Origin of the sequence: Amycolatopsis sp. CA-128772 (assembly GCF_002904295.1) — a bacterium.
GTDB lineage: Bacteria > Actinomycetota > Actinomycetes > Mycobacteriales > Pseudonocardiaceae > Amycolatopsis.
This window is the reverse complement of the sequence record NZ_PPHG01000072.1, coordinates 55,770-286,455: the sequence shown is the minus strand read 5'-3', so window position 1 is coordinate 286,455 and position 230,686 is coordinate 55,770. Positions and strand designations below refer to the sequence as shown.

Annotated in this window: 188 protein-coding genes and 3 pseudogenes (2 of these 191 only partly in view); 104 read left to right on the top strand and 87 right to left on the bottom strand. The window is 72.9% G+C overall.

From position 1 onward, the window contains the following. Together C2L59_RS27185 and C2L59_RS27180 are read left to right on the top strand one after the other, a co-directional pair. Positions 1-19, top strand: the end of a protein-coding gene (locus C2L59_RS27185; RefSeq protein WP_103352323.1) for a cation-translocating P-type ATPase. It extends 4,157 nt beyond the left edge of the window; only the last 19 of its 4,176 coding nucleotides appear in the window; its start codon lies beyond the left edge, outside the window; it ends in the stop codon at positions 17-19. Between the two features lie 335 nt (positions 20-354). Beyond that, positions 355-1,452, top strand: a complete 1,098-nt coding sequence (locus tag C2L59_RS27180; RefSeq protein WP_103352321.1) for a serine hydrolase — start codon at positions 355-357, stop codon at positions 1,450-1,452. Between the two features lie 403 nt (positions 1,453-1,855). Here C2L59_RS27180 and C2L59_RS27175 read toward each other — a convergent pair whose 3' ends face one another. The 3 genes from C2L59_RS27175 to C2L59_RS27165 form a co-directional block, all read right to left on the bottom strand. Further along, positions 1,856-2,302, bottom strand: coding sequence for a hypothetical protein (locus C2L59_RS27175; protein WP_103352319.1), 447 nt, complete (start codon positions 2,300-2,302; stop codon positions 1,856-1,858). Positions 2,303-2,337: 35 nt separating this feature from the next. Continuing rightward, a complete protein-coding gene (locus C2L59_RS27170; protein WP_103352317.1) occupies positions 2,338-9,015 on the bottom strand; it encodes an RHS repeat-associated core domain-containing protein in 6,678 nt (2,225 codons plus the stop codon). Positions 9,016-9,222: 207 nt separating this feature from the next. Then, positions 9,223-9,801, bottom strand: a complete 579-nt coding sequence (locus tag C2L59_RS27165; RefSeq protein ID WP_103352315.1) for a helix-turn-helix domain-containing protein — start codon at positions 9,799-9,801, stop codon at positions 9,223-9,225. Positions 9,802-9,867: 66 nt separating this feature from the next. Here C2L59_RS27165 and C2L59_RS27160 point away from each other — a divergent pair, with 66 nt between their 5' ends. From C2L59_RS27160 to C2L59_RS27140, 5 genes are all read left to right on the top strand, one after another. Continuing rightward, the gene (locus C2L59_RS27160) at positions 9,868-10,485 is read left to right on the top strand and encodes a bifunctional 2-polyprenyl-6-hydroxyphenol methylase/3-demethylubiquinol 3-O-methyltransferase UbiG (protein ID WP_103352313.1); all 618 of its coding nucleotides are present in this window, start codon (positions 9,868-9,870) and stop codon (positions 10,483-10,485) included. Between the two features lie 10 nt (positions 10,486-10,495). After that, positions 10,496-10,975, top strand: a complete 480-nt coding sequence (locus C2L59_RS27155; protein WP_103352312.1) for a DinB family protein — start codon at positions 10,496-10,498, stop codon at positions 10,973-10,975. 466 nt (positions 10,976-11,441) lie between these two features. Further along, entirely contained in the window at positions 11,442-11,945 is a 504-nt protein-coding gene (locus C2L59_RS27150; protein ID WP_103352311.1) for a hypothetical protein, read from the top strand. A 500-nt stretch (positions 11,946-12,445) separates the two neighbouring features. Beyond that, positions 12,446-13,183, top strand: a complete 738-nt coding sequence (locus tag C2L59_RS27145; RefSeq protein ID WP_103352310.1) for a choice-of-anchor P family protein — start codon at positions 12,446-12,448, stop codon at positions 13,181-13,183. A 3-nt stretch (positions 13,184-13,186) separates the two neighbouring features. After that, a complete protein-coding gene (locus C2L59_RS27140; protein WP_103352309.1) occupies positions 13,187-13,747 on the top strand; it encodes a class F sortase in 561 nt (186 codons plus the stop codon). Positions 13,748-13,762: 15 nt separating this feature from the next. On the opposite strand, the gene C2L59_RS27135 is transcribed toward C2L59_RS27140, so the two are convergent. Then, positions 13,763-14,176: an STAS domain-containing protein gene (locus C2L59_RS27135; RefSeq protein WP_233223717.1), complete on the bottom strand. Its 414-nt coding sequence runs from the start codon at positions 14,174-14,176 to the stop codon at positions 13,763-13,765. Positions 14,177-14,357: 181 nt separating this feature from the next. Between C2L59_RS27135 and C2L59_RS27130 the strand changes: the two genes are divergently transcribed. The 4 genes from C2L59_RS27130 to nrfD all read left to right on the top strand — a co-directional run bounded on the left by C2L59_RS27130 (position 14,358) and on the right by nrfD (position 21,890). Beyond that, positions 14,358-15,866, top strand: coding sequence for an MFS transporter (locus tag C2L59_RS27130; protein WP_103352307.1), 1,509 nt, complete (start codon positions 14,358-14,360; stop codon positions 15,864-15,866). Positions 15,867-16,207: 341 nt separating this feature from the next. Continuing rightward, on the top strand, positions 16,208-19,489 hold the full coding sequence (gene fdh / locus C2L59_RS27125) for a formate dehydrogenase (RefSeq protein WP_103352306.1): 3,282 nt from the start codon (positions 16,208-16,210) through the stop codon (positions 19,487-19,489). Next, on the top strand, positions 19,486-20,514 hold the full coding sequence (locus C2L59_RS27120; protein WP_103352305.1) for a 4Fe-4S dicluster domain-containing protein: 1,029 nt from the start codon (positions 19,486-19,488) through the stop codon (positions 20,512-20,514). Before fdh ends, C2L59_RS27120 begins: the two co-directional genes overlap by 4 nt. Before the next feature lie 338 nt (positions 20,515-20,852). Further along, positions 20,853-21,890 carry an NrfD/PsrC family molybdoenzyme membrane anchor subunit gene (gene nrfD, locus C2L59_RS27115; protein ID WP_103352304.1) on the top strand — a complete coding sequence of 346 codons (1,038 nt, stop codon included), beginning with the start codon at positions 20,853-20,855 and terminating at the stop codon, positions 21,888-21,890. 23 nt (positions 21,891-21,913) lie between these two features. On the opposite strand, the gene C2L59_RS27110 is transcribed toward nrfD, so the two are convergent. Next, positions 21,914-22,330, bottom strand: coding sequence for an STAS domain-containing protein (locus C2L59_RS27110; protein ID WP_103352303.1), 417 nt, complete (start codon positions 22,328-22,330; stop codon positions 21,914-21,916). Between the two features lie 453 nt (positions 22,331-22,783). Here C2L59_RS27110 and C2L59_RS27105 point away from each other — a divergent pair, with 453 nt between their 5' ends. The 4 genes from C2L59_RS27105 to C2L59_RS27090 all read left to right on the top strand — a co-directional run bounded on the left by C2L59_RS27105 (position 22,784) and on the right by C2L59_RS27090 (position 27,401). Next, entirely contained in the window at positions 22,784-24,160 is a 1,377-nt protein-coding gene (locus C2L59_RS27105) for a protein kinase (RefSeq protein ID WP_103352302.1), read from the top strand. A 204-nt stretch (positions 24,161-24,364) separates the two neighbouring features. Further along, entirely contained in the window at positions 24,365-25,708 is a 1,344-nt protein-coding gene (locus C2L59_RS27100; protein ID WP_199199268.1) for a serine/threonine-protein kinase, read from the top strand. 138 nt (positions 25,709-25,846) lie between these two features. Further along, on the top strand, positions 25,847-26,914 hold the full coding sequence (locus tag C2L59_RS27095) for a LacI family DNA-binding transcriptional regulator (RefSeq protein WP_103352300.1): 1,068 nt from the start codon (positions 25,847-25,849) through the stop codon (positions 26,912-26,914). Between the two features lie 61 nt (positions 26,915-26,975). Next, a complete protein-coding gene (locus tag C2L59_RS27090) occupies positions 26,976-27,401 on the top strand; it encodes a hypothetical protein (protein ID WP_233223716.1) in 426 nt (141 codons plus the stop codon). A 155-nt stretch (positions 27,402-27,556) separates the two neighbouring features. Here C2L59_RS27090 and C2L59_RS27085 read toward each other — a convergent pair whose 3' ends face one another. Both C2L59_RS27085 and C2L59_RS27080 read right to left on the bottom strand, forming a co-directional pair. After that, complete coding sequence (locus tag C2L59_RS27085; protein WP_233223715.1) at positions 27,557-28,666, bottom strand: substrate-binding domain-containing protein; 1,110 nt, start codon at positions 28,664-28,666, stop codon at positions 27,557-27,559. Then, a complete protein-coding gene (locus tag C2L59_RS27080) occupies positions 28,666-30,453 on the bottom strand; it encodes a heparinase II/III family protein (RefSeq protein WP_103352298.1) in 1,788 nt (595 codons plus the stop codon). The genes C2L59_RS27085 and C2L59_RS27080 overlap by 1 nt, the downstream gene beginning before the upstream one ends. Before the next feature lie 105 nt (positions 30,454-30,558). On the opposite strand from C2L59_RS27080, the gene C2L59_RS27075 reads away from it, so the two are divergent. From C2L59_RS27075 to C2L59_RS27035, 9 genes are all read left to right on the top strand, one after another. Beyond that, positions 30,559-31,875 carry an ABC transporter substrate-binding protein gene (locus C2L59_RS27075; RefSeq protein ID WP_103352297.1) on the top strand — a complete coding sequence of 439 codons (1,317 nt, stop codon included), beginning with the start codon at positions 30,559-30,561 and terminating at the stop codon, positions 31,873-31,875. Continuing rightward, positions 31,875-32,807 (top strand): carbohydrate ABC transporter permease, encoded by a 933-nt coding sequence (locus C2L59_RS27070; RefSeq protein WP_103352296.1) that lies wholly within the window; start codon positions 31,875-31,877, stop codon positions 32,805-32,807. The genes C2L59_RS27075 and C2L59_RS27070 overlap by 1 nt, the downstream gene beginning before the upstream one ends. 101 nt (positions 32,808-32,908) lie before the next feature. Further along, positions 32,909-33,718: a carbohydrate ABC transporter permease gene (locus C2L59_RS27065; RefSeq protein WP_103352295.1), complete on the top strand. Its 810-nt coding sequence runs from the start codon at positions 32,909-32,911 to the stop codon at positions 33,716-33,718. Beyond that, positions 33,715-34,728 (top strand): hydroxyacid dehydrogenase, encoded by a 1,014-nt coding sequence (locus tag C2L59_RS27060; RefSeq protein WP_103352294.1) that lies wholly within the window; start codon positions 33,715-33,717, stop codon positions 34,726-34,728. Before C2L59_RS27065 ends, C2L59_RS27060 begins: the two co-directional genes overlap by 4 nt. 38 nt (positions 34,729-34,766) lie before the next feature. After that, positions 34,767-36,689: a DUF2264 domain-containing protein gene (locus C2L59_RS27055; protein ID WP_103352293.1), complete on the top strand. Its 1,923-nt coding sequence runs from the start codon at positions 34,767-34,769 to the stop codon at positions 36,687-36,689. Positions 36,690-36,854: 165 nt separating this feature from the next. Then, positions 36,855-38,495 (top strand): beta-1,3-glucanase family protein, encoded by a 1,641-nt coding sequence (locus tag C2L59_RS27050; RefSeq protein ID WP_103352292.1) that lies wholly within the window; start codon positions 36,855-36,857, stop codon positions 38,493-38,495. A 147-nt stretch (positions 38,496-38,642) separates the two neighbouring features. Then, entirely contained in the window at positions 38,643-40,241 is a 1,599-nt protein-coding gene (locus C2L59_RS27045; RefSeq protein ID WP_158263115.1) for a phospholipase D-like domain-containing protein, read from the top strand. A 15-nt stretch (positions 40,242-40,256) separates the two neighbouring features. Next, positions 40,257-40,910, top strand: a complete 654-nt coding sequence (locus tag C2L59_RS27040; protein WP_103352290.1) for a DUF2278 family protein — start codon at positions 40,257-40,259, stop codon at positions 40,908-40,910. Between the two features lie 493 nt (positions 40,911-41,403). Further along, positions 41,404-43,041: an alpha-amylase family glycosyl hydrolase gene (locus C2L59_RS27035; RefSeq protein ID WP_103352289.1), complete on the top strand. Its 1,638-nt coding sequence runs from the start codon at positions 41,404-41,406 to the stop codon at positions 43,039-43,041. Between the two features lie 300 nt (positions 43,042-43,341). On the opposite strand, the gene C2L59_RS27030 is transcribed toward C2L59_RS27035, so the two are convergent. Next, on the bottom strand, positions 43,342-43,659 hold the full coding sequence (locus tag C2L59_RS27030) for an AsnC family transcriptional regulator (protein WP_103352386.1): 318 nt from the start codon (positions 43,657-43,659) through the stop codon (positions 43,342-43,344). 185 nt (positions 43,660-43,844) lie between these two features. Here C2L59_RS27030 and C2L59_RS27025 point away from each other — a divergent pair, with 185 nt between their 5' ends. The 3 genes from C2L59_RS27025 (at position 43,845) to C2L59_RS27015 (ending at position 45,869) form a co-directional block, all read left to right on the top strand. Beyond that, positions 43,845-44,777: a TerC family protein gene (locus C2L59_RS27025; protein ID WP_103352385.1), complete on the top strand. Its 933-nt coding sequence runs from the start codon at positions 43,845-43,847 to the stop codon at positions 44,775-44,777. Continuing rightward, positions 44,774-45,145: a bacteriophage spanin2 family protein gene (locus C2L59_RS27020; protein ID WP_103352288.1), complete on the top strand. Its 372-nt coding sequence runs from the start codon at positions 44,774-44,776 to the stop codon at positions 45,143-45,145. Before C2L59_RS27025 ends, C2L59_RS27020 begins: the two co-directional genes overlap by 4 nt. A gap of 88 nt (positions 45,146-45,233) precedes the next feature. After that, positions 45,234-45,869 (top strand): DedA family protein, encoded by a 636-nt coding sequence (locus C2L59_RS27015; RefSeq protein WP_103352287.1) that lies wholly within the window; start codon positions 45,234-45,236, stop codon positions 45,867-45,869. A gap of 96 nt (positions 45,870-45,965) precedes the next feature. Here the strand turns inward: C2L59_RS27015 and C2L59_RS27010 are convergent, their stop codons facing one another. The 5 genes from C2L59_RS27010 to C2L59_RS26985 form a co-directional block, all read right to left on the bottom strand. Then, complete coding sequence (locus tag C2L59_RS27010) at positions 45,966-46,916, bottom strand: RNA polymerase subunit sigma-70 (RefSeq protein WP_233223714.1); 951 nt, start codon at positions 46,914-46,916, stop codon at positions 45,966-45,968. Positions 46,917-46,948: 32 nt separating this feature from the next. Next, positions 46,949-47,491: a maleylpyruvate isomerase family mycothiol-dependent enzyme gene (locus C2L59_RS27005; protein WP_103352286.1), complete on the bottom strand. Its 543-nt coding sequence runs from the start codon at positions 47,489-47,491 to the stop codon at positions 46,949-46,951. Then, positions 47,469-48,260 carry an isocitrate lyase/phosphoenolpyruvate mutase family protein gene (locus tag C2L59_RS27000; RefSeq protein ID WP_103352285.1) on the bottom strand — a complete coding sequence of 264 codons (792 nt, stop codon included), beginning with the start codon at positions 48,258-48,260 and terminating at the stop codon, positions 47,469-47,471. Before C2L59_RS27000 ends, C2L59_RS27005 begins: the two co-directional genes overlap by 23 nt. Next, positions 48,257-50,359, bottom strand: coding sequence for an MFS transporter (locus C2L59_RS26995; RefSeq protein WP_233223713.1), 2,103 nt, complete (start codon positions 50,357-50,359; stop codon positions 48,257-48,259). The genes C2L59_RS27000 and C2L59_RS26995 overlap by 4 nt, the downstream gene beginning before the upstream one ends. 120 nt (positions 50,360-50,479) lie before the next feature. Further along, positions 50,480-51,319 (bottom strand): LLM class F420-dependent oxidoreductase, encoded by an 840-nt coding sequence (locus tag C2L59_RS26985; protein ID WP_199199266.1) that lies wholly within the window; start codon positions 51,317-51,319, stop codon positions 50,480-50,482. 141 nt (positions 51,320-51,460) lie between these two features. Here C2L59_RS26985 and ligA point away from each other — a divergent pair, with 141 nt between their 5' ends. From ligA to C2L59_RS49320, 4 genes and pseudogenes are all read left to right on the top strand, one after another. Then, complete coding sequence (gene ligA, locus C2L59_RS26980) at positions 51,461-53,452, top strand: NAD-dependent DNA ligase LigA (RefSeq protein ID WP_103352284.1); 1,992 nt, start codon at positions 51,461-51,463, stop codon at positions 53,450-53,452. Positions 53,453-53,540: 88 nt separating this feature from the next. Further along, a complete protein-coding gene (locus C2L59_RS26975; RefSeq protein ID WP_103352283.1) occupies positions 53,541-53,987 on the top strand; it encodes a hypothetical protein in 447 nt (148 codons plus the stop codon). A 101-nt stretch (positions 53,988-54,088) separates the two neighbouring features. Continuing rightward, the gene (locus C2L59_RS26970; RefSeq protein WP_233223712.1) at positions 54,089-56,356 is read left to right on the top strand and encodes a glycoside hydrolase family 3 N-terminal domain-containing protein; all 2,268 of its coding nucleotides are present in this window, start codon (positions 54,089-54,091) and stop codon (positions 56,354-56,356) included. 44 nt (positions 56,357-56,400) lie between these two features. Next, a pseudogene (locus C2L59_RS49320) lies at positions 56,401-56,652 on the top strand (Clp protease N-terminal domain-containing protein); the annotation flags it as partial. Between the two features lie 92 nt (positions 56,653-56,744). Here the strand turns inward: C2L59_RS49320 and C2L59_RS26960 are convergent. Then, positions 56,745-58,001 carry a MerR family transcriptional regulator gene (locus C2L59_RS26960; RefSeq protein WP_233223711.1) on the bottom strand — a complete coding sequence of 419 codons (1,257 nt, stop codon included), beginning with the start codon at positions 57,999-58,001 and terminating at the stop codon, positions 56,745-56,747. A gap of 72 nt (positions 58,002-58,073) precedes the next feature. Continuing rightward, a complete protein-coding gene (locus C2L59_RS47180; RefSeq protein WP_146060448.1) occupies positions 58,074-59,468 on the bottom strand; it encodes a hypothetical protein in 1,395 nt (464 codons plus the stop codon). 174 nt (positions 59,469-59,642) lie between these two features. On the opposite strand from C2L59_RS47180, the gene C2L59_RS26955 reads away from it, so the two are divergent. Beyond that, positions 59,643-60,002: a hypothetical protein gene (locus tag C2L59_RS26955; protein ID WP_103352281.1), complete on the top strand. Its 360-nt coding sequence runs from the start codon at positions 59,643-59,645 to the stop codon at positions 60,000-60,002. A 149-nt stretch (positions 60,003-60,151) separates the two neighbouring features. On the opposite strand, the gene C2L59_RS26950 is transcribed toward C2L59_RS26955, so the two are convergent. Next, positions 60,152-61,399 (bottom strand): hypothetical protein, encoded by a 1,248-nt coding sequence (locus tag C2L59_RS26950; protein WP_146060447.1) that lies wholly within the window; start codon positions 61,397-61,399, stop codon positions 60,152-60,154. 41 nt (positions 61,400-61,440) lie between these two features. Further along, positions 61,441-62,004 (bottom strand): tetratricopeptide repeat protein, encoded by a 564-nt coding sequence (locus C2L59_RS49315; RefSeq protein WP_233223709.1) that lies wholly within the window; start codon positions 62,002-62,004, stop codon positions 61,441-61,443. On the opposite strand from C2L59_RS49315, the gene C2L59_RS48220 reads away from it, so the two are divergent. Next, the gene (locus C2L59_RS48220) at positions 61,958-62,341 is read left to right on the top strand and encodes a hypothetical protein (RefSeq protein ID WP_199199271.1); all 384 of its coding nucleotides are present in this window, start codon (positions 61,958-61,960) and stop codon (positions 62,339-62,341) included. The two genes, C2L59_RS49315 and C2L59_RS48220, sit on opposite strands and share 47 nt — an antisense overlap. A 36-nt stretch (positions 62,342-62,377) precedes the next feature. On the opposite strand, the gene C2L59_RS26940 is transcribed toward C2L59_RS48220, so the two are convergent. Continuing rightward, positions 62,378-62,962: a dihydrofolate reductase family protein gene (locus tag C2L59_RS26940; RefSeq protein WP_103352279.1), complete on the bottom strand. Its 585-nt coding sequence runs from the start codon at positions 62,960-62,962 to the stop codon at positions 62,378-62,380. Positions 62,963-63,131: 169 nt separating this feature from the next. Here C2L59_RS26940 and C2L59_RS26935 point away from each other — a divergent pair, with 169 nt between their 5' ends. Beyond that, entirely contained in the window at positions 63,132-63,596 is a 465-nt protein-coding gene (locus C2L59_RS26935; RefSeq protein ID WP_233223708.1) for a nuclear transport factor 2 family protein, read from the top strand. A 14-nt stretch (positions 63,597-63,610) separates the two neighbouring features. Here the strand turns inward: C2L59_RS26935 and C2L59_RS26930 are convergent, their stop codons facing one another. Next, positions 63,611-64,261: a DUF4230 domain-containing protein gene (locus C2L59_RS26930; protein WP_233223707.1), complete on the bottom strand. Its 651-nt coding sequence runs from the start codon at positions 64,259-64,261 to the stop codon at positions 63,611-63,613. A 103-nt stretch (positions 64,262-64,364) separates the two neighbouring features. Between C2L59_RS26930 and C2L59_RS48215 the strand changes: the two genes are divergently transcribed. Then, entirely contained in the window at positions 64,365-64,526 is a 162-nt protein-coding gene (locus tag C2L59_RS48215) for a hypothetical protein (protein WP_199199265.1), read from the top strand. A 35-nt stretch (positions 64,527-64,561) separates the two neighbouring features. On the opposite strand, the gene C2L59_RS49310 is transcribed toward C2L59_RS48215, so the two are convergent. The 3 genes from C2L59_RS49310 to C2L59_RS26910 all read right to left on the bottom strand — a co-directional run bounded on the left by C2L59_RS49310 (position 64,562) and on the right by C2L59_RS26910 (position 68,652). Further along, positions 64,562-66,796 (bottom strand): tetratricopeptide repeat protein, encoded by a 2,235-nt coding sequence (locus tag C2L59_RS49310; RefSeq protein ID WP_233223706.1) that lies wholly within the window; start codon positions 66,794-66,796, stop codon positions 64,562-64,564. A 564-nt stretch (positions 66,797-67,360) separates the two neighbouring features. Next, positions 67,361-68,344, bottom strand: coding sequence for an amidohydrolase family protein (locus C2L59_RS26915; RefSeq protein WP_103352277.1), 984 nt, complete (start codon positions 68,342-68,344; stop codon positions 67,361-67,363). Next, positions 68,341-68,652, bottom strand: a complete 312-nt coding sequence (locus C2L59_RS26910; RefSeq protein WP_103352276.1) for a hypothetical protein — start codon at positions 68,650-68,652, stop codon at positions 68,341-68,343. The genes C2L59_RS26915 and C2L59_RS26910 overlap by 4 nt, the downstream gene beginning before the upstream one ends. Positions 68,653-68,730: 78 nt before the next feature. On the opposite strand from C2L59_RS26910, the gene C2L59_RS26905 reads away from it, so the two are divergent. The 8 genes and pseudogenes from C2L59_RS26905 (at position 68,731) to C2L59_RS26880 (ending at position 72,829) form a co-directional block, all read left to right on the top strand. Further along, positions 68,731-69,201: a MarR family winged helix-turn-helix transcriptional regulator gene (locus C2L59_RS26905; RefSeq protein ID WP_103352378.1), complete on the top strand. Its 471-nt coding sequence runs from the start codon at positions 68,731-68,733 to the stop codon at positions 69,199-69,201. Positions 69,202-69,387: 186 nt separating this feature from the next. Further along, a pseudogene (locus C2L59_RS50445) lies at positions 69,388-69,825 on the top strand (SDR family NAD(P)-dependent oxidoreductase); the annotation flags it as partial. Positions 69,826-69,942: 117 nt separating this feature from the next. Next, positions 69,943-70,131, top strand: coding sequence for an SDR family oxidoreductase (locus C2L59_RS50440; RefSeq protein WP_370444784.1), 189 nt, complete (start codon positions 69,943-69,945; stop codon positions 70,129-70,131). 12 nt (positions 70,132-70,143) lie between these two features. Beyond that, entirely contained in the window at positions 70,144-70,551 is a 408-nt protein-coding gene (locus C2L59_RS49305; protein WP_233223704.1) for a hypothetical protein, read from the top strand. Further along, positions 70,487-71,005, top strand: coding sequence for a hypothetical protein (locus C2L59_RS49300; protein ID WP_233223703.1), 519 nt, complete (start codon positions 70,487-70,489; stop codon positions 71,003-71,005). The genes C2L59_RS49305 and C2L59_RS49300 overlap by 65 nt, the downstream gene beginning before the upstream one ends. A 321-nt stretch (positions 71,006-71,326) precedes the next feature. Beyond that, positions 71,327-71,908 carry an RICIN domain-containing protein gene (locus C2L59_RS26890; protein ID WP_158263114.1) on the top strand — a complete coding sequence of 194 codons (582 nt, stop codon included), beginning with the start codon at positions 71,327-71,329 and terminating at the stop codon, positions 71,906-71,908. Further along, positions 71,901-72,128 (top strand): VOC family protein, encoded by a 228-nt coding sequence (locus C2L59_RS50435; protein ID WP_370444779.1) that lies wholly within the window; start codon positions 71,901-71,903, stop codon positions 72,126-72,128. The genes C2L59_RS26890 and C2L59_RS50435 overlap by 8 nt, the downstream gene beginning before the upstream one ends. A gap of 173 nt (positions 72,129-72,301) precedes the next feature. Next, the gene (locus C2L59_RS26880; RefSeq protein WP_233223702.1) at positions 72,302-72,829 is read left to right on the top strand and encodes a hypothetical protein; all 528 of its coding nucleotides are present in this window, start codon (positions 72,302-72,304) and stop codon (positions 72,827-72,829) included. Positions 72,830-73,019: 190 nt separating this feature from the next. Here the strand turns inward: C2L59_RS26880 and C2L59_RS26875 are convergent, their stop codons facing one another. After that, complete coding sequence (locus C2L59_RS26875; protein WP_103352274.1) at positions 73,020-74,003, bottom strand: helix-turn-helix transcriptional regulator; 984 nt, start codon at positions 74,001-74,003, stop codon at positions 73,020-73,022. A gap of 141 nt (positions 74,004-74,144) precedes the next feature. Between C2L59_RS26875 and C2L59_RS26870 the strand changes: the two genes are divergently transcribed. Beyond that, positions 74,145-74,621: a ricin-type beta-trefoil lectin domain protein gene (locus C2L59_RS26870; RefSeq protein ID WP_158263113.1), complete on the top strand. Its 477-nt coding sequence runs from the start codon at positions 74,145-74,147 to the stop codon at positions 74,619-74,621. 204 nt (positions 74,622-74,825) lie between these two features. Beyond that, positions 74,826-75,860: a helix-turn-helix domain-containing protein gene (locus C2L59_RS26865; protein WP_103352272.1), complete on the top strand. Its 1,035-nt coding sequence runs from the start codon at positions 74,826-74,828 to the stop codon at positions 75,858-75,860. Here C2L59_RS26865 and C2L59_RS26860 read toward each other — a convergent pair. Then, entirely contained in the window at positions 75,847-79,536 is a 3,690-nt protein-coding gene (locus tag C2L59_RS26860; RefSeq protein WP_103352271.1) for a S8 family serine peptidase, read from the bottom strand. The two genes, C2L59_RS26865 and C2L59_RS26860, sit on opposite strands and share 14 nt — an antisense overlap. 83 nt (positions 79,537-79,619) lie before the next feature. Continuing rightward, positions 79,620-80,039, bottom strand: coding sequence for a MarR family transcriptional regulator (locus C2L59_RS26855; protein ID WP_103352270.1), 420 nt, complete (start codon positions 80,037-80,039; stop codon positions 79,620-79,622). A gap of 46 nt (positions 80,040-80,085) precedes the next feature. Between C2L59_RS26855 and C2L59_RS26850 the strand changes: the two genes are divergently transcribed. The 5 genes from C2L59_RS26850 to C2L59_RS26830 all read left to right on the top strand — a co-directional run bounded on the left by C2L59_RS26850 (position 80,086) and on the right by C2L59_RS26830 (position 87,146). Then, the gene (locus tag C2L59_RS26850; RefSeq protein WP_103352269.1) at positions 80,086-80,763 is read left to right on the top strand and encodes a class I SAM-dependent methyltransferase; all 678 of its coding nucleotides are present in this window, start codon (positions 80,086-80,088) and stop codon (positions 80,761-80,763) included. Between the two features lie 128 nt (positions 80,764-80,891). Beyond that, positions 80,892-84,167: a lipopolysaccharide assembly protein LapB gene (locus tag C2L59_RS26845; RefSeq protein WP_146060445.1), complete on the top strand. Its 3,276-nt coding sequence runs from the start codon at positions 80,892-80,894 to the stop codon at positions 84,165-84,167. A gap of 221 nt (positions 84,168-84,388) precedes the next feature. Beyond that, positions 84,389-85,528, top strand: coding sequence for a M48 family metalloprotease (locus C2L59_RS26840; RefSeq protein ID WP_103352267.1), 1,140 nt, complete (start codon positions 84,389-84,391; stop codon positions 85,526-85,528). Between the two features lie 75 nt (positions 85,529-85,603). Further along, entirely contained in the window at positions 85,604-86,221 is a 618-nt protein-coding gene (locus tag C2L59_RS26835) for a hypothetical protein (RefSeq protein ID WP_103352266.1), read from the top strand. A gap of 49 nt (positions 86,222-86,270) precedes the next feature. Further along, complete coding sequence (locus C2L59_RS26830; protein ID WP_103352265.1) at positions 86,271-87,146, top strand: fumarylacetoacetate hydrolase family protein; 876 nt, start codon at positions 86,271-86,273, stop codon at positions 87,144-87,146. A 24-nt stretch (positions 87,147-87,170) separates the two neighbouring features. Here C2L59_RS26830 and C2L59_RS26825 read toward each other — a convergent pair whose 3' ends face one another. Further along, positions 87,171-87,548: a hypothetical protein gene (locus tag C2L59_RS26825; protein WP_233223701.1), complete on the bottom strand. Its 378-nt coding sequence runs from the start codon at positions 87,546-87,548 to the stop codon at positions 87,171-87,173. A gap of 155 nt (positions 87,549-87,703) precedes the next feature. On the opposite strand from C2L59_RS26825, the gene C2L59_RS26820 reads away from it, so the two are divergent. Then, the gene (locus C2L59_RS26820) at positions 87,704-88,651 is read left to right on the top strand and encodes an SDR family oxidoreductase (RefSeq protein WP_158263112.1); all 948 of its coding nucleotides are present in this window, start codon (positions 87,704-87,706) and stop codon (positions 88,649-88,651) included. Beyond that, positions 88,648-88,872 carry a DUF6480 family protein gene (locus C2L59_RS26815; RefSeq protein ID WP_103352263.1) on the top strand — a complete coding sequence of 75 codons (225 nt, stop codon included), beginning with the start codon at positions 88,648-88,650 and terminating at the stop codon, positions 88,870-88,872. Before C2L59_RS26820 ends, C2L59_RS26815 begins: the two co-directional genes overlap by 4 nt. A gap of 3 nt (positions 88,873-88,875) precedes the next feature. Here the strand turns inward: C2L59_RS26815 and C2L59_RS26810 are convergent, their stop codons facing one another. The 5 genes from C2L59_RS26810 to C2L59_RS26790 all read right to left on the bottom strand — a co-directional run bounded on the left by C2L59_RS26810 (position 88,876) and on the right by C2L59_RS26790 (position 95,318). After that, positions 88,876-89,961 (bottom strand): spore photoproduct lyase family protein, encoded by a 1,086-nt coding sequence (locus C2L59_RS26810; RefSeq protein WP_199199264.1) that lies wholly within the window; start codon positions 89,959-89,961, stop codon positions 88,876-88,878. A 389-nt stretch (positions 89,962-90,350) separates the two neighbouring features. After that, positions 90,351-92,789, bottom strand: coding sequence for a beta-L-arabinofuranosidase domain-containing protein (locus C2L59_RS26805; RefSeq protein ID WP_103352262.1), 2,439 nt, complete (start codon positions 92,787-92,789; stop codon positions 90,351-90,353). 137 nt (positions 92,790-92,926) lie between these two features. Beyond that, positions 92,927-93,622 (bottom strand): alpha/beta fold hydrolase, encoded by a 696-nt coding sequence (locus C2L59_RS26800; protein WP_103352261.1) that lies wholly within the window; start codon positions 93,620-93,622, stop codon positions 92,927-92,929. A 104-nt stretch (positions 93,623-93,726) separates the two neighbouring features. Then, the gene (locus C2L59_RS26795) at positions 93,727-94,677 is read right to left on the bottom strand and encodes a GlxA family transcriptional regulator (protein ID WP_233223700.1); all 951 of its coding nucleotides are present in this window, start codon (positions 94,675-94,677) and stop codon (positions 93,727-93,729) included. Between the two features lie 74 nt (positions 94,678-94,751). Beyond that, positions 94,752-95,318 carry an ABATE domain-containing protein gene (locus tag C2L59_RS26790; RefSeq protein WP_103352259.1) on the bottom strand — a complete coding sequence of 189 codons (567 nt, stop codon included), beginning with the start codon at positions 95,316-95,318 and terminating at the stop codon, positions 94,752-94,754. Between the two features lie 526 nt (positions 95,319-95,844). On the opposite strand from C2L59_RS26790, the gene C2L59_RS26780 reads away from it, so the two are divergent. The 9 genes from C2L59_RS26780 to C2L59_RS26740 all read left to right on the top strand — a co-directional run bounded on the left by C2L59_RS26780 (position 95,845) and on the right by C2L59_RS26740 (position 105,615). Continuing rightward, on the top strand, positions 95,845-96,966 hold the full coding sequence (locus C2L59_RS26780; protein WP_103352376.1) for an epoxide hydrolase family protein: 1,122 nt from the start codon (positions 95,845-95,847) through the stop codon (positions 96,964-96,966). Between the two features lie 184 nt (positions 96,967-97,150). Continuing rightward, complete coding sequence (gene fabG / locus C2L59_RS26775; protein ID WP_103352258.1) at positions 97,151-97,912, top strand: 3-oxoacyl-ACP reductase FabG; 762 nt, start codon at positions 97,151-97,153, stop codon at positions 97,910-97,912. Positions 97,913-97,917: 5 nt separating this feature from the next. Further along, entirely contained in the window at positions 97,918-98,370 is a 453-nt protein-coding gene (locus tag C2L59_RS26770; RefSeq protein WP_103352257.1) for a MaoC family dehydratase, read from the top strand. 104 nt (positions 98,371-98,474) lie between these two features. Continuing rightward, on the top strand, positions 98,475-99,500 hold the full coding sequence (locus C2L59_RS26765; RefSeq protein ID WP_103352256.1) for a phosphotransferase family protein: 1,026 nt from the start codon (positions 98,475-98,477) through the stop codon (positions 99,498-99,500). Further along, the gene (locus tag C2L59_RS26760; protein WP_103352255.1) at positions 99,501-100,724 is read left to right on the top strand and encodes an acyl-CoA dehydrogenase family protein; all 1,224 of its coding nucleotides are present in this window, start codon (positions 99,501-99,503) and stop codon (positions 100,722-100,724) included. Next, positions 100,721-101,905 carry an acyl-CoA dehydrogenase family protein gene (locus C2L59_RS26755; RefSeq protein ID WP_103352254.1) on the top strand — a complete coding sequence of 395 codons (1,185 nt, stop codon included), beginning with the start codon at positions 100,721-100,723 and terminating at the stop codon, positions 101,903-101,905. The genes C2L59_RS26760 and C2L59_RS26755 overlap by 4 nt, the downstream gene beginning before the upstream one ends. Next, positions 101,902-103,008, top strand: coding sequence for an acyl-CoA dehydrogenase family protein (locus tag C2L59_RS26750; RefSeq protein WP_103352253.1), 1,107 nt, complete (start codon positions 101,902-101,904; stop codon positions 103,006-103,008). The genes C2L59_RS26755 and C2L59_RS26750 overlap by 4 nt, the downstream gene beginning before the upstream one ends. 109 nt (positions 103,009-103,117) lie before the next feature. After that, entirely contained in the window at positions 103,118-104,611 is a 1,494-nt protein-coding gene (locus C2L59_RS26745) for a hypothetical protein (protein WP_103352252.1), read from the top strand. A 137-nt stretch (positions 104,612-104,748) separates the two neighbouring features. Then, positions 104,749-105,615 (top strand): alpha/beta fold hydrolase, encoded by an 867-nt coding sequence (locus C2L59_RS26740; protein ID WP_103352251.1) that lies wholly within the window; start codon positions 104,749-104,751, stop codon positions 105,613-105,615. A gap of 16 nt (positions 105,616-105,631) precedes the next feature. Here C2L59_RS26740 and C2L59_RS26735 read toward each other — a convergent pair whose 3' ends face one another. The 3 genes from C2L59_RS26735 to C2L59_RS26725 are packed head-to-tail and all read right to left on the bottom strand — an operon-like array spanning position 105,632 to position 108,902. After that, positions 105,632-106,261, bottom strand: a complete 630-nt coding sequence (locus C2L59_RS26735) for a TetR/AcrR family transcriptional regulator (protein WP_103352250.1) — start codon at positions 106,259-106,261, stop codon at positions 105,632-105,634. Between the two features lie 14 nt (positions 106,262-106,275). Continuing rightward, entirely contained in the window at positions 106,276-107,256 is a 981-nt protein-coding gene (locus C2L59_RS26730; protein ID WP_103352249.1) for a phosphotriesterase, read from the bottom strand. Then, positions 107,256-108,902, bottom strand: coding sequence for an AMP-binding protein (locus C2L59_RS26725; RefSeq protein ID WP_199199263.1), 1,647 nt, complete (start codon positions 108,900-108,902; stop codon positions 107,256-107,258). Before C2L59_RS26725 ends, C2L59_RS26730 begins: the two co-directional genes overlap by 1 nt. A 344-nt stretch (positions 108,903-109,246) precedes the next feature. Between C2L59_RS26725 and C2L59_RS26720 the strand changes: the two genes are divergently transcribed. Further along, positions 109,247-110,095, top strand: a complete 849-nt coding sequence (locus tag C2L59_RS26720) for a hypothetical protein (protein WP_103352248.1) — start codon at positions 109,247-109,249, stop codon at positions 110,093-110,095. A 43-nt stretch (positions 110,096-110,138) separates the two neighbouring features. Here C2L59_RS26720 and C2L59_RS26715 read toward each other — a convergent pair whose 3' ends face one another. Next, the gene (locus C2L59_RS26715; protein WP_199199262.1) at positions 110,139-113,213 is read right to left on the bottom strand and encodes a glycoside hydrolase family 2 TIM barrel-domain containing protein; all 3,075 of its coding nucleotides are present in this window, start codon (positions 113,211-113,213) and stop codon (positions 110,139-110,141) included. 154 nt (positions 113,214-113,367) lie between these two features. On the opposite strand from C2L59_RS26715, the gene C2L59_RS26710 reads away from it, so the two are divergent. Together C2L59_RS26710 and C2L59_RS26705 are read left to right on the top strand one after the other, a co-directional pair. Continuing rightward, complete coding sequence (locus C2L59_RS26710) at positions 113,368-114,159, top strand: enoyl-CoA hydratase-related protein (protein ID WP_103352246.1); 792 nt, start codon at positions 113,368-113,370, stop codon at positions 114,157-114,159. A gap of 58 nt (positions 114,160-114,217) precedes the next feature. Further along, positions 114,218-114,733 (top strand): dihydrofolate reductase family protein, encoded by a 516-nt coding sequence (locus tag C2L59_RS26705; protein ID WP_103352245.1) that lies wholly within the window; start codon positions 114,218-114,220, stop codon positions 114,731-114,733. A gap of 46 nt (positions 114,734-114,779) precedes the next feature. On the opposite strand, the gene C2L59_RS26700 is transcribed toward C2L59_RS26705, so the two are convergent. From C2L59_RS26700 to C2L59_RS49295, 3 genes are all read right to left on the bottom strand, one after another. Then, positions 114,780-115,550, bottom strand: coding sequence for an SDR family oxidoreductase (locus C2L59_RS26700; protein ID WP_103352244.1), 771 nt, complete (start codon positions 115,548-115,550; stop codon positions 114,780-114,782). Further along, positions 115,547-116,299 (bottom strand): SDR family oxidoreductase, encoded by a 753-nt coding sequence (locus C2L59_RS26695; RefSeq protein ID WP_103352243.1) that lies wholly within the window; start codon positions 116,297-116,299, stop codon positions 115,547-115,549. The genes C2L59_RS26700 and C2L59_RS26695 overlap by 4 nt, the downstream gene beginning before the upstream one ends. A 171-nt stretch (positions 116,300-116,470) precedes the next feature. After that, the gene (locus C2L59_RS49295) at positions 116,471-116,818 is read right to left on the bottom strand and encodes a hypothetical protein (RefSeq protein ID WP_233223699.1); all 348 of its coding nucleotides are present in this window, start codon (positions 116,816-116,818) and stop codon (positions 116,471-116,473) included. Positions 116,819-117,054: 236 nt separating this feature from the next. On the opposite strand from C2L59_RS49295, the gene C2L59_RS49290 reads away from it, so the two are divergent. Beyond that, the gene (locus tag C2L59_RS49290) at positions 117,055-117,288 is read left to right on the top strand and encodes a hypothetical protein (RefSeq protein ID WP_233223698.1); all 234 of its coding nucleotides are present in this window, start codon (positions 117,055-117,057) and stop codon (positions 117,286-117,288) included. A gap of 6 nt (positions 117,289-117,294) precedes the next feature. On the opposite strand, the gene C2L59_RS26685 is transcribed toward C2L59_RS49290, so the two are convergent. Together C2L59_RS26685 and C2L59_RS26680 are read right to left on the bottom strand one after the other, a co-directional pair. Beyond that, complete coding sequence (locus C2L59_RS26685) at positions 117,295-118,257, bottom strand: zinc-binding dehydrogenase (RefSeq protein WP_103352242.1); 963 nt, start codon at positions 118,255-118,257, stop codon at positions 117,295-117,297. A gap of 69 nt (positions 118,258-118,326) precedes the next feature. Further along, positions 118,327-119,112, bottom strand: a complete 786-nt coding sequence (locus C2L59_RS26680; protein WP_103352241.1) for an alpha/beta hydrolase — start codon at positions 119,110-119,112, stop codon at positions 118,327-118,329. A 47-nt stretch (positions 119,113-119,159) separates the two neighbouring features. On the opposite strand from C2L59_RS26680, the gene C2L59_RS26675 reads away from it, so the two are divergent. After that, entirely contained in the window at positions 119,160-119,768 is a 609-nt protein-coding gene (locus C2L59_RS26675) for an SGNH/GDSL hydrolase family protein (protein ID WP_233223697.1), read from the top strand. Between the two features lie 91 nt (positions 119,769-119,859). Here the strand turns inward: C2L59_RS26675 and C2L59_RS26670 are convergent, their stop codons facing one another. From C2L59_RS26670 to C2L59_RS26660, 3 genes are read right to left on the bottom strand one after another with little or no spacing between them, the layout of a single operon-like run. Further along, positions 119,860-120,591 carry a metallophosphoesterase gene (locus tag C2L59_RS26670; protein WP_103352239.1) on the bottom strand — a complete coding sequence of 244 codons (732 nt, stop codon included), beginning with the start codon at positions 120,589-120,591 and terminating at the stop codon, positions 119,860-119,862. Then, on the bottom strand, positions 120,588-121,397 hold the full coding sequence (locus C2L59_RS26665; RefSeq protein ID WP_103352238.1) for a nucleotidyltransferase family protein: 810 nt from the start codon (positions 121,395-121,397) through the stop codon (positions 120,588-120,590). Before C2L59_RS26665 ends, C2L59_RS26670 begins: the two co-directional genes overlap by 4 nt. A 41-nt stretch (positions 121,398-121,438) precedes the next feature. Next, positions 121,439-121,819: an STAS domain-containing protein gene (locus tag C2L59_RS26660; RefSeq protein ID WP_103352237.1), complete on the bottom strand. Its 381-nt coding sequence runs from the start codon at positions 121,817-121,819 to the stop codon at positions 121,439-121,441. A 113-nt stretch (positions 121,820-121,932) separates the two neighbouring features. Between C2L59_RS26660 and C2L59_RS26655 the strand changes: the two genes are divergently transcribed. The 7 genes from C2L59_RS26655 to C2L59_RS26630 all read left to right on the top strand — a co-directional run bounded on the left by C2L59_RS26655 (position 121,933) and on the right by C2L59_RS26630 (position 126,207). Further along, on the top strand, positions 121,933-122,397 hold the full coding sequence (locus C2L59_RS26655; RefSeq protein WP_103352236.1) for an SRPBCC family protein: 465 nt from the start codon (positions 121,933-121,935) through the stop codon (positions 122,395-122,397). Positions 122,398-122,404: 7 nt separating this feature from the next. Beyond that, positions 122,405-122,761 carry a MerR family transcriptional regulator gene (locus tag C2L59_RS49285; RefSeq protein WP_233223696.1) on the top strand — a complete coding sequence of 119 codons (357 nt, stop codon included), beginning with the start codon at positions 122,405-122,407 and terminating at the stop codon, positions 122,759-122,761. A gap of 65 nt (positions 122,762-122,826) precedes the next feature. Next, on the top strand, positions 122,827-123,186 hold the full coding sequence (locus C2L59_RS49280; RefSeq protein WP_233223695.1) for a hypothetical protein: 360 nt from the start codon (positions 122,827-122,829) through the stop codon (positions 123,184-123,186). A 189-nt stretch (positions 123,187-123,375) separates the two neighbouring features. Beyond that, the gene (locus C2L59_RS26645) at positions 123,376-124,314 is read left to right on the top strand and encodes a hypothetical protein (RefSeq protein ID WP_304485945.1); all 939 of its coding nucleotides are present in this window, start codon (positions 123,376-123,378) and stop codon (positions 124,312-124,314) included. Beyond that, entirely contained in the window at positions 124,314-124,730 is a 417-nt protein-coding gene (locus C2L59_RS26640) for a phage holin family protein (protein WP_103352235.1), read from the top strand. The genes C2L59_RS26645 and C2L59_RS26640 overlap by 1 nt, the downstream gene beginning before the upstream one ends. Then, the gene (locus C2L59_RS26635; RefSeq protein ID WP_103352234.1) at positions 124,727-125,338 is read left to right on the top strand and encodes a DUF3618 domain-containing protein; all 612 of its coding nucleotides are present in this window, start codon (positions 124,727-124,729) and stop codon (positions 125,336-125,338) included. Before C2L59_RS26640 ends, C2L59_RS26635 begins: the two co-directional genes overlap by 4 nt. A 62-nt stretch (positions 125,339-125,400) precedes the next feature. Then, positions 125,401-126,207: an MBL fold metallo-hydrolase gene (locus C2L59_RS26630; protein WP_103352233.1), complete on the top strand. Its 807-nt coding sequence runs from the start codon at positions 125,401-125,403 to the stop codon at positions 126,205-126,207. Between the two features lie 444 nt (positions 126,208-126,651). Here C2L59_RS26630 and C2L59_RS47175 read toward each other — a convergent pair whose 3' ends face one another. The 3 genes from C2L59_RS47175 to C2L59_RS26620 all read right to left on the bottom strand — a co-directional run bounded on the left by C2L59_RS47175 (position 126,652) and on the right by C2L59_RS26620 (position 129,498). Next, positions 126,652-126,939, bottom strand: a complete 288-nt coding sequence (locus C2L59_RS47175; protein ID WP_146060444.1) for a hypothetical protein — start codon at positions 126,937-126,939, stop codon at positions 126,652-126,654. Positions 126,940-127,037: 98 nt separating this feature from the next. Then, positions 127,038-128,810 (bottom strand): GMC family oxidoreductase N-terminal domain-containing protein, encoded by a 1,773-nt coding sequence (locus C2L59_RS26625; RefSeq protein ID WP_103352232.1) that lies wholly within the window; start codon positions 128,808-128,810, stop codon positions 127,038-127,040. Positions 128,811-128,823: 13 nt separating this feature from the next. Further along, positions 128,824-129,498 carry a hypothetical protein gene (locus C2L59_RS26620; protein WP_146060443.1) on the bottom strand — a complete coding sequence of 225 codons (675 nt, stop codon included), beginning with the start codon at positions 129,496-129,498 and terminating at the stop codon, positions 128,824-128,826. Between the two features lie 434 nt (positions 129,499-129,932). Here C2L59_RS26620 and C2L59_RS26615 point away from each other — a divergent pair, with 434 nt between their 5' ends. The 3 genes from C2L59_RS26615 (at position 129,933) to C2L59_RS26605 (ending at position 132,166) form a co-directional block, all read left to right on the top strand. Further along, positions 129,933-130,595, top strand: a complete 663-nt coding sequence (locus tag C2L59_RS26615; protein WP_103352230.1) for a lytic polysaccharide monooxygenase — start codon at positions 129,933-129,935, stop codon at positions 130,593-130,595. A gap of 93 nt (positions 130,596-130,688) precedes the next feature. Then, positions 130,689-131,279 carry an HD domain-containing protein gene (locus tag C2L59_RS26610; RefSeq protein ID WP_103352229.1) on the top strand — a complete coding sequence of 197 codons (591 nt, stop codon included), beginning with the start codon at positions 130,689-130,691 and terminating at the stop codon, positions 131,277-131,279. A 2-nt stretch (positions 131,280-131,281) separates the two neighbouring features. Further along, positions 131,282-132,166, top strand: a complete 885-nt coding sequence (locus C2L59_RS26605) for an NADP-dependent oxidoreductase (protein ID WP_103352228.1) — start codon at positions 131,282-131,284, stop codon at positions 132,164-132,166. Between the two features lie 103 nt (positions 132,167-132,269). Here the strand turns inward: C2L59_RS26605 and C2L59_RS26600 are convergent, their stop codons facing one another. Together C2L59_RS26600 and C2L59_RS26595 are read right to left on the bottom strand one after the other, a co-directional pair. After that, a complete protein-coding gene (locus tag C2L59_RS26600; protein WP_103352227.1) occupies positions 132,270-133,025 on the bottom strand; it encodes a hypothetical protein in 756 nt (251 codons plus the stop codon). Positions 133,026-133,125: 100 nt separating this feature from the next. Continuing rightward, complete coding sequence (locus C2L59_RS26595; protein WP_103352226.1) at positions 133,126-133,650, bottom strand: ABATE domain-containing protein; 525 nt, start codon at positions 133,648-133,650, stop codon at positions 133,126-133,128. A 72-nt stretch (positions 133,651-133,722) separates the two neighbouring features. Here C2L59_RS26595 and C2L59_RS26590 point away from each other — a divergent pair, with 72 nt between their 5' ends. Both C2L59_RS26590 and C2L59_RS49275 read left to right on the top strand, forming a co-directional pair. Then, positions 133,723-134,169: a hypothetical protein gene (locus tag C2L59_RS26590; RefSeq protein ID WP_103352225.1), complete on the top strand. Its 447-nt coding sequence runs from the start codon at positions 133,723-133,725 to the stop codon at positions 134,167-134,169. Between the two features lie 350 nt (positions 134,170-134,519). Then, a complete protein-coding gene (locus tag C2L59_RS49275) occupies positions 134,520-135,014 on the top strand; it encodes a hypothetical protein (protein WP_233223693.1) in 495 nt (164 codons plus the stop codon). Here C2L59_RS49275 and C2L59_RS26580 read toward each other — a convergent pair. From C2L59_RS26580 to C2L59_RS26555, 6 genes are all read right to left on the bottom strand, one after another. Then, positions 134,974-136,179 carry a cytochrome P450 gene (locus C2L59_RS26580; RefSeq protein WP_103352224.1) on the bottom strand — a complete coding sequence of 402 codons (1,206 nt, stop codon included), beginning with the start codon at positions 136,177-136,179 and terminating at the stop codon, positions 134,974-134,976. The two genes, C2L59_RS49275 and C2L59_RS26580, sit on opposite strands and share 41 nt — an antisense overlap. After that, positions 136,176-137,432 carry an MFS transporter gene (locus C2L59_RS26575; protein WP_103352223.1) on the bottom strand — a complete coding sequence of 419 codons (1,257 nt, stop codon included), beginning with the start codon at positions 137,430-137,432 and terminating at the stop codon, positions 136,176-136,178. The genes C2L59_RS26580 and C2L59_RS26575 overlap by 4 nt, the downstream gene beginning before the upstream one ends. Further along, positions 137,429-157,177, bottom strand: coding sequence for a non-ribosomal peptide synthetase (locus C2L59_RS26570; RefSeq protein ID WP_103352222.1), 19,749 nt, complete (start codon positions 157,175-157,177; stop codon positions 137,429-137,431). Before C2L59_RS26570 ends, C2L59_RS26575 begins: the two co-directional genes overlap by 4 nt. Before the next feature lie 221 nt (positions 157,178-157,398). Beyond that, complete coding sequence (locus C2L59_RS26565) at positions 157,399-158,757, bottom strand: serine hydrolase (RefSeq protein WP_103352221.1); 1,359 nt, start codon at positions 158,755-158,757, stop codon at positions 157,399-157,401. A gap of 52 nt (positions 158,758-158,809) precedes the next feature. Beyond that, positions 158,810-159,010 carry an MbtH family NRPS accessory protein gene (locus tag C2L59_RS26560; protein ID WP_103352220.1) on the bottom strand — a complete coding sequence of 67 codons (201 nt, stop codon included), beginning with the start codon at positions 159,008-159,010 and terminating at the stop codon, positions 158,810-158,812. Positions 159,011-159,036: 26 nt separating this feature from the next. Further along, positions 159,037-176,724 carry a non-ribosomal peptide synthetase gene (locus C2L59_RS26555; RefSeq protein ID WP_103352219.1) on the bottom strand — a complete coding sequence of 5,896 codons (17,688 nt, stop codon included), beginning with the start codon at positions 176,722-176,724 and terminating at the stop codon, positions 159,037-159,039. A gap of 971 nt (positions 176,725-177,695) precedes the next feature. Between C2L59_RS26555 and C2L59_RS26550 the strand changes: the two genes are divergently transcribed. After that, positions 177,696-179,090: an alpha/beta hydrolase gene (locus tag C2L59_RS26550; RefSeq protein WP_233223692.1), complete on the top strand. Its 1,395-nt coding sequence runs from the start codon at positions 177,696-177,698 to the stop codon at positions 179,088-179,090. Between the two features lie 264 nt (positions 179,091-179,354). Here the strand turns inward: C2L59_RS26550 and C2L59_RS26545 are convergent, their stop codons facing one another. After that, positions 179,355-180,212 (bottom strand): AraC family transcriptional regulator, encoded by an 858-nt coding sequence (locus C2L59_RS26545; RefSeq protein ID WP_103352217.1) that lies wholly within the window; start codon positions 180,210-180,212, stop codon positions 179,355-179,357. Positions 180,213-180,317: 105 nt separating this feature from the next. Here C2L59_RS26545 and C2L59_RS26540 point away from each other — a divergent pair, with 105 nt between their 5' ends. Further along, the gene (locus tag C2L59_RS26540; RefSeq protein WP_103352216.1) at positions 180,318-181,124 is read left to right on the top strand and encodes an MBL fold metallo-hydrolase; all 807 of its coding nucleotides are present in this window, start codon (positions 180,318-180,320) and stop codon (positions 181,122-181,124) included. A gap of 3 nt (positions 181,125-181,127) precedes the next feature. On the opposite strand, the gene C2L59_RS49900 is transcribed toward C2L59_RS26540, so the two are convergent. Genes C2L59_RS49900 through C2L59_RS49270 form a run of 3 tightly spaced genes read right to left on the bottom strand, consistent with a single transcriptional unit; the run spans position 181,128 to position 183,747 of the window. Next, positions 181,128-181,388 (bottom strand): hypothetical protein, encoded by a 261-nt coding sequence (locus tag C2L59_RS49900; protein ID WP_255410298.1) that lies wholly within the window; start codon positions 181,386-181,388, stop codon positions 181,128-181,130. Beyond that, the gene (locus C2L59_RS26535) at positions 181,385-183,511 is read right to left on the bottom strand and encodes a family 78 glycoside hydrolase catalytic domain (protein ID WP_255410297.1); all 2,127 of its coding nucleotides are present in this window, start codon (positions 183,509-183,511) and stop codon (positions 181,385-181,387) included. Before C2L59_RS26535 ends, C2L59_RS49900 begins: the two co-directional genes overlap by 4 nt. Then, positions 183,508-183,747 carry a hypothetical protein gene (locus tag C2L59_RS49270; RefSeq protein ID WP_233223691.1) on the bottom strand — a complete coding sequence of 80 codons (240 nt, stop codon included), beginning with the start codon at positions 183,745-183,747 and terminating at the stop codon, positions 183,508-183,510. Before C2L59_RS49270 ends, C2L59_RS26535 begins: the two co-directional genes overlap by 4 nt. Before the next feature lie 166 nt (positions 183,748-183,913). Between C2L59_RS49270 and C2L59_RS26530 the strand changes: the two genes are divergently transcribed. The 7 genes from C2L59_RS26530 to C2L59_RS26500 all read left to right on the top strand — a co-directional run bounded on the left by C2L59_RS26530 (position 183,914) and on the right by C2L59_RS26500 (position 195,341). Further along, entirely contained in the window at positions 183,914-184,873 is a 960-nt protein-coding gene (locus C2L59_RS26530; protein ID WP_103352373.1) for an Lrp/AsnC family transcriptional regulator, read from the top strand. A gap of 97 nt (positions 184,874-184,970) precedes the next feature. Further along, positions 184,971-185,801: an LLM class flavin-dependent oxidoreductase gene (locus tag C2L59_RS26525; RefSeq protein ID WP_103352215.1), complete on the top strand. Its 831-nt coding sequence runs from the start codon at positions 184,971-184,973 to the stop codon at positions 185,799-185,801. A gap of 215 nt (positions 185,802-186,016) precedes the next feature. Beyond that, positions 186,017-187,369: an RICIN domain-containing protein gene (locus tag C2L59_RS26520; protein ID WP_103352214.1), complete on the top strand. Its 1,353-nt coding sequence runs from the start codon at positions 186,017-186,019 to the stop codon at positions 187,367-187,369. Positions 187,370-187,382: 13 nt separating this feature from the next. Next, positions 187,383-190,247, top strand: a complete 2,865-nt coding sequence (locus tag C2L59_RS26515) for a glycoside hydrolase N-terminal domain-containing protein (RefSeq protein WP_103352213.1) — start codon at positions 187,383-187,385, stop codon at positions 190,245-190,247. 352 nt (positions 190,248-190,599) lie between these two features. Then, on the top strand, positions 190,600-191,982 hold the full coding sequence (locus C2L59_RS26510; RefSeq protein WP_103352212.1) for an endo-1,4-beta-xylanase: 1,383 nt from the start codon (positions 190,600-190,602) through the stop codon (positions 191,980-191,982). After that, entirely contained in the window at positions 191,967-193,322 is a 1,356-nt protein-coding gene (locus C2L59_RS26505) for a glycoside hydrolase family 43 protein (protein ID WP_103352211.1), read from the top strand. The genes C2L59_RS26510 and C2L59_RS26505 overlap by 16 nt, the downstream gene beginning before the upstream one ends. A 21-nt stretch (positions 193,323-193,343) precedes the next feature. Further along, a complete protein-coding gene (locus C2L59_RS26500; RefSeq protein ID WP_103352210.1) occupies positions 193,344-195,341 on the top strand; it encodes a family 43 glycosylhydrolase in 1,998 nt (665 codons plus the stop codon). A gap of 45 nt (positions 195,342-195,386) precedes the next feature. Here the strand turns inward: C2L59_RS26500 and C2L59_RS26495 are convergent, their stop codons facing one another. From C2L59_RS26495 to C2L59_RS26485, 3 genes are all read right to left on the bottom strand, one after another. Next, entirely contained in the window at positions 195,387-196,109 is a 723-nt protein-coding gene (locus C2L59_RS26495; RefSeq protein WP_103352209.1) for a serine protease, read from the bottom strand. A 26-nt stretch (positions 196,110-196,135) separates the two neighbouring features. Then, on the bottom strand, positions 196,136-197,539 hold the full coding sequence (locus tag C2L59_RS26490; RefSeq protein ID WP_146060442.1) for a hypothetical protein: 1,404 nt from the start codon (positions 197,537-197,539) through the stop codon (positions 196,136-196,138). Between the two features lie 422 nt (positions 197,540-197,961). After that, positions 197,962-199,116, bottom strand: coding sequence for a TetR/AcrR family transcriptional regulator (locus tag C2L59_RS26485; protein WP_103352207.1), 1,155 nt, complete (start codon positions 199,114-199,116; stop codon positions 197,962-197,964). Positions 199,117-199,281: 165 nt separating this feature from the next. Between C2L59_RS26485 and C2L59_RS26480 the strand changes: the two genes are divergently transcribed. Further along, positions 199,282-200,463, top strand: coding sequence for an oxygenase MpaB family protein (locus C2L59_RS26480; protein WP_103352206.1), 1,182 nt, complete (start codon positions 199,282-199,284; stop codon positions 200,461-200,463). Between the two features lie 42 nt (positions 200,464-200,505). Here C2L59_RS26480 and C2L59_RS26475 read toward each other — a convergent pair whose 3' ends face one another. Next, a complete protein-coding gene (locus C2L59_RS26475) occupies positions 200,506-200,790 on the bottom strand; it encodes a hypothetical protein (RefSeq protein WP_103352205.1) in 285 nt (94 codons plus the stop codon). A 16-nt stretch (positions 200,791-200,806) separates the two neighbouring features. Continuing rightward, entirely contained in the window at positions 200,807-201,469 is a 663-nt protein-coding gene (locus C2L59_RS26470; protein WP_103352204.1) for a hypothetical protein, read from the bottom strand. A gap of 118 nt (positions 201,470-201,587) precedes the next feature. On the opposite strand from C2L59_RS26470, the gene C2L59_RS26465 reads away from it, so the two are divergent. The 3 genes from C2L59_RS26465 (at position 201,588) to C2L59_RS26455 (ending at position 203,723) form a co-directional block, all read left to right on the top strand. Further along, positions 201,588-202,202, top strand: coding sequence for a helix-turn-helix transcriptional regulator (locus C2L59_RS26465; protein ID WP_103352203.1), 615 nt, complete (start codon positions 201,588-201,590; stop codon positions 202,200-202,202). Between the two features lie 163 nt (positions 202,203-202,365). Then, positions 202,366-203,205 (top strand): hypothetical protein, encoded by an 840-nt coding sequence (locus tag C2L59_RS26460; RefSeq protein ID WP_103352202.1) that lies wholly within the window; start codon positions 202,366-202,368, stop codon positions 203,203-203,205. Between the two features lie 14 nt (positions 203,206-203,219). Continuing rightward, complete coding sequence (locus C2L59_RS26455) at positions 203,220-203,723, top strand: hypothetical protein (RefSeq protein ID WP_146060440.1); 504 nt, start codon at positions 203,220-203,222, stop codon at positions 203,721-203,723. Here C2L59_RS26455 and C2L59_RS26450 read toward each other — a convergent pair. The 5 genes from C2L59_RS26450 to C2L59_RS49265 form a co-directional block, all read right to left on the bottom strand. Beyond that, on the bottom strand, positions 203,702-204,238 hold the full coding sequence (locus C2L59_RS26450; RefSeq protein WP_103352200.1) for a hypothetical protein: 537 nt from the start codon (positions 204,236-204,238) through the stop codon (positions 203,702-203,704). The two genes, C2L59_RS26455 and C2L59_RS26450, sit on opposite strands and share 22 nt — an antisense overlap. Positions 204,239-204,257: 19 nt before the next feature. After that, entirely contained in the window at positions 204,258-204,737 is a 480-nt protein-coding gene (locus C2L59_RS26445) for a TspO/MBR family protein (RefSeq protein ID WP_103352199.1), read from the bottom strand. Then, entirely contained in the window at positions 204,734-206,095 is a 1,362-nt protein-coding gene (locus C2L59_RS26440; RefSeq protein ID WP_199199261.1) for a TIGR01777 family oxidoreductase, read from the bottom strand. Before C2L59_RS26440 ends, C2L59_RS26445 begins: the two co-directional genes overlap by 4 nt. Before the next feature lie 41 nt (positions 206,096-206,136). Beyond that, positions 206,137-206,454: a hypothetical protein gene (locus C2L59_RS26435; RefSeq protein WP_146060439.1), complete on the bottom strand. Its 318-nt coding sequence runs from the start codon at positions 206,452-206,454 to the stop codon at positions 206,137-206,139. A 189-nt stretch (positions 206,455-206,643) separates the two neighbouring features. Further along, a complete protein-coding gene (locus tag C2L59_RS49265) occupies positions 206,644-206,802 on the bottom strand; it encodes a hypothetical protein (protein ID WP_233223690.1) in 159 nt (52 codons plus the stop codon). Between the two features lie 31 nt (positions 206,803-206,833). Here C2L59_RS49265 and C2L59_RS50430 point away from each other — a divergent pair. The 3 genes and pseudogenes from C2L59_RS50430 to C2L59_RS26425 form a co-directional block, all read left to right on the top strand. After that, positions 206,834-207,130, top strand: a pseudogene (locus C2L59_RS50430) (non-reducing end alpha-L-arabinofuranosidase family hydrolase); the annotation flags it as partial. Between the two features lie 88 nt (positions 207,131-207,218). Next, positions 207,219-207,377: a hypothetical protein gene (locus C2L59_RS50425; protein ID WP_370444783.1), complete on the top strand. Its 159-nt coding sequence runs from the start codon at positions 207,219-207,221 to the stop codon at positions 207,375-207,377. 63 nt (positions 207,378-207,440) lie between these two features. Then, entirely contained in the window at positions 207,441-209,606 is a 2,166-nt protein-coding gene (locus tag C2L59_RS26425; RefSeq protein ID WP_103352197.1) for a hypothetical protein, read from the top strand. Positions 209,607-209,636: 30 nt separating this feature from the next. On the opposite strand, the gene C2L59_RS26420 is transcribed toward C2L59_RS26425, so the two are convergent. After that, positions 209,637-210,485, bottom strand: coding sequence for an SDR family oxidoreductase (locus C2L59_RS26420; RefSeq protein WP_103352196.1), 849 nt, complete (start codon positions 210,483-210,485; stop codon positions 209,637-209,639). A gap of 87 nt (positions 210,486-210,572) precedes the next feature. Between C2L59_RS26420 and C2L59_RS26415 the strand changes: the two genes are divergently transcribed. Both C2L59_RS26415 and C2L59_RS26405 read left to right on the top strand, forming a co-directional pair. Next, on the top strand, positions 210,573-211,358 hold the full coding sequence (locus C2L59_RS26415; RefSeq protein ID WP_370444782.1) for a helix-turn-helix transcriptional regulator: 786 nt from the start codon (positions 210,573-210,575) through the stop codon (positions 211,356-211,358). 352 nt (positions 211,359-211,710) lie between these two features. After that, on the top strand, positions 211,711-212,046 hold the full coding sequence (locus C2L59_RS26405) for a hypothetical protein (RefSeq protein WP_103352194.1): 336 nt from the start codon (positions 211,711-211,713) through the stop codon (positions 212,044-212,046). Here C2L59_RS26405 and C2L59_RS26400 read toward each other — a convergent pair. Together C2L59_RS26400 and C2L59_RS26395 are read right to left on the bottom strand one after the other, a co-directional pair. Beyond that, entirely contained in the window at positions 212,025-212,474 is a 450-nt protein-coding gene (locus tag C2L59_RS26400) for a hypothetical protein (protein ID WP_103352193.1), read from the bottom strand. The genes C2L59_RS26405 and C2L59_RS26400 overlap by 22 nt on opposite strands. 33 nt (positions 212,475-212,507) lie before the next feature. Then, the gene (locus C2L59_RS26395) at positions 212,508-212,876 is read right to left on the bottom strand and encodes a VOC family protein (RefSeq protein WP_103352192.1); all 369 of its coding nucleotides are present in this window, start codon (positions 212,874-212,876) and stop codon (positions 212,508-212,510) included. A gap of 88 nt (positions 212,877-212,964) precedes the next feature. Between C2L59_RS26395 and C2L59_RS26390 the strand changes: the two genes are divergently transcribed. After that, positions 212,965-213,594 carry a winged helix-turn-helix transcriptional regulator gene (locus C2L59_RS26390; protein ID WP_103352191.1) on the top strand — a complete coding sequence of 210 codons (630 nt, stop codon included), beginning with the start codon at positions 212,965-212,967 and terminating at the stop codon, positions 213,592-213,594. Between the two features lie 33 nt (positions 213,595-213,627). Here C2L59_RS26390 and C2L59_RS26385 read toward each other — a convergent pair whose 3' ends face one another. The 6 genes from C2L59_RS26385 to C2L59_RS26365 all read right to left on the bottom strand — a co-directional run bounded on the left by C2L59_RS26385 (position 213,628) and on the right by C2L59_RS26365 (position 217,894). Next, positions 213,628-214,044, bottom strand: coding sequence for a VOC family protein (locus C2L59_RS26385; RefSeq protein ID WP_103352190.1), 417 nt, complete (start codon positions 214,042-214,044; stop codon positions 213,628-213,630). A 35-nt stretch (positions 214,045-214,079) separates the two neighbouring features. Continuing rightward, on the bottom strand, positions 214,080-214,484 hold the full coding sequence (locus C2L59_RS26380; protein ID WP_103352189.1) for a helix-turn-helix domain-containing protein: 405 nt from the start codon (positions 214,482-214,484) through the stop codon (positions 214,080-214,082). A gap of 7 nt (positions 214,485-214,491) precedes the next feature. Continuing rightward, positions 214,492-215,502, bottom strand: coding sequence for an RNA polymerase subunit sigma-70 (locus tag C2L59_RS26375; RefSeq protein WP_103352371.1), 1,011 nt, complete (start codon positions 215,500-215,502; stop codon positions 214,492-214,494). Positions 215,503-215,779: 277 nt separating this feature from the next. Further along, complete coding sequence (locus tag C2L59_RS47170; protein ID WP_146060438.1) at positions 215,780-215,929, bottom strand: EthD family reductase; 150 nt, start codon at positions 215,927-215,929, stop codon at positions 215,780-215,782. After that, positions 215,926-216,912, bottom strand: coding sequence for a zinc-binding dehydrogenase (locus tag C2L59_RS26370; protein ID WP_103352188.1), 987 nt, complete (start codon positions 216,910-216,912; stop codon positions 215,926-215,928). Before C2L59_RS26370 ends, C2L59_RS47170 begins: the two co-directional genes overlap by 4 nt. A 118-nt stretch (positions 216,913-217,030) precedes the next feature. Further along, positions 217,031-217,894 carry a LysR family transcriptional regulator gene (locus tag C2L59_RS26365; RefSeq protein ID WP_103352187.1) on the bottom strand — a complete coding sequence of 288 codons (864 nt, stop codon included), beginning with the start codon at positions 217,892-217,894 and terminating at the stop codon, positions 217,031-217,033. A 94-nt stretch (positions 217,895-217,988) separates the two neighbouring features. On the opposite strand from C2L59_RS26365, the gene C2L59_RS26360 reads away from it, so the two are divergent. Further along, positions 217,989-218,885, top strand: coding sequence for an aldo/keto reductase family oxidoreductase (locus C2L59_RS26360; protein WP_103352370.1), 897 nt, complete (start codon positions 217,989-217,991; stop codon positions 218,883-218,885). A gap of 57 nt (positions 218,886-218,942) precedes the next feature. Here C2L59_RS26360 and C2L59_RS26355 read toward each other — a convergent pair whose 3' ends face one another. After that, a complete protein-coding gene (locus C2L59_RS26355; protein WP_103352186.1) occupies positions 218,943-219,323 on the bottom strand; it encodes a DUF1304 domain-containing protein in 381 nt (126 codons plus the stop codon). Continuing rightward, positions 219,320-219,805 (bottom strand): SRPBCC domain-containing protein, encoded by a 486-nt coding sequence (locus C2L59_RS26350; RefSeq protein WP_103352185.1) that lies wholly within the window; start codon positions 219,803-219,805, stop codon positions 219,320-219,322. The genes C2L59_RS26355 and C2L59_RS26350 overlap by 4 nt, the downstream gene beginning before the upstream one ends. Before the next feature lie 75 nt (positions 219,806-219,880). Here C2L59_RS26350 and C2L59_RS26345 point away from each other — a divergent pair, with 75 nt between their 5' ends. Then, a complete protein-coding gene (locus C2L59_RS26345; protein WP_233223689.1) occupies positions 219,881-220,561 on the top strand; it encodes a TetR/AcrR family transcriptional regulator in 681 nt (226 codons plus the stop codon). A 12-nt stretch (positions 220,562-220,573) separates the two neighbouring features. Here C2L59_RS26345 and C2L59_RS26340 read toward each other — a convergent pair whose 3' ends face one another. From C2L59_RS26340 to C2L59_RS26325, 4 genes are all read right to left on the bottom strand, one after another. Next, entirely contained in the window at positions 220,574-221,005 is a 432-nt protein-coding gene (locus C2L59_RS26340; protein ID WP_103352184.1) for a hypothetical protein, read from the bottom strand. A 6-nt stretch (positions 221,006-221,011) separates the two neighbouring features. After that, positions 221,012-222,274 (bottom strand): putative T7SS-secreted protein, encoded by a 1,263-nt coding sequence (locus tag C2L59_RS26335; RefSeq protein ID WP_103352183.1) that lies wholly within the window; start codon positions 222,272-222,274, stop codon positions 221,012-221,014. Continuing rightward, complete coding sequence (locus C2L59_RS26330) at positions 222,274-222,600, bottom strand: hypothetical protein (protein WP_103352182.1); 327 nt, start codon at positions 222,598-222,600, stop codon at positions 222,274-222,276. The genes C2L59_RS26335 and C2L59_RS26330 overlap by 1 nt, the downstream gene beginning before the upstream one ends. Positions 222,601-222,802: 202 nt before the next feature. Next, the gene (locus C2L59_RS26325) at positions 222,803-223,522 is read right to left on the bottom strand and encodes a hypothetical protein (RefSeq protein ID WP_199199260.1); all 720 of its coding nucleotides are present in this window, start codon (positions 223,520-223,522) and stop codon (positions 222,803-222,805) included. 105 nt (positions 223,523-223,627) lie between these two features. Here C2L59_RS26325 and C2L59_RS26320 point away from each other — a divergent pair, with 105 nt between their 5' ends. Then, the gene (locus C2L59_RS26320; protein ID WP_199199259.1) at positions 223,628-224,317 is read left to right on the top strand and encodes a TetR/AcrR family transcriptional regulator C-terminal domain-containing protein; all 690 of its coding nucleotides are present in this window, start codon (positions 223,628-223,630) and stop codon (positions 224,315-224,317) included. Positions 224,318-224,383: 66 nt separating this feature from the next. After that, positions 224,384-224,794, top strand: coding sequence for a RidA family protein (locus tag C2L59_RS26315; RefSeq protein ID WP_103352367.1), 411 nt, complete (start codon positions 224,384-224,386; stop codon positions 224,792-224,794). A 95-nt stretch (positions 224,795-224,889) separates the two neighbouring features. Here the strand turns inward: C2L59_RS26315 and C2L59_RS26310 are convergent, their stop codons facing one another. Both C2L59_RS26310 and C2L59_RS26305 read right to left on the bottom strand, forming a co-directional pair. Next, positions 224,890-225,735 (bottom strand): hypothetical protein, encoded by an 846-nt coding sequence (locus tag C2L59_RS26310; protein WP_103352180.1) that lies wholly within the window; start codon positions 225,733-225,735, stop codon positions 224,890-224,892. Positions 225,736-225,808: 73 nt separating this feature from the next. Next, positions 225,809-226,687, bottom strand: coding sequence for an AraC family transcriptional regulator (locus C2L59_RS26305; protein ID WP_103352179.1), 879 nt, complete (start codon positions 226,685-226,687; stop codon positions 225,809-225,811). Positions 226,688-226,774: 87 nt separating this feature from the next. On the opposite strand from C2L59_RS26305, the gene C2L59_RS26300 reads away from it, so the two are divergent. Beyond that, positions 226,775-227,680 (top strand): MBL fold metallo-hydrolase, encoded by a 906-nt coding sequence (locus tag C2L59_RS26300; protein ID WP_103352178.1) that lies wholly within the window; start codon positions 226,775-226,777, stop codon positions 227,678-227,680. A gap of 61 nt (positions 227,681-227,741) precedes the next feature. Here the strand turns inward: C2L59_RS26300 and C2L59_RS26295 are convergent, their stop codons facing one another. After that, positions 227,742-228,488, bottom strand: coding sequence for a cyclopropane-fatty-acyl-phospholipid synthase family protein (locus tag C2L59_RS26295; protein ID WP_103352177.1), 747 nt, complete (start codon positions 228,486-228,488; stop codon positions 227,742-227,744). Between the two features lie 218 nt (positions 228,489-228,706). Between C2L59_RS26295 and C2L59_RS26290 the strand changes: the two genes are divergently transcribed. Together C2L59_RS26290 and C2L59_RS26285 are read left to right on the top strand one after the other, a co-directional pair. Continuing rightward, positions 228,707-229,180 (top strand): hypothetical protein, encoded by a 474-nt coding sequence (locus C2L59_RS26290; RefSeq protein ID WP_146060437.1) that lies wholly within the window; start codon positions 228,707-228,709, stop codon positions 229,178-229,180. Between the two features lie 267 nt (positions 229,181-229,447). After that, entirely contained in the window at positions 229,448-230,056 is a 609-nt protein-coding gene (locus C2L59_RS26285; RefSeq protein WP_146060436.1) for a hypothetical protein, read from the top strand. A gap of 19 nt (positions 230,057-230,075) precedes the next feature. Here C2L59_RS26285 and C2L59_RS26280 read toward each other — a convergent pair whose 3' ends face one another. Beyond that, on the bottom strand, positions 230,076-230,686 hold the 3' portion of the coding sequence (locus C2L59_RS26280; protein ID WP_103352174.1) for a YafY family protein. Its footprint extends 355 nt past the window's final position; the window shows 611 of its 966 coding nt (coding positions 356-966); its start codon lies beyond the right edge, outside the window — the gene reads right to left on this strand; its stop codon occupies positions 230,076-230,078.

Here is a 230,686-nt window from a genome sequence, read left to right as displayed (position 1 = left end):
GATCCTGCGCCGGCCGTAACCGGCGTGATCCGGCCCGGAACTCGCGTGATCAGAGCCGTAACCGGCGTGATTGAAGCCGTAACTCGTGAGTTACGGGTTCGATCACGCGAGTTACGGGTTCGATCACGTGAGTTCCGGGTTCAGTCACGGGGCGGGAGGTCAGGCGGGGGCGATCAACGGGGGCTCCGCCAGGTCCGGCGGGGCCGGTAGGCGCAGGCCCTCGTCCGCGCGCCGACACCGGGCCCGCGCGGGGGTAGCGCAGGCGCTACCCCCGGTTCGGTGGTCTGCACTCCTGATCTTCCCGCCGGATCCCGGCATCGTCAGCGGGGTCGTCCATTCGGGAGGAGCAGGAAGATGCGGAAAGCAGTGGTGGTCCTGACCGTGGCGGGACTGCTGGGCACGACGGCCACAGCGGCGGTCGCGGCCCCGCCCACCGTCCGGCAGCAGCTCGACGCGCTCGTGACCCAGGAGGGGTTCCCGGCCGCGCTGGCGTCGGTGACGCGGGGCGGACGCACGGAGTCGCTGGTCGCCGGCTCGTCGCGGCTCGGCAGCCGGGTTCCGGTTCCGGCCGACGGGCGGGTCCGGGCGGGCAGCAACACGAAGACGTTCACCGCGGTGGTGGTCCTGCAGCTGGTGGCCGAGGGCAAGGTGGCCCTGGACGCGCCGATCGAGCGGTACCTGCCCGGCCTGGTGCCCGGCGGTTCGGCGATCACCGTCCGGCAGCTGCTGCAGCACACGAGCGGGCTGCCGAACTACACCGAGTACCTCGGGCTCGAGGACATCGCGAAGCTGCAGCACCGGTACTTCCCGCCGCACGAGCTGCTCGCCGTCGCCTTCGCGCACCCGGCCCGGTTCGCCCCGGGGACGAAGTGGGAGTACAGCAACACCAACTACGTGCTGGCGGGCCTGCTGATCGAGCGGGTGACCGGACGTCCGGTGGCGGAGCAGATCACCGAGCGCGTGATCCGGAAGGCGGGCCTGCGGAACACGTACTGGCCGCAGGTGGGCGACCAGCGCATCCAGGGCCCGCACCCGCACGGCTACGCACGCTCGGGCACTGCCGTGGTCGACGTGACGGAGCTGGATCCATCGTGGGGCTGGGCGGCGGGCCAGCTGATTTCGACGCCGGGCGACCTCGCGCAGTTCTCCCGGGCGTTGCTGGACGGCCGGTTGCTCCCGGCGCGTCAGCGGGCGGAGATGCGCAAGACGGTGCCGGCGCCGCTGTTGCCGGGCTGGCAGTACGGCCTGGGCGTGTTCCGCGTCCCCCTGACGTGCGGCGGCGAGTACTGGGGCCACGGCGGCGACATCCACGGTTTCGAAACCCGCGGCGGCGCCACGGACGACGGCCGCGCGGTGGGCTTGGCGGTGACGGCCCTGCCGGGCACCTTCGGCGACGCGGACCGGGGAGCGCAGGCGGTGCTGTCCACAGTGGATGCGGCGTTCTGCCGTTGACCGTCTCCGGGGAACACGTGGTGCAGGCCAGAGCCGCGGCGGAAGAGCCGCCACTGCTCCACCGGGCCGGCGCAGGCCGGGAACACCTCGATCACCACGGATTCGGTGAGTTCGAGGGTGATCGCGCCGGCCCGGCTGAAGCCGATGACCCGCACACCCGCAAGACCCGCCACGGCGGCGGCCAATCTCTCTTGGGCACACACCCGAAGGCTTCCTCCCCTCGTCAGCCGGCTAGCGCGCCGGCGCTGTCAAGGCCCGGCGGAGTTCGGCTCTGCGCTCCCGGGCCCGACAGCGGAATGACCTCCGCCTGCCACGACCGAGCGACGCCGCCAAAGCCGTGACTTGACCGGCTCCGAGCAGCGTCCGGGTCGACGCCGGCGCTCCCGGTCCCGGCCGTACTCCGTCACGCTCCCCCGGCCGGTGGGTCCGGGGCTTCGTCCAGGACTCCGATGTACCAGCGGTTCGGGCGGGGATGACGATCGAAGGGTTTCAGCGAATACGTCGTGTAGCACCAGGACACCAGCACCTGCCGTGGCCGGAGCGTGAACTCCCGGCGCAGCGCGACTTCCTTGCCCGCGTCGCTCACCACGAAATCGAGGCGGTGGGTTCCGGGCGGGAGATCGACCCACCGCACCGATCGGTCGTCGGCGCTGCCCGCGTACAGCTCTCGGCGGCCTTCGCGGACGTAGACGAACCGGAGGTACCGGTAACCGTTCCGGTTGCTCGCCGGGATGACCGCGTACGCCAGCAGCCCGGTGCGCCCTTCGCGGCGGGCTTTCCGCAGCTTCCGGCGCGCGCTCCACTTGAGCCGGCGTGGCTCCAGCGGACGGAGCTCGCTGGTGTCGGTCATCCTGCTCACTTTCCTCCGGTGGCGGCGACGCCACCTTAGTGGTGGTTCAGGTCGTTGGGGTCCTGGGGCGAGTTGAGGTTGCAGCCGCCCGCGATCGAGTAGCCCAATGACGCGATGTTCTGCAGCCAGGCGCCGACATTGAGGCCGCGTTTCGCCTGGCGGTAACCCCAGCGGCCGATCGCCGAGCTGGCTCCCTCCGCCAGTTTTCCCGCCGCCTTCGCCCCGGCGCCGAACGCGTAGCCGGCCGCGCCCGTCGCGACGCTCGCCACACCGACCGCGCAACTCGCCGCGCTGCCGGTCTTGCACGTGTACCTGGCGTCCGCAATGGACAGTGCGGTGTCCGCGTAGAACAGCCCGTTGGCGAGCATGGACGCGCCTTCGGTGATGCCGACGCCGATCGCGGTGTCGGCGAGCAGGTAGCCGCCGACGAACTCGCCGACCACCGGGATGGCCAGCGACGCCACGGCGAGGCCCACTTCGAAGGCCGTCTTGTGCTCCCAGACGAAGTTCGCCGCCGCGCAGGCCCAGCCGAACCCGGACCAGCACATCCCCGACAGATCGGTCAGGTTGACCGGGTTGCCCATGACGTAGCCGTACGCGCTGTGCGTGCTGTCGACCTGCGGGTCGACCGTCAGGAACTGGGCGGTGGCCGGGTCGTAGTACCGGGCACGCAGGTAGACCAGCCCGGATTCCGCGTCGGTGTACTGGCCGGTGTAGCGCAGCGGAGTGTCGGCGGTGCCGGACGCCGTCGTGACGCCGTACGGCGTGTAGCGGTAGCTACCGGCGACCGCACCCGCACCGGTGAGCAGCGCGAGGGTCGAGCCGACCTGGTCGTGGACGTACCAGAACGCACCCGCCGCACCGACCTGTTCGATCGGGAGGCCGTCGGGGCCGTAGAGGTACTCGTTGGTCGCGTCGTTCAGGACATTCGGCGTCGCGCCGGCGTCCCAGACGAACGTGGTCGTCGTCCCGCCGGACGTCCTGGACATCCGCAGGCCGTCACCGTTGTAGCCGTAGGTTGCCGCCGTGGCGCCCCGCGTGAACGAATTCAGCCGGCCCGCCTGGTCGTAGCCGTAGCTGGTCGAGCCGGCCGTCTTGCGCTCACCCGACGCGCCGAAGGTGTAGCCGACGGCACCGGCCGGGACGGTGCCGCAGCCCGGCGTGCCGGCCGAGCCGCCGGGCAGCGTCCAGCAGAGCTGCCCGGCCGCGTCGAACGCCTGGGTGACGGCGCCGATCTGCACCGGGTTGTCCGCGGCGTCGTCGGTGTAGGTGTTCGAACCGTCGGAGCTGAGCTGTTCCTTGGCGTTGTACCCGAACGTCTGGGTGGCCGGCCCGACGGTGCGGGACGCGAGCTGGCCGATCGGGTCACGGCCGTAGGTCGCCGACACCGCGGTGGCCGAGCCGGTCACGGCGGTGGTGCTCGTCAGGTGGTCGCTGTCGTCGTACCCGTTGGTCACCGTGGTGCCGTTCGGGTACGAGGTCGTCTTGACGACGCCGTCGCCGTCGTAGCCGAAGGTGGTCTTGTTCCCGTTCCAGTCGGTCACCGTCTTGAGCCGCTCGGCGTCGTCGAAGGTCCGGACCACCGTGCTGGTGCGCCCCGGGTAGGTGATGCCGGTCTGGTTCCCGTTGTCGTCGTAGCCGTACCCGACGGTCGCGCCCGAGCCCTGCGTCTGCGAGGTGACTTCGCCGAAGGCGTTGTAGGTCCAGGTCGACGTGCCGGTCCCGTCCGTCATCGTCGACCGGTGACCGGCCGGGTCGTAGCTGTAGACGACCTTCGGCGTCACGCCGTCGGAATAGGTCATCGACTTGAGCTGGCCCGCGGGGTCGTACCCGTTCGTCGTGACCCGGCCGCCGGGGTCGGTCGCGGTCAGGGCGTGCCCGGCCGGGTCGAGGTGCACGGTCGACGTGCGGTTGTCCGGATCCGTGCGGGAGTTCTTGCGGCCCTGCCCGTCGTAGCCGTAGGTCGTCTTGGCGCCGAGGCCGTCGATCGTGTCGGCGACCGTTCCGTCCGGGTTGTAGTCCGTGATCCGGGTCGAGTTGTCCGCCTGGGTGACCTTCACCGGCTGCCCCACCGGGTCGAACGTCGTGATGGTCGTCCGCTGGTTGGCGTCGGTGGCCGACGTCTGGTGCCCGTCGGCGTCGAAGTGCGCGGACGCGGCGTGGCCGAGCGGATCCGTCGTCAGCGTGACGTTCCCGTAGGCGTCGTGGCCGTAGGTCGTGCACCCCTTGGCCGGCGGGGTGCAGGCGGTGGTGACGCCGGCCGCGCTGCCGTTCCCGTCCACCGTCGAAACGAGCAGGCCGGTCGCGGTGTCGAACCCGGACTGGGTCCTGTCCCCCGCGGCGTCGGTCACCGAGACCCGGTCGCCGAAGGCGTCGAACGCGACGCTGGTGGTCTTGCCGTTCGGGTCGACCGCCCGGGTCTGGTCGGCCGGGTGCGCCGGGTCGTCGTAGTAGAACGCGGCGGTGCGGACCGGGGCCGCCCCGAAGTTGCCGGTCGTGGACTCCACGACGTTGTTCGCGCGGGTGACCGTCCTCGACGTCAGGTCCAGCCCGCCGCCGGCGCCCGGCGGGACGTGCCCGGCCTGGTCGTACTGGTTGACCGTGGCCACCCCGTCGGCGTCGATGGTTTCCAGGAGGTTCGCGGCGTCGTCGTAGACGTAGTCGGTCGTGAAGCCGAGGGCGTTCGACTCGGAGGTCTTGTTGCCGTGGTCGTCGTAGGTGAACGTGTGCAGGGCGCCGTCGGGGTCGGTCTGCGTGGACACGCCGAGGGTGACCGGGTCGTAGGTGTAGGACGTAGTCCCGGCGTCGGCCGTGCCGTAGCCCAGGGTTTCCGAGACCAGCAGCCCGTTCTGGTAGGTGTCCAGCTTCCGGTGCCCGTTCGGGTCCGTCACGAGGGTCTGGCCGGCGGCCAGGCCGCCGTCCGGGCCGTAGGTGAACGTCGTGGTGTGCGCGTTGGCGTCCGTCTGCGTGTGGACGCGCTCGGCGCTGTCGTACACCATCGAGGTCGTCGCCGAGGCCGGGCCGCCGAAGTTGGCGGGGGACCGCATCGACGTCATCAGGTGGTTGCCGTCGTAGGTGTACTGGGCGTGGTCGTCGTCCTTCCGGGTGGGTGCCCGGGTGGTGCCGACGCCGTAGACGTCGGTGAGGTTGTCGTTCGCGTCGTAGCCGTAGGTCACCGTCCGGCCGGCCGGGTCGGACAGGCCGCTGATGTGGCTGCCCGTCCAGCTGAGCGTGTAGGCGCGCCCGGCGGGGTCGGTGATCGCCGACAGGTGGCCGGCACCGTCGTAGGCGAGCGTCGTCCCGTAGCTCGGCGACGCCTTGCTCCCGGCGAGGTCGGTCTCCGCCGTCAAGTGTCCACTGGCGACGTCGAAGGTGAAGATCTGCCGTCCTCGCCGCGTGTACGTGTAGGTGGTGCCGGACTTGGCCAACGCCGCGTCGAACCGGGGTGCGGCGGGGGCGAAGGTGCTCCCGGTCGCGGTGAAGGCGACCGCGGAACCGTCTTCCTGCTTCACCGTCACGGTTCCGGTGGCGGGGTCGGTGTTCGCGGACAGGTTGTACGAATACGTCCAGCCCCAGCCGAACGGCCCGTCGGCGGCGAGCGCCTTGTTCGGACCGTTGGGGTCGGCGATGCTTTCGGCGTAGCTGCGGGAGAAGTTCAGCGGCAGGCCGCGCCCGGGCGTGGTCAGGTCGGTGAATTCGTCGCCGAAGTAGCCGGTCGCGGTGTCGACCGGGTCGCCGGCTGTCCGGCGGGCGCAGCCGCAGGCGATGAACGCCGGGTTGCTGCCGCGCGGCTCGTCCTGGATGCCGGGCGGGCCGCCGATCGGCTGGCCTGGCGTGCCGCCCTGCGGGACGAACGCGATCGCGTCGAAGGCGACGTCGAAGTCCGAATAGCCGTACCCGCCCTGGTCCTGGGAGCTGCCGTTGTTGGTCAGGGTGACGGTGGCGCCGTTCTGCATGGCGAACGTGCCGATGGTGACCCACTGCTCGGAGTTCCACGCCTGGTTGACGCGGATCTTCCACGGCGACACCCCACCGCCGGGGTTGATGGTGTAGACGACGTTCGTCGCCTCGGCGCCGAGGCCGGGCAGGTGCAGCTTGACCTTGTAGTACTGCAGCGACGGCAGGTTCGGGGTCCAGACGCCGGTGTTGATCAGCGCCGGGTTCGAGCCGTCCTCGGTGTGGGTGAACAGGACCCGGCCGCCGAGGCCGGTGCCGAGCTGGTGGGTGTCGATCGCGCCGATCGGGTCACCCGCGGAGTTCGTCCCGTACGTGTAGGTGAACGTGCCGTTGTCCGACCAGTTCGCGGCGCCGCAGCCCTGCAGGTTCAGCCGCGACGGCTCGTCGTCGACGATGATCGAGCCGCCGGGCACCTTCGCCGTGTCCTGGCTGCACGTCGGCGGGTTCTGCGTCGGGTTCGCCGGTTCGGACCCGCCCGACACGGCGTACGGGCTCGTCGCGCACGTCGTCGCGCAGCTGGGGATCCACGTCACCGGGTTGTGCCACCAGCACTGGAAGTCGTTCAGCATGCAGTGGCTCGCGCCCGGGTTCGAGGTGTTGGTGGCGTTCGGGTCGCACTGGTTGGCGGACAGGGAACACATCGCGGTGAACGGGGCGGGCTGCACCCAGTGCTGGCCGCCGTTGTACGTCGGCTTCGCGTACGCCGGGTTGCTGTAGCGGATCAGCGGGCTCGCGGTCCAGCCGAGCACGCGCTCCTGGTACGGCCAGCTCGCCGGGTGCGCCGCGTCGGCGTAGGTGTCCTGCAGGTACGGGTCGCGGTTGGGCGGGTAGTCCAGGTTGGCCGGGTTGTTGGTCCAGCCCAGCCCCCACGTGCCGTGCGGGCCGGTGCAGGACGGGCCGGGCGTGCAGCCGGTGGTGTTGCCGTTGGCCGCGTTCGGCTGGATGCCCGAGTTGTACGCCCAGGCCGCGAAGTACCAGTTCTCCAGGTAGCGCGGGTCGGCGTTGTTGGCGGTGATCCCGGCGGTGTAGAGCTGGTTCCAGGTGGTCTCGAGGATCTGCAGGCCGGCGGCGATGTTCTCCTGGTAGTCGACCGCGACCTTCCACTGGCCGTGCTCGGACAGCGAGTGGTCGCCGAGGTGCATGCCGTCGGTGACCTGGCTGATGCCGTAGCCGCAGTCGGAAGCGGCGTAGTTCATCGAGACGATGTCCCCGCCGGCGCCGTAGTAGCTGGCGATCAGCGGGTCGCCGGCGGTGCCGGCCGGCGCGTGCCACGACGCCTGCGACCAGTTCGACTCCTGGGCCATGATGCCCTCGAAGATCGACCGCGGCACCGAGTTCGAGCCGCCCGCCGGGTGCGACAGCGGGATCAGCGGGAAGTCGCTGTTGGGTGCGTAGGCGACCAGGCCCAGGTTGCCGAAGCCGGCCGGGCGCGTGTACGCGCTGCCGGTCAGCAGGCCCTGCTCGGCCAGCTGCACCGCCCAGTTGACCTGCGCCGGGTTCGGCTGCATGACCTGCCGGTTGGCGTTCAGCGGCGGCACCGCGCACTTCGGCGTCTGCGCCTGGGTGGTGGCCGGGGCCGCCTTCGCCGCCGGGGCCGCGTCACCCTTCGGGCTCAGCCGGTTCTGGTGCGGTGCCTGAGCGGCCTTCGGCGCGGCGGAGTAGGTGGGCACGGCGGTGGCGGCGGCCCGGGTGGCCGCCGGGACCGCGGGCGCGAGCACCTTGCCGCTGTTCGTCGCCAGCAGGGCGGGCGAGGACTTCCGGCCGTCGCCGTCCGGGCCGAGCAGCACGTCACCGTCCAAAGAGGACGCTTCGGCGCCGTGCGCGAGCGGGCCGTCGCCCACGCTGCGCACGCCCGCGGCGGCCAGCGCGGCGGGCGCGGCCGGCGTGGCGCCGGTGAGCACGGCGCGCCCGGCCCGGCCCTGGAACAGCTGCACCCGGCCGAGGTCGCCGGAACCGAGGGTGGTGACCGCGCCGGCGTGTTCGTGCGCGGCGGTCGCGGTGCGGGTGCCCGGCCCGGTGTGCAGGAAGCTGACGCCGCCGTCGGCGGCCGGATGCACGTCGTAGACGTCCCCGGGCAGGGTGGCCACCACGGCGGGCTTTCCCTTGGCGGGCAGGGAAACCAGCCGGTTGCCGGCCACGCCGACGATCCCGCCCGCGGCGGGGACGGCGGAGGTGAGCTGCCCCGGCGTGGTCACGTCGGCGTCGACCCGGCCGGTGGCCAGGTTCGCGGTGAGCAGCCGGGTCTGCCCGTCGAGGGCGACGGTGAACACGGCGGTGTCGCCGGTTCCGCAGCCGGGCGAGTAGTACTTGAGGCCGACGCCGCCGGCCAGGGCGCGCACGGCTCCGGTGCCGAGGTCGACGGAGTAGGCGAAGGCACCGTGGTCGCGCGCGGCCTGGGTGTTGACGGCCGATGCGGGGAGGATCGCGACGGCGGCGTACTTCCCGTCGCCGGACACGCACTGGTAGCCGGTCCACGAGCCGTCGTCGAACCCGGCCGGGTGCAGGAGCGCGGCTTCCCGCCAGGCGAACCCGGCGGCTTCCCGCCCCAGTTCGACGTGGTAGCCCTGCGCGTCTCCGTACCCGTCGACGGCGACGTCGGCGGATTTCGCCGCGTCCGGGCCGAAATCCGCCGGTTCCGGCGCGGCGGCGTGCGGTGCGGGCGCGGGCGGTTTCGGTGCCGCGGCCACGACCGAAGTGGTCGCTCCGGCGAGCGCGAGCACCGTGCCCAGCACGGTCAGCACTCGCCATCCGGACATTCTTCGCGCACGATCGATTCCACCGGACACGGCAGATCCTCCCCCTGAAGTAGCGGCCCCGGAAATCCGGCCGCCAAGGGGAAATCTAACTGTCCGCCCGGCGGGACCCATCACCCATTGGAGTGATCTTCGAGTATGGGAACCGAACAATCGGACATTACTTTTCCTTGGGAATTCCGTTGTCTCCCAAGGAACATCGCGCCGGCCTCACTGCGCGCGGGCGCGCAGGTGGGCGCGTTCTCCCTGGCGGCCGAAGAGGATGAGGAGCTCGACCGCCTTGCCGTCCGCGGTGCCGAGCCAGTGCGGGATCGTCGTGTCGAACTCCGCCGCTTCGCACGCGGGCAGCACCAGGTCGTGCTCGCCGAGGACCAGCCGCAGGTTCCCGTGGAGCACGTACAGCCATTCGTGCCCTTCGTGCGTCTGGTGGTCCGGGGCCGGCGGCGGGGCGGCGCTGGGGATGATCATCTTGTACGCCTGCATCCCGCCCGGCCGCCGGGACAGCGGCACGAAGGTCATGCCGTACCGGTGGATCGGGGTGAGGTGGATGCGCGGGTCCCCGGTGCGCGGCGCGCCGACGAGGTCGTCGAGCGGGACGTCGTAGACGCGGGCCAGCGGCAGCAGCAGTTCGAGGCTGGCCCGCCGCTGCCCGCTTTCCAGCCGGGACAGCGTGCTTTCCGACACGCCGGTCGTGCCGGCGACCTCCGCCAGCGTCAGGCCGCGGTGCCGGCGCAGCGCCCGCAGCCGGGGGCCGACCGCGTGCAGCACGTCTTCGAAGTCGTCGCTCACCCGGCCATCTTGCCGGAACCGCAAGAACGCGTGCCGGAACGGCCGGGGCCGGGTCAAGGTGGGCCCATGACGACATCGGCCACCGAAGCGGCCCGGTTCTGGGACGGCCACCACGCGGCTCACCTGACCGACGGCGAGCCGCGCCCCAACGTCCGGCTCGCCGAAGTCGCCGCCCGGCTGATTCCCGGGCGGGCGCTCGCCCTCGGGTCCGGCCCCGGCGGGGACGCGCTGTGGCCGGCCCGGCGCGGCTGGCACGTGACCGCCGCCGACATCTCCGCCGTCGCCCTCGCCCACCTGGCCCGCCGCGCGCGGGCCCTCGGGCTGGGCGGCCGGATCACGGGCGCGCGGCACGACCTGTCCGCCACGTTTCCGGCGGGTTCCTTCGACCTCGTCTCGGCGCACTACCTGCACACGTCCTTCCCGCTCCCCCGCGACGCCGTGCTGCGGCAGGCCGCGCAAGCGCTCTCCCCCGGCGGGCGGCTGCTGGTCGTCGAACACGGGTCCGTCGCACCGTGGTCGTGGCACCAGGACCCGGCCGCGGTGCCCGCACTGGCCGCGCCCCCGCTGGATCCGGCGCGGTGGACCGTCGAGCGCGCCGACGCCCTCCCCCGCCGCGCCACCGGACCCGGCGGGCGAACCGCCGAGGTCGTCGACCACCTCCTGCTGATCCGCCGCACCCGCTGAAAGGACCGTCATGCCCCGAACCCGGCGGGACACCCCGCCCCCGCGCACCGGCCCGGACGAGAAGGCCGTCCTGCGCGGCTTCCTCGACCACCTCCGGGCCGCCGTGGCCGCCAAGGCCCAGGACGTCCCGGAACCGGCGGTCCGGACGCCCGGCGTGCCGTCCGGGACGTCGCTGCTGGGCCTGGTCCGGCACCTCGCGCACGTCGAACGGTTCACCTTCCTCGGCGAGCAGCCGCCCGACTGGCCCGGCACGTTCCGGCCGGGCCCGGACGAGACCGTCGCCTCGGTGCTCGCGGACTACCGCACGGCGTGCGAGCAGGCGAACGCCGTGATCGACGCCTGCCCCGACCTGACGCAGCCGGTACCCCGGCCCGGCCGCACGCCGCCGTCGATGCGCTGGGCCCTGGTGCACCTGATCGAGGAAACCGGCCGCCACGCCGGGCACGCCGACATCCTGCGGGAGCTGATCGACGGCAGCACCGGCCGCTGACTGCACTGACCATGGACGCCCGGTCGCCCACGTCGCTGCCGAGCTCGGGATCTCCCGAGCGCCGCCACCGTCCTGGCCGAGCTGGGCATCGACCGGACCGAACGCGTGATGACCGGCAACGCCCTGGCTACCGCCGCTCCCACGCCGGGCGCGACGCACTCACCGACCTCGGCGCCCAAGCACCACCCGAGTTCCTGCACCGCTACCACCACCACCGAGCCCACACCTCACCCGGCGCCAAGCCACCCATCACCCGCGTCAACGACCTCGCAGGGCACGACAGCCGGCCGCGGTCGTCGCCATGATCGAGTCCTGCTCGTTTTCGCCTCCGGGGCGGGGAATCGCTGACGAATCCATTGTGGAACACCGCCGGAAAGGAGGATTCCCAGCGTGCGGCGGAGCGCCGGGAGAGGGTCCGCGGAGGTTTCGCTCTGCGCGTCACCCGCAAGCGTGCTATTTGGTCCTTATGAGTGAATCACCCGAGTATCCGAGCTACCCGCAGTCGTCCGCTCCGACGGGTCAGCCACCCGCGCCGGCGCGGCCCGGTACGGTCGAAGGCGCCTTCTGGGCGTTCCTCGCCTCGACCGTGATCGGGCTGATCGGCGGCGTGCTGATCTTCGCCAACCGGGACGGCATCGCCCAGGCCCTCCGCGACGCGAACCGGCAACGCGGCGGCAACCTCACCGACGCCCAGATCGACCAGACGGTGAACGCCACGATGATCACCGCGGTGGTCATCGCGGTCATCATCGCCGCGCTGTACCTGCTGTTCGCGTTCAAGCTGCGCGCCGGCCGGAACTGGGCGCGGATCGTGCTCACCGTGCTGACCGCGCTGCAGCTGCTCTCGCTGCTGATCGGGCAGAGCACGATCGGCGGTTACCTCGCCGTGCTCGCCGCGGTGGTGGGCGTGGTCCTGTCGTTCACCGGCCCGTCGAACGCCTACTTCGCCTCGCTCAAGGCTCCGCGCTGACCCGCTCCGCGCGGCGGCCCGGCCAGGACCGCCGCGCGGACGGGCCGCGGTTTTCTCCGGCTGCCGAGAATGGACCGGGAGGACGCCCCGGCGGCCTTCGTCGAGGGTCCGGCAAGGGTCCGGCGCGGCTGCCCGGTGATCCCGTGGCACAGCGGGAATTCCGTGTCCGTCACATCACGTTCCGTGTTTTCCTTCACCACTCCGGTAATCACTCGTCCGTGTTTGAACTGCCGGGACACCCCCTCGAATGCCGCAGTGCGCGCTACTGAACGTCGGCAGCGCACGGCAAAAGCAGGGCCCGGGGTGCCACGTCACGGTGGCCGCCGCAGTTCGTGATCACTTTTCGCGCACTGCCCCGGCCGCCGCCGGTGCGCGGATTCCTTGCCCTCCTGGGCGATTTTGGTAGCTTGGCCGGGATTTCTCCCGCGGACCGGTCGTGTCACCGGTGCGCGTCCCCGCTCGCGTTCCCGCGAATCCGTTGCCGCCGAAAGGAATTCCTCATGCGCACCACCCTGCTCCGGGCCGGCAGCCTGGCCGCCGCCGTGCTCGCCGGATCCACCGGCGTCGCGGCGGCGGACGACGCCGTCACCGGGTCCGCGTTCGGCGCTTCGGCCGGCGCTTCCCTGGTGCCCGGCGGCAAGGCGGCCACGCTCGACACCGGCCCGCTGGCCGCTTCGAGCAGCCGGGGACCGGCCACGGCAAGCGTCGCCGACGCGCCGCTCGGCGGGCTCGTCACCGCGAAGGCGCTCACCAGTTCCGTGGTGCCCGGCGCGGATTCCGTGGCGGCCAAGGCAGCGGCCGCCGAGGTGACGCTGCCGCTGCTCGGCCCGGCCGCCGGGCGGGTGCCGTCGATCCGGCTGGTCAGCGCCCGCTGCGCGGCGGCGGACGGCCGCGTGACCGGCAGCAGCGACCTCGCCGGCGCCACCCTCGGCCGGCTGGGCACACTGCCCGCCGCCACCGCGCCGAACCAGCGGCTCGGCGTCCCCGGCGTGGCCGAAGTGATCGTCAACGAACAGCTCCAGCGCTACGACGGCAGCCTCGAAGTCACGGCGCTGCACGTCAAACTGCTCGGCGGCGAACTCGGCCGCGGCGACGTGAAGCTGGCGTCGGTGGTCTGCGGCCCGGCGAAGGAGCGCGCTCCCGAGGCGCCGCCGCGCCCGGACGCGCCCCGCCAGGTGGTCGTCGTCCCGGCCGGCGCCCCGCAGACCGGCGACGGCAGCCTCGCGGCGGAGGGCTGAGCCGTGGCCCGTCGCCCGTTCCTGACCGTCTTGCTCGCGCTGGTGCTCGCCGGGTGCGGCGCAACGCCGTCCCCGCCGTCGGCGGCCCCGGCGACGGCGGCCCCGGCGCCGGCCCGGTCCCTGCCGACCGCGCTCGACGTCCCGGCGATCGGCGCGCGGTCGTCGCTGGTCCCGCTCGGCCTCAACCCCGACCGCACCGTCGAGGTGCCGCCGGTCGACCAGCCGCTGCAGGCCGGCTGGTACGAATACGGCCCGACGCCGGGCGAGGCCGGGCCCGCGGTGATCCTCGGCCACATCGACGGCGGGCACCGGAAGGGCATCTTCTGGCGGCTGCACGAGCTGAAGCCGGGCGAACCGGTGCACGTCGACCGCGCCGACGGCGGCCGGTTGACGTTCGAGGTGACGAAGGTCGAGCAGATCGCGAAGGACGTCTTCCCCACCGAAGCCGTGTACGGCGACACGGCCGACCCGCAGCTGCGCCTGATCACCTGCGGCGGGCGGTACGACGCGGCGAACCGGAACTACCTCGACAACGTGATCGTCTTCGCGAAGCTGAAGCGGTAGTCCACTGTGGACGGCTCAGCCGCGCCACATCCGGGCGGTGAGCCGGAAGAACTCGCGGTCGTCGCCGGCGCCCAGCGCGGCCGCGCGGTCGGGGTAGCAGTCCAGCACCCGGTCGGCGCCGGTCAGCAGCAGCGCCCGGTTCACCACCGCGTTGCCGCCGGTGACGACCCGGAGCCGGGCGCCCACCGCGGCCGCGTGGTCGGCCGCCTCGCACAGCACGTGCACGCCCGCGGCGCCGAGGAAGCACACGTCCGTCAGGTCCAGGACGACCACCCGCGGGGCCGGGCAGCGGTGCAGCGCGCCGGCCACCGCGCGCACGACGAGCAGGACCGTTCCGGCGTCGAGCTCCCCGGCCAGGGCCAGCACCACCGGCTCACCGGGCGAGCACGACACCCGCAACCGCCCCGTCGGGGCACCGGAGGACGTCACGCGAGCACCCACCTCCGAGGACCGGGACGAACGGGGGCGCGGCCTGCCCGACCGCCCCGCACAGGCTAATGACGGCTTTCGGCTGCTCACAAGCCGTGACCGGGCGGGTCGACCCGATCGTGTTTCACCGGAGGCACGCGGGGGAAGTCACGCGAGGCGATTTGCTCTCAAGGAGGTTGTCATGGCGGCAACACCCGATCCGGCGCCGACCGGGGTGCGCACGCTCATCCCGGCGCGCATCGACCGGTTGCCCTGGTCCCCGTTCCACACCCGGATGGTGGTCGCCCTGGGGGTGGCCTGGATCCTGGACGGGCTGGAAATCACGGTGGCCAGCGCGGTCGCCGACACGCTCACCAAGCCCGAGACGTTGCACATGTCGTCGGCGGCGGTGGGCCTGCTGGCGACGATCTACCTCGCCGGCGAGGTGGTCGGGGCGCTGTTCTTCGGCAGCCTGTCCGACAAACTGGGCCGCCGGAACCTGTTCATGCTCACCCTGGCCGTGTACCTGGTCGGCAGCGGCCTGACCGCGCTGACGCTGGGCAACGGGGCGGGCTGGGTCGTCTTCCTCTACGCCACCCGGTTCGTCGCCGGGATGGGCATCGGCGGCGAGTACGCCGCGATCAACTCCGCCATCGACGAGCTGATCCCGGCCCGCTACCGCGGGCGGGTGGACATCGCGGTCAACGGCACCTACTGGGCCGGCGCGGTGCTCGGCACGATCGGCACGTACATCCTGCTGAACCGGATGGACCTGTCGCTGGGCTGGCGGCTCGGCTTCCTCATCGGCCCGGTGCTCGGGCTGGTGATCCTGCTGGTGCGGCGGCACCTGCCGGAGAGCCCGCGGTGGCAGATCATGCACGGCAAGGCGGACGCCGCCGAGGAGTCGATCAGGCAGATCGAGCAGGAGGTCGAGCACACCGGCCGCACCCTGCCCCCGGTCGACGAGAAGAAGGCGATCGAGGTGACGCCGGCCGAGCGGATCGGGTACGTGGCGCTGGCCAGGGTGCTCTTCCGCGACTACCCGTCGCGGGCGGTCCTGGGCGCGTCGCTGATGATCAGCCAGTCGTTCCTGTACAACGCGATCTTCTTCACCTACACGCTGGTGCTCGGCAAGTTCTACGGCGTCTCGTCCGAGGCGACGCCGATCTACCTGATCGCCTTCGCGGTGGGCAACCTGGTCGGCCCGTTCACCATCGGCCACCTCTTCGACACCCTCGGCCGCCGGAAGATGATCTCCGGGACCTACATCGTGTCCGGTGTCCTGCTGGCGATCACGGCGGTGCTGTTCTACGCGGGCACGCTGAACGCGATCACCCAGACGATCGCGTGGTGCGTGATCTTCTTCTTCGCCTCCGCGGGCGCGAGCGCGGGTTACCTGACGGTGAGCGAGATCTTCCCCCTGGAGGTCCGGGCGAAGGCGATCGCGGTGTTCTTCGCGATCGCGCAGTGCTTCGGAGCCCTGGGACCGGTGATCTACGGCGCGCTGATCGGCACGGGCGAGCACCCGGTCCGCCTGTTCATCGGCTACCTGCTCGGCGCGGCGGTGATGATCGCGGGCGGCCTGGTGGCCCGCTTCCTGGCGGTGGACGCGGAGGGCAAGTCCCTGGAGGACATCGCCCAGCCACTGGCCGCGGCCGGCCGCCGGGGACGGACGCGCGCGGAAGGGGCGTCGTCGCCGTTCTCGACCTGACGGCTGCTGGAACTGCGGAGGCCGCCACCGGGGATGCCCTGGTGGCGGCTTTTGCGCATGCGGGCCGGTTGGGCGGGCCCGGGAAACGCCGCCCCGGGGGATGACATGAGCAGGCGCACCGAACCCGCCGTGGCCGCATCCGGCCGCTGAACCGACGAGGACGGCATCCGGGCGCTCGGGGGCCCGGGTACGCCTGGCGGCCGGGGACCCGCGGTGGACACGAGTGCGGCCGCGGCCGTGCGGCCGGCAGGACAACCGCGGCCCGGCGGTTTAGGCTCGGAGTGCGCCGGGTAGCCGCCCGTTCGGAAAGTGCGGCGCCGGTCTGCGGTCGGGAGGTGGGTGTGGGACCACGGAAGTGGCTCGAGTCCTGGCCCGTGTACCGCCAGCTCACCGGCACCGACCCGCTCGGCCGCGGCAAGGCCGCCGAATCGCCGCGCTCGGAGGCACTGGCCCCGCGCACCGCGAGCGCCGACCGGGTGGCCAAGTCCGTCTGCCCCTACTGCGCCGTCGGCTGCGGGCAGCAGGTCTTCGTCAAGGACGAGAAGGTCGTCCAGATCGAAGGCGACCCGCACAGCCCGATCTCCCGCGGCCGGCTCTGCCCCAAGGGCTCGGCCAGCAAGCAGCTGGTCACCGGGCCGCAGCGGGAGCAGAAGGTCCGCTACCGCGCGCCCTACGCCACCGAGTGGACCGAGCTCGACCTCGGCACCGCCATGGAGATGGTCGCCGACCGGGTGCTCGACGCCCGCCGGAAGGGCTGGCAGGACACCGACGACCACGGGAAGCCGCTGCGCCGGACCATGGGGCTGGCCAGCCTCGGCGGCGCCACCCTCGACAACGAAGAGAACTACCTGATCAAGAAGCTGTTCACCGCGATGGGCGCGATCCAGATCGAGAACCAGGCCCGTATTTGACACTCCGCCACCGTTCCCGGTCTGGGGACTTCCTTCGGTCGCGGTGGCGCGACGGACTACCAGCAGGACCTGCAGAACTCCGACTGCGTCGTGATCATGGGCTCGAACATGGCCGAGGCGCACCCGGTCGGGTTCCAGTGGGTGATGGAGGCGAAGGCCCGCGGGGCCGAGGTGCTGCACATCGACCCGCGGTTCACGCGCACCAGCGCGCTGGCCGACGCCCACGTCCCGCTGCGGGCCGGCACGGACATCGCGTTCCTCGGCGGGGTGATCAACCACATCCTGAGCAACGACCTGGACTTCCGCGAGTACGTGGTCGCCTACACCAACGCCTCCTTCCTGGTGCACGAGGACTACCGCGACACCGAGGACCTCGACGGCCTCTTCAGCGGCTACGACGAGGCCAAGGCCGCCTACGACCCGGCGACCTGGCACTACCAGGACACCCGGCCGAAGGACACCTCGCACGGCAAGGAGACGTCGGCGTCCGACCAGCACGGCTCGGGCGGCCCGGTGCTCGAAGGCGGCAGCGAGGAGATCGCCGCCGACCCGACCCTGCAGCACCCGCGCTGCGTGTTCCAGATCCTCAAGCGCCACTTCGCCCGCTACACCCCCGAGCTGGTCGAAGCCACCTGCGGCACACCGAAGGAGCTCTTCCAACGGGTCTGTGACGCGTGGACGCGCAACTCCGGCCGGGAACGCACCGCCGCGCTCGTCTACAGCGTCGGCTGGACGCAGCACAGCGTCGGCGCCCAGTACATCCGGGCGGGCTCGATCATCCAGCTCCTGCTCGGCAACATCGGGCGGCCCGGCGGCGGGGTCTTCGCGCTGCGCGGGCACGCCAGCATCCAGGGCTCGACCGACATCCCGACGCTGTTCAACCTGCTGCCCGGCTACCTGCCGATGCCCACGCCGGAGCAGACGACGCTGGCGGACTACATCGGCAGCGTCAGCGGCGACAAGCAGAAGGGCTTCTGGCGCAACGCCGACGCCTACACGGTGTCGCTGCTGAAGGAGTATTGGGGCGAAAAGGCCACACCGGACAACGACTTCTGCTTCGGTTACCTGCCCCGGATCAACGGCGACCACGGCACCTACCGCACGGTCATGGACATGGTCGACGGCAAGGTGTCCGGTTACTTCCTGCTCGGGCAGAACCCGGCCGTCGGCTCGGCGCACGGCCGGCTGCAGCGCCTCGGCATGGCCAACCTCGACTGGCTGGTCGTGCGCGACCTGACGATGATCGAAAGCGCCACCTTCTGGAAGGACGCGCCGGAGATCGAGACCGGCGAGATCGCGCCGGAGCGGTGCCGCACCGAGGTGTTCTTCTTCCCCGCCGCCTCGCACGTCGAGAAGGAGGGGACGTTCACCCAGACCCAGCGCATGCTGCAGTGGCGGGAAAAGGCCGTCGAACCGGCCGGGGACCAGCGCTCGGAGCTGTGGTTCTTCTACCACCTCGGGCGCATCCTCCGGGAGCGGCTGGCCGGCTCGGAAGACGAGCGCGACCGGCCGCTGCTCGACCTCGCCTGGGACTACGCGGTCCACGACGGCGAACCGTCCGCCGAGGACGTGCTGCGGCGGATCAACGGCCAGGACCTGACCACCGGCAAGGAGCTCGGCGGCTACCTGGAGCTCAAGGCCGACGGCAGCACGTCGTGCGGGTGCTGGATCTACAGCGGCGTCTACGCCGACGGCGTCAACCAGGCCGCGCGCCGCAAGTCCCGCTTCGAGCAGGACTTCTACGCCCACGAGTGGGGCTGGGTGTGGCCGCTGAACCGGCGGGTGCTCTACAACCGCGCGTCGGCCGACCCGGCCGGCCGGCCGTGGAGCGAGCGCAAGGCCCTGATCTGGTGGGACGCCGAGCGCGGCGAGTGGACCGGCCACGACGTCCCCGACTTCGAGAAGACCAAGCCGCCGGACCACGTCCCGCCGCCGGACGCCGTCGGCCCGGCCGCCCTGCGCGGCGACGACCCGTTCATCATGCAGTCGGACGGCAAGGCGTGGCTGTTCGCGCCGACGGGACTGGCCGACGGGCCGCTCCCGACGCACTACGAACCGCACGAATCGCCGTTCCGCAACCCGCTCTACGCGCAGCAGGGCAATCCGGCGCGGAAGGTCTACGGCCGCAAGGACAACCCGTCGCACCCGTCGCCGCCCGAGGCCCACGGCGAGGTGTTCCCGTTCGTCTTCACCGCCGCGCGCCTGACCGAGCACCACACGGCGGGCGGGATGAGCCGGACCCTGCCGTACCTCTCGGAGCTGCAGCCGGACCTGTTCGTCGAGGTCTCCCCCGAGCTGGCGAAGCTGCGCGGGCTGGCCCACCTGGGCTGGGCGCACGTCGTCACCGCGCGGGCCGCCGTCGAAGCGCGGGTGTTCGTGACCGACCGGATGGCGCCGCTGCGGGTGCAGGACCGGGTCGTGCACCAGGTCTGGATGCCCTACCACTGGGGCAGTTCCGGGCTGGTGTCCCGGGACGTCGTCAACGACCTGTTCGGCGTGGTGCTGGACCCGAACGTGTTCATCCAGGAGAGCAAGGTCGCCACCTGCGACGTCCGGCCCGGCCGGCGCCCGCGCGGGGCCGCGCTGCTGGAACTGCTCGCCGGGTACCGGGACCGCGCCGGGATCACGGCGGAAACGGGGACGCAGGTGGCGACCGCGCACGACACGCGGCACGTCGAACCCGGCCACGAGGTCACGGAGGACGGCACATGAGCATCGAGGACCGGCTGTCCGGCCCGCTGCCGGACGTCGCCGCGGAAGCCGGGCACACCGGGCACCCGCCGCGCGTCGGGTTCTTCACCGACACGTCGGTGTGCATCGGCTGCAAGGCCTGCGAGGTGGCCTGCAAGGAGTGGAACAACGTCCCCGAAGACGGGCTCGACCTGCTCGGGATGTCGTTCGACAACACCGGCGCGCTCGGCGCGAACTCGTGGCGGCACGTGGCCTTCATCGAGCAGCAGCGCCCGCTCGGCGGCCAGTCGCCCGGGCTCGAGGGGCTGCCGACCGGGCCGTCCGCGATCGACGTGACCACCGCCTTCGTCGCCGACGAGCTGCGGGAGGCCCCGCTCGGCGGCGGCGAGCTGGGCACCTCTCCCCTGCCGCGCGACCCCGAGGACCTCGGGATGCCGTCGTTCGACCTGCCGGGCGCGCGGACCGGCGCCGAGGGCCGGGCCGACTTCCGCTGGCTGATGGCGTCGGACGTGTGCAAGCACTGCACCCACGCCGGCTGCCTCGACGTCTGCCCGACGGGCGCGCTGTTCCGCACCGAGTTCGGCACGGTGGTGGTGCAGCAGGACATCTGCAACGGCTGCGGCTACTGCGTTTCCGGCTGTCCGTACGGCGTGATCGACCGCCGCCCGGACGACGGCCGGGCCCAGAAGTGCACGCTCTGCTACGACCGCCTCCACGACGGCCTCGAACCGGCGTGCGCCAAGGCCTGCCCGACCGACTCGATCCAGTTCGGCGAGCTCGACGAGCTGCGCGCGCGGGCGGCCCGCCGGGTCGAGCAGCTGCACGAGCGCGGGGTGACCGAGGCGCGCCTGTACGGCCACGACCCGTCCGACGGCGTCGGCGGCAACGGCGCGTTCTTCCTGCTGCTGGACGAACCGGAGGTCTACGGCCTGCCCCCGGACCCGGTGGTGCCGACGCGCGAGCTGCCCGCGATGTGGAAGTACGCCGGAATGGCGGCATCGGCCCTGCTCGCCGCGGCGGTCGCCGCCTTCGGGAGGCGCAAGTGAGCCGGGGCGGGTATTGCCGGGGCGGCGACTCCACCGCGCCCGGGAGGCGCACGTGAGCCGGCGCGGGCATTGCCGGGGCGCCCAACGCGGCAGCGCACGCGAGTACGTCGGCGCACCCGGGAGGCGCACGTGAGCCGACCCGAGCCCCGCGAGCCCGCCCAAAGCGGCAGCGCACGCGAAAACCTCACCGCGCACGTGAGCCGACCCGAGCCCCGCGAGCCCGCCCAAAGCGGCAGCGCACGCGAAAACCTCACCGCGCACGTGAGCCGGCCCGAACCGCGCGAACCCGCCCCACGCGGCAGCACACGTGACCACCCCACCGCGCCCGGGAGGCTCCGATGAGCGAAGACCCCCTGCTGCGCGAACCCCGCAGCGACGCCGGAGCCGCCGACACCGGCGCCCGTGTCTTCAGCCGGCGTCGCAAACGTGGCGGCGGTGACGGCACGCGCGAAGAACCCATGGTGCCGCGGGCCGAATTCCGGTCCTACTACGGGCGGCCCGTGCTCAAGCCGCCCGTCTGGGAATGGAAGGTGCCCGCCTACCTCTTCACCGGCGGGCTCGCGGCCGGCACCTCGCTGCTGGCCGCCGGGGCCGATCTCACCGGGCGGCCCGCGCTGCGGCGGGCGGGGCGGACCGGTTCGCTGGCCGCGCTGCTGGCCAGCGTCTACCTGCTCGTCGCCGATCTCGGGCGGCCCGAACGGTTCCACCACATGCTGCGGGTCGCGAAACCGACGTCCCCGATGAGCGTCGGCACGTGGATCCTGAGCGCGTTCGGCCCCGGGGTGGGCGTCGCGGCGGCGGCCGAGGTGCTGCCCGCCGGCCTGCGGCGCACGCTGCCCGGCCGGCTGCTGCGCGCGGTGGCACGGCCCGCGGGGCTGTCGTCGGCGGTCGTCGCGCCGGCCGTTGCTTCCTACACCGCCGTGCTGCTGTCCCAGACCGCCGTGCCGGCCTGGCACGAAGCCCATCCGCAGCTGCCGTTCGTCTTCACCGGCTCGGCGGCCGCGAGTTCCGGCGGCTTCGCGATGGTGCTGGTGCCGGTCGCCGAGGCCGGGCCGGCGCGGGCGCTGGCCGCGTTCGGCGCGGTGACGGAGCTGGCGGCGTCGAAGATGCTGGAGCACCGGCTCGGGCTCGCCGCCGAGGCGTACACGACGGGAAAGGCGCACCGGCTGAGGAAGTGGTCGGAACGGCTGACCGCCGCCGGTCTGCTCGGCGCCCTGCTCGGGCACCGCAGCCGCGCGGTGTCCGTGGCCGCGGGCACGGCATTGTTCGCCGGCAGCGCGCTACAGCGGTTCGGGGTGTTCGAGGCCGGCGTGGCGTCCACAAAGGACCCCAAGTACGTCGTCGTGCCCCAGCGGCAGCGCATGGAACAGCCCTGACCCCCGCGGCTGGCGGGTAGCGGTCACCCGGTCCCGGGCAGCAGCCGCGGCAGCACTTCGAGCCAGTCCAGGGCGGCGGTGACGCTGCGGTGGACCGGCAGCACGTGCTCCAGCCCCAGCACCCGGATCGGCCGCAGGACCGGCCGCCGGTCGGCGGCGATGGCGAACGGCACGCCGCTGACGTGCGCCTCGGACGCGGCGACCAGCAGTTCGGTGATGCCGCCGGACCCGCAGAAGCCGACACCGGTGAGGTCCAGGACCAGGGCGCGCGGCGCGAGGTCGAGCTCGTCCCCCAGCCGGCTCCGGAGCCGGCCGACGGCGGCCAGGTCGACGTCACCGCGGACGGTGACGATCGTGGCCTCCGCCGTCGCGGTGACCCGCAGGGTCATCCCGGCGGGGAGGTCGACGCGGTGGCGCGGAGCGGCGAGCTGGTCGAGCACACGGCCTCCTCGGAGCGGGGGACGGCCGGGGACGCGGTCCCCGGCCCGCCTGCGGCGGCGCGCAGGCGAACGGGCGGACGGCTCCCGGCTGAACCGCGACACCCCACACCGTACGCCTCACGCCCACCGGCCCGCACGGGGCGGGATTCACCGCACCCGGCGGCTTTCCGGCCGATCCTCACGCCGCCCCGGGTCAAGCAGCTGCTTCAGTCCGCTCCCGGAACGCCGGCAGCTCATCGCCGCCCGCGCGCCGCGGGGCCCGGCGAAGCCGGCACCGCGAGCGCGGCGGTGCTGTATCCACAATGGACTACCGGCCCATTCGTCGAAATCGGCGAACGGGCCGATCACGATAACGGTTTTCGCCCGAGTGACCGGGCGAACTCCCCGTGCGCGCCCGTTCTCTGCTAAAAAGTCCCTCGTTCACGAAGTTCGCCGAGCGACGCAGGGGTACGGGTGGCTTTCGAGGAACAGCTCGTGAGCGGGCGCTACCGGATCCTGGGACGCATCGGCCGCGGGGCGATGAGCGTGGTGTGGCAGGCCAGGGACGAGCGGCTGGACCGGGTGGTCGCCGTCAAGCAGTTCCTGCACGAGCCCGGCAGCGGGTCGGCGCCCGCCGGGACCTGCGAACGGGCGATCCGCGAGGCGCGGCTGGCGTCGCGGCTGCGGCACCCGCACGCCATCACGGTGTACGACGTCCTCGAGGACGCCGGCTCGATGTACCTGGTGATGGAGTACGTGCCGGCCCGGTCGCTGACCGACCTGCTCGTCGAGCGCGGGCCGCTGCCGCGGTGCGACGTGGTCCGGCTCGGGCGGCAGATCGGGGCCGCGCTGGCCGCCGCGCACGGGGACTGGATCCTGCACCGGGACGTCACCCCGAACAACGTGCTCGTCGCCGATGACGGCACCGCGCGGATCACCGACTTCGGGGTGTCGCGGGCGCTCGGCGAGCACCCCGCGACCGAAGACGACGTCATCGTCGGCACCCTCCCCTACCTGGCCCCCGAGGTCGCCCGGGGCGGCGAGGCCGGCCTGCCGTCCGACGTCTACGGGCTCGGCGCCACGCTCTACACCGCGCTCGAGGGCGCGCCGCCGTTCGGCACCAGCGACGACCCGATCACGCTGCTGCGGCGGATCACCGAAAACCAGCTCGTCCCGCCGCCGCACGGCGGTCCGCTCACCGCCGTGCTGATGCGGATGCTCGAACGCGATCCCGCCGCGCGCCCGGCCATGCAGGAGGCGGTCGCCCTCCTCTCGGCGGTCGGGCGGCCGGCCCCCGCGGCCCCGCCCCGCCGGTCCCGGCTGCGCCGGGTCGCCGTGACCGGGGCCGCCGTGTGCGTGACCTCGGCGTGCGTGGCGGCCGGGCTGGCCTTCACCGGCGAGCCGGAGACCACCGCCGCCCCCGTCGAGCGTCCCCCGACGACCGTCACCGCGGACCGGACGGTCAGCGCCACCACGACGGCACCCGCGCCGCGGCCGGCCCGGGCCACCGAAGCACCACCGGCGCACCCGGCCGCGCCGGCCGCCGGCGGGTGCACCGCCCGCTTCGAAGTCACGAACTCCTGGCCGGGCGGCACCCAGGCGGAGATCACCGTGCACAACGACCGGCCGGCGCGGCTGTCCGGCTGGACGGTGACGTGGGCGCTGCCCGGCGGCGCCGCCATCCGCGACCTCTGGAACGGGACGCTCACCCGGGCCGGCTCGACGGTGACCGTCACCGACGCGGGCTGGAACGCCCTCCTGGAGCCGGGCGCCTCGGCGTCGTTCGGGCTGATCCAGGACGGCACGGACGGCCGGGCCGCCGTCCCCGTGCTCGGCTGCCGGCCGAACTGACGCGCGGAATACCGTTACCGTTCCGACACAACCGGATCGGCCGTTTTTCCGTAGCGCACAAAAACGCTTTCCGTGAGCCGGCCCGGAATCGTCGAAGGCGATTTCCGGAACCACCCGGGTGAGTGAATTCCGCGCGGACGCCGAACGCCGCGGCCGAACGGGCCGTGTTGGGCGTGGACGGCAACCGCAGAGGGGAGCTCGCCCGTGTACGAAGGCGCAGTGATCGCCGGCCGCTACCGCGTGCTCGGCCGGGCCGGGCACGGCGCGATGGGCACCGTGTGGCGGGCGCGGGACGAACGGCTCGACCGCGTCGTCGCGATCAAGCAGCTGTTCGGCGACGCCGGCGCCGACGCGGCCGCCGCCGAACGCACCCGGGCCCGGACGCTCCGGGAGGCCCGCGTGGCCGCCCGGCTGCGCCACCCGCACGCCGTCGTCGTCTACGACGTCGTCGAGCACGATGCCGCGTCGTACATCGCGATGGAGTACCTGCCGTCCCAGACGCTCACCGAGGTCCTGGAGGGCGAAGGCCCGCTGGTGCCGGAGTACGTGGCCGAGCTCGGCGGGCAGCTCGCCTCGGCGCTGGCCGCCGCGCACGCCGAAGGCGTCCTGCACCGCGACATCAGCCCGAACAACGTCCTGGTCACCACCGACGGCACCGCGAAGATCACCGACTTCGGGGTGGCGCACGCGCACGGCGAAGGCACCGCGACCGGGCGCGGGCTGGTCGTCGGGACGCCGGCGTACCTCGCCCCGGAGGTCGCGGACGGCGCCGACGCCGGCTTCCCGTCCGACGTGTACTCCCTCGGCGCGACGCTCTACGCGGCCCTCGAAGGCCGGCCGCCCTCCGGCACCGACCACAACCAGCTGGCCCTGCTCAAGCGCGTGGTCCGCGGCGAGGTCCGCCCGCCGCGCACCACCGGCCCGGTCACCGACGTCGTCCTCCGGCTCCTGCACCGGGATCCGGCCGCCCGCCCGACGATGGCCGAGGCGGCGCGGCTGCTCGGCCGCCGCGCCTCCGGGGGTGTGCTGCCGCCGGTGCCGGCCCCCGCGGTCGTCGAGCCCGCCCCCGCCCGGCCCCGGCGCGCCCGGGTCGTGTTCGCCGGGACCGCGCTGGTGCTGGCCGCGGCCGGGATCGTGGCCGCGACGTCGATCCCGGACCGCCCGGAGCCCGCGATCGCACCGGCCCAGCTCGCTTCGGCGCCGGCCACGACGGCGTTCGCCCCGGCCGCGGCGGCCCCGCCGCGCTGTGACGCGCGCTATCAGGTCGTGAAGTCGTGGGACGGCGGCTTCCAGGGTCTGGTGACCGTGCGCAACGGCGGGCGCGCCGGCCTCGCGGGCTGGACCGTCAGCTGGCCGACGCCGTCCGGGACGAGCATCGACGACCTGTGGAACGGCAAGCTCCTGCGGACCGGCGCCACCTCGGCGATCGTGAACGCGGAGTGGAACGGGGTGCTGCGGCCGGGCGAGACGACGACGTTCGGCTTCATCGCCCTGGCCCGCGGCGGCAACCGCGGACTCCCCGTGACCGACTGCCGTCCCGCCGGGTGAGGGGCCCGGTTCCGGCTCCGACGAAGGTGGCTTGACCAGCCCGTTGACCCCCATTATGGTCAGCCTTCACGCATTCGTGTTAACGCTAACGCTCCACCGGACAACGGACCGGACAATGGCCCGGGAAAGTGCTCGACAATGACGAATCCCCGCGACGTCGCGGAAGCACCGGTTGGAGCAGGCCGCGGCGTGGTGACGATCACCGACGTGGCGAACGCGGCCGGCGTCTCGGCGAGCACGGTGTCGTACGTGATCACCGGCAAGCGCACGATCTCCCCGGCGACGCGGCGGCGGGTCGAGCAGACCATCCGCGCGCTCGGCTACCGCCGCCGCACCGGCTCGCCGGGGCCGTCCCCGGCCCGGGCCGGCGTGCTGGCGGTCGCGGTGCCCCCGCACGGCGACCGGCACGTGGGCGTGGAGATGGAGTTCTTCTCCGCGGCCGCGGGCGCGGCTCGCGGGCTGGGCTTCGACCTGCTCCTGGTCACCGACGACGAAGGCACGGCGGGCCTGCACCGGGTGACGTCGGCGGCGCTGGCCGACGCGGTGATCGTGCTGGACGCGGGCGACGGCGACCCGCGGGTGCCGGTCCTGCTCGCCTCGGGCCGCCCGGCGGTCCTGGTCGGCGCGCCCGGCCGCCACCACGGGCTGGCCGCGCTCACGCTGGACTTCCGGCCGGCCGGGCAGGAGTGTCTCACCCACCTCGCCGACCTCGGGCACCGCTCGATCGCCCACCTGGGACCGTCTCCCACGCTGCCCGGCCACCGGCTGCGGTACCTCGAGGACTTCACCGAGGGCCTGCGGGAGGCCGCCGCCCGGCGCGGTGTGGAAGCGCTTTCCCAGCCGTGCGAGCCGACGGCCGGGGACATCGCGCGCGCCCTCGGCGAGCTCCTCACCGAGGGCGGTCCGACGGCGCTGGTCGTCCACGACGAAGCCGCGCTGCCGCTGGTGCTGGCCGCGCTGCGGCACCGCGGATTCCGGGTCCCCGAAGACGTTTCGGTCGTCGCGGTGTGTTCGGCGACGGTGGCGGAGCACCAGCGGATCGCCCCGACGGCGGTGGTGATCCCGGCCCGCGAGCTGGGTGCACTGGCCGTGGACCGGGCCGTCCGCCAGCTCGACGGGAAACCGGCCGCGGAGCCGGAATCGGTGCTCCCCCGGTTCGTCGCGGGGGAAAGCACCGGGCCGGCACCGATCGGCCGTCACCACTAGGCCGGTTCACCCCTCGCCGACGTGTTCGGAGGAAGCGCCGTGCGGTGCGCAAAAGGGGACCATGACCGGGAAGAAGCCGGTGCCGGCCGGGCGGTACCGGCTGCTCGGAACCACCGGCCGCGGGCCGGGCGGCACCCTCTGGCGGGCGCACGACGAACGGCTCGACCGGCCCGTCACCGTCCGGCGGCTGCCGCCCGGGTGCCCGCTTGACGCCGCGCACTCCGACCGCGCCCGCGCCCGGGCGATCCGCGAGGCCCGCGCCGCGATCCGGCTGCGGCATCCCCACACGCTCGTCGTCCACGACGTCTTCGAGCACGAGCTCACGCCGAACGTGGTCACCGGACACCTCGCCGCCCGCACGCTCGCCGACCTCGTCGCGCAGGACGGACCCTGTGCCCGCACCGGGTTGCCGCCCTCGGCGCCCAGCTCGCGTAGGCGCACGCCGACAGCGTGCTGCACCGCGGGATCAGCCCCGGGCACGTGCTGATCACCGACGGCGGAACGGCGAAGATCGGCGGCTTCGGCCTGGCCCGCCGTTCCGCGACCACCCCGTCGTCCGCGGCGGACGTACACATGTCCCGTTCGGCGGAGCGCAGGAGGTGATCCGGCTCCGGTAACTCCGCGCGGGCGGACTCGACGATTTCACGCCGGCGTCGACTCCGGGTCGCCGCCGCAAGACTCGCGCACCACGAGCGTCGGCCACAGCTGCAGGCGGTGGACCGGCCGGCCGGTCGTGTCGGCGAGCCGGGCCAGGGCCAGTTCCGCGGCCACCGCCCCGAGGCGGTGCTTCTGCGGGCAGACCGCCGTCAGCGGCGGGTCCGAAGCCGCCGCGACCTCGTCGTCGTAGGTGACCACCGCGAGTTCGCCGGGCACCGCGATACCGCCGTCGCGGGCTCGCTCGATCAGGCCGATCGCCTCGCGGTCGGAGTGCACCAGCAGGGCGCCGACCCCGGCCCGGCGGCAGCGGGCCAGCAGCGCGTCGTACTCCGCCGCCCAGCCCGGGGTGCCGTAGACCGGGACGTCGAGATCCGGCGACGTCCCGGGGTCCAGGCCCAGGGAGCCGATCGTCTCGCGCCAGCCGGTGCGCAGGGCCCGGCTGGTCGGGCTGGACCGGGACGTGACCAGCCCGACGCCGCGGTGGCCGAGGGACACCAGGTGCCGCACGGCCAGGCCCGCGCCCAGCGCGTGCGCGGTCGTGGCCGCGTCCAGGGCCAGCGTGGGCAGCTCCGGCGGCGGCAGGCGTTCGACCAGGACCACCGGGACGTTGAGCGAGCCCAGCCAGCGCAGCAGGTCCAGCGCGCCGCGCCCGCTGGTGGCCGGGGCGGCCAGCAGCGTCTGCACGCCGCGTTCGAGCAGCTTGGTGACCTGACGGCGGTCCTCCGCCGCGTCGTAGCTGGACGCGCGCAGCACGAGCCGCCCGCCCGCGGCGGCCACGGTGGCCTGCGCGCCCTGGACCACCGGCGGCCAGTAGTACTCCACCGACGGCGTGACCATGCCGACCAGCGCGCCGGGCACGACCGGGCCGAACACCGAGGCGGTGGCGCGCCCGGGCTCCGGCGGGCCACCGCGGGGCCGGGTCAGGGTGACCCCGCCGTGCACCCGCGTCAGCAGCCCGCGGTCGGCCAGCTCGGTGACGTCCCGGCGCACGGTGACCGCGGTGACGCCCAGCCGCTCCACCAGCTCGGTGAGCCGGACCGCGCCGTGTTCGCGCACCAGGGAAAGGATCAGCTGGTGCCGTTCGGAGGCGAGCATCACCGGACCTGCTCCAGCCGGACCCGCGCCGGGCCCTCCCGCACGAGCAGGGTGAGCCGGGTGAGGTGCTCGCCCCAGGCCGCCCGCAGCAGCGGGTCGGCCAGGACCCGCCGCTCGAGTTCCGCAGTGGTGTGCCGGGGATCCCAGCTCAGCCGCACCCGGACCCCGTTGCGGGACACCGAGGCTTCGCCCGTCCCCAGCTCCACCGCACCGGCCAGGACGTGCCGGAGCCGGACCGGCCGGACGCTGTCGTCGTCCGCCACGACGACGTGGGCGGGAGCGCCGCGGACCAGCCGCACCGACCGGATCCAGCGGGCCACGCCCGGGTACGCGCCGGCGAGGTCCGCGGACAGCGTGGCCCCGGCCGCGGTGAGCGCCACCCGGACGTCCCGCGCCCCGGACGCCTCCCCCGGTTCCTGCGTGACGCCCGGCTCCGGGACGTTGTGCCACTCGCTGCGCAGCGGCCAGGCCCGGTAGCGATCCGGTCCGAAGCTCCCCGCGGTGTAGGTCGGCTGGCCGACGTCGGCCACCACCGGGACACCGTCGGCCGCCACCCAGAAGGAACCCACGTCGAGGTGGTTGTGCCGTTCCCCGTTGTGCCCGGCCTTGACCGCCACGGTCAGGCCGCGCGCGGTGCCCGCGGTCTCCCGCGCCACGAGCACCTGCACCCGCGGCAGCCACTCCTCGCGCGCCAGCCAGGGTTCGCCCGGTTCCGCCGCCGCCACGGCCGCCCGCCAGCGCGGGTCGGCCAGGCCCGAGAGCGCGCGGCCCAGCCCGGCCTCCGGCCACACGAGCCGGCCGCCCGCCCGGGCCCGGCCGGCCGCGAACGCGCACACGGCGGCGTCGCCGAGCCGTTCGCCCCACCGGTGCAGGACGTGCCACGGCTGGGCCGGCGAGAGGTGGGCCGGGGCGTCGCCGGCGTTGACGAAGGCGTCGCCGCCCAGGTGCATCCGGTGCGGGAAGCGGATCAGCTCCGCGAGCACGGGCGGCTCCGGCGCGTCCACGCCGAGCAGGTCGAGGCACTCCAGCAGCCGGCAGGCGCCGTGCCACCAGTAGGCGGCGCCCTCGTCGATGCCGCCGTCGTCGGGCAGCACGGCGACGTAGTGGCCGAGCCCTTCGACGACCAGCTCCACCAGCCGCCGGCGGCGCTCTTCGTCATCGACGAGCAGGAGCGCGGCGGTGAGGACGGCGCTGTGGATCCACGGGTTCCAGTTGTGCGCGTCGCCGTCCAGGCCGAGCCAGTGCCAGTCGCGGATCCGCTCGAACGGCGTCAGGACGCGGAGCTCGACCTCCCGGCGCAGACGTTTGCGCACCCCGGGCGCGCGGAGGTCGAGGTGCGGGCCGAGGGCGTGATCGGCCCACGCGAACAGCGACGCGACCTCGGCCGCGCCGAGGTCGAGGAACGGGTCGCCGGGATCGGCCAGCACCTCCCCGCGCGCGGCCGTGTGCCGGTCGTGCGGCGCCCAGCACCAGGTGGTCGCCTCGGCCAGGGCGACCAGCCCGTCGATCGCGCCGTCGAGGAACGGGACCTCGTCCGGTGGGGCTTCGCCGGTCAGCACCGCGGCCAGCACCAGCGTGGTCACGCGTTCGCGCAGCTCGCGGGCGGCGTCTTCGTACTCGGTGCGGACGCCGTCGCGGAACGTCCTGGCCCACGCCGTGGCCGTGAGGACGGGCGCCGGCCGGGCGAGCAGCGCGCGGGCGTCGGCGAGTACGGCGGCGCCGTCGGCCGCGGCCCAGACCGCCCGGTCACGGACGTCGGGGCAGCCGAAGAGCGCGCTCTCCACCATGGCGTTCCTTCGGTTCTGATCGGTTTTGATCGCTTTTGCGCTGAAATGTTGACTCGCACTATGGCACACCCCGACAGTGACAGCCATCACTTCGACGGAGGAGCAATGACGCTTCGGCGATCGGCCGGCTTGACCCGCCGGACCTTCCTGTCCGCCACCACCGGGCTCGCGGCCGCCGGCCTCGCCGGCGGCTGCACGTCCTCGACGACCACGGCGTCCGGCGCCACCCGCGTGCGCGTCTGGTCCTGGCTCACCGGCATGGACAAGTACGTCGCCGGGTTCACCGCGGCGCACCCGGACATCGCGGTGGAGCTCAACGTGATCGCGTCCGGGCTGAAGGGCGGCTACGCCCAGCAGACCAACGCCCTGCGCGCGCACAACGCCCCGGACATCCTGCACACCGAGTACCAGGGCCTGCCGCAACTGCTGACCACGGGCGGCCTGCGCGACCTCACCGCGGACCTGGCCGACCTCGAACGCGGCTACTCCCCCGCCGCCTGGGAGGGCGTGCGGCCGGGCGGGCGCACCTGGGCGGTGCCGATGGACCTCGCGCCGATGGTGCTGTACTACCGCAAGGACCTGTTCGACCGGCACGGGATCGCGGTGCCGCGCACGTGGGACGAGTTCCGCACCGCCGCGCAGGCCGTCAAGAAGGCCGACCCGGCCGCGCGCGTGACGACGTTCCCGCTCAACGACGGCTCGTTCTTCGCCGGGATGTGCTGGCAGGCGGGCGATCCGTGGTGGCGGGTCGACGGCGGCGCCTGGCGGGTGGACATCGACGGCGCGGGCACCCTGCGCACCGCGGACTACTGGCAGGGCATGATCGGCGACGGCCTGGTCGCCACGGCCCCGACCGGCGACCAGGACTGGATCGGCGCGATGCACACCGGCCGGCTGTGGGGCCTGCTCGGCGCGTCCTGGAGCGTCGGTTCGCTGGTGAAGTCCATCCCGCAGGACAAGGGCCGCTGGGCGGTCACCACCATGCCGACCTGGGACGGCGTGCTCGCCACCGGCGCGCAGGGCGGCAGCGCGTTCGCGGTGTCCGCCGAAAGCAAGGTGCCCGAGGCGGCCGTGAAGTTCCTGCGCTGGCTGAGCACCGACCCGGCCGTCGCGAAGATCGGCACGACGTTCACGACGCCGTTCCCGGCCTACCTGCCGAGCCGGAACGTCGCCCGGAACGCCTACAAGGGCGGCTACTTCCTCGGCGCCCCGGTGTACGACGTGCTCGACGAGGCCGCCCGGCGCGTCCCGGACTGGACGTGGGGCCCCAACGCCCTGCGGATGTTCTCCACCGTCGTCGACCACCTGGGCGGGGTGAAGACCGGCGGCACGACCCTGGCCACCGCCGTCCGGCAGACGCAGGCCGACGCCGTCGCCGAGCTGCGGGAGCGGGGATTGACCGTGCTGGAAGGGAAGGCCTGATGACCGTCCTCACCCCCGAGCGCGCCACGGACGTGCCGGCGCCGGAACGTTCGAGCGTCGCGGCGCGGGGCCGCCGCGGCCGCGGGCGCGCCGGCCTCGTGCTCGCGGCGCCGTTCGCGGTCCTGCTGACCGCCACCGTGCTCGTCCCGATCGGGTACGCGCTCTACCTGAGCCTGTTCACCGATCGCCTGTCCGGCCTGGGTTTCTCCGGTCCGCGGCAGGCGTTCGTCGCGCTCGGCAACTACGCCGACGTGCTCACCGACCGCGCGTTCCACGCCAGCCTCGGGAACGTGGCCCTGTTCGTCCTGGTCCACATCCCGGTCATGCTCGGGCTCGCCCTCGTGCTGGCCCTGCTGGTCGACTCCGCGGTCGTGCGGCTCAAGCGCGTGTGGTCCCTGGCCGTCTTCCTGCCCTACGCGGTGCCGACCGTGATCACCGGGCTCGTCTGGGCCTACCTCTACAGCCCGAACTCGGGGCTCACCGCGCTGCTGCCGTTCGACCCGCTGGGCAAGACCGGCATCCTGCCCTCGATCGTGAACATCGCGACCTGGCAGTGGGTCGGCTACAACATGATCATCTTCTACACCGCGCTGCAGGCCGTACCGCGGGACGTGCTGGAGGCCGCGCGCGCCGACGGCGCCGGGGGCGTCCGGACGGCGTGGTCGGTCAAGGTCCCGATGATCCGGCCGACGATGTTCGTCGCCCTCGTGTTCACCGTCATCGGCTCCCTGCAGCTGTTCACCGAACCCCTGGTCCTGCGCGGGTTCACCGGCTCGGTGACGAGCACCTGGTCCCCCGGTCTTTACGTGTACGAAGCCGCCTTCATCGCCGGCGACTACGGCCGCGCCACCGCCGCGTCCGTGCTGCTGGCCCTGGTGTCCGCCCTGCTCTCGGCGCTGGTCATGCGCCTGTCCGCCCGGAGGTCCCGGTGACCCTGTCCCCCGCAGCGACATCCGAGGCTTCGCCTCGGGCCGGGGGCTCCGCCACCCGGAACCCCCGGAAAGCAGATTCGCGGTGGACGTCACGCACGGTCGTGCACGTCGTGCTGGTGCTGGCCGCGCTCTACGCGGTCCTGCCGCTGGTCTGGCTGGTCACCTCGGCCACCAAGTCCGTCGGCGACTTCTCCACCACCGGCGCGTTCGAGCTCGGGCAGTGGAACCTCGGCACCAACCTCGGCGCCCTGTTCACCCAGGAGAACGGCGTTTTCCTGGCCTGGATCCGCAATTCGCTGCTCTACGCCGGGCTCGGCGCGGTGCTCGGCTCGCTGATCTGCGCGGGCTGCGGGTACGCGATCGCGAAGCTCGACTTCCCGGGCCGGCGCGCGCTGTTCGCGGTGACCCTGGCCGGTGTCCTGGTGCCGACCACCGCGCTGGCCCTGCCGCTGTACCTGCTGGCGTCGCAGCTGCACGTGGTCGGGACGTTCTGGGCGGTGTTCATCCCGCTGCTCACCAACCCCTTCGGCGTCTACCTCGCCCGGGTCTACGCCGAAGCCGCGGTGCCCGGCGAGGTCCTCGAAGCCGCGCGCACCGACGGCGCCGGCGAGCTGCGGACGTTCTTCACCATCGCCTTGCCGATGATGCGCCCGGGCCTGGTCACCATCTTCCTGTTCCAGTTCGTGGGGATCTGGAACAACTTCTTCCTGCCGCTGGTGATGCTGACCGACCCGCAGCTGTTCCCGATGAGCCTCGGCCTGTACCAGTGGAGCACCCGGGTGACGCAGTTTCCGCAGTACAATCCGCTCGTCATCACCGGCTCGCTGCTGGCGGTACTGCCGCTGGTGGTCGCGTTCGTGCTGCTGCACCGGCAATGGCGGTCCGGGCTGGCGGCGGGCAGCGTCCAATGACGCGGCGCCCGGAGACGCTGCTGGTGCTGGGGAAGGACACGATGCGGCTGCAGTTCGGCGACGCGGAACTGGCGCGGCTGCGGGCCACCGCCCGGCTCGGCGATCCACTGTGGACCGACGAGCTCGCTTCGGCGCCGGTGCGGGCGCGGCTGGCGGAGGTGGAGGTGCTGCTCACGTCGTGGGGCTGTCCCCCGCTGGGCAAGGAGGTGCTGCGGGCCGCCCCGAACCTGCGCGCGGTGCTGCACGCGGCCGGCAGCGTCCGCGACCACGTCGGCCCGGCGGTGTTCGACCGCGGCTTGCTGGTCACCACCGCGGCCGGCGCCAACGCCGAACCGGTCGCCCAGTACACCCTGGGCGCGATCCTGTGGGCGTTCAAAAAGGTGCCGTTCCTGGCGGCCGACGCCCGGGCGTTCCGGGAGGACTGGCGCTACCGCGACCGCCGCGGCGAGCTGTCCGGCCGCGACCGCACGGTGGTGCTGGTGGGCTTTTCCCGGGTCGGCCGTCGGGTCGCCGCCCTGCTGCGGCTGCTGGAGCTGGCCCGGGTGCTGGTCGTCGACCCAGTGGCGGATCCGGCGGAGATCCGCGCGGCGGGCGCCGAGCCGGCCGGCCTGGCCGAGGCGCTGCCCCAGGCGGACGTGCTGAGCCTGCACGCACCTTCGCTGCCGGAGACCCGGCACATGATCGGCGCGGCGGAGCTGGCCGCACTGCCACCGGGCGCGGTCCTGATCAACACCGCCCGCGGGGCGCTGGTGGACACGGCGGCGCTCGAAGCCGCTTGCGGGGAAGGGGGTCTGCACGCCGTGCTGGACGTGACCGAGCCCGAACCGCTGCCGGCCGCGTCGCCGCTGTACGACCTGCCCAACGTGGTGCTGACCCCGCACGTGGCGGGTTCGCTGGGCACGGAGACCCGGCGGATGACGGCCGAGGCGCTCGGGGAACTCGAGCGGTACGCCGCCGGCCTGCCGCCGCGGGCGCCGGTGACGCGGCATTCCCTGGCGGTGCAGGCATGACCGCCGAAACGTCCGGTATTTCGCCGTACCGCAGGGCCATGACCGCCCCGGAAGATCGGCGCCTGTCGCCCTACACCGGCTGGACGCGCGGGCACTGGACCGCCCTCGCCGACCGGATGCTCGCCGCCGTGGCCCCTTACCGGTCGCCCGGCGGCGCCCGGATCGAGCTGCCCGGCCCGGCCAGCCGCAACGGCCGCTTCTCCGACGGCCTGGAGGGGTTCGCCCGGACCTTCCTCATCGCCGGCTTCCGGATCGCCGGGGAAGGTGGCGCCGATCCGGGCGGACACCTCGAACACTACGCGCGCGGGCTGGCCGCCGGCACCGATCCGGCGTCGCCCGAGGCGTGGCCGCGGCCCGACGAGCTCGGGCAGTCCAAAGTGGAGGCCGCGTCGATCGCGCTGGTGCTGCAGCTGACCCGGCCGTGGCTGTGGGACCGGCTCGACGACCCGGTGCGGGAGCGGGTCGTCGCCTGGCTGGCGACCGTCGTCGGGCAGCCCTACCCGCCGATCAACTGGGTGTGGTTCCGGATCGTCGTCGAGTCGTTCCTGCGCGAGGCCGGCGGCCCGTGGTCGGCCGCGGACGTCGAGGAGGACCTCGCCGTGCACGCCTCGCTGCGCCGGCCCGGCGGCTGGCTCAGCGACGGCGACGAGCGCGCCTACGACCACTACACGGGCTGGGCCCTGCACCTGTACCCGCTGCTGTGGACGCACCTGTTCGACGTCACCGGCAGCCTGTGCCCCGGCGAGCTGCGCCACCGGTGGGCCGCGGACCTCCGGGACTACCTCGACGACGCCGTGCGGCTGGTCGGCGCCGACGGCTCGCCGCTCATGCAGGGCCGCAGCCTGGTCTACCGCTTCGCCGCCGCCGCGCCGTTCTGGGTCGGGGCGCTCACCGGGACGTCCCGGCTGGCCCCGGGCCTGACCCGGCGGGTGGCCGGCGGGATGGTCCGGCACTTCGCCGGCCGGGGCGCGTTCGAACCGGCCGGGCTCCTGTCGCTGGGCTGGCACCACGCCTGGCCCGCGCTGCGCCAGGCGTACTCCGGGCCCGGCTCGCCGTACTGGGCGGCCAAGGGCCTGCTCGGGCTCGCCCTGCCCGCCCACCATCCCGTGTGGACGGACGTCGAAGAGCCGCTGCCGATCGAAACCGGCGACGTCGCCCGCGTGGTCGCCGCGCCCGGCTGGCTGGTTTCGGGACGGCGGCGCGACGGCATCGCCCTGGTCGTCAACCACGGCACGGACCACGCCCGCCCCGGCGACCAGCGCTCCGACGCACCGCTCTACGCGCGGCTCGGCTACTCCACGGCCACGGTCCCGCCGCTCGGTTCCGTCCCCGACAACACGGTCGTCGTCCTCGACGCGGACGGCCGCGCGAGCCACCGGGCGGGCTTCTCGACGTGCTACGCGGTCGAACTGCCGGGCGGCGTGCTGGCGGCGGCGTCCCGGGGCCGCGTCCGGTGGGTCGACACCACCGGCGACGACGCCCCCGACCACGGCTCGGGCCGCAGCGGCCCGGTGGTACCGGGACCGGTGCTGACCGTGGTTTCCGTGGTGCGCCAGGGGGTCGAGATCCGGCTGGTGCGGCTCGGCGCCGCCGACGCCCGGGTCCGGTCACTGCGGTTGAGCGGGTGGCCGGTCGCGGCCGCCCGGCCGGTCGTGACCCGGACCGGCGGGTCCGCCACCGCGGAAACCGCCCAGCTGCGGTCCGTGCTGCGGAACCTGCGCGGCTTCACCACGGCGGACGTGGCGGTCGAAGCCGGCACGTCACCCCTGGGCGAGCGGACGGCGATCCCCTTCCTCACCACGGACGGTCCACCCGCGCCCGGCGACGTCCTCGCCGCCGTGGTCGTCCTGGACCGCGGCGGTGCCGGGGATCCCGATCCGTCCCTCACCACCGCGGGCGACCGCGTGACCCTGACCTGGTCCGACGGCCTGATCACCGAAGTCACCGCACCGAGCCCGTGATAATCCACAAAGGACAGTGAGCGGACCACCGGGCCCACTGGTCCAGGAAACGAAAGGGCAGCTTCGAGGGCCGTTAGTCCCCGACCCGGGCCGCCGGATGTTGACCCCGCCGGAACCGGTACCTACCGTCCGCCGGACACGAAAGCCCTTTCCCCAGGAGGTGCCATGCTGTCGAGGCGTACCTTCGTCACCGCGGGCCTGGCGGCCGTCGCCGGGACACCGCTGTGGTCGGCCCTCACCGCGCCGGGCGCCCGGGCGGCCGCCGCCCTGCCGCTGACCCTGAAGAACAACTCCGGCAGCGGCACCGTCTACGCCTACATCAGCGGCTCGGACACCGCCGGGCGCCCCGGGTTCGTCACCGCCGACGGCCGGTTCCAGGCGCTGCCCAACCCGTCGTCGCCGGTGACGCCGGTTCCCGACTACGCCATCCCGCTCGGCGGCTCGGGCGCGCAGCTCACCGTGACCCTGACCGACTACCTCATCGGCGGCCGGGTGTGGTTCTCGGTGGACAAGAAGATCCAGTTCTTCGTCAACCCCGGGCCCGGCCTGGTCCAGCCCGGCTTCACCAGCTCGGACCCGAACTGGCAGACGAACTGGACGTTCTGCGAGTTCACCTACAACAGCGCGAACCTCTACGCCAACATCAGCTACGTCGACATGGTGGCCCTGCCGGTGTCGATGGCCACCACCGGCGCGGCGGACGCGCAGTCGGTCAGCCCGCTGCCGAACGGCGCCCTGGGCAGCATCGCGGACGGGCTGCGCGCGCAGCACACCACCGACGGCGCACCGTGGGACCGGCTGGTCGTCACCGACGCCGGCGGCCAGGTGGTGCGGGTACTCGCGCCCGGCCACTCCCCCGTCGACTTCGGCGGCTACTGGACGAACTACCTCAACGCCGTCTGGGACCACTACCGCTCGACGCCGCTGACGATCAACGGGCAGGGCGGCATCGGCTCCTACACGGGCACGGTCAGCGGCGACGCGATCGTGTTCGGCGGCCTGAACACCAACGGGGTGCCGTTCACCAAACCGAGCGCGGCGGACATCTTCGGCTGCGCGAGCGGGCCGCTGTACAACTCCGGCAGCGACGCCCGGGGCGCGGTCGCGGCCCGCCTGGCCGCGGCGCTGAACCGCAGCAGCCTGCTGGTCGCGGGCGGCAACAACCAGCCCGACGGCGTAGCGCCTTCGCAGTACTACCGCGAGGCGACCACCAACCACTACGCGCGCCTGGTGCACCAGTACGCGTCGATCGGCTACGCGTTCCCGTACGACGACGTGGGCCCGACGGGCGCCCAGCCGGTCGACGGCCACCTCCAGGACCCGGCCCCGACGTCCTGGACGGTCGCACTGGGCCCGGGCGCGGGCGGCGGCACGACCCCGCCGGGCTCCGGCGGCACGAGCGCGTACTCGACGATCCAGGCGGAGGCGTACAACGCCCAGAGCGGCACGCAGAACGAGACGTGCACCGACACGGGCGGCGGCGTCGACGTGGGCTGGATAGCCAACGGCGACTGGCTGAAGTACGCCCGCGTGGACTTCGGCTCGAGCTCGCCGAACCAGTTCGTCGCCCGCCTGGCTTCGGGCGCGGCGGCGGGGGTCAGCGGCGCGATCAAGGCCCGGCTGGACGGCGTGTCGGGCCCGGTGATCGCGGAAATCGACTTCGCCGGCAACGGCGGCTGGCAGCAGTGGCAGACGATCCCGGCCAACATCGTGGGGGCGGCCACGGGGGTGCACGATCTGTACCTGACGTTCTCGGGGAGCTCGTCGGACTTCGTGAACGTCAGCTGGTTCACCTTCACCCGCTAGCCGGGCGGGCACCGAGCCCGTAACGGCCGTTGCGTCCCGTGCGACCCATGAATGCCGGAGCCGATCCGCTGCCGGACGGACGGCCGGCGGGGCGGAGGCACGACCATGCGGAGCCGCAGTACTGCCGATTCGATGCAGGTGCACGCCGTGGCCGGATCATACGTCGTGCTGTTCGGGATCGACCTGCCGAAGCGGGCCACCAAGGGGTTGCTCGGTTTCGCCATCGAACGGACCGATCCGGCCAAAAAGGAACGGTACTGGCTCCGCGGCATGAAGGTGTTCGAGGAGACGTCCCGCGGCATCCCGCCGGGCACCTCGGTCAGCCTGCGCGAGCACCCGCTGCAGGGCTTCCAGTGGGGTGACTACACCACCGAGCCGGACCACGAGTACGTGTACCGCGTCGTCGCGCTCTACGGGAAACCGAAGAACCTCGAGGAGCGGCGCGAGGTCTCGGTCACCGTCCGCACGGAACCCGTCGACACCGGCACGCACGCCATCCACTTCAACCGCGGGGTCGCCGCCGGCCAGGCGTACGCGCAGGAATTCGGGCGCCCGCCGCGCGACGGCGACCGCACCGACTCCGCCTACGACTGGCTGTCCCGCGGCCTCGAAGAAGCGTTGCTGGAGTTCATCGCCTCGGCCGCCGGGCCCGGGTTCGCGCTGCGCGGGTCGGTCTACGAATTCTCCTACCCGCGCGTCCTCGACGCCCTGAAGGCCGCCGCCGACCGCGGGGCCGACGTCAAGATCGTCTACGACCGGCGGGGGCGGCCCAGCACGGATCCGAAGCGCGCCAAGGTCTGGCAGCAGTCGGAACCGGCCATCGCCGCCGCCGGCCTGCAGGCGTGCATGATCCCCCGCAGGACGAACAGCGCCATCTCGCACAACAAGTTCCTCGTGCTGCTGCACGACGACGTGCCCCAGGCCGTCTGGACCGGCTCGACGAACTTCACCTGGGGCGGCTTGTTCGGCCAGTCCAACGTCGGGCACCTCGTGCGCGACCCCGCGGTCGCCGCCGGCTACCTCGACTACTGGACGCGCCTGTCCACCGACCCGGACTACGACGAGATCCGGCCGGCCGACACGAGTGCGACGCCCACCCCGGCCACGCCACCACCGGCCGGGATCTCGCCGGTGGTGAGCCCGAGAACCACCCTGGACCTGATCGACTGGTACGCCGGACAGGCCGGGCGCGCCCGGAAGTCGTTCTTCATGACCGCGGCGTTCGGCGTGCACGATAAGATCGCCGAGGCGATCGCCACCGAGTCCGACGTGCTGCGCTACCTCGTCCTCGAAGAACCGCCCGACAGCGGGGACGTGGAGTTCACCCGCGACCACGACGTCAAGGTCGCCGTCGGATCCCTGCTGAGCACGGACATCCTCGACCGCTGGACCCGGGAACAGCTGACCGGCCTGAACTTCCACGTCCGGTACACGCACACGAAGTTCATGCTCGTCGACCCGCTCGGCGACGACCCCTTGGTGATCACCGGCTCCGGCAACTTCAGCGACGCCTCGGTGCACGAGAACGACGAGAACATGCTGGTGATCCGGGGCGACACCCGGGTCGCCGACCTTTACCTCGGGGAATTCATGAGGCTGTTCAACCACTTCTACTTCCGGTACCTGCAGCAGAAGTTCCGCGACGACCCGCGCGACGTCGTCTACCTCGCCCCCGACGACACGTGGGCGGCCCGCTACTACCGCCGGAGCACCCCCGGCTACCGCCAGCGGCTGCTGTTCCGCTGATCCGAGGAGGAACCGATGCCGCTGCCCGCCTACGGCGTCCTGATCGGCACGCTGGTCTCGTTCACCCGGGAGGACCCCACCGACTTCGGGTCCTGGTACCACGGCAAGCTGACCGTGCAGGCCCCGCAGGGCCAGTACGAATGCGCGGTCGACGTGTCGACACCGAGCGGCGTCCCGGTGCAGTACCGCGAAGTGCGCAATCTCGACACGAGCCGGTTCTCCCCGGTGTCCGCCCTCGGCCCGGGCTGGCACCCCCTCGTCCGCACGGCGACCTCCGGCGCGCTCGACTACCTGCGCTCCCCCCTCCTGCGCGGCCGGGGTTGCCTGACGCTGGTCGCCGGCCCGCTGGCGGCGATGGTCAACGCGATCCTCCGGTCGCCCCGGTTCGGCTGGGTCGAGAGCACCGCGGACAACGCGCTGAACCTGCTGGAGCAACGCCTGGCGGGGTGCCGGCGGGTGTACGTGTTCGGCGCGCCGTACAGCCACGGCCTGGGCGTCCACGACATCCACTACAACCAGGGCGACCCCCCGGGACAGTTCCAGCACCTCGACGGAACCTGGCAGGACGGCGCCACGATCATCGAGTCGCCGGCCGGCGAGCTCGGCGCGTTCCTGACGAAGTTCAAGACCCAGTCACTGGAAACCGGCGACGACGGCCTCCCCACCTGATCGTTCGAGGACCGGCTGCGGGACGATGACCCCGTGAACCCCTGACCACGACCAGGTGTGTTGCTGCACGGCATGGGCGCCTGACGCTGACGCTCCTGCTGAACCGGCGCTAGCGGCGCATCGAAGACGCCGGCGGCGACCGGGCTGCGGGAGCGGCATCGCGGGCAGGTAGTCCCGGGGCGTGCCGGCTGGGGGCAATGCCGGCTTCTCATCCGGCCGGCAGAACGCAGCAGCGGCCGGTCCGGCTCCCGTGCTCGGCAACTGTTCCCTTCGGTAGGAAGGCCGCCCATGTCCCGCGGCCGGAGCCGCCACCCGCCGGTCGCGCGTGTCCTCGGCCATCCGTGACCTCCTGGGGAAGTTGACCCGGACACCAGGGGCCCGTGGACCGGATCCGGACCGTTCACGCGGCCCGGCTCGTCCCAGTGATCTCCCAACGCGCTTCCGGTGGCGAGGGGCGGCGGGGCGGCCGTGGCCCGCGTGCGAGGATCGCGGGGTGTCCCCGGCTCCCACCTCCCGTACCCGCTCCTTCTGGGACGACGCGGTCGTCTACCAGCTCTACGTCCGGTCCTTCGCCGACAGCGACGGCGACGGCGTCGGCGACCTCGGCGGGGTGATCCGGCGGCTGGACCACATCGCCGGGCTCGGTGCCGGCGCGATCTGGCTCAACCCGTGCTACCCCTCGCCGCAGGCCGACCACGGCTACGACATCGCCGACTACCGCGGCGTCAACCCCGAGTACGGCGACCTCGGAACCTTCGACCGGCTGGTCGCCGAGGCGCACGCGCGCGGGCTGCGGATCCTGATGGACCTCGTCCCGAACCACTGCTCGGAGCGGCACCCCTGGTTCGCCGCGGCGCTCGCCGCCGGGCCGGGCTCCCCCGAACGCGCCCGGTTCGTCTTCCGCGACGGCCGCGGCGACGGGCCGCCCAACAACTGGCAGTCGGTGTTCGGCGGGCCGGCCTGGACCCGGGTCACCGAACCCGACGGCACGCCCGGCCAGTGGTACCTGCACCTGTTCGCCCGCGAGCAGCCGGACTTCGACTGGCGCCACCCGGCCGTCCTGGCCGAGTTCGACGACATCCTGCGGTTCTGGTTCGACCGCGGCGTGGACGGCTTCCGCATCGACGTCTGCCACGGGCTGATCAAGGACGCGGCCCTGCGCGACTGGGACGGCGGCGGCTACAACGCCTACAGCTGGAACCGGCCGGAGGTGCACGAGATCTTCCGGCGCTGGCGGGCGCTGGCCGAGGGCTACGAGCGCGACCTGCTGCTGGTCGGCGAGGTCTGGGTGCCCGACCCGGCGGACCTCGACGACTACCTGCGCCCGGACGAGCTGCACCAGGCGTTCTCGTTCGACCTGCTCGTCCAGCCGTGGGAGGCGGGGGCGCTGCGCGGCGCGGCCGAGCGCGCGGTGGCCCGGACCGCGGTGCACGGCGCCCCGGCGGCGTGGACGCTGGCCAACCACGACGTGCACCGCGCGGTCACGCGCTACGGCATCGTCCGCCCCGAGGCGCCGCCGGAGAGCAACGACGCGTTCGCGGCCCTGATGCGCCCCCGCGGCGAGGTCGACGTCGAGCGGGGCGAGCGCCGCGCCCGCGCGGCGTTGCTGCTGCTCCTGGCCCTGCCCGGCTCGGTGTTCCTGTACCAGGGCGAGGAGCTGGGCCTGCCGGAGGTGCTCGACCTGCCCGACGCCGCCCGCCAGGACCCGGTGTTCCACCGCAGCGGCGGCCGGGAGAAGGGCCGCGACGGCTGCCGCGTTCCGCTCCCCTGGTCGGCGACCGGCCCGGCGTTCGGCTTCAGCACCGGCACGCCGTGGCTGCCCCAGCCGGACTGGTTCGCGGGCTACGCGGCGGAGGCCCAGGACGAGACGTCGACGCTGGCGCTCCACCGCCGCGCGATCCGGACGCGGCGCGAGCTCGGCCTCGGGGAACCCGGACCGGTGGAGTGGCTCGGCACGGGCGACGACGCGGTGCTCGCGTTCCGGCGCGGGGCGGTGGTGTGCGTCGTCAACACCGGGACCACGGACTTCACGCCGCCGGCGGGGTGGGGTGAGCCGGTGCTGCACAGCGCCGAGCCCGGGGTCGTCACCCCGGACGCGGCGGCTTGGCTGAGGGCCGTCGACCGGGGGTGACTCGCGGCCGGCGCCAAGGGTGACCGCGGCCGGCGCCGGGGATGACCGCGGCCAGCCGGGGGTGAGCGCGGCCGGCGCCGAGGGTGACCGCGGCCGGCGCCGGGGATGACCGCGGCCAGCCGGGGGTGACCGCGGCCGGCGCCGAGGGTGACCGCGGCCGGCGCCGAGGGTAAAGGCTGCCCACCGGAGGTGGCGCCGGGTGGCCGGGTTCAGGCGAGGAACCGCCGCACCCTCCGGGCGACGCCACCGATGGGCGCCCGAGGCGGTCACCCACAAGCGTGATCTCGGGTCCGCCCGCGGTCACCCGGCGGCCGCGGGCTCCCCGGGCTCCCCGGGCTCTCCGGGCTCCAAGCCCAGCGCCGCGACGAGGTCCGCCACCCGGTGGTGCGCCTCCAGCGGGTGGCGCAGCCGGCCTTCCGGGTGGATCCGGTAGTGGTTGCGGCGGCCGATGCGCTCGCGTTCCAGGTAGCCCTCCGCGATGAGGTCGCCGAGGATGAGCTGCACGCCGCGTTCGGTGATGCCCACGCGCGCGGCGATGTCGTGCAGCGTGCGGTCCGGATCCGCGGCCACGCACAGCAGGACGTGCGCGTGGTTGCTGAGGAACGTCCACGAAGCCATGGCGGCCACAGTAGCCGTCCGAACTTGACAGACGAAGTGGAGTTCGTCATTCTGGTGGCAGCGGAGGGGAGTACCCGCCCGGTCCGGCATCGTCAGTCCGGCTGCCCGAGAGCAGCCCGGTGCCGGCGTCACCTTCGGGTGACCGGGGAGACCTCCGGTTCGTCACCGAACCGGAGGTGTGTGTCGTGACCGTCCCCCTGTGGGCCTGGGCCGCCGTGCTGGGCGTCATCCTGGCCATGCTTGCCATCGACCTGGCCGCCCATCGGAAGACCTCCGTCGTCGGCGTCCGCGAGGCGCTCGCCTGGTCGGGCGTGTGGGTCGTGCTCGGGCTCGCCTTCGGCGCGGTGGTCTGGTGGGTCTGGGGCGCGGAGTTCGCGGGCCAGTACTTCGCCGGCTACGTCATCGAAAAGTCCCTGGCGGTCGACAACGTCTTCGTGTTCGCGATCATCTTCGGCTACTTCGCCGTCCCCCGCGAGTACCAGCACCGCATCCTGTTCTACGGCGTCATCGGCGCGCTGGTGTTCCGGGCGGTGTTCATCGCGGCGGGCTCGGTCCTGATCGCCGGTTTCGCCTGGATCCTCTACGTGTTCGGCGCGTTCCTGGTCCTCACCGGGATCCGGATGGCCTTCCACCGGGACGAAACGGTCGACTACGGCAAGAACCCGGTGCTGCGGGTGTTCCGCCGCCTCGTCCCGACGACCGACGACGACCACGGCGGCAGGTTCCTCGTGCGCCAGGCCGGCCGCTGGGTGGCCACGCCGCTGCTCGCGGTGCTGGTGCTGATCGAGGTCACCGACGTCGTCTTCGCGGTCGACTCGATCCCGGCGATCTTCGCGGTGACCCAGGAACCGTTCCTCGTGTTCACGTCGAACGCGTTCGCGGTGCTGGGCCTGCGGGCGATGTACTTCCTGCTCGCCGACGTCATGCACCGCTTCGTGTACCTGAAGCTCGGGCTGGCCATGGTGCTGGTCTGGGTGGGCGTGAAGATGCTGCTCCTGGACGTCTGGAAAATTCCGACGGCGCTCTCCCTGGGCGTGGTCGGCGCCATCCTCGCCGCGGCGGTCGCCGCCAGCCTGATCCGGACCCGCACCGCGGTCCCACGGAAGGAAAACCGATGAAGTCCCTGACGGTTGCGGTCCTGCTGGCCCTCACGCTCACCGGCTGCGGCGTGGCGGCGGAGACGGCGGGCAAGGTGGGCAACGCGGCATCGACGGCCGCGGTCTGCGCGGACGCGGTCCGGATCGCCACGACACCCCCGGACCTGACGGACCCGAAGGCCGCGGCCGACCGGGCCCACGCGGCGGCGGGCGAGCTGGAGGGTCTGGCGTCCCGCGCGGCGAACACGACGGCGGGCGAGGCGATCGACAAGCTGGCGACGACGTTGCGGGAGACCACCGTGGACGACGTGGCCACCGGCTCGGCGGAGTGGTTGCGGCAGCGGACGGAACAGGTGTCGGCGCTGACCCAGGCCTGCAGCGGCAACTGAGTCCACAAGGGACAGTCACGTCGGCCGGGGCGAGCTGTCCCGGGAAGTCGCAGGGCGCGTCCACCATGACGGCTCGGGAAGGCCACGGATGACCAAAGCCCCCGCCGCCGAAGAACTCACCGGGGTGGCCGGGTGGGCCGTCGGGCTCATGGAGTCGCTCGGCGGCCCCGGCGCCGCCCTCGTCGTCGGGCTCGACAACCTGTTCCCGCCCCTTCCCAGCGAACTCGTCCTCCCGCTCGCCGGCTTCGCCGCCGGGCGGGGGACGTTCGGGCTCGGGTCCGCCCTCTTCTGGACCACCTTCGGTTCCGTGGCCGGCGCCGTCGTCGGCTACCTGCTCGGGCGCCGGCTCGGGCACGACCGCACGCGGCGGCTCGTGAGCCGGCTGCCGCTCGTCGACGCCCGTGACTTCGACCGGACCGCCGCCTGGTTCGCGCGGCACGGCGGCAAAGCCGTCTTCCTCGGGCGCATGATCCCGCTGTTCCGGAGCTTCGTCTCGGTCCCCGCGGGGGTCGAGCGGATGCCGTTCGGGCGGTTCCTGCTCTTCACCACGGCCGGCAGCCTGGTCTGGAACACCGCGTTCGTCGGCGCGGGCTACCTGCTCGGCGAACACTGGCACCGGGTCGAGGGGTACGCGTCGATCTTCCAGTACGTCGTCTTCGCGGCGATCGCCGCCGGCGCCGGGGTGTTCGTGGTCCGGCGGATCCGCGCACGCCGGCCCGGTTGAGGTTCCGGGCGTGACCGAAGCCCGGCGCGCGGACACGTCTCCGCCGGGCCGGGCCCGTCCTGGAGACCGCGTCGTGGTGGCGGTGAAGCTGCTCGCTCACTGACCGAGCCGGGCCGGCAGGCCGGCGGCCGTGACGAGCCCGGGGTCGTGGAACTTCACCGCCCGCGAGAACCGGCCGTCCGTCACCGTGAACACCCACAGCCCGTCGGCGCCTCCGAAGCGGTAGCTGCCCGCGGCGGGCTGGCCGTTCGCGCGGGTGGGCCGCAGCCGCGCGGCGCCGCCCGGGGCCGAGAACGCCCGCTCCAGGAACGGCAGACAGACGTCCACGCCCTTGAACCACACCGGGTGCGGGACGGCTTCGATGCTGAAGTCGTCGTGGATGACCGCCCGCAGGGCCGCGGTGTCCTCGGCTTCGAACGCCGCGATGTAGCGGTCGAGCAGTGCACGTTCGAGCTCCGGGCCGGGCGGCGGCCGGTCGTCCAGGTCCAGCTCGTCGAGCCGGACGCGGGCCCGCTGCAGCAGGCTCTTGACCGCGGGGACGCTGACGCCGAGGGTCTCCGCGATCTCCGTGGCCGACCACGAAAGCACCTCGCGCAGCAGGAACGCCGCCCGCTGCCGGGCCGGCAGGTGCTGCAGCGCCGCGACCAGCGCCAGCCGGACCGACTCGCGCCGCACGACGACCTCGCCCGGGTCGCCGAGCACCGCGTCGGGCAGCGGCCCGAGCCACGCGAGCGAGTCGTCGGCGAAGACCCGCACCCCGGGATCGTCCGACGCCGCGCCGAGCCCGGCGGGGAGCACGCGGCGGCTCCGGTGGTTCAGCTCGGTCAGGCACGTGTTGGTGGCGATCCGGTAGAGCCACGTCTTGAGCGACGACCGCTCCTCGAACGCGGCCACGCCTCGCACGGCCTTGAGCCAGGTCTCCTGGACGGCGTCTTCGGCGTCCTGGTAGGACCCGGTCATCCGGTAGCAGTGCGCGACCAGCGCCGGGCGGAGTGAGCCGAACTCGGCCTGCAGCCGCTCGGTGCGGGGGATCGCTTCGGAAGACACACGCACTCCCTGCTCGTCGGGGACATCGTCGGTCATGGACGGAAATCGCGCACCGAGGGGTCGCGCCCGAGGGCCGCGAGGAGGCGTTCGCCGGCCGGGCGGCCCGCCGGCAGCACGACCGGCTCGGCGAACAGCCCCTCGCGGCGGGTGAGCACCGAGGGCAGTTCGGCGAGCAGCCGGGCCGCCAGGTCACCGGGGATCGGCCGGGACGGGACGGCGTCCCAGCCGTGCACGGCGGCCTCGAGCGCGCCCACCACGATCAGCTGCCGGCACGGCAGCGCCAGCCCGTCGACGGCGACCGCGCGCCGGCCGCGCAGATCGCGTGCCGCGGCGGCGAGCGCGACGGCCGCCCGGCCAAGGTCGCGGCCCGACGTCCGCGCGGCGGGCACCGGCACGGTTCCGGAGACCAGCGCATCGGCCACGCAGCGCAGGGACTGCGTGAGGTGCGCGAGGACTCCGGCCACGGTCCAGCCGGCGCAGCCCGACGGGCGGCCGGGATCGGCCTCGGCCGCCGCCGCGACCGCGTGGTCGAGGGCGGCGGCGAGCACCTCCTCATCGGCGGGACGCGCCGGCACCCGGTCCCGCCGTTCCCGCCGCGATGCGCAGCTCGTCGAGCGACCCGCGCATCGCGGCCAGGCCCCCGCGGTAGAACCGCGGGCCGTAGGACACCCTGGCGACCCCCAGCGACGCCAGGGTGTCCAGGTCCAGCGCCGGGCCCGCGTTGCCGTTGACCGGCCCGGGCACGCCCTCGACCAGCCGGCCCAGGACGTCGGCACCGGACACCCCGATCGGGTACACGCAGTCCGCGCCGGCCGCGCGGTAGCGCTGCCCGCGGCGAACCGCCTCCGCGACCCGGTCCGCTTCCGGGATCCCGCTCGGGGGCAGGAAAACGTCGATCCGCGCGTTGACGACGAGCGGGACGCCCGCCGCGTCGGCGGCCGCCCGCACCCCGGCCAGGCGGTCCGCCTGCGCGGCCACGTCCGTGAGACCGCCCGCCCGGTGATCGGTGTCCTCGAGGTTGCAGCCGGCCGCGCCGGCTTCGAGCAGTCCGGCCACCAGCTGCGCCGGCTCCAGGCCGTAGCCCGCCTCGGCGTCCACGGTCACCGGCACCGGCACCGCGCGGGCGATCCGCGCGACGGCCGCGAACATCTCGCGCCACGGCGCCTTTTCGCCGTCCTGGTGACCGAGCACGTCCGCCACCGCGACGCTCGACGTCGCCACGACCGGGAACCCGGCCTCGACGACCAGTTCCGCGCTGGCCTCGTCCCAGGCGTTCGGCAGCACGAGCAGCTTCCCGTGGTGCAGCGAGCGCAGCAGCTCGGCGTGGGCCTTCAACTCCGTCATCGGTCCTGCTCCTCCGATTCGCGCCGCGGGACGAGACAGCCGGCCAGCGCCCCCGCGGCGGCGAGGACGGCACTGACCACGACGGCGGCGGTGAACCCGTGGCTGAACGCGCCCGGCGACGCGTAGCTGCCCGCCAGCGAGAACCCGACGACCAGGACCGCCACCCCGAACACGCCGCCGAGCTGCCGCATCGCGCTGAACGCGCCGGAGGCCTTGCCGAGGAACCGCGGCGCGACCGACGTCAGCACCGCGCTCTGCGCCGCCGGCAGGCACATCGCGATTCCGGTGCCGGAAAGCACCAGGGGCGCCGCGATGGCCCAGTAGCCGGTCGCGGGCCCGGCGACCAGGGCGATCCAGAGCATGGCCAGGCCGTGCAGCCCGAGCCCGGCGACGATGAACGGGCGCTCGCCGAACCGGCCGACCAGCCGGCCCGCCACCTGCGGGACCACCGCGGTCGTCAGCCCCCACGGCGCCAGCGCGAGCCCGGCGGCCAGCGGCCGGTACCCCAGCCCCTCCTGCAGGAACTGCGCCATGAAGAACACCGAGCCCAGCGCGGAGGCCCAGTGGAAGAAGATCACCGCGTTGCCGGCGGCGAACCGGCGCGAGCGGAACAGGTGCAGCGGCAGCATCGGGTGCGCGGCTCGCCGCTGCCAGGCGGCGAACGCCCCGAAGGCCACCAGGCCGGCCACGAGCGGCCCGGCCACCCCGGCGCCGGCCCAGCCGGCCGTGGGGCCCTGCGCCAGGCCCCACACCACCCCGAACGAGCCGGCGCCGGCCAGCACCAGCCCCGGGACGTCGATCGCCGGATCCGGGCCGCGGCTCTCCTCGATCCGGGTCAGCGCGAAGAAGACCAGCGCGATCCCCACCGGGACGTTGATCCAGAAGATCCACGGCCACGAGACGCCTTCGACGACGGCCCCGCCGAGCAGCGGCCCGAGCGGCACGGCCACCCCGCTGACGCTCGCGAAGACGCCGAGGGCCTTGGGCCGCTGGTCCGGCGGGAACGCCGCCCCGAGCAGGGCGAGCGTCAGCGGCATCACGAACGCGGCCCCGGCGCCCTGCAGCACCCGGCCGGCGATCAGCGTCCCGGCGTCCGGGGCGAGGGCGCAGAGCAGCGACGCCCCCGTGAACACGCTCACCCCGGCCGCGAAGACCCGGCGCCGGCCCCAGCGGTCACCGGCCGCCGCCGACGTCATCAGCAGGACGGCGAAGCTCAGGCCGTAGGCGTTGACGGTCCACTCGAGCTCGGCGACCGACGCGCCGAGGTCGCTCTTGATCGCGGTCAGCGCGGTCGCCACGACCAGCGCGTCGAGGACGACCAGCATCGAGGCGACCGCGGTGATGGCCAGCACCCATCTTCGCTGCGTCCCCGGCGCGGCCGGCGCGGGTGAAGTCCTGGTGCCCACTGTCGTCACTCCTCTGCCTCCGGTCATCGGCGGTGTGCCGCTTCCGAAGACGTAGACACCGCGCGGGCCCCGGAGGAATCGGTGCGGGCGCCTTCGGTTCCGCACGGCCGCCGTTCCGGCCAGGTGGTCCGGCAGCCGGGCGTGGCGGAACCGGTGGACCGCGCCCGCTTGGCGGAGGATCCCGCGGCGGTAGGCGTGCGCGCCGGCCGTCCGCGTCTCGTAGCCGCGGTCCGGCCGGTAGGCCGGTTCCAGGCCGATCAGCGGTGCGGCGCCGCCGGCGCGGTGGTGGCAGCGGGACGGCATCCGCGCGACCTCGTCCATCGCGCCCCGCACGCGGCAGGGCACCCGGTCCGGCCGGCGGCCGAGCCGCGGGACGGACGACGGCGCGGCCGTCACCTCGTCCGCCGGCACGACCAGGGCCCGCACCACCGAGCCGATGACGAGTGCGGCGCGGGAGCCGCCTCCGGTCATCGCCGCCTCCTCCCGGGCTACCCCGGCAGATCCGGCCAGGTACCCCTCGCTGCCGAAAACGACGGTCGGGTGCAGCGTGCCGTCGCCGGTGATTTCGGCCGCCTGCCGGACGATCCCGAGATCGGCCGCGGCGAGCGCGGAGATCTTCGCCGGATCGATGCCGTCGGCCGCGGGAACCGTTTCCGGTAGCGTAACGAAAACAGGTGACCGTCCATTGATCACCGAAAGAATGCGATTGATGTGCGGTATTCCTGCGGCCGCCGGCATTTCCGCAGGACATGGGACCGATCGGCGGCTCACCTGATGCGCTGGCCCCGGACGGAAAGCCCGGGGCCGGGCGGTTCAGCGCAGCGGCTCGAGCGCCTTCGCCAGCGGCTCCAGCACGGCCGGCGTGTGCGGCGGCGGCAGGTAGACGATGGCCAGGTCCACGCCCGCCTCGCCGAGGGCCTCCGCCTCCGCGGCGACCTTCGCGTAGTCGAGGTCCGGCTCCAGGCGCACGTGCGACGACAACGTGATTTCGGCCGGGTCCCGGCCGATGTCCGCGCAGTGGCGGTGCAGCACCTCGCGCTTGCGGGTGAACTCCTCCGGCGTCCCGCCGACGAAGTTCCAGTGCTGGGCGTACTTCGCGGTCGTGCGCAGCGTGCGCTTCTCGCCGCTGCCGCCGATGCAGATCGGCGGGTGCGGCCGCTGCACGCCCTTCGGCTCGCACCGCGCGTCGGTCAGCTGGTAGTGCTCACCCCGGAACGTCGTGGTTTCCTGCGTCAGCAAGCCGACCAGGACCTCGCACGCCTCCTCGAACCGGTCGCTGCGCTCCTTGACCGAACCGAGCTGCATGCCGTACGCGCCGGATTCCTCTTCGTTCCAGCCCGCGCCGACGCCGAGCTCGAGCCGGCCGCCGGAAACGATGTCGAGGGTGGCCGCCATGTTCGCCAGCAGCGCCGGGTGGCGGTAGTGGACGCCGCTGACCAGGGTGCCCAGCCGCAGCCGCTTCGTCGCCTGGGCGAGCGCCGTGAGCGTCACCCAGCCTTCCAGGCAGGGACCGGTCGAATCGGAGAAAATGGGATAGAAGTGGTCGAACGTCCAGCCGGACTCGAACAGCTCGATTTCGTCCGCGGCCTGCCACACGGCGAGCATGTCGGCCCATGCGGTGTTCTGGGGCGAGGTCTTGATCGCGAATCGCATGATCTTGATCGTAACCCCGGAGCCGGACCAGCACGTCGGGTTTGTCGCCCCGGGCGGCGGTCGCCCGCCGTGCCGTCGCCGGCGACCCGCGGAGCCGGCGGCGACCGGTTTTGTCGGGGGTGCCCGGTAACGTCCTGGATCGTGAACGCTCAGGAACGCATCCAGGACCTCGCCGACCGCATCACGGTGCTGCGGGACGCCTACTACCGGGGGTCGCCGCTGGTGGCCGACGCGGAGTACGACGCGGTCGAGGACGAGCTGCGGAGCCTGGTCGAGGCCCACCCGGAGCTCACCCCGGACCCGAACCCGCTCGACCAGGTCGGCGCGCCGGCGGTGCTGCACGCGCCGATCCGGCACTCGCGCCCGATGCTGTCGCTGGACAAGGCGACCAGACCCGAGCAGGTCGAGGCGTTCTTCGACCGCTTCCCCGGCCAGCCGGTGGTGGTCATGCCGAAGCTGGACGGGCTGTCGCTGGCCCTCGTCTACGAGAACGGGCGGCTGGCCCGGGCCGTCACCCGCGGTGACGGCACGACCGGCGACGACGTCACGGTCCTCGTGCGCGCCTTGACCGACGGGATCCCGGAGCAGGTCGACGCGCCGGGCCGGGTCGAGGTCCGCGGCGAGGCCGTCATGCTGCGTTCGACGTTCGCGGCCTACAACACCGCGCACCCCGACAAGCCGCTGATCAACCCGCGGAACGCGGCCGCGGGCACCCTGCGCGCGAAGGACCCCGCCACCGTCGCCGAGCGGCGGCTGCGGTTCTTCGCCTTCGACCTCCACACCGAGCCCGACAGCGCGGCGGCCGACCTCGGCAGCGCCCTGCACGCGCTCGGCTTCACCGCGGCCGACATGCGGCGCTGCGCCGGCGCGGCCGCGGCGCAGGGCGTGATCGGCGAGATCGAGCGGCAGCGCAACGACCTGGACTACGACCTCGACGGCGCCGTCCTGCGGCTGGCGAGCCGGGACGCGTACGCGGCGGCCGGCACCCGGTCGAGCTCGCCGCGCGGCGCGCTGGCCTTCAAGTTCGCCGCCGAGGAAAAGACCACCGTGCTGGCCGACGTGGTGTGGGACGTCGGCAAGACGGGCAAGATCGCGCCGGTCGCCTGGCTGGAGCCGGTGTTCGTGGGCGGCACCACGGTCACCCGGGCGACCCTGGCCAACCAGGAGGTGATCCGCGCCCGCGGGATCAGGATCGGCGACACCGTGCTGGTGCGCCGCGCCGGTGACGTCATCCCGTTCGTGGCCGGCGTGCTCGACGCCTCGAAACGCACCGGCGCCGAGCGGGAGATCGTCCCGCCGGACGCGTGCCCGTCGTGCGGGCAGCCGCTGACCGAGCAGGGCAACAGCCGGGAACTGTTCTGCACCAACGTGTCCTGTCCGGCCCAGACCGTGCGGCGGCTGATCCACTGGGCGTCCCGGGCGGCGGCGGACATCGACGCCATCGGCGGCGTGTGGATCGAGCGGCTGGCCGAGGCCGGGATCCTGGAGCACCCGTCGGACTTCTACGGGCTGACGAAGGAGAAGCTGCTCGAGTTCGACCGCATCGGCGAGGTCTCGGCCACCCGGATGATCGAGTCGATCGACGCGAGCCGGGCGGTCGGCCTGCGCCGCGCGCTGATCGGGCTGGCCATCCCGATGGCCTCGGAAGGCACGGCCGCGCGGCTGTGCCGGGCCGGGTTCGGCTCCCTGGAGGACGTCGCGGAGGCGGGCGTCGACGGGCTCGTGGCGGTGGAGGACATCGGGCCGAAGGTGGCCGCGTCGCTGATCGAGCACCTCACCCGGCTGCGGCCCGAGCTCGAGCGCCTGCGGGCGGCCGGCGTTTCCCTGGACGTGCGCGAGGAGGACCTCCCGCCGGTCGTCGCGGCCGGCGCGCCGCTGGCGGGCAAGACGGTGGTGGTCACCGGCTCGATCAGCGACCCCCGTTCGGGCGAGAAGGTCCCCCGCCCGACGTTCCAGCGGCTCTGCGAGAAGGCGGGCGCGACGACGGCGACGTCGGTCTCGGCGAACACGGACATGCTCATCACCGGCGCGGACGTCGGGGCGAGCAAGCTGACCAAGGCCGAGAAGCACGGCGTCGAGGTGGTCGACCAGGGCGAGATCTGGTCGCAGCTGATCGCGGCGGGCATCGTGTAGCCGCGTGCTGCCGACCCGGGTCACCCGGTCGTGGCAGACCCGCCCGGGCGACACTGGACCGGGGGGTAACCGTTCGAAGGGATGCATGATGACCACGCCGCCGACCGACCTGGCGCGCACCCGCCAGCTGCGCGTGCACGAGTTCCTGACGGCCCGCGGCTGGCACCTGGACGGCGACAGCGACCCGGCCGCGGTCTGGTTCGCCGACGACGTCCACGCGGGCTGGCACTACCCCGGGAGCTACGGCGGCCAGCACGTCAACGAGGTCGCGGACACGACCCCGGTCCGGCTGCAGAGCTACTTCACGTTCGGCGACGAGGGCGCCGAGGTGTTCAGCGTGACCCCGGCGGGCAACCTCCGCGGCAGCGGCTGCGCCGAGCACGACACGCAGGAGCGGTTCTTCGCCCTGACCGCCGAGGGTGAGGTGGACTTGGCGGAGATCGCCGGGCTGCTCGACACCCTGGAGCCGCGGGCGCGGTCGCTGGACCCGCGGGTGCTGATCGAGTGCCGGTACTTCGGGCCGTGCGAGCGGTGAGCGGTACTGCGGCACCCCCCGGCCACGGCCTAGGCTGAGGACGCCTGACCGATCAGAGGAGTTCGCCACCGCAGCCGTTGCTCCGCGAAAGGGTCCCCGCCATGTCGCAGCAGGTGAACCAGGAAACTTCGGCCGCGGGCGGGGTGAACCGGCGCAGCGTGCTCGCCGGCCTCGCCGGCGGGGTGGCCTCCGCCGGGCTGCTCGCCCCCTCGGCCGCCGCCGGAACCACCGGCGCCGAGACCGCCGGCCGGCCCGAGCGCGATCAGCGCGTCGAGGCGCTGCTCGGCCGGATGACCCTCGCCGAGAAGATCGGCCAGCTCCAGCTCGTCGGCGACGAAACCACCGCCCGGGCCGCCCTTGCCGGCGGCCGGCTCGGCGGTGTCTTCTCCGTTGTCGGGGCCGCGAAGCTCAATGCCCTGCAACGCATCGCCGTCGAGCGGACGCGGCTGAAGATCCCGCTCGTCTTCGGCCTCGACGTCATCCACGGGTACACCACCAACTTCCCGATCCCGCTCGCCCAGGGCGCGAGCTTCGACCCGGCCGTCGCGGGCACCGACGCCGCCGTCTCCGCCAAGGAGGCCCGCAGCAGCGGCATCCACTGGACCTATGCGCCGATGATGGACGTCACCCACGAGCCGCGGTGGGGGCGGATCGCCGAAGGGTACGGCGAAGATCCCTACCTGGCGACGCGGTTCGCCGTCGCCAAGGTGCGCGGCTACCAGGGGAACGACTACTCCGCGCCGGACCGGGTGGCCGCCTGCGCCAAGCACTTCGTCGCCTACGGCGGAGCCGAAGGCGGGCGCGACTACAACACCGTCGACGTCTCGCTGCACCGGCTGCACAACCTCTACCTGCCGCCGTTCAAAGCCAGCGTCGAAGCGGGCGTCGCCACGGTCATGGCGAGCTTCACCACGATCAGCGGCGTCCCGGCCCACGGCAACGGTTACGTCCTGCACGACGTCCTCAAGGGCGCCTACGGCTTCCGCGGGTTCGTCGTCAGCGACTACACCGGCATCGAGGAGCTGATCCTGCACGGCCTGGCCGGCGACGGCGCCGATGCCGCGGCGGCCGCGCTCCCGGCCGGTGTCGACATGGAGATGGTCAGCACCAACTACGCCCGCTTCGCCGAGCGGCTGCTGGCCGAACGCCGGATCACCCGCGACCAGCTCGACGACGCCGTCCGCCGGATCCTGCTCGTCAAGGTCCGGCTCGGCCTGTTCGAGCGCCCGTACGTCGACGAAGCCACCGAAGTGAAAGCGCCTTCACCGGCCGCGCTGGCCGCGTCGCGGCAGGCCGCCGCGCGCTGCATGGTGCTGCTCAAGAACGACGGGCCGGTGCTGCCGCTGGCGAAGGGCATCGGCTCGGTCGCCGTCGTCGGGCCGCTCGGCATCGCGACCTACGACCTCAACGGCACCTGGGCGGGCCTGGGCACCGGCGCCGGGACGACCCCGCCGGTGACGGTGGTCGACGGGATCAGGGCCGCGGCCCCCGGCGCCGCCGTGACCTACACCCCCGGCTGCACCGTCGAGGGGACCGACACGACCGGATTCGCCGCCGCGCAGCAGGCGGCGCGCGCCGCCGACGTGACGGTCGTGGTGGTCGGCGAAACCGCCGCGATGAGCGGCGAAGCGGCGGCACGCAGCACCATCGACCTCCCCGGCGTGCAGCAGCAGCTGGTGGCCGCGGTCGCGCAGACCGGCAAGCCGTTCGTGGTCGTGCTGGTCAACGGCCGTCCGCTGACGATTTCGTCCGTGCACGAGCACGCGCCCGCCATCCTCGAAGCGTGGGCCCCCGGCGTCCAGGGCGGCCACGCGATCGCGGACGTCCTGTTCGGCGCGGTGAACCCGGGCGGCAAGCTGCCGGTGAGCTTCCCGCGCGCGGTGGGCCAGATCCCGATCTACTACAACCACGAGAACACCGGGCGCCCCGCCGACCCGGCCAACAAGTACACGTCCAAGTACCTGGACCTGGCGAGCGGCCCGCTCTACGAATTCGGCCACGGCTTGTCCTACACGACATTCCGCGTCGACGGCCTCCGCCTGTCGAGCACCCGCCTCCCGGCCCGCGGCGGCCGCATCGACGTCACGGCCACGGTGACCAACACCGGCGCCCGCGCGGGCGACGAGGTCGTCCAGCTGTACCTGCGCGACCCCGTGGCGAGCATCGTCCAGCCGGTCCGGCGCCTGCGCGGCTTCCAGCGGGTGACCTTGGCCGCGGGCGCGTCGACGACGGTGTCGTTCACGCTCACCCCGGACGACGTCGGGTTCTACGACAACGCGGCCCGGTTCCGCGTCGAGCCGGGCAAGATCGAGGTGTACGTCGGCACCAGCTCGGCCGCCACGCTCTCGGCGAGCTTCACGGTCGGCTGAACCGCCTGACGTAACGGACCCGGTCGGACCTGCGACCTCAACACATGCTGGAGAGGTCCACCGACCACGCGCGGCGGGTGGTCGTCCTGGCCCAGGGAGAGGCCCGGACGCTCGGCCACCACCACATTGATACCGAGCACGTCCTTCTGGGCCTGGTCCACGAAGGCGAAGGGATCGCCGCCAAGGCGCTGGAGCCGCTGGGCATCGGGCCGGAGAGCGTCCGCCGGCAGGTCGAGGAGATCGCCGGCCAGGGCGGGCAGGCGCCGAGCGGGCACATCCCGTTCACGCCGCGCGCAGTCTCACCACGCTCGCGCGCAACGGCGGCCTCGACCCGGCGATCGGGCGCGGCAAGGAGATCGAGCGGGTCATGCAGGTGCTGTCCCGTCCTTCAGCGTGTCCGGTACGTTACCCGCGCCGACGAGCCAAGCAATGCCTTCCACCACGTTGGTCGAGCCGAAGCCGGGCTCGCTGACGAACACCGGGTTGTTCCCGGTCCGGCAACTGTGGGCCAAGCTCGAAGTGAACGCCGAATCACGCACTGGGCGACCTCGAAACCCGGCTCGCGGTGCGCGCGCAGCTGATGAGCCGCCCGTTGAGCACGGGTTCGTTCCCGGTGGAGGCCGTCGAGGCACCGCAGTCCACGCCCGGCGCGTGACGTCAGGTGCTTTCCCCGCGCAGGGCGGCGGCCAGCCATTCCTGAACCGCCGCCGTCCGGTCCGCGTCCGGCCCGGGTGTGCCGTTGATCGTCGCCACGAGCGTGCCGTACCGGGCCATCAGGTTCGCGCCGGTGAGCTTGGCCCGCGTCGCCGCCGACCGGTCCCGGTCGAATCCGGCCATGCTTGCGCCGGGCCTTGCCGACGTCGTGCTCACCGGTCATGGCGGCCACGAAGCCGGCCGAGTCGGCCACCATCCGCTCGGCGATGTCCCGCGCCTGCGGCGAATTCGCCGGGACCCCGGCCTGCTGCGCCGCCTGCGCCTCCAGGTACAGCGCCTGGCGCCGCTCGGCGCGGGCCAGCATCTCCGGCGTGGCCAGCAGCTTGCCCCGCTCGGTGCCGAAGGCGCGGTGGACGGAATCCCGCAGAGCCGTGCGGAACTGCTCGTCCTGCACGATCCCGGCGAGTTCGATCCACGCCTCGAGCTGTTCGGCGGACGGCTCCTCCGGCAGCTGCGGCCGCCGGCTGCGCAACCGTTCCAGGTAGCCGGGATGGACGTCCAGACCGTCGGTCACGAAGCCCCAGAACCGGTCGACGAGCCGATCCCGGTCGTCGTCGGACATGGACACGAGCTTGTGCATCAGGCTCACCTGGTCGGCCGTGGTCCGTTGCCGCACAATCGTCCGCAGCACAGCGCGGCGTGCGCGGAACTGCCGCAGCTGACCTTCTACCAGGCGTAGATGCGCGGCGGCCAGGTCCTGCAGGCTGCTTTCCGCATCGAGCACCCGCCGGATGTCGGCCAAACCGGCACCGAGGTCGCGCAGGGTGCGCACCAGTTCGAGCCGGGCGACGGCCTGGATGTCGTACTGCCGGAAGCCCCCCTCGGTGACGCGAGTGGGCGCAACAACCCCTTCGTCGGCGTAGAACCTGATCGCACTGACGCTCAGCCCGGTGCGCCGCGCAACATCCCCGATCGGATAGAGCTCGTCCATACCCGCCACTATGCGACCTCGACCAGCTTGAGAGTCAAGGCGAGGCCACCATGACCGCGCCGGCTGAGCACCTCAACTCACGGGAACCGGATGGCAGTCGAAGGCTTGTCGTTGATCGAGATCTTTGCAGATGCCGGCGGCTTCGCTCGTGGGGGCGTCGATCCAGATGAAGGTCGAGTACTCCCTCATCGACGGACTCTGGTCGAGCAGTCGTCGCAGGGTGGGACACAAATCCGGCCTGGCGGTGACGTGTATGGCGTACCGCCGACTGAGCGGTGGGTTCAAGTTATTCATACGACTGTACTCGCGCTGCACGAAATACGCGGCGTATTCATCAGCTTCTCGCCTTGTCATCGATGCGAGGTAAACTACCGAGGTGCCTGCCGTGCAGGTCATTCGCTCGTAGGGCACCGGCGCGAACAAAGACGGAATCGACGAGACGGCAGGGTCCTGACTCGAAGCTGATGTGGTAGCGGCAGATGACTCGCCGGTCGCCCGCGAAGCGAAGATATTCGATCCTAACAGCAACCCGGCGACGAATAAGGCGATACCGGAGATTGCCAGCGTAACGCGGCGGTATGGCCCGTGCTCTGCTCGCCCCCAGCTTGCCAAGCGCCTCGCATATCCGGGAATCTGCGTCAACCAGCCCGCTTGCGTGACCGTCAGGTCGGGCACCGGCATCGGCCGTTCGACTCCGTCGAGCCTGACGGCGATCGGCAGGCACCACGTCCGCTCTGTCATCTCCGGAGGTGGCAACGTCACGACGACAGGTCGCTCCGCCGTCGCTCCCGGTGCCAGCTCGAACGGCGGCGTACCTCCGTTCGGCGGCGCGACCGCCTCCGGCGGCAAGTAGCCGGCAACACCCGCAGACGGCTTCCAGCGCATCAACGAGCCCGCGAGGCGGGTGTTCCCGGTGTTGCACACGGCGACAATTATCGTTTGTGTTCCACCATGCAAGACGGTGGGTTCGATTTTCGGCTTCACGACCAACCCCGGCTTCGCCGGTACTGTGACGGTGACCGGAGGCTGGCTCTGCCATTCCCGTTTTCCACCTTGCTGCTTGGCCACGACACGCAGGTGTTTCGGGCCGGCCTGCGGCTCGGTTGCACTGCAGGGCAAGCGGAGCGTGGCGACCTCGGGCACGCCGGGGCGGACTGTGATCTCGGCGGGTTCGACCGTCCACCGCGGCGTTGAGGCACCCCTCAGGGACAATTCCAAGATCAGCGGCTGCGAGAGATGGCAGTTGACCGTGAGGGGTACCACCTTACATCCGTGGCCGACGGCGAGAACAATCTCGGATTGCTCGGGCTGCAGGACGATTTCGACGTCGTTGTCCGGGTGCGCGCCGATGCGGACGTCGCCGTGAACATCTCTCGCCTGGACAGCATTGCCAGAATTGTCCGAGATCTGGTTGATCGTGGTGCCGGCGCGCTCGGGCGGTTCCTGATCGGTGGACTCTTCCGGCATCAAGCTGCTCCGTTCCGACGCTCGTACTCGACGATGGTGGTCGCCGCGCCCACAGCCGAGTGGCCACGTGGACGCAGAAGTGTGAGCCTAGCGGGCCCCGCCACGACCACGCCCGCAAAATCTCCACCGGATATCCGGTATGTGAACGTGGGTGAATCGACATACGCTGCACACGTGATCGAGTTCGGTTCGCGGGCGCGCACCCTGCCGGCACCTCCCCCCGTCGTCTGGGAGTCAATCGTCGAGCCGCGCCGGCCCGGCGCCCGTCCGTGGCTCCGCCTGCTCGCCGACGAAGTCGAACCCCGAGTCCTCACCGCCGAAAAACCCAGCCACGCGGCGTGGTCATCGCTGTGGCCGAGCCGGCCCGACGACCAGATCCATTTCGCCCTGACGGCCTCGCGCGACGGAGGCACCCTACTGCGATTCAGCTTGCTCACGCCCGCCGAAGCCCCCGACCAGAGCAAAACCGGACACCTCCGGCGGCGGGTCAACCACCTGCTGTTCGCCGATCTTCGCTATTCCTACGGTCAGTGAATGGCGAGCCGGGCGAGCAGTTCCCGTGCCTTCCGGGGATCGGGCCGTGGGCGCGGCGCAGCGTGAGGGCTCGCTCCGTCGAGCTTGCCAGAATGCACCGGCCGATGCGGTAGGACCAGCTCTTGGGCCCGAGGCGGGCCGACTTCCGCCTAAGGGACGACCGGGAGGCGGAGAAGGCGTTCCCGCACCGGGGAATTCGTCAGGGAGACCTCCTCGGCGAGGAGGCTGAGCGCTGCACCCAGCGGCATCGACATGCGTGTCCGGTACTCGGCGGGCAGCATGTCCGCGGGGCGGTCCGGCCTCCACTCGTGCGGGCGCTGCGAGAACCGGATGGACATCGATCGAGTCGTGTAGGTTCGCTCGGAACGACGGATTCGCTTCTGGTTGACGGCGTGCGAGTCGATGTTCAGGAACGTCACGCACAGCAGCTCGCCACGCGCCGCCTTGTTGAGCCATCGCCCATATCCCAGGAAGTAGGACATCGCCATTTCTTCGGGACCGATACCGGTCTCCTCCGAAAGTTCCCGGGTGGCGACGTTGATGGCCAACCGAGACAGTGCGAGGCGGTGCACCCCTCCGAAATCCTTCGGTTCCGCGCTGCCGGAGCCACTCGGTGCCAGCAGGTTGGGGCTCGCCATGTTCGCCGCCGACTGCTCCACCCCCACCAGCCTGCCATCAACCGTGACGGCAACGGTCGAAGCGCCGATCAGGTTGAAAAGCCAGCTGTCGCGGAAGTTCCGAAGGGATCCATCGCGCCGGATGAAGAGCGCACGGCCGAAGGCAGGCAGGGTGCGGTCCTCCTGCGCCACATCCCACATGGCCAGCTCGTCCGACTGGATGAACCGGAAATGATCACCGGCGACCACGTCGATGTCACCGGTCGACCACGAGGAGTCCGAAAAATCCGTGTTCCATCCGACGCACGGACCTTTGAACCGACCGGGATGATTCGCCAGTATGAATTTCAGGAACCTTCTTGCCTGCGGCTGCAACTGCCGAGGGACCAAGTAGGGGCGGCTCGACAGCCGCGCGAATTGTTCAGGCGACCGCATCCGCTCGCTTGTTCCGCGGTCGTGCACGAAGATGTCCGACCCGGTGTCGAGTACGCGAAAATTGTCGTCGGTGGCCAACGATTCGACGACATCGACGTAGCGATCCATCGGACGTGGCAGAAAGCGGGTCCGCCGCGCCTCGCGGCGATTCTTGCGGATTTCCAGCAGGAGCAGAACGATGGAGAAGGCCGCCTCTAGAAGGAGTACGGGATACGGGATGGCGACGACCATCGAGACAATGCCCACGGTGACGACGAGCACGCCCAGCACCGTCCAACGAAACTCCGCAAGGTACCTGGTGACCCGGTGGCCCGCCGTCAGGATTGCCCGCAAGATGATCACCATCCAGCCTCGCACCCCTCCCATCGAGCATGCAACCGTCACTGCTACATCCGTTGAAAGGGGTAGTCGCCGGCGCCGTCCACGCTGTTACGACTCAGTCGCCCCTGAACGCGAGCCGCGTCGGTGTCGCGGCTTTGGTCCTGGTACATCTCCAAAGCCTCCCGCCACACCGCGCCCGCGAGTTCGTGCTGACCCAGAGCGACATACGGATGGCCGAGCCGATCCAAGCTGTTGACCGCCTCCGTCGTGTTGCCGAGAGCGCGGTGCCGGCTCACAGCCTGCTCGTAGTACGCGATCGCCTGCCGGTAGTCGCCGGTGTGGTGGGCGATGTACCCGAGGCTGTCCAGGGCCTTTGCCTCGCCGATGGGGTTGCGGTGGCGCCGGTGCCGAGCCAGAGCGGTCAGGCAGTCGCGGCGGGCCCACGCGAGATTCCGGTGGCTCTGCGGTCGATGCGGTGACCTCGCCGCGCACCGCGACGGCCGGCTCCAGCGGGGCGCCCACCGGGGGGAAAGCCCGCAGGTCGACGAAAAGCCGGCCGTCGGGGAACCGGTCCTGGTTGGCGTGCGCCCAGTGCAGGGCCGGCGCGGTCTTCCCGATCCCGCCGGCACCGGCCAACGCGGAGATCACCACGGCGGCGCCCGTCGGCGCCGCGCCGCCGTCCGGCACGGCACCGAGCTGCGCCAGTTCGTGCAAGCGGCCGGCGAATTGAGCGGGCGCGGGTGGCAGCTGCCGCGGGACCGGCATCCGGTACGGCTGCTGCTGGACGATGTGGGCGAAGGTGCCGGCCTGAACCACAACGCCCGAAACGGTCTCGGCGGAGACGGTGTCGCGCGCTTGCGGTTCCGCGGCGGGCTCGCCGGCCGCTTCGTGATCCACCATTCACGCACCTCAGTCTCCTGCGAGGCCGCAGGACACAAGACCCACGCAGCCGCCGGATCCTCGTGACCGCTCCGCTCAAGGTCGGCCACCCACCGCCGACCGTTACTTTTCCTCCCGGCGGATCACGTGGTAACGCAGGTGGGTGACGCCGCGGCCCTCGAGCCGCCGGACGAGCTCGAGTTCGACGCGGTCGTGGCCGGCCGGCTCGAACAGCCGCCGCCCGGCACCCAGCAGCACGGGGACGAGGTGCAGTTCGAGTTCGTCGAGCTGCCGCGCGGCCAGCAGAGCCCGCGCCGCACCCGCGCCGTGGACCAGCACGGCCCGGTCCCCCGCCGCTTCCCGGGCCTCGACAGCACACGCCTGCACGTCGGTGTAGAACTTGGCGCTGCCAGGCGGCTCGTCGGCCGGGTCGACGGTGTGGGTGAGGACGTGGATCGGCACGCCGTCGTGGTGGTCACCATCCCATCGTTTGGCGAGCTCGAAGGTGCGGCGGCCGGAGATCACCGCGCCGGTCGACGCGGCCTCGGCGTACACCTGCCCGTTGACGCCCTCGGACATCCGGTCGTCGAGCCAGTCGAACAGCCGCCCTCCGCCGAGCCCGAGCTCCTGCCCCGGCCGGTCGTCCGGCCCGGCGATGTACCCGTCGACCGACATAGACATGTACAGCCGCAGTGGCGTCCTTGGCATCTCGAAACCCTTCCGTTGCCTCTGATGTGCGCCCGGTGCGGCGCGAAGCCGCCTTTTCACCGGTACGTCGATCGGGAGGCGCCGGATTCAACCTCCGATCACCGGAGGGCATCTCGAAAAAGTTAAGTAGTTACTTGACCGATGAGCCGGACTGCCGTAACTTAAGTACGTGCTTAACTATGATGATTCGCTGGATACCGTCGGCCCGCGGGCGGTGATCGAGGCCCGAGTCGCGGCGGTGGCAGCCAAGGACCTGGACGCCCTCTTGGCCTGCTACGCCGAGGACGTCACGCTGTTCGACGCGGTCGGTCCCGTCCGCGACACCGGCCGGGACGCGGAACGGGCCCGGCTACGGGAGTGGTTCGGCGCCTACCGGTCCGCGATCGAGCTGGACATCCGCGACCTGGACGTGGTCGCCGACGGCGACGTCGCGTTCGCGTCCTACCTGTTCCACGTACGCGGAACCATGCGGGACGGAACCGACGTGGCCATGTGGGTCCGCTCGACCGCCGGGCTCCGCCGCGACGACCACGGCTGGAAGATCGTCCACGAGCACAGTTCGGTGCCGTTCGACAGCGCGACCGGCGAGGCGCTCACCCGGCTGCGGCCCGAGGCCGGTCCTGCGGCGGGCTGACGCCGAACCGGTGGTCAGCCCGCGGCGTTGTCGGCGTAGTTGACGGTGATGTTCTTGAAGCCCAGCGACTGCAGCAGCCCGACGAGCATCGTGCGCGTGTTGCGTTCCGCGTCGACCACCAGCGAACTCTTCGCCGCCGCCGCCTGGATCTGCTTCTGGGCCAGTTCGTAGAGCGCCTGCTGGGAATTCGGGTTGCCGGAGAGGAACTCGTTGATGCGCGTGAACAATCCCTGTTGCTGGGCGTACACATGGGACTCGTGGACGTCCAGGGTCGCCGGCTCCAGCTGGGCGTGGCCCAGCGTGATCGTGGCGGACTGGCGGTCGTCGGACACCTGGACCGCGTCCCCCTTCAGCCGCGAGAAGTCCACGAAGGCGTTGTCCGTGCCGACGCCGATGAACATCGTGTCGCTGCCCACGAGGAAGCTCGGCAGCGCCGAAGTGGTGGTGATGTCGACGACCACCTGGAACGACCCGCTGGCCGCCTCGTAGCGCGAGAGCTCGACGATCGACTGCAGCAGCACCGGACCGGAGTGCTCTTCGGTCTGCTGGGCGAACGGATTGCGCAACTGGGGTAACAGGTGCACCGCCGAAGCGACCAGTACCGCGGCGAGCAGAACGATCACGGACACGGCCAACGCGACGAGCCGCTTGCCCCAAGCACCCATACCGGGAGGTATACCCAAATCCTCATCCGGTTAAGCGACGGCCGCGGCGGTACGGTGGCGTCGCTTCCGTGATCCGCTCTCTCCGACGACGAGGGGAACCGCCGTGCGCAAGTCCCTGTGGCTGCTGTGGGTCGTGCTCGCCGTTTTCGTCATCCTGATCCTCGCCATGATCTTCGGCGGCTACCGCAAGGGCACCAAACTCGGCGCACCCGCGAACCGCGAGCCGGTGGCGGAGTGGAGCGCGGGGCCACCCCTTCACGCCTGACCGACACCCCTCCGGACGTGCTGACCTTGGGCCGGTCAATACTCCCTGCCACGCAGCCGGGCCCGTTCGGCCCGGACCTCGGTCATCAGCCAGTGGTCCTCGCCGAACTGCCGGGTGCCTCGATCGAGGACGCGGTCCAACAGTTCGATCGCCGCCGGGGTGTCGCCGGTGTCGCTGAGCCAGCCGGCCAAGTCGGCCCGAGCTTCGAGTGTCGTCAGGTGGGTCTCCCCCAGGATCTGCGTGGAATCCTCCACCAGCGCGCGCGTCAGTTCGAGAGCCCTGGCCGGATCCCCGGCCGCGCCGATCGCGGCGGCCTGGGTCCGGCGGAACGGCAGGGTCTGCGCGTGCTTGCTGCCGTAGGCACGCTCGCTTTCGACGACCAGCTGATCCAGGATCGGGACCGCGGCGACGGCGTCTCCGGAGTCCAGCAGCGATCCGCCCAGGTTCCAAGCCGTGTCGAGGACGAACGAACGGGCCGCTGTGCCGATCGAGCGGGCGTCCTTCAGCAATGCGCGGAACTGTTCGGCACCGGCCGCGGCCCCGTGCAGATGCCGTGTCCACACGGCGGCTTCGAACCGCGCGTTCAGGGTGGAAGCGTGCCGCTGACCGTTTCGTTCGACGGCCACCGCGATCAGGTCGGTGGCGATCGACAGCGCTTGCTCGTGTTCGCCGCGTGCTCCCAGCTGCCGGGCCAGGGTGAGCCGGGCCTCCAGGACTTGGGCGTGGGTCCGGCCCAGCAACCGCTCGCCGTCTCGCACGACCTGCCGGATCATGCCCAGCGCACGCTCGGGATCGCCGTGGCCGCCGATTCGTTCGCCCAGCATCCACGCCAGGCTGTGCCGCATCGCGAGGAGGTCCTCGGCCGGCACGTCGTCCTCGCCCCCGGCCCGGCTGATGGTCGTTTCGAGCAGGTCCGGCGCGTGGCTCAGCGCCGCGTTGTCCAGCACTTCCGACAGTGCGGCGGCCGCACGGTAGTGACGGGACTCCAGCACCCGGTGGAATGTGGGCTCGACGTGCCGCACGTAGCCGGCGTAATCGGCTCTCCAGGCGACGTCCACCACGTCGTCGGGCGCCAGCCGGTCCAGCAGCGTGCGCCACACCGCTTCCGGAACGGGCGGGGTCGCGGGGTCCAGAACGGCTTCGTTCACCAGGTAGTCGAAAGCCTGGTAGGTCTGCGGGTCGAGCAGGCTGCTGGTGGCGTGCAACGGCGCCGTGGCCCACGCGAGGGCGTTCTCCCAGCTGCCGGGGTGCAGCAACGCGCCGCCCCGGTCAGCGAGGTAAACCTCGTGCAAGTCCCGCAGCATCGGCAACTCGAGCGGGCGTTGGTAGCCCGCCCGCCGGATGTCCACCGCCGCCGACACGAGGGCGGCGCCCCGGGCGTCTCCGTGGATGCGGTCGGCCGCGCGCGGCGTCGCGGACCACGCATCGTGCCAGTCGCGGAGCAGAGCGGGCCCGGCCGCCATCGTCTCGGCCAGGCCGTGCTTGTCCGCGACGCCGACCGCCAGAGCGATGCGCGGATCCGGCGAATCACGCGCCGCGTTCACCTCGGCCGGTGACCACGTGCGGTCGAGGCGCACTTCCGCGGTCACCGCATCGAGCAGCTGACGTCCCGCGCGTGCCGCCGTGCGTTCGCTTGCCGGTCGTGCCGTGTCGTAGCGAGCGCTGACCTCGTCCCGCAGATGTGCCCGCAAGGTCGCCAGCACCACCACCCGAGGCCCGAGACCATCCACGTCGGACCGGGTCAAGCCGTCCGCACCCAGGTACTGGTCCAGATCGTCGAGCCACAGCACACTGCGCCGCTTCCGGGTGGCGATTCCGATCGCGGCCGGCAGCGCAGCCGAGTCGACCGGCCGGACACAAACGTGCCGGGGCAGGCAACTCCGCATCGCCTCGTAGGCGAGCCGGGATTTGCCGGCGGTGGAATCCCCCACGACGAGGACGAACCCACCCGCCTTCAGCGCGGCCTCGACGTCCGGCATCCGGTCCCGCGCCACGAACGGCGGCACCCGGTCGGCACGGCCATCGGCGTGCGTGAGCCACGCGGCAGGGTGCACCCCCAGCCTGAGCGGATCGCCGGCCCGGTCCGCGCGCTCGACGTACAGCCGTTTCGAACGGCCGGCCGCGCGTTCGGCGATGTGTGCCCTGCCGCGTTCGGCAACCACCGCGACCACCGCGCCGACGGCGGCAACCACACCCGCCACCACCGCACCCGGGTAGATCTTGCCGGCCGCGGTGAGCACCGCGCTGACCACGGCCGCTGCGGTGACCAACCACCACCCTCGGACCACCCGCGCCACCGCCGCCTCCCGCCGATCGCGGAAACCACCCGGCCAACGCTACGGCCATGTCGGCGTTCGCAACACTCGGTTGTCTCTTCGACGCGCCCGGCTCCACGAGGCCGTCACGGCGTACGAGAACCCTGCCGAAGCCAGCTCTCCGCACCGCACGACGGGCAGCGCAGCCTGTACTCGCCGCTCCCGCCGGCGGCTTGGGGAAACCATTCGACGTTCAGGAAGCCATCGTCGTTTTCCGGGCAGCGCAGGTTCTCCCGAGCACCCTCGGTGACTTGCCTGGCCACCTGGATCCACGCTGAGCGAGTCATCACTGCCCCTTCTCCGACGCGAGTCCGGCCACGCAACCGATCGCTGCGCGACCACGGTCCCACGCCGCCCGCCGTGCGTTCACGTCCGGTCACGCCGAGGAGAGCGGGTCGTCGGCGGGCAGCGATCCGGCGCCGAGGTGCAGGGAGCCGACGCCCGGGTGAGGGCCACCTCGCGTCGGTCCACCACGGTGCCGGGTCGACGACCGGCCGCCGACCTACCGCCTGTGGTGGACTACTGGCGCCGGATGCCCGCGATCAGGTTTTCCCAGTTCCCGTAAGCGATCCGCGCCCGGTCGGTGTCGCTGATCGGGGCGGTCGTCACGAACCGCCGGGCGGAACCGCCGTGCTCGTGGTTGAACGGGTGGTCCGAGGCGTACATGATCCGGTCCGCGCCCACCGTTTCCAGGCTCCATCGCAGGTACCGGTGGCTGGCGATGCCGCCCGGGGTGATGAAGACGTTCGTGCGGAAGTACTCCGCGATCGGGCGCTCCAGCGTGGTCGCCGCGTCCAGGGCCGCCACGCGGTCGAGGTAGAACAGCACGACCTCGCCCCAGTGCCCCAGGATCAGCTGCAGCCCCGGGAACCGGTCGAAGACCTCGGCGACGATCAGCCGGAGCGCGGTCAGCCCGGCGTCGTAGTGCCAGCCGAACGTTCCGGTGGCCAGGAGCTCGTCGACCGGGCCGCCGAACCGGCGGTAGTAGGCCTCGGTGACCGCCGGGACCGGCGCGCTCGGGTGCAGGTACACCGGGGCGCGCAGGTCCTCGGCGGCCTCGAAGAGGTCCCGGAAACGGGACTCGTCGAGCGCCTGGCCGCGGGAGTTCGCGTTCACCAGCGCCCCGTCGAACCCGAGGTCCTCGACGGCCCGCCGCAGCTCGTCGGCCGCCGCCGCGGGCGTGGCCGTCGCGAGGGCCGCGAACCCCCGGAACCGCTCCGGAAACCGGCTGACGACGTCGGCGAGGAGATCGTTGGTGGGACGTTGCAGTGCGACGGCTTCGGCGGGGTCGAGGTCCTGCAAGCCGGGCGTCGTGAGCGACAGCACGGCGGTGTCGATCCCGGCGTCGTCCATCGCGGCGACGCGGCCTTCGCCCAGGTCGAGCAAGGCGGCACTGGCGACGGCCCGGCTCATCATCGGCGCGGCGAGCGCGGGGTCGTGCCGCCGCCACGCGGCGACCACGTCGGCCGTGGCGAAGTGCTCCTCGAGCCCGTAGAGCCTCACCGGAGGGTCTTGAGCGCGCCGGCCCAGGCTTCGAGCTGGTCGAACAGCACCGACGCGGCGTCGTCGTGCATCGGGGACGGGGAGAACTCGGCGAAGTTCTCGAAGTCGGTGAAGAGCGAGAACGACAGCTGCTGGCGCACGTGGGCGATCTGCAGCTCACTGCAGATCGCCCGCAGGTGCTCGATGGCGCGGGCGCCGCCGAGCGCGCCGGCGTTCGGCCGTTCCTTGGCCTTGGCCAGCACCCGCCTCGCCACGGCTTCGCCCTTCCGGCCGGGACGGGTGCTGCCGAGGACGATCGCGATCTTCACGGGGAGTCCTCTCACTTGAATATTCAAGTGGGACCCTAGCACGCTGACGTGAATTTTCAAGTGAGCTAGACTGTGGCGATGGCGGAACCCGAGCACCGCTGGCTCACGGCCGGCGAACTGTCGGCGTGGCGCGGCTTCATGCGGCTCGCCCAGCGGCTGCCGGCGTCCCTGGAGGCACAGCTGCAGCGGGACGCGCAGCTGAGTTTCCTCGAGTACTACGTGCTCGCGCACCTGTCGGAGCAGCCGGATCGCCGGGCGCGGATGAGCGACCTGGCGGCCTTGGCGAACACGGAGCTGTCGCGGCTGTCCCACCTGATCGGCCGGCTGGAGAAGCGCGGCTTCGCCCGCCGGGAGACGGATCCGGACAACGGCCGGTACACGCAGGCAATCCTGACGGACGCGGGCTTCGCGCACCTGGAAGCGGTCGCGCCCGGACACGTCGAGCGGGTACGGGAACTGTTCGCCGACGCCCTGACCCCGGCGGAACTGCACACGCTGCGCCGGATCGCGGACAAGGTGCTGGCCCGCGTCGACGACCGGGCAGGGTGACGGAGCGGCCATCGAATTCGGCGCCATCGAACGGCCTCTTCCCCGCCGGGCATCGGCGCGGGACGCTGGGTGCACTTCCTGAACCCCCGGCGAATTCGGCTACAGCGCGGCCGATCTCCTGCGGACGGCCGTCGGCACCGTCCTCGACGGGGCAGTCCGCCCCGGCGACGAACAGGAGGTCAGCTCATGACCGGGGTTGCCCTGATCACCGGGTCCAGCAGCGGGATCGGCGCGGCCACCGCGCGCCTGCTGGCCGAGCGCGGGATGCGGGTGGTGATCGACTACCTGCACAGCGAGCAAGCGGCCCAGGAGGTCGCCACCGGGATCGCAGCGGCGGGCGGCGAGGCCATGGCCGTCCGGGCCGACGTGCGCGACATCGCGGCGGTCGACGCCCTCGTCGAACGGGTCAGGTCCGCCTGGGGCGGGATCGATGTGCTGGTGCACAACGCATTGACGCCGTACGCGATCAAGCCGTTCGAGCAGGTGACCTGGGACGAACTGGGCGGCAAGCTCGACGACGAACTGCGGGCCGCGTTCGTGGTCACCCAGGCGGTGCTGCCCGCGATGACCGCGCGGAGCCGGGGCCGGCTGATCTACCTGGGCACCGGCCTGAGCCGTCAGCCCCGCGCCGGCTTGATCGCGCTGGGACGGCCAAGGCCGCGCTCACCCAGTTCGCCGGCTACCTGGCCCAGGAGCTCGGCCCCCGCGGCATCACCGTCAACGTCGTCGAACCCGGCCCCGGTGGCCGGAACCAGGATCTCCCACGTCCTCGACGACGAGCAGAGGCGGCGCCAGCCGGCCGCCACCCCGCTGGGCCGGCTGGCCGTGCCGGCGGACGTGGCCACCGTGGTCGCCTTCTGCGCCGGCGAAGACAACTCCTTCATGACCGGGACCACCGCCGCGGTCGACGGCGGCATGGCGATGTACTGAGAAGGGACGGTCATGCCCACCATCGATCTGGCCTACGTCGGCCGGGGCCTGCACGAAGAGCTCGTCGCCTACATCGCCGACCAGGAGGACCGCTACGCCGCCGAGGACGTGCAGGTCGCGCTGCACGACGGCTGCGCGTGGGACATCGAGCGGCTGCGCCGCGGCGCCACCATCGGGCTCGGCCGCGCGCTGCTGTCCCGGCTGGCCGACGGCACCCCGTGGGTCGCGCTCACGGTCAACACCGACCGTCCGCTGTTCCGGTTCCTGGCCCGGTCCGGTACTTCCCTGACCGACCTGGCCGGCCGGCGCCTGGCGGTGCACGCCCCGCACCCCGCCGGGCTGTTTCGCCCGGATCGTGCTGCGCCAGGCCGGTCTCGACCCGGACCGGGACGCGGACTGCGTGGTCCGGCAGCCGGGTGACTACGGCATGGACCTGCGCCGCCTGCGCTCGGGTGAGATCGACGCCGCCTACGTCGGCAGCACGATGGCCCCGGAAGCGGTGGCCGCCGAACACGGCTGGCAGCTGCTGGCCTGGGTCGGCGGCCACTTCCGGATCCCCACCGTGGTTCTGGCCGTCGACCCCACGTACGTCTCGCCGGACGACCCCGCGGTGCAGGCCATGATCCGCGCCCACCGCCGCGCCCTGCGGGTGCTCCACGACGATCCCGACACCACGGTGCGGCACCTGCGGACGTTCCTGGGCGGCCAGCCCGAGGCCGAGGCCCGCGCCGGCTACGAAAGGTTCATTGCGCCGTGCTTCAGTACCGACGGCCGAGCGGACCGCACCATCGGGGCGGCCGGCATCGCCGCGATCGCGGCTGAACTGGGGGTGCCGGAAACGGTTGGTGCGGAGGAGTTCTACTGCACCGGCTGAGCAGGAAAGGACACCGGCGGGGGTGGTGCCACCTCGGCCGAGGTGGCACCGGGTGACCGGGTGCCGGGGATGAGGCTGCTCCCGTCTCCGGGACGGCTATGCGATCCGACCGGACCAGTTCGGTGTAGCGAATCGGCCGCCGCCTGCGACCTTCAGGCAAGGAACTGGTGTTGTCGTCGGGTGGGGGGCGAATTGGCTGGCCGAAGTGGTCGCGCAGTGTGGCTGGTTGCCGGCGGGATTGTGACGTGGGCGGTGATCCACTTCGGTTTGTTGAACTGGCTCGGAGACACGCACCACCCCTGGCGCCCCATCGTAGAGGGAGTGAGCTGGGTCGCCGGAATCGGTGCGCTGGCTGTCGCCGTCCTGGCGCTGCCGGTGCCGTCGCTGCGGACGCAAGGCGGGTCCCTTCCCGCACCGCGCGGTTTTCGAGCTCAGCTCAAGGGAGTGAAAATGTCGAAGAACAGTCCTCTCCTCCTGGTCAACAGAGCATGCGGCTTCGCTCTCGACACCCCCATCGGCACCGAGCCGGGAGGCGACGTGACGGTGTGGACACCACATGGCCAGCAGCATCAACTCTGGCGTTTGGAGGCGAGCGGCGAAAAGAACCAGGTGCTGATCGTGTCCGTGGCCAACGGTCTGGTCCTCGACGCCACTTTCGAGGTTTCCGGTGACATCCATCCGGTGATGTCGGAGAACACCGGCCAACCGCGGCAACGTTGGCGACTCGAGGACAGCCCGGACGGCAACGGGTACCTGATCCGATCCGTGCACAACGGCCGCTACCTCACGATCGGCCACGACGCCGCGCGAGGGTGGGGCCCGTGGTTCGAGGACCGCCATTCGCGCAGCTCACAGCAATGGATGCTGTTGCTGCCACAAGGTCGCATGGCCGAGGTTGGCTGAACCGCCAACGGCTTACTGGCGCGCCGAAGGATGCGGCCTTCGCCGAACGCCGAATGACCTGGCCGCGGAGGTTGCCCGCCTCACCGCGTCGGGTGCCGAGCCGGTATCCGGTTGGCTGGACGTCCACACGTTACGTGCACCGGGCGGTCACCTGTTCTGCGTGGTACCCCTGCACAGCAAGCCCGAGACGTTCGCCGCCTCGGCGCACACCTGGCCCTGACGCCCCACGAGAAGAGCACTGGGATGACGGCGCGCTCCGTCCAGGACGAGATGCGAATCGACACGCCTACGCACCCGGTCTCAGCTATGTTCACGGCGAGCCGAGCGGGCAGTAACAGCACGCGTGCCGGGCGCGACTTGGTCGGGAACTAGGGTCGATGGGGGTGGCCGTGCATGGCGCTGGCTGTCGAAGGCATCGGCGGCTGGCTGGTCCACGCCATCCCCGACATCTCCAGCAATCTGTCCGCGGCGGCCGTCGGAGGGATGCTGGTCTGGGCGACGACGAATGCCAGCCGGCGCCTCAGGCTGCTCCGCGCGCGCCGCTTCTGGCGGGCGCTGGGTGGGCGGCACCCGCTCATCGTCCTGGGCGCCCATGACTTCGGGCCGCACCGGAGGTGGGCCAGAGCCGGCGTGGTCGGCATGCGCGACATCGGCGCCCTCAAGGAAATCGAGGCTCAGCTCCGCAAACTGGGCTTTGCCGGGAAAATCACCGAGTCGAAGCAAGTCACCCCGCGTGAACTGAGCGGGGACCTCGTCCTGATCGGCGGCCCGCTGGCGAACGACGTGACAAGAACGATGCTGGACGGAGTGATCTCCTTCGCTTTCGCCGAAGACCCGGGCCACAAGGCAGCCGTAGTACAGGACACGGCACCGCTGCCGCGGCGGAAAAACTCGGAGACCGCAAGCTCCTCCGCAGGCTGAAAAGGATGAAGCACTTCGAGGTACTGGTGGAGACAACTGTCGTCAACGGCGCCCACTACAACACCGAAGTGGTGGAAATCCGGCGGCTCCCGTCCGGATGAAGTCCGGGACTTCGACGGCGCTGGTCCTGCAGCACGCCCCACTGATGCTCACTCATGCCGCCGACAACGCCTCGCCGGTCCTCGGACTCCTAGTCGCGGGCGTCTTCCAGCAGACCTGCCGCGTGTGCGGTCCGCCGGTACAACACGTAGCGCCCGTCTCTCACCTTGGTGACGAGGTGTGCGCGGTGCAGTGCGCTGAGGTGGTAGGAGACGGTGCCCGGCGCGTATCCGACCAGGGTGGCGAGTTCTGCGGTGGACCGGGCGGTTTCGAGGTGCGCCAGCAGAGCCGCTCGGGTGTTGCCGAGCACCTGCGCGATGCCTCCGGACCTGCGGTCCCGGCCGGCTTCGATCCGCAGGGCCGGGTAGTAGAGGACGAACTGCCCGGGGGTGTCGACCTGGATGATGACGTCGGGCCAGCTGAGCACCCCGGGTGCGAGGACCAGGTCCCGGCCGGTGACGTCGATTTCGCCGTCCCGCGACCTGGTGAGTGTCACCGCGTCGCCTGCCCAGTCGATGCCGGGGTGGAGTGCGCCGAGCGCCCGGCCGATGCCGTGGGCCGCGATGGCCGTCGCGCGACGGGCGATGTCCCGGTCGATGATCGAGCGCAGTTCGGGCCACCCGTCGGAAAGGGCATCCCGCCAGAACCGGGCGAGACCGTTGGCGAGGCGTCGCTGCATCCGCCCGGACTCCGCGATCCGGCGGGTCGAGGCTCGCAACGGCCTGCTCCAGTGCGTCCGGGTGTAGGTGAAGACCTGCTCTTCGAGGTCCTCCTGCGATACCGCCTCGATCCGCGCGATCTGTTCGTCGAGCAGGTCGCGGCGCTGCGGGTCGGCCCCCGGCTGCGGGGTGAGCAGGTCGGGCCTGTAGGTGTCGCCGTTGCGCGGCAGCAGGTCCGCGAGCAGGGCGACGTCGGGGTGGGCGAGTGCGGCGCGGGCGAGCGGGCCGGGATCTCCGAACACCGGGTGCCGTCCCGACGCGGCGGTGAGTCTCAGCCACACCATGGATTCCGACGCCGGGGAAGCGGCGAACCGCATCCGGGCCAGGGTGTCGGCGTCTACGCGCAGGGTGAGCACTGCGCCGACGGTAGCAGTCGTCGCGGCGGATTCGAACTGGTTCGAATGCTTTCCGGTGACAGGTCCTCGCGGTGTTGGGTGGTCACGTTCGCAGCGGATCGCCAAGCGGCGCGCCGCACTACGCATTCAAGGGGATCAACCATGGAACTCAAGGGAAAACTCGGCCGGCTCGCCGGTGCCGGCGCGGCGATCGCATTCGGCTCGACGTTGCTGGCCGGCGCCGCGACCACGGCACAGGCGGCGCCGGTGTACTACCAGGTGATCAACGGCAACAGCAGCAACTCCTGCCTTCAGGTGGTGGACGTCCCGACCGGCAAGGGAAACCTCGTCCTCGGCAACTGCGACCGCAGCGCGAAGCAGGTGTGGACGATCACCGGCGGCGTCTTCCGGAACCCGGCGTCGGGCCACTGCCTCGACGGGAACGGCGCGGACGTCTACACGTACCCGTGCAACGGCGGCGCGTACCAGCAGTGGACGACCACGTCCGGCAGTCCGAAGTCCATCAAGCACGCCTGGAGCGGCAAGTACCTGCACGCGAGCGGAAGCGTCGGGGCCCAGGTCGTCTTCCAGCCCACCATCGGGACGGCATCCCGATGGGTGATCGACCAGGTGCGATGAACCGGCCCGCCCGGTGAACGCGGCGGGCCGTCCCCTCGGGCGGCCCGCCGTCCCGCAGCGCGCTGGGCCCCGGCCGATCGCGCCTCAGCCGGGGCGATGCGGCCGACTGGCGTCCTGCGCCACAACGCCTCCCAAGCCGCGTTGTACCTTGTCAGCGAGCCGTCGACGCCGATGGGAACCGCGGTCGCGTGGCTAGGAGGCAGTGTGCTGGAAGCGCTGGGGATGACTCCCGACGAAGAACGGGTCTACCGGGTGGTCGTCGGGGAGTACCGGAGCGCGCCCGAGGAGATTGCGGGGCGGGTCGGCGTGAGCCGCGGGGAGGTGGACGCCATCCTGGACGTCCTGCTGGCGAAGGGGCTCGTCAGCAGGGCCGACGGGCACTTCGTGTCCGCGCCGCCGGATGTCTCCCTCGGGCCGCTGCTCGTGCGCGGGCAGGAGAAGCTGGAGGCCGCCCGGGCCGCGGTGTCCCAGCTCGCCGAGGAGTACCGCGGCAGCGCGCGGCGGCGGGACTCCGCGCAGCTCGTCGAGGTCATCACCGGGGTGGACGCGATCCGGCGGCAGGCCCTCGCCATCCAGCGCGGCGCCCGCGAGGAGTCCCTGTGGTTCTGCCTGGAGGGCAACGTCGCGATGGCGGCGTCGGAGAACGTCGAGGAGGCGCTGGCGCAGGCCCGTGGCGTGCAGTACCGCGTGATCTACGAAACCGGCCTGCTCGAAGAACCCGGCCGGATCGTCAACGTCCTGGAGGGGATCGAGGGCGGTGAGATCGCCCGCTCGATCTCGAAGCTGCCGGTGCGCCTGGCCATCTCCGACCGCTCGGTGGCGCTGTGCCCGCTGGTCAGCCACGACAGCACCGGCGAGCCCACCGCCGCGCTCGTCCGGGAAAGCAGCCTGCTGTCCGCGCTGGTCGCGTTGTTCGAGGTCTACTGGGAACGCGCGTCGCCGCTGCGGATCGGCGACACCGCGCCCACCAGCCACCTCGATCCGGACGAGCGGCGGCTGCTGTCCCTGCTCATCGGCGGGGTCAGCGACAAGTCGATCGCGACCCAGCTCGACGTCAGCTACCGGACCGTCCAGCGGCGCCTGCAGGACCTGATGCGCCGGGTCAACGCCCGCACCCGGATGCAGCTGGCCTGGCAGGCCAGCAAACTCGGCTGGCTGGACGAGCCGAGCCCCGGGCACCTCCTGCCGCGAACCGGCGGAAGGCACCCGGAGCCCGTACACGACGCTATTTCGAACTGAGCCCGTACGCCCGGAGCACCGTCTGGTCGACGGTGTCCCCCGCGCTGTCGGTGGCCTGCACCCGCAACGCGACGTAGGAGTTCGTGGCCCCGAGCGACGGGTGGTCGATCGTGGCCTCGTAGGACTTCCCGGCGCGCTTGACGTCGACGGCGCGCCAGGTCCGGCCGTCGTCGTAGGACGCCCAGGCCTTCACCGACCGCACGTCCGGCGCGGGCATCCCGTCCTGGAACCGCGCGGTGAGGCCGATCTTCGCCCGGCGACCGGCCGGGAGCCGGTTTCCGGCGTCGGCGTCCACCGCGTAGTCCAGCTGCAGCAACGGAAGCAGCGCCGGGGACGCCGACCGGGCCGAGCGGAACGTCCACGACGTCTGCGTGCCGGTGCCGAACAGCCACTCCGGCGAATCCCGCCGCACCGACAGCTCGAGCCGGTAGGTCGCCGGGTCCGCGCCGGCGGGGAACGTGCCGAACGCGTACGGCTGCTCCGACACGAGCTGGCCGTCGCGGAAGAGCTTCGCCGACGTCACGGCCGGCTCGGCCTGGTCGTCACCTTCGTTGAAGCCGTAGTGCCCGTCCTGGCTGTCGGCGAACTCCGGGATCCGGATCCGCAGCTTGTCGCCTTCGCGGGCCGAGTCCAGGCCCGGCACGCCCCGCGGGATGGCGGGCCGGACCACCGGCGCGAACCAGTCCTCGGTGATGTGCTCCTTGGCCTGGTAGGTGCGCGGCGCCGCGGTCATGCCGCCCTGGAGCGGGGACATCTCGTCCCAGATCAGACCGTGCTTGACCCGGTGCTGCCACAGGGTGTCCCCGGAGCTGACGTACTCCTGGCGGGTCGACGGCGTCGTCACGTACCGCTGGTACTCGTTGACGGCGAAGTCCTGCCACGGCTTCCACGCGAACCGCTGTTCCTTCGCCTGACCGCCGCTGCCGGTCTGGCGGTAGTGGGTGGTGACGGTGGCGGTGTTCGCCGCGGTGACCCGGTGGACGGGCTGGTCCGGGATCCGGTCGCGTTCGGTCTGCACCACGTCGTAGAGGTACGGGCTGACCGCGACCCCGCGCAGGCTCAGGAGCGCCGGGAAGCGCTTGATCCTGTCCAGCAGCGCCAGCCCCTCGTCCCGGTCGAGCTGGACGGTCGGGATCGCGAGGGTCGGCGCCGCGCTGATCGACGGGACCGAGGCGCTGCCCCAGCCGTCCGGCACGACGATGAAGACGATCACCGCCCCGGCGTCCGCGGCGGCGCGGGAGACCTCGTCGCGGTTGTAGTCCGCCGGGTCCGGGTCGACGATCGCGGCCTTCCCCCGCGCGTTCTTGAAGTCCGCCGGTTTGCCGTGCCCCGCGGAGACGGCCTGCAGCAGCCGCCACCCGTCCAGCTTGGGCGACCCGGCGAAGTAGCGGTTCGTCAGCGGATCACGGCCGCCCAGGACGTTCACCGTCAACGGCGGTGCGATCCTCGACCAGCGGGAGCCGAACTCGAAGGCACCGGTCGTGACCTTCGGCGTCGGGGTGACGCGGAGTTCGCGGGTGTAGTCGAACTGCATGGCGTAGTTCGCGATCCGGCGCGGACCGAGTTCGCGGTAGGTGTAGTAGCTCCAGATCCCGGCCTGTTCGGACGGTTGCGGGGTCTGGATCTCCACCTTCACCGCCTTGCGGGCGTCCAGCACGACGGTCGTGTCGCCGGTGATCCGCAGCTCCGGCAGGACGACCTGGGAGACGGTGAGGCCGTCCCCGCCCCCGTCGACCTCGGCGGTCAGGTAGTACACGCCCGCGCCGAGCTCGACCGTCCGGCTGTCGCCACCCAGCCAGGTGTTGACGTCGAAGCGGTAGTCCTCGCCGTACATCAGCAGCCACGGCGCGACGGCCGGCTTGCCCTGCAGGTCCAGCGCGGTGAGGGTGACCTTGTGCTTCGGCGCGGTCTTGTCCGCGCCGAGCGCGGTGTGCACGACCACCCCGCCGGCCGTCGCGGTGAGCCGTCCGCTGTAGGTGCCCGCCGCCAGTTTCGCCGGGTCGCCGGTGATCGTGACGGTCGCCCGGCCGCCGGCCGGAACGTCCACAGTAGACCTGCCGAGCCGGATCCCGTCCCCGGCGGGGACACCGGCGAGGGACTTGGCGTCGAGCGCGAGCTTCAGCGAGACCGGCGTGGTGCCGGCGTTGGTGTAGGTGACCTCTTCGGACACCGGCGCCTTGCCGTCCTCGACCGCGCCGAGGTCGAGCGTGCCGGTGGCGAAGACCTGCTGCTTCACCGCCCGCGCCACGTCGACCCGGCCGCCGCCCTGCTCGAACACGGAAAGCCCGTTGGCGGTCAGGGACGTGCTGGCCAGCGCGTCCTTGAGCTGCCGGCCCGTCCAGCCGGGGTGCTGCTGGGCGAGGACCGCCACCGCGCCGGCGACGTGCGGCGTGGCCATCGACGTGCCGGAAGCGGCGGTGTAGTGGTCGTCGACGACGTCGCCCATGGCGGTCCCCGCGGCGCGCGCGGCGACGATGCCGACGCCGGGCGCGGTGATGTCGGGCTTGACGGCGTTGTCGCCCAGGCGCGGGCCGCGGCTGGAGAACGACGCCAGTTTCTCGTCCCGGCCGACCGCGCCGACGGTCAGCGCGGCTTCGGCGGTGCCCGGCGAGCCGATCGTGTAGGCACCCTGGTCACCGTCGTTGCCGGCGGCCACCACGAAGAGCGTGCCCGTCTGTTCGCTCAGCGCGTCGAGGCCGAGGCTGAGCGCGTCGGTGCCGTCGGTCGGGCCGCCGCCGAGGCTCATGTTGACCGCCTTGGCGCCGGAGTGCGCCGCCCACTCCATCCCGGCGAGGACCCAGGACTCGTAGCCGAAACCGTCGTCGTCGAGCACCTTGCCGACGAGCAGTTTCGCGCCCGGTGCGACGCCCTTGAGCTTTCCGCCCGAGGCGGCGCCGGAACCCGCGATGGTCGAGGCGACGTGCGTGCCGTGGCCGAAGTGGTCGGTCGTGTCGGGGCTGGTCGTGAAGTTGACCGCCTCGCGCACACGCCCGGCCAGGTCGGGGTGGGTGGGGTCGTAGCCGGTGTCGAGCACGGCGACCGTGGTGCCGGTGCCGTCGTAGCCCGCGGCCCACGCCTCGGGCGCGCCGATCTGCGGGACGCTGCGGTCGAGGGAGGCGCGGACCTTGCGGTCCAGGGAGATCCGCTCGATGTTTCCCGACGAGGCCCAGAACGCCGTGGCGTTCGCCTTGCCGGCCCGCGCCGAACGGCCGTTGACGCTGCTCAGCGTGACGCCGAGCTCGGCGTTCGCGGTGGTGGTTTTCCGCAGGTCCGTTCCCTGGCGGTAGGTGAGGATCAGCGGCAGGGTGGCCGACTGCTCGTCGGCGTAGCCCTCGGCGATCAGCTCGGTGACGTCGAAGAGGGTCCGGTCCACCTGCTTCGAGCCCAGCCGCGGGGTGACGTCCTCGGGGAAGACGCTGAGGTGGCCGTCGACCTCCTGCTGGTGGAACCGGATGTGCTCCCGGCCCGGTGCGGGCCGGACGGTGGCGGCCTGCTTGCCGCCGGGCTGCCGTTCGACCTGGACGACGTCCCCGGTGAGCAGGGTGACCGAATGGCGTTCGGCACCCGCGCGTGACGGTGCCGCTTGCGGGCCGGGCGCCGCGTTCGCGACTCCGGCGGTGCCCGCGGCGAGGGTGCCGACGCAGGCCACGACCAGAACAGATGATCTCCAGTGCATCGCACCAGGCTCGCGCCGGCGCCGTCATCCGTCACTAGGGCGGCCGCGTCCGAATCACGACACGTCACATCTTCGTCAGCCGGCTACCGGGGCAACGCCGCGACGAGCAGCCGCCGGAGCTCGCGCCGATCGCGGGCCCCGAGCCCGCCCAGGACCCGGTCCTCGGCCTCGGCCACCTCGGGGTCGAGACGCGCGAGCACGGTGACGCCCGCCCGCGTCAACGTGGCAGGCAACGACCGCCCGGACGCCGCCGTGGCGGGTCGCGTCACCAGGCCGCGATCCTGCAGCTCGCGCACCACCTTGTTCATCGCCTGCGGCGACACCTGGGCCTCGCGGGCCAGCTCGGCGTTGGACTTCGGCGACCGCGACAGCATCCGCAGGCAGAGGTACGCGGGCGCCGCCAGGTCGGCGGGCCCGAGCACGGCGGCGGCCACCTCGGCGCGCAGGGCCGCGGTGACCCGGTGCAGCAGGTAGCCGAGCGGCTCGTCGCGGAGGCTGTCCATGTCAACCATGTTGACATGTATCAACCTGGTTGACACTCTGGGGTGCATGACGAACCCTTCACTGTTCGAATCCGCCTACCGCGGTCAGGCTCCCGAGATGGGGCGGGGCGCCCGGCCGCCGTGGAGCCTCGGCGAACCGCAACCCGAGATCGCCGCGCTCATCGACGCGGGTGCGTTCCACGGCGAGGTCCTCGACGCCGGTTGCGGCGAGGGCGCGACGTCGCACCACCTCGCCGAGCGGGGCTTCCCGACGGTCGGTCTGGACCAGTCGCCGACCGCGATCGGGCTCGCGCGCGCGGAAGCCGCCCGGCGCGGCTTGACCGACGCCGCCTTCGCGGTCGCCGACATCAGCACGTTCACCGGCTACGACGGCCGGTTCGGCACGGTCGTCGACAGCACCTTGTTCCACTCGATGCCGGTGGAGCTGCGCCGGGGGTACCAGGAATCGATCGTGCGCGCGGCGGCGCCGGGCGCGTCCTACTTCGTGCTGGTGTTCGACAGCGCGACCGTGCCCTCGGACCGGGTCAACCCGGTCTCGGCGGCGGAACTGCGGGAGGTGGTGGGCGCGTACTGGACGATCGACGAGATCCGGCCGGCCCGCATCCACGCCGACGTCGCCGGGAACTTCCCGGACTTCGCGGACTTCGCTGGCCGCGACGTCCGCGACGAGGGCCATGGCCGCAAGTCGGCCCCCGCCTGGCTGCTGTCCGCGCACTTGTCCTGACTTCCGCAGCCGCCGCACCGGCCCGCGGACACCGCCGCCGGGCACACTTCTCACACACCGGGTCCGCCGTTCGGGGTATACCGCGGGGGATGCCCCGGCGTGCGGCGTGGTGGCGGGATACTGGTTCGATGCCCGACGATGCGGATGTGCCGCCGGATGGAGTGGCGAACTCCGTGGACGGCGAGGTCAGCGGCTCGGTGGTGCAGGCGGGCGTGCACATCGGGGACATCAACCTGCGGACCGGTGCGCCGGTTCGGACCCGGTACCGCGAGCAGGTCAAGCAGATCGCACCCAAGGAACTGGTCGGCCGCGAAGCCGAGCGGGCCGAGCTTGCCGCCTTCGCCACCGATCCGGCGTTCGCGGGCAGCTACGTCCTGTGGCGCGCCCCGGCCTGGGCGGGCAAGTCGGCCCTGCTGTCGTGGTTCGTCCTCAATCCCCCGGCCGGGGTGCGGGTGGTGTCCTTCTTCATCACCGCCCGGATGGCCAGCCAGAACGACCGCGGGGCGTTCGTGGAGAACGTGCTCGAACAGCTCGCCACGCTGCTGGACGATCCCCTGCCGGCGTTGCTCACCGTGCACACCCGCGAGGCGCACCTGCTCGGGCTGCTCGGCGACGCCGCCCACGCCTGCGCGGCCCGCGGGGAACGGCTGGTCCTGGTCGTCGACGGGCTCGACGAGGACCGCGGGGTCACCACCGGTGCGGACGCCCACAGCATCGCCGCGCTGCTGCCCGCCGAGTTACCGCCCGGGCTGCGCGTGATCGTCTCCAGCAGGCCGCGACCGCCTATTCCCCCGGACGTGCCGGATCAGCACCCGTTGCGTGACGCCGGTATCACCCGCACGCTGACCATCTCCGAGAAGGCGACGGCCATCCGCACGGAGATGGAACGCGAGCTGAAGGAACTGCTCACCGGCACCGAGCTGCAACAGGACCTGCTGGGGCTGCTCGCCGCGGCGGGTGGCGGGCTGGGCCCCCGGGAGCTGGCCGAGCTGACGGGCCGGTCGCAGTGGGAGGTCGACGACCACCTGCGCACCGTCACCGGCCGCAGCTTCACCCTCAGGGACGCACACTGGCAGCCCGACTCCGTGATCTACGTACTGGGCCACGAGGAACTGCAGACGGCCGCGATCGCCATGTTCGGCGACACCCGCATCGCGGGCTACCGCGACCGGTTGCACCGGATGTACGCGCGGTACCGCGAGACGGGGTGGCCGACGTCCTCGCCGGAATACCTGCTGAGCGGCTACTTCAACATGCTCAAGGCGACCGGCGACCTCCCGAGGATGATCGCCTGCGGCACCGATCTGGCTCGCCACAACCGGATACTGGACATCTCCGGTGGCGACGTGACGGCCATCGCCGAGATCGTCGGCACCCAGGAGGCCATCGCGGACGGAGGGCTCGCGGGAACCGACGCGGTCTCGGCCATGCTCCGGCTGGCCGTGCACCGCGACCACCTCCGCAAGCGCAACTCCTACATCCCGCGTGAGCTGCCCGCGGTGTGGGCGGCGCTCGGCCACGTCAACCGGGCGGAAGCCCTCGCGCAGTCCATCACCAGCCCGTCCTGGCGGCGCCGGGCGCAGGTGGCACTGGTCGGAGCGCTCCTCGACACCCGGGAACTCGACCGGGCCGAACTCGTGGCGCATTCCATCGGCAACGCGGTCGAAAAGCACGAGTCGCTCGTGTCCGTGATCGCGGCACTGGCCGAGGCGGGGGCGTACGACCGGGCGCGCGCCCTGACCGGGCTCATCACCAATCCGGTCGCGCGAAGCCAGGCGCTGGCCGCGGTGGCGGGGGCGCTCGCCGCCGCCGGGGACACCGATCGGGCCGTGGCCTGTGCCCGGTCGATCACCAACCGGTCCTGGCTGGTGCGCGCGCTCACCGCGGTCGCCGCGGCGACCGCGGACCACGGCGACGGCGAACGGGCGTGCGTGCTCGCCATGGAGGCCACCTCGCTGGCCAGGCGGCTGTCCAAGCACGACGACGAACGCGCAGCCCTGGACGCATTGGCCAAGGCACTGACCGTGGCCGGTCACGAGGATCAGGTGCGCAGGCTGACCGAGCTGACGCACAACGCGCCACCCGACCAGCCGCCGGCCCACGAGCCGGACGAGCCGCGCCCCACGTACGACGGGATGCCGCTCGGGGAGGTCGGCAACTGCGAAGAGCTGGTTCTGCTGGCGAAGAAAGCCCTCGCCGACGGCGACCCGGAACGGGCACGGGCCGCGGCAGCCGAGGCCGAGGCCCTCGCCAGGAGGATGAGCAATCCCGTCGGCAAGGGCCAGGCGCTGGCCACCCTGATCAGGGCCGCGGCGAGCACCGGCAACCGCGACCGGCTGCTCGCGCTCACCGAGCTGATCACCAGCCACTACGAGCGGGTCCGGGCGCTGGTCGTGCTGATGAACCTGGTGGCGCAGAAGGACCCGGCCTGGGCGCGCGCCCTCGGGACCACCGCCGAAGAACATGCCCGGTCGATCGCGGACGACCTCAAGCAGAAGCAGGCGCTGCTCTCCCTGGTGCGAGCCGTGGTGCCGATCGGCGATCTCGCCTGGGCGGAAGCACTGACCCGGTCGATTCCCAGGTCCCACGAACACACCGAGGCGCTCTCCGTCCTGACGAAGGCGCTGGCGGCCCAGGGGAACGTGGATCGGGCGCTGCAGCTGGCCCACGTCCGGGAAGCCGAAAAGCGATGCCGGCTGCTGATCGGCATCGCGTGGGCGACGGGCCGTGCCGGCGATCGTGACCGCGCCGGCGAGCTGGTCGACCGGATCGCCATCCTGGTCGACACCATCGGCTCCCTTCCCGAACGACTCCGCACCTGGGCCCGGCTCATCGAGCTGGTGGGCGCCGTCGGACGTCCGCGGCAGGCCGAGCGTCTGAGCAGGGAGGCCGCGGCACTGCTCGGGAGAGTCGACGACACCATCCTGGTCCAGTCCGGGTTGTTCGAAACGGTCGCCGTGCTCGGCGATTTCGCGCGCGCGAAACGGCTCGCCGAGTCCATCGTGAGCCCGGTCAGGCGACGGGCGGAGCTGATCGCGTTGAGCGAGTTCAGGGCCGATCACCCCAAGCGCGAGGCTGCGTTGACGACCCCCATCGACGAACTCCCGCAAACCCGCCAGCCGCGGCCTGCGCCCTCGCGGCTGGACGCGCTGATCGCCGAGGGAGACCTCGGCCAAGCCGCCCGGCTCATCCGCTCGATGCCCGACCCCGACAAGCAATGCGCCGCGTGGGTGGCCGTGGCCAAGCACCTCGGTCCCGACCACTGCGCGGGCCCGATCGTCGCGATCCTCGCCCGGCAGCCGTGGGCCAAGGCCATCGGGGTGCTGGCCGAACACCAGCCGGGGGCACTGGCCGTGCTCATCGACGAACTGCTGGCCATCTCGGCGCCCACGCCGGGTTCCTGAGGCCGGACTGGGGACCACGAGCGGCCGGCCGATCGGGAGTTACACCGGACGATCGACCGTCTCGCCTCTAGTACTTTCGGCCGAGGTCCGCACCGCGAAAACCCTCCGAAAGACGTGAGCCATTCCGGGGTTCCCTTGCCGGCGCCGGTTTCGCCGTCAAGCACCGCCCTACTGTGGCGGTGCTTCGTGATCTTGAACCGGAACAGAAGAGGGGACCCACCTTGCCGAACCGGACCGGATTTCTCGGCAGCACACTCGCGGCCGCGGGCACCGCGGCGGCGCTCGCGCTCGCCACGGCCGTTCCCGCGGCCGCGGCCGCGCCCGCCACCGTCGAGCAGGACGTCGACCAGCTCTACCAGGACGTCATCGACCTCTACAACGGCCTGCCCGCGGACGCGCTGCGCGGCGTCGACCGGCTCGTCGAATCGCCCATCCCGCGGATCGGCCCGCAGAAGCAGAGCCAGGCCGCGGACGGCCCGATCCCGGGCTGCACCGAGGGTTCGCTGCTGACCTACGCGAACAAGCTCGCCGCGTCGCTGAGCCCGCTCGAGGGCAAGGCGCTCGACGCGCTGTCGGGGCTCAGCCAGCTCTACGTCCAGGGCGTCGCGTCCGACAAGACCCCGCAGGTCTTCGGCACCGACGGCCAGTACACCGCGCGTGCCACCGCCTCGATCGACAAACTGCGCGGCTTCTGGGACATCGAGAGCTGGAACATCCAGCTCGTCGCCTGGAAGGGCACCGACCTGGGCAGCCAGGCGAAGATGGCGCAGACCTTCGGCCTCGGTCTCGCGCCGGCGAAGGTGAAGGCCGCCGCCGCGCTCGCCACCAAGGTGCTCTACGAGGTGCCGGCCATGCAGGGTGGCCGCAACCCGCTGCTCACCCTGAACGCGTTCGCCGCCCCCGCCGGCAGCCTCGGCGGCAAGCGCGTGGCCCTCGGTGACGGCCTGCTCGACACCGTCGACGTCCTCGGCTTCGACGACGTCTCGGTCGAGTCCGTGGTCGGCCACGAGTACGGCCACCAGGTCGACTTCGCCCACGACAACCACCCGCGCAACGAATCCTCCGAAATGGGTCCCGACGCCTACGGCGGCTACTTCGTCGCGCACGCCAAGGGTTTCGGGTGGAACGCCCGCACCCAGCAGGAGGTCACCTACCTGGACGCCTCGATCGGCGACTGCTACCACAGCCACGGCACCCCCGACCAGCGCAAGGCCGCCGGCGCGTGGGGTGAGAAGCAGGCGACGAGCCAGGCCAACCCGAACCGGATCATCCCGTCCGCCACGATGATCGAGAAGTTCCAGAAGGTGTACCCGAAGCTGATGCCGCCGGTCACCACCCAGCCGGCCGGGGCTCGCGGCTGAGCTCCAGCGCCGAGGCCGTCTCCCCCGAGACGGCCTCGGCGCCCTGGCCGGCCCGCCCTCTGCTTGGATGCCGGGGTGACCGTGTACGACCTCGCCCGGCGCCTGCCCGCGATCCCGGAACTGCGCCTCCTGTGCCGCGCGCTGGCCACGTTGGACGCCGTGCTGGACCCCGGCAGCGAGGACCGGCGCCACCTCTACGACCACGCCTGGGCGCCCGGCGAGGAACTGGCGTCCATGCGGGACGGCGCGGGCAACGAGTACTCCATCGTCTTCACCGCCGCCGGGGCCTTCGTGCGCGGGTTCGACCACGAGTCGCCGATGAGCCCCTACGCCACCGACGACGAGGAGCCGTGGCCCGGCGTGCTCGACGCCGTGCCCGACGTGTTCCGGGCGTGCGCGGGGGAACCGGCGTTCCGCGACGAATTCGGCACGCCGCACGTCACGGTGTGCCTGTGGCGCGAACACCGCGACACCGGCTGGCAGCACGGGGAAATCGCTTTCCCCGACAACGGCGACGACGGGGCCGACTGGCTGTTCGCCCTGCTGACCGACGGCACGCCCGAGGCGTTCCGGGACTGGGCGCAGGACTACTACGAACGGCCGATCGACCTCGACGCGGTGCGGCACGTCTACGCCGGGCAGCCGGTGACCGCAGGCGTCGTGGCGGCGCTCGGCCCCAGCGCCGATCGTTGACCGGCGTGCTCCGCACTCCGTAGGTTCGTGCCGGACGAGGGAGGTGCGGATGAGCCACCTGGTGCGGTTCGCCGACAGAACCGGCGGCATCCGAGTCGGCCTGCTCGCCGGCGAGCAGCTGCGGCCGCTCGCGGTGGCGTCGATGGGCGAGCTGCTGCGCCGGCCCGTGGCGGAGATCCGCGCGCTGGCCGAGGCCGCCGGGGAACCCGGGTCCACGGCCGGGGTGCGCCTGCTGCCGCCACTGGACGGGCGCATGGAAGTGTGGGCCGCCGGGGTGACGTACCTGCGCTCCGAAGAGGCGCGCCGCGAGGAGAGCGCCGACGAGGACGTCTACGCGCGGGTGTACCGCGCGCAGCGGCCGGAACTGTTCTTCAAGTCCGCCGCCTGGCGCGTGGTCACCGACGACGAGCCGATCGCCGTCCGCGCCGACTCCGCCAACAACGTGCCGGAGCCGGAACTCGGCCTGCTGCTGACCGGCACCGGCGAGATCGCCGGGTACCTGGTGGTCGACGACGTCAGCTCCCGCAGCATCGAAGGCGAGAACCCGCTGTACCTTCCGCAGGCCAAGATCTACACCGGCTCGTGCGCGGTGTCGGCGCGGGTGCGGCCGGCGTGGGAGGTGCCGGACCCCCGATCGCTGGAGCTCCGCATGCGCATCCTGCGCGACGGTACCGAGGTGTTCGCCGGCGACGCGAGCACGGCCCAGCTGAACCGCGAACCGGCTGAGCTGGTCGAGTACCTGTGGCGGGACAACGACTTCCCCGACGGCGCCGTCCTCTCGACGGGCACGTCCGTGGTGCCGGGCCTCGACCTCGGCCTGCGGCCGGGAGACGTGGTCGAGATCGAGATCGCCGAGGTCGGCTCGCTGCGCTCTTCCGTGGTTTTGGGGGCGGACGAGGTGCGCCGGGTGCTCGCCACGCGCTGAGGCCGGTCCGGAACGCCTTGGTGGTCAGAAGGGTTTGCGGACGAGGCCGGTGTAGGCGGCGATGGCGAGGGTGGCCAGGCCCCAGAGGAGGGCTTGGAGTGCCCAGAGCATGACGGTGAAGGTCCGGCCGTTGAGGTCGCCGCGGGCACGGATGCCGGTGGTGCCGAGGGGGAGGCCGCGGTCGATGAGCTCGACCGGGCTGCACGGGGTGCTGGGGTTCGCGGTGGCGGGTGGGACGCGTTCGGCGGCGTGGTGGCCGGCGTGGGTGGTGACGTGTCCGGGCTCGGCCGCTACGGCTACCGCACCCACCGCCTCGTCACCGCCCTCGCTGTTGTGCTCACCCTCGCCGCCGCACTCGGCGTGCTCGCCGGTCAGCACGGGTGAAGGCTGCGTCTCGTCCACACCGCCATTGTCGATCACCCGCCGGAGTGACCGGTGGCGCGCCCGTGCGCAACACCGACGGGTTGCATCGGTTTGGCATCGTTTCGACCGGGTAGCCGACCAGTCGATGCCCCTCCGACGTGAAGGACGTACACGATGCCTCAGGCGCCCCTCCCGTGACCGGGCGAGTCGTGCTGGTCGTCGGGGCCAGCAGCGGGATCGGCCTGGCCGCCGCGGTCGCGTTCGCGGCCCGCGCCGACAAGCTCGTCCTGGTCTCGCGCAGCCCCGAAGCCCTCGCCGCCGCCGAAACAGCGTGCCGGCGCTCGGGCGCCGGCGCCGTCGATGTCCTGGCCGAGGACATCGGTGACCCCGCCGCGGCCGGACGGCTCGTCGCCCGGACCCTCGACCGGCACGGACGGCTCGACGTCGTCGTGCACACCGCGGCTGTGATGGGCTACGGGAGCGTCGAAGAGATGCCGGCGGAGGTGTTCACCAGCGTCGTCGACACCGCCGTGCACGGCACCGTCCACCTGGCCCGCGCGGTCCTGCCGGTCATGCGCGCCCAGCACGCCGGCACGTTCATCGGCGTCAACTCGCTGCTGGGCTCGATCGCCGTGCCCCGGATGGGCGCCTACGCCGCTTCGAAATGGGGGCAACGCGCGGTGCTGCGCACGCTGCAGCAGGAGACCCGGGACGAGCCCGGGGTGTCGGTCTGCATCGTCAGCCCCGGCAGCATCAACACCCCCATCTACTACCAAGCGGCCAACTACACCGGTCACGCCACGCGCCCGCCGTGGCCCGTCCTGGCACCCGAACGGGTGGCCGCGGCGATCACCCGGCTGGCCGACCGGCCGCGCCGGCACGTCTCCGTCCCGGTCGGCCCCGGCAACCCCCTCGTCATCACCGGGTTCCGGCTGCTGCCCCGGCTCTACGACCGGCTGGTCGGACCCCTGGCCGGACTGGCCGTGCTGACCCGCGCGCGGTGGCGGCCGACACCGGGCACCGTGCGACGGCCGGCCCCGGCGAACGAACGCATCCACGGCCGCTGGCCGGCCCCACCCGGAGAAGAGGTCACGACGATGCCTGCCCACCCCGCCGTCGACACCCCGGCGGCGACCTCATGACCGCGCCCGGACCGGAGCCCGAGGAGGTGCCGGGCCTGGAACCCGGCGGTTCGGTCTCGCCCGGCGACACCCCACCCGACGCCGGGCAGACCTCCGGCCTGTCCCACCCGCAGCCGATGCCGTCGAAGAAGGGGCCCGTTTTCGCGCTCGTCATCATCGGGATCATCATCGTGGGGATGGCGGCGTTCTTCCTGCTCCGCGCCTTCGACCTGCTGGACTGAGGCTCACGTCCAGTACAGCGCGCGGGCGGCGGGCAGCCGCTGCGCCAATGCCTGGCCGAACCACGTGCGCAGCTCGCGCATGTCGTCACGCTGGTAGACGTACTTGACCGAGCCGTACTTGCCGAACTTGCGCGAGCGCCGCTCGGGGTCCATCTCCAGCTTCGTCCGCGGGTACCACCCGGTCAGCACCTCACGGCTGCCCGGGGTGAACCGGTGCGTGATGCACTCGACGGTCAGGTCCAGCCCCGGCACGGCCGCGAGCTCCGCGGCCGCCGCGTCGAGCAGCGCGCCGTACTCCTCCGGCCAGCCGGGCACGGGCATGATCGGCGCGATCGTCAGGCCGACCGGGTAGCCCGCCCGCGCCAGCCGGCCGAGCCCGGCCAGCCGGGCGGCCACCGGATCGGTACCGCCCTCGAACCGGCCGGCCACACCCGCGGCGTTGACCGACGCGCGGATCCGCGTCCGGCCGCCGTGCGGCAGGCCGAGCAGCGGCGCGACGGCGCCGAACTTGGTGGTCGCGCGCAGCTGCACCGGCCCGCCGAAGTCGTGCGTGCCGGCGTGCGCGATCGCGGCCGTGAGGCTGCCGGTGACGTGCTCGATGCCCAGCGGATCGGTGTAGCACGACGCCTCGAACGTGGTCCCCTCGTGCCCGCGCTCGGCCGAGCCGGAGGTGACACCGCCGCGGCCGACGTAGCCGTCCATGCCGGCGAGGATGTCGTCGAGGTCGGCGTACACGCGGGTGACGGGCGGCCCGGACAGCGAGCCGGCCAGGTAGCAGTACTGGCAGTGCGCGGGGCACCCTTCGGCGAGGTCCAGCCGCCAGTCGGCGCTGGGCGGGATCGGCTGCAGCTTCCGCTTCGACGGCGGGCTGACCACCACCGCGAGCGTCGACTTCGCCCGGACGTAGGTGGCGCGCTCGTCCTCGCCACGCAGGCCGGTGATGCGGTCGGAGCGCAGGAATTCGATGTCGGTGACACCGGCGTCCTCGCACCGCGCGACGATCTCGGCGGCGTGCGGCCGTTCGGCAGCCGAACGGGTGACGACGACGTGCTTGGGGGTCCAGAGGCGGGTTTGCGGTACGGGAGCCATCACCGGGATCAACGCGGCACGCGGGCCGAGCGATCCCGTGAGCCGGGTTGATACCGGTCACACGGCGCCTCACCACACGAAGGGGATCAACCGGGCCCGGGCCGCCGCGAACCGCCGACAGCGGTCGCCGAGCACGCCCACGAGGGCCCGCTCCTCGATGCGCACGCGGCGGGGGCGATCGCCAGCACCGCGACCGCCCCCGCCACGCCGGCCCGGTTGCCCACGACGAGCCCCCCGCCGGCGAAGATCAGCAGCAGCCCCGGGTAGCTCGGATGGCGGAGGACTTCGTACGGGCGCGGTCCACGATCGGCTGATCTTCGCTCGCCCGGAGCCGGCCGCCGGGACGACCGCACGACCGACCGGCCAGAAAAGGATGGCACCACGATGACCTAACGCAGCTGCCACAGGTGGTCGGCGGTGCCGGTGTCGCTGAACTGGACGACCTGCGCGCTGTCCGCCGTGGACATTCCGTCGACGCCGAGGACCTTGCCGGAGTTGCGGTTCTTCAGCCGCCACCAGCCGTCGCCGTTGTCGGCCGGTTGCCAGAGGTGGTCCGCCGTGCCGTTGTCGGCGAACTGCACCACCAGCGCACTGTCCGCGGTGGACATCCCGTCCACGCCGAGCACCTTGCCCGAGTGGTGGTTGCGGATCCGGTACCAGCCGTCGCCGTTCGCGATCAGGTGCCAGCGGTGGTCGTCCGTGCCGTTGTCGGCGAACTGCACGACGCGCGCGCTGTCCGCAGTGGACATCCGGTCCACGCCGAGCACCTTGCCGGAGTTGCGGTTCACGATCCGGAACGCCGCCCCGCCGCCGCCCGGCAGCCACGGGTGGCCGTCCGGTGCCGCGGTCGGGAACGACGTGACGCGCAGCCTCGCGGCCCCCATCGGGATCAGCGTGATGGTTTCGACGGGCTCCTCGCTGCGGGCCGGGGACGCCTGCAACGGCGTCACGACGTCCTGGTCGTCGGTGGTCCACTCGGTGATCTTCCGCGCGGCCGCGGTGATCGCGACCGGCGCGGTGCCGGGCGTGAACGGGTTGGCGGGCAGCGGCGCGCCGGCCGCGGTGAAGGTCAGGGCCGTGTCGGGGACCAGCCCGTAGTTCCACGGCGTCGTCGCGTGCACGGCGTACTCCGGGAACTGCGCGGTGCCGCCCAGGCTTTCGTAGCGTTCGCCGATCTTCAGCGAATAGGTCAGCGGGCCGTGGTCGACCGAGACGGAGCCGTGGTTCGCCGGCCACGTCCGCGTGGTGGTGCGTTGCGGCAGGGTGAGCGTGACGACGTCGCCGTCGGCCCAGGTCCGGTCGACCTTGACGAACGACGGCCCGGCGGTCGTGGCCACCGCCGTGCCGGCGACGACCAGTGTCGGCGCCGCGCACCAGCCCGGGATCCGCAGGTACAGCGGGAAACCGAGCCGGCGCGAGGTCCGGACGGTGAAGGTGATCTGCTCGGAGAACGGGTAGGCGGTGTCCTCCGTGATGGTCACCGAGGCACCGTTCGCGACCTTCGCCGTGACGCTGCTGGCCGCGTACATCGCCGCCGCCAGACCGTTGTCCGGCGTCGCCAGCCACAGCTCTTCGGTGAAGTACGGCCAGCCCATGCCGTAGTTGTGCGGGCAGCAGCGGTACTGGTCGACGCCGGGCAGGTAGGCCTGCATCGCGAAGCCGTTCTGGAACTGCCCCTCGCTCTTGGGGACGTTGTCGAGGTCGACGCTGTTCGCGCTGGTGATGTAGTGGACCGCCCGGCCGGCGGGGTCGAGGGCCGCGGGCAGCGAGTTGAAGGCGAGGTCCTCGCAGCGATCGGCCCACAGCGGGTCGCCGGTCAGCCGGGTGAGCAGCTGGTGGCTGGCCATGAACTCGACGATCCCGCAGGTCTCGAAGCCCTGCCGCGGGTCGCCGAAGCCGGGCCGCGCGTTCTCGTCGCCGGCGAAGCCACCGCCGGCGAACTGGCCGTAGGCGGCCATGATCGTGTCGTAGTCCTGGTAGGTGGCCTGGGTGAGGTCCGCCGAGCCGGTCTGCACCGCGTACTGCGCCGGCTCGCGGAACCCCTGGGCGAGGTTGACGTTGTGCAGGCTCGGCAGGGTGCGGACCCAGTTCGCGCCGTAGGTGTGGATCTTGTCGGCGAGGTCGAGCAGGAACGCGTCGCCGGTGCGGTTGAACAGCCAGAAGACGCTGTCGAGCCCGTCGCCCCAGCGAACCGACACCCAGCTGGCGTCGAAGGCGCTCTTGCCCTGGGCGTTCATGTAGCGGAGGAACCGTGTGAGGAACGGGATGATCCGCGCGTCACCGGTGTACTCCTGCCACGACCGCAACGCCTGCAGCAGCGGCAGGTAGGGCCAGAAGTCGGGCCCGTTGTCGAGTGCGGTCCGCAGGGCGGTGGGGCCGAAGAAGCCGTCCGACTGCTGCGTGGCGAGGACGGCGTCGATCCACTTCGCGGCGGTGGCGCGCGCGGTGGCGTCGCCGGTGACCGCGGCGAGGTCGACGTAGCCGCGCAGCCAGTAGGGCACCTCCTCCCAGCCGGCGCGGTCCGGGTGCACCCAGCCGCTGGTGGTGAAGTCGAGGAAGTGCGACGTCTCGGGGTAGTGCCCGCAGAGGCCGTCGAGCTGCAGTTTCAGCTGCCCGGCCAGCCAGCCCCGCGCGGTGACGGCCCCGGGCGGCAGCCTCAGGAAGGCGGCGGGCCGCAGCGGCGCCGCGTTCGGCGTGTAGAGCCCGCCCTTCGCGGGGGCCACCTTGCGGCACCGCAGCACGCCGGCGGTGGCCTGCGGAGCATTCGCCCCGGTCAGCAGGGTGGCGGCGACGGTCCCGGCGACGAACTGCCTGCGGCTCAGCGACACGGCTATCGGCCTCCGCCCGTATTTACAACGTTGTAAATCAGTCATACCGGCTCGGCCCGGCGCAGTAAACAGCTCCCGCGGGACCTGGCCGGTTTCTGTCCGGCCGCACCGGCTCGTTCGAGCAGTCACCGCCGTGCTCAGGTCGCCGCGCCGAGGATGGTCTCGGCCACCACGTCCGGGTGCACCAGCAGGACCGCGTGCGAAGAGGCGACCTCGACGACGGTGGACCCGGCTCGCTCGGCCATCCACCGCTGCGCCTCGGCGGGAATCGATCTGTCCTGAGTGGACACCACGGCCCGTGACGGCCGGGTGTGCCAGCTCGCGGCGCCGGTGAAGGTGCCCTCCAGCGTGGCCGGGTCGAACGGTTTCTGGGCGGCGGCGAGGATCCTCCGGTCCCGTGCCCCGGCGTCGGCGGCGTAGACCTCACCGAACTTGTCCGGGCGGAGGTAGACCTCCGCGCCGCCGGGGTAGGGCCGCACCAGCAGGTTTTCCGGGATCAGCAGGCTGCCCGGGAACTTGCCGTTCAGCTCGCCCGCCGTCTCCCCCGCGTCCTGCTGGAAAGCCGTGACGAACACCAGGGACCGGACCTCCGCGGTCAACGCGTCCGGGGCCGAGATCACCGATCCGGCGTACGAGTGCGCGGCGACCACCAGCGGGCCGTCGAGGGTGTCCAGGAACTGGTTGAGGTAGGCGATGTCGCCGTCGAAGTCGCGCATGGGCAGGGATGGCGCTATGACGGGAAACCCGGCGTCCTGCAGACGCGCGGAAACCCGGCGCCACACGGAGGCGTCGGTCAGCGCGCCGTGGACGAGGACGAAGGTCGGCTGGTTCATGGATTCTCCTGGAGGTGGCTCGGTGTGACACCGAGTCTTGCCTCGGGAGATCTCCGCGGACAGTGGCAGTACTGCCGACTATCGCAACGTTCCCGCCACCGAGGTCAGGCGCGGCCGAAGGTGAACGCCTTGCGGTGCTCGCTGGGTGAAACGTTCGTCGCGCGGCGGAACTGCACGCGCAGGTTGGCCGCGGTGCCGAAACCGACGCGGCGGGCGATGTCCGCTATGGACAGTTGCGAGTTTTCCAGGAGTTCCCTCGTCCGGGCGATGCGCTGATCGCGCAGCCAGGTCAACGGCGGAAGGCCGGCCTGCTCGCGGAAGCGCCGGTGGAACGTCCGTTCCGACATGGCGAACCGCGTGGCCACCTCCTTCACCGACAGGTTCTGCTCCAGCGAGACGAGCATCCACTGCTGGGCCCGGGCGATGACGTCGTCGGCGGGCGGGACGACGCGCTGCTCCACGAACGGCTGCTGGCCGTCGGCCGGCCGCGGCGCCATCACGATGCGCCGCGCGACGTGCCGCGCGGCCGCCGGTCCCAGGTCGGCGTTCAGCAGGTGCAGGCAGAGGTCCACGCCCGCGGTGACACCCCCCGAGGTGAGGACCGACCCGGCGCCGGCCACGAGCACGGACTGGTCGACCGTGACCGCGGGGAAGCGCTCGGCGAGTTCCGCGCACAACGACCAGTGCGTGGTCACCGTCAGCCCGTCGAGGACTCCCGCCCGGGCCAGGGCGAACGCTCCCGAGCAGATGGACACCATCCGGACCCCCCGGCGGTGCGCGCCGGCGAGCGCCCGCACCAGCGAACCGGGCAGCTCACGGTCCACGGCGTCGGCGTAGCCCGGCACGACGATCGTGCCCGCCCGGCGCAGCAGCTCCAACCCGCCGTCCGGAACCACCGAGGTCCCGCCGGCCACCGGCACCGCACCGCCGCCGACGGACACCGTCACGAGGTCGTAGGCCTCCGGCGCCTCCCGGCCGAACACGTGGACCGGAATGGCGTAGTCGAGGGGCAGCACGTCGTCGAGCAGGACGACGACCATCCGATGCCGGGCCACGGCAGGATCCTAGCGATCGGTGGCGAGGCTGCCAAGGCGCCGGGACGTCCACTTCGGACATCCGGCCGGGGCGGTCACCGCGGGCTGCGCCGCTTCCGGTAGGCCGCGACACTGGCCCGGTGTGCGCAGGCCCGGGTGCAGTACTCCTTCGAGCCGTTGCGCGAAAGGTCGACGTAGGTGCCCCGGCAGTTCGATCCGGCGCACACGCCGAGCCGGGCCGGGCCGAGCGTGGCGATCACGGAAGCCAGCGCGCCGAGCGTGGTGGCGGCCAGGTGCGCCGCGCACTGATCGGCGCCGGCGGCGACCTCGATCCACCAGCGGTCGTGATCACGGCGCAGCACCGGGGTGGCGTGGCTGCGGCGCAGCCCCTCGTTGAGCAGAGCCATGGCTTCACCCGGATCGGTGCCGGCCCGTTCGAGCACGGCACGCACCGTTTCGCGCACCACGTGGGCCTCGGCCAGATCGGCGCGGGTGAGCGCCGCGGCCGAACCCGGCGCCGGTACCGCCGCGGGATGGTTTCCGAGGAAGTCCCGGAGCTGCTCGACGGTCTCGAGCGCGTCTTCCCCCTTGACCGGCTTCCAGGTGTTGGCCAGGTCGACGGCCGTCTGGACAGCCTCCCCGCTGTAACACGCATCAATCATTTGACGTGTCTCCTGCTCGCCTTGTAGCGTGACACCCATAAGCCCTGTCACGTGTCACACCCTACCCCGGGAGGACCTGACCATGCCGCAGCCGAGCCCCTCCGAAGGGGTTCTCGGCAGCGGAACGGAACCGCCCCTGGACGGGCGCCGGCTCGGGCTGGCGCTGGGGATGCTGGTGCTGCCGATGTACGTGGCGCTGGGCGCACCGTCGGTGGCGCTGCCGGCCATCGGCCACGCGCTCGCGGTGCCGTTCGGGGCCACGGCGTGGATCCTCGCCGCGTGGTCGCTGACCTCCGCGCTCGCGATGCCGGTCGCGGGCCGGCTGGTGGCCCGGTGGAGCCCGTTCCGGGTCCTCGTCGCCGGGGTGCTCGTGGTCGCGGTCTGCACCGGGCCGGTCCCGGTGGTCGCGGCCTGTCGGGCATCGTGGCGGTGCCGGTGGCGCTCGCCGCGCTCGCGGCCCTCCCCCTGGCCGGCCTCGTCCTCAGCCTCACCCGGCGCCTTCCCCACCGATGAAGGGAAACCCGACATGACCGCCGAGCCGTTCGAAGCCGGCGTCACCGAAGCCGAAATCGCGGATCTGCGAAAGCGGTTGCGACGGACGCGGTGGCCCGAGCCCGAGCCGGTGGACGACTGGTCGCAGGGGGTGCCGCTGGCTTACGCGCGGGAGCTCTGCCGCAGCTGGGCCGAGGACTACGACTTCGGGTTCGCCGAGCGCCTGAACGCCTTCCCGCAGTACCGCGACACGGTCGACGGGCTGAGCATCCACTTCGTGCACGTCCGCTCCCCGGAACCGGACGCGTTCCCGCTGGTGCTCACGCACGGGTGGCCGGGATCGGTGCTCGAGTTCCTGGAGGTCTTCGGCCCGCTGACCGACCCGCGCGCCCACGGCGGGAACCCGGCGGACGCGTTCCACGTGGTCGCCCCGTCGCTGCCCGGCTACGGCTGGAGCGACAAGCCGGCGACGACCGGGTGGGACGTCACCCGCATCGCCCGCGCCTGGGACACGCTGATGGTGTCGCTGGGCTACGAGCGCTACGGCGCACAGGGCGGCGACTGGGGTTCGGCGGTGTCGGGCGCCCTGGGCGAGGTGGCGCCCGGACGGGTCGCCGGCGTCCACCTGAACCTGGGCTCCGTGGCGGCGGGCACGTTCGCCGACCCGACACCCTCGGAGCTGGCGAACCTCGAAGCGGAGAAGGAGATGCAACGCAGTGGCCGAGGGTATTCGGCGATCCAGGCGACCCGCCCGCAGACGCTCGGCTACGGCCTCACCGACTCCCCCGCGGGCCAGGCGGCGTGGATCGCCGAGAAGTTCTGGGCCTGGACGGACAACGACGGCCACCCCGAGGACGCGGTGTCGCGGCAGAAGATCCTCGACGAGATCTCGGTCTACTGGTTCACCGCATCGGCCACGTCGTCGGCGCGCCTGTACTGGGAGAGCTTCGCGCACTTCCGGGACGAAGTGACTGCGCCGTCCGGGCTGTCGATCTACCCGCGCGACATAACCCGCCCGTCACGCCGCGAAGCGGAGCGGCGGTTCACCGACCTGCGCTGGTTCGAGGAACTGCCGCGGGGTGGTCATTTTGCCGCGCTGGAGCAGCCGGAGTCGCTGGTCGAGCAGGTGCGCGGGTTTTTCCGCCTGGTCCGCTGACGTCGTGGTGCCGTGGAGCCGGTGCTCCCCCGAGTGGAGCATCGGCCTCGCCACCTCTGAGCGGTGGTTATGATCCTGCGCATGGTGTCTCCACACGGGGGACCGATTTCGCGTATCGTCCGGTGACCAACCGCTTAGTAGGCTCGCGGGCACGTGCCCGCTTCTCAACGACGAGGAGGTCCCCGTGACCGATACCCCTTCCCGTGTCGCCGTGGTCACCGGTGCCGGCCGCGGCATCGGTGCCGCCGTGGCTGCCCGGCTGGCCGATGACGGCTTCGCCGTCGGGCTGCTGGACCTGGACGAGGCCGGCGTCAAGCAGGGTGCCGAGGCGATCGTGGCGAAGGGCGGCAAGGCCGTCGGTGTCGCCCTCGATGTCAGTGACGCCGAGCAGGTCGACGCCGCCGTCACCCGGGTCGCCGACGAGCTCGGGCCGCCCGTCGTGCTCATCAACAACGCCGGCATCACCCGGGACAACCTGATCTTCAAGATGACCGAGCAGGACTGGGACTCCGTCCTCGGCGTGCACCTCAAGGGTTCCTTCCTGATGACCCGCGCGGTGCAGAAGTACATGACCCAGGAGAAGTACGGCCGGATCGTCAACCTCTCCAGCACCTCGGCGCTGGGCAACCGCGGTCAGGTCAACTACTCCGCCGCCAAGGCCGGCATGCAGGGCTTCACCAAGACCCTCGCCATCGAGCTCGGCAAGTTCAACGTCACCGCGAACGCCATCGCGCCGGGCTTCATCGCCACCGACATGACCGCGGCGACCGCCGAGCGGATCGGGATGAGCTTCGAGGACTTCAAGGCCGCCGCCGCGTCGCAGATCCCGGTGCAGCGCGTCGGCACGCCCGACGACATCGCCAACCTGGCCTCGTTCCTGGTCAGCGAGGGCGCCGGGTTCGTCTCGGGCCAGGTCATCTACGTCGCCGGCGGACCGAAGGACTGAGGCGGATGCGGGAGTTCTCCAATCTCGACGAGTTCGCCGCCGCGGCCGGCGAGCACCTCGGCTACAGCGAGTGGCTGAAGATCACCCAGGACCGGGTCAACCAGTTCGCCGACGCCACCGACGACCACCAGTGGATCCACGTCGACGAGCCGATGGCGACCGCGGGCCCGTTCGGCGGCACCATCGCCCACGGCTTCCTGACGCTGTCGCTGCTCTCGGCCTTCGGCCCGAAGATCTACCAGGTCAACGGCATCCGGATGGGCATCAACTACGGCCTCAACAAGGTCCGCTTCCCGCAGCCGGTGAAGGTCGGCTCGAAGGTGCGCGCCGGGGCCGAGCTGGTGGAGATCACCGACATCCCGGGCGGCAAGCAGGCCGTCTCGAGGTGGACGATCGAGATCGACGGCGAAGCGAAGCCGGCTTGCGTCGCCGAATGGGTCACCCGGTTCCTCGCGTGACGACGGCCGGGAGCGGCACTTTCCCGTGAAAGTGCCGCTCCGGTCCCTCTGTACGACATACCGACTGGTCGGTATGATGCCGTCATGCTGGCTGAGGAGGCACGATGAGCCCGACCGACCCACCGGGTCTCGACCTGGGCCGCCTGCGCGCCCACCTGGACGCGCACCGGCCCGGCCTGGTCGCCGGAGAGCTGTCCGCGGACGTCGTGGAGGGCGGCCGGTCCAACCTCACCTACGTGGTGGGCGACGGCCGGTCGCGCTGGGTGGTGCGCCGCCCGCCGCTCGGGCACGTGCTGCCCACCGCGCACGACATGAGCCGCGAGTTCCGGGTGATCTCCGGCCTGCGCGACACCGCCGTGCCGGTGCCCGAAGCGCTGCTGCTGTGCGAGGACGCCGACGTCGTCGGGGCGCCGTTCTACGTGATGAGCTTCGTCGAGGGCACGCCGTACCGGACCGCGGACCAGCTGGGCGAGCTCGGCCCGGAGCGCACCCGGGCGATGGCCGACGCGCTGGTCGGCACGCTCGTCGACCTGCACGCGGTCGACCCGGCCGCGGTCGGGCTGGGCGGCTTCGGCCGGCCGGACGGCTTCCTGGAGCGGCAGCTGCGGCGGTGGAAGAAGCAGCTGGACGCCTCCCGCAGCCGCGACCTGCCGGGCATCGACGAGCTGCACGAGCGGCTCGCGGCGGCGGTCCCGGCGTCCGGCACGCCGTCGATCATCCACGGCGACTACCGCCTGGACAACGTGCTGGTCGACAAGAACGACAAGATCTCGGCGGTGCTCGACTGGGAGATGTCGACGCTGGGCGACCCGCTCACCGACCTCGCGCTGCTGGTGGCCTACGCCGAGCGCGACAAGGTCTCCCTGCCGTTCGTCTCCAACGCCGGCTCGGCGCCGGGTTACCCGGGCACCGACGAGGTCGTCGCCCGCTACGCCGAGCTGTCCGGGCGGGACGTCTCGCAGCTGAACTGGTACGTCAGCTTCGCGTTCTTCAAGCTGGCCGTGATCCTGGAAGGCATCTACTACCGCTTCAGCAAGGGCCAGACGGTCGGAGCGGGTTTCGAAGGCGTCGGGGCCGGGGTCGCGCCGCTCGTCGCGCACGGCAACGAGATTCTCAAAGAGGAGAAGTAAATGGACTTCGCGTTCGACGAGAAGACCGAGGAGCTGCGCGGGCAGCTCCTCGAGTTCATGGACTCGCACATCTACCCCGCCGAGCCGGTGTTCGAGCAGCAGCTCGCCGAACGCGACGACCCGTGGGCCATCCCGCCGGTCGTCGAGGAGCTCAAGGCCGAGGCGCGCCGGCGCGGCCTGTGGAACTTCTTCCTCCCCGGCGACCACGGCGCGGGCCTGACGAACCTGCAGTACGCGCCGCTGGCCGAGATCACCGGCCGCAGCATCCGGCTCGCGCCGACCGCGCTCAACTGCGCCGCGCCGGACACCGGGAACATGGAAGTGCTCGCCATGTTCGGCAACGACGACCAGAAGAAGCAGTGGCTGGAACCGTTGCTGAACGGGGAAATCCGCTCGGCCTTCGCGATGACCGAGCCGGACGTCGCCTCCTCCGACGCCCGCAACATCGAGACGGCCATCCGCCGTGACGGCGACGAGTACGTCGTCACCGGCCGCAAGTGGTACATCTCCGGCGCGATGAACCCCGCGTGCAAGATCTTCATCGTGATGGGCAAGACCGATCCCGAAGCCGCGCCGCACAAGCAGCAGAGCATGATCCTGGTCCCCCGCGACGCGCCGGGTGTCACGGTCAAGCGCGGCATGCACGTCTTCGGCTACGACGACAGCGACCACGGCGGCCACGCCGAGGTGCTCTTCGAGGACGTCCGCGTGCCGGTCGAGAACCTGATCGCCGGCGAGGGCGACGGCTTCGCGATCGCCCAGGCGCGGCTCGGCCCGGGCCGCATCCACCACTGCATGCGCGCCATCGGCATGGCCGAGCGCGCACTGGAACTCATGTGCCGCCGCGCGATTTCGCGCGAGGCGTTCGGCAAGCCGATCGCCCAGCAGGGCGTGGTGCAGGACTGGATCGCCGAGTCCCGCGTCAAGATCGAGCAGCAGCGGCTGCTGGTGCTCAAGACCGCGTGGCTGATGGACACCGTCGGCAACCAGGGCGCGCACACCGAAATCCAGGCCATCAAGATCTCCACCCCGGTCACCGTCGAGTGGATCCTCGACAAGGCCGTGCAGGTGCACGGCGCGGGCGGCGTCAGCCAGGACTTCCCGCTGGCCGCCATGTGGGCCGGGAACCGCACGCTGCGCCTGGCCGACGGCCCGGACGAGGTCCACAAGCGCTCGCTGGCCCGGCGTGAACTGAAGAAGTACCTCTCGGAGGGCGCGAAGTGACTGTCACCGCCGAAGACCTGACCCGCCAGGCGACCGGGTTCCTCGCCTCGCACGACCCCGCGTCGACCGACCGCATGGAGTTCCTCCGCGCCCGGTTCGACGCCGGCCTGGCCTGGATCCACTTCCCCGCCGGGCTCGGCGGGCAGAACGCGCCGCGCGCCCTGCAGTCCGTTGTGGACACCGTGTTCACCGACGCGGGCGCGCCGGACAACAACCCGCGCCGGATCGGCATCGGCCTCGGCATGGCCGCGCCGACCATCCTCGCCTTCGGCACGCCGGAGCAGCGCGAACGCTTCCTGCGTCCACTGTGGACCGGCGAGGAGGTGTGGTGCCAGCTGTTCTCCGAACCCGGCGCCGGTTCCGACCTCGCCGCCCTCGGGACGCGGGCGGTGCGCGACGGCGACGACTGGGTCGTCACCGGCCAGAAGGTCTGGACGTCCGGCGCGCACGAGTCGCAATGGGCGATCCTGGTCACCCGCACCGACCCCGACGTGCCCAAGCACCAGGGCATGACGTACTTCCTGTGCGACATGACCGCCCCGGGCGTCGAGGTCCGGCCGCTGCGCCAGATCACCGGCGAGGCCGAGTTCAACGAGGTCTTCCTGACCGACGTCCGGATCCCGGACACCCAGCGCCTCGGCGCGGTCGGCGAGGGCTGGAAGGTCGCGCAGACGACGCTGATGAACGAGCGCGTCGCGATCGGCGGGCACGTCCAGCCGCGCGAAGGCGGGCTGATCGGCATCGTCGCGAAGACCTGGCGCGAGCGGCCCGAGCTGCGCACGCCGGAGCTGCGTGACCGGCTGGTGCAGCGCTGGGTCGAGGCGGAAACGCTGCGGCTGGCCGGCACCCGGCTGCGCCAGCAGCTGACGGCGGGCGCGCCCGGGCCGGAAGGTTCGGCCATGAAGGTCGCGTTCTCCGAGCTGAACCAGGCGCTCACCGGCCTGGAGGTCGAACTGCTCGGCGAAGAGGGCCTGGCCTACGACGACTGGTCGTTCCGGCGCCCGGCGATCGTCGACTTCACCGGCCGCGAAGCCGGCTACCGCTACCTGCGCGCGAAGGGCAACTCCATCGAGGGCGGCACCTCGGAGGTCCTGCGCAACATCATCGCCGAGCGCGTGCTGGGGCTGCCCTCGGAGCCGCGCGTCGACAAGGACGTCGCCTGGAAGGACCTCCCCCGATGAGTCGAACACAGCGTGACCTGCTCTATTCCGACGTCGAAGAGGACCTGCGGGCCTCGGTCCGGGACCTGCTCGCGGACAAGGCCGGCGCCGAAGCGCTGCTGGCGCGCGTGGAGACGGCCGAGCCGTACGACCTGAAGCTGTGGCGCACGCTGGCCGACGAGGTGGGCGTGGCCGGGCTGGCGGTGCCGGAGGAGCTGGGCGGCCACGGCGCGTCGGCCCGCGAGGTCGCCGTCGTGGCCGAGGAACTGGGCCGCTGCGTCGCACCGGTGCCGTTCCTCGGCAGCGTGGTGCTGGCCACGACGGCGCTGGTGCACGTCGGCGCGCGTGACTTCGTCGAGAAGCTGGCGGCGGGCCAGGCCATCGGTGCGCTGGCCGTGCCGCTGTCGACGGCGCCGGGCGCGGGCTTTCCGTCGTCGGTGACGGCTTCCGCGGACGGCACCTTGAGCGGCCGCGTGGGCACGGTCGCCGACGCGTCGGTGGCGGACCTGCTGGTCGTCCCGGCCGCCGGCCCGGACGGCCCCGCGCTGTACGTGGTCGAAGCTTCGGCGGCGACGGTGTCGGAGCTGGTCTCGTTCGACCTCACCCGGCGGGTGGCCGACGTGACGCTGGACAACGCCGCGGCCACCCTGGTCGCGTCGGGTCCGGAGGCCGCCGCGGCGCTGGAACAGGCCCTGCTGTTCGGGGCGGGCATCCTGGCGTCGGAGCAGACGGGCGTCGCGGAGTGGGCGCTGACCGAGACCGTGCGCTATCTCAAGGGCCGCTACCAGTTCGGCCGCCCGGTCGGCGGGTTCCAGTCGCTCAAGCACCGGCTGGCGAACCTGTACACGGACCTCGTCCTGGCCCGCGCGGCGGCCCGCAACGCGGCGGACGCGCTGGCCACGGGCACCGACGTGCCGATCGCGGTGGCGGTCGCGCAGGCCCGCAACGCCCCGATCGCGGTGAAGGCGACGGAGGAGGCGATCCAGCTGCACGGCGGCATCGGAATGACGTGGGAGCACCCCGCGCACCTGTACCTCAAGCGCGCCAAGGCGGACGAGCTCGCCCTCGGCACCCCGGGCCGGCACCGCGCTCGGCTGGCGGAGCTGGTCGACCTGCCGGCTTGAGTTTTCGCTTCGCGGCCCGGTTCCGCCGTCCGGTGGAACCGGGCCGCGCCGGACCCGGCACACATTCGGCCGTGCCGGGCGGTGCGCTCGCTGCCGTACCCTGGCTCCCATGGCGCAGGCCATCCAGCTGCACCTCAACCAGGCCCTGATGCGCATCCCCCGGCGGGCCGAGGGCGCCGACCGGTCGACGCTGGCCGCGACCTACGTCGCCGCGGGGTCGTTCTCCGCGATGATCAACTCCGCCGACCACCAGATCCTCTTCGGGCGCCGCGGTACCGGCAAGACGCACGCCCTGCTGCACCTGCACGACCTCGCCGAACGCACCGGCGACATCGCGATCTCCCTCGACCTGCGCACGATCGGGTCGACCGGCGGCCTGTACGCCAACACCGCGCTGAGCCCCGCCGAGCGCGGCACGCAGCTGCTCGTGGACACCCTCGAAGCCGTCCACGACCGGCTGTTCGCCCTGGCGGTGGACGGCAAGACCGCGGACCAGGACACGCTGCTGCGCGGGCTCGACGCGCTGGTCGCCGCGGCCACCGAGGTCGAGGTCGTCGGCGAAACCGAACAGGAGCAGACCTTCGGCGACGCCGTCGAGCGGGAGCACTCGGCGGAAGTGTCGGTGACGCCACGGGGTGGTGCGAAGGCCGGCGCGCGGCACCGGACGTCGGCGACGGCGTCGAACCGCCGCAAGCGCACCGGTGTCGAGCAGCACCGCGTGTTGTTCGGCCCGCTCAGCCGGGCCGTGCAGACCGTGGCGGACGGCGTCCGGCCCGCCCGGCTGTGGCTGCTGCTCGACGAGTGGAGCAGCGTGCCCCTCGACCTGCAGCCGTTCCTGGCGGACCTGCTGCGCCGCAGCGTCCTGCCGGTCCGGGGGATCACGGTGAAGATCGCCGCGATCGAGCACCGGGCCCGCTTCTTCGTCCCGCTCGAGGAGGACTACCTGGGCATCGAGGTCGGCTCGGACGCGGCGTCCGCCGTCAGCCTCGACGACGCCCTGGTGTTCGGCCAGTCCCCGGAAGCGGCCCAGGCGTTCTTCCGCGAGCTGTTCGGCAACCACGTCCGGCCGATCCTCACCTCGATGCTGCGGACGTCGGGGCCCGGGGACTTCGTCGACGCCGCCTTCCACCCCGGCGCGTTCCCCGAGCTGGTCCGGGCGGCCGAGGGCGTCCCGCGCGACGCGATCAACATCGCGGCGCTGGCCGCCCAGCACGCCCACGGCGAGAAGATCGCGCTGGCGCACGTCCGCCGGGCGGCGCGGGACTGGTACCTGCGGGACAAGCAGTCGGTGATCAGCCGGGACGACGACGCCGACCGCGTCCTGAGCCTGCTGGTCGACGAGGTGGTGGGCCGGCGCCGGTGCCGCACGTTCCTGCTGCCCGCACGGGACCGCCCGGCCGCGATCGACACCCTCTGCGACGCGCGGCTGCTCCACATCCTCCGGCGCGGCGTGGTCGACCCGCGGCGCCCCGGCCGGCTCTACGACGGGTACGCCATCGACTACGGCTGCTACGTGTCCCTGCTCGCCGGCGACCGGCGGCCCGCGGACGTCTTCGCGGTCGACAAAGCCGTGGTGGACCTCGACCGGCTCGGGTCTTCATGAAGAAAGTTCAGTTTTCGGGCGAATTTTCGCTCATCTGAGCGAACAGTCTGTGAGCCAGGCCACTTCAGACGCAAAAGGGTGGCAAAAGTGTCTTATCCCCATGGTTCTCGCGTGCGGCCGGATCTAGCCTGTGCGCCATGGAAACCGCCGTCGCCGCCGCGCTGGAGGAATTGACCATCGCCGTCGGTGACCACCGCCACACCGCGCTCGCGGCCGGCCCGGCGTCGGGCGAGCTCGTCCTGCTGCTGCACGGCTGGCCGGAGTTCGCCGAGAGCTGGACCGAGCAGCTGCACGCCCTCGGCGAGGCCGGCTACCGCGCCCTGGCCGTCGACCAGCGCGGGTACGCGGCGGGCGCGCGCCCGGACGGCGTCGAGCACTACACCCTGGACCTCCTGGTCGGCGACGTCCTGGCGTTCGCCGAGAGCCAGGGCGCGGACCGCTTCCACTTGATCGCCCGCGACTGGGGCGGCATGGTGGCCTGGGTGTTCGCGACGGCACACCCGGACCGCCTGCGGTCCCTGACGGTGCTCTCGACCCCGCACCCGGCGGCCCTGCGGCAGGCGGTGGCCACCGACGACGGCCAGTTCCACGACCTCGGCTACATCCGCTTCTTCCGCCGCACGGCCGGCAAAGCCGAGAAATACCTCTTACGCGACGAAGCCGCGCAATTACGCGCTGTTTACAACCGCCGCATTCCCCGCACGATCGTCGAAACCACGGTGGAGCGCCTTTCCGAACCGGGCGCATTGACGGCGACGTTGAATTGGTACCGCGGAGCCACGAACGACGAGTTCGACATCCCGGCGGGCCGCATCACGGTCCCGACGCTGTACCTGTGGGGCCGCGAGGACCCGTACCTGAGCCAGGGCGCGGCGGAGCTGACGGTCCACCACATCGACGCGGAGTACCGCTTCCAGATCGTCGAGGGCGCGAGCCAGTGGATGGCGATGGAGGCACCGGACGAGGTGAGCGCGCTGCTGCTGGACCACCTCCGGCAGCACTAGCGGGGCCGGCCGGCCGCTACTCCCCCGGCGGCGGCCGCAGGGCGTCCAGCAGCAGGTCCGCGTAGTGGTCGCCGATCTGCCGGGCCGTCAGCGACCCGCTCCGCCGGTACCACGACCCCAGGTGGTGCACCGACCCGAAGAAGAAGTCCACCACCACGTCCGCCGGCTTGTCCGTGCGGAACTCGCCCGATCGCTGGCCCTCCTCGATCAGGCCGCGGAAGCGCTCGTGGTACTTGCGCCGCTCCGCTCGGACCGCCTTCTGCTTGTCCGGGGACAGCTGGTGCATCGACTGCAGGAAGATCGTGTTGTCGTCCAGGTTGTCGATGCTCGACACCACGACGTCCGACGCCGCCGCCGCCAGGCGCTCGCGCAGGGGCGCGTCCGACGACGCCACGCTCTCCAGCTGGCGGGTCTGCTCGCGCAGCACGCGGGCGTAGATCTCGTAGAGCAGGTCGTCCTTCGAGCCGAAGTAGTGGTACATCGCGCCCTTGGTGACGCCCGCCGCCTCGACTATCTCCTGGACCGAGGTGCGGTCGAAGCCCTTCTTGGCGAACAGCTTCGTCGCGTGCTCCAGCAGCCGCCGGGGGACGGCGGCCTGGTCGTCGCCGGTGGCCTCGCCCGGCTTGCGGGTGCTTGCTCGGGTCACCGCAATACCCCCTCTCAGGACGCACCAGGATAACGCCACGACAGGAACCGCCGCGGGTTGTCCACCAGCATCGTCGTGATGTCCGGTTCGGACACCCCGCGCTCGCGCAGCGCCGGCAGCACGTCCCGGGTGATGTGCAGGTAGTGCCAGTTCGGCGCGATCGACGGCAGCTGCGCCGACGGCAGCCAGTCGATGTAGCAGGACGCGTCGTGCGAGAGCACCATGCTGCCCGCATACCCGCGTTCGCACAGCGCCGCCACCGTGTCCACCCGCTCCTCGAACGGCAGCAGCAGGTCCAGGCCGAACCGGTCCATGCCCAGCAGCGAGCCGCGGTCGGCCAGCTCCGTCAGGTAGCCCAGGTCCGTCGAGTCGCCCGAATGCCCGATGAGCACGCGGGTCAGGTCGACGCCTTCGGACTCGAACACCGCCTGCTGCTCCAGCCCGCGCCGGGTGCCCGCGTGCGTGTGCGTCATGATCGGCGCGCCGGTTTCGACGTGGGCGCGAGCCACCGCCCGCAGCACGCGCTCGACGCCCGGCGTCACCCCGGGTTCGTCGGTCGCGCACTTGAGCAGGCCCGCCTTGACGCCGGTGCCCGCGATGCCCTCGCGCAGATCCCCGACGAACATGCCCACCAGCGGGTCTTCACCCTGCAGCAGCGTGCCCGGCCCGCGGAAGTGCAGGTAGTGCGGGACGTCGTTGTAGGTGTAGAGCCCGGTCGCCACGACGATGTTGACCTCGACCTCGGCCGCCACCCGCTGCACGCGCGGGATGTAGCGGCCCAGCCCGATCACCGTCGGGTCGACGATCGTGTCGATTCCCGCGTCCTTGAGCTCCTTCAGGCGCCGGATCGCCTCGGGGACGTGCTCGTCCTCGCGGAACCCTTCGTGCTCCGGGTAGTTCTCGGCGAATTCGGGGCTCAGCACGAAGAGGTGCTCGTGCATCAGCACCCGGCCCAGCGCTTCCGGCGCGATCGCGCCGCGGACCGTGTCGATCATCAGCCGCGCGCCCGCAGCTCGCGGCGCAGGATCTTGCCGCTCGTGGTCTTCGGCAGCTCGTCGAGGACTTCGATGGTCCGCGGGTACTTGTAGGCCGCGAGCCGTTCCTTGCACCAGGCGACCAGCTCCGCGGGGTCGGCGTTCGCGCCGGGCGCCGGGCTGACGTACGCCTTGACCGTCTCGCCGCGGTATTCGTCGGCGATCCCGACGACGGCCGCCTCGCGGACCGCCGGGTGGGTGTACAGGACGTCTTCGACCTCGCGCGGCCAGACCTTGAAGCCGGACGCGTTGATCATGTCCTTCTTGCGGTCGACGACGTAGACCCAGCCGCGTTCGTCCATGAACCCGATGTCACCGGTGAGCAGCCGGCCGCCGGGCAGCGACTCGGCGGTGGCGTCCGGGCGGTTCCAGTAGCCGGACACGACCATCGGGCCTTCGACGGCGATCTCCCCCGGCCGGCCCGGCGGCAGCTCTTCGCCGTTCTCGCCGAGGATCCGGACGATCGTGTCCGGCACCGGCAGGCCGATCGAGATGGTGCCCGATTCCGGGTCGATCGGCGCCTCCAGGGTGCCCGGGACGACGATGCAGCCGGCCGTGGTTTCGGTGAGCCCGTAGCCGTTGTGGATGTAGTGCCCGGTCTTCGCGCGGAACGCCTCGACGACGGCGGGCGGCAGGGCGGCGCCGCCGGAGTACAGCAGCGCGAACGAGCTGAAGTGCTCCCGGCTGAACGAGGGGTGCGCCATCAGCGCCATGTAGGCCGTGGACGGCCCGACCGTGTACGACGGCTGGTGCTCGAGGAACGCGTCGAGCACGACGCCCGGCTCGAAGCGGTAGGCCAGGGCCAGCGTGCCCTCGATGTCGATCGCGGAACCCAGCTCGCAGACCATGCCGGTGATGTGGAACAGCGGCGCGAGCCCGAACAGCGTCGAGCCCGCGGGCAGGCCGCTGAAGGAGCCGAGGCCGGCGGCGTTGGTGCCGATGTTGCCGTGGGTGTTGGTGGCGCCCTTCGGCGTGCCGCTCGTGCCGGAGGTGTAGCTGATCAACGCGACGTCGCCGGTCGCGAAGGCGGGTTCCGGCGGCTTCGGGCCCGGCGTCGCCGCGGCTTCGAGGAGCTCGGTCGCGCCCGGCGTCGCCTCCCGCGTCACCTTGGCCAGGACGCGCTCGTCGTCGCGGGTCTGGAACTCCAGTTCGCTCGTGGTGAGCGCGATGTCCAGCCCGGCCGCCGCCTCGCCGATGTAAGCGTTCCAGCCGCGCTGCGAGCAGACGATCGCCTTCACCCCGGCGTCGGTGAACACGTGCGCGAGCTCGCGTTCGCGGTACATCGGGTTGACCGGCACCACGATCCCGCCGGCCTTCCACGCGCCCAGCAGCGCGATGACGAACTGCGGGATGTTCTGCAGCACGAGGGCCAGCCGGTCGCCGCGGGCGAAGCCGTGGGCCGTCAGGTACCGGGCGACGCCGTCGGAGAGCTCGTCGACTTCGCGGTAGCTCAGCCGCGCGTCGAAGTACGCGATCGCCGCCCGGTCCGGGACGTGGTTCACCGCGCGGCGGAACATCTCGGGCAGCGTGACGGGCTGCGCCGGACCCGCGGCCCGCACCCGTTCGTCGTAGCTCGCGAGCCAGGGCTTCGCGTCGTACCAGCTCATCCAGTGACCTCCCTTGGACACCGACCGGTCGGTATGTGGACGCTAGGAGGCCACGGCGGCCCGCGTCAAGCCCGGCCGGGCACGCCGGAATTGCGAGCGGCAATTCCGATGCGTCGAAAGAATGCAGCCAGCTGCCGCCGTCACCCGGGTACACGTACCGCGGTTCGAAATGGTTCAGATCTTCTTTTTCGGTCCCATCACACTGGACAAACCCCTGATGGAGAGGCCACCATGACGTCGGCGGCCCGATTGGCCCGCCCCATCCGAATACTCCGCCGTATCCCCCGAACACGGCGGAGCACCCATATGTTCACGCTAACTCACGTACGAAAACGGAGTCATTCATGCCTGCTTCCGGTGGACGACACCGCCTGTCCCGGCGGACGAAGATCGCGACGGCGGCCCTCGGCCTCGCGATCGCGGGCGGAGCACTGGCGGTCGCCACGACCTTCGGCGACCCCGGCGCCGCCAACGCCGCTTCGGGCGGACAGGCGGCGGCCGGCCAGATCACCTGCCCCGACGTGGCGAGCAAGCTCCCCGCCATCCCCGCGCAGGCCCAGGCCGAGGTGACGCGCAACCTGGACCTGCTGAACACCCAGATCAGCGAAGCCGGCAACCGCCTGCGCACGACCGTCGGCCAGGGCGGCCCGAACTTCGTCCAGAACGCCATCCTCGGGCCATTGGCGGACAAGCGGAAGTCGACGATCGACCGCATCGCCATCTCGATCGGGCGCCGCGCCGAGAAGCCGCAGGGCCTCGACGGCCTGGCCACCTGCTCCGTGGGCGGTACGGCCGCCGCGCCGGCACCGGCCCAGGGCACGGGCAACGGCGGCCAGAACGGCAACGCGGGCAACAACGGCAACGCCGGCCGGAACGGGAACACGGGCAACACCGGGAACGCCGGCGTCGGCCAGATCTCCTGCCCCGACGTGGCGGGCAAGCTCCCGGCCATCCCCGCCCAGGCCCAGGCCGAGGTCCAGCGGAACCTCGAGCTGCTGAACACCCAGATCAGCGAAGCCGACAACCGCCTGCGCACGACCGTCGGCCAGGGCGGCCCGAACTTCGTCCAGAACGCCATCCTCGGCCCGCTGGAAGACAAGCGCGTGGCGACGATCAACCGGATCGCCACCGCCATCGGCCGCACCGCGGCCAAGCCGCAGGGCCTCGACGCGCTCGCGCCCTGTAGCCGGTGACCACCGGGGTCCGGCGGGGGGTGCGCCCCGCCGGACCCGCGCCTCACCGGGCCAGCAGGGCGCTGATCCGCAGGAAGCCCTTCGCGGTCATCGTCACCCGCACCTCCGTGGTGGCGACCGGATCGAAGGCGAACGTCGTCGGGTCGTTCGCCCCGGTCCCCCACGTGATCCGCAGGTGGGGCACCGGCACGAAACCCCGGGCCGTGCGGTAGGCGACTTCGGCGGACACCGGGAGCGTCAGCGTCCCGTCCACTACGAAGTTCGCCGTGACAGCGGTGAGCCGCTGGGCCGACGGCCACGCCAGGGACACCCAGTCTTCGGCCCGCGGCCTGCTCACCGCCTTCAGCGTCGCCGTCGCCGGCTTGACGTAGAAGTTCGACCAGCCGGTGGCCGGGTTCCCGTCCAGCATCGCGGCCGGCAGCGTGTCCGGGGCGCCCGAGTAGCTCGCGTCCGCGGTCGAGGCCGCCGGGAGCACCGGGTTCCCGGCCGCGCGCGCCCCCGGGCCGTTGCGCTGCCCGAGGGCCGAGCCGGGCAGGGTGAGCTTCCCCGGTGTCAGCCCCGGAGCGCTCGCCGTCACGCTGATCGGGCCGCGGCCGCCGGTCGCCGCGACGACGGCGACGGCCAGCCCCTTGAACGCCGGGATCGTCGGCTGCTGGTAGCTCTGGGCGAGTTCCTGCCGTCCGTTGTCGACGCCGGCGACCCGGCCGGGCCCGGCCACGGTGAACCGCAGCACCGGCTCGGCACCGGGGACGATCACCCCGTGGGCGTCCACGACCGACGCCGTCACGAACGTCATCGCCCCGGGAACCACGCCACCGCCCGGCGCGTCGACGCCGAGCTTCACCGCGTGCGGCGGTCCGGCCGTGACGAGCTGGTCCCGCGCCACCTCGCGGCCGCCGGAGCGGGCGATCGCGGTGAGCGTGCCGGGTTCGAACGGCACGGTCCAGCTCAGGTGCAGCTTGCCGGTGCTGCCGTTCGGGCTCACGTAGCTGCCGGACGGGTCGTTCTTGTCGTCCCCGGCAGGTTCGGTCGTCTCCAGGTATCGCCGGCCGTCCACAGTGGTCTTGCGGTCGAACTTCTTCACTCCCAGCGACTTCCCGTTGAGCACCAGCTCGACCGAGTCCACAGTGGAGTATACCCACACCGCGACGGGCTCGCCGGCGCGGTGGTTCGTCCAGTCCATCGGGGTCAGGTGCACCATCGGCGCGCTGGTCCACTGGCTGCGGAAGAGGTGGAAGGCGTCCTTGGGCAGGCCGGCGCTGTCGATCGCACCGAAGAAGGACGTCTTGACCGGGAAGACGTCGTACGGCGTGGGCTCGCCGAGGTAGTCCTGGCCCGCCCAGAGGAACTGGCCCAGGCAGAACTTCCGGTCGCGGTCCTTCTTCAGCGAGTACTCGCCGCTGAACGTCCACGACGCCAGGTTGTTGTCGTAGGACGAGGTCGCCCGCTTGCCCGGCGTGTGGTTTTCCCCGGTGTTGGGCAGGTCCGGGTCCTGGTAGACCCCGCGCGTCGACGTGGCCGACGACGATTCGGACTCGAAGAAGAACTTGTCCGGGTACTGCTTGTGCAGCCCGTCGATCGACTGGGCGGTGTTGTAGTTGACACCGAGGCCGTCGAGCTGCTTGAGGATGAGGTCCTGCGGCGAGCCGGGCGCGGGCACGCCGCGGTAGCGGTCCGAGCCCATCACGACCGGCCGGGTGCTGTCGATCGCCCGGACCGCGGCGATCAGCCCGGCGGCGATCTCCGGGCCGCCCGCCATCGACGCGTCCGGCACCTCGTTGCCGATCGACCACAGCACGACCGCGGGCGAGTTCTTGGCCGCGTGCACCATTTCGGCGATGTCGCGGCCGCTCCACTCGTCGAAGTCCCGGTGGTAGTCGTACTCGAGCTTGCCGGTGCGCCAGCAGTCGAACGCCTCGACCATCATGACGATCCCGAGCCGCTCGCAGACCGTCACCAATTGCGGGTCGGGCGGATTGTGCGCGGTGCGCAGCGCGTTGACGCCCATCGCGAGCATCAGCCACATCTGGTGCTCCAGCGCGGCCGGGTCGATCACCGCGCCGAGCGCGCCCTGGCTCGCGTGCAGGTTGACCCCGCGCAGCTTCACCGGCACGCCGTTGAGGGAAAAGCCGTGGTCCGGGTGGAATTCGGTGAAGCGGAAGCCGAAGTCCGCGGTGGTCGTGTCGAGCACGCGTCCGGCCACGACGACGTCGGTGCGCAGCCGGTACAGCCGGGGTGCGCCGGCCGACCAGAGCTGGGGACGCTCGACCCGCAGCCCGGACACCGCCTTCGCCGCCTGCCCGGCCGCGACCTCCACGGTGACCGAGCCGTTCGCCACCACGCGGCCCGCCGGGTCGGTGACCGTGGTGCGCACCTGGGCCGTCACCGCGGCGCCGGAGTCGTTCACGACGTCCGTGGCCACCCGCACGGTGCCCCGGCCGGCGGCGATGTCCGGGGTGGTGACGAACGTGCCGTGCCGGGCCACGTGCACCGGCTCGGTGACGACCAGGCGGACGCGGCGGAAGATGCCGCTGCCGGAGTACCAGCGGCTGCTCGGCAGCGGGTTGGTCGCGCGCACGGCGAGGACGTTCGGCCGCCCGTCGGTGTGCACCCGGCCGGTGAGGTCGAAGGCGAACCCGGTGTAGGCGTACGGGTGGTGGCCGAGCAGCTCGCCGTTGAGGTACACGTGGGCATCCGAACAGACGCCGTCGAACTCCACCGACACCCGCTTGCCGGTCACCGAGGGCGGCAGCGTGAACGTCTTGCGGTACCAGCCGAGGCCGCCGCGGAAGAAGCCGGACCCGCTGCTGGTGCCTCCCTTTTCGGTGGGCGGCAGCTCGATGCTCCAGTCGTGCGGGACGTCGACGACCGCCCACGCCGAGTCGTCGAAGGCGGGGTCGGGGGCGTGGTCGTAGCGGCCGGTGGGATCGGTGACGCCGTCGGGGTTGGCGAGGACGAACCGCCAGCCGGTGGTGAAAGCGCTTTCTCTGGCCGGTTCCGCCGGCGCGACCGCGTCGGCGGCCCGGGCGATCGGCGCGACGGCCGAGACGGCGACGGCGGCGCCGGCCCCACCCAGGACCACCCGTCTGCGGAGACCGCTCGGTTCTTCTTCCGGCATCGGACGATCCCCTTCCAGCGCGGCGACGTGCGGGCGGAAAGCACTATGGCACAGAGTTTTCCGGACAATCAAAGGGTTCGATGATTTCGAACTCCGTTCTCGACTTTTGGCCAAGCGACCGCTTAGTATGAGGTTCGGCCCCGAGGAGGCGACGATGTCCACTGTGGACGGCATGCGGTACGAGACGGAGGGCGCGGTCGCGACGTGCACGTTCGACCGGCCGGACCGCAGCAACGCGATGGACGTCCCGATGCAGGCCCGCTACGGCGCCCTGCTGCGGCAGGCGGACGCCGATCCGGCGGTCCGCGCGGTGGTCGTCACGGGCGCGGGCAGGGCCTTCTGCCCCGGCGCCGACCTGGGGTTGCTCGACTCCCTCGCCGAGGGCCCGCCCGCCCGGGAAACCGGGCACGAGAACTTCCGGGACGTGCTCGCGGCCGCCTCGGTGGGCGTGCCGGTGGTGGCCGCGGTCAACGGCGGCTGCGCCGGGCTGGGGTTCGTCATCGCCTGCTCGGCGGACGTCCGGTTCGCCGCCGCGGGCGCGAAGTTCACCACCGCGTTCGCCCGCCGCGGCCTGATCGCCGAGTACGGCATCGCGAAGCTGCTGCCGGAGCTCGTCGGCCAGGGCCGGGCCCGCGACCTGCTGCTGTCCGGCCGCACCTTCACCGCCGGACAGGCGCTGGCCTACGGACTGGTCCAGGAGGTCGTCCCGGCCGGGGAGCTGCAGCTGCGCGCGCACGCCTACGCGACCGAGCTGGCGACCTACAGCGCTCCGCGGTCGATGGCGGTGATGAAGGCGCAGTTCGCGCGCGAGGCCCTGCTGCCGCTGCCGGAGGCGGCCCGCGAAGCGACGGCGCTGATGCTGGACTCCTTCGGCCGCCCGGAGCTGGCCGAGGGCCTGGCGAGCTGGAACGAACGCCGCCCGCCGCGGTTCCCGCCCGGCCGATGAGTTCCGGCGGCCGCGGGAGTCGGTACCTGCGTCCGGCACTCCCACGGAGGTAGGTCCCATGGCCAAACTGCTCTACGCGTTCAGCTGCTCGGTCGACGGCTTCATCGCCGGCCCGGGCGGTGACATGTCCTGGCTGACCCCGTACCTGGGTCCCGACCCGCTGGTCGAGGACCTGATCCCGCGGATCGGCGCGCTGCTGGTGGGCCGCCGCACGTTCGGCGGCGACGACCCCCACCGCGGCGGCGAAGGCGAAGGCAAGGCGTTCGGCGGCGGCTGGGAAGGGCCGCAGTTCGTGCTCACCCACCACGCCCCGGCGACCCCGGTACCGGACGTGACGTTTTTCGGCGACCTGACCGAGGCCGTCACCGCGGCGAAGGCGGCGGCGGGCGAGAAGTACGTCAACGTGCTCGGCGCCGACGTCGCCCGGCAGTGCCTGGAAGCCGGCGTGCTCGACGAGGTCCTGGCGCTGCCGGTGCCGGTGCTGCTCGGCTCCGGGGTCCGGATGTTGGACCGGCCGGGGCCGGCCGTCGAGCTCGAGCCCCTCGCGCCGCACTGGTATCGCGTGCTCGGTTGACCGGGTGCACCCCGCCGCCGGCGTGACGGCGGGGTGCCCTCCGGGGTCACAGCTCCCCGACGGCCTCTTCGACCTTGCGCTGCAGCTTGTTCATCCCGCCCAGCCACCGGTCGGTCTCGGTGGCGCGCGCCGCGTAGTAGCCCGCGACCTCCGGGTGCGGCAGCACCAGGAACCGCTTCTCGTCGATCGCCGCGAACAGTGCGTCCGCCACCTGCTCCGGCTCGATCGCCGAAGCGCCCATCAGGAGCTGGCCCGCGGTACCGGTGCTCTCCAGCATCGCCGTGCGCACGCCCTGCGGGCAGATCGCCTGCACGGTGATGCCGCGGTGCCGGTAGGTCGCCGACAGCCATTCCGCGAACGCCAGCGCGCCGTGCTTGGTCACCGAGTACGGGGCCGAGCCCAGGCTGGTCAGCAGGCCGGCGGCCGACACCGTCGCGACGAAGTGGCCCTGACCGCGCTCGAGCCACGCCGGCAGCAGCAGGTTCGCCGCGCGGACGTGCGCCATGACGTTGACGTCCCAGGTGCGCGCCCACACCTCCTCTCCGCTCTCCGCGCCGCCGAAGGGCGCGATGCCCGCGTTCGCGCAGAAGACGTCGATCTCGCCCAGCGTCCCGCGGGCGCTCTCGATCAGCTTCGTGACGCCGTCCAGGCTCGCGACGTCGCCCACGAAGGCCGTGCCCTCGATTTCGGCCGCGACCTCGGCCGCCTTGTCCCCGTCGAGGTCCGCCACGACGACCTGGGCTCCCCCGGCGGCGAAGCGGCGGGCCAGCGCGGCCCCGATGCCACCCCCGCCGCCGGTGACGACGACGCCGGTCACAGGCCACCGCCGAGGGTCACGCCGCCGTCGAGGACCACGGTCTGGCCGGTGATCCAGCCCGCGTCGTCGGACAGCAGGAACGCGACCGCGCCGGCGATGTCGGACGGCACGCCGAGCCGCTTCATCGGGTACGCCGCGGCGACCTCCTCCTCGCGGCCCTCGTACAGCGCCGTCGCGAACTTCGTCTTGACCACGGCCGGGGCGACGGCGTTGACGCGGATCTTCGGCCCGAGTTCGGCGCCGAGCTCGACGGTCAGCCGGATCAGCGCGGCCTTGCTGACGCCGTACATGCCGATGCCCGGCGAAGCGCCGAGGCCGGCGACGGACGCGACGTTGACGACGGCCCCGCCGTGCTCGCCCATCCACGCGTCGCGGGCGCGCTTGGTCCAGCCCAGCGGCGCGAGCACGTTGACGCCGAGGATCTTCGCCGCGGCGGCCGGATCGATGTCGAGCGTCGGGCCGTAGACGGGGTTGATGCCGGTGTTGTTGACCAGGTAGTCCAGCCGCCCGAAGGTCTCGATCGTCTTGGCGACCGTCTCGTCCTGGTGGTCGGTGTCGTCGGCCTTGCCGGCCACGAACATGGCGACGTCCGGGCCGCCGAGCGAGCTGACGGCCTCTTCCAGGGCCTCCGGCTTGCGCGCGGTGAGGCACACCTTGGCGCCGCGCTCGACGAGCGTCTTCGCGATCCCGAGGCCGATGCCCCGGCTGGCCCCGGTGACGATCGCGACGCGATCCTTGAACGAGTTCACGGGTCTCCTTCGGCTGTGGTGCCCGGCACATACCAAGCAGTCGGTCAGGGGCCATTATGCGCGATGCGCCCCGGGTCTCAAGGCGGACACACGTCACACCCGCCGCCGCCACGCCGCCCGGAACGTGACCTTCGCCGGATACCTTCCCCGGATCACGACACCGAGGGGGCGCTATGCGGAGAACCGCTTGCTGATCGTGGCCGCCCTGGTCCTGCCGGCCTGCGACCTCGGGCCGGTCAGCGCACCGCCGACGGCCCCCGCCACGCTCACCGCGCCGGTCACCGACGTCGCCCAGCTCGTGGCGGCCGCCCGCGCCGGCATCGCCGAAGCGCCGTCCGCGGGCTTCACCACGTCGGCCGTGCCCGGCACGACGACCACGGAGTCCGCCGGCTCGCTGAGCTTCGACGGCCGCACGAGCAGCCTCACCATGACGGTCGGCGGCAGCGAGCTGCGCGTGATCGGCAAGAAGACCTTCACCCACTCGCCGGCGGGGGTGCCCGGCAAGGAGTGGATCGGCACCGACCCGGACAGCACCGACCCGATCCACCAGGCGGCCGCCGCCGCGGTCCCAGTGGTCCCAGTGGTCCCGGTGGTCGCGAAGCTGCCCGACCTCGGCGTGGCCCTGGCGGAGATCGAGCGGACCGGCCGGATCGTGTCGGCCGAGCCGGCTCGGCGACCGGCCGGTCGACCACTACCGCCTCGAGCTCGACACCGCCCGGGCGCCGGAGCTGTTCCCCGAGTTCGCCGAGCCGCCCGTGGACGGCAAGCCGGCCAGGACGGCCACCGCCGAGCTGCCCGCCGAGCTGTGGCTCGACGCGGCGCGCCGGCCCGCGCGGTTCACCCTCGAGGCGTCCACCGGGATGTCGCAGGGCGGTCCGGCCCGGGGCGCGACCGACTACCGCGACCGGGGCAAGCCGGTCGACATCGAACCGCCGCCCGCCGACCAGGTCGTCGACCTCGGCGAGCTGATGAAGAAGAGGGGGACCTGAGGGGCGTCACCGCACGCGCAGGACGAGCTTCCCGGTCGTCGAACCGGATTCGAGGCGGCGGTGCGCGGTCACGGCGTCCGCCAGCGGCAGCGGTTCGACGTCGACGCGCAGGGTGCCGTCCGCGACGGCCGCGACGGCACGGCGCAGCGCCCGGCCCACGGTTTCCGGGGCGACGGCGGACAACGCGGCCAGGTTGAAGCCGGCCACCGTCTTGTTCGTGAACCACAGTTCGTTGGCGGAGATGCCGGCGTCTTCGGCGCCCGAGGCGTTGCCCATGACCACCAGGCGTCCCATCGGGGCCAGCCGGTCCAGGCTCGCGCGGCGGGCCGGCCCGCCGACCATGTCCACCACCACGTCGAACTCCCCGGTGCCGCCGGCCTGCTCGCGCAGGACGACCTCGTCGTAGCCGTACGCCCTGGCCACGGCGATCTTCGCCGCGCTGCCGACGGTCCCGGCCACCCGGCCGGCCCCGAGCAGCCGGGCGACCTGCCCGAGCTGGCTGCCGACGCCGCCGGCGGCGGCGTGCACCAGCACGCGCTCGCCGCGCTTCAGCCCGGCCACGCGTTCCAGGACGAGGAAGGCGGTGGTGCTGTTGGACGGCACCGCGGCGGCCACGTCGAGCCCGGTCGCGCCCAGCGGGGCGACGAGCTCGGCGGCGGTGGTGACGACCTCGGCGTAGCCACCGCTCGCGACGATGGTCAGCGCGGCCACCGGCTCCCCGACCGCCAGGCCCGTCACGCCCTCGCCCAGCGCGCGGATCCGCCCGGAGACCTCGATGCCGGGGACGAACGGGAGCGGAACGTCCACGACACCCTGCCGGTAGAGGATCTCGGCGAAGTTGGCGCCGGCGTAGGCGACGTCGATCGAGACCTCGCCGGGCCCGGGCTCCGGGACCGCCACGGACGCGAGCCGCAGGACCTCGGCCGGGCCGAATCGGGGGATGGTGACCGCCTTCATGGTGTTCGTCATGCCCCGATCCTGCGGCGGCCCGCGGCGGCGGGACAGGCCCGGCCGGACCTGGGTCCGCCAGGACCAGGTTCAGCGCGGCACCAGCGACCGCACGGCGTCGACGACGTCCCGGCCCTCGAGCAGCACGGGGTCGTTGTGGTCGGCGCCGGGGACCTCCACCAGCCGGGCCGACGCCGCGGCCGCCACTTCGCGGCTTTGGGACGGCGGGACGATCGAGTCCCGGCCGCCGACGACCACGACCGCCGGGACGTGCAGCCGCGCGGCCTCCTCCTTGACCGGGAACCGGTCGCGCAGCAGCAGGCGCACCGGCAGGTAGGGATAGATTTCCGCGGCCACCGAAGCGAGATCGGCGAACGGAGACCGCAGGAGCAGCCCGGCCGGCGGGTGTTCGAGGGCCAGCTCCGTCACGACGGCGCAGCCGAGGCTCTCGCCGAAGTAGAGGAGGCGCCCGGGCGGGACGCGCCGGTCTTCGGTCAGGAAGCGGTGGGCCGCGCGGACGTCCAGGGCGAGGCCGTCCTCGCTGGGCGCGCCCGGGTTGCCGCCGTAGCCGCGGTAGTCCAGGAGCAGCACGGCCAGCCCGGCTTCGGCGAGCTTCGCGGCCAGCGGGGCCCGCCCGGCGCGGTTGCCGCCGTTGCCGCCGGCGACGAGCACCGTCGCCGCCGGCTCCCGCCCCGGCGGCCGGAGGTACCAGGCACCCAGCTCCAGCCCGTCGGCAGTGCGCAGGCGGACGTCATCGGCGCCGGGCAGCAGCCGCGCGGCGGCGGGCACCGGGGTGGTGTCCGGGAGGTAGATCAGCCGCCGCTGGACCGCCCACAGCGCGGCGAGCACCAGCAGCAGCACCACCACAACGGCCATTACCGTCCCCGGGAAACATCGGCGTCCCCGCCACGTTGTACCCGGTGATGACCTCACCACTCAGATTCTGCATCCTCGGCGACTCCCTGGCGGCGGGCGTCGGCAGCACCCGCGAGGACGACACCCTCGGCCGCCGGCTGACCCGGCGGCTGCGCGACGCGGGCCACCCGGTCCACCTGCGGGGCCTCGGTGTGCCCGGAGCGCGCTCGTCCGACCTGGAACGCCAGGTCGGCGTGGCCCTCGGCGAGGGCGTGGACCTGGCCCTGATCGTGATCGGCGCGAACGACCTCGCCGGGTTCGTGTCGCCGGCGGTCGGCGCCCGCCAGCTGCACGACGCCGTGGCCCGCCTGGTCCGGGCGGGCGCCCGCGTGATCGTGGTACCGGCCCCCGACCTGGGGATCGTGGCCCGGGTACCCGGGCCCTACCGGCAGCTGGTCTCGGCGGCCAGCGGCCACTACGCGCAGGCCCAGGCCGAAGCGGCCATCCGCGCCGGGGGCGCGGTGGCCGCGGCGGGCCCTGAGCTCGCGGCCCGCTTCGCCGCGGAACCGGCGCTGTTTTCGGCCGACCGCTTCCACCCGTCGTCGGCCGGGTACGGGGTGATCGCGGAGGGCCTGGCACCACACGTGCTGGCCGCGGCCGCGCAACTGGCCGCCTGAGCCGTCAGCGGCGCGCCGGCAGCTCCGCCGGGTGCAGCTATCGCCCAAGGGCCGGCACCCGCCCCAGCCGCGCAACTCCCCGCCCGACCCGTCAGCGGCGCGCCGACAGCTCCGCCGGGTGCAGCTCGTACAGCGCGTACGCCTTCCGGATCACCGGCTGCGCCACGTTCCGCACCCGCACGCCGCCCGGGGTCACGCCCTGCTCGCACCCGAAATGCGCATGGCCGTGCAGGGCCAGGTCCGCGCCCACCTCGTCGATCGGCTCGCACAGCAGGTACGACCCGAGGAACGGGTGGATCTCCGGGGGCTCGCCGTGCAGGGTGCCGGGAATCGGCGCGTAGTGCGTCAGCGCCACGACCACGTCCGTGTCCAGGCTCTGCAGCCCTTTGCGCAACGAATCCGCCGACGCCATCGTGTGCTCGACGAAGTCCTTCATCTCGCGCTCGCCGAACCGGCTGGCGCACTTGCCGGCGAACCCGCCGCCGAAGCCCTTCACGCCCGCGACGCCCAGGGAGCCGTCCGGCAGGTCGAACCGGACCGCGTCGCCCTCCAGGACCGCGACCCCCGTCTCGGCGAGGAGGTTCGCGATCGGCCCGGCGGCGTCGCTGTGGTGGTCGTGGTTGCCGAGCACCGCGGCGACCGGCACGCCGAGGCCGGCGATCTCCTCCGCCACCACGCGGGCTTCCTCGAGCGTGCCGTGCCGGGTGAGGTCCCCGGCCAGCAGCAGGACGTCGGCCGTGCCCGCCAGGTGTTCCAGGGCCGGCCGGAGCAGGCCGCGGGAGTCCTCGCCCAGGTGCACGTCCCCGACCGCGGCGATCCTCATCGGCCGATCTCCTCCGCGCTCGCCGGTTCGCGGATGTCCGCCACCCGGATGTCGTTGTGCACCAGCTCTCCGGTCAGGTACTCGCCGACGACGGCGTCCACCTCGGCCTTCCGCTCGGGGCAGAGGACTTCGCCGGTCAGGTGGACGTGCTCGCCGCGCACGGTGACGTGCACGCCGAGCTCGGCGGTGCGCGGGTCTTCGGCCAGCGCCCGGCTGAGCCGGGCGACGAGGTACTGCGGTGCTTCGGGCACGAGAGCCTCCTTCGGGTCGATCACGGCCAGGTCGCCGAGCAGCGCCAGGAACGCCCGGGCGTAGGGGGACGCGGACACCTGCACGGCGACGTCGTGCCAGTCGACCTGTTCCCGCAGGTCGCGGGCGATCCGCAGGAGCGGCGCGAAGTCGCACCGGTGCGCGCTCAGCACGAGCAGCTTGTCCACGAGCAGGTCGGTGCCGCAGACGACCGGCGCCGCGGTGGAGCCGATCCGCATCAGCGCGGCGCGGTCGAGCAGCTCGTCGGTCACCGGGCGGTGGTTGGGCCCGTGGATCAGGTCCACCAGGATTTCGCCGTCGTAGACCTTGGTCAGCCAGTCCTCCGGCGGGTGCACGCGCCGCAGTCCCGCGGCGGTCAGCACCTCCGCCGCCCGGTCCGCGTCGCCGGGCTTGAGGAACAGGTCGACGTCGTGGTCCGACGGCGGCCCGCCCCGGGCGTACACGGCCAGGCCGCCGGCGACGGCGAACCGGATGCCCGTGCCGTCGAGCGCGGTCACGACCCGGGTCAGGCTCTGCAGCAGCGCCTCGGCTTCCATGGCCGGGGACTACCCGCGAACACGCCGGGGCTAACCGCCGTTCACGCGGCGTCGCCGGCCCGCTCGCGCAGCCACGCGCGGGCGCCGTCGACGGTCGGGTGCAGCGCCAGCGTCCGGTCCAGCCGGGTGACCTGCAGCGACCGCAGCACCGGCCGCCCGTCGGCGACCACCGCGAACGGCAGCCGCGTGGCTCCGGCCGTCGCGACGAGCTCGGCGATGACCTGCAGGCCGGCCGAGCCGCAGAAGGTGATCCCGCCCAAGTCGACGATGAGCGCCCGGGGTTCGCCGGCCAGGGCCGCCCGCACGCCGGCGCGCAGCACCGACGCGGTGCCGAGGTCCAGGTCGCCGGCCGCCGCGACGACGGCGGCTTCGGGCACGGTGCCGACGTGCACCGTCAGCGTGGGCGCCGGGTCTTCGGCCACGGTGCCTCCTTTCCGTCGATGCCCGACCTTAGAGAGGTTGCATCGTTTTGTCATCGATTTGCCGGGTATCCGGGGACCGGACGATCCCGACCCCGAAGGAAGGACAGGCCGCGATGAGCACCGTCACCGAATCCGTCGACGTCGAGACCGACGTCACCACCGCCTACAACCAGTGGACCCAGTTCGAATCGTTCCCGCGGTTCATGGAGGGCGTCGACGAGATCCGGCAGCTCGACGACACCCACACCCACTGGAAGATCAGCGTGGGCGGGCAGACCCGGGAGTTCGACGCCACGATCACCGAGCAGCACCCCGACGAGCGGGTCGCCTGGAAGTCGGACTCCGGCCCGACGCACGCCGGGGTCGTCACGTTCCACCGCCTCGACGACCGGCAGACCCGGGTGACCGTCCAGCTCGACATCGACCCGGAGGGCTTCGTCGAGAACGTCGCCGACAAGCTGGGCATCCTCGACCGCCGCGTCAAGGGCGACCTCGGCCGGTTCAAGACGTTCATCGAAGAGCGCGGCGGCCACGAGACCGGCGGCTGGCGCGGCGATGTGGAACGCCCCGGGAACTGACCCACCGGTGGACCGCCCCGCGACCGCCCCCGCCGCCACCTGGCCGGCGGGGGCGGTCGCGCGGATGCTGGGCCTGCCCGCGTCCACGCTGCGGGCGTGGCACCGCCGGTACGGCCTCCCGCTGTCCGTGCCGCAACCGGGCCGCCACCGCCGCTACGGGCCGGCCGACGTCGACGCGCTGCTGCGGATGAAGCACCTGATCGAGCAGGGGTGCAGCCCGGCGACCGCGGCCGGGCGGACGTTCCACCCCGGCGCCCGCACGGACGTGGGCACCCTGCTGACCGCCGTCCGGCAGCTGAAGATCGACACCGCCGTCGTGCTCCTCGACGCGCACCTGGCCGGCCGCGGCGTCACGGAAACCTAAACGAGCTCTGCCGCCCGGCCCTCGACGCCCTCTGCGGCCCGGACGCCGACCGGTGCATCGACCTCGTGCACGGGCTGTCCTGGGCGGTTTCCGCGGCCCTGCACCGCATTCCCAGCCCCGCCGGCGCCGCACCCCCGGTGCTGCTGGCCTGTGTGGACGGTGAACGGCACACGCTCCCGCTCGAAGCCCTGCGCGCGGCCCTGGCCGAACAGGGCCGCGCGGCCCTGTTCCTCGGCGCTTCGGTGCCGGACATCGCCCTCCGGCACGCGATCGACCGGGCCCGGCCCGCCGCCGTCGTGCTGTGGAGCACCCGGCCGGCGGCGTTCCCGGCCGGGCTTGCGGTGCGGCGGCTCGTCTCGGCCGGGCCCGGTCGGGAACCGGGCGGCCTCGGCGAGGCCGTGTCGCTGCTGACCGCAGGGGAATGAGCCGCTCCCGGGCGCAGCTTTCCGGTGCGCCGGCTCGACCTGACCAGGCCCGGCCGCTCGCCGACCTCCACGAAACCGCGTCCCCGCCGACCTCGCCGGCGTGAACCGTCCGGTTTATCCCCCGACCGCCCGGGTAGCCAGCCGCCTTACCAGGCCGGTGGTCCCACCGGCTCCGATGAAGGCGCGGAAGTGCTCTTCCTGCAGGAGGTCGAGATGACGCAGGGTCCCGGCGGTCAGTCACCGCCGCAGCAGGGCGGCGGATCGCCGTCGATGCCGGAAACGGCCAAGGAAGAAGCCCGCGAAGTGGCGTCCACGGCCGCCGACCGCGGTGGCCAGGTCGCGCAAACGGCCGCGGGTCAAGCGAAACACGTTGCCGAGCACGCCCAGCAGGAAGCGCGCGATCTGCTGCGCGAAGGCCGGGAGCAGCTGCAGGCACAGGCCAGGGACGGCCAGCGCAAGGCCGCCGGCAGCCTCCACCAGCTGGCCGGTCAGCTGGAGCGGATGGCCGAGCAGGCCGACTCCCCCGGCGTCGCCACGGACCTCGCGCGCCAGGCGTCGGACAAGACGCGCACGGTCGCCGACTGGCTCGAGCACCGGGAGCCCGGCGACCTCCTGGACGAGGTGCGGCGCTTCGCCCGCCGCCGTCCCGGCACGTTCCTGGTCGGCGCGGCCGTGGCGGGCGTCCTCGTCGGGCGGCTCACCCGCGGCGTCGTCGCGCAGCAGCAGGAAGAAAACTCGGCGGGCGCGCCGCAGCCGCACCCGGGTCCGGCCGCCACGCCGCCGATCCCGCAACCAGGTCACGCAGCGGGCCTTCCGCAGCCGGGGTATGCGCCGCAGCCCGGTCACGCAGCGGGCCTTCCGCAGCCCGGGTATGCGCCGCAGCCCGGTGACCCGGCGGGCCTTCCGCAGCCCGGGTACGCGCCGCAGCCCGGTGACGCGCCGGGCCTTCCGCAGCCGGGGTACGCCGCCCCGGGCGGGTACAACGCGCCCCAGCCGGGGGGCGGTCTCCCCCAGCCGAGCCGTCCGGGCGCCGCGCCCGGCGGGTACAACGCGCCGCAGCCGCCGGAAGGCGCCCCCGGTCTTCCGCAGCCGGACCCGCGCTTCTCCGCGCCGGGCCAGGTGCCGTGATGACCCAGCCACCGGGCCCCCGCGAACCCGTCGACGTCGCCGACACCTCGGTCGGCGAGCTGATGTCCAACGTCATGAAGGACCTCTCCACCCTGCTGCGCCAGGAGGTGGAGCTGGCCAAAGCTGAAGTGAAGGCCGAGGCGGGCAAGGCCGCGAAGGGCGCGGGCATGCTCGGCGGCGCGGGTTTCGCCGGCTACATGGTCGCGCTGTTCCTCTCCATCGCCCTGTGGCAGGGCCTGGCGAACGTGATGGACGCGGGCTGGGCGGCGCTGATCGTCGCGGTCCTGTGGGGGATCGCCGGCGCCGTGCTCTACGCGACCGGACGGCGTGAGGTCCGGCGGATCAACCCGAAACCCGAACGCACCGTCGAGACCCTCCAGCAGGTCCCGGACGCACTGAAAGGCGAACGACCATGACCGAACCGGAGCGGATCCGCCGCGAAATCGAAGGCACGCAGCGGAATCTGAGCACGGACGTGAACGCGCTGACCGAAAAGGTGACGCCGGGCCGGATCGTCGAACGCCGCGTCGGCCGGATGCGCACGGCGTTCGGCAACGCCCGGGACCGCGTCATGGGCACCGCATCCGACCAGGCGTCGGCGGCGGGTGACAAGGTGGGTTCGGTCGCCTCGGCCGCCGGGGACAGGGTGAGTTCCGCCGCCGACGCGGTCGGGGACGCGCCGGCGTCGATCCGCCGCGGCACGCGGGGCAACCCGCTGGCCGCCGGTCTGATCGCCTTCGGCGCCGGCTGGCTCGTGTCGTCGCTGCTGCCTGCGAGCGAGCCGGAGCGCAAGCTCGCCGGCCAGGCGACCGACCTGGCCCGCGAGAAGGTCGCCCCGGTCGCCCAGCACGCGGCCGAGGAGCTCAAGGAGAACCTGAGCGAGCCGGTCCAGCAGGCGGCCGGGTCGGTGAAGGCCGAAGCGGCCGACGCGGCGGCGACGGTCAAGGACGAAGCCCGGTCGGCGACCGGCGACGTCACCGACCGCGCCCAGGAAGCCCGGGAGAACGTGCAGTCGCGGAGCTGACGCACCGCTTTCGGGGCGCGGCCACCCGGCCGCGCCCCGCCCCGGCTCCGGGAAGGACCGCCATGACCTCGTTCGACCCACCCGGCGGCGACTCGCTGATGTTCGTCGGGACGGCGACCACGGTGCTGCGGCTGGGCCCGTTCACCCTGCTCACCGACCCGAACTTCCTGCACCGCGGCCAGTGGTCGTACTTCGGCCAGGGCCTGTTTTCCCGGCGGCGCACCGAACCCGCGCTGCAGCCGGCGGACCTGCCCCCGCTGACCGCGGTCGTCCTGTCGCACCTGCACGGCGATCACTTCGACCGGATCGCGGCCCGCGAACTCCCGCGCGACACGCCCATCCTGACCACCGAGCACGCCGCCACCCGCCTGCTGCGGCGGGGTTTCCACGCGCCCCTCCCGCTGCCGACGTGGACGGCCGAGACGTTCTCCGACGGCGACGCGCGCCTGACGGTGACGTCCGTGCCGGCCCGCCACGCCCCCGGCCCGCTGCGGCGGCTGCTGCCCCCGGTCATGGGCAGCGTGCTGGAGTACCGCGCGACCCCGGAGGCCGGCCCGCTCCGCATCTACCTCAGCGGCGACACGATCGTGCACGACGAACTGCGGACGATCCGCGACCACTTCCCCGACCTGGACCTCGCGGTGGTCCACCTGGGCGGCACGCGCGCGTTCGGCGTCCTGGTCACACTCGACCACCGCGGCGGCGTGGACCTGCTGAACCTGCTGGAGCCCCAGCGCGCGGTCCCGGTGCACTTCGACGACTACGGCCTGTTCCACTCGCCGGTGTCGAACTTCCTGGAGGAGGTACGGGTGCGCCGGCCGCGGACGCGGGTGCACCTGCTGCAGCGGGGCGAATTCCTGGCGTTGTGAGGCTGCGGGGCGAGGCCGGCCGCCGTCGAGACCGGGGCGGATCGCGGTGGCGGCCCGCGGGTTCGGCGGTGGTGGCGGCTCCGATGACATCGCTGCGGGGCCGGCCTTCTCGCCGGCCAAGGCGTCGGCGCGCGGCCCCCGGCGCACTCGCCCATCCTCGGCTCTTTCGCGACTCGGCCGGCCCTTCCCGCCGGCCCAGTCGTCGGCGCGCGGCCCCGGCGCACTCGCCCATCCTCGGCCGCGGTCCCGGTGCCGGCGGGCGGCACCGGGACCGGCGCGTGTCGAAACCGTTGTCCGTACTCGCGAACCCGACGGCGCCCGGTACGCCGGCGTCGCTGCCGCGGGGTGCGCCTGGAGGCGCGGTGGCCGGGCCTGGACAGGTCCTACCGGCCGCTGTCGGGGCAGGCAGCGCACGCCGGGTCACATCCGGGTGCCGTCACGGCATCACTCCCCTCTCCTGCGGTCCGTTCCCTTCGCCGGCCCCAGCCGCGGGGGGCCTCGCTCCCGCCGCGGGCACCGGGCGGCGAGGCGGAAACCCGGGCGTCGCCGCGGCACGCCGGCCACCCTGCGCGGCCGCGGCGGTCCGGGACGGCGGCGGGCGGCGGGAACCGGTGGTGGTGGCGGGTCGAAGTTCGCGGCCACGATCGCGTCGAACTCGGCCCGGACCCACGCGGGGTCGGCCAGCACCAGCTCGGCGAACCCGTCGGCCGTGCGGGTGATCCTGTCCGGCATCGTCGTTCACTCCCCGGATCGTCTCGCGATGTCACCAGGTCATGTCCTGCCCTATTTCCACAGCACCGGACGAAGATCGCTTCAAGTCCTTTGAGGACCTAGAGGCCGCGCGCCAGAACCGCTTGCGTGACACGGTCGTCGACCGACGAGACCGGCGCCTCGTGCCCCACCCACGGGTCGCCGCCGAAGTACGTGCGGAAGATGTTCTCCGCCGTGCGGGTCGCCAGGGCCTGGGTCGTCAGCGTCGGGTTGGCGCCGCCCGCCGCGTTCGGGAGCGCCGAGTTGTCGGCGATGTAGAGCCGGTCCACCCAGCGGGCCTCGGCCGTGCCGTCCAGCACCGAGTCGGCCGCGTCGAAGCCCATCCGCATGCTCGACTGCACGTGGAGCAGCAGCGGCGCCCAGCCCAGCCGGTGCACCCGCCGCGCGCCCGCGAGCCGCATCAGCTCCACCGAGCGCGCGGCGAGGTACTCGCGGTTGCGCCGGGTCCGCGCGGTCCGGGCGCGGTGGCGGACCTCGACGCGCGGCACCGGGCCGTGCGGGTCCGGCGGGATGGCCGCCGACCGGGTCACCCGGTTCTCCGGCTGGACGTCGTCGTCGGTCACGACCAGGGCCGTGAGCAGCTGGTTGACGTCGCCCAGGGCCGTCTTGAGGTCGGTCCCGACCAGCCGGCCGAGCGTGTCGGCGCCCTGCGGGCCGACGCCCGCGCCGTTGTCGTAGTAGCCGGACATCCCGGCGTCGCTGTAGGCGAACGCGAAGGCCTGCAACGCCGGCGGCAGGCAGACGTTCTCCACGCCGCCGTAGCCCGGGAAGTCCATCCGGACGTTGGAGCCGGCCCCCTTGGCTTCGCCGGTGTATTCGCCGAAGACGCCGACGACCCAGTCGAGGTGGTGCTCGGTCAGGCCGCGCCCGACCCAGTCGTTCGGGTTGGGCAGGCCGCTGTTGAGCCACAGGCGCGGGTTTTCGACGCAGCCGCCCGCGAGCACGACCACCCGCGCGTCCACGGTGTGCAGCGCGCCGTCGGGGGTGCGGAAGACGACCCCGCGGGCCACCGTCCGCGAGCCGGACTGCTCGGTCAGCACCCGCACGACGTAGGCGTCGGTGATCAGCTCCGCGGGCTTCCCGCCCGGCGCCCACGCGTCGGCGGTGAGCATCATCGGCACGTAGGAGTTGTCGGTCGAGCGCTTGGCCTTGAGGTTGCGCGGCGCGCGGCGGGGTTCGAGGCAGCCCTGGAAGCAGTGCCCGCAGAAGGTGCAGCCCTGCGCCTCGGGGTAGCGCAGCCGGGCCGGGTCGTCGGTCCGGCCGGCCGTGCCGTGCGGCTGGAGGATCGCGTTCTCCTGCGCCCGGTAGGACGGCCCGCGCAGGTCCTTCCACGTCTGGTGGACCAGCCCCATGCGTTCGGCGCCGCGGAAGAACACGGCTTCCTTGGTGCCCATCGGCGCGGTGCGCACCGGCAGCGTCTCCTCGCACCACTCGTAGTACGGCCGGAGTTCGTCGTAGGGGAAGGGGAAGACGTGCGCGGTGTCGTACTCGCCGCGGTCGGCGCCCTCGTAGCCGGCGAACACACCGGGGGCCGGGCGCGGGTTGTTGCCGAAGTAGTGCAGCGTCGTCCCGCCGACGCCGGCGATCTGCCAGACGAAGGAGTTCTGCGGGAAGTCCCGCAGCCACGGCGCTTCCGCGCGCCGCGACGGGCCGACCCGGAACCGCCCGGTGATCGGGTCGTTGGTGTCGTCCTCCAGCCGCGTCCACTCCTGTTCGGGGCGCAGGTGCCGGGCGCCCGCCTCCAGCACGAGCACGTCGAGCCCGCGCGCGGCGAGTTCCTTGGCCACGACGGGCCCGCCGCCACCGGCCCCGACGACCACGATGTCGCGCATGTCCGGCGCCTCCCTAGTCCGTCACCCGGTCGATTCCGCGGTAATAACCCCGGAATTCGTTCCAGCCTTCGCCGATGCCCTGGTAGCCGCTGATTCGCCAGCCCACCGGAATCGCGGTCAGCCGATTCGCGGCCCGGTCGAACACCCCCGCTTCGGAATAGGCGGCGAATGCGGCGAGCGTGGGCAGCGTGTCGAGGATGAACCGCACCGGCGTGCCGTCGGCCAGCCCGGGTTCCTCGAGCCGGCGGAAGACCTCGGCCTTGCCCGCGAAGGAGAGGTTGGCGAACGAGGCCGCGAACGGCCCGAGCGCGGCCACCGGGTCCACCTCGACCGCCACGAGGTTGAGGATGGCCGCCACCGCGGCTGCGCCCGGCAAGTTCAGATCGAAGGGCCGTCCGACGATCGGGTACGGAATCGCCTGGTCGTAGACGTAGCGCAGGGCCGGACCGGCGCCGGCCGCCACGCCACCGTCCGTGCCCGACGTCCGGCCCTGCCGGACCGAGAACGCGTCCGGGCCCGGTACGAGGAAGGCGGCGAGCCCGTTCAGCGCGTCGTCGACCGGTGGCAGCGGGAGGTCGGCGGCGCGGGCCGTGCCGACGACGAGGAGCAGGGGAATCGCCGCGGCGCCGCCGAGCAGCGCCCGCCGGCCGATCGGCGATTTTTCCGGGAGTCCCGGCGCCTGAGCCATGATCACCACCACGTTTCGCGTCCGGTCGGGGAATGCGTCGGAAACGCTCGTGATGGACGACTTTAGGCGCCTCGCGGCTTTTCGCCGACCGGCTTCCGCGGATCACCCGATCGGCCTCCGGCGGTTGTGGCGGGAGACGGGATCTGCGGCACTTCTCCCGCGCTCCGGTGACAATTTTTCCGGATGCACCCGGACAGCGCAGCCGGCCGGGCACGCGTTCACCGGGCGTCTGCGGCCCCGGGACCGATCGGGCGGCCCGCGGTCCGCCGGCTTCCGCCGTTCAGTGAACGTTCAGTTCTCCTGCGTTCCAGAAAGCGCTGTCTCGCCGACGTTTCCGGAGCTCGGACGGTGGCCGGGCACGGCGCCGCGCCGTATGGTCGTCCGGCACGACCTTGGGAGCGCTCCCGTATCCGGCCCCGACGAAGGAGGACAGCGTGGTTCCCCGCCCCCGCAAGACCCTGCTCTCCCTGGTGGTGACGGCGGTGACCGCCGTGCTGCTGGGCGGCGTGCTCACCGGCGTCGCCGACGCGCACGGCTCGGCCACCGACCCGCCGTCGCGCAACTACGGCTGCTGGAACCGCTGGGGCAGCGACTTCCAGAACCCCACCATGGCGACGAAGGACCCGATGTGCTGGCAGGCCTGGCAGGCCGATCCGAACGCGATGTGGAACTGGAACGGGCTCTACCGCGAAGGCGTCAAGGGCAATCACCAGGGCGCGATTCCCGACGGGACGCTGTGCAGCGGTGGCCGCACGCAGGCGCCGCGGTACAACGCGCTCGACACGGTCGGCGCGTGGCAGATGGCGAACAAGGACAACCGGTTCACCCTCACCATCACCGACCAGGCCCACCACGGCGCCGACTACCTGCTGGTGTACATCACCAAGCAGGGCTTCGACCCGGCGAAGCAGCCGCTGGGCTGGGGCAACCTCGAACTGGTCGCCCAGACGGGCCGGTACGCGCCCGCCGGGCAGTACCAGGTCGCGGTGAACGCGGGCACCCGGACGGGACGGCACGTCGTCTACACCATCTGGCAGGCGAGCCACCTCGACCAGTCGTACTACTTCTGCAGTGACGTGAACTTCTCCGGACGCTGACCGGTCCCGGGCCGCGGGTGCGCCTCGCGGCCCGGTTTCCGGCGCCAGTTACGTTACATATTCTGACTGTAACTTAACGGGTAAGCGCCGGGTATGGAACTCACCCTGCCCGGCGGGCCGGCGTGCGGGAACGCCACCGAAGTCGCGACGGCCTACTCGTCGCCGTCCCTGCTCAACCATTCGATGCGGGTGTACGCCTGGGCGGTCGCGCTCGGCGACGTCCACCACATCGCCTTCGACGCCGAGCTGCTGTACGTCGCGGCCATGCTGCACGACGTCGGGCTGGCCGCGGAGTTCGACAGCCACACGAAGCCGTTCGAGGAGGCCGGCGGGCACGTGGCGTGGGTGTTCGCGGCCGGCGCGGGCTGGCCGCCCGCGCGGCGCGCGCGGCTGGCGGAGGTGATCGTCCGGCACATGTGGGCGGAGGTCGACCCGGCGGCGGACCCGGAGGGGTTCCTGCTGTCGCGGGCCGCCGCGGCCGACATCGCCGGGCGGGACGTCGCGGACCTGCCCTCGGCCTACCGCGCGGACGTGCTCGCGCGCTACCCGCGGCTGGACCTGGTGGCGGAGTTCCTCCGCTGCTTCGGCGACCAGGCCGCCCGCAAGCCGGAGAGTTCGGCCGCGGCCGCGATGCGCAACGACCTCACCGGCCGGATGGCGGCCAACCCGCTGGAGGCGAACTGACCATGCAGGCGATCACCGTTTCCGACCGCACGGCCGAACCGGCGCTGACCGAACGGCCGTACCCCCACGCCGCCGAGAACGACGTGGTCGTGCGCGTGCACGCGGCGGGGTTCACCCGCGGCGAGCTGACCTGGCCGGCGACCTGGACCGATCGCGCGGGCCGCGACCGGACGCCGAGCATCTCGGGCCACGAGCTGGCGGGCGTCGTCGCGGAGCTCGGCTACGGGACGACGGGCCTGACCGTCGGCCAGCGCGTCTTCGGTATGGCCGACTGGGCCCGCGACGGCTCACTGGCCGAGTACACGGCGGTGGAGGCCCGCAACCTGGCGCCGTTGCCGTCGGACATCGACGACGTGACGGCGGCGGCCCTCCCGATCTCGGGCCTGACGGCCTGGCAGGCCCTGTTCGACCACGGCCGGCTGACGGCGGGCCGCACGGTCCTGGTCCACGGGGCGGCGGGCAGCGTGGGTTCCCTGGCGGTCCAGCTGGCGGGGGAGGCGGGCGCCCGCGTGATCGGCACCGGCCGGCCAACGGACCGCGAGACGGTGCTGGGCCTCGGCGCGGAGGTGTTCGCGGACCCGCTCGCGGCGGATCTGGAGCAGGCGGACGTGGTACTGGACGTCCTGGGCGGTGAGGTCCTGGACCGCTCGGCGGAGCTGGTGCGCGAGGGCGGGACGTTGGTGACGATCGCGGAGCCGGTACGCCGCCGGCCGGCGGACGGGCGGGCGGTGTTTTTCGTGGTGGAGCCGGACCGGGTGCAGCTTGCGGAGTTGGCGCGGCGGGTCCGGAAGGGACGGTTGCGGCCGCGGGTGGATGCGGTGCGGGCGCTGGAAGAGGCGCCGGCCGCGTTCGGTGAGCGGGGCCGGACGGTGATCCGGATCGGGTGAGGCTGTGCCTTGTCCCCGTCGGCCCGCCATCCGGCGTTGGCTCACCCGGGCATGCCGGCGCCCGCACCCGTGATCACCTCGGGTGCGGGCGCCGGGAACCGCTCTACTGGGCCTTGTTCTGACCGCGGCCCGCCGGGGCGCGGCCGTTCGGGGCCTCGGTCTTGCTCGCCTGGGCCACCTTCTCCGCGGCCTCTGCCGGCTTCGGAGCCGCCGGCTTGGGGGCCGCCGCCGGGGGCGGGGTCACGGGCTTCTCGGCCGCCGCCGGCTTTTCCGCCGGGACGGTCGCCGTGTTCTCCGCCGGCTTGGGGGCCGGCGTCGGCTCGACCTTGTTCTCCGCCAACGGGTTCGGGCGGCGGACCTTGGCCACCGCCACGACCGCCGCGGCCACCGCGGCGAAGGCCAGCAGCCACGGCCAGCGCGCCCTCTTGCTGCGCTCGCCGCGGGCCACGCTCTTGGCCTCCTGCAGGGCCACCGCCAAGTCGCGCTTGGCCGTCGCCACCGTCTTGCGGCGCCGGCGGCCCGACTCGCCCGCCGAGCTCACCACCGTCGCGACCGCCTGGGCCGCCTTGCGACCCGGGTCGCGCATCTTGGCCGCCCGGGCCATCACCTCGTCGCGGGCGGCGGAAGAGTTGGACAGCACGTCGCGGCGGGACGACCGCGTGCTCTTGTCGAAGTCCTTCGTCGCCGCGCGGCCGACCTTCGCGAGTTCGTCCTTGCCCTCGGCCAGCTTCCGGTCGGTGATTTCGACCGCCCGTGCGGCCGCGGCCGCACCGACCCGCGCGGCTTCCGCGGCGAGGTCCCGTACGCCGGCCGCCGCCGTCTTCACCGATCGCCCGACCGGGGCGTCGCCCTGGCTCATGTGATCACCTCTCACTCGTCGCAGCAGGCATGGCCTGCTCACCTCACACCTGTGGGCTACCCAGTGAGAGGCCGTCCGGAACGTCGGTCGCCCATCGGCGTCACGAACCGCCGCCGCGACGCTGCCGGTAACCGGCCGACTTGACCTTGGTCCCGCACGCGGTCATGTCGCACCACCGGCGGCGCCCGGCGTGCGAAGCGTCGAGGAACAGCCGGCTGCAGTCGGGGTGCGCGCACTCGCGGATCCGGGCGGCGTGCGGGCCGGCGAGCAGGTCGATGGCGTCGCGGGCGAGGGTGGACAGCGCCTGCCCGAGGTCGCCGCGGTACTCGACCGCGGCGCCCGTCCAGTGCGGCACCAGCGGCGGTCGCGCGGCGAACGCGTTCATCCCGGCCCGGTCGGTGTCACGTCCGCTCTGCCGGCACAGACGGTTGACCACCTCACGCAGGGTGACGATCCGCCGGAGCCCGTCCTCGTCGACGGCGATGGCCGGCCCGTAGCCGGCTTCGGCCAGCCAGCGTGTGCCGTCGGCGGGGGTTTTCAGCAGCTCACGCGGGTGTTCGCGGTGCCGGACCTGCACCGTGGTCGTCAGGTCCAGGCAGGGGCGGCCGCCGAGGAAGGTGAACACGTCACCATATTGACCGGTGACGGGGATACCTGCCAAGGTGGCGTCACCAGACAGTGGGGTGACGGGGGTGCGATGTCCGGTTTGGCGCGGTACCTGACGGCGGCGGTCCTGGTCCGCGGCGCCGACAGCGGAGCAACGGTCGGCCTCCTGTTGCTGGCGGCGGACCGCCACCAGCCCGCGGCGGCCGGCGGCCTGCTGGTCGCGGCGCTCAACGCACCGCACCTGGTGGGGCCATGGCTGGCCGCGCGCCTGGACCGCGCCCAGGACCGCCGCCGCCTGCTCGCGGCGGCATACCTGGTGTACGGAGTGGCGTTGGCGGCGGGCGCGCTCGCCCTCGGACGGTTCCCGACGGTGGTCCCGATCGCGGCGGTGGCGATCGCCGGGGCTTGCGGGCCGCTGTTGACGGGCGGGTTGAGCAGCGTGCTGGGCGACCTGGGCGCCGGCGCCGGCGATGCAATGAGCACGGCGATTCCCGCTCGGGCCGCCGGAGCCGAAAGACAGAGCTTGATCCTGTCCTGAGCCGTCGAGGCGCGCTCGCCACCACAAACCCTCCAGCCCCCGGCCCGAGCCGCCGCCGTCGGGGCTGGGATGCGCTCACCTACGGCGTCGGCAACACCGCCGGGCCCGCGGCCGCCGCCGCCCTCACCGCGGTCTCCTCCCCGCTCCACGCCGTTCTCGCCCTGGCCGTCGCCGCCTTCGCGGGCGGGGTTCTCGTCCTCACCCTTCCCCTTGCCGGGCGGGCCGTCGCCGGGTCCGCCGTCAGTCTTCGGGCCGGGCTCGGCCTCCTGATCCGGCAGCCGTCCCTCCGGCGGGTCACCGTCCTGACCCTGCTCGGCGCCGTCGAGCTGGGTGCCCTGCCCGTCATCGCCGTGCGGTTCGGGGCCGAACTCCACGGGTCCGCCGCCGCCGGGGCCGCCCTCACCGTCGCCTACGGTGCCGGGAGCCTGGTCGGCTCCGCCTTCGTCACCGTGTGGCCCCTCACCGGCGAACCCGAGACCCTCGCCGTCCGGCTCTTCGGGGCCATGGCCGTCGCCACGGCCCTCTGTGCGTTCGCTCCCGGGTACGCCGTCGCCGGGTTCGCCGTGCTCGGACTCCTCAACGCGACCTCCTTCACCGCGACCCTCGCCGCTCGCGGCGCCTATGCCCCGGACGGCGCGCAGGCGCAGGTGTTCGTGACCAGCGCCGGGCTCAAGGTCGCCATGGCCGCCGCCGGGGCCGCTCTCGCCGGGGCCGCCGGGGCGAGCGGCGGCGTCCTGCTGCTCGGCGCGGCCGCGGCCACCGGGCTCGGGGTGGCCGCGGCCTGGGTGGACCGCCGGGTGGGTGTCAGGCCGGCCGCACGTCCAGCGGCAGGTGGCGGACACTGACGATCACCGACGGGTTCTGGAACACCACCGGCTCGTCCGTCGCGACCGCCAGGTCGCGGTAGCGCTCGAACAGCACCTCGAACGCGATCCGGCCCTCCAGCCTGGCCAGCGGTGCGCCGAAGCAGAAGTGGATGCCGTGGCCGAACGTCTGGTGCGGGTTCGGGGTGCGGTCCGGTTCGAACGCGTCCGGGCGGTCGAACACCGCCGGGTCGCGGTTGGCCGCCGCCAGGTCGGCCATCAGGATCGCGTTCTCCGGGATCCGGTGGCCGCCCAGCTCGACCTCCGCCGTCGTGCGGCGGCCCAGCTCCGGGAACGGCGGCAGCAGGCGCAGCACCTCCTCCAGCGCCGCCGGCAGGCCGGCCGGGTTCGCGCGCAGCGCCGCCGCCGTGCGCGGGTTGCGGTCGAACGTCACCACCGCGTTGCCCAGCAGCGCCGTCGTGGTGATGTGGCCGGCGATCAGCAGCAGCGCCACGAACCCGACGATCTCCTGGTCCTCGAGCCGCTCGCCGTTGAACTCCGCCTCGACCAGCCGGCTGGTCAGCCCGGGGCCGGGGTGCGCGCGGTGGTGGCGGATGTGGTCGAGGATGTAGGCGTTCATCTCGCGGATCGTCGGCGCGATCGCGTCCAGCGCGCGCTGGATGTCCGCCATGTCGGCCGACTCCCCCAGCTGGTCGCCGCTGAACAGGACCTGGGCCCAGCGGGTGAACAGCGGGCGGTCCGCCACCGGGACGCCGAGCAGCTCGGCGATCACGATGATCGGCAGCGGGTACGCGAGCGCGTCGACCATGTCGAAGCGGGCCGCCCCGGCGACCTCGTCCAGCAGCTCGCCGGCGATCGCGCGGATCCGGGGCGCCAAGCCCGCCACCACGCGCGGGGTGAACGCCTGGCTGACCAGGGTCCGCAGCTTGCGGTGGTCCGGCGGGTCCATCCCGACGAAGTTGCCCTTGCGGAACGTCTCGAAGTCCTCCTGGACCGGGGTGAGGCCGCTGAAGTCCGACGAGAACGTGGCGGGGTCGGACAGCACCCGCGAGACGGACGCGTGGTCGAGCACCCGCCACAGGCCGCGCTCCTCGTCGTGGTGCACCGGGCCGCGTTCGCGCAGCTCGGCGGCACGCGCCAGCAGCTCCTCGAAGGCGAACGCGACGCCCGATTCCTGGGTGGTCATGTCTGGGTCTCCTCGGTCTTCGTCGAAGCGGGTCCGGCAGGGGTGAGCGAATCGGCGCGGGGGAACCGGCGCAGGGTGGGGCTGACCGTGACGACCAGCGTCACCAGTGCGATCCCGGCGGCGCAGAGCAGCACTGCGTCGGTGCCGGGGAACGCCTGCACCACGACGCCGCCGAAGGCGGGCCCGGTCGCCGCGGACACGCCGCCGATCACGCCCATCACGCTGGTCAGGCGGCCGCGCAGCCGGTCGGGGGTGAGCAGCAGCTGGTAGGTGCCGATCGTCGTGTTGGCGGTCGGCGGCAGCAGGGCCATGGCGACGAACAGCGCCCCGAGCAGGTAGCCGTCGTGGATGACGGCCGCCAGCGGGGTGAGCAGGGTCAGCACCCAGAACACGCTGACGATCGAGATGTAAGGCCGCAGCCGCCGCTGCAGGTACGGCGCGATGAGCGATCCCACCACGCCGCCGACGCCGAGCATCGCGGCCATCACGCCGATCTCGCCCGAGGTGATGCCGCGTTCCTTGGCCAGCACGATGATGACGATGTAGTAGGCGCTGAAGAAGAAGTTCAGGCTCACCGCGCACGCCACCGTGACGCGCACGTGCCGCTCGCGCCACACCCAGCGCAGCCCCTCGGCCATCTCCCGGCCGAGGTGCCCGTCCGCCGCCGGCGCGGCCTCGCGCCGCGGGGCCCGGACGAAGACCAGCGCGATCAGCGAAACCAGGTGCACGAGCACGTCGAAGGCGAACGGGACGGCCCGCCCGAGGCCGTAGAGGAAGCCGCCGACCGCGGTGCCCGACAGCTGGCCGAGGGCGCCGCGCGCGGAGTTCATCGCCACCGCCGTGGGCAGCTGGGCCGACGGGACGACGCCGGCCAGCATCGCGCCTTCGGCCGGCCCGAACAGCGACCGGCAGCAGCCCAGCGCCGCCGCGACCGCGACGAGGTGCGGGACGCTCACGGCGTCCCACCAGATCGCCGCCGCGAGGCTCCCCACCGCCAGCGCGTAGACCGCCTCGCAGCCGAGCAGGATCTTCTTGCGGTCCCAGCGGTCGGCCAGCGCGCCCGCGGGCAGCCCCGCCACCAGCTGGGCCATCGCGTCGACGCCGAGCACCAGCCCGGACAGCGCCGGCGAGCCGGTCACCGCCAGCACCAGCAGCGGCAACGCGATCATCGACGCGCTGAACCCGGCCTCCGACAGCGCCTGGCTGCCCCACAGCAGCTGGTAGTTCCGGTTCCGCGAAAGGGGCGTGGTCACCGCCGCTCCTTCCGGCGGGCCGGGCCCTGGCTGTCGGCCGCGATCCGCCGCAGCGCGGTGGCGAAGTCGCCGGCGACCGCTTCGACGGTCCGCCGGTCGTGCCGGCCGGGCTGGTAGATCAGGGAGAACACCAGCTCGCCGTCCTGCACCGCGCCGACCAGGTCGATCAGGTGCGGGTGGTGCTCGGCCGGGTCGTGGTCGCGCCCGAGCGACCCGTGGACCGCGGCGTACAGGCTCTCGGCCGGCGTCGCGGCGGCCCCGGAACCGTCCCACTGGCCGAGGTAGTTGAACGACAGCTGCGGTCCGGCGGCCGCAAGCCGCTCCCGGACGTCCGGGTCGCCGAGGTGGCGAAGCGCGCCGTAGCTGAACCCGTTGCCGGGCACGGCCCGCAGCTGCTTGCGGACCGACTTGACGAGCGTCCGCCAGTCCGGGCCGTCCGCATCGGCGTCCTCGATGGACAGTGCCACCGGGAACAGCGTGGTGAACCAGCCGACCGTCCGGGTGAGGTCGACGCCGTCGAGGACGTCCTCCCGGCCGTGGCCTTCCAGGGCGATCGACACGTCCGGACGCCCGGTCCACCGGGCCAGGGCCCACGCCAGCGCGGCGAGCAGGACGTCGTTGACGCGCGTGCGGTAGGCCGCGGGCGCCGAGCGCAGCAGGGCGTTCGTGTCGTCGGCGTCCAGCACCACGGTGACCTCGGCGGTGCCGGTGGTGCCGCCGTCGTGGTCCACCGGCAGCTCGCCCGCGGCGGGCAGGCCGGTCCAGTACGCCAGTTCGTCGGCGAACCCGCCCGCGCGGACGTGGTCGCGGAGGCGGTGCGCCCAGTCCCGGAAGGACGTCGTCCGCGGGCCGAGGTCGATCGGGACGTCCCGGGCGGCCTGCCGGTAGGCGGTGTCGAGGTCGTCGAGCAGGATGCGCCAGGAGACGGCGTCGACCACGACGTGGTGCGCGGCCAGGAACAGCCGCGGCCGCCACGCCGGTTCGGCGGTGACCAGGACGGCGGCCAGCAGCGGGCCTTCGCCCAGGTCGAAGCCGGCGTGGACGTCGTCGGCGATCCGTTCCAGTGCGGCCGCCCGCCGGCCTTCGGGCACGGCGGTCACGTCCTCGTGGCGCAGCGCGGGCCCCGGTTCGACGTCGGCGTTGTGCTGCCGCCAGCCCTCTCCGGTGCGGGTGAACCGCATGCGGAGGGCGTCGTGGTGGGTCCACACCGCGGCGAGGGCCGTGCGCAGGGCGCCGGCATCGAAGCCGTCGGCCAGCTCGACCAGCATCGACTGGTTGAAGTGGTGCGGGTTGACGGTGTGGGTGGCGAAGAACCAGTCCTGGATCGGGGTCAGCGGCACCGGCCCGACGACCGGTCCCCCGGCCTCGGCTTCTTCGGCCACGGCACCGGCTTCGGGGGCCAGCGCGGCGATGGTCTGGTGCAGGAATATGTCCTTTGTGGACAGCCGGAGGCCGGCCTGCCGGGCCCGGGACACGACCTGCATGCTGAGGATGGAATCCCCGCCCAGCTCGAAGAAGTTGTCTTCGGTGCCGACGCGGTCGAGGCCGAGGACCTGGGCCCAGATCTCGCAGAGCGCCCGCTCGGCCGGGGTCGCCGGCTCGACGTGGCGGCCGGCGGGCTCGGCCGCAGCGGCGACCACGGGCAGCGCGCGGCGGTCGACCTTGCCGCTCGGGCCGAGCGGCAGCGCGGGCAGTTCCAGCAGCGCCGAGGGCACCAGGTGCCCGGGCACCGACCGGGCGAGGAACTCGCGCAGCTCACCGGCGCCGACCGGCTCGGTCCCCGGTTCGGTGACGAAGCAGGCGACCAGGCGTTTGTGGCCCGAGCCGTCCTGCTGGACGGCGGCGACGGCGGCGGCCACGCTCGCGTGCCGGGTCAGCGCCGCTTCGACCTCGCCGAGTTCGATCCGGAAGCCGCGGACCTTGACCTGGTCGTCGGCCCGGCCGGTGAACTCCAGCTGCCCGGCCGCGGTCCACCGGACGACGTCGCCGGTGCGGTACATCCGCTCCCCCGGCGCGCCGAAGGGGTTGGCGGTGAACCGGTCGGCGGTGAGGCCCGGGCGGTCGAGGTAGCCGCGGGCCAGGCTCGGCCCGGCGACGTACAGTTCGCCGGCCACGCCGATCGGCACCGGCTGCAGGGCCGCGCCGAGCACGTAGACGCGGGTGTTCGGGATCGGCCGCCCGATCGGCGGCGGCGTGCCCGGCCGCAGCGGTTCGCTCCAGGTCGCGACAATGGTCGACTCGGTGGGGCCGTAGGCGTTGACCATCCGCCGCCCGGGCGCCCAGCGGTCGACGAGCTCGGCCGGGCAGGCGTCCCCGCCGACGACGAGCGTGCGCAGGTCGGGCAGGTCGGTCGCCGGCACGGTGGCCAGCGCGGCGGGCGGGATGAGGGTGTGGGTGATCCGGTGCGCGGCGAGGAAGTCGGCGAGCGGTTCGCCGAGCAACGGCTCGGGCGGGACGACGACGAGCGCCGCGCCGGCGGGCAGCGCCAGGCAGAGTTCGAGGATGGAGGCGTCGAAGCTGGGCGAGGAGTAGGCCAGCACCCGGTCGCCTTCGGTGACCTGGAGGTGTTCGGCTTCGGCGGCGGCGAAGGAGGCCAGCCCGGCGTGGGTGACGACGACGCCCTTGGGGCGCCCGGTGGAGCCGGAGGTGTAGATGACGTAGGCGGGGTGCCCGGGCCGGACCGGGGCGGCCGGCACCTCGGCGGGCTCGCCGTCGAACAGGGCCGGGTCGTCCAGCTCCAGTACCGGCACCCCGTCCGGCACCGGTGGGGCCAGGCCCGCCAGCGTCACCACCAGGGCCGGGCGCGCGTCCGCCAGCATGAACGTGATGCGCTCGATCGGGTAAGTCGGGTCGACGGGCAGGAACGCTCCGCCCGCCTTCAGCACCGCGAGCTGCGCCACCACGATCTCCACCGATCGCGGCAGGGCCAGCGCCACCAGCCGCTCCGGGCCGATTCCGTGCCCGTGCAGGACCCGGGCCAGGCGATCCGCGCGGGCGTCCAGCTCGGCGTAGGTCAGGGACTCGCCCGAGATCAGGGCCGGCGCGTCCGGTGTCCGGCGTGCGCGGGCCGAGATCAGCTCGGGCAACGTCGCCGGCCCGACCGGTACCGCCGTGTCGTTCCAGGTGTGCAGGACCAGGTCGCGCTCGGCCGGGGCGATCAGCGGCAGCCGGGACAGCGGCCGGTCCGGGTGGTCGGCGATGCCGGCCAGCAGTACGCCCAGGTGCGCCGCCAGGCGGTCGATCGTGGCCGCGTCGAACAGGTCCGTGTTGTAGGTCAGGGCCGCGCGCAGCACTCCGTCGTCCGGCTGGAACTCCAGGGTCAGGTCGAAGTTCGCCGCCGTCGCCGGCTGGGCGAGCTCCTCCGTCTCCAGGCCCGGCAGCCGCGCCGCCTCGCGGGGGCTGTTCTGCAGCACCACCATCACCTGGAACAGCGGGGTGCGGCTCGGGTCGCGGCCCGGCTGGACCGCGTCGACGACCCGGTCGAACGGCAGGTCCTGGTGGTCGAACGCGGCCCGGACGCCCGTCGCGACCTCGTCCAGGAACGCCGTGAACGCCAGGTCCGGGCGGACGTGGGAGCGCAGCACCAGCGTGTTGACGAAGAACCCGACCAGCCCCTCGAGCTCGGGCCGCTCGCGGCCGGACGTCACCGTGCCGACCGCCACGTCGTCCTGGCCGGCCCAGCGGCCGAGCACCACCTGGCAGGCGGCGACGAGGGTGGCGAACAGGGTCGTCTCGCGCTGCCGGCTCACCTGCTCGAGCCGTCCGGTCACCGCCGCCGGGACGACGATCTCGTGCGTCGCGCCGCGGGTGGTGCGCACCGGCGGGCGCGGCCGGTCGGTGGGCAGTTCCAGCGGGGTGAGGTCCCGCAGGCGCTCGGTCCAGTACTCCGTCTGGCCGGCCAGGACCCGCTCGGCGAGCCGGCCGCGTTGCCAGGCCGCGAAGTCCGCGTACTGCACCGGCAGCGGCGGCAGGTCCGCCGGTTCGCCGCGCAGCGCCGCCGCGTAGAGCGCGCCGACCTCTTCCGCGATCAGGCCGTTCGACCAGCCGTCGGTGACGATGTGGTGCACCGCCACGGTGAGCACGTGCTCTCGCGGCGCGAGCCGGATCAGCTTCACCCGCAGCAGCGGTCCCTCACTGAGGTCGAACGGCTGCTCGCCGTCGGCGCGCAGGATGTCCGCGAGGTCCTCCCCGCGGGCGTCGACGACCGGCACCGGGACCGGCGACGGCGGGTGCACGACCTGGACGCCGTGGCCGTCGGCCGAGCCGAACGTGGTGCGCAGCGGCTCGTGCCGGGCGACCAGCGCGGTGAACGCCCCGGCGAGCGCGTCGACATCCAGCTCGCCGCGCAGGCGCACGGCCGAGCTGGTGACGTACTCGGTGCCGCCCGGCTCGAACTCGTCGAGGAACCACAACCGCTGCTGGGCGAAGGACTGCGGCAGCTCACCGTCGCGGGGCACCGCCGGGATCGGGTCCTGGACCGTCGCGCCGACCGTCTCGATGGCGGCGGCGAGCCGGGACACCGTCGGGTGGGCGAACACCGCCCGCGGCGACAGCGACACGCCGCATTCGGCCAGCAGCCGGGACACCAGCCGGATGCTGAGGATCGAATCGCCGCCGAGCTCGAAGAAGTTGTCCTTCGCGCCGACCCGCTCGACCCCGAGCAGCCGCTGCCAGATGCCGGCGACGGCGCGTTCGGTCGCGGTCGACGGCTCGGTGTAGGGCCGTTGCGCCGGCACCGGGCCGTCCGGGGCAGGCAACGCCCGGCGGTCGACCTTCCCGTTGCGGTTCAACGGAAGCTCGGGCAGCACCAGCACCACGGCGGGCACCATGTACTCCGGCAGCGCCGCCGCGGCGTGCGCGCGCAGTTCGCCGGGATCCGCGGCGCGCTCGAGGACGACGTGCGCGAGCAGCCGCCGCGTGCCGGACGAATCCGCGTGGACGCTCGCCACCGCCTGGGCGACCGCCGGGTGCGTGGCCAGCACGGCCTCGACCTCGGCGAGCTCGATGCGGAACCCGCGCAGCTTGATCTGGTCGTCGGAACGGCCGAGGAACACGAGCTCGCCGCCGGGGCCGCGGCGGACGACGTCGCCGGTGCGGTACATCCGCTCCCCCGGCGCGCCGAACGGGTCGGCGACGAACCGCTCGGCGGTCAGGCCCGGCCGGCCGAGGTAGCCGCGGGCCAGGCCCGCGCCGGCCAGACACAGCTCGCCCGGTGCGCCGGCGGGCAGGGGCCGCAGGTCGGCGTCCAGCACGTACGCGCGCATGCCGTCCAGGGGACGGCCGATCGGCACCGGCTCGGGCACGGCCTCCCCGGTCATCCGGAACGACGTGGCGAACGTGGTGGTTTCGGTGGGGCCGTAGCCGTCGACCACGACCAAGCCGGGGCACGCGGCCTGGACCGCCCGCACCACGGCCGGCGGGACGACGTCGCCGCCCGTCCACACCTCGCGCAGGCCGCGCAGGCAGTCCGGGGCGTCCTGGGCGAGCAGCCGGAAGAGCCCGGCGGTCAGCCACGCCGAGGTGACGTCGTGCGCGGAAACCGCGCGCCGCAACGATTCCACGGACAGGTCGGGCCCGTCGGGCAGGACCGTCGTGCCGCCGCCCAGCAGCGGCACCCACAGCTCGTAGGTGGAGGCGTCGAAGGCCAGCGGCGAGTGCGCGAGCACCCGCTTGTGGGCCCCGCCGGCGAACCGGCCGTCCTGGGCCAGCGCGGTGATGTCGCGGTGGCGCACGGCGACGCCCTTGGGGACGCCGGTCGAGCCGGACGTGTACATGACGTAGGCGAGGTTCTCGGGCCCCACCGGCACTTCGGGCGCGGCGGCGGACCGCTGCTCGCCGACGGTCAGCACCGGTCCACTGTGGACGGCTTCGGCGGTGGGCACCCAGCTGTCGCCGGCCACCACGACCGATACCCCGGCCTCGGCGAGCACGGCCCGCAGCCGCTCCTGCGGCGCCCGGGTGTCCAGCGGCACGTAGGCCGCACCCGCCTTGAGCACGGCGAGTTCGGCGACGACGTGCTCGACCGACGGTTCGAGCAGCAGCCCGATCCGGTCCTCGGCGCCCGCGCCCAGCCCGGCCAGCCGCCCGGCCAGGTGGTTGGCCCGCTCGTCGAGCTCGGTGTAGGTCAGGCACCGGTCACCGGCCAGCACGGCGGGCGCGTCCGGGTGACGCCGCACCCGGCCGGCGAACAGCACGGGCACGGTGGACGGCGTTCCGGCGGCGTTGCGGCCGTACGCGTCGGCGAGCACCCGGGCGCGTTCCGCCGCGCCGGTCCACGGCACCCGGGCCAACGGCCGTCCGGCGTCCGCGGTGACCGCGTCGAGCAGGAGCGCCAGGCGGTCGGTCATGGCCGTGACGGTTCCCGCGTCGAACAGCGCCGGGTCGTAGGCGAGGTCGAGGGCCAGCCCCTCGTCCAGGGACGCCCGCAGGCACAGCGGGAAGTTCGTGGCGTCGGCCGAAGCGACCTCGAGGACCCGGGGCGCGCCCGCGGTGGCGGGTTCGCTGATCGGGTAGTTCTCGAACACGACCATGCTGTCGAACAGGTTCTGCCCCGCGGCGACGTCGCTGAGCGGGCGCAGCCGGGCCAGCGACACGAAGTCGTGGTCGCGGGCCTCGCTCTGGGCCGCCTGCAGCTGCCCGAGCCACCGCGCGACCGGCAGCGCGGCGTCCACCCGGACGCGGGTGGGGATGGTGTTGATGAACAGCCCGATCATGGTCTCGACGCCGGCCAGGTCGGCCGGGCGGCCGGACACGGTGGTGCCGAAGACGACGTCACGGTCGCCGGAGTGCATCGCCAGCAGCAGCGCCCAGACGCCCTGCACGACGGTGTTCACGGTGAGGCCGTGGGTCCGGGCGAACTCGCGCAGCCGCAGCGTCGCGGCCGGGGCGAGCTCGGTGCGGACGGAATCGGTGGAGCGCGACGGGTGGGCCTCGGACGGCGGACGGTCGTAGGGCAACGCCGTCGGGGCCTCGAAGCCGGCCAGGGTGTCCCGCCAGAACGCGTCCGCCGCGGCCTGGTCGCGGCCGGCCAGCCAGCCGAGGTAGTCCCGGTAGGGGCGCCGGGTGACCAGGGCGGGCCGGACCCCGGCGGTCGTGGCGGCGTACTGCTCGCAGGCCTCGGCGAAGACCTGCGCCGAGCTCCAGCCGTCGAAGAGCACGTGGTGGGACGTCCACACGAGGTCGGCCTCGTCGCCGGGCAAGGCGGCGATCGTCAGGCGGGTCAGCGGGGCCCGCGTCAGGTCGAACGGGACGGCCCGGTCGGCGGCCAGGGCCTCCCGGAGGGCGGTTTCGCGTTCGGCCGGGCCGAGGTCGCGCCAGTCGTGGTGGGTGACCGGCAGGGTCGCCGTGCGGTCCACCACCTGGACGGGCTCTTCGACCCCGGTCCAGACCAGCCGGGTGCGCAGCACCGGGGTCCGGTCGACGACCCGCTGCCAGGCCGCGGCGAGCGCGGCCGGGTCGGCGACGCCGGCGAGGCGGATGCGGACCTGCTCGAAGTAGGCCGGGGAGCCGTCGTCGGCCAGGGTGTGGAACACCATCCCGGCCTGCAGCGGGGTGAGCGGGTAGAGGTCTTCGACCGTGCGGCCGTCGCCGGCCACGGTGTCCAGTTCGGCCGCGCTCAGCCGGGCCAGCGGGAAGTCCGACGGCGTGCGGCCGCCGGCGTCCGGGGCGGCGCAGTGCGCGACGATCTCGCGCAGCGCCGTGAGGACCTGCTCGGCGAGCCCGCGCACGGTGTCTTCGCGGTGCACGCCGGGCGCGTAGGTCCAGGCGAGTTCGAGGGCACCGCCGTCGACGATGCCGACGACGTCCAGCAGCGCCGTGCGCGGCCGCGCCGGGTCGGTGTCGGCGCCGAGGTCGCCGCCCCAGCCCCGGTACAGCCCGTCGTCGGCACCACCGGCGGTCCACTGCCCGTGGTAGTTCAGGGAAATCTGCGGCACCGGGTCGTCGTGCCGCCGCAGCGCGCCGTAGCCGAGGCCCTTGCCGGGGACGGCCCGCAGCTGCTCCTTGACGGCCTTCAGGGTCGATCCCCAGTCTTCGGTCGCGGGGAGGGTGAGCGCGACCGGGTACTCGGCGGTGAACCAGCCGACCGTGCGGGACAGGTCGAGGTCGTCGAAGATCTCCTCGCGACCGTGCCCTTCCAAGCCGACGAGGACGCGTTCGCGGCCGGTCCAGCGGGCCAGCACCCGGCCGAGCGCGCCGAGCAGGACGTCGTTGATCTGCGTGCGGTAGACGTCCGGGACCTGGTGCAGCAGGGCGTCGGTGGTTCCGGTGTCCAGGCGGACGGTGACCGTGCGGGCCCTTCCGGCGGTGTTCTCCCCCGTGGCGTCCACCGGCAGGTCCGGGTCCACTCCGTCGAGCGCTTCGGTCCAGTACGGTCGTTCGGCGTCGAACGCGTGCCCGGCGAGGCGATCCGCCCAGCGGAGGAAGCTGACCGGCGCCGGGCCGAGGTCGATCGGCCGGCCCGCGATCGCCTGGCGGTAGGCGGTTTCCAGGTCGTCGAACAGGATGCGCCAGGACACGCCGTCGACCACCAGGTGGTGGACGACCAGCAGCAGCCGCGGTGGCTGCCCGGGAGAGGTGATCAACGCGGGCGCGACCAGCGGCCCGTCCTCGACCGACAGGGAGGCGCGAGCTTCGGCCGCGACCACGCTGCTGTCCACATCGGACACGCGCCGGAGCACCGGGACTTCCGCGTCGGGCCGGAACTCCTGCCGCCAGCCGTCACCGACGCGGGTGAACCGGGTGCGCAGGGCGTCGTGGCGCGCCAGCACCGCCGCCAACGCCGTTTCGAGGGCCGGAACGTCCACGTCCGGGTCGAGTTCGGCGAGCGTGGACATCGTGAAGTGGTCGTGGTGGCCGGTGGCGAAGAACCACCGCTGGATCGGCGTGAGCGGGGCCGCGCCGGTGAACCCGGTTTCGGGCTCGGCGGCCGCTTCGGCGCCGGCGACGAGCGCGAGCTCGGCGATGCTCTGGTGGCGGAAGACGTCCCGCGAAGTCAGGCGCAGACCGTGCCGCCGGGCCCGGGAGACGACCTGGATGCTGAGGATGGAATCCCCGCCGAGGGCGAAGAAGTTGTCGTCCACCCCCGGTTCGGTGACACCGAGGACGTCGGCGAAGATTTCCGCCAGCAGCCGTTCGACGTCGGTGCGCGGGGCGGTCCGGCCCTCGGCCGGGGCCGGGTGGGCGGCGGGCGCGGGCAGCGCGCGGCGGTCGACCTTGCCGCTGGTGGCCAGCGGCAGCCGGTCGAGCGGCACGAACACCGAAGGCACCAGGTGCTCGGGCAGGGTCGCCTTGAGCGCGGTCCGCAGCCGCGCCGGATCCGCCGCGGAACCCGGGACGACGTAGGCGACCAGCCGGGCGTGGCCGTCGTCGTGGCGGGCGACGACCACCGTGTCGGCGACCTCGGGCAGCGCGCGCAGGGCCGCCTCGACCTCGCCGGGCTCGATCCGGAAGCCGCGGATCTTGACCTGGTCGTCGGCGCGGCCCAGGTACTCCAGGTGGCCGCCGGCGGTCCAGCGGGCGCGGTCGCCGGTGGCGTACATCCGGCTGCCGGGCGGCCCGAACGGGTTGGCACGGAAGCGATCCGCGGTCAGCCCGGGCCGGTTGAGGTAGCCGCGGGCCAGCTGGACGCCGGCCAGGTACAGCTCCCCGGGCACGCCGATCGGCGCCGGGCGCAGCCGGTCGTCGAGGACGTAGGCCCGTACGTTGCCGAGCGGGCGGCCGATCACCTCGCGCGCGGTCTCCCCGATCCGGCACAGGGTCGCGTCGACCGTGCACTCGGTCGGGCCGTAGAGGTTGAACGCGGTGACGCCGTCGAGGTCGCTCAGGTCGCGCCAGAGCGCCTCGCCGACGGCTTCCCCGCCGATCAGCAGCACCGGCGGGCGGTGTCCCCCGAACCCGGTGTCCAGGAGGTGCCGGACGAACGACGGCGTGGAGTTGACCAGGTCGATCCGGTGCTCGGTGACGTAACCGGCGAGCACGGCGGGGTCGAGCCGGGTGTCGGCGTCGATCACGTGCAGCTCGTGCCCGGCCGTGAGCATCAGCAGCACGGCTTCCCAGGAGGCGTCGAAGGAGAACGCGGCGGTCAGCGCCACCCGCAGCCGGTCCTTGCCGGCCGCGGCGGTGAACCGGTCCGCGTGGTCGACGGCGAAGCCGGCGAGCGAGCGGTGGGTGACGACCACGCCCTTGGGCGTCCCGGTGGAGCCGGAGGTGTAGATCGCGTAGGCGGCGTGGTCCGGGTTGATCGGGGTGCGGAGGTTCGTGTCCGCCCCGTCCGCGGCCACCGGTTCGGTGATCACCAGCACCGGCCGGGCGTCGGCCAGCAGCGCCTCCCGCCGCCGTTCGGGCAGGTCCGGGTCCAGGGGCAGATAAGCAGCGCCGGTCTTGAGCACGGCGAGGAGGGTGACCACGAGGTCGGCCGTGCGCGGCAGGGCGACGGCGACCAGGCGCTCGGGGCCGGCACCGCGGGCGACGAGGGCGTGGGCGATCCGGTTGGCCCGGGTGCCGAGCTCGGCGAAGGTCAGCGTCGTGTCGCCGGAGACCACCGCGGTCGCGTGCGGGGTCCGGGCGGCCATCGCCTCGAACAGCTCGACGACGCTCGCGTCCGGCACCGGCCGATCGGTGGCGTTCCACGTCTCGACGACGAGTTCCCGTTCGGCCGCGGGCAGCAGCGGCAGCGTGTCGACGGGCCGGTCCGGGTCGGCCACGACGGCGGTGAGCAGGACCGTCAGGTGCTCGGCGAACCGCTGCACGGTCGCCGCGTCGAACAGGTCGGTGTTGTAGTTCAGCAGGCCCCGCAGGCCGTCCGGGCGCTCCTCGAACTCGACGCTCAGGTCGAACCCGGCGGTGGTCATCGGCAGCGTCAGCTCGCTCGCCGCCAGTCCGGCCAGTGCGGGCAGGCGGTTGCCGGCGTTCTGCAGGGTGACCAGGACCTCGAACAGCGGGGTGCGGCTGGGGTCACGGTCGGGGCTGAGCTCGTCGACGATCCGCTCGAACGGCACTTCCTGGTGGGCGAAGGCGTCCAGGACCGTCCGGCGGACGGTGCCGAGCAGCTCGCCGAAGCTCCGGCGTCCGTCCACACGGGACCGCAGCACGACGGTGTTGACGAAGAGGCCGACGAGGTCCTGGACCTCCGGGTGGTCGCGGCCGGAGGTGACCGTGCCGACGGCGACGTCGTCCTGGCCGGACCAGCGCCGCAGCACCAGCTGGCAGGCGGCGGTCAGGGCCGTGAACAGGGTCGTGTCGCGGTCGTGGCTCAGCCGGCGCAGCCCGGCGAGGGCTTCGGCGCCGAGGGTGAACTCGTGCTCGGCGCCGTTCGACGTCCGGGTGGCCGGGCGCGGCCGGTCGGCCGGCAGGTCGAGCGGGCGCAGGCCGTCGAGTTCCCGCCGCCAGAAACCGAGCTGCTCGTCGAGGAAGTCGCCGGTGAGGCGTTCGCGCTGCCAGGCGGCGAAGTCCGGGTACTGGATGGGCAACGCCGGCAGCTCGGCCCGCTCGTCGCCGTAGAGGGTGGCCAGCTCGCCGACGAGGACGCCCATCGACCAGCCGTCGGTGATGATGTGGTGCAGGGACAGCACGAGGGCGTGGTCGTCCGCGGCCAGGCGGACCAGCCGGGCCCGCAGCAGCGGGCCACGAGCCAGGTCGAACGGCCGGGCGAGGTCTTCGGCCAGCAGTCGCCGCAGCTCCTCCGGGCCGGTGACGTCGGTGACCGGCAGGGCGAGCTGCCACGGCTCCCCCACCTCCTGGCGGGGCCGGCCGTCGACGGCCGGGAACGTGGTGCGCAGCGACTCGTGCCGGGCGATCAGCGTGGTGAGGGCCCGGGCGAGCGCGTCCGGGCGCAGGTCGCCGCGCAGCCGCACGCCGAACACCGTGACGTGGTCGGTGCTGCCGGGGGCGAAGTCGTCGAGGAACCACAGGCGCTGCTGGGCGAAGGACAGCGGCAGCTCGCCGTCGCGGACGGCCGGGGTGATCGCGGCCGTGACCGGGGCGGCGGACGCGGCGGGCAGGGCCGCCGCCAGGCCTTCGACCGTCGGGTGGTCGAACACCGTCCGCGGGGACACCTCGACGCCGAACGCCTCGCGCAGCGCGGAGCTGAACCGGATGCTGAGGATGGAATCCCCGCCCAGCTCGAAGAAGTTGCCGTCGGCGCCGACGGCCTCCAGGCCGAGCGTGGCGGCCAGTACCGCGGCCACCGTGCGTTCGGTCTCGGTGCGGGGTTCGGCGAAACTCCCGGTGCCCGTCGCGGCGGGCGCCGGCAGGGCGCGCTGGTCGAGCTTCCCGTTGCGGGTCAGCGGGAGTTCGCCGAGCGTGACGAACGCCGACGGCACCATGTAGTCCGGCAGCGACCGGGCCAGGTGCTCGCGCAGCCGGGCCGCACCCGGCGGCGCGTCCGGTGCCGCGGCGACGACGTAGGCGACCAGCCGCTTGCGGCCGGGTTCGTCTTCGCGGGCCAGCACCGCCGCCGAACCGACGTCCGGCAGCGCGAGCAGCGTCGCCTCGATCTCGCCCGGTTCGATGCGGAAGCCGCGGATCTTGACCTGCTGGTCGGCGCGGCCGTGGTAGCGCAGGGCGCCGTCCCGGGTGCGGGAGACGCGGTCGCCCGAGCGGTACATGCGGGAGCCGGGTGCGCCGAAGGGATCGGCGACGAACCGGGCGGCGGTCAGCCCCGGCCGGCCGAGGTAGCCGCGGGCCAGGCCGTCGCCGGCGACGTAGAGCTCGCCCGGCACGCCGGCCGGGACCGGGTTCAGGTCGGCGTCGAGGACGTACCCGGCCAGGTCGGGCAGCACCGCGCCGATCACGCCCGGGATGTCCACATCGGACACCAGGTCGTGGTGGGTGACGTGCACGGTGGTTTCGGTGATGCCGTACATGTTCACCAGCCGCGGGGCGCGGTCGCCGTGGCGGGCGAACCAGCCGGCCAGCCGGCGCGTGTCCAGGGCCTCGCCGCCGAAGACGACGTACCGCAGCGAAAGCCGCGCGCCGGGCTCGTCTTCGTCGGCCCGGACGAGCTGGTAGAACGCCGACGGCGTCTGGTTGAGCACGGTGACGCGCTCGTCGGCCAGCAGGCGCAGGAACTCCCGCGGCGAGCGGGACACCGCGTGCGGCACGACGACGAGCCGGCCGCCGTGCAGCAGCGGGCCCCAGATCTCCCAGACGGAGAAGTCGAACGCGTAGGAGTGGAAGAGCGTCCAGACGTCGTCGGCGCCGAACTCGAACCGGGCCGCCGTCGCGGCGAACAGGCGGGTGACGTTGCGGTGCGGGATCACCACGCCCTTGGGCAGCCCGGTCGAGCCGGAGGTGTAGATGACGTACGCGGGGTGGTCCGGCGTGCAGCGCAGCGGTGGGTCGGTGTCCGGCCCGTCGGTCACGTCGACGTCTTCGGGCGCGAGGACGGCGACGGGATCGGTGTCGGCGAGCATCCGCTCGACGCGTTCGGCCGGGGTGGCCGGGTCGATCGGCAGGTAGGCGGCACCGGCCTTGAGCACGGCGAGGATGGCGACGACCTGCTCCGCCGAGCGGGGCAGGCGCAGCGCGACGAACCGCTCGGGTCCGGCGCCGAGCGCGATCAGCCGGCGGGCCAGGCGGTTCGCCCGCGCGTTCAGCTCGGCGTAGGTGGACCCGGTGCCCTCGGCGGTGAGCGCGATCGCGTCCGGGTGCTCGGCCACCCGGGCGGCGAACAGCTCGGTGATGGTGGGCGCGGGCAGCGACGAAAGCGGCTCGGCGGTGAGCTGCGCGCGGTCGTCGGCCGACAGCCACGGCAGGCGCGCGATCGGGCGGTCCGGGTGCTCGGCGATGCCCAGCAGCAGGGTCTCCAGCCGGGCCGCCATGGCGGTGGCGGTCTCCTCGTCGAACAGCGCCGGGTCGGTGGCCAGCTCGAACCCCAGCTGCCGGTCGACGTAGGCGCGCAGGGTGACCGGGAACGTGGTGGCGTCGAGCGCGGTGACCTCGCGCAGGGTGACGCCCGCCTGCGCGGCGGCGTTCTCGTCGAAGGGGTAGTTCTCGAACGCGACCATGCTGTCGAACAGGTTCCCGCCGGACGGGACGTCGCTGAGCGCGCGCAGCTTCCCGAGCGCGAGGAAGTCGTAGCGGCGGGCCTGGTTCTGCTCGTCCTGCAGCCGTTGCAGCCACGGCAGGACCGGCTCGCCGCTGTCGATCCGGGTCCGGGTCGGGATGGTGTTGATGAACATCCCGATCATGTTCTCCACGCCCGGCAGGTCGTCGGGGCGGCCGGAGACGGTGGTGCCGAACACGACGTCGGATTCGCCGCTGGAGTGGGCCAGCAGCAGCGCCCACGCCCCCTGCACGAGGGTGTTGACGGTCAGGCTGTGCCGCCGGGCCACGTCCCGCAGCCGGGCGGTGTCCTCTGTGGACAGTGACGTCCGGACCGTGCGCGACGAGCGGGTCCGGTGGGCCTGGGCCGGCGAGTGGTCCCACGGCAGCGGGGTCGGGGCGGCGAACCCGGACAGCACGCCCCGCCAGTGGTCTTCGGCGGCGGCGACGTCCTGGGCGGCGAGCCAGCCGAGGTAGTCGCGGAACGGCCGGTGGGCCGGCACGCGCGGAATCCGGTGCTCGGTGAGGGCGGCGTACTGCTCGCACACCTCGGTGAAGATCTGGGCGAGGCTCCAGCCGTCGAGCACGATGTGGTGGGAGGTCCACATCAGCAGCACGCGGTCGTGGGTCAAGGCGATGACGGCCAGCCGCATCAGCGGTGCGGTGGTCAGGTCGAGCCCGGTGGCGGCGTCCTCGGCCGAGAGCCGGTCCAGCTGGGCGGCCTGCTCGGCCTCGGAAAGCCCGCGCCAGTCGTGGCGGGCGATCGGGACGGCCGCCCGGCGGCGCACGACCTGGAGGGGTTCCTCGACGCCGTCCCAGACGAGTTCGGTCCGCAGCACCGGGGTCCGGTCGGCGACCTGCTGCCACGCCTGGGCGAACGCGTCGGGGTCGCGGACCCCGTCCAGGAGCATCCGGGCCTGGTCGACGTAGGCGTCGGCGGTGGGGTCGGGCAGGCTGTGCCTTCCGGGGCTCCGCCCCGGGCCGGGGGCGCCGCCACCCGGACCCCCCGCAAACAGGCTGTGGAACAGCATCCCAGCCTGCAGCGGAGTCAATGGGTAGATGTCGTCGACCTCGCGGCCGTCGCCGACCAGGCGGTCCACTCCCGCCTGGTCGAGGCGGGCCAGGGGGAAGTCCGACGGCGTGCGGCCGCCGCTGCCGGGTTGCGCGCAGTGGGCGACGATCTCGCGCAGTCCGGTGAGCATCCTCCCGGCGAGGCCCCGGACGGTGGCTTCGTCGTTGACCTGGTCGGAGTACGACCAGGTCAGCGCCAGCTCGCCGGACTCGACGACACCGGTCACATCCAGCTGGTAGGTGCTCGCCTCCTCGGGGGCGATGTCCGCGCCCGGGCTGTCCTGCCGCCCGCGGAACAACCCGTCCGCACCGGCCTGGGCGTCCCAGCGGCCGTGGTAGTTGAAGCAGATCTGCGGCAGCGGGAACGCCTGCAGCGCGTGCCCCGGCGCACCGGGGTCGCCGAGGTAGCGCAGGGCCTCGTAGCTCAGGCCGCGGCGCGGGACGGCCCGCAGCTGCTCCTTGACCGCCTTGAGCGTCGCACCCCAGTCCCCCGACGGCGGCAGGTCGAGCGCCACCGGGAACTGCGTGGTGAACCAGCCGATGGTGCGGGACAGGTCGACGCCGTCGAGGACGTCCTCGCGGCCGTGGCCCTCCAGCGCGATCAGGACGCCGTCGTCCCCCGTGCGGTCGGCCAGGGCGCGCCCGAGCGCGCTCAGCAGCACGTCGTTGACCTGGGTCCGGTAGGTGGCGGGCACCTGGTGCAGCAGCGCGTCGGTGTCCTCGGCGCCGAGGGTCACGGTCAGCGTGCGGGTCGAGCCGGTGGTGCCCGCGCCCGCGTGGTCGGCCGCCAGCGCCGCCGGGACCCGGCGCGCCACGCGCGTCCAGTGCTCGAGGTCGTCGTCGAACCCGCCGTCGCGGACGTGCCGCTCGAGCAGGTGCGCCCACTGGGTGAACGGCGTGGCCGTGGCCGCGAGCCGGACCGGGGCCCCGGCGACGACCTGGTGGTAGGCGGTTTCGAGGTCGCCGAGCAGCAGCCGCAGCGAGACCCCGTCGGCCACCAGGTGGTGCACGGCCACGAACAGCAGCGGCGGCCGGGTGCCGCGGGCGAGCAGGGCCGCGCCGACGAGGGCGCCGGTGGCGAGGTCGAGGCCGGCGCGCACCTGCGCGGCCGCGGCCTCGATGCCCGCGCGTTGCCCGGCGTCGCCGAGCGAGGCCAGGTCCCGGATCCGCAGGATCCCGGACGGCGGTCCGGGCGCGACTTCCTGCCGCCAGTGGCCGTCGACGGTGAAGAACCGGGTCCGCAGGGCGTCGTGGTGGGCGACGACCGCGTCGAGGGCGGTCCGCAGCGCCTGCTGGTCGACGCCGGCGGGCAGCTCCAGCAGCTGCGACATGGTGAAGTGGGCCAGGGGGCCGTGCGTGGCGAAGAACCAGTGCTGGATCGGGGTGAGCGGCGCCGGGCCGGCGATCGGGCCCGCCGCGGCCGGGGTGTGCGCCGCCGTCGTCTGCACCGCGGTCGCCAGCCCGGCGATGGTCTGGTGCAGGAAGATGTCGCGCGAGGTGAGCCGCAGGCCGGCCTGGCGGGCCTGGGCGACCACCTGGATGCTCAGGATCGAGTCGCCGCCGAGGCCGAAGAAGTTGTCCTCGACGCCGATGCGGTCGTTGCCGAGCACCTCGGACCAGATGGCCACCAGCTGGTGTTCGACGGCCGTCCGGGCGGGCACGTAGGTCCGGCCACCGTCCGCCGGGGCGTCGGGGGCCGGCAGGGCCCGCTTGTCGACTTTGCCCTGCGGGGTCAGCGGGATGGCGTCGAGCGGGACGAACGCCGAGGGCACCAGGTAGTCGGGCAGCGTGGCCCGCAGGGCGGCGCGCAGGCCGTCCGGCGTGGGCGCGGCCTCGCCGGCGCCGACGACGTAGGCGACCAGCCGGGCGTGCCCGCCGTCGGGACGGTTGGCCACCACGACGGCCGCGGCGACGCCGGGCAGGCGCACCAGCGCGGCCTCGACCTCGCCCGGTTCGACCCGGAACCCGCGGATCTTCACCTGGTCGTCGAGCCGGCCCAGGTACTCCAGCTGCCCGTCGGCGGTCCAGCGGGCCCGGTCGCCGGTGCGGTACATCCGCTCGCCGGGCGCGCCGAAAGGGTTGGCGACGAAGCTCCCCGCCGTGCGGCCTGGCCGGCCGAGGTAGCCGCGGGCGAGCTGCGCCCCGGCGAGGCACAGCTCCCCGGGCACGCCGGCGGGCACCGGCCGCAGGTCGTCGTCGACGACGTAGGCGCGGGTGTTGGCCAACGGGCGGCCCAGCACCGGCCGGGCCGTTTCGCCGACCCGGCACGACACGGCGTCCACTGTGTACTCGGTCGGGCCGTAGAAGTTGTGTGCCACGGTCACTTCGGCGGTCGCGAGCTCCCGCCAAAGGGTGTCGTCGAGTGCTTCGCCGCCGAGCATGAGGATCTTCGGCCGGTGCCGCGGGTCGGTCAGCAGGCCGGCGGGGATCAGCCGGCGCAGGTAGGTCGGGGTGAGGTCGAGGAAGTCGATCCGGCGCTCGGCGATGTAGCCGACCAGCGCGTCCGGGTCGAGCCGGACGTCGCCGCCGATCAGGTGCAGCTCGTGGCCGTCGGCCATCAGCAGCGGGCCTTCCAGGGACGTGTCGAACGACAGCGTCGCGGTCAGCGCCACCCGCAGCCGCCGCCCCGGGGCGGCGAAGTCGGTGCGGTGGTTGAAGAGCAGGTTCGTGAGGTTGCGGTGCGGGACGGCCACGCCCTTCGGGCGGCCGGTCGACCCGGAGGTGTAGATGACGTAGGCGGTGTTGTCCGGTCTCAGTGGCGCGATGCGGTCGGCATCGGTGAGGTCCGTGGCGGCGTGGTCCGGTCTTGCCGCGGCGAGGTCCGCCGGGCCGAGGACCAGCTCGGCGCCGGAATCCCGCAGCAGCAGCTCTTTGCGGTCCGCCGGCAGCTCCGGGTCGATCGGCAGGTACACCGCACCGGCCTTGAGCACGGCGAGGAAGGCCACGATCGCGTCGGTGGTGCGCGGGAGGGCGAGCGCCACCACCCGCTCGGGGCCGGCGCCCAGCGCGACGAGGTGGCGGGCCAGGCGGTTGGCCATCGCGTTGAGCTCGGCGAAGCTCAGTGCGACGTCCCCGGCGACGAGCGCGGTCTCGTCCGGGCTGCGCTGGGCCTGCGACTCGAACAGCTCGGTGATCGTGGCCGCGGGGACGTCCAGCTCGGTGGCGTTCCACTCGGTGAGCAGCCGGCTTTCCTCGCCGGCGGTGAGCAGCGGCAGGTCGCCGACCGGGCGCTGCGCGTCGGCGGCGATCGCGGTGAGCAGCACGGTGAGGTGCTCGCCCAGCGCGACGGCGGTCCGCTCGTCGAACAGGTCGGTGTTGTACTCCAGGGAGCCTTCGAGCGCGTCCGCGCCCGGCTGGAACTCGACGGTGAGGTCGAAGTTGGCGGCGCGGCGGGCCACCTCGACCGGCTCGGCCGTCAGCCCGCCGAAGTCCACCGGCCCGGCCTGGCTGCCGTGCAGCAGGACCATGGCGTCGAACAGCGGGTTGCGGCTGGCGTCGCGGTCGAGGCGCAGGGCTTCGACGAGCTTTTCGAACGGGGCTTCGGCGTGCTCGAAGGATTCCAGGACGGTCGTGCGGACGGCGTCGAGGAACGTCCCGAACGGCGCCGTGCGGTCCACAGTGGACCGGATGACGACGGTGTCGACGAAGAACCCGACCGTCCGCTGCAGCTCGGGGGCGTTCCGGCCGGAAACGACGGTGCCGACGGCGATGTCGGTGCGGCCGGTGTAGCGGGCGAAGAGCACCTGGCAGGCGGCGACCAGCACGGTGTAGAGCGTGGTGTCGTGCACCCGGGCGAGCTCGGCCAGCCCGGCGGCGACGCCGCCCGGCACGCTGAAGTGGTGCACGGCCCCGGCCGTGGTGCGCACGGCGGGCCGCGGCCGGTCGGACGGCAGGTCGAGGGGTTCGACACCGGCCAGCTGCGTCGTCCAGTAGGCGAGGTGCCGGTCGAGGGCGGGCCCGGCGAGCCGGTTCCGCTGCCACACGGCGAAATCGGCGTACTGGACGGCCGGCCCGGGCAGGTCCGCGGGCTCGCCGCGCACGGCGGCCGCGTAGAGCGTGCCGAGCTCGCCGACGAGGATGCCCATGGATTCGCCGTCGGTGACGACGTGGTGGGCGGTGATCAGCAGGACGTGGTGCTCCGCGGCCACCCGCACGAGCAGCAGGCGGACCAGCGGGCCCCGCCGGAGGTCGAACGCCCGGCCGTACTCCACGCCCAGGACCTCGTCGAGGTCGGCGGGCCGCAGCGCGGGATCGCCGTCCAGGTCGACCGTCCGCACCGGGATCTCCGGATCGGCGTGGACGACCTGCACCGGGGTCCCGCCGGCGTCGTCGATGGTGGTGCGCAGGGCCTCGTGCCGGGCCACCAGCTGCCGCAGGGCACCGGCGAGCGCACCGGGGTCGAGCGGCCCGGTCAGCCGCAGCGCGACGGCGCTGTTGTACTCGGCGTCCCCGGGCCGGAACTCGTCGAGGAACCACAGCCGCTGCTGCGCGAAGGACAGCGGCAGCGCCTGCTCCCGCGGCGCCCGGCCGATGACATCGGACCGCTCCGCCCGCCCGGCCAGCCGGCGCTTGAGCGTCTCCCGCAGCTCCGCGGGCAACGCATCGATCCGGCTCTTCCTCGAGGTGGTCATCGCTTTCGTTTCCTCACAACGCAAGTGGGTGGTCCGGGGACGCGCCCGGACCGGGGATCTCCCGCCGGCCGGGCCGGGTGCAGCTCGTACTCGGGTCGTGCGGCTCCTGCTCGAACCGCGCTGCCCCGGTCACAAAGCCCGCGGGGCGAACAGGACGGTGGCCGCTCCGCCCGGTCAAAGACCCCGCGGGGCGAACAGGACGGTGGCCGCTCCGCCTGGTGTCAGGAGGCCCGGCGGTGGCGCCGGGCGATCCGGCCCCCGGCCTGCATCGCGCTCACCGTTCCCGTGGCCGGGTCGGTCAGGAACCGGCCGCCGATGATGCGGCGGCCCGTGGCCGGCTCGCGGACCGAGAACGAGCCGTCGCGCAGCAACGCCAGCTCCCGGTAGACCTCGCCGTCGACCACCAGGACCGCGTCGCCGTCCGCGCGGATGTCCACCTGGTACTCCAGGTCGCCGTTGGTGTAGCTGCCGGTCAGGTCCGCCGCCGGGCGGGCCGCGCGGCCGAGTTCGCCCGGCAGCTCGTAGTCGCCCACCGGGAGGCCGTCCGCGCGCAGGGCCGCGACCAGGTCCGTCCACAGGGCCGAACCGGTGCTGCCGTTGGTGGTGAGCGCGACGACCCGGCCGTGTTCCGGGTCCACCCGCAGGTGGCAGGAGGTGCCGTCCGCGGTGCCGTCGTGGCCGGCCCAGTCCGCGTCCGCGCCGCGGTAGCCCGCCAGGCCGAGCCCCCAGGCGTCGGCCAGGCCGAACGGCTCCGCCCCCGGTACCGGGCCGCGCATCAGCTCGGCCAGGTCCGCCGGCAGCGGGCCGTCGCCCCCGCAGAACATGCTCCCGAACGCGGCGAGGTCCTCGGCGCTCAGCGCGAGCGCCCCGGCCGCGGCCTCGGCGGTGGTCAAGGTCTGCGCGACCGGGCGGGCGCGGCCGGTCGCCGCGTGCACCGCGTGCCCGCTGACGTGGCCGCCGGACCGCAGGCGGGCCCCCGGCTCCACGACGAACGCGGCGTCGATGCCGAGCTCGCCGAGCAGCAGCGCGTCCATCGCCTCCCACCAGCTCATCCCGGTGATCGCCTCGACCACGTACCCGGCGAGCACGTACCCGACGTTGGAGTACGAAAACCCCAGCCCGGGCGGCTGCACGAGCCCCGCGTCGCGGCACGCCCGCAGGTACCGGCGGGCCGAGCCCGCCTCGCCCGCGGCGGCGCCGAGCCCGGCCGGCAGCCCGCCGGTGTGGCTCAGCACCTGCGCGATGGTCGGTCTGCCGACCTGCGGGCCGAGCCCGTCCAGGTGCTCGCCGAGCGGGTCGTCCGGGTCGAGGTCGCCGTCGGCGACGAGCAGCATCGCCAGGGCCGCGGTGAACGCCTTGGTGATCGAGCCGGCCGGGAACTTCGCCTCGGGAGTGATCTCGCCGGCCGTGACCGACGCCGTCCGGCCGCCGTCGGTGACGACCAGCTGGGCGGCGGGCACCCCGTGCCGGTGCGCGAGGCCGGTCAGCAGCCGCTGCAGCCGCCCGGCGGCGGTGGACCGCTGGTCCGGAACCTCCCGGACCGCGGGGATGGACTGGGAAAACGTCGATGGAGAGGGCATGACCGGGGGGACCTTCCGCGTCGTTCGGCAGGGGGAGAGCAGGGGCGGCGGCTCAGCCGTCGGCGGCCATCTGCCGCTGCAGGCTCAGCGGCCGCATGTCGGTCCACACCTCGTCGACGTGGTCCATGCACTCCTGGCGGCCGCCGCGGAACCCGTCGGCGCGCCAGCCCGCCGGTACCTCGTTGGCCAGCGGCCACAGCGAGTACTGGCCCTCGTCGTTCACGAGTACCTGGAATTCGGCGTCGTCCTGCATAAGATCTTCCTTTCGGGTCAGCGGTTTCAGTGGTCCTGGCCGGCGGCGAGCCGCTCGAGGTCCTGCAGGACCCGTTCTTCGACCAGTTCGGCCAGCGCCAGCACGGTGCCGGCGGTGAGCACGTCCTTGGGGGTGAGCTCGACGTCGAAGGCGGACTTCGTCATCGAGGTGATCCGCAGGCTGCGCAGCGAATCGCCGCCGAGGGCGTAGAAGTTGTCCTCGACGCCGACCCGGTCGAGGCCGAGCGCCTCGGCCCAGATCGCGGCGAGCACCTCTTCGGTCTCGGTTTCCGGGGCCGCGTACCCCGCGCTCTCCGGCGTGACTTCCGGCGCGGGCAGGGCCCGCCGATCGAGCTTTCCGTTGGCCGTCAGCGGAAGCGCGTCGAGCCGGACGAACGCGGCGGGTACGTAGTGGGCCGGCAGGGTCGCGGCGACGTGCTCCCGCAGCCCGCTGTCCGGATCGCCCACGACGTAGGCGATCAGCCGCTGGTCGGCCGCGACAACGGCGGCGTCGCGCACGGCCGGGTGCTTGCGCAGCACCGCCACGATCTCCCCGGGCTCGATCCGGAAGCCGCGGATCTTGACCTGGTCGTCGGCCCGGCCGAGGAACTCGAGGGTCCCGTCGGCGCGCCACCGCACCAGGTCGCCGGTGCGGTACATCCGCGCCCCGGGCGCCCCGAACGGGTCGGCGAGGAACCGGGTGGCGGTCAACCCCGGCCGGTCGAGGTACCCGCGGGCGAGCCCGGCGCCGGAGACGTACAGCTCCCCCGCGACGCCGATCGGCACCGGCCGCAGGGCCGGGTCGAGCACGCGGACGCGGGTGTTGCGGATCGGCCGCCCGATCGGCGGCTTGGCGCCGGGTTCGAGGGAGTCGCTCCAGGTCGCCACCACGGTGGTTTCGGTGGGCCCGTAGGCGTTGATCATCCGGCGGCCCGGCGCCCAGCGGGCCACCAGGTCGGCCGGGCAGGCTTCGCCGCCGACGACCAGCGTGCGGAACGCGGGCAGCTCGACGTCGGGCACGCTCGCCATGGCCACCGGCGGGATCAGCGCGTGGGTGACGCCTTCGTCGCGCAGCACGGCGGCCAGGTGGTCGCCGAGCAGCGGCCCGGGCGGCGGCACGACCAGCGCGGCCCCGGCCGGCAGGGCCATGCACAGCTCCAGCACCGAAGCGTCGAAGCTCGGCGAGGAGAACTGCAGCACGCGGTCGCCCGGCCGGACGTCGAAGTGGGCGATTTCGGCGCTCGCGAAACTCGCCAGGCCGGCGTGGGTGACGACGACGCCCTTGGGCGTGCCGGTCGAGCCGGACGTGTAGATGACGTACGCCGGTGCGGCGAGGGAGCCGGACCGGACCGGCGGGGCGGCCGGCCCGTCGCCCTCCGAGCCGTCGAGGACGAGCACGTTGTCCACCGGCAGCGGCGTTCCCGGCTTCGTCACCACGACGACCGGCTTCGCGTCGGCGAGCATGAACGCGATCCGCTCGGCGGGGTAGTCCGGGTCGACCGGCAGGTAGGCGGCGCCGGTCTTGAGCACGGCCAGCTGCGCGACGACGATCTCCACCGAGCGTCCCAGTGCGAGCGCGACGATCCGCTCCGGCCCGGCCCCGCGCGCGGCCAGCAGCCGCGCCAGCCGGCCGGCCCGGGCGTCGAGTTCGGCGAAGGTGAGCGTTTCCTCGCGGGAAACCACGGCGACGGCGTCGGGCGTGCGGGCCGTCCGGTCCTCGATCAGCTCGATCAGGGTGACCGGCGCGACGTCGTGGCCGGTGTCGTTGAAGGCGACGAGCACCCGGTCGCGTTCGGCGGCGGTGAGGACGTCGAGCTCCCCCAGCGGGCGGGCCGGGTCTTCGGCCAGCGTGCCGAGGAGGTGTTCGAGCTGCCCGGCCAGCCGCCGGACGGTCGCCTCGTCGAACAGCGCCGGGTCGTAGCCCAGGCCGAGCGACAGGCGCGGGCCGGGAGCGGCCACGACGCTGAGCGGGTAGTTGGTCGTCTCCATCGCCTGCAGGTCGCGCAGCCGCACGCCGTGGGCGGCCACGTCGTCCGCGGTGACCGGGTAGTTCTCGAACACGACGAGGCTGTCGAACAGGTTCCGGCCGCCGCCGACCCCGCTCCACGCCTGCACCGCGGTCAGCGGGACGTGCTCGAACCGGCGCGATTCCGCCTGCGCCGCCTGCAGGTCGCGCAGCCACCGGGCGACCGGCGCCGCCGGGTCGGCGGTGACCCGCACGGGCAGGGTGTTGATGAAGATGCCGGTGATGTCGTCGACGCCGGCCAGCGCGGCCGGGCGGCCGGACACGGTGGCGCCGAAGCAGACGTCGGCCTCGCCGCTGTGGCGGGCCAGCAGGAGCGCCCACGCGCCCTGCACGACGGCGTTGAGGGTGAGCCGCTCGCGCCGGGCGAACGCCGCCAGCCGGCCGGTCGCCGCCTCGTCGAGGTCGCGGCTGACCCACGTCGACGAGCTCGATTCGTGCGCACCGCCCGGGATCCGGTCGTAGGGCAGCGGCGTCGGCTCGGTGACGTCGCCGAGCTGGTGGCGCCAGTACTCCTCGGCGCCCTCGGCGGTCTGGCCGCTCAGCCAGGTGACGTAGTCCCCGAACGGCCGGCGGTGCGGCAGCGCGGGCACGGTGCCCTCGCGCAGGGCCGCGTAGGCGGTGCAGACGTCGGAGAGCACCTGGAAGACGCTCCAGCCGTCCAGCAGGACGTGGTGGAAGGTCCAGACGAGCTGGACGGCGTCGCCGGGCAGCTTGGCCAGGGTGACCCGCAGCAGCGGCGCGGCCGCCAGGTCGAACGGCACCTCGCGGTCGCGGGCGAGCAGCTCGCGCAGGGCCTCCTCGCGGTCGCGGCCCCGCCAGTCGAGCTCGGTGACCGGCACCCGCGCCGCGCGGTGCACCACCAGCAGCGGATCCGGAACGTCCTCCCAGACGACGCTGCCGCGCAGCACCGGCGTCCGGTCGACCACGTGCTGCCAGGCTTCGGCCAGGAACTTCGGCTCGGCCACACCGTCCAGGACGGCGGTGACCTGTTCGAAGTAGACGCCCTGGGCTTCCTGGGACAGGCCGTGGAACACCATGCCGGCCTGCATCGGGGTGAGCGGGTGGAGGTCGGCCACGCCGCGGCCGTCGCCGGCGATCCGGTCCACCTGCCGCTGGTCCAGCCCGGCCAGGGGGAAGTCGCTCGGGGTGCGGCCGCCCGCGCCAGGGCCGGCGCAGTGTGCGACGGCTTCGCCCAGCGCGGCCACCAGGTCCGCGGCCAGCTTCCCGACCGTGGCCGCGGTGTGCGTGTCGCGGGCGTAGTACCAGGTCAGTTCCAGGGAGTCCCGGTCCACGCGGCCGACGACGTCGAGCAGGTGCGCCCGCCCGGCGCCTTCGCCGACCGCGGAGTCCAGGCTGCCGGCCGCGCCGTCGAGCCGGCCGAGGTAGTTGAAGCTGATCTCCGGCGCGAGCGCGGGCGCGGTCCCGGTCAGGTACCGCAGGGCGCCGTAGCCGACACCGCGGCGGGGCACCGCGCGCAGCTGTTCCTTGACCGACTTGAGCAGGGCGCCCCAGTCGCCGCCGATCCGCAGCGCGACCGGGTACAGCGAGGTGAACCAGCCGACCGTGCGGGACAGGTCGACGTCGTCGAACAGGTCTTCGCGCCCGTGGCCCTCCAGGTCGACCAGCACGCCCTCGCGGCCGGTCCAGCCGGCCAGCACCCGGCCGAGCGCGGCCAGCAGGACGTCGTTGACCTGCGTCCGGTAGACGCCCGGGACGTCCTGCAGCAACGCCCGGGTCAGCTCGGCGTCCAGGCGCGTGGTGACCGTGCCGGCGCCGGTGCCGGTGGCGTCGCGGTCGACCGGCAGGGCCGCGTCGACGGCGAGCGCTTCGCGCCAGTACGGCAGTTCGTCGTCGAACGCGCCGGCTTCGGCGTGCGCGGCGAGGCGGTTGGCCCAGTCGCGGAACGAGGTCGTCTTCGGCGGCAGCGGGCCGCCGCGGTAGGCGGTTTCCAGGTCCTCCAGGAGGATCCGCCACGAGACACCGTCGACGACGAGGTGGTTGACCGTCAGCCGCAGGACCGCGGGGTCGAGGAGTTCGGCGGTGAGCAGCGGCCCGTTCGCCACGTCGATCCCGGCGCCGAGGACCTCGGCCGGTCCGGCCGCGGCGTTTTCCTGGCCGGTGCCGGTGAACCGCATCCGCAGGGCGTCGTGGTGCCCGGTCAGGGTGGCCAGCGCCGCGCGCAGCCGCTCGACGTCGTAGGGCTCGTCGCGCTCGATCCGGACCGACTGGGTGAACCCGGCCGGATCGCCGAAGTCCCCGGCGAAGAACCAGTGCTGGATCGGGGTCAGCGCGGCGTAGCCGGTGACCGGCCCCTGCTCGGCCACGGTGACCGCGGCCGAGCCCGCCGCGACGGCCAGCGCGGCGACGGTCTGGTGGGCGAACAGGTCCCGCGGGGTGAGCGCGAGGCCGTGGCGGCGGGCCCGCGAGACGACCTGGATGCTGAGGATCGAGTCGCCGCCGAGTTCGAAGAAGTTGTCTTCGACGCCGACGCCGGGCACGCCGAGCACGCCGGCCCAGACCCCGGCGAGCACGCGTTCGGTCTCCGTGCGGGGCGGCACGTACCCGGCCATCGGCTCCGCGGCCGGCTCCGGCAGCGCCCGGCGGTCGACCTTCCCGTTGTCGCTCAACGGAAGCGCGTCGAGCGTCACGAAGGCCGAGGGCACCATGTAGTCGGGCAGGTCCCGCTGCAGCCACTCGCGCAGGTCCGGTGTCCCGGTCGTGACGACGTAGGCGACGAGCCGCCGGTCCCGCGCGACGACCACGGTCTCGGTGACGTCCGGGTGGGCGGCCAGTGCCGTTTCGATCTCGCCCAGCTCGATCCGGAAGCCGCGGATCTTCACCTGGTCGTCGGCCCGGCCGACGAACTCCAGCAGGCCGTCGCCGGTCCAGCGGACGACGTCCCCGGTGCGGTACATCCGCTCCCCCGGCGCGCCGAACGGGTCGGCGACGAACCGCTCCGCGGTGAGGCCGGGCCGGCCGAGGTACCCGCGGGACACGCCGCGGCCGGCGATGAACAGCTCTCCGGTCACCCCCGGCGGGACCGGCCGCAGCCCCTCGTCCAGGACGTAGGTCGCCATGTTGTCCAGCGGCCGCCCGATCGGCATCGCGTCCGGGACCGCGGCTTCGGGCGCCAGGACGTACCGGCTGGCGAAGGTGGTCGTCTCGGTCGGGCCGTAGCCGTCGACGACGGTCAGGCCGGGGCAGGCGTCCCGCACCTGCCGGACGGCGGCGGCCGGCACGACGTCACCGCCGGTCCACACCTCCCCCACCCCGCGCAGGCACGCGGGATCCTCCTGCGCCAGCAGGCGGAACAGCCCGGCGGTCAGCCAGAGCGCGGTGACGCCCCGCCCGGTGACGAGCGAGCGCAGCACGTCGGCGTCGACGTCCCCCGGCGGCGCGACGACCACCCGGCCGCCGTTCAGCAGCGGCACCCAGACCTCGTACGTCGAGGCGTCGAACGCCTGCGGCGAGTGCAGCAGCACGGTCCGGTGTGCTTCGCCCGCGAACGAGCGGTCCGAAGCCAGCGCGACGATGTCGCGGTGGGTCACCGCCACGCCCTTGGGCTGGCCGGTCGACCCGGACGTGTACATCACGTACGCCAGGTTCCCGGGCCGAACCGGGACGTCCGGTGCACCGGGCGGACCGGTTTCGTCGACGCGCACGACAAGTCCATCGTGGACGTCCACTTCGGACTTGTCGGTGACGACCACGGAGACGCCCGCTTCGGCCAGGACCAGCCGCATGCGGCTCGCCGGGGCCCGCTGGTCGACCGGCACGTACGCGGCCCCGGCCTTCAGCACGGCCAGCTCGGCCACGACGAGGCCGGCCGACCGCTCCAGCAGCAGCCCGACCCGGTCCTCGGCGCCGACACCCAGCTCGATCAGCCGGGCCGCGAGCCCGGCGGCCCGGGCGTCGAGCTCCGCGTAGGTCAGGTCGTCGACCGCGAAAGCGTCCGGCGTCCGGCGGACCTGGTCGGCGAACCGGCTCACCACGGTGGCTTCGGGCACCGGGTGGGCCGTCGCGTTGAACGTCCGCAGCACGAGCTCGCGGTCGTCCTCGGTGAGCAGGTCGAGCTCGCCGACCCGCCCGTCCGGGGCGGCGGCGATGCGTTCCAGGGCCAGCGCGAGGTGGCCGGCGAGCCGGTCGACGGTGGCCCGGTCGAACAGGTCGGGGTCGTGGTCGAACGCCACCGACAGCCGCTCGCCCGGCGTGACGACCACGCTGAGCGGGTAGTTGGTCGGCTGCAGGTCGCCTTCCTCGTGCAGGCCGATGCCGTGCGCGGCGACCGCGTCGGCGTCGAACGGGTAGTTCTCGAACACCAGGATGCTGTCGAACAGCGTGCTGCCGCCCGCCCAGCCCTGCAGCTGGGCCAGTGACACGAAGTCGAACCGGCGCGCGCGGGCCTGCGCGGCCTGCAGATCACGCAACCAGGCCGAAACGGTCTGTCCGTCGTGGACGGTCACCGGCGCGGGCAGGGTGTTGATGAACAGCCCGACCATGGCCTCGACGCCCGGCAGGTCGGCCGGCCGGCCGGACACGGTGGTCCCGAAGACGACGTCGGATTCCCCGCTGCGGCGGGACAGCACGAGTCCCCAGGCGCCCTGGACGATCGTGTTGAGCGTGAGACCGGCGCGCCGGGCGAGGTCACGCAGCCCGTCGGCGGGCACCGAGACGTGCACCGACGCGGCGGACCGCGCGCGGTGCGCCTCCACCGGACGGCGGTCGTACGGCAGCGGCGTCGGCGTCCGCAGCCCGGAAAGCTGTTCGCGCCAGTGGGTTTCGGCGGCCGCGGTGTCCTGTTCGCCGAGCCAGCGCAGGTATTCGCGGAACGGCGGGCGATGGCCCGGCCCGGCGGCGCCCGCGTACCGGGCGCACACCTCGCCGAACACCTGCGCGGCGCTCCAGCCGTCGAGCAGCACGTGGTGGAACGTCCAGACGACCAGCACGTCCCCGCCGGGCAGGCGGGCGAACGCCAGCCGCATCAGCGGCGCGGCCGCCAGGTCGAACCCCTGCGCGCGGTCGGCTTCGAGGAACCGCTCCTGCTCGCGTTCGCGCTCGTCGCCGGCCAGCGCCGTCCAGTCGAGGTGGACGACCGGGACACCCGCGGTGCGGTCGACGACCTGCACCGGCTCGTCCAGGCCGTCCCAGACGACGCGGCTGCGCAGCACCGGCGTGTCCGCCACCACCCGCTGCCACGCGCGGGCGAGCCGGGCGGGGTCGTCGATCCCGGTCAGCCGCAGCCGCACCTGGTTGAGGTAGGTCCCGGCGGCGCCGTCGACGAGGCTGTGGAAGACCATGCCCGACTGCATCGGGGTGAGCGGGTAGATGTCCTCGACGGTCCGGCCGTTGCCGGCCAGGCGGTCGACGGCGGCCTGGCCGAGCCGGGCGAGGGGGAAGTCCGACGGCGTGCGACCGCCGGCGTCCGGCCGGGCGCAGTGCCCGACGATCCCGGTGAGCGCTTCGAGGAGGGCGCCGGCGAGCCGGCGCACGGTGGCTTCCGTGTGCACGCCCGCGGAGTAGTGCCAGGTGAGTTCCAGCTCGTCGCCGACGACCGCGCCGACGACGTCCAGCTGGTGCGCACGCAGCTGTTCGGGGTGGGCCGCGCCGCCGAGGCTGCCGCCGTGGTCGAAGCGGCCGAGGTAGTTGAAGCTGATCCGGGGGTCGATCTGCGGGGCGGTGCCGGTGAGGTAGCGCAGGGCGCCGTAACCGATGCCGCGGCGGGGCACCGCGCGCAGCTGTTCCTTCGCCGCCTTCAGCGCCTCGCCCCAGTCCCCGCCGGCCGCGGTCAGCTCGACCGGGAAGATCGAGGTGAACCAGCCGACCGTGCGGGAGAGGTCGAGGCCGCGGAACAGGTCCTCGCGGCCGTGGCCTTCGACGTCGACCAGCACGCGGTCGCGGCCGGTCCAGTCCCGCAGCACCCGGCCGAGCGCGGCCAGCAGGACGTCGTTGACCTGCGTCCGGTACGCCCCCGGCACGTCGTGCAGCACCGCGCGGGTCTGCTCCGCGGGCAGCCGCACGACCACGGACCGGGCCGAGCCGTAGGTGTTTTCGCCGGCCGCGTCGACCGGCAGCGCCGGGTCGGCGTCGATGGCCGTCCAGTGCGCGAGTTCATCGTCGAACCCGCCGCCGGCCGCGTGGCCGGCCAGGGTGCGGGCCCAGTCGCCGAACGCCGTGGTCCGAGGCGGGAGCTGTCCGCCGGCCAGGAGCGTGTCCAGGTCCTCCAGGAGGATCCGCCACGACACGCCGTCGACGACCAGGTGGTGCGCGGCGAGCGTCAGCGTCGTGCCCGACAGTCCGGCCCGCAGCAGCGGCCCCTTCTCCAGGTCGATGGTGGCGTCGAGGACGTCGGCGACGTCTTCGGCGTAGTGCTGGCCGTCGGCGGTGAACCGCAGCCGCAGGGCGTCGTGGTGCTGCTGGAGCTCGCGCAGCGCGCGGCGCAGCACCGCGGGGTCCGGCGCGACCGGCAGGTCGACGGCGACGGACTGGACGAACTCGCCGGCGTGCACCGGCCGCGGGTCGAGGTACCAGTGCTGCACCGGCGTCAGCGGCACTTCGCCGGTCGCCGGCCCGGCGGGGGCCGCGGCGGGCGCGGCCGGGGTGGCGGCGAGGGCGAGCGCGGCGACGGTCGGGTGGTCGAACACCTGGCCGGGCATCAGGTCGAGCCCGGCGCGGCGGGCGCGGGAGACGACCTGGATGCTGAGGATCGAGTCGCCGCCGAGTTCGAAGAAGTTGTCGTCGGCGCCGACGCGCTCCACCCGCAGCACCTCCGCCCAGATGCCGGCGAGGAGCCGCTCGGCGTCCGTGGCGGGTTCGCGGTACCCGGGCGAGGAGACGAAGTCCGGCGCGGGCAGCGCGCGGCGGTCGACCTTGCCGTTTTCGTTGAGCGGCAGGGCGTCGAGCGGCACGAACACCGCCGGGACGAGGTAGTCCGGCAGCGACCGGAGCAGGAACTCGCGCAGGTCCGGCGTCCCGTTCGCGACGACGTAGGCGACGAGCCGCTTGGTCCCGGCGGTCTCGGCCGCGACGACGACGGCCTCGGTGACGTCCGGGTGGGCGGTCAGCGCGGTCTCGATTTCGCCGAGTTCGACGCGGAAGCCGCGGATCTTGACCTGGTCGTCGGCGCGGCCGACGAACTCCAGGACCCCGGCGCGGTTCCAGCGGACGAGGTCGCCGGTGCGGTACATCCGCGCGCCCGGCTTCCCGGACGGGTCGGCCAGGAACCGTTCGGCGGTCAGCCCCGGCTGCCCGAGGTAGCCGCGGGCCAGCCCGGTGCCGGCCAGGTACAGCTCGCCGACGGCGCCCGGCGGCACCGGCCGCAGCCCGTGGTCGAGGACGTGGGCCGCCATGTCGTCCAGGGGCCCGCCGATCGGCACCACGTCCGGCACCGCGGCTCCGGGCGCCAGCACGAACCGGCTGGCGAAGGTGGTCGTCTCGGTCGGGCCGTAGCCGTCGGCCACGGTCAGGCCCGGGCAGGCCGCCCGCACCTGGCGGATCGCCTCGCCGGGGACGACGTCGCCGCCGGTCCACACCTCGGCCACGCCGGCCAGGCACGCCGGGTCTTCCTGCGCCAGCAGGCGGAACAGCCCGGCGGTCAGCCACAGCGCGGTCACGCCGTGCGCGCCGGTCAGCCGGCGCAGGACCTCCGCGTCGATGTCCCCCGGCGGCGCGACGACCACCCGGCCGCCGTTCAGCAGCGGCACCCACACCTCGTACGTCGAGGCGTCGAAGGCCAGCGGGGAGTGCATCAGCACCGTCCGGTGCGCGGGGCCGGCGAAGCTGCGGTCGCGGGCCAGGCCGGTCACGTCCCGGTGGGTGACCGCGACCCCCTTCGGCGTCCCGGTCGAGCCCGACGTGTACATGACGTACGCGAGGTTTCCGGGGCGTATAAGGACGTCCGGCGCCTCGGCCGGTCCGCTCCCGAGCTCGCCGACCGACGCGATCTGTCCACTGTGGACGTCTTCGGCCAGCGCGCGGCCGGCGTCGTCGGTCACCAGCACGCGCACGCCGCCGAGCAGCGCCGTCAGCCGCTCGCGGGGCGCGCGGGCGTCCAGCGGCAGGTACGCGCCGCCGGCCTTGAGCACCGCGAGCTCGGCGACGACGACGTCGGCCGAGCGGCCGAGCAGCAGCGCCACCAGTTCGTCCCGGCGCGCGCCGAGGCCGACGAGCCGGCGGGCCAGCCGGTTCGCCCGCGCGTCCAGGTCCGCGTAGGTCAGCGTTTCCGCGCCGGTGACGGCGATCGCATCCGGCGTTCGGCGGACCTGCTCGGCGAACAGCGCCGGCACGGTCGCGGCCGGGTGGTCCTGTGCGGTGTCGTTCCAGCGCGCCAGGTCGAGCTGCTCGGCGTCGGTCAGCATCCGCAGCCGGGACACCGGCTCGTCCGGGCGCGTCGCCAGCTCGGTGAGCAGGGTTTCCAGGTGCCCGGCGAACCCGGCGACGGTCTCGGCGTCGAAGAGCTCGGGGTCGTAGCCGAACAGCAGCTCCAGGCGGTCCTCGCCGGGGTAGGCGACGACGCTGAGCGGGTAGTTGGTCGTCTCCACGCCCCGCAGGTCGCGCAGCCCGAGCTCCGCGGTGACCGGGTAGTTTTCGAAGACCAGCAGCGTGTCGAACTCCCCGCCCCAGCTCTGCAGGCGGGCCAGCGGCAGGTGGTCGAACCGGCGGGCCTCGGCCTGCGCGGCCTGCAGGTCGCGCAGCCAGTCCGCGACGCGCGCCTGCTCGTCGACGTCGGCGAGCACCGGCAGCGTGGTGATGAACATGCCGGTGATCTCGTCGGCGCCGGGCAGTTCGGCGGGCCGTCCGGAGACCGTGGTGCCGAAGCAGACCTCCGGCCGGCCGCCGTGGCGGGCCAGCAGCACCGCCCAGGCGCCCTGGACGAGCGTGTTGAGGGTCAGCCCGTGCCGTTGCGCGGCGGTGCGCAGCGGCCCGGCGGGCAGCTCGACCCGCAGCGACGCCGTGGACTCGACGGCGTGGCCGTCGGGGGTGCGGTCGGTGCGCAGCCGGACCGGCTCGGGGCGGCCGGAGAGCTGCGCGCGCCAGAAGCGTTCCGCCTCCGGCTGGTCCTGCGCGGCCAGCCACCGGACGTGGTCGGCGAACGGGCGCCGGGCCGGCAGCGGGCGCCCGGCGAGCGCGGCCGCGACGTCCGAAAGCACCTGGAAGAGGCTCCAGCCGTCGAGCAGCAGGTGGTGGAACGTCCAAACGACGCGGACCTCGGTGGCCGAAACCTTGGCGAGCAGCAGCCGCATCAGCGGGACGACACCGAGGTCGAGCCCGGCCGCGCGGTCGGCGGCCAGCACGGTTTCGAGGTCTTCCGGCCCGGTGGTCCAGTCGCGGTAGGAGATCGGCAGGGCGACCTGCCGGTGCACGACCTGCACGGGCGCGTCGACGCCGTCCCAGACCACCTGGCTGCGCAGGACCGGCGTCCGGTCGGCCACCCGCTGCCAGGCGCGGCCCAGCGCCGCCGGGTCGGGGACGCCGTCCTGCACGAACGTCACCTGCTGGAGGTAGGCGTGCCGGCCGCCGCCGGTGAGCCGGTGGAAGAGCATGCCGGCCTGCGCCGGGGTGAGCGGGTAGATGTCCTCGACGCCGCGGCCGTCGCCGGCCAGCCGGTCCACCGCGGCCTGGTCGAGGCCGGCCAGGGGGAAGTCGGACGGCGTGCGGCCGCCGGCGCCCGGTTCCGTGCAGTGCGCGACGATCCCGGCCAGCCCCTGGACGAGGTCGTCGGCGACGGTCCGGATCGTGGCTTCCTCGTGGAGCTGTTCCGAGTAGAACCAGGTGATCTCCAGGCGGCCTCCGGAAACCCGGGCGACGACGTCGACGGCGTGCGCACGGACGTCCGCGGGGTGCTGGCGGAGTTCGAGGTCCCGCTCGAGGCCCCGGTACAGCTCGCCATCGGCCTCGAACCGGCCGAGGTAGTTGAAGCTGAGCCGGGGCCTCACCGCGGGAGCGGTACCGGTGAGGTGGTGCAGGACGCCGTAGGACAGGCCGCGGGCCGGGATCGCGCGCAGCTGCTCCTTGACGGACTTGAGCAGGGTCGCGACTTCGGTGCCGGGCACGTCGAGCGCGACCGGGAACATCGAGGTGAACCAGCCGACCGTGCGGGACAGGTCGACGTCGTCGAACAGGTCTTCGCGGCCGTGGCCTTCGAGGTCGACCAGTACGCGTCCGGTGCCGGTCCACCGGCGCAGGGCGCCGCCGAGTGCGGCCAGGAGGACGTCGTTGACCTGGGTGCGGTAGACGCCGGGGACGTCCTGCAGCAGGGCCCGGGTCAGCTCGGCGTCGAGCCGGGTGGTGACCGTGCGGGTGCTCGCCACGGTGTTGGCGCCGCCGGTGTCCAGGGGGATGTCCGCACCCTCGACCGCCTGCCAGTACGGGAGGTCTTCGGCGAAGGAATGCCCGGCGAGCCGGCCGGCCCACTCCTGGAACGACGTCGTCCGGGCCCCCAGGGCGCGCCCGTGGTAGGCGTGGTCGAGGTCCTCCAGGAGGATCCGCCACGAGACGCCGTCGACCACCAGGTGGTGCACGGCCAGGCGCAGCGTCGTGCCGGTGAGCTCGGCGCTGACCAGCGGACCGTGCTCGACGTCGATCTCCGCGCCGAAGACGTCGGTCTCGCCGGGCTCGGCGTGGACCTGCGTCCAGCCGCCGGCGGTGCGGCGGAAGCGCAGCCGGAGGGCGTCGTGGTGGGCGACGACGGTGGCGACCGCCGCCCGCAGCCGGTCTTCGTCGACGTCGTCGGCGAGGCGGACGCTCAGCTGCTGGACGAACTGGTCCGGGTCGGCCGGATCGGTGTCCAGGAACCAGTGCTGGATCGGGGTGACGACGACCTCGCCGGTCGCGGCGGGCCGCTCGGCCACCGGGCCGGCCACCTCGGCTACCCCGGCGGCCGCGGCGAGCGCGGCGATCGTCTGGTGCCGGAAGACGTCCTTGGTGGTGATCCGCAGGCCGGCCTTCGCCGCCTCGGAAACCAGCCGGATGCTGAGGATCGAGTCGCCGCCGAGCTCGAAGAAGTTGTCCTCGACGCCGACCTCGGGCAGGCCGAGGGCGTCGGCCCAGATTCCGGCCAGGAGCCGTTCGGTCTCCGTCCGCGGGGCGACGCGGGTGGTGCCGCCGGAGAAGTCCGGGGCGGGCAGGGCGCGCCGGTCGAGCTTGCCGCTGGGGTTGAGCGGGAGCCGCTGCAGGGGCACGAACGCCGAGGGCACGAGGTGGGCGGGCAGCGAGGCACCGAGGAACTCCCGCAGGTCCGCGGGGGCCTCGGGGACGACGTAGGCGACCAGCCGCTGGTGGCCGGCGTCGGTGCGCGCGACCACGACCGCCTCGGTGACGTCCGGGTGCTTGCGCAGCGCGGCCTCGACCTCGCCGGGCTCGATCCGGAAGCCGCGGATCTTGACCTGGTCGTCGGCGCGGCCCAGGTACTCCAGCTCGCCGCGGGCGGTCCAGCGCACGACGTCGCCGGTGCGGTACATCCGGGCGCCCGGCTCGCCGAAGGGGTCGGGGACGAACCGGCCGGCGGTCAGGCCCGGCCGGCCGAGGTAGCCGCGGGCCACGCCCGCGCCGCCGAGGTGCAGTTCGCCGGGGACGCCGACGGGGACCGGCCGCATGCCGCCGTCCAGGACGTAGGCGTGGATGCCGGCGATCGGGCGGCCGATCGGCGGGGTGCGGTCGGTGTCGTGGTACCACGCAGTGGCGTACACAGTGGACTCAGTGGGCCCGTAGATGTTGGCGATCCGGCTGCCGGGCAACGCTTTCCGGATGTCGTGCAGCGCGTGCAGCGTCAACGCCTCGCCGGCCAGGACCACAGTGGACGGCCGCACAGACACCGCGCCCTGGGCCAGCAGCTGGGCGAACGCCGAGGGCACGCCGCTGACCAGGCCGACCGGCCGGCCGTCCTGCTCGCCTTCGCCGAGGGCCAGCACGTCCCGCACGATCTCGACGGTGGCGCCGGTCATCAGCGGCGCGAAGATCTCGAACACCGAGACGTCGAAGTTCAGCGACGTCGAGGCGACCACTGTGGACCCCGGACGGAAGACGTCCCGGAAGTCGGTTTCCGCCCACGCCATCAGGTTCGCGGCGCTGCGGTGGGCGACCACGACGCCCTTGGGGCGGCCGGTCGAGCCGGAGGTGTGGATCACGTAGGCGGGGTGGTCCGGGTTCGTGGCGCGGGCGAGCGGCTCGGCGGAGACACCGTCGAGCAGGGCGGGGTCGTCGAAGGCGAGGGCGGGCACGGTGCCGGGACCGTGGCCGTCCCGGGTCAGCAGCAGGGCCGGCGCGGCGTCTTCGAGGATCAGTTCCTTCCGGTCGGCCGGGTAGGCCGGGTCGACCGGGAGGTAGGCGGCGCCGGACTTCAGCACGCCGAGCAGCGCCACCAGGATCCGCTCGGTGCGCGGCAGCGAGACGGCCACGAACCGCTCGGGCCCGGCGCCGCGCTCGACGAGCACCCGGGCCAGCCGGCCGGCCTGTTCGTCGAGCTCCCGGTAGGTCAGCGAACGGCCTTTGCAGACGACCGCGACCGTGTCCGGGGTGCGGGCCACCTGGGCCTCGAACAGCTGCGGCAAGGTGGCCGCCGGCGCGTCGAGAACGGGCCCGCGGGACAGTTCGTGCAGGTGCGCCAGCTCGGCGCCGGCCATGATCGGCAGCCCGGCCACCGGCCGGTGCGGCTCGGCGACCACCGCCTCGGCCAGCGTCCGCAGGTGCCCGGCGAAGCGGTCGATCGTGGCGGCGTCGAAGAGCGCGGTGTCGTATTCGATCGCGAAGCGGCGGCCCTGCGGCTGGAACTCCAGCACCAGGTCGAACCGGGCCCGGGGGCGGGGCAGATCGTGCTCGCCCAGGCGGAGGGCGCCCGCCTCCCGGGGCCGGACGAGGTCCTGCTGCAGGACCAGCAGGACCTGCACCAGCGGGGTCCGGCTCGGGTCACGAGCCGGCCGCAGGTCGTCGACGACCTGGTCGAAGGGCACTTCGGCGGCGGCGAAGGCCGCCAGCGTCGTTTCCTTGACCCGGTCGAGGAAGGCGTCGAACGGCTGGGCCGGATCGACCGCGGACCGCAGGACGAGGGTGTTGACGAAGAACCCGGCAAGCCGTTCGAGCTGGTCGTGGTCGCGGCCGGACACCGCGGTGCCGACGGCGACGTCGTCCTGCCCGGTGTAGCGGGCCAGCAGCACCTGGACCAGCGCGGTCAGGGTCGTGAAGAGCGTCGCGCCGGTGTCGTGGCCCAGCTCGGCGAGCCGGCCGGCGAGGTCCGCGGGCAGCTCGTACCGGCGGATCGCGCCTTCGGCGGCCCGCACGGGCGGGCGCGGCCGGTCGGTGGGCAGGTCCAGGGGCTCGAGGCCGGCGAGCTGCTCGCGCCAGTACGCCAGCTGCCGGTCGCGCAGCGGGCCGGCGAGCCGGTCGCGGTGCCAGCGGGCGTAGTCGCGGTAGCCGATCTCCAGGGGGTCGGGCTTCTCCCCCGCGTACAGCGCGGCGAGCTCGTCGACGAGCAGGCCGACCGACCAGCCGTCGGTGATGATGTGGTGCTGGCACAGCAGGAGCAGCTGATCATCCGCGCCGCGCCGGATCAGCGTGGCGCGCGTGAGCGGCCCGGTGGCCAGGTCGAACGGGCGGTCCAGCTCGGCCGCGAGCTGCGCGTCCAGGTCCGCCTCGGCGTCGGTTTCCCGCAGCGGGATCGTCCCCGTCTCGGCGACGACCTGGACGCCTTCGCCGTCGACGGTCCGGAACGTCGTCCGCAGCGACTCGTGCCGCGCGGCCAAGGCGTCCAGCGTGGCCCGCAGCACCTCGCGGTCCAGCGGGCCGGAGAGGGTGAGGCCGACACCGGCGTTGTATTCGGTGCTGCCGGGGTTCTGCTGGTCCAGGACCCAGAGCCGGCGCTGGACCGGCGACAGCGGGACCACGGCCTCGGGGGTGCCGGGCTCGATCCGGCCGGCCGGGCCGCCGTCGTCGGGCAGCAGCTCGGCGAGCTTCGCGATGGTGCGGGCGTCGAACACCACCCGCGGGGACAGCTCGGCGCCGAACCGCGCGCGGATCCGGGCGAGCGCGCGGGCACCGAGGATCGAGTCGCCGCCGAGTTCGAAGAAGTCCGCGTCGACGCCGATGTCCGGCACGCCCAGCACGTCGGCCCAGATCTCGGCGAGGGCCTCCTCGGCCGGGGTGCGGGGCGCGGTGTGGGCGGCCCGGACCTGGGCCTGCCAGTCGGGATCGGGCAGCGCGTCGCGGTCGAGCTTGCCGTGGTGGGTCAGGGGCATCGCCTCGAGCGGGACGAACGCGGCCGGGACCATGTACGGCGGCAGCCGGTCGGCCGTGGCGGCACGCAGGACCGCCGGATCGGCGTCGCCGGCGACGTAGGCCACCAGGCGTTTGACACCGGGCCGGTCCTCGCGGGCGACGACGACCGCCTCCCGGACGTCCGGCCGGCTCAGCAGCAGCGCTTCGATCTCGCCGGGCTCGATCCGGAAGCCGCGGATCTTGACCTGGTGGTCCGCGCGCCCCACGAACTCCAGCTCACCCGCCGCGGTCCGGCGGACGACGTCGCCGGTCCGGTACATCCGGGTACCGGGACCGCCGAACGGGTCGGCCACGAACCGGCTCGCGGTCAGCCCGGGCCGGTCGAGGTAGCCGCGGGCCAGTTCCGGGCCGGCGAGGTAGAGCTCGCCGGTGGCGGCCGGGCGCAGGGCCTCGTCGAGGACGTACGCGGTGGCCTCCGGCAACGGACGGCCGATCGGCGGCGGGCCGCCGGGGACGAGCGGGTCGCTCCAGGTCGCGACCACGGTGAACTCGGTGGGGCCGTAGGAGTTGATCATCCGGCGGCCGGGCGCCCAGGTCCGGACCAGCTCGGGCGGGCAGGCGTCCCCGCCGACGATCACCGTCCGGAAGTCCGGCAGCGCGGCGGCGTGCTCCGCGGCCAGCGTGGCCAGCGCGACCGGCGGGATCAGGGCGTGCGTGACGCGGGTGCCGGCCAGCACCTCGGCGAGCCGGTCGCCCAGCAGCGGGCCGGGCGGCGGCACGACCAGGGCGGCCCCGTGCGGCAGCGCCATGCCGAGCTCGAGGACGGACGCGTCGAAGCTCGGTGAGGAGAACTCCAGGACCCGGTCGCCCGGCCGCACGTCGTACTGCGCCCGCATGGCGGCGAAGAAGCCGGCCAGGCCGCGGTGGGTGACCAGGACGCCCTTGGGCACGCCGGTCGAGCCGGACGTGTAGATCAGGTAGGCCGGGTGGTCGACGTGCAGCGGGCGCGTCCGGTCGGCGTCGGCCGGGTCGGTGTCCGGCAGGCCGTCGAGCAGCCCGGGTTCACCCAGGTCCAGGACGGGGACCGCGTCGATGCCGGGGTTCGCGGACGAGCGCGTCACGACCAGCACCGGGCGCGCGTCGGCCAGCACGAAGGCGATCCGCTCGGCGGGCTGGTCGGGGTCGACCGGCAGGAAGGCCGCGCCGGCCTTGGCCGCCGCCAGCTGCGCCACGACCAGGTCCGCCGACCGCGGCAGGACGAGCGCGACGACCGCTTCCGGGCCGCCGCCCCGGCCGATCAGCAGCCGGGCCAGCCGGTTCGCCCGCGCGTTGAGCGCCGCGTAGCTCATCGTGCCGTCGGCGCCGGTCAGGGCCGGTGCCCCGGGGGTGCGGGCGGCCTGTGCCTCGAACAGCCCGGCGAGGGTGCGCGCGGGCACCGATCTGTCGTCGTCGGCGGTCGGAACCGAGACGTCGTTACGCGGCATTGCGGAAACCTTTCGAGCACGGGGTGACGTCAGCGCAGGGCCGTCCAGGCGCTGGGAGAGCACACGCAGATCTGGCCGGCGACCAGGTGACTCACGAAATGCGATGGAGCGTGCGGCCGGTTCCGCGCGTCGCCCGCGCTGGGCCGGCGAGGCCGGGAACCGGTTCTTTTTGCCACTCGTTCAACAAATCGGTCCGGCGTGCCACCCGCCGGGCAAACCTGCTGGAACGAGCGCGAGACACAGTGATCCTTTCCGACCGGGACAGTCGCGGCGGGACCGGAAACAGTTCCGATATCGGCGGTCACCCCCGCGGTGTGATTAGCACCGGCGACCACCGAACGCGTGCGACAACCCGGCGTTCTTCGTGCAGTAGGTCGGTCACCGGCCGTCGAGTACCCCCAAGACCAGCCGGATTGGCATCACGCTACCTAGAGAACGCGGTGCTCGTACCGCCGAACGGAGCATTGGCGAAAATGTCCAAAAATCGCGTCGCTTAACCCGGACAGCGAGTAGTTCGCCGTCGATTTTTGTTCACTCTTCTGCCGGTAAATGTTACCTCGATTGGGAGGTTTGACTTTGCCGCAGTGCGCCTACCTGCACCGATCCGGCGACACTCGGGTGACGACCACGGCCGAGCGGGCGGATACACTCGCAGAAGGAAGTACGAAAAGGCGTGGCCCACGTTACGGGACGTCACCCGATTGGCGGGTAACACGGAGATCGGTGAAATGATCGATCGAAGTCGGGAGCTCCGGCCGGCTCGATACAGATCTTCGCGGTCTCCGTCAAGCGGACAAACTTCACCTCGGGAATGCGGCCGCCACCGATTGGCGTGCCCCGGCCGCCGTTCCGGTCGCGCGGGCCGTCGCGAATCGCGGTGGCTCCCGGTGCCGGCCGGCAGCCTCCGGTCGGCTCCTTGTGCCCCGGGACCGGCGGGCCCTACGGTCGGCGGGTCGAGACGGGGAGGCCGCGTGCGTTTGTTCGGAGCTGTCCTGGGAAGCCTGCTCCTGCTGACCGGCGGTACGCCCGCCCTGGCGGGCACCGGCTGGTCGCCGTCGCCGATCGCGTGGACAGCCTGTCCCGACGATCCGGACAGCCCGGACGCCCCGGACGGCGAGTGCGGCACCCTGCGGGTGCCCCTGGACTGGGCGCGGCCGTGGGGGCCGTCGATCACCCTCGCGGTGGCCCGGCACCGGGCCACCGATCCCGCGCACCGCCTCGGCGTGCTGCTGGCCGACGCGGGCGGCCCCGGTTCCTCCGGCGCGGAGTTCGCCCTGTCGCCGTCCTTCTTCAGCCCGGAGGTCCGGGCCCGGTTCGACGTCGTCGGCTTCGACCTGCGCGGCACCGGCCGCAGCGAGTTCATCCGGTGCGACGACACGACCGTCCCGCCGGGCAACGAGCCGGCGGACGCCGCCCGGTTCGACGCGCTGCGCCGCTACAGCGAGCGAGCGGTCGCCGCGTGCCGCGCCCGCAACTCCCCGGTGTTCGACCACGCGAACACCGCCGTCAACGCCCAGGACATGGACGCGGTCCGCCGCGCGCTGGGCGAAGCCCGGATCAGTTTCCACGGCATCTCCTACGGCACGCTGCTCGGCCAGCAGTACGCCGAACAGCACGGCGACCGGGTGCGCGCCATGGTGCTCGACAGCTCCGTCGACCACAGCGCCGGCCTCGAGCGCTTCCTGGGCGACCGCGCCACCGCCGCGGACGAGCTGTTCCACCAGTTCGCCGCGTGGTGCGACCGGACGACGAGCTGCGCGCTGCACGGCCGGGACGTCGTGGCGCTCTGGCCGCGGGCCCTCGAACTGGCCGGCCCGGACTCGAACCGGGTGCGCGACCGGGTCTTCTCGGACATGTACGGCCCCGACTGGGACGACGCCGCCCGCGTCATCGCCGACACCCTGGCCGGGCAGCCGCAGGTGTCGGCGCAGTTCGAATACAACTACGACTCGATCCGCCTGGCCGTCGTCTGCCAGGACTTCGCCCTCCGGATCCGGGACTTCCCGCAGTACCGGGCGTTGCGCGCCGAGGAGCTGCGCCGCGGGCCGCTCATGCGCGGCAGCATGCTGGGCCACGCCGAAGCGATGGCGTGCCTGGGCGTCCACGGCCCGCCGGCGAACCCGCCCCACCGCCTGGACATCGCGCGGGCGCCGCGCATCCTGCTGCTGAACGCCCGGTACGACCCGGCAACCCCGTATACCTGGGCGCTCGCCATCCACCACCGGGCCCCGGCGAACACGACCTTGCTGACGTACGAGGGCTCGGGCCACGGGATCTACCCGCGCACGACCTGCACCCGCTCGGCGGTGGACCACTACCTGCTGACCCTGGAAACCCCGCGCCACGACATCAGCTGCCCGGCCTGACGACCGCGGCGATGCGCGTCCCGATTTCGGGCGGCGCCGGGGACGCCTCGCCGGGCGGGGTTCCCGTCCACACAGGACAGTGCGCCGGATGCCCGGCGCGTCAGCCCGGAAGGCGGAACCTGCTGCGGCCGGAGACGAAAGCCGTCACCGGCCACGAAGTCTCCCGATGCGGCAGCAACCCGGCGCGGGACTCGTACCGGCCCAGGTGACCGGCGGCCGAGCTCACCGCGCCGACGAGGTCGAGCACCAGGACGGCCGCCGGCGTCAGGCCGTCCGCACCTGCTCCCGGAACGCCGCCGGCGTCGTCCCCGTCCGGTGCTGGAAGTACTTCGAGAAGTTCGAAGCGTCGTCGAACCCCAGTTCGGCCGCGATCCGCGCCACCGGATCCCGGCCGTGTGCCAGCTGTCGCTTGGCCTCCAGCACGATCCGTTCGTCGATCAGCTGCTTGGCGCTCGACCCGGTGTTCTCGCGGGCCAGCCGGTTGAGGGTGCGCGCCGAGTAGCCCAGGCGGGCCGCGTACTCCGCGACCTGGTGGCGCGTCGAGAAGCTCTTCTCCAGCTCCTCGCGGAACCACACGAACGCCGGGTGCGTCGGCGGGCGACGGCCGCTGCCCTCCGGGACCGCCATCACGAGCAGCAGCAGCGCCGCCGCCAGGGCCCGGACGAGGGCGGCGTCGCGGAGGTTCGTGTCCGGCGCCGCCGCCGTGGCGAGCGCCGTGGCCAGCGCCGCCGCCGCGGGCGTTCCCGCCACCGTCCCGGCCGCCCAGTGGTTCGGCGTGGCCACCCCCGCGGACCGGATCAGCTCCCAGGCGGCGCCGTCGATCGCGGACGGCGTGAACAGGAACACCGGCCCTTCGACGTCCTCGACGGCACCCCACTGCTGGACCTGGCCGGCCCGGACCCAGAGCAGGTCGCCGGGCGCGAGGGGGTGGCCGGTGAAGTCGACCGTGTGCACCGCACGGCCCGACTCGATCGTGACCAGCAGGTCGAAGCCGAGGCGCTGCGGGGCGACGAACTCGTGCGGACCGCTGCGGGCCCGCATGCGCGCCAGCGACGTGAGCTCGATCTCGCCGGTCACCCCGGCCGGCGGCTCGTACCGGACGGGCCGGATGCGTTGTCCCATTTTTACCATGGTACGTCCCGGGCGGACCGTGAAAAGCCCAGCTCGGCTTCGTAGCCTGTGCTCGTGGGAGTGAAAGTCACCCGTAGCACCCGAAAGGACATCCCCATGAGCACCCTCGACTACCGGATCATCGACGCGGCCGACAGCTCGCTGAACAAGACCAGCGTGCTGGTGACCGGCGAGACCGAAGCCGTCCTCGTCGACGCGGCGTTCACCCGGGCCGACGGGCACCGGATCGTCGCCGAGCTCCTCGACGCCGGCAAGCGGCTGACCACGGTGCTGGTCACGGCCGGCGACCCCGACTTCTACTTCGGCGCCGAGGTCGTCGCCGACGCCTTCCCCGAGGCGGTGTTCCTGGCGCCGGCCGACGTCGCCGAGCACATCCGCGAGACCTACGAGAACAAGCTGGCCGCGTGGGCGCACCTGGGCACCAACCTGCCCACCCGGCTGGTCGACATCGCGCCGCTGACTACGCCTTCGGTCACTGTGGACGGTGTCGCGCTCGAAGTCCGCCGCGGCAGCACGGAGCTGGGCGACCGCGCCTGGTACGTCTTCGAACCGGCCGGGCGCGCCCTGCTCGGCGGGGTGCTGCTGTTCGAGGGCCTGCACGTCTGGACCGCCGACAGCGCGACCACCGGGCAGCGCACCGAATGGCTGCGCGTCCTCGACGACCTCGAAGCCCTCGAACCCGCCTTCGTCGTGGCCGGCCACCGGGTCGCCGGCGCGCCCACCGACCGGACGGCGATCCGGCACACCGCCGAATACCTGCGGTTCTTCGAGAAGACCATCGCCGAGTCCGCCGACGCCACCGCGGCCGAAGAGCAGCTCCTGGCCGCCTACCCGGACACCGGGCTGAAGATCGCCGCGGCGCTCGGCACCAAGGTCGCGAAGGGCGAGATGGCGTGGGGCTGACCGCTACCGCGGCGCCCGGAACCCGTACTGCCCGGACCCGACGAGCTTGGCCACGTACTTCGCCCCGGCCTTGGCCTTCAGCGCCGGATCGGTGACGAGGTCCATGCCGAGGGCCGGCGCGTAGCCGGTCTGCGAGTTGCCCAGCACCGTCCCGTCCGCGGCCACGTACGCCTTCGTGAACGCGGCGCGCACGTCGCCGTAGAGCCGCGTGTATTCGGCCGCTTCCGCGGTCCGGCCCACGGCCGCGGCCGCCTCCGCCATCATCCGGACGTCCTGCGCCCGGATCGCGGTGCCCAGGGCAGGACACCCTGGTCCGACGGGTCGTCGAGGTTCAGCCAGTCGTCGGTGAAGAAGGTGAGCCGCCCGGTCTCCAGGTGGTCCGGCCCGGCGCTCGCCCGGGCGTAGGCGAAGAACCGGCTCATCGCGTCGTGGTTGTCGCGCAGCACCTGGGCGTCGCCGTAGGCGTGCCACACCGCGTACGGGACGGTGATGAGCGCGTCATCCCAGCCGACACCGCTTTCGTCGAAGGCACCGTTGGTGGAGGGGACGACGGCCGGGATGGGTCCGCTGCTCTTCTGTTCGTCGCGGACGTCGGTGAGCCACTTCCCGAGGAAGGCCCGGGTGTCGCTCAGGTAGCTCGCGGTCGGCGCGAAGATGTCGATGTCGCCGGTCCAGCCCAGGCGCTCGTCGCGCGCCGGGGTGTCGGTCGGGATCGAGAGGAAGTTGCCGCGGGCGCCCCAGGAAACGTTGCTCAGCAACTGGTTCAGCAGGCCGTCGGATGTGCCCAGCGTGCCGGTGCGGCGCAGGTCGGACCCCAGACGACGCCCTGGACGTCGGCGGCGGGCGGCGGCGTCGCCAAGCCGGTGACCTCGAGGTAGCGGAAGCCGTGCTGGGAGCACCTCGGCGTGCCGGAGCCGGACCGTCTTGCCCGCCTTGCCGGTGAGCTTGACGCGAGCCACCCCGACCATGTGCTGGCCGAGGTCGTAGACGGTCACGCCCGGCTGGGGCGTGGAGGCGGCTTTCGTGGCCAGGACCTGCGTTTCCCGCACCGGCTCGTCCGGCTGCGGTACCAGCTTCGATGTGTCCGACGACCGCGTGACGACGGCGGCCCACGCCGAGTCGTCGAACCCGGCGTCCGCCCAGCCCGGCTGCCCGAACCGGGCGTCGTAGGTCTCCCCCAGCTGGTTGTCGGTCGCCGCGGACGGCCCGGCACGCCACTTCCCGTCCGGTGTCGTGTCGGCCCACTGCACGCTGCCGTCGGTGTAGGTGATCTTCATCCGCGCGACGAGGGCCAGGTCGGTGCCGTACTGGCCCTTGCCGGCCAGCCCGATCTTCCCGGCCCACCACCCGTCCCCGAGGGCCGCGCCGAACCCGTTGGCGCCCGCCCGGACGAGCCCGGTGACGTCGTAGGTCCGGGACTGGATGCGTTTCGCGTACTCGGTGCAGCCCGGCGCGAGGTACTGGTCGCCGACCTTGCGGCCGTTGAGCGTGAGCTGGTAGACGCCGTGCGCCGACGCGTAGACCCGGGCCTGCGCCACGCGCTTGCCCGGCGTCGTGCGGAACGCCGTCCGCAACAGCGGCTCGTCGGCGTCGCAGCCGGTCAGCAGCGCGTCGGTGGCGCCGGCCACGGTCAGCTCGCCGTGGTCGATGCGGCCGCCGGTGAACGGGTGGGGCACGGCGAACTCGGCGTCCGCCAGCACCGGGTGATCGGGGCGGGTCACGGTGAAAGCGCTTACGGTGACCGATTGCGTTCCGTAGGTGCGCAGGCCGGCCCGGCCGCTCGGGAAGCCGGCCACGGTGCGCGTGTCGACGACGACACCGTCCAGCGTGGTCCGGATGGTGGTGCCCTCGACCGCGTAGGCCACGGTGTGCGTCCCGGCCAGCAACCCGGCGCGGGTGAAGCCGAACGGCCGCAGGTCCACTTCGGCCGGCACCGCATAGTCGCCGTCGAGGCGGCGGTGCGGCCGCAGGTACGGCCCCGACGCCGGGAAGTCGCCGGCGTTGATCTGCCACATGTAGGCGTGGTTCGCGTCCCGGGCCCGCAGGAACGTGCCGAAGGCCAGGTTGTTCAGCCGGAAGGTCTCGGTGACGGTGTAGTCCGTCCACTGGTCGTAGGCCGGTGTGGGTTTGCCGATCCAGGCCGCCTGGCCCCAGTCGGCCGCGGTGAGCAGGCCCGTCTCGAACCACGCCGCCCGGCTCCAGGGGCTCGGCGTGCCGCGGTCGTCCCAGACCCGGACGCGCCAGGAGTACCGCGTCCCGGAGGCCGGCGCGGGGCCGCCGTAGCCGACGTCGACCTGCCGCGCAGACGCGACCCGGCCGGAGGAGCGCCAGACGTCGGCGGTGCCCGGGGCCCGCCCGACCTCGAGCTCGTACGCGGTCTGGGTCACCGCCCGCCGCGGCGAGACGGATCCCAGCCGAAGACCGGGGCGGCGCCGGGGATCCCGAGCGGGCCCACCCGGCCGTTCGTCGTGAGCCCGTCGACGCCGGCGGGTGCCGGCGCCGCGGTGGCCGTGGTCCCCGGCACGAGCGACAGCCCCATGAGGACGGCGGTGAGCAGGGTGCTCCGCCTCCGCCGGGCGAACCACTGCGTGCGGGCTTTCGTGCGGCGCCGCATCCGGGCCACGTCGACTCCGACCGGAGAATTGAAACGATTCAATCCAGCGGGACTTCCGTGAGATTAGGTGAGCCCGGCCACCGTCGTCAACCACCGTTGCGCCACCCGGCCGCACGCGGACGATCGCCGCGCGCGGCGACCCGGGACCGCGTCGATCACCCCTTATCGTTCCGGCGTGGACCGTGTGGAACTGGGATTGCTGCAGGCGCTGCAGATCTACGGCCGGGTGCCGTTCAGCCAGGTGGCCGAGGTGCTCGGCGTGTCCGACCAGACCGTCGCGCGGCGGTACCAGGCGCTGCGCGCCACCGGCGCCGTCCGCGTCGTCGGGCTGACCCCGCCGGAGGCCGTCGGGGAGGAATCCTGGCTGGTCCGGGTGGCCTGCACGCCGGGCGCGGCCGACGGGCTCGCCCGCGCGCTGGCCAACCGCCCGGAGACGTCGTGGGTGCACATCGCCTCCGGCGGCGCGGAAATCGTCTGCATGGTGCGCACCCCGGCCGAGGCGGCCACGTCGTCGGTGCTCGCGCGGCTGCCCCGCACGCCACCGGTGACGCAGGTCAGCGCGCACTGCGTGGTGCACATCTTCTTCGGCGGCCCGACGAGCCAGCTGACCAAGACCGGTCCGCTGACGGCGCACCAGGTCGAGCAGTTCCGGCCGCCGGACCCGGTGTTCCCGGACGAGCCGGTCGAGCTGACCGACGGCGACCGCGCGTTGCTGGCCGAGCTGGGCCGCGACGGCCGCACCGGCTTCCGCGAGCTGGCCGGGGCCACGGGCTGGTCCCAGACGACGGTCCGGCGGCGCCTGGCCGAGCTGCGCGACTCGGGGGCGCTCTACTTCGACGTCGATTTCGCGCCGGAGGTGCTGGGGCTGCGGACGACCGCGTCGCTGTGGCTGTCGGTGGCGCCCCGGCACCTCGAGGCCGCCGGAGCCGCCCTCGCCGGGCACGCCGAGGTCGGTTTCGCCGCGGCCACGACCGGGCCGGCGAACCTGTACGTCAGCGTCCTGTGCCGCCACCCCCGCGCGCTGTACACGTACCTCACCGGGCCGCTGGCCGCGCTGCCCGGGGTGTCCGGCGTGGAGACGGCTCCGGTCATGCGGACGGTCAAACAGTCGGAAACCGCCGGTTTTCTGCGATAGCCGGAAGATATCGCCGAGATCTTTCTCTTTTCTGGGGCTGTCCCGGTCCGGCGGCGACAGTGAGCCCGTACGGACGCCCCACGATCGGAGACCTCCCATGCGCATCGGCCTCGGCCTGCCCCTCGCCCGCCCCGAACGCCTGCTCGGCTGGGCGAAGCGCGCCGACGACGGCCCGTTCCGCACCCTCGGGCTGGCGGACCGGCTCCTCTGGGACAACCCCGAGCCGCTGGTCACGCTGGCGGCGCTGGCCGGCGCGACGACCCGGATCCGGCTGCAGACGGAGGTCCTGCTGGCCCCGCTGCGCGAACCGGCGTTGCTGGCGAAGCAGGCGGCGACGCTGGACCGCCTCTCCGGCGGCCGCTTCACCCTCGGCCTCGGCGTGGGCGGCCGCGCGGACGAGTTCGACCTGGTCGGCGTGGACCTGCGCACCCGCGGCCACCGGTTCGACGAGCAGCTGAAGACGCTGCGCGACATCTGGTCCGGCGGCCCGATCGGCCCGGCCCCGGCGAGCGAGGGCGGCCCCGAGATCCTGATCGGCGCGTTCGCCGAGCCGGCCCTCGAGCGCGTGGCCCGCTTCGCCGACGGATTCCTGTGCGCGGCCCCGCTTTCTTCGGCGGGCCGGCTCCTTTCGTTCGTCGAGGAATCGTGGTCCCGCGCCGGGCGCGCGGGCCGGCCGCGGATGGTCGGCCAGCTGAGCGCGGCGCTGGGTCCCGAGTCCACTGTGGAGGAAGCGCGGGCGCAGATCCTGAGCTACTACGCGTTCGACCCGGCCCTCGCGGCCCGGACCGCCGGGCTGCTGCTGACGACACCGGCGGCCATCCGCGACGCGGTCGCGGAGTTCACCGCCCTCGGCGCGGACGAAGTCGTGCTCTACTGCTGGTCCCCGGACACCGACCAGGTCGACCGCCTCGCGGACGTCTTCGGCTGACGACCGGCCCGCCGCAATCGCGGCCGGAATTCGCCGAGCTGAAATTTTCATTTTCCCCGCACCCGTAAACCGTGGCACCCCACCTCGCCGTCACCCTTGTCTGGACGCGAATTCGGGCTGCGTGCTACAACGCAATCGCCGGAGCCAGGATTTCGTTCCGACAACGGAAACGGTATTCGCCGGATGATTGCGCGGCCGGCCGGAAGGGGTTTCGCATGGCGGGGTCCAGATCGTCGTTCCGGGCCGTCGTGGCCGCGGGGCTGCTCCTGCTGACCATGGGGAGCACGCCCGCGGCCCCCGCCACGGCGGCCCCCGCCGCGGGGACGCCCAGCGCCGGCTGCGGGAAGACCCCGGCCCTCACCAGCGGCACCCGCACCATCCAGAGCGGCGGCAAGAGCCGCAGCTTCATCCTGAAGATCCCCGGCACCTACGACCCCACCCGGCCGCACCGGCTGGCCTTCGGGTTCCACTGGCTGGGCGGCACCGCCGAGCAGGTCGCCTCGGGCGGCAGCGACGGCTACGCGTGGGCCTACTACGGCATGCAGTCGCAGTCGGGTGACACCACCATCTTCGTGGCGCCCCAGGGCATCGGCAACGGCTGGGCCAACTCCGGCGGCGAGGACGTGACCTTCACCGACGACCTGGTCCGGCTGATCGAGAACGACCTCTGCGTCGACACGACGCAGCTGTTCTCCATCGGCTTCAGCTACGGCGGCGCGATGAGTTACGCACTCGCCTGCGCGCGGGCGAACGTCTTCCGCGCGGTCGTGGCCATCGCCGCCCCCGGCGCGATCAGCGGCTGCAGCGGTGGCACCCAGCCGATCGCCTACCTGGGGATCCACGGGGTGTCGGACAACATCGGGGCCGGCCGGGGCCTGCGCGACACGTTCGTCCGGAACAACGGCTGCACCCCGCAGAACGCGCCCGAGCCCGCCCCGGGCAGCAAAACGCACTACCTGACCGTCTACAGCGGCTGCCGCGCCGGCTACCCGGTCGTCTGGGCCCCGTTCGACGGCGGCCACCAGCAGGGGCCGGTGGACGGCTGCACCGGTTGCGAGAGCGGCGCGCGGAGCTGGGACAAGGCCGAGATCTGGAAGTTCTTCAGCCAGTTCGACGGCAGCACCCCGCCCCCGCCTCCGCCGCCGGTGCAGGTCGGCGTCCGCTACTCGCTGCTGGCGGCGCACAGCGGCAAGGCGGCGGACGTCAGCGGCGCGTCGGTCGCGCCCGGCGCGGCGCTGATCCAGTGGTCCGCGCACAACGCGGCGAACCAGCAGTTCGACTTCCTGGCTTCCGCCGACGGCTACTACCGGATCCGCGCCCGGCACAGCGGGCTCGTGCTCCAGGTCTCGGGGGCCGCCGCCGGCGCCGACATCACCCAGCAGCCGGACGCCGACACCGTGGCCCAGCAGTGGCGGGTGGTGGACCAGGGCGGCCCGGTCAGCCTGGTGAACCGGCTCAGCGGCCTCGCGATGGACGTCTGGGGCGCGTCGGCCGCCGACGGAGCGCGGATCTCCCAGTACGCCCCCTCGGGCGGGGCCAACCAGCGGTTCCAGCTCCAGCGCTCCTGATCGGAGGACGACGATGCCGGATTTCACACGCAGGCAGGCGATGCGGCTGGGGGCCGCGGGCGTGGGCGCCGCGCTGGTGCCCACGGCGTGGACGGCGACCGCCCGCGCCGGCTCGGCCGCCCCCGCGGACGTGCGGGCGGCCGGTGACCTGGCGCTGTGGTACGACAAACCCGCGGGCACCGAGTGGCTGCGGGCGTTGCCGATCGGCAACGGCAGGCTGGGCGCCATGGTGTTCGGCAACACCGACACCGAACGCCTGCAGCTCAACGAGGACACCGTCTGGGCGGGCGGCCCCCACGACTACAGCAACCCCCAGGGCGCCGCGGCGCTGGCGCAAATCCGGCAGCTGGTGTTCGCCAACCAGTGGACGCAGGCGCAGAGCCTCATCGACCAGAAGCTGCTCGGGAACCCGGCCGCCCAGCAGCCGTACCAGCCCGTCGGCACCCTCGCCCTCACCTTCCCCGGTGGCGGCGCGATCTCCTCGTACCAGCGGTGGCTCGACCTGACCACCGCCACGACGGTCGTCAGCTACGTCGCCGGCACCGTGCGGTACCGGCGCGAGGTGTTCGCCAGCGCGCCGGACCAGGTGATCGCCGTGCGGCTGACCGCCGAAACATCCCGCTCGATCTCGTTCTCGGCGTCGCTGAGCACCCCGCAGCGCGCGACGGCGTCCAGCCCCGGCGGGGCGACGATCGCCCTGGACGGGATTTCCGCCGACAGCCGCGGAATCGCCGGCTCGGTCCGGTTCTTCGCGCTGGTCACCGCCGTCGCCGAGGGCGGCAGCACCACCAGTTCCGCGGGCACGCTGCGGGTGACCGGGGCCGACGCCGTGACCCTGCTCATCTCGGTCGGGACCAGCTACGTCGACTACCGGACGGTCAACGGGGACCACCAGGGCATCGCCCGCGCCCGGCTGGCCGCCGCGCAGGCCGTGCCCTACGACACCCTTCGCAGCCGGCACGTGGCCGACTACCGGCAGCTGTTCGGGCGCACCACGCTCGACCTCGGCCGGACCGCGGCGGCCGACCAGCCGACCGACGTCCGGATCGCCCAGCACAGCAGCGCGAACGACCCGCAGTTCTCGGCGCTGCTCTTCCAGTTCGGCCGGTACCTGCTGATCTCCTCCTCGCGGCCCGGCACCCAGCCGGCCAACCTGCAGGGCATCTGGAACGACCAGCTGAACCCGTCGTGGGAGTCGAAGTACACCCTCAACGCCAACCTGCCGATGAACTACTGGCCGGCCGGCGTGACCAACCTCGCCGAGTGCAGCGAACCGGTGTTCGCCATGATCGGCGACCTCGCGGTCACCGGCGCCCGCACCGCGCAGGTCGAGTACGGCGCCCGGGGCTGGGTGACCCACCACAACACCGACGGGTGGCGGGGCTCCGCCGTCGTGGACTTCGCGCAGGCCGGGATGTGGCCGAGCGGCGGCGCCTGGCTCGCCACCACGATCTGGGACCACTACCGGTTCACCGGCGACACCGCGGCCCTGCGCGGCCGCTACCCGCTGCTCAAGGGGGCCGCCCAGTTCTTCCTCGACACCCTGGTGCCCGAGCCGACGCTGGGCTACCTGGTCACCAATCCGTCCAACTCGCCGGAGCTGAACCACCACGCGAACGCGTCGGTGTGCGCGGGACCGACGATGGACATGCAGATCCTGCGCGAGCTGTTCGACGCCTGCGCCGGGGCGTGCCGGGTGCTGGGCGTCGACGCGGCCTTCGCCGAGCAGGTCAAGGCGGCCCGGCAGCGGCTGGCGCCGATGAAGGTCGGCTCGCGCGGAAACATCCAGGAATGGCTCTACGACTGGGTGGAGACCGAACCGAACCACCGGCACATCTCGCACCTCTACGGCCTCTACCCCGGCAACCAGATCAGCAAGCGGGGCACGCCCCAGCTGTTCACCGCCGCCCGCCGGACCCTCGAGCTGCGCGGCGACGACGGCACCGGCTGGTCACTGGCCTGGAAGATCAACTACTGGGCGCGGATGGAGGAGGGCGCCAAGGCGCACGACCTGCTCCGGCTCCTCGTCCGGACCGACCGGCTGGCGCCCAACATGTTCGACCTGCACCCGCCGTTCCAGATCGACGGCAACTTCGGCGCCACTTCCGGCATCGCCGAAATGCTGCTGCAGAGCCACAACGGCGAACTGCACGTGCTGCCCGCGCTGCCGCCGGCGTGGCCGTCCGGAAGCGTTTCGGGGCTGCGCGGACGCGGCGGCTGCACCGTCGGCGCGGTCTGGGCCGCGGGCTCGGCAACGGAGCTGACCATCACCCCCGACCGCGACGGCGAGGTCCGGGTCCGCAGCCGGATGTTCACCGCGGACCACGCGGTGCTCGACACCACCAGCGGCGCCGCGGTCCAGCCGGTGGCCGTCGAAGCCGACCTGATCGGCTTCCCCGGCCAGGCGGGCCACACCTACCGCGCCACCTCCCTCGGCGGACCGCCGCCGGTCGTGCGGCCGGGGGTCGACTACCGGCTCGTCGCGCAGCACAGCGGCAAGGCGGCCGACATCAGCGGCGGCTCGGCGAGCGCCGGGGCGGCGCTGATCCAGTGGCCGGTCACCGGCGGCCCCAACCAGCGGTTCGACTTCCTCGCCTCCGACGGCGGCTTCCACCGCATCCGCTCGCGCGGCAGCGGCCTGGTGCTCCAGGTCTCGGGCACCGCCACCGGCGCCGACATCACCCAGCAGCCGGACACCGGCGCGACCACGCAGCAGTGGCGGGTAACCGACCTGGGCAACGGCGTCGTGAGCCTCGTCAACCGGGCGAGCGGCCTCACCATGGACGTGTGGAGCGCTTCGACCGCCGACGGCGCGCGCATTTCGCAGTGGACCGCGACCGGGGCCGCCAACCAGCGTTTCCAGCTGCAGCCGCTCTGATCGCGGGCGTGAAATTTACACCCGTCCGCTCGGCCTTTCAGCGCAACGATTCCAAAGATCGGTGCCGCCTCTTGTGAGCGTGAACATCCGATGCGACACTGCGGTTACCGCCCCTCTCCGGAAAGGCGGTCGCCGAAACGCAGGAGCGAATGGGCCGGGCCGGGAATCACGGCCGCGGAATGCCTTTCCCGGCGCGAGCGAAGGACCACGATGAAACTCGCGAAGACCGACGGCACCGTGGCCGGGTCCGCCCCGGCGAGCCGGCCGCCCCCCTGCTCCCGCCCGTGATCCTCCCCCGCACCCCGTCCACCCCCGCCTGGTCCCCACCAGGTTCTCGCAGGAAGTGCGCACCATGAAACCGACATCGCGGTCCCTGTCCCGGGCGGCTCTCGCCGCCACGCTGCTCGCGGCGTCGCTCGGGATTTCGCTGGCCATGGCCACCTCCGCCGGCGCGGCGACGACCCTCGGCGCTTCGGCCGCCCAGACCGGCCGGTACTTCGGCACCGCCGTCTCGGCCGGGAAGCTCGGCGACTCGACCTACGTGAACATCCTGAACCGCGAGTTCAGCATGATCACGCCGGAAAACGAGATGAAGTGGGACGCCACCGAACCCAACCGGGGGCAGTTCAACTACAGCGGCGGCGACCGCATCCTCAACCAGGCGGTCAGCACCGGCAAGCGGGTGCGCGGGCACGCGCTGCTGTGGTACCAGCAGGAACCGGGCTGGGCGCAGCGCATGGAAGGCTCCGACCTGCGCCAGGCCATGATGAACCACGTCACCCAGGTCGCCACCCACTACAAGGGCACGCTCTACGCCTGGGACGTCGTCAACGAGGCGTTCGCCGACGGCGGCAGCGGTGGCCGACGCGACTCCAACCTGCAGCGCACCGGCAACGACTGGATCGAAGCCGCCTTCCGCGCCGCGCGCGCCGCCGACCCGGGCGCGAAGCTCTGCTACAACGACTACAACACCGACGGCGTCAACGCGAAGAGCACCGGCATCTACAACATGGTCCGCGACTTCAAGGCCCGCGGCGTGCCGATCGACTGCGTCGGGTTCCAGTCCCACCTCACCAACTCCGCGCCCGGGGACTACCAGGCCAACCTCCAGCGGTTCGCCGACCTCGGCGTCGAGGTCCAGATCACCGAGCTCGACATCTCCGGGTCGAACCAGGCCGCGGTCTACGGCACCGTGACCCGCGCCTGCCTGGCCGTCGCCCGCTGCGCCGGCCTCACCGTCTGGGGCATCCGGGACAGCGATTCCTGGCGCACCGGCGCGAACCCGCTGCTGTTCGACAACAACGGCAACAAGAAGGCCGCGTACAACAGCGTTCTCGACGCACTGAACGCGGGCGGCCCGACCGTGCCCACCACCCCGACCACGCCGACCACGCCGACGACCACCACCACCACGCCCACCACGACCACGACCACCCCGGTCCCGGGCGGCTGCAGCGCGTCGGTCTCCCTGAACCAGTGGAACGGCGGGTTCGTCGCAACCGTCAAGGTCACCGCGGGATCCGCCGGTCTCACCGGCTGGCGCGTGACGACGAACCTGCCCGCCGGCGCGGCCGTCACCAGCTCGTGGAGCGCCGGCAACAGCGGCACGACGGGCAGCGTCACGTGGTCCAACGTCAGCTACAACGGCACTGTCGCAAGTGGACAGTCCACCGAGTTCGGCTTCCAGGGCACCGGGAGCGCCGAGGGGGTGACGACCTCGTGCGCCGCAAGCTGACCTGCCTGCTGGCCGCCGTCGTGGCCGCGTTCACCGTCCTGCCCGCCACCGCCCACGCCGACAACCCGATCGTGCAGCACATCTACACGGCCGACCCGGCACCGCTGGTGCACAACGGCCGCGTCTACCTCTACACCGGCCACGACGAAGACGGCTCCACGTACTTCACCATGAAAGACTGGCGCGTCTGGTCGTCCGCGGACATGGTCAACTGGACCGACCACGGCTCGCCGATGAGCCTGGCCACGTTCAGCTGGGCCAAGCAGGACGCCTGGGCCGGGCAGGCCGTCGAGCGCAACGGGAAGTTCTACTGGTACGTCCCGGTGGTCAACCGGGCGACCGGCCGGATGGCCATCGGGGTCGGCGTCGCCGACAGCCCCACCGGGCCGTTCCGCGACGCCATCGGGCACCCGCTCGTCGAAAACGGCGAGATCGACCCGACGGTGTTCATCGACGACAACGGTCAAGCGTACCTGTATTGGGGCAACCCGAACCTCTGGTACGTGCGGCTCAACGCCGACATGACGTCGTACTCGGGCGGCGTCAACCAGGTCCCGCTCACCACGGCCGGGTTCGGCACGCGCCCCAACGGCGGCAGCCGTCCGACGCTGTACGAAGAAGGCCCGTGGGTCTACAAGCGCAACGGCACGTACTACAACGTGTTCGCGGCCAAGTGCTGCTCGGAGTTCATCGCCTACTCGACCTCGCCCGGCCCGACCGGACCGTGGACCTACCGGGGCACGGTGATGCCCACGCAGGGCAGCAGTTTCACCAACCACCCCGGGATCGTGGACTTCAAGGGCAGCTCGTACTTCTTCTACCACAACGGCGCCCTGCCCGGCGGGGGCGGCTACACCCGCTCGGTGGCGGTGGAGAAGTTCGCCTACAACGCCGACGGCAGCATTCCCACCATCACCATGACCAGCGCCGGTCCCCCGCCGGCCGACACGCTGGACCCCTACACCCGGCAGGAAGCGGAAACCATCGCCTGGGGCTCCGGCATCGAGACCGAACCGGCGTCCGAGGGCGGCATGAACGTCGGGTGGATCGAAAACGGCGACAGCATCAAGGTCCGCAACGTCGCCTTCGGCGCGGGCGCGAAGTCGTTCACCGCCCGGGTCGCGTCCGCGGCCGCCGGCGGGACGATCGAGCTGCACCTGGGCAGCGCCACCGGCACGGTCGTCGGCCGCTGCACGGTGCCCGCCACCGCCGGCTGGCAAACGTGGACGTCGGTGTCCTGCCCGGTCTCCGGCACCACCGGCACCCAGGACCTCGTCCTGCGCTTCACCGGTGGCAGCGGCTACCTGTTCAACGTGAACTGGTGGCAGTTCGCCGCCTGATCCCCCCAGCGAAGGAAGCTCATGTCCTCACGTTCGCCGGCGTTGCGGCCGGCCCTGGCGGCGGCCACCGCGGTCGTCGCCGGGGCCGCCGCGACCCTGCTCGCGGTGTCCTCCCCCGCCGCAGCCGCCTCCGGCTGCTCGGTCAGCTACACGAAAACCTCGGAATGGCAGGGCGGCTTCGGCGCGTCCGTGTCGATCACCAACCTCGGTGACGCGATTAGCGGCTGGACCCTGGAGTGGTCGTTCGCCTCGGGCCAGCAGGTGGGCCAGCACTGGAACGCGACGATCACCCAGGACGGCACGCAGGTCAGTGCCAAGAACGTCACCTACAACGCCGCCATCCCCACCGGCGGCAAGGCGGAATTCGGGTTCAACGGCGCCTTCACCTCGGCCAACCCGGATCCGGTGTCGTTCCGGCTCAACGGCACCACCTGCACCGGCCGTGTCGACACGCCGACTCCGACCACGACGACCCCGACCACCACCAGCACGCCGACCACCACCACGACGCCGAACCAGCCCTCCACCTTCACGAACCCGGTGGTGTGGCAGGACTTTGCGGACGGCGACATCATCCGCGTCGGCGACACCTACTACTACTCAGCCTCCACGATGCACTACTCGCCGGGCGCGCCGATCCTGCGCTCCTACGACCTGGTGAACTGGGAGTACGCCGGGCATTCGGTGCCGAAGCTGGACTTCGGCGCCAAGTACGACCTGAACGGCGGACGCGGCTACGTCCGCGGCATCTGGGCGTCGTTCCTGAACCACCGGGCCAGCAACAACACCTTCTACTGGGGTGGCTGCATCGACTTCGCCAAGACCTACATCTACACCGCCACCGCGGTGGACGGCCCGTGGTCGCGGCACACGACGATCGACAAGTGCTACTACGACGCCGGGATGCTCGTCGACGACGACGACACGATGTACGTCGCCTACGGCAACACCACCCTCAGCGTCGCCCAGCTGTCCCCCGACGGGAAGACGGAAGTCCGCTCGCAGCAGGTGTTCCAGACGCCGTCGAACATCGGCACCCTGGAGGGTTCGCGGTTCTACAAGCGCAACGGCAGCTACTACATCTTCGCCACGCGCCCGGCCAACGGCCAGTACGTCCTGAAGGCCAGCAACCCGTTCGGCCCCTACACCGTGCAGCAGGTGCTGCTGGACCTGCCGGGCCCGATCCAGGGCGGCGGCGTGCCGCACCAGGGCGGGATGGTGCAGACGCAGAACGGCGACTGGTACTACATGGCCTTCGTCGACGCCTACCCCGGCGGGCGGGTCCCGGTGCTGGCCCCGATCACCTGGACGGCCGACGGCTGGCCGCGGCTGCAGACGGTCAACGGGCGCTGGGGCGTCACGTACCCGAAGCCGAACCTGCCGCCCCCACCCCGCCAGGTCGAGCCGATGACCGGCACGGACACCTTCGCCGGTCCCACGCTGAAACCGCAGTGGGAGTGGAACCACAACCCGGACCCGACGAAGTTCTCCGTCGGCAACGGGCTGAAGCTGTCCACCGCCACGGTCACCAACGATCTCTACTCGGCCCGCAACACGCTGACCCGCCGCATCCAGGGGCCCAACTCCACGGGCACCGCCACGCTCGACCTGAGCTCGATGCGTGACGGCGACCGGACCGGGCTGGCGATGCTGCGCGACTCGTCGGCGTGGATCGGTGTCAAACGCGACGGCGGCCGCAACCGCGTCGTGATGGTCACCGGCCTGACCATGGACGGGAGCTGGAACACGACCGGCACCGGAACCGAGGTGGCGGCCGCGGATCTGCCGGGCACGAAGATCTGGCTGCGCGCCAACGCCGACATCCGCCCGGGCAGCGGCCGCCAGGCCCGGTTCTCCTACAGCACGGACGGAACGACGTTCACGCCGCTGGGCAGCGCCTTCACGCTGAACAACGCGTGGCAGTTCTTCATGGGCTACCGGTTCGCGGTCTTCGACTACGCGAGCCAGGCCCTCGGCGGCTCGGTCACCCTCCAGCGATTCGACCTGACCACGCCGTAGCACGCCACGGGGTGGCCGCCGCAGCCCGGCGGCCACCCCCGCGGCCTACTTCCAGGACTCGATCTCCTGGATCACCTCACGGGTCAGCCGCACCGCTTCGTTCGCCTTCTTGTCGGCCGCCACCCCCGCGTGGATGCCGACGGCGGCCGGCGACCGCTCCTCGAGGTAGGGCGACACCGGCGCCCCGCTTTCGCCACCGGAGGTGGAGATCCGGTAGCTCAGGATGCGGGTGCCCGGCGGGCTGAGGAGCTTGCCGCTGTCGTACCACAGCGAGTTCTCCGGTGCCTTGTCGTCCGGGTAGCCCGCGACCTGCCACGTCCCGGCCGTCAGGTCCGCGTCGGAGGCCGCGGTCAGCCGGTAGAGCGTCACCGAAGACGGCAGCGCCGTCGTGAGCCGGACCAGGCAGTAGTCGTAGGGCCGGCCGCCGGACGGGTACTGGCCCGGGTAGGTCCACGCGGTCGCCTTGGCCACGCCGAACGGCGTCCGGGTGGCGTCCCGCCCGGCCTCGAACGTCACCGCGACGGCCCGGCCGCCGTGGTCCCGGTCGAAGACCGCGTGGGCCGCGGTCACCACGTACTGCGGGGCGATCGCGAAACCCGTCGACTCCAGCACTTCGCCGTCGGGCATCGTCGCCGAGAGCAGGCCGAGGCCCGACCAGGGCGCCTGGGTGGTCTGCTGCACCCGCTCCCGGCCGTCGGGCGGGAACGGCATCCCGACCCGGGCGTGGCTGCGGACGGGGTGGTGGAACACGGGCAGGGTGATGGTCATGGCGTTGCCTCCAAGGGGTTTCGTGGTCAGACCTTGACGCGGCGGGGAGTGGCCGAGCGGCGCGGGCGCGGCGCGGGCACCAGGCCGCCGGTGATGGCTTCCTCGATGCGCGCCAGCACCTGGTCGACCTCTTCGGGCGAGGCCGCGGTGATCTCCGGGCTGCCGTCTTCCCGGATGCCGCCGATCGACGGGTACTCCGTGAGCGTGATGGTGTTCAGCGTCGCGACCATCGTCGAGTACTGCTGCGGTGTCCACTCACCGGACTCGACCTTCGCCATGTAGAGGAGCAGCTTCTTCCGCTTGGCTTCCTTCTCGGTGTCGATGCGGTTCTGCAGCCCGTCGTGCTTGGCCTTGGTGACGCAGCCCTGCTGCATCTGCTGCAGGTCGTAGAAGTGGCTCTCGGTGCTCGCCGCGCACGGCACCGCCAGCGCCATCGAGCTGTTGAACCGGACCGGCATCATCCCTTCGAACGAGACCTTCTGGTCGAAGGTGATTTCCTGGTTGAAGAAGTTGCTGACGTACCCGACGTTGATCGAGGTGGTGAACGGCAGCAGTTTCGACGACCACTTCTCGTCTTTCGTGGGTTCCTGCGGCGTCGGGTTCGGTTCGAACTTGAACAGGCCTTCCCCCGCGGTGATCTGCTTGTTGATCGCCTCGAACAGCGTCTTCGTGCTGTTGAGCATCTGCCAGCCGAACTCGTTGCCGCCGCCGCCCTGGACGTACCGGATGTCGACGATGTTGTTCGTGATCAGTTCCTGGGTGATCTTGTCGATGCTGGTGCCCAGGTTGAACCAGCCCAGGTTCAGCCCGACGTCGACCTTCGTCCGGGTGTACTCCCAGACCTTCCGCAGGTCGGCGTGGATCTCCGCCACCCACGGGTCGGCGTACAGCTCGGCCTCGCCCGAAAGGTTGATCGCGAAGTCCGGCCGCGGCACCGCGTTGTCCTGTTCGCTGCCCACCAGCTCGGCGAACAGGCTGTTGCCGCTGCCGATCTGGTAGCCGGTGCTGGCGCCCAGCGACAGCTCGTTGGGGAAGGTCGCGGAGCCGCCGGTACCCATGTCCACGATGTGCTTGGCGAAGATCGGCTGCACGGTGACGTTGTTCAGCACGAGCGGCACCAGGTTCGGCTTCTTGACGCCGTAGACGTCCCCGATGACCTTGGTGATGTTGGCCCGCTGGGCGGTGGTGAGCTCCGGCACGGCGGTCCCGGAGAGGTTGCCGCCGACGCAGCTCTGGTAGTTGCCGTTGCCCATGTCGACCCAGTAGGGCGCGGCGTTCACGCCGTAGTAGTCGACCTTGAAGCTGCGCAGCGTCTCGTCGAGGACCGAGTCGATCCGCAGCGGGAAGTAGTGGAACATGTCCGGCTTGTCTTTGTCCTGGTAAGCAACGACACCGTCCGCCGCAGCGGGACGGTTGAGCCTTCCGGTCATGGGAAACTCCAGAAAAGGGAAGGGAACAACGGATACGTGGTCCGGCGGCCGCCGCTTTTCACGCCTCAGCCACGGTACGCAGAATTCCCGCGCGGCCATCAGTCCACGAACTGATGACCTTCACTCACCGCGGGTCACAACGCCTTCCGGTTTTCCCCCGGTCCGGCATGATCATGCCGCCAAGCGGACCGCATTCCCGCTCCGGGCACCGGCTGCGCTCCGGCTGCGCTCCGGCTGCGCTCCGGCTGCGCCGGCGAAACCCGTTGGCCACCAAGCCGAAGACGACGAGTGAGCACGGCTGCTCCACGCGGGGGAAACGCTTCCCGTTCCGGGGTAATCACGCCCGGGCTATTCCGCCGTCCGGCATCCGGTATTCCCCGGCCCGGGACCCGGCATTGGTCGAAACGGGGCGAGTTGCGGCGTCAAAGGCCCAATGCGCTCGCCAACAACGCGCCCACCGCCGCCCGGTGCGCCACCCGGTCCTCCCACCGCAGCAACCGGCCCGCCTCCACCACCACCCCGAACCCCGCGTGCACCAGTACCCGGGCCTGGCGCGCGTCCAGCTCCGGCCGGGCCGCGCGCAGGTGCTGCTCCCACACCGCGATGTGCTCGCGCTGCGCCGCCACCAGTGGCCGCCGCAGCGTCGGCGGCAGTCCCGCGATTTCCGCGTCGGCCACGCTGGTCAGGACGTGCTGCTCGAAGCTGTACGCCACGTACGTCGCGGTCAGGGCGGCCAGGGCGTCGTGCGGGCCGGCCGTTCCGCGGAGGTTGTGCTCGACCGCCTGGGCCAGCAGGCCCGCGGCCTGCAGGCACGCCGCCGCCAGGATGTCCGCCTTGCCCGGGAAATACCGGTAGAGGGCCGACGGGACCAGGCCCACCGCCTCGGCGATCCGGCCGTTCGTGACCGTCGCGAACCCGTCGCGCTCGAACAGCGGGACGGCGGCCGCGAGGATCTCCGACCGGCGGGTGCGGGGCACCGGCGCGGCCGGGAGTTCGACGACGCGGGCGTCCGTCGCCGGCTCGGTCGCGGCCACGCGCAGGGCCGCCTGCTGCAACAGGGTCTCGACCCGGCGCTGCGCGATCGAGGTGTGGTGCATCGTGACGGACCCGATCGCCCCCAGCGCGGCCACCGTCCGCAGGCGCTCGCCGGGCCCCGGGTGCGCGCGCCGCACCACGTCCGCGACGCGCCCCACGACCTGCGCGAACTTCGCCCGCAGCAGCCGGCGGTCCGCGCGCTCGAGGTAGCGGGCCTCCCAGCGGTACACGCCGCCGGCCGCGCGGTGGGCGACGGTGACCCGGGTGACCGCGGCCAGGACGTCCGCCGGCGCGGCATCCGCCGGAACCTCGGCGAGCGCCGCGATCAGCCGGTCGGCCATGACGTTCGCGCACTCGGCGAACAGCGCGTACTTGTTCGGGAAGTGCCGGTACAGCGCGGCCGCGGTGATGCCCACGCGCGCCGCGATCTCCTCCATCGACGCCGCGTGGTAGCCGCGCTCGCTGAACGCCGTCGCGCCCGCCTCGACGATAAGCTGCCGCCGGTTGCGCGGCCGGACCGCCGCGGTGGGCCCGGCCGTCACCGCGGCCGCCGGGAAGGGGTGCGCCGACTCGGGACCATGACCGCCATCAAACCACAGGCCCGCCGGGTCTTGCCGCCGCGCGAGTCACCTCCTATGTTAATGGAGAATCTCCTCTTGACGCCCGGCTCTACTCCCTACTGCTTTCCATGTAAGCGAGGTAAGTAAATGAGCAATCTCAGCAGGAGGAACGTCCTTACGCTTGGTGTCGCGCTGGGCCTGGTGAGCGCGGCGAGCGTCGCCGGAGTGCCGGCCTGGGCGGCCGGCGCCGATCCGTGGTGGGTCTGGGACGACGAGGTGGACCGCCTGGTCGCGGGCCTCGTCGACGGCGGCCGGGTCCCCGCGGTCAACACCGCGCTGCGGCCGTGGGCGAACAACGGCGACGCGCTGCCCCCTGGCCTGCCGGCCGACCTCGCCGCCTACCTCGGGCGGGTCAACCGGCTGCCGTCCTGGGCCGACGCCGCCAAGCTGCGCCGCGCGGCCGACTTCAACCGCCGCAAGGACACCTACCTGTTCCTGCTCTACGGCCTCGGCAGCGGCATCATGAGCACCGTCATCCCGCGGGAGGCGCGGTCGGTCTACTGGTCGGCGGGCGGAGCGGACATGCAGGACCGCGCGGCCAAGACGTTCACCTTCGGCTACGACCTGAGCGACCTGAACGCGTTCGAACCCACCGGCCAGTTCGTGGTCACGGCGAACAAGACCCGGCTGGTGCACGCCGCGGTGCGCCACCTGCTGCCGCAGTCGCCGCACTGGCGGGCGGTCGCCGACGAGCAGGTGCCGATCAGCAACGGCGACATCCTGGTCACCTTCCACAGCCTCGGCACCTTCGTGCACCGGAAGCTGCGCGAGTGGCACGTCCCGATGTCGGCCGCGGACGAGGACGCCTTCCTGCACCAGTGGCAGGTCGCCATCCACCTGCTCGGCGTGCGCGACGAGTTCATCCCGAAGACGTGGGCCGAGGCGGACGCGCAGTCGGCGCAGGTGCTCACCCCGCTGCTCGCCCCGACGGACGAGGGCAAAGAGCTGGCCGCGGACCTGCTCGGGCTGACCGCGCAGATCGACCTGGGCGTCACCCGCGGGTTCCTCGACGAATTCGTCCGGTACGTGCTCAGCGACGAGGTGGGCGACTGGCTCGGCCTGCGGCGCAACTACGCGGCGGCCGCGCTGGTCCGCACCGGGTGGCCGGCCTACATCGCCTTCCGCGAGGGCCTGCTGCCGATCGCCCCGGCCGGTTTCCACCTCTTCGACCAGTTCCTGCGCGCGATCGCCATGCTGTTCCTCAACAAGGCGTCGTCCCCGGTGAGCACGCCGATCACCATCCCGACCGGCAACCGCCCCGGTGCCTGACGCGGCGAGGGCGGCCCGCCGGAGCGGGCCGCCCCACCGGCGTCAGCAGAAGTACTGCGCCAGGACGTAACCGCCGTAGGGCGAGTTGATGTGCCACCACACGTTGTCGTTGTGGTTGTCGACGTTCACCCGGACGCCGTAGCCGATGGTCTCGCCCGGGATGGCCGGGCCGGCCGGGTACGAGCGGACCGTGACGCTGTCCGCGCCGCACTGCCAGCGGACCTCGTCCACCGAACTGCCGCTGGCTCCGGCGATCCCCGGCGCCGCCAGGCAGACCGCCGCGGCCACCAGCACACCCGCTCCGATGACGTTCTTCGCACTGCGCACGATCGTTCCCTTCCGTTCAGTCGTTGTCGTTGTAGAGAGAGCCCGGCCGCTGGACGCAGCCGATCGGCAGGAAGCCCCAGCCGAGCACGGTGTCGCGCACCACGGCCGCCTGGCCGTCGCGCGTGGTGAAGCGGTAGCGGACGCTGCTCTGCGGCGCGCCCGCCGCCGTCGCCCAGTGACCGCCGTTCGACGCGAAGTCGGTTCCGTAGAAGTAGTTGAAGTACAGCGTGCACGCCGGGTTGGCCGGCACGGAGCTGCCGTCGGTGGCCTGGTGGGCCGGGGCGTTGTAGTCGCGGCCCACGGTCAGGCGGTGGGAGATCGTCGCCTGCGTGGTGGCCGAACAGCTGTCCGCGACCGGCCCTGCGTCGGCCCCCATCGAGCCCGGGAGCACCCAGCCGCACATGTTGACCGTCGTCTGGGCGCGGCCGTAATGCCAGTTGGCGCTCGTCGTGACCTCGTCGTCGAAGGTGTCGCCCGGCATGGCCCGGCCGACGTAGTACCCGCTCGGCTTATTGACGATCCAGCTGCCACCCCCGTCGATGGGCGCCCCGGTGCTCGGCGACGGCGCGGTCTTGATCCGGTGCACCTCCCCGGCGTCCGCGGCCGGTGCCGCCGTCAGCAGCGCCAATCCGGCCGTGACGGCCACGGCGAACGCGGCCCGCGATCGGAATTCCGCCATCGCACCTCCTTTCGTTCGGTAATCGGTGACCTCACCGAATGGATCCTGGTGAACGGCCGACGGCGGCGGCTAGGGTTCGGGACGCATCCGGACGAATCCGGACGGAAACGGGGCGAAGATGCTGACCGGAACGACGGCACAATTGATCGACGATCTGCGCGGGATCCGCCGGAGAAACGGCATGCCGAGCTTCGCGGAACTGGCGCGAAGAACCGGCTTCCCCCGCAGCACGCTGCACGACGCGCTCCGGGGTGACCGCCTGCCGGCCTGCGACCTGGTCGTGGCGCTGGCCGAGGCGTGCGGAGAACCGGGCCCGCTGTGGAAGGAGCGCTGGATCGCCGCCTCCGCCGCCGAGCAGGACGACCCCCGTCCGCCGGCGTCCGGCGGCCGTCCGGCCACGTCCGGGACGGCGCCGGCCAGGCGGATCAGCGTCCGGGTCACGCTGGTGGTGACCGCCGCGGCGGCGTTGACCGGCGCCGGCGTGGCGCTGCTGGGCACCGCGGACGAACCGTGCGTACCCGCCCGCGACTACCGCGTCACCCGCGCGGGGGCGGTCCTCGACGCGGCCGGCAGCCCGATCGGCGAGGTCCGCACCGCCGACGTCGTCCAGGTCCGCACGCTGACCCACGACCGCTACCCGCACCGCTACTTCGGCACGGTCGCCCGCACCGGGATCAGCGGCTACGTCGACGAAGCCAAGCTGACGTACACCGCGCCCCGCTGCACGTCATAACCGCGACCGGGAAACGGCGGCACCATTCCCGGTGCCGTAGGATCGGGTTCCTTCTCGCGGGGGAGCGATGATCTTGGGGAGTTCGATGACCGGCGGTACGCCGTCCGATCCGGCGGGTGGCAGTTCTTCGAAGAACAGCATTCACGGAAATACCGGCCAAGCCGTGCAGGCCCGTGACATCAACGGCGACGTCTACGTCGGCCGGCGACCCGCCCGGCCGCGGTGGTGGTGGGTGATCGGCGGCCTGGTGGTCCTGCTCGCCGGCACCGGCGCCGTCCTCGTGCTGCAGCCGTCCGGGCCGGCCGAGCTGCGGGTGACCGCGGACCTGTCGGCCAACGACACCGAGCCGTGGGGCTACGCGAGCGCAGATCCCGGATTTCCGGGGCCCGAGCTGGCCGCCCGGCTCGCCCGCCCCGGGGCCGCCATGGATTCCGAGCTGGCGCACGACGTCCGGGTTTCCGGCGGCGCGAGCCTGCTGCACCAGGTCATCCGCCTGCACCTCGAGGGCCCGCGGACCGGGCAGGTCGTCGTCACCGACATCAGGGCCGTCATCCGCAAGCGGCTGCCGCCGTTGAGCGGCGCTCTCGTGTGGTCTCCCCCGCAGGGCGCCGAAGATTCGGCGCAGACGCTTCTCGAACTGGACGACCGGTTCCCGGTTCTGCAATCGGCCGTGCGCGACGCCACCGGGAACCGGAACTTCCCGGCGGGCCCGTACTTCCCGGCGCACACGATCCCGCTCCCCGCCGGCGGCACCAGCGAGGTGATCGTGACCGCCTCGGCGGCCAAGGGCGCCTACGACTTCGACCTCGCTGTGTTCTCCCAGTCCGGTAAGGAAATCAAGCAGACGACAGTGGACGACGCCGGGAAGCCGTTCCGCGTGAGCGGATTCCCCTGCAGCGGCCCGGGGCAGGCGTCGTACCGCACCTTGTATTTCGCCCAGGCCGACACCACCGTCTCCCGTGAGCCGGATCCGGAGCACTTCGACGGTGTGAGCGAATGCTGATCATGGGGGAATCCGTGCGCAGAAAAACTCTGTGGCTCGCGGCGATCGTGGTGCTGGTGCTCGCCGGGGGCGGCTGGCTGCTGACCCTCGGGCACGAGCCGGAAGCCGCCGTGGCGCCGCCGGCCGCACCGGCGTGCGGGCCGGTCACGACGGCCGACTCGACCGGCCGGCCCCTCGACGAACGGCTCCTCACCCCGGTGCGTGCGGCGCACGACGCGGCCTGCCACCGCGACTACGCGGCCCTGGCCCGCCTGATGGACCGCCCGTTCGGCACCCGCAGCCCGGACGCGGCCCTCGCCGAGCTGCGGGAGAACGACGGCGCCCCGCTGACGATCCTCGCCCAGACCCTCGAGGTCCCCGCCCTCGCCGACCAGGGCGGGCTGACGTACTGCCACCCACACGGGGCGATCGCGGTCTTCGCCCGGGGCACCCCGGACCACCAGGGCAAACTGACGGACTTCACGCTCACCGGCGACAACCCCATGGAAGAGGCCTGCTACGAGGCCAACCCGCGGTAGGCCGGCGCCGGACGCGAGCCCCGGCCGGCGGGCGCGGTCCACGGCGTGCGCCCCCAGGGCTTGGCGACCGAAAGCCACGTCATGAACAGGAACGCCACGAGGTTGAGAGCGGCGCCGTAGGCCAGCGGCCCGGCGACCGGGCTCTCCACCCCGCGGGCGCCGGCGGCCATGCTCTCCTCCACCCAGACCCCCAGGCCGAACGTGCTGTACCCGATCACGGCCACGGTGAGCACCAGCTTCACCAGCACCCACCAGTAGCGGGCGACACCCCACTTCGTCACCACGCAGAGCAGGAGCCCGCCGGCGAGGCTGGCGAACGCCGCGGGGATCACCACGAATTCGTCGACCCGGTCGATCATCAGGTAGCAGACGTTCCGCACGTCCGGCCGGTCGGTGTAGCCGGCCGTCATGGCCAGGACGACGTTGGCGGCGCCGGCCCCCATCCAGCCGACCGACACGACCACGTGGACGAACACCAGCAGCTGCCGCAGCCGCTTTCCCGCGATCCGGCCCACCTCACTCCCCTTCCGGCCGTCAAGGATTGAGCAGGACGATCGCCGCGTTGAGGGCCGTGGCGAACAGGGTCCACGCCAGGTACGGCACCTGCAGCGCGGCGGCCGCCTTCGAGCGGCGGCGGAACACCACGAGCGTGCCGGCGACGACCACGTCGAGCACCACGATCTCGACCAGCGCCGGCGTGTACGCGCCGGCGGCGAAGAACAACGGCGTCCACGCCGCGTTCAGCACCAGGCCGGCCGCGTACCAGGCGAATTCACGGCGCGTCCCCGATGCCCGCCAGAACAGCCAGCCCGACACGGCGATCAGGACGTACAACACCGTCCACACCGGACCGAACAGCCACGACGGCGGCGCCCAGGCCGGCTGCGCGAGTCCGGTGTAGACAGCTCGTGACTGCGTCGCGGCCAGGCTGCCGACAACGGCGACCGCGGCCACCACGGCGAGGAAGCCGGCCAGGGCCAGCGGGGACCGAGCGGACCTGGGCAACGTCGTCATACCGGTTCTCCCGTCGTCGAATCGACCAGGCCGGCCGGCGCGGCCGCGGTGCCGAGCAGGTGCGCGAGCGCGTCGGCCAGGTGCGGGTGCCGGAACTCGTGCCCGGTTTCGCTCAGCCGCCGCGGTTCGACCCGCTGGCCGGCGAACGCCAGCTCCCGGGCCCCGTCGGCCCCCAGCAGGAGCCGCGGGCCGAACGAGGGCACCTTGAGCAGCGTCGGGCGTTTGAGCACGCGGCCGAGGACGCGGGTGTAATCCGCGTTGCGCACCAGCTCCGGGCTCACCGCGTTGACCGCCCCGGACAGCTCCGGATCGGCCACCGCGCGCAGGTAGACGTCGGCGAGGTCGTCGATCCCGATCCACGGCATCCACGGCCGCCCCGCGCCGAGCGGCCCGCCCAGCCCGGCGGCGAACAGCGGGTACTGCAGCCGCAACAGGCCACCGCGCGGGCTGAGCACCAGCCCGGTGCGCACCCGCACCACCCGGTGTCCGGCCACCACCGCCGGCTCCGTCGCCGCTTCCCACTCGGCGACCACGTCGGCGAGGAACCCCTGTCCTCGCGCGCTTTCTTCGGTGAGCACCTCGTCCCCGCGGTCCGGCCCGTAGAACCCGACGGCGGACGCGCAGACGAACACCGTGGGCCCGTCGGCGGTCCGCGCGGCGAGGGTGGCAAGCGCCCGCGTCGGCCCGATCCGGCTGTCGCGCACGGCCCGCCGGTGCCGTTCGTCGAACCGGCCGGCCACCGAAGCCCCGGCCAGGTGCACGACGACATCGACCCCGGCGAGCAGGTCGGCGGCGGGGTCCTCCGGCCGCCACTCCCGCTCCCCGGCCGCCACCGCGGGCCGCCGCACCAGCCGGACGACCCGGTGTCCCCCGGTGGTCAGCAGGGCGGTCAGGGCGGTCCCGACGAGGCCGCTCGCCCCGGTCACGGCCACGGTCAGCGGCTCGTGCCGGTACCGCTGGTGCGCGGCCAGGTCGGCGGCCAGCTGCCGGTGCCGGTAGGCGAACATCGCCCGCAGGAAGGCTTCCGGCACGGGCGTGTCGACCTGATCGGTGACGGCCGTCCGGCCGGGCCCGGCCGGCTCGAACCGGTGGGTGTGACACCACCGGAGCACCGGGCCGGCCAGCCGATCGACGAACTGCCGCGGCGGCGCGTACCCGGCCGCATCGTGGGCGGCCACCCAGGGCAGCCCGCCAGGCAGCACGAGTTTGGCCGTGCCGTCCCGCAGCGAGCGGGCTTCCGCCGCGACACGCACGGGCTGCCACGGCGGGGTGAGCCGCGTGATCGCCCCGGGCCGCGCGTGCCAGGCGAAGACGTCGTCGACCGCCGACCGGACAACGGACCGGAACACCTTGACCACACGCCACCTCTCGATGCACAGACGATGCACTGTGCCGAAGTCTAGAGCGGTTGGCGGTCATTCGCGCGGCGAAGCATGGTTAAGCGATGCAGATTCGATGCATCCCCCGGGGCCGACGTCGCGACCGCCTGTTCCTGCAGGGAAACCTGCTTCCGGCGCTCGTTGATCTCCGGGTCGTCGCACTCGAACTCTTCGAGGTTCGTGGTCGCGGCGATCCCGATCGGGGCCAGCGCCTGCCGGACCTCGCCCGTGAGGTCGTTGTACTTGGTGATGAAGTCGAGGATCGTCCGTTCGGCCGAAACCCGCCGGAAATACCCGTCCACAGTGGACAGCAGAACCTTCTCGACGAGCTGCTTCACGGTCGCCCGCCCTCCGATGTCCTTCGTCGTCCCGAACCGCAGGACCAAGCTCGGAGCCGCTTCCCGGGGGATCTGCACGGTCTGCTTCATCTCCAGCCGGACCGTGTGCCCCTGCACGTTCAGCACGATCTGGTCGAGCGAGGCGTCCAGGTTCGCGTCGGGTTCCGGACGACGTGGGCGAACACGGGTTCAGCGAATAGCGCCGGAGTCGTGCAGGGTCTCCTGCCGGACGCCCGTCCGGCCGTCGGCGGCCAGGAAGACCCACGGCTCCTGGAAGCTGTTGTGGCCGGGCACCGGCGGCGCCACCGAGGACCGGTTGCCGGCGCCCTCGACGCCCAGGTGCGTCACGACGACCCCGGTTTCGGCGACTGTCCGGAACGTGGCCCCGGGGCACGGTCACGGCTTCGTACACGAACGGCAGCAGCCACAGGCGGCTGTCGGCCCGGCGGGTCCCGGCCTGCAGGCCCTGGCCCGCCTGCTGACGGCCGTCCTGGCTGCGACCGGCGCCGTCGGGCCCGGAACCGGCTCGGCGGCCATCGCCGGCACGAGCGCGTGCGCGCTCCCGTCGACGTACCGCTGGTCCTCGAGCGGCCCGCTGGCCGACCCGAAGGCGGGCTGGATCGCGCTCAAGGACTTCAGCAACGTGGCGGCCGCCCAGAACGGGATGTCCTCCGGCACGGTCGCGCACACGCTGTTCTCTTTCGCCCCGAAGAACATTCGGGTGCTCGCCTACCACCAACAGCGGCGCCAACCGGACCAACGACATCAGCCACGGCGACCTGGTCCGCAGCAACCCCGGCCAGACCAAGACCATCGACCCCGGCAACCGGCAGCTGCTGTACCAGGGCCGGAACCCGAGCTCCGACGGCACCGACTACAACCACCTCCCCTGGCGCCCGGCCGTGCTCACCCGGCAGCACTGAGCACCCCGCAGTGTCGCGTCTTTGTCCTGGACCGGCGGCCGTCCCGGCCACTACGTTGACGGGATGGCCGCCGGGGAGACGCTGGAACAGCACGAGTGGACGGCCCGCCTGGGTGCGGGAAAACTCGCCGGCACGCCGCACCTGACGGCCGACGACGCCCTCGCGTTGCTCGCGGAGATCGCCCACGCACGGGTCGTCCGCCAGGACCCCCGGACAGTTCTCGACCTGGCGACCGGATCACGCCGGCTCGGCGGCATCGAGCGCGCCGAGGTGATCCGGTTGCTCACCGGCTGCGGCCTGTTCACCACCGAAGCCAGCGGTTTTTCCTTCGCCGACGAGGATCTGGCGCACTACCTCGCCGCGCGGCACCTCGCGCACCGTCACCCGCGGGGGCCGAAGTGGTGGCAGCCGTGGACCGGGAAGTACCTCGCTCCGCGGCCGGACTGGCCGTGGCCGGCCCTCGAAACCCACCTCTACCTCGCGGCGTTGTGGTGGCCGGCCGCGCGGGCCGCCGTCGAACGGCGCCTGAACCGGCTGCTGAGCGACGAGCACTGGTACCCGAACATCCGGTTCGTGCTGGAGCTCCTCCGGCGCAACCTGGTCCCGGGCAGCGACTTCACCGGCCGGGCCACCGAACTGCTGCGTGAAGAGCTGCGCGGGGACCGGTTGGACGACGGGCACTGGCTCGCCGGGGCGGACTGGCTGCACTCGCTCGACCCCACGGCCGCCAGGAAGATCCTGGACGACCTCGTCCGCGACCCCCAGGTCGGCGCCCGCCCGCAACGCCGGCTCCTCGCCGTCGACGAGCTGGCCAAACACGAGCCCGCCCGGGCGCGGGAGAACCTCGCGATCCTGGCCACGGGCCTGGTCGGCAAGCCGGCGGACCGCCTCGAAACCGCGCGGCTGATCGGCGAGCGGGACAGCGCACTGGGCGTGCGGGCGATGCTGACGCTCGCGCAGCTGCCCGTCATGCGTGACCTGCGGGCCCCGGCGGCGATCGCGGCCGGCTCGCCCGAGCTCATGCGTGAGCTGACCGAGCAGCGGCACGGCCTGCCGGACGACCGCCGGCTGGACCTGCTCGCGGACCTGCTGTCCCGGGACGCCGGCGCGGACCTGGGCACGGCCGGGCGGATCGCCGCCACCGCCACCGAACCGGAAACCCCCGCGCGCGTCGCGGCGCTGGTGCACCCGCACGACCACGCGGCGGCCATGGGGATCCTGGACGCCGTGGCGTGGTCGGCCGAAGCGGGCGGCCAAGCCCGCCTGCACGCGGTGAAGCTGATCGGCGAGTTCGCCCCCGGCCAGGCGATCCCGGCCCTGCAACGGCTTTCGCGGGAATCGTCCGTGGACGGGGAGAGCCGCTTCGCCGCGGCGAGGCACATCGTCGAACGACACGGCGGCCCGGTCACGGCGCTCGTCGACCTCGCCGAAGACAAGGACGCGGCCGAGGACGCCCGGGTCCGCGCCGCGACCCTGGTGGGCAAGACCGAGCCGACGGCCGCGGCCCGCCTGCTCGTCGCCATCGCCCCACGCCGCCTGGACGTCCTCAAGCGCGCCGCCGACCTCGACCCGAAGGTCGGCGCGGCGGCCATGGACCGGCTGGCGGCGAACGCGCAGATCTCGGGCGAGCGCCGGATCGCCATGGTCGAGGCCGCGGGCGCGAAGCTGGACCGCACGACGCGCATCCGGTTGTACACCCGGATCGCCGAGACCAGCCAGGACGACGCCGCGATGCAGGCGGCCGCCAAGGTACTGGCCTCGGACTCGACCCGCGGCCGGCGCCTGATGGCCGATCTCGCAGCCCGGACCACGGCGGGCCACCAGTACCGCGTCAAGGCGGCCCTCCAGGCCGGCGAGGCGGCCACCCCGGTCCTGCGCGAGCTGTCCACCGACCCCACCGTGGCGGACGACCTGCGGTTCAAGGCGGCGACGGCGCTGGGCCGCTACGACCGGAAGCTGGCCGAGCCGGCGTTGCGCGACCTGGCCGGGAAGGGCCGCCCGGACGACCTGCGGCTGCAGGCCGCGCTGGCGCTGCGCGGAAAGCACGGCGTCAAGGCTTTGGTGTCGATCTCGCAGGACGGGCGCGTGAAGGACGAGCTCCGGTTCCAAGCGGCCCTGGGGGCGAAGCAGCAGGACACCGCGGCCGGACGTGCGGCGATGGGTGCGTTGGCAGGGGACTCCCGGATTTCCGAGCGGATCCGCAACCAGGCGCGGCGCCACCTGCGTTGAGACGGCGGCTTTCGCGGTGCCGCAGGCGGATCACCTGAAGTCCCCGGCGTGATCGGCGGCCCATTCGGCGAAGCTGCGCGCCGGACGGCCGGTCACCTCCCGGACGGTTCCCGTCGTCGGCTGCGGCCGGTCCACCAGAGCCGCCAGCCGCCGGATCCGGGCCTCGATCACCTCCGCCGAGCCCACGCGCCCCAGGCCGCGCGCCTCGAAAGCCGCGGTGAGCTCCCGGCGGTAGTCGTCGAGATCCTGCGCCTCCACCACCACCGCACGCCCGGCCGCGCGGCCGATCAGCGACGCCTGCTCCCGCACCGTCAGCGACTCCGGCCCGGTCAGCTCGTACGCCGCACCCCCGTGCCCGGACGACGTCAGCGCGCACGCGGCCACCGCCGCGATGTCGGCTTCGTGGATCAACGCCGAATGCGACGACGGGAACGGGTCGCGCACCACCCCGCCGCGCACGGACCCCGCCCACAGCAACCGGTTCGCCGCGAACCCCCCGGGACGCAGGAACGTCCACGCGATCCCCGACTTCCGCACCGCCTCCTCCGCTTCGCCGTGGGCGCGCGTGATCGCGTCCGCCGACGCCGGGTCCGCCCCCGACGCCGACAGCAGCACCACCTGCGTCAGCCCGCCCGCCCGCGACAGGAACCCGCCCAGGCCGGCCGTGCCCGCGTAGAGGAACGCCTTCGTGACGCCCTCGAGCGCCACGTCCCAGCTTCCCGGCCGGGCCAGGTCGGCCGCGACCACCGCCACCCCGCCGGGCAGCCGGGCGCGGCCCGGGTCGCGCCCGGCCGCCCGGACTTCGTGGCCGCTGTCGAGCAGTTGTCCCACCAGCGCGCGGGCGACGTTCCCGCGGGCGCCGGTCACCAAGATCGTCATGCGCCCAGCTTCGCCGCCGGGACGCGGCGCGGGGTAGGCACCGGCGGTACCACCCCCGGCGCGGGCGATGATGGCAGCGTGGACAGGATGGAACTGGGCGGCTTCCTGCGCAGCCGGCGGGCCCGGCTGCAGCCCGCCGACGTCGGCCTCGAGCCCGGCCCGCGGCGCCAGGCACCGGGGTTGCGGCGCACCGAAGTCGCCCTGCTCGCCGGGATCTCCCTCGACTACTACGTCCGGCTCGAACAAGGCCGCGGACCGCACCCGTCGGACCAGGTGCTCACCGCCCTCGGGCGCGCACTGCGCCTGACCGGCGACGAACACGCCTACCTGCTCCGGCTGGCGCGACCGGCGCCCCCGCCCGCCCCGCGGCCGGTGCCCGGCAACGTCCTGCGGCTGCTCGACCGGCTCGGCGACGTGCCCGCGATGGTGATCGACGCGCGTTACGACCTGGTGGCCTGGAACCGGATGCTGGCGGCGCTGATCGGCGACCCGGCGGGATGGCCGCCACGGCAGCGCAACCGGCTGCGGCGGCTGTTCGACACCGGCGACACGATCACCGGCAACCGCCTCGAGCTGGCCCGGACGTGCGTCGCGGACCTGCGCGCGAGCGGGCGCTACCCGGCCGATCCCGCGGTGCGCTCGCTGGTCGACGAGCTGCTCGGCGAGAGCCCGGAGTTCGCCCGGCTGTGGGCGGAACGCGAGGTCGCCGTCCAGCGGACGCTGACCAAGCGGACCGTTCACCCGGTCGCGGGCCCGCTGGAGCTCGACTGCGAGATCCTCGCGGTCCCGGGCCACGAGTACCGGCTCCTCGTCTACACGGCGGCGCCGGGCACCCCGTCCGCGGCGGGCTTGCGGCGCCTGCGCACCGGATGATCATGACGCGCGCCGGGAGCCGGGGAGCTGGCGGTGGTTGCCGGAGCCGGTTTCGGCTTCGCCGGCTCTGCTGCGTGGCCGGCGCCCGGGTGGGTTTTGCCGGAGGCGCGGTGGTGGTCGCGGCGGGCGGGGCCTGGTCGTGCTGCATCCAGGTGACCGTGTCGCCGACGTGGACGGTGAGCGCCGCGGGCGAGAACGCGTAGCCCGCCATCATGACCTGCTGCGTCGCGGCCCGGGCCGGCTCGGCGACGAGAACCGCGTGCAGCAGGACGATCAGCCCGGTCGCGGCCAGCGTGACGGCGCGCCTCATCGACCGAACTCGGCGGCGAATTCCCGGGAAGGCGAGGAAAACATGGCTGCCCGCTCGTCATTTCCGGTTCGCATCGCCGCCGTTCTGGCGGCCGGCGCGTGCGCGGCCCTGCTGGGCGCCTCCGCGGCGGACGCGCACAGCATCCTGGTGTCCAGCACGCCGGCCGGGGACGCGGCGTTCACCACGTCCCTGCCCTTCAAGCTCACGGTCGCCGGCCCGGGAACGGCCGCACCGGCGACGGCGGCGAGCCCGGAAGGTGACGGTTCGACGCCCCTCTGGCCGTGGATTTCCGGCGGCGCGGTCCTGCTCGTCACCGGCTTCGCCGTCGCCCGGCGCCTGGCGCACCCGGCCGTGAGTCAGGCGCCGGGCCAGAGCTGAACCAACCAGCCTTCGACGCCTGCGGCAAAGGACCCTTCCCCGAGCTCCGCGGCGGCCACCCGCCGGCCGGAATGCACGCGAGCACGGTGCGGACCGGGCCGGGAAATGGTCAGCACCTGCGGCGACCGGGCAGCGGTGACCGACTGCAGGCGAACGAGGTCACCCAAGTCGCACGCCACCTCGACGACCCGGTCCCACTCGCCGGGCCGCGGCAGGGGATCGGCGTCCCAGAGCTCCAGCCGCACGGCCGGGTGGTGATCGGTGCCGGCGCTGTGCAGCAGCAGCCCGCCCGGGCCACCGACGGCAAACCAGTCGCCCCGCGGCACCGGCAGCGTAAGGACGTTGCGGGTCATCGGGATTTCCTGGACGAGGAACTGGCCGTACTCGACCTCGACGGTGTCGTCGATCGCGGTCACCAACGTCGGCATTCGATGCTCCCCATCCGAGCCGGGGAGGCCACGTCAGGCCGGGCCGGCGAGGCCGACGAGGTTACCCTCCGGGTCGGTGAAGTGCGCGACCACCAGGTCCCGCCCCGGCGCGCGGTCCGGGCCCATCCGGCGGGTGCCGCCGAGGCGTTCGGCCTCCGCCAGGGCGGCGGCGACGTCCGGAACGCCCACGTAGAACACGACGTGGCTCTCGTAGCCCGCGCCGCCGCCGACGCCGCCCGGAATGCCGTCCGTCTCCACGAACCCGTAGCCGCCCGGCTCGGACACCTGGTCCGACACCGGGCCGGAGGTGTCGAACGCCCAGCCGAACAGCTCGCCGTAGTACCGCCGCAGCCGCGCCGGATCGGTGCCGATGATTTCGAAGTGCACGACCGGTTGCCCCATGACCGTCCCTTTCCGCCGACGTCCGGACCCGGCCCACCGTACGCCGCAGAAGTTGTTAAAAACAACCACAAAGTTGTACCTTGGCACCATGCCGACGAGCCGCAGCTACGGGGACGCCTGCACGATCGCCCGTGCGCTGGACATCGTCGGGGAACGCTGGGCCCTGCTCGTGGTCCGCGAGCTCCTCCTCGGGCCGCAGCGGTTCTCCGACATCCGCCGCGCCTTGCCCGGCGCCAGTTCCAACCTGGTGACCGACCGCCTCCGCGAACTCGAGGGCCACGGCGTGGTGACGCGCCGGAAACTGCCACCCCCGGCGGCGTCGACGATCTACGAGCTGACCGAGCGGGGCCGCGAGCTCGAGCCGGTCCTGCTGGCCCTGGGCACGTGGGGCGCGGGCGTCCCGCGTGCCCGGTCCGCGTCGCTGAGCGTCACGTCCGTCCTGCTGTTCCTCCGCGAGTCCGCCCGCCCGCGCGGCACGGCGTGCTACCGCATCGAGCTGGACGCTCGCGTGTGGACGGTCCGCACCGAGCCGGGCCACCTGACGGTGGAGCCGGGCGAGCCCGCCACCCCGGACGCCACGATCCGGACGGACCCGTGGACGTTGAACACCCTGCTCGAACGCCCCACCCACCTGACCAAAGCCCTCACCGACGGCCGCCTGACCCTCGAAGGCGACCGGAACGCCGTGCGCCGCCTGCTGCGCGAGCACGAAGGCTGAGCCACCGGCGGCGGCCGCGATGACCGTTCCGTCTCACGAACCCGACAGCGGCTGGCTGAACCGGATGCTGTTGCCGAACGGATCGCGCAGGCCGCAGTCGATCCCGTACGGGCGCTCAGTCGGCTCCTCGGTGAACTCGACGCCCTTGGCCAGCAACGTTTCGTAGGTCTTGCGGCAGTCGTCGGTGCCGAAGAACAGTGAGCCGGCCATCGCGCCCTTCGTCAGCAGGTCGCGGACCTGGTTCGCCGTCGCCTCGTCCATCCGGGGCGGGCCGGGCGTCTCCAGCAGGATCTCGCGGTCCGGCCGGCCGGGCACGTTGATCGTCAGCCAGCGCATGAAACCCAGGTCGGCGTCGGTGTGGACCTCCAGGCCGAGCTTGCCGACGTAGAAGTCGAGCGCCTCGTCCTGGTCGAGCACGAAGATCTGCGAGATCGTGATTGCGGTGAACATGACGGCGACGGTAGCCCAGGCGCGCGCCGGGACGCTTATCCGAAACGATCATCCCGCGGCCGCATCCACGCCATGGCGAAGCAGGTCGGTACGTCCGCCAGCGGCCCGCGGCGCCGGTAGGCCGTCGGCGACTCGCCGACGATGTCCCGGAACGTCCGGCTGAACGTCCCGAGGCTGGTGAAGCCGACCTCCAGGCAGATGTCGGTGACGCTCCGGTCGCCCGAGCGCAGCAGGAACATGGCCCGCTCCACCCGCCGGCGTTGCAGGTAGCGGTGCGGCGTTTCCCCGAAGGTGGCGCGGAAGGTCCGGGTGAAGTGCACCGCCGAGACGTGCGCGACCCGCGCCAGCGCCGGCACGTCCAGCGCCTTCGCGTAGTCCCGGTCCATGGTGTCGCGCGCACGCAGCATCCGCCGGTTGCTCTCCTCCCCCGCACGGCTCATGCCCGGATCACACCACACCGCCGGGCGCCGCGAGCCGGTCGGGGAAGCCGAAGGCGGTGACCAGCGCCGGATCGTGGAACTCGACCACGCGGGAGATGCCGGTGACCGTCGGGGTCAGCACCACGACGCCGTGGGCACGGTGCACTCCCCCGGCGTCCCGGCGGTACACGGCGGCGGCCGGCTGGCCGTTGGCGGTCGTGACGCTCATCCGCCAGTCGCCCGGCTCGCCCAGCACGTACGTGCCGAGCAGGTGCAGGCACCTCGCCTGGCCCGCGTACCAGTCGCGGAACGGCGTCGCCTCCAGCGTGGCGTCGGTGCGCAGCACCTGCTCCAGCAGGCCGGCGTCGGCCCGTTCGAACGCGGCGACGTAGCCCTCGAGCAACGCCCGCGCCCGCCGGTCGGTCGGTTCGAGCAGGTCCTCCGGCGCTGTGTCGAGGTCCGCCAGCCTGGCCCGGGCGCGCTGCAAGCCGCTCTTCACGGCCGCCGTGGTGGTGCCGAGGATCCGCGCGGTTTCCGGCGCGGTGAACGCCAGCACCTCCCGCAGGATCAGGATCGCCCGCTGCCGCGCCGGCAGGTGCTGCAGGCTGACGATCACCGCGAGCCGCAACGACTCCCGCGCCACCACGGCCGCCGCCGGGTCGGCGACCCAGTGGTCCGGCAGCGGCCCCAGCCAGGCCACCTCGCCCGGCGCCGCCCGGATGGGCGGCCGCTCGGGTTCGTCGCAGGGGCCGGTGAGGCCCGAGGGCAGCACGCGGTTCCGGCGCGGCTCCAACGCGGTCAGGCAGACGTTGGTGGCGATGGCGTAGAGCCAGGACCGGACCGACGAACGCCCCTCGAAGCCGGCGTAGGACCGCCACGCCCGGAGGTAGGTTTCCTGCACCAGGTCCTCGGCGTCGTGCGCCGAGCCGGCCATCCGGTAACAGTGCGCCAGCAGCTCCCGCCGGAACCCCGCGGTGTCGGCGGCGAACCGGTCCCGGTCCGCCGCCTCCCGCACGTGCGCGGCACGCCTGCTTGCCATGTGGTGCTCCTCGCCCCGACCTTTCGACATTGTCGCCCGGTAGGACCGGCACAGGGCGGGAAGGGAATCGAACCGCAGGTCAGCGGGCTGCCGCAGGCACGTGTCGTCGAGCTGCAGGACCAAGCCGCGGAAGGTCGCGAGGCGCGCGAGGTTCGTCGCGGCGTCCTCGGCGGCGCGCCGGCCGGTCTCCGACCCGAGCGCGCCTTCCAGCGCCGCCATGTCGTCCCAGTCCAGCATCACGACCAGGTAGCAGCGCTGACCGATCATCGCTGCCGGCTCACGACTGCGGGTGAACCGGCGCAGCCCCCGGATACTGCCGCACCAGCGGGATGTGGACGTCGTCGTAGTGCCGTTCGAACGCGTCGACGTCGGACGGGGTGTCGTAGAGCACGACGAACCGTGCCCTCGGCTTCGCGGGATCGGTCACGGCAGCAGGGCCAGCTTGCCGGCGGTCGCGCGGGCGGCGAGTTCCGCGAGGGCCTGGGGCCCGTCGGCGAGGTCGTGGCCGACCGGGCGCGCGGGGGTGACGACCCCGGCGGCGACGAGCGCGAACAGCTTCCCCATGACCTCGCCGAAGACCCCGGCCCGGATCAGCGTGCCGAGGTTGAGGCCGATGACCTGCACCGGGTACCGGTAGACCAGGTCCCAGTTGGTGAGCGCGGCCTCGCCGCCGGCCAGGCCGTAGACGACGACCCGGCCGCTGACCGGCTTGGCCGCGGCCAGGCTTGCCGCAAACGTGGCCCCACCGGCCGATTCCAGCACCAGATCGGCGCCGGCACCCCCGGTCAGCCGCCGCACCTCGGCGGCGAGGCGGTCGTCACGGGAGTCCAGGACGTGGTCGGCCCCCAGCGCCAGCACGGTCTCGTGCTTGCCCGCCGAGGCCACCCCGATGACGGTCGCACCGTAGTGCTTCGCCAGGGTCACCGCGGCCTGCCCGGTCGCACCGGCCGCGGCGTGGACGACGACGGTTTCGCCCGCCGCCAGCCGGCCCAGCGGCTTGAGCGCAGCCAGCGCGGTGGGCCAGTTCACGACCAGCCCCAGGGCCTGCTCGGCCCGCCAGCCCGCCGGCACCGGCATCGCGGCCACGGCGGGAAGGACCATGTACTCGGCGAACGCCCCGTCCCCGACGCCGACCACGCACGTACCCGGTTCCGGCCCGGTCACACCCTCACCCACCGCCACGACCTCACCGGCAGCTTCGAATCCCGCCGGATACGGCGGCCGCGGCCCGTCCCGGAAGCTGCCGCAGGCTTTCGAGAGGTCGGCGAAGTTGACCCCGGCGGCGAGAACCCGGATCAGCACCTCCCCCCGGCCAGGGCTCGGAACCGGCACATCAGTGATCAGGCGCATGTCCTTCGGCCCGTCCAGGGAGGTCTGCTGCAGGGCACGCATGGTGGCGGGAACGCTCACGGCTCTCCTTCTCGGTCGCTTCGGTGCGGCCGCTTCGGGACGGCCGCACGTTCGACAGGGAGACCACCGCAACCGCGGAAAGGAATCGGCTTCCGGCCACTCGGCGAAAAAGAGCCGGTCAGAGCCGCGAGGCCGTCCGAACCAGCCCGGCCAGGGCGCGCGAGCGGCTGTGCGCCGGCCAGACGATGTGGGTGGTGACCGGTGGTGCGTCGCTGAGCGGGACGGCGGCGTGCTCTTCCCACAGCCACGTGCGGGCGGACTCGGGGAAGACCGTCATGGTGCGGCCGAGGGCGATCAGCTGGGCCAGCTGCGTCTGGTCGTGCACCTCGGGCCCCGGGCCGGGTGGGTAGGTGTCGTGGCGTGGCCAGCGGGCGAGCGGCAGGTCGGGGACGTCGGAGAGTTCGGCCAGGGACAACGTCTTGCGCGCGGCCAGGGGGTGCTTCGCGGGCAGGATCGCCACCTGCTCCTCCGTCATCAGTTCGACGCTGTCGAACCCGGCCAGGGAGTTGAACGGCGTGTGCATCAGCGCCACGTCGGCGCGACCGTCGCGCAGCATCCCGTCCTGCTCGCACATGCCGCTCGGCAGGACCTCGATTCCGGCGGCGCCGGGCTCGGCCGCGTAGGCGTCGAGCAGCTTGTCCAGCAGCTCGTGGAACGCGCCGGCCTTCACCGCCAGGACCAGCCGATCGCGGGCGCCACCCGTACTGCCGGCGCCGCCGGCGCGGCGGGTCCGGCGCACGGCGGCGGCGGTCGCGTCGAGAGCCGCGCGGCCTTCCTGCAGCAGGATTTCCCCGGCGCCGGTCAGGGATACGCCACGGCGGTTGCGCTCCAGCAGGGTGACGCCGAGGCGCCGTTCGAGCTGCTGGATGGCCCGGGACAACGGCGGCTGGGCGATGCCGAGGCGCTCGGCGGCCCGGCCGAAGTGCAGTTCGTCGGCGACGGCGACGAAGTACCGCAACTCGCGGGTCTCCAAGATGTCCATGCCACAGCTTAGCTCGCTGTGATACCCCTCGAGTATCACAGCGCACCGGATCGGTGTTGGCCGCCTCGGCCGGCCGCGAGTGAAGATCGACGGCATGAGCACTGACGCACCCGCTGTCCCCCTGCCCGGCGGCACCTGGTCCCTGGGCGGACTGCCCGTCACCCGGTTCGGCTACGGCGCCATGCAGCTGGCCGGCCCCGGGGTCATGGGGCCGCCCGCCGACCGCGACGGCGCCCTCGCCGTCCTGCGCAAGGCCATCGAGCTCGGCATCACCCACATCGACACCGCGGACGCCTACGGCCCGCGCGTCACCAACGAGCTGATCCGCGAGGCCCTGCACCCCTACCCCGCATCGCTGCACATCGTGACCAAGGTCGGCGCGCACCGCGACGAGCACGGAGGCTGGCCCCCGGCCCGGCGGCCCGCGGACCTGCGCCGGGCGGTCCACGACAACCTGGAAACCCTCGGCCTCGAACGGCTCGACCTGGTCAACCTCCGCCTCGGCGACGCCACGGGACCGCAGCCCGGCTCGCTCGCCGAGGCGTTCGGCACCCTGGTCGAGCTCCAGCACCAGGGCCTGATCCGGCACCTCGGCGTCTCCAACGCCACCCCGGACCAGGTCGCCGAAGCCCGGGCGATCGCGCCGATCGTGTGCGTGCAGAACATGTACAACCTCGCCCACCGCCACGACGACCGGCTGATCGACGTACTCGCCGGTCAAGGCATCGCCTACGTACCCTTCTTCCCGCTCGGCGGGTTCAGCCCGCTGCAGTCTTCGGGGCTGTCGGCCGTCGCCACCCGGGTGGGCACGACACCGATGTCGGTCGCACTGGCCTGGCTGCTGCGGCGATCACCGAACATCCTGCTCATCCCCGGCACCTCGTCGGTGGCGCACCTGACCCGGAACATCGCGGGCGCCGGAATCCACCTGTCGGAGGACGACCTGGCCGAGCTGGACAAGATCGGCTCGGCACAGGGGGTGGCCGGGTGATCCGCCGCCCACGGTGACTCCCCGGTGTGAGTTGCCCGGCCGGAAGCAGGGGACGGCTCAGGCCATCAGCGCGATCAGGGTGGCCAGAGCGGGTGCGCCTTGGCCGATCAGGCCCTTGATCCGCGCCCGGCGGGGGTCGAAGGCGATCAGCGCCACGCTCGCCGCGAGCATGGACCCGCCGGCGGCCAGCACAAGGGCTTTGCCGGCTGCGATCGCGCCCGAGTGGACCGCGATCAGCCCGGCGAGCACTTGCAGGGCCAGCAGCGCGTTGTAGCAACCCTGGTGGAACGCCCAGGGACGGACGACGTCGAGATCCGCCGCGCGCACCTCGAACATGGCGTGCACCCCGGGCCGCCGGAAGCGGACGCTTTCCATCGTGAAGATCCACAGGTGCACCAGCGCCGCGGCCAGCGCGAGCAGCTGGGCGGGGAGGTTCACCGGGAGCGGGTCAGCCGCAGGGGCGCGCCCGGGAGCAGCGCGCCGGTCTCGTCCAGCTCGGCCAGCAGAGCGGGCACGCCGGCGGTGAGCATCTTCGTCCGGACCGCGCCGAGCAGCTTCGCCATGAAGAATCCGCCGATGCCGGTGAATCCGGTGTGGTGGTAGGTGAAACGGGTTCTTCCGGCGGTGGGCTCGAGCCGGTAGCGGACGTGGCTGGGTGTCTCCCCCTCCGCGCCGACCCAGGTGTAGTGCAGCAGTTCCCGCTCGCGGACCTCCAGCACCTCGCAGTCGACGATGCCCCGCCAGCCGGGCATCGGCTTGGCGACGAACCGGAACCTGTTGCCGGCCACCGGTTCGAACCCTTCGGCGCGGGCGCCTTGCCCGGCCGAAGTCCAGTACGGGATCACCTCCGGGTCGGTCATGGCCCGCCAGACCTTCACGGGCGAGTGCGGGTAGTCGCGGACGATGTGGATCTCCGGCACGACAGGCTCCTTAATTTCAGTGACTATAAAATTACTGTAGCAGAACTTTTCTGGTGACTGAAGTAGGATGGCCGCGTGACGACAACGGGGACCGGCCGGCCGGCCGTCGAAGGGTTGCGGGAGCGCAAGAAACGGGCGATGCGCCGGCAGCTGTCCGACACCGCCGCGCGGATGTTCCTCGAACGCGGCTTCGACGCTGTCCGGGTAGCCGACGTCGGCGAAGCGTGCGGAGTGTCCGAGAAGACCGTCTTCAACTACTTCCCGAGCAAGGAAGCGCTGCTCCTGGACCGGCTCGAAGCCACGGCCGACGCGTTGCGCACCCACCTGCCGGACCCGGCGCTGACCCCGGTCGACGCGATGCTGACCATCCTCGACGGCGAACGGGACGGCCTCGCCCAGGGTCTCGCCGCCGACGCCGACCGCGCGCTGGCGCAGTACCGGAAGTTCGGCGACCTGATCCGGAACACCCCGTCACTGCGGGCCTACCAGAGCGACATCGCCGACCGGTTCGTCGACATCGCCGCCGAAGCGCTCGCCACCCGGACCGGACTGCGCCCCGACGACCCCGAACCCCAGCTCGCCGCGGCGGCGCTGCTGGGCCTGTGGCGGGTCCAGTTCCGCGCCCTCCGGACCCACGTGCGCCCCGGCCACCCCCTGCCGGACGCGATCGAGGCCGTCAACCGGGAGGTCCGCCGCGCCGCCCGCCTGGCCGAAGCCGGCCTGGCCACGTTCCCGGCACCCGCGAAACCACGCTGACCCGCCGGCCGGCTACGGGAGCCGGGCGACGTGGCACTCGTCGAAATTGGCGTAGACGGCGACGAAGGCTCCGTCGAGGTTGACCACGCAGCCGATGACCTTGTCGGACAGGGCCATCATCGGGGCGAGATCGACCAGCTTCGTGCCGATCAGCGACGCGAACGGCTCCTCGCCGGACACGTCGAACGCGGTGAGTTTGCCGGACTGCCTGACGAACTCGGCGTTCTCCGGGGTCAGGTGCCCCCCGAACGGGTCCACCCACGCCGCGGCCGACATCCGGATCGCCTCGCCGTCCGGGCCGGAGTCCATGAACAGCACCCGGCCGGACTCGAACCGGAACTCCACGGCGCCGACCGACCGCTCCACGGTCTCGCCGGCGGCGTGGTGGATCCGGCGCACGCCGGCCAGGGTGTCACCGAGGTAGGCGCGGAAATCGATGGTCATGTGTCCTCACTTCACCGGGGCGGCGCCGTTGAACCAGCCGTTGGCCTGACCACCCTTGAGGATGGTGACGAACGATCCATCACTCTTCGTGACCACGACGTCTTCGCCCTTCCGGAGGAAATAGTAGTCACTGCCGCCGCCGCCCTGCGGGTTCCAGGGGCCCTGGCGGACCTCGTTGGGCGTGCGCGAGATGTCGTCGACGTGCTGCCGGACCCACGCCCGGGACTCGGCATCAGCCGGGTTCAGGCCGTAGTCCTGGGCGTGCTTGCCGACCTTGGTGCCGAACTGCTTGCCGTCGACCTTCACCTCGGGGACGCTGTCCGGCCGGTTGACGTCCCGCGGCTCGATCCCGTCGCCGCCGGACGAGCCGGTGTGGTCGGTCCGCATCGGTGACACGCTGTCATCGCTGCTGGCGTGCATCAGCAGGTCCCCGCCGGCGGCCGCGACGGTGGTGGCACCCAGCCCGATGAGCGCGGTGGAGCCCACGTTGACCGCCACGCCCGCGGGTGCCAGCACGCCGGTCGCGTCCAGCAGGCCGCCAAGGCCCTCGCCGCCCGCTCCGGCCGCGATGGTCAACGCGCCCAAAGCGGCCGTGGCGACGTCCCCGGGGTGGTGCAGGATGGCGTTGCCGACGGACGCCACGGAGTTGACCACGGCGCCCGCGACATTTTCCAGAGCGGCGCCGACGTCCGAGGCGATGTGCGTGACACCGTCCCACAGCTTCGACCAGAACCCGGGCTTCTCCGGGGCCTTGTCCCGCGCGGCGCCGACCGTCTTCTCGGCGGTGTCGCCGGCGCTCTTGAGCTGACCGCGCGCCCTGGACAGGATGCCGCGCGCGGCGGCCCGCTTGCCTTCGCCGACGGAGTCGTCGAACGGGAGGGCGTGGCCGGCCGCCTGCTCGTCCTGCTGGTGCGCGGCCTTGGCGCGGCCGGTCGCGGCCTCGCCGTCGTTCCACTGCCGGATCGCCTCGGCCGCCTGTCCCTGCGCCCAGGTCAGCGTCGAGGCGTACGCCTCCAGCGCGGTGGCGGCGTGGTGGAAGCAGTCGCCCGCCTCGAGCCACTTGCCGGGCTGGCCGTCGAACGCGTCCCGGAAAGCATCGCCTGCCGCGCCCGTCCACCCCTCGGTGGTGTCGATCTTCCCGAGCCCCTCGCCGGCCTCGTGCAACGCGTCGCCGTACGCCCGCATGGCGTTGAGCGTGCTGGTCACCGAGCCGGCGTCACCGGGAACCAGTTCCCGCGGATCGGACGTCTCCCCGAGCTCCTTGGCCATCAGTGCACTCCCGGATCTTCGCCACTGAGCCGCTGCAGGACACCATCCAGGTGCCCCTTCGCCGAGTTGTCGACCTTCAGGTACGCAGCGACGCTTCGCGTGAGCCGGTCCGAAACCTCCTGCCCGTCTTTGGCCAGGTGCTCGACACCGATCTCCCACCGATCGCAGAAATCGGCGACGGTGTCCGCGAGAGCGTTATGTCCGAAAGCGCCCTTTTCGGCATCGATGTCCCGGACTCTTTTGGCCGCGAGCTCGTCCAGAGTGTTGCTGACCCCTTCGGCCGCCTTTTCCAACGCACCGAGATCGACCGAAAACCCCTCCGCCACCGACGCGCACCTCCCCGGCTCGATTACGACTCCGACGCGCTCGGGGCCCGCGCAGTTCCCCCGGCCTTCGAGCGCGGCTACAGGTGGAGTCGCTCGATGTCCCGCGGTTGCTACACCGATGTCGGATTTGTCGCCGGGTTATCGGAACCGGTGGACAGCGGGTCGGCATTCCGCTGTCCACAATTCCAGCCGCGGGTGCTTGTCACGCAGCGGCGTGTCCCACCCGTGAAGGCGCCGAATTGTTCTTGGCCGCAACCGGTTGCGCGCGCCACAGCGAGATACCCAAACCGATCAGTGCCACTCCCGTCGGAACGGCCAACGGCCGGTTGAACGACTCCGGAAGGACCGCCAGCGCGACCGTGGCAACAGTGCCCACGGCGAGCAGCGCCGCCGCCCATCGCGCGAGGACGCGCGCCCGGAACAACGCGATGCCGAACAGGCAGCCGCCCGCGAGATAGCCGACCGAGCTGACCGCGAAGACGGTCTGCATCGCGCCGATGCCGTGGGTTGCCGTGCCACCGAAGGCGACGGCGAGGACGTCCGCGACGTAACCGGGCGCCGTGTGCGCCAGCGCGGGCAGCACAGCGGCGGCGATGACCTCGACGCTCAGCATGAGCAGATAGCCGGCGGCGAACACCACGTAACCCACGAAGCCGAGGATTCCCGTCTGCCGGACTTGCCGCAGGTACATGCCGGTGATGCCGATCAGTGCCAACGCGGCCATGAGCGCTTTCGCCGTGCTGCGCACGGCCCAGTCGGTGGTGGTGACCAGGGAGACGTCCATGGCCGGGTGGCCGGCCTGGACCGCGATGAACAGCGCGCCCGCGATCGCGGCGGAGATTCCGGCGGCCCGCGAGAGCCCCCTTTCGCTGGGCGCCATGGAGAACTGCTTCGTCTTGCCGGGTCTTGGCGTGGCGCTCATGCCTTGCTCCTCTGGGCGGGAGGTGTACAACGTACACCTTTGTCGTGCCCAAGTTAGGCGTACGATGTACACCTGTCAAGGCGCGGTCACGAGCTGGAGGACCCCATGCAGGACACCGCCGCGGCCGGCGGCCGGGAGCGGCTCAACCGCGCCAAGGTGCTGCGCGCCGCCGTCGGACTGGCGGATGAAGGCGGCTTCGACGCGTTGACCATGCGCCGGCTGGCGGAGCGGCTCGGCGTCGTGCCGATGGCGCTCTACAAGCACGTGGCGGACAAGCGCGAGCTCCTCGACGGCATGGTCGACCTGGTCTTCGCCGAGGTCGAGGTGCCCGTCGACGTCGGCTGGCGGACCGCCATGCGCCTCCGCGCGGCGTCGATGCGGCAGGCCTTGCTGCGTCACCCGTGGGCGGTCGGCCGGATGGAGACGGGCACCCCGGGACCGGCGAACCTGCACCACCACAACGCGGTGATGCGGTGCCTCCGCCGCGACGCGGGCTTTCCCTTCCGCATGGCCGTGCACGCGTACAACCTGATGGACGCCTACGTCTACGGGTTCGCCCTCCAGGAGAAAACCCTCGCCGGCGACATCCCGGCGGAAGCGGCGCGGCGGCAGGAAGCCGTCGTGGACCGCCGGCCGTCGGGGCTCGAGGACTACCCGTACCTCGCCGAGGTCGTCACCGAACTGGCGAAGACGGGCTTCACCTTCGCCGACGAGTTCGAGTTCGGCCTCGACCTCATCCTCGACGGCCTCGACGGCCTCGGCCGCCTGCCGCAGCCGGATTCGACGCAGCCGTAAGCACGGTGACGCCGGAGGTAAGCGCCCACGCGTGGGGAGCGCGGGTTGCCGGGCATGCTCGTCCCCATGCCTTCGAAGATCACTCGCATCAATCCCGAACACCTGCACACGCCACCCGGGTACCACCACATCACCGTCGTCGAGGCCGGCCGGACGGCCTTCCTGTCCGGCCAATGCCCCCTCGACACAGCGGGCGAGCTGGTCGGCGACAACGACATCAACGCCCAGATCGACCAGGTCGTTGCGAACGCGATGATCGCACTCGGCGCGGTCGGGGCCAGGCCGGGTGACGTCGTGCGCACGGTGGTCTACGTGGTCAGTGACGACCGGGCGGTGCTGGGCGCCGCGTGGGAACGGCTGACGCAGTCGCCGCTCGGGCCGGCTTTCACCACGGCCAGCACCTTGCTGGGGGTCGCCCAGCTCGGGTTCCGTGGCCAGCTGATCGAGGTCGACCTCACTGCAGCGTTGCCGGGATGACCGGACGCACGCGGCTCAGCTTGTGAGGCGCACTCCGGGCGCGATCGCGCAGCGTCGGAGGCCCGTGGCAATCCGGTGCAAGGTCCCGGCTTTCCTCACGCGGCGGAAGTACTGGCCTCCGCCCGGTGGGCGGCCGCATAGTGCGCGGTGCCGATCGCCCCGGCGACGGCCAGGACGAATCCCGCCGCGGCCGCGGCGACGAAGCCCGAGCGGACGCGATCGTCCAGCACCACCACGCCGATGAGCGAGGACACCGCCGTGTTGGTGGTGAACATGATGGCCGTGACCGCGGTCGCCCGGCCGCGTTGCAGGGCCATCGCGAACGCCACCGCCGCGACCAGCCCGTTGGCGATCATCGCCCACAGCGCCGGTTCCAGGGCGAGGTGCCAGACCGGCCCGGACGCGTCGAGCGTGCGCGCCGCGATCCCGACGCTGCTGAACCCCAGCCCGGCGCAGAACCCGAGCACGATCGGCGTCCAGCGGCCGTGCCGGCGCTGGGCGGTGAACGCGATCGCCGCGATGACCACCGCGACGCCCACCAGCAGCAGTTTCCACCCGGGCGGCAACATGCGCGCGGGGCCCGGGTCTGCGGACAGGCCGAGCAGGACCAGGCCGGTCGCCCCCACCCCCAGCGCGGCCCACCCGGCGCCGGCCAGCCGGACGCCGAGGACGGCGGAGATCGTCGCGGTCACGCCGACGCTGAAGGCGAGCACCGACTGGACCAGGAACAGCGGCAGGCGGTGCAGGGCGGCGGCGGCGAAGACGAACCCGAGCAAATCGACCCCCACCCCGAGGAAGTAGAGCGGCTGCCGGCGCAACGCGACGAGGTCCTGAGGCGAGCCGCCGAAGGCGCCCGCCCGCCGGACCCCGGCCGACTCCAGGATGGAACCGCTGCCCGAGGCGACGGCGGCCAGCACGGCGAGGACGTATCCGAGGAGCACCGCCTGAGTGTGCCAGCCGCCCGCCGCCGGCCGGGCCGGTGTCCCGGGACCGGGCCGCCGCGACCGGCGCCGGTCAGCTCCGGTGGACGCCCCGGAAACCGCCCGGCGCGACGCCGAACCGGCGCTTGAACGCGTGCGAGAAGGCAAAAGGCGAGCCGTAGCCGACTTTCGCGGCGATCGAGGGCAGGGCCAGGTCGGTCTCCTGCAGCAGCCGGGCCGCCGTCGTGAGCCGCCACCAGGTCAGGTACGCCATCGGCGGCCGGCCGGTCAGCGCGGTGAAGCGGCGGGCCAGGGTGGCCCGGGACAGGCCCACCCGGGCGGCCAGGTCTTCGATCCGCCACGGCGCTTCGGGGTGCTCGTGCAGGGCTTCCAGCGCGGCCGCGACTTCCGGGTCCCGCAACGCCCGCGGCCAGCCCGTGCCCGGGTGGTCGGCCAGCCACGCGCGGATCAGGTAGACCAGCAGCAGGTCGAGCAGGCGGGTGAGGACGGTGGCCGAGCCCGGCCGCCGGTCGCTCACCTCGCCACCGAGCAGGTCGATCGCCGCGCGCAGCTCGGGGTGCCGCCCGATCTCGGCCGGCAGGTGGACGAGCTCCGGCAGGCTCGCGAGCAGCGGGTGCCGCCGCGCGTGGGCCAGCCGGTACTTCCCGCACAGGAACTCGGTGCGGCCCGCCGGCTCGGCCACCGCCCGTTCGAACGGCACCGCACCGGCCGCGTCCGGCGTCGAGGAGAGGACGTGCGCGCTGCCGTGCGGCACCAGGACCGCGTCGCCGGGACCGAGCACCACCGGGTCCCCGTCGTCCGGGAGCAGCCAGCCGCTGCCGCGCAGCAGGACGTGGAAACCCGCGCCCTCGTACGGCGCGAAGCGGTAGCACCAGTCCGGACCGGCCTGCAGCCGGTTCGACGTGGGCTGCCCGACCCGCACCGCGGCGATCGCGTCACTCAGCACGTCCACGCCGACAGCGTAGTCCTGAGACGATCGAGCATCAGAACAAGCGGATCACGCATGGGAACGCTCAGCCTGGCGCCCTAGCGTGGTGTCATGCGCATCGGTGAAGTCGAAGTGACCAAGGTCGTCGAGTGGCAGGGCGAGATCGCCCCGGCGCGGACGATCATCCCCGGCAGCCCGCCGGAGCTCTGGACGGACAACGCGGCCTGGCTCGCGCCCGACCACTGGAACCCGGAGACCGGCGGCTACCGCGGGGCCGTGCAGACCTGGGTGCTCCGCAGCGAAGGCCGGGTGATCCTGGTCGACACCGGGGTCGGCAACGACCGGCACCGGCCGCAGATCCCCCTGTTCGACCACCTCGCCACCCCCTTCCTCGAGCGGCTGGCCGCGGCCGGCGTCCGGCCGGAGGACGTCGACGTCGTCGTCAACACGCACATCCACTACGACCACGTCGGCTGGAACACCGAGCTCCGCAACGGCGACTGGGTGCCCACGTTCCCGCGTGCCACCTACCTCATCCCCCGCGTCGACCAGGTGTACTTCGACGCGGCCAACGCCCACCGCCGCCCCGCCCCGCGCACCCCGCACGAGCAGCTCCGCCGCGAAGGCAGCCTGCTGGTCTACGCCGACAGCGTCGCCCCCGTGCTCGGCCGGGCCGAACTGTGGGAAGACCGCCACCGCCTCGACCGGAACCTGACCCTCGAAGCCGCCCCGGGCCACACCCCCGGCTCGTCGGTCCTGCGGGTGTCCTCCGGTGCGGACCGGGCGGTGTTCGCCGGGGACCTGCTGCACAGCCCGGCCCAGATCGTGGCCCCGGAGCACAGCAGCTGCTTCTGCGAGGACCCGCGGCAAGCCGCCACCACCCGGCACGCGACCCTCGAACGAGCCGCCGACACCGGCGAGCTCGTCATCCCCGCCCACTTCGGCGGACCGGGCGCGGCCGAAGTCCGCCGGAACGGCAGCCGGTTCGCGGTCCGCCGCTGGGCCGCGGAGGATTGAACCTCCGGCGAGCACGCCGAACCGGGTGAGTCCCGGCACCGGGACCCACCCGGCCGCTGGGTCAGCGGTCCATCAGGGCGAAGACGCCCCAGCCGAGGTACTCGCGTTGGTACCGGGCGTGGCGCACCGGAGCGGCGGCGAGTTCCGCCCGCAGCTGCTCCGCCAGCTCGTCATCGGGATGGGCGTCCAGCCAGCGGCGGGTGTTGAGCCACTGAGCCGCGACGTAGCCGTCCCAGCTGTCCTGGTCGGCCAGCACCATCTGCACGACGTCACACCCCAGCTCGCCGAACTGTTCCAGCAGTTCCGGGAGCACGCGGAAGTCGGCCTTGCTGGTGGCGTGACAGCTTTCGACGGTGGCCTGGTCCGGAGGATCCTTGCGCCAGTACGGTTCGCCGATCAGCATCACCCCGCCGGGGCGCAGGCTGCGCCGGAGCAGGTCCACGGTGCCGGCCACGCCACCACCGATCCAGGTGGCGCCGACGCACGCCCCGATGTCGACCAGCTCGCCGGCCACGTGGTTCGACGCGTCCCCATGGGTGAAGGAGACCTGTCCGGCGACGTCCAGTTCGATCGCGCGCGCCCGGGCCTTGGCCAGGAAGACGGTGCTGATGTCGACGCCGGTCCCGGTGATGCGGTGATCACGGGCCCAGGTGCACAGCAGCTCGCCCGAGCCACAGGCCAGGTCGAGCACCCGGGCGCCGGGCGGCGGGTCCAGCGCCTCGCCCAGCTGAGCCAGTTTCCGGCTGCTGAACGGGTTGTGGATGCGGTGGCTGCTCTCGCGGATGGTGAAGCTACGGGGTAGATCCACTTCGGGAATTCCCTACGTCCAAGGGATAGATCGCAGTGGTCAGCACGGAGCCGGCCGTCGACGGCCAGGCCACCCGGACATTCATGCAATGCACCTCTTCGGACGTAAGGCTTACGGTTTCGACGGAAGGCTAGGGGGACGGCACGTGCCGGGTCCACCGGTTGTCCCTTTTCCGGACCGCCGGGCCACCGCGGCGCCTCGCCCGGCGTGCTGGAGGCATGACGTCGTCGAGGTCCTGGCTGCCCCGCACGGCTTTGTCGTGGCTTCCCCCGGTGGTGCTGATCGGCGGGATCGCGGTGGTGTGGACCGGCGTTGCGATCGCCGCGGACATCAACCGGTCGGCGGGGCTCTTCCCGGGGCGGGTCGTCGCGACCGGGGGCCGGGCGCACCTGACCGTGGACGTCGAGTACACCGGGCCCGACGGGGTGACGAGGACGGAAACCTTCGAGCACGGCCAAGGGCGCGTGATCGTCCCGGGGCGCCAGGTGCAGATCCGCATGTGGCCGGACGAACGGCGCGCAGAGCTCGACGAAGGTGACAAGCACACCGGGCCGATGGTCGTCGGCAGCCTGCTGACGCTGCTCGGCGGGAGCGCCACCGTCCTGATGTTCCTGTGGCAGCACGGCGTACGGATGAAAAAGGGCCGGCCGCGGTTGGAAGAGTGGTGGGCGTTGCCGGCTCGCTGGAGGTGACATTCCCGGCGAGAAGTGGACTAGGGTTCATCGGCAGCAGTCGAACCGCGCACGTCTATCGGGTGGGGAGATATGGCGAAGGTTCCGGGCAGAATGCGGGCTGAAGCACGACGGCTCGGATTGACGAGCGCCACGACTACCCTGGCTCGGCTCGGAGTGGCCCTGGCCGGCGCTGCGTTGCTGGCGGCGGGCGCGGTCGCCGTGTTCGTGACGGCCAACTCGGCGGGCGCTTCGGCGCTGGTGGCCGCGGGGACCGTGCTGGTTGCCGTGGCGTTGTTCGCCAATCAGATCGAAAGCGTCGAGGGCGGCGGCTTCAAGCTCCAACTGGGTGCGGTGGCGGCGAAGCTGCGGGAGGCCGGCGAAGCGGACGCCTCGGGCGACGCGGAGGGCGCCGAGCGGCTTCGCCGAGAGGCCCAGCTCCTGCTCGCCGCGATGGAACCGATCGCGACGCGTTATGAAGCCGTGCGAGAGAACAGCCCGCACGGTCGGGCACGCACCCAGGCGATGGGAGATCTGGTCGACCAGGCCCGGAAGATGGCCGAACTCGACTTCGTCAGCACGGATGCGGTGGCCGAGCTGTTCCGGTCCGGTCAGGACGGCAACCGCATCACGGCTCTCGGCCTGATGCTCGGAAATCCGCGGCTGGTGTCCCTCCCCCTCCTCACGGAGGCCATCCGCCGGCCGCGCTCGAGTTTCGAGCAGTGGCACGCTCTCCGGATCTGTTCGGACCTGGTCCGGCGGGATTCGCAGCCGGCGCAGCACGAAGAAATACGCGAAGCCATTTCGATCGCCCGCGCGAACGGATCCCTCGGCGACCCGCGTGACCGGTCGCGAACGAAGCTGGCACAGCAGATCGCGGACGCGATGGAGAACTGAGCGAACCCGGCAGGCCGTGCTACCGGTCCTGCGGCGCCAAAGCTGCGGCAAACCGTGCCGCGACCTCCGCGACCGCGGCACGCAGCTCATCCCCGCCCTCGACCCGGAACCTGAACGGCACGGTCGTCAACCACTCCTGCGCGTACATCGCGGGATTGCCGGTGCTGCCGACGAGCACGCACCCGCTCCCCGATGGCCGGAGCCGGCCCATGGGTGGGCGGATCCAGGGCGCCACCTCGGCGAGCGGGGCGTCGAACACGACTTGGGCCGGGAACTCCCAGCCCGTGCCCAGGTTTTCCTCCAGCGCGGCGACCGGGTCGAGGTCGCCGGGCGGTTCGAACTCGTGCGTCGTCTGCGCGACCGCGCGGACCCGGTCGATGCGGTAGGTGCGGATCGCCTCCGCGCGATGGGAACGGCACAGCAGATACCAGCGCCCGTGGCGGACCACGACCGCCCAGGGGTCCACTTCGGCGTCCCACGCGTTGCCGGTCTCGGTCCGGTAGGTGATCAGCACCCGTCGCCGGGCGGCGACGGCGGCGACGAGGGTACTGGTGGTGGCGGGATCCGGGCGGGCCGAGTAGCGGTCGGGAGCCGCCGCGGCGTGCTCACGCAGGGCGGCTGCCTGCCGGC

What these genes read in the sequence shown, in the direction of transcription:
- C2L59_RS26470 (WP_103352204.1), bottom strand. Translation starts at nt 201,469, where the DNA reads ATGGCGGAATTCCGATCGCGGGCCGCGTTCGCCGTGGCCGTCACGGCC.
- C2L59_RS26325 (WP_199199260.1), bottom strand. Translation starts at nt 223,522, where the DNA reads ATGAGCGCCACGCCAAGACCCGGCAAGACGAAGCAGTTCTCCATGGCG.
- C2L59_RS27180 (WP_103352321.1), top strand. Translation starts at nt 355, where the DNA reads ATGCGGAAAGCAGTGGTGGTCCTGACCGTGGCGGGACTGCTGGGCACG.
- C2L59_RS26780 (WP_103352376.1), top strand. Translation starts at nt 95,845, where the DNA reads ATGACCGCCGAGCCGTTCGAAGCCGGCGTCACCGAAGCCGAAATCGCG.
- C2L59_RS26610 (WP_103352229.1), top strand. Translation starts at nt 130,689, where the DNA reads ATGGAACTCACCCTGCCCGGCGGGCCGGCGTGCGGGAACGCCACCGAA.
- C2L59_RS26395 (WP_103352192.1), bottom strand. Translation starts at nt 212,876, where the DNA reads ATGGGGCAACCGGTCGTGCACTTCGAAATCATCGGCACCGATCCGGCG.
- C2L59_RS26390 (WP_103352191.1), top strand. Translation starts at nt 212,965, where the DNA reads ATGCCGACGAGCCGCAGCTACGGGGACGCCTGCACGATCGCCCGTGCG.
- C2L59_RS26545 (WP_103352217.1), bottom strand. Translation starts at nt 180,212, where the DNA reads ATGGGACAACGCATCCGGCCCGTCCGGTACGAGCCGCCGGCCGGGGTG.
- C2L59_RS27090 (WP_233223716.1), top strand. Translation starts at nt 26,976, where the DNA reads ATGACCGGGAAGAAGCCGGTGCCGGCCGGGCGGTACCGGCTGCTCGGA.
- C2L59_RS47175 (WP_146060444.1), bottom strand. Translation starts at nt 126,939, where the DNA reads ATGCCGGACAGGATCACCCGCACGGCCGACGGGTTCGCCGAGCTGGTG.
- nrfD (WP_103352304.1), top strand. Translation starts at nt 20,853, where the DNA reads ATGAGCGAAGACCCCCTGCTGCGCGAACCCCGCAGCGACGCCGGAGCC.
- C2L59_RS26860 (WP_103352271.1), bottom strand. Translation starts at nt 79,536, where the DNA reads ATGCACTGGAGATCATCTGTTCTGGTCGTGGCCTGCGTCGGCACCCTC.
- C2L59_RS26620 (WP_146060443.1), bottom strand. Translation starts at nt 129,498, where the DNA reads ATGGCTCAGGCGCCGGGACTCCCGGAAAAATCGCCGATCGGCCGGCGG.
- C2L59_RS26605 (WP_103352228.1), top strand. Translation starts at nt 131,282, where the DNA reads ATGCAGGCGATCACCGTTTCCGACCGCACGGCCGAACCGGCGCTGACC.
- C2L59_RS26640 (WP_103352235.1), top strand. Translation starts at nt 124,314, where the DNA reads ATGACCCAGCCACCGGGCCCCCGCGAACCCGTCGACGTCGCCGACACC.
- C2L59_RS27145 (WP_103352310.1), top strand. Translation starts at nt 12,446, where the DNA reads ATGCGCACCACCCTGCTCCGGGCCGGCAGCCTGGCCGCCGCCGTGCTC.
- C2L59_RS26950 (WP_146060447.1), bottom strand. Translation starts at nt 61,399, where the DNA reads ATGGTGATCATCTTGCGGGCAATCCTGACGGCGGGCCACCGGGTCACC.
- C2L59_RS26480 (WP_103352206.1), top strand. Translation starts at nt 199,282, where the DNA reads ATGAGCAATCTCAGCAGGAGGAACGTCCTTACGCTTGGTGTCGCGCTG.
- C2L59_RS27015 (WP_103352287.1), top strand. Translation starts at nt 45,234, where the DNA reads ATGACCAAAGCCCCCGCCGCCGAAGAACTCACCGGGGTGGCCGGGTGG.
- C2L59_RS26750 (WP_103352253.1), top strand. Translation starts at nt 101,902, where the DNA reads ATGAGTCGAACACAGCGTGACCTGCTCTATTCCGACGTCGAAGAGGAC.
- C2L59_RS26790 (WP_103352259.1), bottom strand. Translation starts at nt 95,318, where the DNA reads ATGATTGATGCGTGTTACAGCGGGGAGGCTGTCCAGACGGCCGTCGAC.
- C2L59_RS27030 (WP_103352386.1), bottom strand. Translation starts at nt 43,659, where the DNA reads ATGGCTTCGTGGACGTTCCTCAGCAACCACGCGCACGTCCTGCTGTGC.
- C2L59_RS27085 (WP_233223715.1), bottom strand. Translation starts at nt 28,666, where the DNA reads ATGCTCGCCTCCGAACGGCACCAGCTGATCCTTTCCCTGGTGCGCGAA.
- C2L59_RS26510 (WP_103352212.1), top strand. Translation starts at nt 190,600, where the DNA reads ATGAAACCGACATCGCGGTCCCTGTCCCGGGCGGCTCTCGCCGCCACG.
- C2L59_RS26800 (WP_103352261.1), bottom strand. Translation starts at nt 93,622, where the DNA reads ATGAACCAGCCGACCTTCGTCCTCGTCCACGGCGCGCTGACCGACGCC.
- C2L59_RS26365 (WP_103352187.1), bottom strand. Translation starts at nt 217,894, where the DNA reads ATGGACATCTTGGAGACCCGCGAGTTGCGGTACTTCGTCGCCGTCGCC.
- C2L59_RS27150 (WP_103352311.1), top strand. Translation starts at nt 11,442, where the DNA reads ATGAGTGAATCACCCGAGTATCCGAGCTACCCGCAGTCGTCCGCTCCG.
- C2L59_RS26335 (WP_103352183.1), bottom strand. Translation starts at nt 222,274, where the DNA reads ATGGCCAAGGAGCTCGGGGAGACGTCCGATCCGCGGGAACTGGTTCCC.
- C2L59_RS26525 (WP_103352215.1), top strand. Translation starts at nt 184,971, where the DNA reads ATGCGCATCGGCCTCGGCCTGCCCCTCGCCCGCCCCGAACGCCTGCTC.
- C2L59_RS27175 (WP_103352319.1), bottom strand. Translation starts at nt 2,302, where the DNA reads ATGACCGACACCAGCGAGCTCCGTCCGCTGGAGCCACGCCGGCTCAAG.
- C2L59_RS26975 (WP_103352283.1), top strand. Translation starts at nt 53,541, where the DNA reads ATGACCACGCCGCCGACCGACCTGGCGCGCACCCGCCAGCTGCGCGTG.
- C2L59_RS27130 (WP_103352307.1), top strand. Translation starts at nt 14,358, where the DNA reads ATGGCGGCAACACCCGATCCGGCGCCGACCGGGGTGCGCACGCTCATC.
- C2L59_RS26375 (WP_103352371.1), bottom strand. Translation starts at nt 215,502, where the DNA reads ATGGCAAGCAGGCGTGCCGCGCACGTGCGGGAGGCGGCGGACCGGGAC.
- C2L59_RS26760 (WP_103352255.1), top strand. Translation starts at nt 99,501, where the DNA reads ATGGACTTCGCGTTCGACGAGAAGACCGAGGAGCTGCGCGGGCAGCTC.
- C2L59_RS26970 (WP_233223712.1), top strand. Translation starts at nt 54,089, where the DNA reads ATGTCGCAGCAGGTGAACCAGGAAACTTCGGCCGCGGGCGGGGTGAAC.
- C2L59_RS26590 (WP_103352225.1), top strand. Translation starts at nt 133,723, where the DNA reads ATGTCCGGTTTGGCGCGGTACCTGACGGCGGCGGTCCTGGTCCGCGGC.
- C2L59_RS27055 (WP_103352293.1), top strand. Translation starts at nt 34,767, where the DNA reads ATGACCGCCCCGGAAGATCGGCGCCTGTCGCCCTACACCGGCTGGACG.
- C2L59_RS26415 (WP_370444782.1), top strand. Translation starts at nt 210,573, where the DNA reads ATGGAACTGGGCGGCTTCCTGCGCAGCCGGCGGGCCCGGCTGCAGCCC.
- C2L59_RS27060 (WP_103352294.1), top strand. Translation starts at nt 33,715, where the DNA reads ATGACGCGGCGCCCGGAGACGCTGCTGGTGCTGGGGAAGGACACGATG.
- C2L59_RS26465 (WP_103352203.1), top strand. Translation starts at nt 201,588, where the DNA reads ATGCTGACCGGAACGACGGCACAATTGATCGACGATCTGCGCGGGATC.
- C2L59_RS27170 (WP_103352317.1), bottom strand. Translation starts at nt 9,015, where the DNA reads ATGTCCGGATGGCGAGTGCTGACCGTGCTGGGCACGGTGCTCGCGCTC.
- C2L59_RS26710 (WP_103352246.1), top strand. Translation starts at nt 113,368, where the DNA reads ATGTCCACTGTGGACGGCATGCGGTACGAGACGGAGGGCGCGGTCGCG.
- C2L59_RS26540 (WP_103352216.1), top strand. Translation starts at nt 180,318, where the DNA reads ATGAGCACCCTCGACTACCGGATCATCGACGCGGCCGACAGCTCGCTG.
- C2L59_RS26385 (WP_103352190.1), bottom strand. Translation starts at nt 214,044, where the DNA reads ATGTTCACCGCAATCACGATCTCGCAGATCTTCGTGCTCGACCAGGAC.
- C2L59_RS26380 (WP_103352189.1), bottom strand. Translation starts at nt 214,484, where the DNA reads ATGAGCCGTGCGGGGGAGGAGAGCAACCGGCGGATGCTGCGTGCGCGC.
- C2L59_RS26495 (WP_103352209.1), bottom strand. Translation starts at nt 196,109, where the DNA reads ATGACCATCACCCTGCCCGTGTTCCACCACCCCGTCCGCAGCCACGCC.
- C2L59_RS26625 (WP_103352232.1), bottom strand. Translation starts at nt 128,810, where the DNA reads ATGCGCGACATCGTGGTCGTCGGGGCCGGTGGCGGCGGGCCCGTCGTG.
- C2L59_RS26570 (WP_103352222.1), bottom strand. Translation starts at nt 157,177, where the DNA reads ATGACCACCTCGAGGAAGAGCCGGATCGATGCGTTGCCCGCGGAGCTG.
- C2L59_RS26705 (WP_103352245.1), top strand. Translation starts at nt 114,218, where the DNA reads ATGGCCAAACTGCTCTACGCGTTCAGCTGCTCGGTCGACGGCTTCATC.
- C2L59_RS26315 (WP_103352367.1), top strand. Translation starts at nt 224,384, where the DNA reads ATGCCTTCGAAGATCACTCGCATCAATCCCGAACACCTGCACACGCCA.
- C2L59_RS49305 (WP_233223704.1), top strand. Translation starts at nt 70,144, where the DNA reads ATGCCCACCATCGATCTGGCCTACGTCGGCCGGGGCCTGCACGAAGAG.
- C2L59_RS27020 (WP_103352288.1), top strand. Translation starts at nt 44,774, where the DNA reads ATGAAGTCCCTGACGGTTGCGGTCCTGCTGGCCCTCACGCTCACCGGC.
- C2L59_RS26880 (WP_233223702.1), top strand. Translation starts at nt 72,302, where the DNA reads ATGGCGCTGGCTGTCGAAGGCATCGGCGGCTGGCTGGTCCACGCCATC.
- C2L59_RS26725 (WP_199199263.1), bottom strand. Translation starts at nt 108,902, where the DNA reads ATGAGCTGGTACGACGCGAAGCCCTGGCTCGCGAGCTACGACGAACGG.
- C2L59_RS26420 (WP_103352196.1), bottom strand. Translation starts at nt 210,485, where the DNA reads ATGACGATCTTGGTGACCGGCGCCCGCGGGAACGTCGCCCGCGCGCTG.
- C2L59_RS26555 (WP_103352219.1), bottom strand. Translation starts at nt 176,724, where the DNA reads ATGCCGCGTAACGACGTCTCGGTTCCGACCGCCGACGACGACAGATCG.
- C2L59_RS27050 (WP_103352292.1), top strand. Translation starts at nt 36,855, where the DNA reads ATGCTGTCGAGGCGTACCTTCGTCACCGCGGGCCTGGCGGCCGTCGCC.
- C2L59_RS26680 (WP_103352241.1), bottom strand. Translation starts at nt 119,112, where the DNA reads ATGGCCGTTGTGGTGGTGCTGCTGCTGGTGCTCGCCGCGCTGTGGGCG.
- C2L59_RS27070 (WP_103352296.1), top strand. Translation starts at nt 31,875, where the DNA reads ATGACCGTCCTCACCCCCGAGCGCGCCACGGACGTGCCGGCGCCGGAA.
- C2L59_RS26850 (WP_103352269.1), top strand. Translation starts at nt 80,086, where the DNA reads ATGACGAACCCTTCACTGTTCGAATCCGCCTACCGCGGTCAGGCTCCC.
- C2L59_RS26815 (WP_103352263.1), top strand. Translation starts at nt 88,648, where the DNA reads ATGACCGCGCCCGGACCGGAGCCCGAGGAGGTGCCGGGCCTGGAACCC.
- C2L59_RS26600 (WP_103352227.1), bottom strand. Translation starts at nt 133,025, where the DNA reads ATGAGCCAGGGCGACGCCCCGGTCGGGCGATCGGTGAAGACGGCGGCG.
- C2L59_RS26930 (WP_233223707.1), bottom strand. Translation starts at nt 64,261, where the DNA reads ATGGGTGCTTGGGGCAAGCGGCTCGTCGCGTTGGCCGTGTCCGTGATC.
- C2L59_RS26425 (WP_103352197.1), top strand. Translation starts at nt 207,441, where the DNA reads ATGGCCGCCGGGGAGACGCTGGAACAGCACGAGTGGACGGCCCGCCTG.
- C2L59_RS26520 (WP_103352214.1), top strand. Translation starts at nt 186,017, where the DNA reads ATGGCGGGGTCCAGATCGTCGTTCCGGGCCGTCGTGGCCGCGGGGCTG.
- C2L59_RS26400 (WP_103352193.1), bottom strand. Translation starts at nt 212,474, where the DNA reads ATGCCGACGTTGGTGACCGCGATCGACGACACCGTCGAGGTCGAGTAC.
- C2L59_RS26300 (WP_103352178.1), top strand. Translation starts at nt 226,775, where the DNA reads ATGCGCATCGGTGAAGTCGAAGTGACCAAGGTCGTCGAGTGGCAGGGC.
- C2L59_RS26665 (WP_103352238.1), bottom strand. Translation starts at nt 121,397, where the DNA reads ATGGAAGCCGAGGCGCTGCTGCAGAGCCTGACCCGGGTCGTGACCGCG.
- C2L59_RS27040 (WP_103352290.1), top strand. Translation starts at nt 40,257, where the DNA reads ATGCCGCTGCCCGCCTACGGCGTCCTGATCGGCACGCTGGTCTCGTTC.
- C2L59_RS26685 (WP_103352242.1), bottom strand. Translation starts at nt 118,257, where the DNA reads ATGACGAACACCATGAAGGCGGTCACCATCCCCCGATTCGGCCCGGCC.
- C2L59_RS26985 (WP_199199266.1), bottom strand. Translation starts at nt 51,319, where the DNA reads ATGCGATTCGCGATCAAGACCTCGCCCCAGAACACCGCATGGGCCGAC.
- C2L59_RS27155 (WP_103352312.1), top strand. Translation starts at nt 10,496, where the DNA reads ATGCCCCGAACCCGGCGGGACACCCCGCCCCCGCGCACCGGCCCGGAC.
- C2L59_RS26940 (WP_103352279.1), bottom strand. Translation starts at nt 62,962, where the DNA reads ATGCCAAGGACGCCACTGCGGCTGTACATGTCTATGTCGGTCGACGGG.
- C2L59_RS26745 (WP_103352252.1), top strand. Translation starts at nt 103,118, where the DNA reads ATGGCGCAGGCCATCCAGCTGCACCTCAACCAGGCCCTGATGCGCATC.
- C2L59_RS27095 (WP_103352300.1), top strand. Translation starts at nt 25,847, where the DNA reads ATGACGAATCCCCGCGACGTCGCGGAAGCACCGGTTGGAGCAGGCCGC.
- C2L59_RS26320 (WP_199199259.1), top strand. Translation starts at nt 223,628, where the DNA reads ATGCAGGACACCGCCGCGGCCGGCGGCCGGGAGCGGCTCAACCGCGCC.
- C2L59_RS26340 (WP_103352184.1), bottom strand. Translation starts at nt 221,005, where the DNA reads ATGACCATCGATTTCCGCGCCTACCTCGGTGACACCCTGGCCGGCGTG.
- C2L59_RS26960 (WP_233223711.1), bottom strand. Translation starts at nt 58,001, where the DNA reads ATGGACGAGCTCTATCCGATCGGGGATGTTGCGCGGCGCACCGGGCTG.
- C2L59_RS26715 (WP_199199262.1), bottom strand. Translation starts at nt 113,213, where the DNA reads ATGCCGGAAGAAGAACCGAGCGGTCTCCGCAGACGGGTGGTCCTGGGT.
- C2L59_RS26720 (WP_103352248.1), top strand. Translation starts at nt 109,247, where the DNA reads ATGCCTGCTTCCGGTGGACGACACCGCCTGTCCCGGCGGACGAAGATC.
- C2L59_RS26445 (WP_103352199.1), bottom strand. Translation starts at nt 204,737, where the DNA reads ATGACGACGTTGCCCAGGTCCGCTCGGTCCCCGCTGGCCCTGGCCGGC.
- C2L59_RS26290 (WP_146060437.1), top strand. Translation starts at nt 228,707, where the DNA reads ATGACGTCGTCGAGGTCCTGGCTGCCCCGCACGGCTTTGTCGTGGCTT.
- C2L59_RS26870 (WP_158263113.1), top strand. Translation starts at nt 74,145, where the DNA reads ATGGAACTCAAGGGAAAACTCGGCCGGCTCGCCGGTGCCGGCGCGGCG.
- C2L59_RS27080 (WP_103352298.1), bottom strand. Translation starts at nt 30,453, where the DNA reads ATGGTGGAGAGCGCGCTCTTCGGCTGCCCCGACGTCCGTGACCGGGCG.
- C2L59_RS26360 (WP_103352370.1), top strand. Translation starts at nt 217,989, where the DNA reads ATGAGCACTGACGCACCCGCTGTCCCCCTGCCCGGCGGCACCTGGTCC.
- C2L59_RS26675 (WP_233223697.1), top strand. Translation starts at nt 119,160, where the DNA reads ATGACCTCACCACTCAGATTCTGCATCCTCGGCGACTCCCTGGCGGCG.
- C2L59_RS26830 (WP_103352265.1), top strand. Translation starts at nt 86,271, where the DNA reads ATGAGCCACCTGGTGCGGTTCGCCGACAGAACCGGCGGCATCCGAGTC.
- C2L59_RS26655 (WP_103352236.1), top strand. Translation starts at nt 121,933, where the DNA reads ATGAGCACCGTCACCGAATCCGTCGACGTCGAGACCGACGTCACCACC.
- C2L59_RS26405 (WP_103352194.1), top strand. Translation starts at nt 211,711, where the DNA reads ATGGCTGCCCGCTCGTCATTTCCGGTTCGCATCGCCGCCGTTCTGGCG.
- C2L59_RS26845 (WP_146060445.1), top strand. Translation starts at nt 80,892, where the DNA reads ATGCCCGACGATGCGGATGTGCCGCCGGATGGAGTGGCGAACTCCGTG.
- C2L59_RS27160 (WP_103352313.1), top strand. Translation starts at nt 9,868, where the DNA reads ATGACGACATCGGCCACCGAAGCGGCCCGGTTCTGGGACGGCCACCAC.
- C2L59_RS26765 (WP_103352256.1), top strand. Translation starts at nt 98,475, where the DNA reads ATGAGCCCGACCGACCCACCGGGTCTCGACCTGGGCCGCCTGCGCGCC.
- C2L59_RS26740 (WP_103352251.1), top strand. Translation starts at nt 104,749, where the DNA reads ATGGAAACCGCCGTCGCCGCCGCGCTGGAGGAATTGACCATCGCCGTC.
- C2L59_RS26490 (WP_146060442.1), bottom strand. Translation starts at nt 197,539, where the DNA reads ATGACCGGAAGGCTCAACCGTCCCGCTGCGGCGGACGGTGTCGTTGCT.
- C2L59_RS26810 (WP_199199264.1), bottom strand. Translation starts at nt 89,961, where the DNA reads ATGGCTCCCGTACCGCAAACCCGCCTCTGGACCCCCAAGCACGTCGTC.
- C2L59_RS27000 (WP_103352285.1), bottom strand. Translation starts at nt 48,260, where the DNA reads ATGACGGAGTTGAAGGCCCACGCCGAGCTGCTGCGCTCGCTGCACCAC.
- C2L59_RS26855 (WP_103352270.1), bottom strand. Translation starts at nt 80,039, where the DNA reads ATGGACAGCCTCCGCGACGAGCCGCTCGGCTACCTGCTGCACCGGGTC.
- C2L59_RS47180 (WP_146060448.1), bottom strand. Translation starts at nt 59,468, where the DNA reads ATGCCGGAAGAGTCCACCGATCAGGAACCGCCCGAGCGCGCCGGCACC.
- C2L59_RS26560 (WP_103352220.1), bottom strand. Translation starts at nt 159,010, where the DNA reads ATGCAGGACGACGCCGAATTCCAGGTACTCGTGAACGACGAGGGCCAG.
- C2L59_RS26730 (WP_103352249.1), bottom strand. Translation starts at nt 107,256, where the DNA reads ATGATCGACACGGTCCGCGGCGCGATCGCGCCGGAAGCGCTGGGCCGG.
- C2L59_RS26635 (WP_103352234.1), top strand. Translation starts at nt 124,727, where the DNA reads ATGACCGAACCGGAGCGGATCCGCCGCGAAATCGAAGGCACGCAGCGG.
- C2L59_RS26515 (WP_103352213.1), top strand. Translation starts at nt 187,383, where the DNA reads ATGCCGGATTTCACACGCAGGCAGGCGATGCGGCTGGGGGCCGCGGGC.
- C2L59_RS49900 (WP_255410298.1), bottom strand. Translation starts at nt 181,388, where the DNA reads ATGATGGCGGAGGCGGCCGCGGCCGTGGGCCGGACCGCGGAAGCGGCC.
- C2L59_RS26670 (WP_103352239.1), bottom strand. Translation starts at nt 120,591, where the DNA reads ATGAGGATCGCCGCGGTCGGGGACGTGCACCTGGGCGAGGACTCCCGC.
- C2L59_RS26770 (WP_103352257.1), top strand. Translation starts at nt 97,918, where the DNA reads ATGCGGGAGTTCTCCAATCTCGACGAGTTCGCCGCCGCGGCCGGCGAG.
- C2L59_RS26630 (WP_103352233.1), top strand. Translation starts at nt 125,401, where the DNA reads ATGACCTCGTTCGACCCACCCGGCGGCGACTCGCTGATGTTCGTCGGG.
- C2L59_RS26580 (WP_103352224.1), bottom strand. Translation starts at nt 136,179, where the DNA reads ATGACCACCCAGGAATCGGGCGTCGCGTTCGCCTTCGAGGAGCTGCTG.
- C2L59_RS26500 (WP_103352210.1), top strand. Translation starts at nt 193,344, where the DNA reads ATGTCCTCACGTTCGCCGGCGTTGCGGCCGGCCCTGGCGGCGGCCACC.
- C2L59_RS26565 (WP_103352221.1), bottom strand. Translation starts at nt 158,757, where the DNA reads ATGCCCTCTCCATCGACGTTTTCCCAGTCCATCCCCGCGGTCCGGGAG.
- C2L59_RS27120 (WP_103352305.1), top strand. Translation starts at nt 19,486, where the DNA reads ATGAGCATCGAGGACCGGCTGTCCGGCCCGCTGCCGGACGTCGCCGCG.
- C2L59_RS26905 (WP_103352378.1), top strand. Translation starts at nt 68,731, where the DNA reads ATGGCGGAACCCGAGCACCGCTGGCTCACGGCCGGCGAACTGTCGGCG.
- C2L59_RS27075 (WP_103352297.1), top strand. Translation starts at nt 30,559, where the DNA reads ATGACGCTTCGGCGATCGGCCGGCTTGACCCGCCGGACCTTCCTGTCC.